At 69.9% G+C, this 227,156-nt stretch carries 198 protein-coding genes, 3 tRNA genes and 3 pseudogenes (2 of these 204 only partly in view); 111 read left to right on the top strand and 93 right to left on the bottom strand.

All coding sequences use genetic code 11. The annotated features are described in order from the left end of the window. Positions 1-361 carry the 5' portion of a hypothetical protein gene (locus QE438_RS09165; RefSeq protein WP_286575090.1) on the bottom strand. It extends 284 nt beyond the left edge of the window, so 361 of the gene's 645 nt are visible here — the first part of the coding sequence; the start codon lies at positions 359-361; the stop codon falls past the left edge of the window. Positions 362-482: 121 nt separating this feature from the next. Continuing rightward, positions 483-2,951, bottom strand: coding sequence for a penicillin-binding protein 1A (locus QE438_RS09160; RefSeq protein ID WP_306990923.1), 2,469 nt, complete (start codon positions 2,949-2,951; stop codon positions 483-485). Positions 2,952-3,176: 225 nt separating this feature from the next. On the opposite strand from QE438_RS09160, the gene QE438_RS09155 reads away from it, so the two are divergent. The 13 genes from QE438_RS09155 (at position 3,177) to tkt (ending at position 18,998) form a co-directional block, all read left to right on the top strand. Further along, positions 3,177-4,235: a pilus assembly protein PilM gene (locus QE438_RS09155; protein ID WP_130524892.1), complete on the top strand. Its 1,059-nt coding sequence runs from the start codon at positions 3,177-3,179 to the stop codon at positions 4,233-4,235. Then, positions 4,235-4,954: a PilN domain-containing protein gene (locus QE438_RS09150; RefSeq protein ID WP_306990925.1), complete on the top strand. Its 720-nt coding sequence runs from the start codon at positions 4,235-4,237 to the stop codon at positions 4,952-4,954. Before QE438_RS09155 ends, QE438_RS09150 begins: the two co-directional genes overlap by 1 nt. After that, on the top strand, positions 4,951-5,622 hold the full coding sequence (pilO, locus tag QE438_RS09145) for a type 4a pilus biogenesis protein PilO (RefSeq protein ID WP_306990927.1): 672 nt from the start codon (positions 4,951-4,953) through the stop codon (positions 5,620-5,622). Before QE438_RS09150 ends, pilO begins: the two co-directional genes overlap by 4 nt. Continuing rightward, positions 5,619-6,158: a pilus assembly protein PilP gene (locus QE438_RS09140; RefSeq protein WP_130528519.1), complete on the top strand. Its 540-nt coding sequence runs from the start codon at positions 5,619-5,621 to the stop codon at positions 6,156-6,158. The genes pilO and QE438_RS09140 overlap by 4 nt, the downstream gene beginning before the upstream one ends. 14 nt (positions 6,159-6,172) lie before the next feature. Further along, positions 6,173-8,074 (top strand): type IV pilus secretin PilQ family protein, encoded by a 1,902-nt coding sequence (locus QE438_RS09135; protein ID WP_306990929.1) that lies wholly within the window; start codon positions 6,173-6,175, stop codon positions 8,072-8,074. A 211-nt stretch (positions 8,075-8,285) separates the two neighbouring features. Then, positions 8,286-9,311, top strand: a complete 1,026-nt coding sequence (locus tag QE438_RS09130) for a MoxR family ATPase (protein ID WP_130528522.1) — start codon at positions 8,286-8,288, stop codon at positions 9,309-9,311. 112 nt (positions 9,312-9,423) lie between these two features. Continuing rightward, positions 9,424-10,368 carry a DUF58 domain-containing protein gene (locus tag QE438_RS09125; RefSeq protein ID WP_306990932.1) on the top strand — a complete coding sequence of 315 codons (945 nt, stop codon included), beginning with the start codon at positions 9,424-9,426 and terminating at the stop codon, positions 10,366-10,368. After that, positions 10,365-10,823, top strand: a complete 459-nt coding sequence (locus QE438_RS09120) for a DUF4381 family protein (RefSeq protein WP_306990935.1) — start codon at positions 10,365-10,367, stop codon at positions 10,821-10,823. The genes QE438_RS09125 and QE438_RS09120 overlap by 4 nt, the downstream gene beginning before the upstream one ends. Next, a complete protein-coding gene (locus tag QE438_RS09115) occupies positions 10,820-11,836 on the top strand; it encodes a VWA domain-containing protein (RefSeq protein WP_306990937.1) in 1,017 nt (338 codons plus the stop codon). The genes QE438_RS09120 and QE438_RS09115 overlap by 4 nt, the downstream gene beginning before the upstream one ends. After that, positions 11,833-13,611 carry a VWA domain-containing protein gene (locus tag QE438_RS09110; protein WP_306990939.1) on the top strand — a complete coding sequence of 593 codons (1,779 nt, stop codon included), beginning with the start codon at positions 11,833-11,835 and terminating at the stop codon, positions 13,609-13,611. Before QE438_RS09115 ends, QE438_RS09110 begins: the two co-directional genes overlap by 4 nt. Beyond that, complete coding sequence (locus QE438_RS09105; RefSeq protein WP_309733626.1) at positions 13,611-15,365, top strand: BatD family protein; 1,755 nt, start codon at positions 13,611-13,613, stop codon at positions 15,363-15,365. The genes QE438_RS09110 and QE438_RS09105 overlap by 1 nt, the downstream gene beginning before the upstream one ends. A gap of 122 nt (positions 15,366-15,487) precedes the next feature. Beyond that, complete coding sequence (locus tag QE438_RS09100; protein WP_130524880.1) at positions 15,488-16,762, top strand: dicarboxylate/amino acid:cation symporter; 1,275 nt, start codon at positions 15,488-15,490, stop codon at positions 16,760-16,762. A gap of 226 nt (positions 16,763-16,988) precedes the next feature. Next, positions 16,989-18,998 (top strand): transketolase, encoded by a 2,010-nt coding sequence (gene tkt, locus QE438_RS09095; protein WP_306990944.1) that lies wholly within the window; start codon positions 16,989-16,991, stop codon positions 18,996-18,998. 618 nt (positions 18,999-19,616) lie between these two features. Here tkt and QE438_RS09090 read toward each other — a convergent pair. Together QE438_RS09090 and QE438_RS09085 are read right to left on the bottom strand one after the other, a co-directional pair. Beyond that, positions 19,617-20,372, bottom strand: coding sequence for a M23 family metallopeptidase (locus QE438_RS09090; protein ID WP_306990946.1), 756 nt, complete (start codon positions 20,370-20,372; stop codon positions 19,617-19,619). Between the two features lie 4 nt (positions 20,373-20,376). Next, positions 20,377-21,390 (bottom strand): L,D-transpeptidase, encoded by a 1,014-nt coding sequence (locus QE438_RS09085; RefSeq protein ID WP_306990948.1) that lies wholly within the window; start codon positions 21,388-21,390, stop codon positions 20,377-20,379. 193 nt (positions 21,391-21,583) lie between these two features. On the opposite strand from QE438_RS09085, the gene mprF reads away from it, so the two are divergent. Beyond that, positions 21,584-24,166: a bifunctional lysylphosphatidylglycerol flippase/synthetase MprF gene (gene mprF, locus QE438_RS09080; protein WP_306990950.1), complete on the top strand. Its 2,583-nt coding sequence runs from the start codon at positions 21,584-21,586 to the stop codon at positions 24,164-24,166. Next, positions 24,163-25,578 (top strand): AcvB/VirJ family lysyl-phosphatidylglycerol hydrolase, encoded by a 1,416-nt coding sequence (locus QE438_RS09075; RefSeq protein WP_307183955.1) that lies wholly within the window; start codon positions 24,163-24,165, stop codon positions 25,576-25,578. The genes mprF and QE438_RS09075 overlap by 4 nt, the downstream gene beginning before the upstream one ends. A gap of 106 nt (positions 25,579-25,684) precedes the next feature. Here the strand turns inward: QE438_RS09075 and QE438_RS09070 are convergent, their stop codons facing one another. Then, on the bottom strand, positions 25,685-27,646 hold the full coding sequence (locus QE438_RS09070; protein WP_307183956.1) for an acetyl-CoA hydrolase/transferase C-terminal domain-containing protein: 1,962 nt from the start codon (positions 27,644-27,646) through the stop codon (positions 25,685-25,687). Between the two features lie 265 nt (positions 27,647-27,911). Here QE438_RS09070 and QE438_RS09065 point away from each other — a divergent pair, with 265 nt between their 5' ends. From QE438_RS09065 to QE438_RS09050, 4 genes are all read left to right on the top strand, one after another. Then, the gene (locus QE438_RS09065; protein WP_306990954.1) at positions 27,912-30,059 is read left to right on the top strand and encodes a TonB-dependent siderophore receptor; all 2,148 of its coding nucleotides are present in this window, start codon (positions 27,912-27,914) and stop codon (positions 30,057-30,059) included. Between the two features lie 172 nt (positions 30,060-30,231). Next, on the top strand, positions 30,232-30,600 hold the full coding sequence (locus tag QE438_RS09060) for a BlaI/MecI/CopY family transcriptional regulator (protein WP_130517408.1): 369 nt from the start codon (positions 30,232-30,234) through the stop codon (positions 30,598-30,600). After that, positions 30,590-32,431, top strand: coding sequence for a TonB family protein (locus tag QE438_RS09055; protein ID WP_306990956.1), 1,842 nt, complete (start codon positions 30,590-30,592; stop codon positions 32,429-32,431). The genes QE438_RS09060 and QE438_RS09055 overlap by 11 nt, the downstream gene beginning before the upstream one ends. A 95-nt stretch (positions 32,432-32,526) precedes the next feature. Beyond that, positions 32,527-33,105, top strand: a complete 579-nt coding sequence (locus QE438_RS09050; RefSeq protein ID WP_306996061.1) for a hypothetical protein — start codon at positions 32,527-32,529, stop codon at positions 33,103-33,105. A gap of 260 nt (positions 33,106-33,365) precedes the next feature. Here QE438_RS09050 and QE438_RS09045 read toward each other — a convergent pair whose 3' ends face one another. The 4 genes from QE438_RS09045 to modA are packed head-to-tail and all read right to left on the bottom strand — an operon-like array spanning position 33,366 to position 36,084. Continuing rightward, positions 33,366-33,923: a flavin reductase family protein gene (locus QE438_RS09045; protein ID WP_131660413.1), complete on the bottom strand. Its 558-nt coding sequence runs from the start codon at positions 33,921-33,923 to the stop codon at positions 33,366-33,368. A 59-nt stretch (positions 33,924-33,982) separates the two neighbouring features. After that, positions 33,983-34,600 carry a molybdenum ABC transporter ATP-binding protein gene (gene modC / locus QE438_RS09040; protein WP_306990958.1) on the bottom strand — a complete coding sequence of 206 codons (618 nt, stop codon included), beginning with the start codon at positions 34,598-34,600 and terminating at the stop codon, positions 33,983-33,985. After that, entirely contained in the window at positions 34,600-35,298 is a 699-nt protein-coding gene (modB, locus tag QE438_RS09035) for a molybdate ABC transporter permease subunit (protein WP_130528537.1), read from the bottom strand. The genes modC and modB overlap by 1 nt, the downstream gene beginning before the upstream one ends. 3 nt (positions 35,299-35,301) lie before the next feature. Further along, positions 35,302-36,084: a molybdate ABC transporter substrate-binding protein gene (gene modA / locus QE438_RS09030; protein WP_306990961.1), complete on the bottom strand. Its 783-nt coding sequence runs from the start codon at positions 36,082-36,084 to the stop codon at positions 35,302-35,304. A gap of 158 nt (positions 36,085-36,242) precedes the next feature. Here modA and QE438_RS09025 point away from each other — a divergent pair, with 158 nt between their 5' ends. Next, a complete protein-coding gene (locus QE438_RS09025; protein WP_306990962.1) occupies positions 36,243-36,722 on the top strand; it encodes an OsmC family protein in 480 nt (159 codons plus the stop codon). Further along, on the top strand, positions 36,719-37,159 hold the full coding sequence (trxC, locus tag QE438_RS09020; RefSeq protein ID WP_306990964.1) for a thioredoxin TrxC: 441 nt from the start codon (positions 36,719-36,721) through the stop codon (positions 37,157-37,159). Before QE438_RS09025 ends, trxC begins: the two co-directional genes overlap by 4 nt. A gap of 692 nt (positions 37,160-37,851) precedes the next feature. On the opposite strand, the gene QE438_RS09015 is transcribed toward trxC, so the two are convergent. Further along, positions 37,852-38,415: an N-acetylmuramoyl-L-alanine amidase gene (locus QE438_RS09015; protein ID WP_306990966.1), complete on the bottom strand. Its 564-nt coding sequence runs from the start codon at positions 38,413-38,415 to the stop codon at positions 37,852-37,854. A gap of 91 nt (positions 38,416-38,506) precedes the next feature. Here QE438_RS09015 and QE438_RS09010 point away from each other — a divergent pair, with 91 nt between their 5' ends. After that, on the top strand, positions 38,507-38,998 hold the full coding sequence (locus QE438_RS09010; protein WP_306990968.1) for an MOSC domain-containing protein: 492 nt from the start codon (positions 38,507-38,509) through the stop codon (positions 38,996-38,998). After that, the gene (locus QE438_RS09005; protein WP_306990970.1) at positions 38,995-39,522 is read left to right on the top strand and encodes a YqiA/YcfP family alpha/beta fold hydrolase; all 528 of its coding nucleotides are present in this window, start codon (positions 38,995-38,997) and stop codon (positions 39,520-39,522) included. Before QE438_RS09010 ends, QE438_RS09005 begins: the two co-directional genes overlap by 4 nt. A 48-nt stretch (positions 39,523-39,570) precedes the next feature. Here QE438_RS09005 and QE438_RS09000 read toward each other — a convergent pair whose 3' ends face one another. After that, positions 39,571-39,864, bottom strand: coding sequence for a hypothetical protein (locus tag QE438_RS09000; protein WP_306990972.1), 294 nt, complete (start codon positions 39,862-39,864; stop codon positions 39,571-39,573). Positions 39,865-39,879: 15 nt separating this feature from the next. Here QE438_RS09000 and rlmKL point away from each other — a divergent pair, with 15 nt between their 5' ends. Then, positions 39,880-42,018 (top strand): bifunctional 23S rRNA (guanine(2069)-N(7))-methyltransferase RlmK/23S rRNA (guanine(2445)-N(2))-methyltransferase RlmL, encoded by a 2,139-nt coding sequence (gene rlmKL / locus QE438_RS08995; protein ID WP_306990974.1) that lies wholly within the window; start codon positions 39,880-39,882, stop codon positions 42,016-42,018. A gap of 15 nt (positions 42,019-42,033) precedes the next feature. On the opposite strand, the gene QE438_RS08990 is transcribed toward rlmKL, so the two are convergent. Beyond that, positions 42,034-42,897 (bottom strand): DMT family transporter, encoded by an 864-nt coding sequence (locus QE438_RS08990; protein ID WP_306990976.1) that lies wholly within the window; start codon positions 42,895-42,897, stop codon positions 42,034-42,036. A gap of 118 nt (positions 42,898-43,015) precedes the next feature. On the opposite strand from QE438_RS08990, the gene QE438_RS08985 reads away from it, so the two are divergent. The 3 genes from QE438_RS08985 to QE438_RS08975 all read left to right on the top strand — a co-directional run bounded on the left by QE438_RS08985 (position 43,016) and on the right by QE438_RS08975 (position 47,119). Beyond that, entirely contained in the window at positions 43,016-44,404 is a 1,389-nt protein-coding gene (locus QE438_RS08985; RefSeq protein WP_306990978.1) for a PLP-dependent aminotransferase family protein, read from the top strand. Between the two features lie 105 nt (positions 44,405-44,509). Next, a complete protein-coding gene (locus QE438_RS08980; RefSeq protein WP_306990980.1) occupies positions 44,510-45,781 on the top strand; it encodes an MFS transporter in 1,272 nt (423 codons plus the stop codon). A gap of 66 nt (positions 45,782-45,847) precedes the next feature. Next, positions 45,848-47,119 carry an MFS transporter gene (locus tag QE438_RS08975; protein WP_306990982.1) on the top strand — a complete coding sequence of 424 codons (1,272 nt, stop codon included), beginning with the start codon at positions 45,848-45,850 and terminating at the stop codon, positions 47,117-47,119. Between the two features lies 1 nt (position 47,120). On the opposite strand, the gene QE438_RS08970 is transcribed toward QE438_RS08975, so the two are convergent. From QE438_RS08970 to QE438_RS08950, 5 genes are all read right to left on the bottom strand, one after another. Further along, entirely contained in the window at positions 47,121-48,572 is a 1,452-nt protein-coding gene (locus tag QE438_RS08970; RefSeq protein WP_306990984.1) for an MFS transporter, read from the bottom strand. A 252-nt stretch (positions 48,573-48,824) separates the two neighbouring features. Then, positions 48,825-49,097, bottom strand: a complete 273-nt coding sequence (locus QE438_RS08965; RefSeq protein WP_130528547.1) for a DUF2845 domain-containing protein — start codon at positions 49,095-49,097, stop codon at positions 48,825-48,827. Between the two features lie 974 nt (positions 49,098-50,071). Next, positions 50,072-52,753, bottom strand: a complete 2,682-nt coding sequence (locus QE438_RS08960) for a M1 family metallopeptidase (protein ID WP_306990987.1) — start codon at positions 52,751-52,753, stop codon at positions 50,072-50,074. A 168-nt stretch (positions 52,754-52,921) separates the two neighbouring features. Next, entirely contained in the window at positions 52,922-54,220 is a 1,299-nt protein-coding gene (locus QE438_RS08955) for a DUF445 family protein (protein WP_306990989.1), read from the bottom strand. 39 nt (positions 54,221-54,259) lie between these two features. After that, complete coding sequence (locus QE438_RS08950; protein ID WP_306990992.1) at positions 54,260-55,630, bottom strand: gluconate:H+ symporter; 1,371 nt, start codon at positions 55,628-55,630, stop codon at positions 54,260-54,262. 173 nt (positions 55,631-55,803) lie between these two features. On the opposite strand from QE438_RS08950, the gene creD reads away from it, so the two are divergent. The 5 genes from creD to QE438_RS08925 all read left to right on the top strand — a co-directional run bounded on the left by creD (position 55,804) and on the right by QE438_RS08925 (position 60,726). Then, positions 55,804-57,129, top strand: coding sequence for a cell envelope integrity protein CreD (gene creD, locus QE438_RS08945; protein ID WP_306990995.1), 1,326 nt, complete (start codon positions 55,804-55,806; stop codon positions 57,127-57,129). Beyond that, entirely contained in the window at positions 57,129-57,518 is a 390-nt protein-coding gene (locus QE438_RS08940) for a hypothetical protein (protein ID WP_306990996.1), read from the top strand. The genes creD and QE438_RS08940 overlap by 1 nt, the downstream gene beginning before the upstream one ends. Beyond that, positions 57,515-58,138 (top strand): GNAT family N-acetyltransferase, encoded by a 624-nt coding sequence (locus tag QE438_RS08935; RefSeq protein WP_306990998.1) that lies wholly within the window; start codon positions 57,515-57,517, stop codon positions 58,136-58,138. The genes QE438_RS08940 and QE438_RS08935 overlap by 4 nt, the downstream gene beginning before the upstream one ends. Beyond that, on the top strand, positions 58,135-59,019 hold the full coding sequence (locus QE438_RS08930) for a carbon-nitrogen hydrolase family protein (RefSeq protein ID WP_306991000.1): 885 nt from the start codon (positions 58,135-58,137) through the stop codon (positions 59,017-59,019). Before QE438_RS08935 ends, QE438_RS08930 begins: the two co-directional genes overlap by 4 nt. A 120-nt stretch (positions 59,020-59,139) precedes the next feature. Further along, a complete protein-coding gene (locus QE438_RS08925; RefSeq protein WP_306996064.1) occupies positions 59,140-60,726 on the top strand; it encodes a M20/M25/M40 family metallo-hydrolase in 1,587 nt (528 codons plus the stop codon). A gap of 92 nt (positions 60,727-60,818) precedes the next feature. On the opposite strand, the gene QE438_RS08920 is transcribed toward QE438_RS08925, so the two are convergent. From QE438_RS08920 to QE438_RS08900, 5 genes are all read right to left on the bottom strand, one after another. After that, complete coding sequence (locus QE438_RS08920) at positions 60,819-61,460, bottom strand: LysE family transporter (protein ID WP_306991002.1); 642 nt, start codon at positions 61,458-61,460, stop codon at positions 60,819-60,821. Positions 61,461-61,536: 76 nt separating this feature from the next. Continuing rightward, a complete protein-coding gene (locus QE438_RS08915) occupies positions 61,537-62,349 on the bottom strand; it encodes an AraC family transcriptional regulator (protein ID WP_306991004.1) in 813 nt (270 codons plus the stop codon). A 487-nt stretch (positions 62,350-62,836) separates the two neighbouring features. Further along, positions 62,837-64,615, bottom strand: coding sequence for a Mur ligase family protein (locus QE438_RS08910; RefSeq protein ID WP_306991006.1), 1,779 nt, complete (start codon positions 64,613-64,615; stop codon positions 62,837-62,839). Positions 64,616-64,623: 8 nt separating this feature from the next. Further along, the gene (gene cphA / locus QE438_RS08905; protein ID WP_307183957.1) at positions 64,624-67,395 is read right to left on the bottom strand and encodes a cyanophycin synthetase; all 2,772 of its coding nucleotides are present in this window, start codon (positions 67,393-67,395) and stop codon (positions 64,624-64,626) included. Next, entirely contained in the window at positions 67,392-68,234 is an 843-nt protein-coding gene (locus QE438_RS08900) for a cyanophycinase (protein ID WP_306991011.1), read from the bottom strand. The genes cphA and QE438_RS08900 overlap by 4 nt, the downstream gene beginning before the upstream one ends. A 246-nt stretch (positions 68,235-68,480) precedes the next feature. On the opposite strand from QE438_RS08900, the gene QE438_RS08895 reads away from it, so the two are divergent. The 10 genes and pseudogenes from QE438_RS08895 to QE438_RS08850 all read left to right on the top strand — a co-directional run bounded on the left by QE438_RS08895 (position 68,481) and on the right by QE438_RS08850 (position 78,004). After that, the gene (locus QE438_RS08895) at positions 68,481-68,753 is read left to right on the top strand and encodes a DUF1778 domain-containing protein (protein ID WP_306991013.1); all 273 of its coding nucleotides are present in this window, start codon (positions 68,481-68,483) and stop codon (positions 68,751-68,753) included. 3 nt (positions 68,754-68,756) lie between these two features. Further along, the gene (locus QE438_RS08890; protein WP_235872885.1) at positions 68,757-69,239 is read left to right on the top strand and encodes a GNAT family N-acetyltransferase; all 483 of its coding nucleotides are present in this window, start codon (positions 68,757-68,759) and stop codon (positions 69,237-69,239) included. A 49-nt stretch (positions 69,240-69,288) separates the two neighbouring features. Continuing rightward, positions 69,289-69,365: transfer RNA gene (locus QE438_RS08885), tRNA-Arg, on the top strand. 132 nt (positions 69,366-69,497) lie between these two features. Then, positions 69,498-69,632, top strand: coding sequence for a hypothetical protein (locus tag QE438_RS08880; RefSeq protein WP_306991016.1), 135 nt, complete (start codon positions 69,498-69,500; stop codon positions 69,630-69,632). A gap of 91 nt (positions 69,633-69,723) precedes the next feature. Beyond that, on the top strand, positions 69,724-72,207 hold the full coding sequence (gene thrA, locus QE438_RS08875; RefSeq protein WP_306991019.1) for a bifunctional aspartate kinase/homoserine dehydrogenase I: 2,484 nt from the start codon (positions 69,724-69,726) through the stop codon (positions 72,205-72,207). Then, positions 72,204-73,124 carry a homoserine kinase gene (locus tag QE438_RS08870; RefSeq protein WP_306991021.1) on the top strand — a complete coding sequence of 307 codons (921 nt, stop codon included), beginning with the start codon at positions 72,204-72,206 and terminating at the stop codon, positions 73,122-73,124. Before thrA ends, QE438_RS08870 begins: the two co-directional genes overlap by 4 nt. A gap of 153 nt (positions 73,125-73,277) precedes the next feature. Next, entirely contained in the window at positions 73,278-74,570 is a 1,293-nt protein-coding gene (gene thrC / locus QE438_RS08865) for a threonine synthase (RefSeq protein WP_306991022.1), read from the top strand. 97 nt (positions 74,571-74,667) lie between these two features. Then, positions 74,668-75,186 (top strand): annotated as a pseudogene (locus tag QE438_RS08860) (DUF3772 domain-containing protein); the annotation flags it as partial. Positions 75,187-76,600: 1,414 nt separating this feature from the next. Then, a complete protein-coding gene (locus QE438_RS08855) occupies positions 76,601-77,110 on the top strand; it encodes a mechanosensitive ion channel domain-containing protein (RefSeq protein ID WP_309736228.1) in 510 nt (169 codons plus the stop codon). A gap of 297 nt (positions 77,111-77,407) precedes the next feature. Further along, positions 77,408-78,004 (top strand): hypothetical protein, encoded by a 597-nt coding sequence (locus tag QE438_RS08850; RefSeq protein WP_306991026.1) that lies wholly within the window; start codon positions 77,408-77,410, stop codon positions 78,002-78,004. 328 nt (positions 78,005-78,332) lie between these two features. Here QE438_RS08850 and QE438_RS08845 read toward each other — a convergent pair whose 3' ends face one another. Next, entirely contained in the window at positions 78,333-79,586 is a 1,254-nt protein-coding gene (locus tag QE438_RS08845; RefSeq protein ID WP_306991029.1) for a TIGR03862 family flavoprotein, read from the bottom strand. Between the two features lie 110 nt (positions 79,587-79,696). Here QE438_RS08845 and QE438_RS08840 point away from each other — a divergent pair, with 110 nt between their 5' ends. Continuing rightward, positions 79,697-81,304 (top strand): serine hydrolase, encoded by a 1,608-nt coding sequence (locus QE438_RS08840; RefSeq protein ID WP_306991031.1) that lies wholly within the window; start codon positions 79,697-79,699, stop codon positions 81,302-81,304. A 276-nt stretch (positions 81,305-81,580) separates the two neighbouring features. Here QE438_RS08840 and QE438_RS08835 read toward each other — a convergent pair whose 3' ends face one another. Beyond that, positions 81,581-82,018, bottom strand: coding sequence for an FKBP-type peptidyl-prolyl cis-trans isomerase (locus tag QE438_RS08835; protein ID WP_306991033.1), 438 nt, complete (start codon positions 82,016-82,018; stop codon positions 81,581-81,583). Between the two features lie 59 nt (positions 82,019-82,077). Here QE438_RS08835 and QE438_RS08830 point away from each other — a divergent pair, with 59 nt between their 5' ends. Both QE438_RS08830 and QE438_RS08825 read left to right on the top strand, forming a co-directional pair. Then, positions 82,078-82,443 (top strand): DUF6164 family protein, encoded by a 366-nt coding sequence (locus QE438_RS08830; protein ID WP_306991035.1) that lies wholly within the window; start codon positions 82,078-82,080, stop codon positions 82,441-82,443. A gap of 20 nt (positions 82,444-82,463) precedes the next feature. Next, complete coding sequence (locus tag QE438_RS08825; RefSeq protein WP_306991037.1) at positions 82,464-83,201, top strand: sulfurtransferase; 738 nt, start codon at positions 82,464-82,466, stop codon at positions 83,199-83,201. Between the two features lie 2 nt (positions 83,202-83,203). On the opposite strand, the gene QE438_RS08820 is transcribed toward QE438_RS08825, so the two are convergent. Further along, positions 83,204-84,286, bottom strand: coding sequence for a GGDEF domain-containing protein (locus QE438_RS08820; protein ID WP_130554018.1), 1,083 nt, complete (start codon positions 84,284-84,286; stop codon positions 83,204-83,206). A 113-nt stretch (positions 84,287-84,399) separates the two neighbouring features. Between QE438_RS08820 and QE438_RS08815 the strand changes: the two genes are divergently transcribed. The 5 genes from QE438_RS08815 (at position 84,400) to QE438_RS08795 (ending at position 88,446) form a co-directional block, all read left to right on the top strand. After that, positions 84,400-85,071: a glutathione S-transferase gene (locus QE438_RS08815; protein ID WP_130524837.1), complete on the top strand. Its 672-nt coding sequence runs from the start codon at positions 84,400-84,402 to the stop codon at positions 85,069-85,071. 76 nt (positions 85,072-85,147) lie between these two features. Then, positions 85,148-86,143, top strand: coding sequence for an LLM class flavin-dependent oxidoreductase (locus QE438_RS08810; protein WP_130528764.1), 996 nt, complete (start codon positions 85,148-85,150; stop codon positions 86,141-86,143). Positions 86,144-86,304: 161 nt separating this feature from the next. After that, positions 86,305-87,258 (top strand): IS5 family transposase, encoded by a 954-nt coding sequence (locus tag QE438_RS08805; protein ID WP_306991040.1) that lies wholly within the window; start codon positions 86,305-86,307, stop codon positions 87,256-87,258. A gap of 253 nt (positions 87,259-87,511) precedes the next feature. Next, a complete protein-coding gene (locus QE438_RS08800) occupies positions 87,512-87,916 on the top strand; it encodes a hypothetical protein (protein WP_130517490.1) in 405 nt (134 codons plus the stop codon). Between the two features lie 5 nt (positions 87,917-87,921). Beyond that, a complete protein-coding gene (locus tag QE438_RS08795) occupies positions 87,922-88,446 on the top strand; it encodes a GNAT family protein (RefSeq protein ID WP_306991042.1) in 525 nt (174 codons plus the stop codon). A gap of 5 nt (positions 88,447-88,451) precedes the next feature. Here QE438_RS08795 and QE438_RS08790 read toward each other — a convergent pair whose 3' ends face one another. The 7 genes from QE438_RS08790 to QE438_RS08760 form a co-directional block, all read right to left on the bottom strand. Next, positions 88,452-90,527 (bottom strand): M2 family metallopeptidase, encoded by a 2,076-nt coding sequence (locus tag QE438_RS08790; RefSeq protein ID WP_306991044.1) that lies wholly within the window; start codon positions 90,525-90,527, stop codon positions 88,452-88,454. Positions 90,528-90,597: 70 nt separating this feature from the next. Next, positions 90,598-91,290, bottom strand: coding sequence for a YrbL family protein (locus QE438_RS08785; RefSeq protein WP_306991046.1), 693 nt, complete (start codon positions 91,288-91,290; stop codon positions 90,598-90,600). A gap of 46 nt (positions 91,291-91,336) precedes the next feature. After that, positions 91,337-91,795: a hypothetical protein gene (locus tag QE438_RS08780; RefSeq protein ID WP_205953537.1), complete on the bottom strand. Its 459-nt coding sequence runs from the start codon at positions 91,793-91,795 to the stop codon at positions 91,337-91,339. A gap of 119 nt (positions 91,796-91,914) precedes the next feature. Further along, positions 91,915-92,169 (bottom strand): cell division topological specificity factor MinE, encoded by a 255-nt coding sequence (minE, locus tag QE438_RS08775; RefSeq protein ID WP_130517500.1) that lies wholly within the window; start codon positions 92,167-92,169, stop codon positions 91,915-91,917. A gap of 2 nt (positions 92,170-92,171) precedes the next feature. Further along, entirely contained in the window at positions 92,172-92,981 is an 810-nt protein-coding gene (minD, locus tag QE438_RS08770) for a septum site-determining protein MinD (RefSeq protein WP_130517502.1), read from the bottom strand. Between the two features lie 83 nt (positions 92,982-93,064). Then, entirely contained in the window at positions 93,065-93,826 is a 762-nt protein-coding gene (minC, locus tag QE438_RS08765) for a septum site-determining protein MinC (protein WP_306991047.1), read from the bottom strand. Beyond that, on the bottom strand, positions 93,823-94,419 hold the full coding sequence (locus QE438_RS08760; protein ID WP_131660753.1) for a GNAT family N-acetyltransferase: 597 nt from the start codon (positions 94,417-94,419) through the stop codon (positions 93,823-93,825). Before QE438_RS08760 ends, minC begins: the two co-directional genes overlap by 4 nt. A gap of 149 nt (positions 94,420-94,568) precedes the next feature. Between QE438_RS08760 and QE438_RS08755 the strand changes: the two genes are divergently transcribed. From QE438_RS08755 to QE438_RS08740, 4 genes are all read left to right on the top strand, one after another. Further along, entirely contained in the window at positions 94,569-95,804 is a 1,236-nt protein-coding gene (locus QE438_RS08755) for a sensor histidine kinase (protein WP_130524832.1), read from the top strand. After that, positions 95,801-96,442 carry a response regulator transcription factor gene (locus QE438_RS08750; protein ID WP_306991049.1) on the top strand — a complete coding sequence of 214 codons (642 nt, stop codon included), beginning with the start codon at positions 95,801-95,803 and terminating at the stop codon, positions 96,440-96,442. Before QE438_RS08755 ends, QE438_RS08750 begins: the two co-directional genes overlap by 4 nt. A gap of 660 nt (positions 96,443-97,102) precedes the next feature. Next, the gene (locus QE438_RS08745; RefSeq protein ID WP_306991051.1) at positions 97,103-98,251 is read left to right on the top strand and encodes a polyketide cyclase; all 1,149 of its coding nucleotides are present in this window, start codon (positions 97,103-97,105) and stop codon (positions 98,249-98,251) included. A gap of 115 nt (positions 98,252-98,366) precedes the next feature. Next, positions 98,367-98,732 carry a DUF423 domain-containing protein gene (locus tag QE438_RS08740; RefSeq protein ID WP_130517514.1) on the top strand — a complete coding sequence of 122 codons (366 nt, stop codon included), beginning with the start codon at positions 98,367-98,369 and terminating at the stop codon, positions 98,730-98,732. Positions 98,733-98,756: 24 nt separating this feature from the next. Here the strand turns inward: QE438_RS08740 and QE438_RS08735 are convergent, their stop codons facing one another. The 6 genes from QE438_RS08735 to QE438_RS08710 form a co-directional block, all read right to left on the bottom strand. Continuing rightward, complete coding sequence (locus tag QE438_RS08735; RefSeq protein WP_306991054.1) at positions 98,757-99,569, bottom strand: M15 family metallopeptidase; 813 nt, start codon at positions 99,567-99,569, stop codon at positions 98,757-98,759. Positions 99,570-99,579: 10 nt separating this feature from the next. Next, positions 99,580-100,182: a hypothetical protein gene (locus tag QE438_RS08730; protein ID WP_130528576.1), complete on the bottom strand. Its 603-nt coding sequence runs from the start codon at positions 100,180-100,182 to the stop codon at positions 99,580-99,582. Then, the gene (locus tag QE438_RS08725) at positions 100,179-100,985 is read right to left on the bottom strand and encodes a CPBP family intramembrane glutamic endopeptidase (RefSeq protein WP_306991059.1); all 807 of its coding nucleotides are present in this window, start codon (positions 100,983-100,985) and stop codon (positions 100,179-100,181) included. The genes QE438_RS08730 and QE438_RS08725 overlap by 4 nt, the downstream gene beginning before the upstream one ends. After that, a complete protein-coding gene (locus QE438_RS08720; RefSeq protein WP_130517522.1) occupies positions 100,982-101,167 on the bottom strand; it encodes a DUF4177 domain-containing protein in 186 nt (61 codons plus the stop codon). Before QE438_RS08720 ends, QE438_RS08725 begins: the two co-directional genes overlap by 4 nt. Next, positions 101,164-101,349, bottom strand: coding sequence for an Arc family DNA binding domain-containing protein (locus QE438_RS08715; RefSeq protein ID WP_130517524.1), 186 nt, complete (start codon positions 101,347-101,349; stop codon positions 101,164-101,166). The genes QE438_RS08720 and QE438_RS08715 overlap by 4 nt, the downstream gene beginning before the upstream one ends. Before the next feature lie 102 nt (positions 101,350-101,451). Further along, positions 101,452-102,336, bottom strand: coding sequence for an SPFH domain-containing protein (locus tag QE438_RS08710; RefSeq protein WP_306991061.1), 885 nt, complete (start codon positions 102,334-102,336; stop codon positions 101,452-101,454). A 147-nt stretch (positions 102,337-102,483) separates the two neighbouring features. On the opposite strand from QE438_RS08710, the gene purT reads away from it, so the two are divergent. Together purT and QE438_RS08700 are read left to right on the top strand one after the other, a co-directional pair. Next, the gene (purT, locus tag QE438_RS08705) at positions 102,484-103,680 is read left to right on the top strand and encodes a formate-dependent phosphoribosylglycinamide formyltransferase (protein WP_306991063.1); all 1,197 of its coding nucleotides are present in this window, start codon (positions 102,484-102,486) and stop codon (positions 103,678-103,680) included. Between the two features lie 10 nt (positions 103,681-103,690). After that, the gene (locus QE438_RS08700) at positions 103,691-104,470 is read left to right on the top strand and encodes a nucleotidyltransferase domain-containing protein (RefSeq protein WP_306991065.1); all 780 of its coding nucleotides are present in this window, start codon (positions 103,691-103,693) and stop codon (positions 104,468-104,470) included. Positions 104,471-104,527: 57 nt separating this feature from the next. Here QE438_RS08700 and QE438_RS08695 read toward each other — a convergent pair whose 3' ends face one another. Together QE438_RS08695 and QE438_RS08690 are read right to left on the bottom strand one after the other, a co-directional pair. Further along, on the bottom strand, positions 104,528-105,043 hold the full coding sequence (locus tag QE438_RS08695; protein WP_309733524.1) for a hypothetical protein: 516 nt from the start codon (positions 105,041-105,043) through the stop codon (positions 104,528-104,530). Continuing rightward, positions 104,953-106,056: an MFS transporter gene (locus QE438_RS08690; RefSeq protein WP_309733522.1), complete on the bottom strand. Its 1,104-nt coding sequence runs from the start codon at positions 106,054-106,056 to the stop codon at positions 104,953-104,955. The genes QE438_RS08695 and QE438_RS08690 overlap by 91 nt, the downstream gene beginning before the upstream one ends. Before the next feature lie 107 nt (positions 106,057-106,163). Here QE438_RS08690 and QE438_RS08685 point away from each other — a divergent pair, with 107 nt between their 5' ends. Next, positions 106,164-107,057, top strand: a complete 894-nt coding sequence (locus QE438_RS08685) for a LysR family transcriptional regulator (protein WP_306991068.1) — start codon at positions 106,164-106,166, stop codon at positions 107,055-107,057. Between the two features lie 30 nt (positions 107,058-107,087). On the opposite strand, the gene QE438_RS08680 is transcribed toward QE438_RS08685, so the two are convergent. Together QE438_RS08680 and QE438_RS08675 are read right to left on the bottom strand one after the other, a co-directional pair. Further along, positions 107,088-108,263, bottom strand: coding sequence for an endonuclease/exonuclease/phosphatase family protein (locus tag QE438_RS08680; protein ID WP_307184144.1), 1,176 nt, complete (start codon positions 108,261-108,263; stop codon positions 107,088-107,090). Positions 108,264-108,446: 183 nt separating this feature from the next. After that, positions 108,447-109,181 (bottom strand): arginyltransferase, encoded by a 735-nt coding sequence (locus QE438_RS08675; protein ID WP_130528766.1) that lies wholly within the window; start codon positions 109,179-109,181, stop codon positions 108,447-108,449. A gap of 312 nt (positions 109,182-109,493) precedes the next feature. Here QE438_RS08675 and QE438_RS08670 point away from each other — a divergent pair, with 312 nt between their 5' ends. Next, positions 109,494-110,123, top strand: a complete 630-nt coding sequence (locus QE438_RS08670; RefSeq protein ID WP_131660743.1) for an EF-hand domain-containing protein — start codon at positions 109,494-109,496, stop codon at positions 110,121-110,123. Positions 110,124-110,232: 109 nt separating this feature from the next. Here the strand turns inward: QE438_RS08670 and QE438_RS08665 are convergent, their stop codons facing one another. The 3 genes from QE438_RS08665 to QE438_RS08655 all read right to left on the bottom strand — a co-directional run bounded on the left by QE438_RS08665 (position 110,233) and on the right by QE438_RS08655 (position 112,897). Next, positions 110,233-111,381 carry a sigma-70 family RNA polymerase sigma factor gene (locus QE438_RS08665; protein WP_306991071.1) on the bottom strand — a complete coding sequence of 383 codons (1,149 nt, stop codon included), beginning with the start codon at positions 111,379-111,381 and terminating at the stop codon, positions 110,233-110,235. A gap of 61 nt (positions 111,382-111,442) precedes the next feature. Then, the gene (locus tag QE438_RS08660) at positions 111,443-111,979 is read right to left on the bottom strand and encodes a hypothetical protein (protein ID WP_286574988.1); all 537 of its coding nucleotides are present in this window, start codon (positions 111,977-111,979) and stop codon (positions 111,443-111,445) included. Positions 111,980-111,988: 9 nt separating this feature from the next. Beyond that, a complete protein-coding gene (locus QE438_RS08655) occupies positions 111,989-112,897 on the bottom strand; it encodes an acyl-CoA thioesterase II (RefSeq protein WP_306991074.1) in 909 nt (302 codons plus the stop codon). A 301-nt stretch (positions 112,898-113,198) separates the two neighbouring features. Here QE438_RS08655 and thrS point away from each other — a divergent pair, with 301 nt between their 5' ends. The 20 genes from thrS (at position 113,199) to QE438_RS08555 (ending at position 134,553) form a co-directional block, all read left to right on the top strand. Continuing rightward, positions 113,199-115,103, top strand: a complete 1,905-nt coding sequence (thrS, locus tag QE438_RS08650) for a threonine--tRNA ligase (protein WP_130517546.1) — start codon at positions 113,199-113,201, stop codon at positions 115,101-115,103. Between the two features lie 58 nt (positions 115,104-115,161). After that, positions 115,162-115,689 carry a translation initiation factor IF-3 gene (gene infC, locus QE438_RS08645; protein ID WP_224096549.1) on the top strand — a complete coding sequence of 176 codons (528 nt, stop codon included), beginning with the start codon at positions 115,162-115,164 and terminating at the stop codon, positions 115,687-115,689. Positions 115,690-115,972: 283 nt separating this feature from the next. Then, the gene (gene rpmI / locus QE438_RS08640) at positions 115,973-116,170 is read left to right on the top strand and encodes a 50S ribosomal protein L35 (protein WP_014160066.1); all 198 of its coding nucleotides are present in this window, start codon (positions 115,973-115,975) and stop codon (positions 116,168-116,170) included. Positions 116,171-116,181: 11 nt separating this feature from the next. Further along, positions 116,182-116,541, top strand: a complete 360-nt coding sequence (rplT, locus tag QE438_RS08635; RefSeq protein ID WP_130517550.1) for a 50S ribosomal protein L20 — start codon at positions 116,182-116,184, stop codon at positions 116,539-116,541. Between the two features lie 159 nt (positions 116,542-116,700). Continuing rightward, a complete protein-coding gene (gene pheS, locus QE438_RS08630) occupies positions 116,701-117,696 on the top strand; it encodes a phenylalanine--tRNA ligase subunit alpha (RefSeq protein ID WP_306991086.1) in 996 nt (331 codons plus the stop codon). A gap of 124 nt (positions 117,697-117,820) precedes the next feature. Next, on the top strand, positions 117,821-120,196 hold the full coding sequence (gene pheT / locus QE438_RS08625) for a phenylalanine--tRNA ligase subunit beta (RefSeq protein WP_306991088.1): 2,376 nt from the start codon (positions 117,821-117,823) through the stop codon (positions 120,194-120,196). A 19-nt stretch (positions 120,197-120,215) separates the two neighbouring features. Then, on the top strand, positions 120,216-120,521 hold the full coding sequence (locus QE438_RS08620; RefSeq protein ID WP_093136318.1) for an integration host factor subunit alpha: 306 nt from the start codon (positions 120,216-120,218) through the stop codon (positions 120,519-120,521). After that, on the top strand, positions 120,514-120,870 hold the full coding sequence (locus tag QE438_RS08615; protein ID WP_093136322.1) for a MerR family transcriptional regulator: 357 nt from the start codon (positions 120,514-120,516) through the stop codon (positions 120,868-120,870). The genes QE438_RS08620 and QE438_RS08615 overlap by 8 nt, the downstream gene beginning before the upstream one ends. A gap of 112 nt (positions 120,871-120,982) precedes the next feature. Beyond that, a tRNA-Pro gene (locus QE438_RS08610) sits at positions 120,983-121,059 on the top strand. A 502-nt stretch (positions 121,060-121,561) separates the two neighbouring features. Then, complete coding sequence (locus tag QE438_RS08605; protein ID WP_130517554.1) at positions 121,562-122,266, top strand: polysaccharide biosynthesis/export family protein; 705 nt, start codon at positions 121,562-121,564, stop codon at positions 122,264-122,266. Then, positions 122,263-123,687 (top strand): GumC family protein, encoded by a 1,425-nt coding sequence (locus QE438_RS08600; RefSeq protein ID WP_130524815.1) that lies wholly within the window; start codon positions 122,263-122,265, stop codon positions 123,685-123,687. The genes QE438_RS08605 and QE438_RS08600 overlap by 4 nt, the downstream gene beginning before the upstream one ends. 285 nt (positions 123,688-123,972) lie before the next feature. After that, positions 123,973-125,439, top strand: a complete 1,467-nt coding sequence (locus tag QE438_RS08595) for an undecaprenyl-phosphate glucose phosphotransferase (RefSeq protein WP_130517556.1) — start codon at positions 123,973-123,975, stop codon at positions 125,437-125,439. Between the two features lie 3 nt (positions 125,440-125,442). After that, positions 125,443-126,765: a polysaccharide biosynthesis protein GumE gene (locus QE438_RS08590; protein WP_306991095.1), complete on the top strand. Its 1,323-nt coding sequence runs from the start codon at positions 125,443-125,445 to the stop codon at positions 126,763-126,765. Beyond that, positions 126,762-127,892, top strand: coding sequence for a glycosyltransferase family 4 protein (locus QE438_RS08585; protein WP_306991097.1), 1,131 nt, complete (start codon positions 126,762-126,764; stop codon positions 127,890-127,892). Before QE438_RS08590 ends, QE438_RS08585 begins: the two co-directional genes overlap by 4 nt. Then, entirely contained in the window at positions 127,892-128,995 is a 1,104-nt protein-coding gene (locus tag QE438_RS08580) for a glycosyltransferase (RefSeq protein ID WP_306991099.1), read from the top strand. Before QE438_RS08585 ends, QE438_RS08580 begins: the two co-directional genes overlap by 1 nt. A gap of 10 nt (positions 128,996-129,005) precedes the next feature. Further along, on the top strand, positions 129,006-130,496 hold the full coding sequence (locus QE438_RS08575) for a lipopolysaccharide biosynthesis protein (protein WP_306996070.1): 1,491 nt from the start codon (positions 129,006-129,008) through the stop codon (positions 130,494-130,496). A gap of 263 nt (positions 130,497-130,759) precedes the next feature. Next, positions 130,760-131,959 carry a glycosyltransferase gene (locus QE438_RS08570; RefSeq protein ID WP_306991102.1) on the top strand — a complete coding sequence of 400 codons (1,200 nt, stop codon included), beginning with the start codon at positions 130,760-130,762 and terminating at the stop codon, positions 131,957-131,959. A 166-nt stretch (positions 131,960-132,125) separates the two neighbouring features. Next, a complete protein-coding gene (locus QE438_RS08565) occupies positions 132,126-132,905 on the top strand; it encodes a WecB/TagA/CpsF family glycosyltransferase (RefSeq protein WP_306991105.1) in 780 nt (259 codons plus the stop codon). Between the two features lie 97 nt (positions 132,906-133,002). After that, positions 133,003-133,467 carry a cupin domain-containing protein gene (locus tag QE438_RS08560; protein WP_306991107.1) on the top strand — a complete coding sequence of 155 codons (465 nt, stop codon included), beginning with the start codon at positions 133,003-133,005 and terminating at the stop codon, positions 133,465-133,467. Positions 133,468-133,533: 66 nt separating this feature from the next. Continuing rightward, positions 133,534-134,553 (top strand): TraB/GumN family protein, encoded by a 1,020-nt coding sequence (locus tag QE438_RS08555; protein WP_306991109.1) that lies wholly within the window; start codon positions 133,534-133,536, stop codon positions 134,551-134,553. Positions 134,554-134,595: 42 nt separating this feature from the next. On the opposite strand, the gene dxs is transcribed toward QE438_RS08555, so the two are convergent. The 8 genes from dxs to QE438_RS08515 all read right to left on the bottom strand — a co-directional run bounded on the left by dxs (position 134,596) and on the right by QE438_RS08515 (position 145,998). Beyond that, the gene (gene dxs / locus QE438_RS08550; protein ID WP_306991111.1) at positions 134,596-136,503 is read right to left on the bottom strand and encodes a 1-deoxy-D-xylulose-5-phosphate synthase; all 1,908 of its coding nucleotides are present in this window, start codon (positions 136,501-136,503) and stop codon (positions 134,596-134,598) included. 128 nt (positions 136,504-136,631) lie between these two features. Continuing rightward, positions 136,632-137,324: an HNH endonuclease gene (locus QE438_RS08545; RefSeq protein WP_306991113.1), complete on the bottom strand. Its 693-nt coding sequence runs from the start codon at positions 137,322-137,324 to the stop codon at positions 136,632-136,634. 96 nt (positions 137,325-137,420) lie between these two features. Further along, positions 137,421-139,211: an acyl-CoA dehydrogenase C-terminal domain-containing protein gene (locus QE438_RS08540; protein WP_306991115.1), complete on the bottom strand. Its 1,791-nt coding sequence runs from the start codon at positions 139,209-139,211 to the stop codon at positions 137,421-137,423. A gap of 121 nt (positions 139,212-139,332) precedes the next feature. Continuing rightward, positions 139,333-139,983: a response regulator transcription factor gene (locus QE438_RS08535; protein WP_130517566.1), complete on the bottom strand. Its 651-nt coding sequence runs from the start codon at positions 139,981-139,983 to the stop codon at positions 139,333-139,335. A 102-nt stretch (positions 139,984-140,085) separates the two neighbouring features. After that, the gene (locus QE438_RS08530) at positions 140,086-140,799 is read right to left on the bottom strand and encodes a sensor histidine kinase (protein ID WP_130517568.1); all 714 of its coding nucleotides are present in this window, start codon (positions 140,797-140,799) and stop codon (positions 140,086-140,088) included. Beyond that, positions 140,796-144,023 (bottom strand): serine/threonine-protein kinase, encoded by a 3,228-nt coding sequence (locus QE438_RS08525; protein ID WP_306991119.1) that lies wholly within the window; start codon positions 144,021-144,023, stop codon positions 140,796-140,798. The genes QE438_RS08530 and QE438_RS08525 overlap by 4 nt, the downstream gene beginning before the upstream one ends. Continuing rightward, positions 144,023-144,850, bottom strand: coding sequence for a GAF domain-containing protein (locus QE438_RS08520; RefSeq protein WP_306991122.1), 828 nt, complete (start codon positions 144,848-144,850; stop codon positions 144,023-144,025). The genes QE438_RS08525 and QE438_RS08520 overlap by 1 nt, the downstream gene beginning before the upstream one ends. Before the next feature lie 308 nt (positions 144,851-145,158). Beyond that, complete coding sequence (locus tag QE438_RS08515) at positions 145,159-145,998, bottom strand: DUF6689 family protein (RefSeq protein WP_306991124.1); 840 nt, start codon at positions 145,996-145,998, stop codon at positions 145,159-145,161. Positions 145,999-146,220: 222 nt separating this feature from the next. Here QE438_RS08515 and QE438_RS08510 point away from each other — a divergent pair, with 222 nt between their 5' ends. After that, positions 146,221-148,707: a S8 family serine peptidase gene (locus QE438_RS08510; protein WP_306991126.1), complete on the top strand. Its 2,487-nt coding sequence runs from the start codon at positions 146,221-146,223 to the stop codon at positions 148,705-148,707. Positions 148,708-149,499: 792 nt separating this feature from the next. On the opposite strand, the gene QE438_RS08505 is transcribed toward QE438_RS08510, so the two are convergent. From QE438_RS08505 to QE438_RS08480, 6 genes are all read right to left on the bottom strand, one after another. Beyond that, positions 149,500-149,976 carry an LEA type 2 family protein gene (locus tag QE438_RS08505; RefSeq protein ID WP_131660885.1) on the bottom strand — a complete coding sequence of 159 codons (477 nt, stop codon included), beginning with the start codon at positions 149,974-149,976 and terminating at the stop codon, positions 149,500-149,502. Positions 149,977-150,034: 58 nt separating this feature from the next. Beyond that, a complete protein-coding gene (locus QE438_RS08500) occupies positions 150,035-150,586 on the bottom strand; it encodes a lipocalin family protein (RefSeq protein ID WP_306991129.1) in 552 nt (183 codons plus the stop codon). Positions 150,587-150,771: 185 nt separating this feature from the next. Then, positions 150,772-150,969, bottom strand: coding sequence for a hypothetical protein (locus tag QE438_RS08495; RefSeq protein WP_306991131.1), 198 nt, complete (start codon positions 150,967-150,969; stop codon positions 150,772-150,774). Positions 150,970-151,157: 188 nt separating this feature from the next. Further along, positions 151,158-154,247 carry an efflux RND transporter permease subunit gene (locus tag QE438_RS08490; RefSeq protein WP_306991133.1) on the bottom strand — a complete coding sequence of 1,030 codons (3,090 nt, stop codon included), beginning with the start codon at positions 154,245-154,247 and terminating at the stop codon, positions 151,158-151,160. Then, entirely contained in the window at positions 154,244-155,338 is a 1,095-nt protein-coding gene (locus tag QE438_RS08485; RefSeq protein ID WP_306991135.1) for an efflux RND transporter periplasmic adaptor subunit, read from the bottom strand. The genes QE438_RS08490 and QE438_RS08485 overlap by 4 nt, the downstream gene beginning before the upstream one ends. Positions 155,339-155,444: 106 nt before the next feature. Further along, positions 155,445-156,092, bottom strand: coding sequence for a TetR/AcrR family transcriptional regulator C-terminal domain-containing protein (locus QE438_RS08480; protein WP_306991137.1), 648 nt, complete (start codon positions 156,090-156,092; stop codon positions 155,445-155,447). A 401-nt stretch (positions 156,093-156,493) separates the two neighbouring features. Between QE438_RS08480 and QE438_RS08475 the strand changes: the two genes are divergently transcribed. Then, on the top strand, positions 156,494-156,886 hold the full coding sequence (locus tag QE438_RS08475) for a hypothetical protein (protein ID WP_130535584.1): 393 nt from the start codon (positions 156,494-156,496) through the stop codon (positions 156,884-156,886). Positions 156,887-157,127: 241 nt separating this feature from the next. Here the strand turns inward: QE438_RS08475 and QE438_RS08470 are convergent. Further along, a tRNA-Phe gene (locus tag QE438_RS08470) sits at positions 157,128-157,203 on the bottom strand. A gap of 167 nt (positions 157,204-157,370) precedes the next feature. Between QE438_RS08470 and QE438_RS08465 the strand changes: the two genes are divergently transcribed. Together QE438_RS08465 and QE438_RS08460 are read left to right on the top strand one after the other, a co-directional pair. Next, positions 157,371-157,850 carry a DUF6491 family protein gene (locus QE438_RS08465; protein ID WP_306991142.1) on the top strand — a complete coding sequence of 160 codons (480 nt, stop codon included), beginning with the start codon at positions 157,371-157,373 and terminating at the stop codon, positions 157,848-157,850. Positions 157,851-157,928: 78 nt separating this feature from the next. Continuing rightward, positions 157,929-158,393: a DUF6491 family protein gene (locus tag QE438_RS08460; protein WP_306991144.1), complete on the top strand. Its 465-nt coding sequence runs from the start codon at positions 157,929-157,931 to the stop codon at positions 158,391-158,393. A 3-nt stretch (positions 158,394-158,396) separates the two neighbouring features. Here QE438_RS08460 and QE438_RS08455 read toward each other — a convergent pair whose 3' ends face one another. The 4 genes from QE438_RS08455 to htpG all read right to left on the bottom strand — a co-directional run bounded on the left by QE438_RS08455 (position 158,397) and on the right by htpG (position 163,329). Next, the gene (locus tag QE438_RS08455) at positions 158,397-158,675 is read right to left on the bottom strand and encodes an oxidative damage protection protein (protein WP_306991145.1); all 279 of its coding nucleotides are present in this window, start codon (positions 158,673-158,675) and stop codon (positions 158,397-158,399) included. Between the two features lies 1 nt (position 158,676). Continuing rightward, on the bottom strand, positions 158,677-159,732 hold the full coding sequence (gene mutY / locus QE438_RS08450; protein ID WP_306991147.1) for an A/G-specific adenine glycosylase: 1,056 nt from the start codon (positions 159,730-159,732) through the stop codon (positions 158,677-158,679). Positions 159,733-159,831: 99 nt separating this feature from the next. Next, the gene (gene ftsY / locus QE438_RS08445; RefSeq protein WP_306991149.1) at positions 159,832-161,241 is read right to left on the bottom strand and encodes a signal recognition particle-docking protein FtsY; all 1,410 of its coding nucleotides are present in this window, start codon (positions 161,239-161,241) and stop codon (positions 159,832-159,834) included. 165 nt (positions 161,242-161,406) lie between these two features. Beyond that, the gene (htpG, locus tag QE438_RS08440; protein WP_306991150.1) at positions 161,407-163,329 is read right to left on the bottom strand and encodes a molecular chaperone HtpG; all 1,923 of its coding nucleotides are present in this window, start codon (positions 163,327-163,329) and stop codon (positions 161,407-161,409) included. Between the two features lie 218 nt (positions 163,330-163,547). Between htpG and rsmD the strand changes: the two genes are divergently transcribed. From rsmD to QE438_RS08410, 6 genes and pseudogenes are all read left to right on the top strand, one after another. Beyond that, positions 163,548-164,135 carry a 16S rRNA (guanine(966)-N(2))-methyltransferase RsmD gene (gene rsmD / locus QE438_RS08435; protein ID WP_306991152.1) on the top strand — a complete coding sequence of 196 codons (588 nt, stop codon included), beginning with the start codon at positions 163,548-163,550 and terminating at the stop codon, positions 164,133-164,135. 48 nt (positions 164,136-164,183) lie between these two features. Continuing rightward, complete coding sequence (gene coaD / locus QE438_RS08430) at positions 164,184-164,696, top strand: pantetheine-phosphate adenylyltransferase (RefSeq protein WP_130535592.1); 513 nt, start codon at positions 164,184-164,186, stop codon at positions 164,694-164,696. Between the two features lie 28 nt (positions 164,697-164,724). Then, positions 164,725-165,222 carry a hypothetical protein gene (locus QE438_RS08425; RefSeq protein ID WP_130521157.1) on the top strand — a complete coding sequence of 166 codons (498 nt, stop codon included), beginning with the start codon at positions 164,725-164,727 and terminating at the stop codon, positions 165,220-165,222. A gap of 338 nt (positions 165,223-165,560) precedes the next feature. After that, the gene (locus QE438_RS08420; protein WP_130521133.1) at positions 165,561-165,809 is read left to right on the top strand and encodes a YfhL family 4Fe-4S dicluster ferredoxin; all 249 of its coding nucleotides are present in this window, start codon (positions 165,561-165,563) and stop codon (positions 165,807-165,809) included. A gap of 103 nt (positions 165,810-165,912) precedes the next feature. Then, positions 165,913-167,562, top strand: a pseudogene (gene ggt, locus QE438_RS08415) (gamma-glutamyltransferase); the annotation flags it as partial. A gap of 104 nt (positions 167,563-167,666) precedes the next feature. Further along, complete coding sequence (locus QE438_RS08410; RefSeq protein ID WP_306991158.1) at positions 167,667-168,560, top strand: MBL fold metallo-hydrolase; 894 nt, start codon at positions 167,667-167,669, stop codon at positions 168,558-168,560. Positions 168,561-168,915: 355 nt separating this feature from the next. Here the strand turns inward: QE438_RS08410 and QE438_RS08405 are convergent, their stop codons facing one another. Further along, the gene (locus QE438_RS08405; RefSeq protein ID WP_130524785.1) at positions 168,916-169,206 is read right to left on the bottom strand and encodes a PsiF family protein; all 291 of its coding nucleotides are present in this window, start codon (positions 169,204-169,206) and stop codon (positions 168,916-168,918) included. 437 nt (positions 169,207-169,643) lie between these two features. After that, entirely contained in the window at positions 169,644-170,276 is a 633-nt protein-coding gene (upp, locus tag QE438_RS08400) for a uracil phosphoribosyltransferase (protein ID WP_130521125.1), read from the bottom strand. Between the two features lie 266 nt (positions 170,277-170,542). Here upp and QE438_RS08395 point away from each other — a divergent pair, with 266 nt between their 5' ends. Both QE438_RS08395 and QE438_RS08390 read left to right on the top strand, forming a co-directional pair. Further along, positions 170,543-173,026, top strand: coding sequence for a TonB-dependent receptor (locus tag QE438_RS08395; protein ID WP_306996072.1), 2,484 nt, complete (start codon positions 170,543-170,545; stop codon positions 173,024-173,026). Next, positions 173,023-174,198, top strand: coding sequence for a phytase (locus QE438_RS08390; protein WP_307183959.1), 1,176 nt, complete (start codon positions 173,023-173,025; stop codon positions 174,196-174,198). Before QE438_RS08395 ends, QE438_RS08390 begins: the two co-directional genes overlap by 4 nt. A 147-nt stretch (positions 174,199-174,345) precedes the next feature. On the opposite strand, the gene QE438_RS08385 is transcribed toward QE438_RS08390, so the two are convergent. After that, positions 174,346-175,845 carry an aminotransferase class III-fold pyridoxal phosphate-dependent enzyme gene (locus QE438_RS08385; RefSeq protein ID WP_307183960.1) on the bottom strand — a complete coding sequence of 500 codons (1,500 nt, stop codon included), beginning with the start codon at positions 175,843-175,845 and terminating at the stop codon, positions 174,346-174,348. A 170-nt stretch (positions 175,846-176,015) separates the two neighbouring features. Between QE438_RS08385 and QE438_RS08380 the strand changes: the two genes are divergently transcribed. The 9 genes from QE438_RS08380 (at position 176,016) to QE438_RS08340 (ending at position 186,214) form a co-directional block, all read left to right on the top strand. Further along, positions 176,016-176,447 carry an Lrp/AsnC family transcriptional regulator gene (locus tag QE438_RS08380; protein ID WP_306991162.1) on the top strand — a complete coding sequence of 144 codons (432 nt, stop codon included), beginning with the start codon at positions 176,016-176,018 and terminating at the stop codon, positions 176,445-176,447. Between the two features lie 183 nt (positions 176,448-176,630). Continuing rightward, complete coding sequence (locus QE438_RS08375; RefSeq protein ID WP_306991164.1) at positions 176,631-177,311, top strand: hypothetical protein; 681 nt, start codon at positions 176,631-176,633, stop codon at positions 177,309-177,311. Beyond that, the gene (locus tag QE438_RS08370; RefSeq protein WP_306991166.1) at positions 177,308-178,726 is read left to right on the top strand and encodes an XVIPCD domain-containing protein; all 1,419 of its coding nucleotides are present in this window, start codon (positions 177,308-177,310) and stop codon (positions 178,724-178,726) included. Before QE438_RS08375 ends, QE438_RS08370 begins: the two co-directional genes overlap by 4 nt. A 107-nt stretch (positions 178,727-178,833) precedes the next feature. Further along, positions 178,834-179,877 (top strand): tRNA preQ1(34) S-adenosylmethionine ribosyltransferase-isomerase QueA, encoded by a 1,044-nt coding sequence (queA, locus tag QE438_RS08365; RefSeq protein ID WP_306991168.1) that lies wholly within the window; start codon positions 178,834-178,836, stop codon positions 179,875-179,877. Further along, a complete protein-coding gene (gene tgt, locus QE438_RS08360; protein WP_306991170.1) occupies positions 179,874-181,016 on the top strand; it encodes a tRNA guanosine(34) transglycosylase Tgt in 1,143 nt (380 codons plus the stop codon). Before queA ends, tgt begins: the two co-directional genes overlap by 4 nt. Before the next feature lie 172 nt (positions 181,017-181,188). Continuing rightward, complete coding sequence (gene yajC / locus QE438_RS08355) at positions 181,189-181,536, top strand: preprotein translocase subunit YajC (RefSeq protein WP_130521110.1); 348 nt, start codon at positions 181,189-181,191, stop codon at positions 181,534-181,536. 139 nt (positions 181,537-181,675) lie between these two features. Then, a complete protein-coding gene (gene secD, locus QE438_RS08350) occupies positions 181,676-183,562 on the top strand; it encodes a protein translocase subunit SecD (RefSeq protein WP_306991173.1) in 1,887 nt (628 codons plus the stop codon). A 91-nt stretch (positions 183,563-183,653) separates the two neighbouring features. Next, positions 183,654-184,622, top strand: coding sequence for a protein translocase subunit SecF (secF, locus tag QE438_RS08345; RefSeq protein ID WP_130531797.1), 969 nt, complete (start codon positions 183,654-183,656; stop codon positions 184,620-184,622). Between the two features lie 806 nt (positions 184,623-185,428). Then, positions 185,429-186,214: a dienelactone hydrolase family protein gene (locus tag QE438_RS08340; RefSeq protein ID WP_306996074.1), complete on the top strand. Its 786-nt coding sequence runs from the start codon at positions 185,429-185,431 to the stop codon at positions 186,212-186,214. Between the two features lie 70 nt (positions 186,215-186,284). On the opposite strand, the gene QE438_RS08335 is transcribed toward QE438_RS08340, so the two are convergent. Beyond that, positions 186,285-187,286, bottom strand: a complete 1,002-nt coding sequence (locus QE438_RS08335; RefSeq protein ID WP_306991175.1) for a polyprenyl synthetase family protein — start codon at positions 187,284-187,286, stop codon at positions 186,285-186,287. A 170-nt stretch (positions 187,287-187,456) separates the two neighbouring features. On the opposite strand from QE438_RS08335, the gene QE438_RS08330 reads away from it, so the two are divergent. Beyond that, a complete protein-coding gene (locus QE438_RS08330; protein WP_307183962.1) occupies positions 187,457-188,014 on the top strand; it encodes a single-stranded DNA-binding protein in 558 nt (185 codons plus the stop codon). Between the two features lie 266 nt (positions 188,015-188,280). Here the strand turns inward: QE438_RS08330 and QE438_RS08325 are convergent, their stop codons facing one another. Beyond that, entirely contained in the window at positions 188,281-190,044 is a 1,764-nt protein-coding gene (locus QE438_RS08325; protein ID WP_306991177.1) for an oligopeptide:H+ symporter, read from the bottom strand. A 152-nt stretch (positions 190,045-190,196) separates the two neighbouring features. Here QE438_RS08325 and QE438_RS08320 point away from each other — a divergent pair. The 4 genes and pseudogenes from QE438_RS08320 to QE438_RS08305 all read left to right on the top strand — a co-directional run bounded on the left by QE438_RS08320 (position 190,197) and on the right by QE438_RS08305 (position 196,940). Further along, positions 190,197-192,168 (top strand): annotated as a pseudogene (locus QE438_RS08320) (oligopeptide transporter, OPT family). A gap of 272 nt (positions 192,169-192,440) precedes the next feature. Further along, positions 192,441-194,507 (top strand): S9 family peptidase, encoded by a 2,067-nt coding sequence (locus QE438_RS08315; RefSeq protein WP_306991181.1) that lies wholly within the window; start codon positions 192,441-192,443, stop codon positions 194,505-194,507. Positions 194,508-194,621: 114 nt separating this feature from the next. Next, on the top strand, positions 194,622-195,596 hold the full coding sequence (locus tag QE438_RS08310; RefSeq protein ID WP_306991183.1) for a hypothetical protein: 975 nt from the start codon (positions 194,622-194,624) through the stop codon (positions 195,594-195,596). Between the two features lie 195 nt (positions 195,597-195,791). Then, positions 195,792-196,940, top strand: coding sequence for a serine hydrolase domain-containing protein (locus QE438_RS08305; RefSeq protein ID WP_306991185.1), 1,149 nt, complete (start codon positions 195,792-195,794; stop codon positions 196,938-196,940). A 45-nt stretch (positions 196,941-196,985) separates the two neighbouring features. Here QE438_RS08305 and QE438_RS08300 read toward each other — a convergent pair whose 3' ends face one another. Next, positions 196,986-197,900 (bottom strand): LysR family transcriptional regulator, encoded by a 915-nt coding sequence (locus QE438_RS08300; protein ID WP_306991187.1) that lies wholly within the window; start codon positions 197,898-197,900, stop codon positions 196,986-196,988. A 112-nt stretch (positions 197,901-198,012) separates the two neighbouring features. On the opposite strand from QE438_RS08300, the gene QE438_RS08295 reads away from it, so the two are divergent. Further along, positions 198,013-198,774 carry an SDR family oxidoreductase gene (locus QE438_RS08295; RefSeq protein ID WP_306991189.1) on the top strand — a complete coding sequence of 254 codons (762 nt, stop codon included), beginning with the start codon at positions 198,013-198,015 and terminating at the stop codon, positions 198,772-198,774. Positions 198,775-199,151: 377 nt separating this feature from the next. Here the strand turns inward: QE438_RS08295 and QE438_RS08290 are convergent, their stop codons facing one another. The 3 genes from QE438_RS08290 to QE438_RS08280 form a co-directional block, all read right to left on the bottom strand. Further along, a complete protein-coding gene (locus QE438_RS08290; RefSeq protein WP_130521058.1) occupies positions 199,152-199,376 on the bottom strand; it encodes a CstA-like transporter-associated (seleno)protein in 225 nt (74 codons plus the stop codon). Beyond that, positions 199,376-201,448 (bottom strand): carbon starvation CstA family protein, encoded by a 2,073-nt coding sequence (locus QE438_RS08285; protein WP_130521056.1) that lies wholly within the window; start codon positions 201,446-201,448, stop codon positions 199,376-199,378. Before QE438_RS08285 ends, QE438_RS08290 begins: the two co-directional genes overlap by 1 nt. Positions 201,449-201,569: 121 nt before the next feature. Beyond that, positions 201,570-202,610, bottom strand: a complete 1,041-nt coding sequence (locus QE438_RS08280; RefSeq protein WP_130531783.1) for a magnesium and cobalt transport protein CorA — start codon at positions 202,608-202,610, stop codon at positions 201,570-201,572. Positions 202,611-202,737: 127 nt separating this feature from the next. Between QE438_RS08280 and QE438_RS08275 the strand changes: the two genes are divergently transcribed. The 3 genes from QE438_RS08275 to QE438_RS08265 all read left to right on the top strand — a co-directional run bounded on the left by QE438_RS08275 (position 202,738) and on the right by QE438_RS08265 (position 204,792). Continuing rightward, a complete protein-coding gene (locus tag QE438_RS08275) occupies positions 202,738-203,103 on the top strand; it encodes a PadR family transcriptional regulator (RefSeq protein ID WP_130521052.1) in 366 nt (121 codons plus the stop codon). Further along, the gene (locus QE438_RS08270; RefSeq protein WP_130531781.1) at positions 203,100-204,005 is read left to right on the top strand and encodes a sensor domain-containing protein; all 906 of its coding nucleotides are present in this window, start codon (positions 203,100-203,102) and stop codon (positions 204,003-204,005) included. Before QE438_RS08275 ends, QE438_RS08270 begins: the two co-directional genes overlap by 4 nt. Before the next feature lie 151 nt (positions 204,006-204,156). Then, positions 204,157-204,792, top strand: coding sequence for a DUF2306 domain-containing protein (locus QE438_RS08265; protein WP_306991193.1), 636 nt, complete (start codon positions 204,157-204,159; stop codon positions 204,790-204,792). A 48-nt stretch (positions 204,793-204,840) separates the two neighbouring features. Here the strand turns inward: QE438_RS08265 and phaZ are convergent, their stop codons facing one another. After that, a complete protein-coding gene (gene phaZ, locus QE438_RS08260; RefSeq protein ID WP_130535915.1) occupies positions 204,841-206,082 on the bottom strand; it encodes a polyhydroxyalkanoate depolymerase in 1,242 nt (413 codons plus the stop codon). 91 nt (positions 206,083-206,173) lie between these two features. After that, positions 206,174-206,767, bottom strand: a complete 594-nt coding sequence (locus QE438_RS08255; protein WP_306991195.1) for a class I SAM-dependent methyltransferase — start codon at positions 206,765-206,767, stop codon at positions 206,174-206,176. Between the two features lie 72 nt (positions 206,768-206,839). On the opposite strand from QE438_RS08255, the gene QE438_RS08250 reads away from it, so the two are divergent. Together QE438_RS08250 and QE438_RS08245 are read left to right on the top strand one after the other, a co-directional pair. Then, the gene (locus QE438_RS08250) at positions 206,840-207,292 is read left to right on the top strand and encodes a CopD family protein (RefSeq protein ID WP_130521047.1); all 453 of its coding nucleotides are present in this window, start codon (positions 206,840-206,842) and stop codon (positions 207,290-207,292) included. A gap of 101 nt (positions 207,293-207,393) precedes the next feature. Next, entirely contained in the window at positions 207,394-209,388 is a 1,995-nt protein-coding gene (locus QE438_RS08245; protein WP_306991197.1) for a M1 family metallopeptidase, read from the top strand. A gap of 60 nt (positions 209,389-209,448) precedes the next feature. On the opposite strand, the gene QE438_RS08240 is transcribed toward QE438_RS08245, so the two are convergent. The 4 genes from QE438_RS08240 to QE438_RS08225 form a co-directional block, all read right to left on the bottom strand. Beyond that, the gene (locus tag QE438_RS08240) at positions 209,449-209,859 is read right to left on the bottom strand and encodes a DUF6326 family protein (protein WP_306991200.1); all 411 of its coding nucleotides are present in this window, start codon (positions 209,857-209,859) and stop codon (positions 209,449-209,451) included. Next, positions 209,856-210,563, bottom strand: a complete 708-nt coding sequence (locus QE438_RS08235) for a DUF4386 domain-containing protein (RefSeq protein ID WP_306991202.1) — start codon at positions 210,561-210,563, stop codon at positions 209,856-209,858. The genes QE438_RS08240 and QE438_RS08235 overlap by 4 nt, the downstream gene beginning before the upstream one ends. 126 nt (positions 210,564-210,689) lie before the next feature. After that, positions 210,690-211,325 carry a hypothetical protein gene (locus QE438_RS08230; protein WP_307183963.1) on the bottom strand — a complete coding sequence of 212 codons (636 nt, stop codon included), beginning with the start codon at positions 211,323-211,325 and terminating at the stop codon, positions 210,690-210,692. 464 nt (positions 211,326-211,789) lie between these two features. Then, positions 211,790-211,960 (bottom strand): hypothetical protein, encoded by a 171-nt coding sequence (locus QE438_RS08225; protein ID WP_165394473.1) that lies wholly within the window; start codon positions 211,958-211,960, stop codon positions 211,790-211,792. A gap of 288 nt (positions 211,961-212,248) precedes the next feature. Between QE438_RS08225 and mqo the strand changes: the two genes are divergently transcribed. Continuing rightward, positions 212,249-213,958, top strand: a complete 1,710-nt coding sequence (mqo, locus tag QE438_RS08220; RefSeq protein ID WP_306991209.1) for a malate dehydrogenase (quinone) — start codon at positions 212,249-212,251, stop codon at positions 213,956-213,958. Positions 213,959-214,059: 101 nt separating this feature from the next. Here the strand turns inward: mqo and QE438_RS08215 are convergent, their stop codons facing one another. The 14 genes from QE438_RS08215 to QE438_RS08150 form a co-directional block, all read right to left on the bottom strand. After that, complete coding sequence (locus QE438_RS08215) at positions 214,060-214,539, bottom strand: low molecular weight protein-tyrosine-phosphatase (protein ID WP_306991211.1); 480 nt, start codon at positions 214,537-214,539, stop codon at positions 214,060-214,062. Between the two features lie 105 nt (positions 214,540-214,644). Further along, positions 214,645-215,106, bottom strand: a complete 462-nt coding sequence (locus QE438_RS08210; protein ID WP_306991213.1) for an RES family NAD+ phosphorylase — start codon at positions 215,104-215,106, stop codon at positions 214,645-214,647. Continuing rightward, entirely contained in the window at positions 215,106-215,540 is a 435-nt protein-coding gene (locus QE438_RS08205; RefSeq protein WP_306991215.1) for an antitoxin Xre/MbcA/ParS toxin-binding domain-containing protein, read from the bottom strand. Before QE438_RS08205 ends, QE438_RS08210 begins: the two co-directional genes overlap by 1 nt. A gap of 162 nt (positions 215,541-215,702) precedes the next feature. After that, the gene (locus QE438_RS08200) at positions 215,703-218,723 is read right to left on the bottom strand and encodes a diguanylate cyclase (RefSeq protein ID WP_306991217.1); all 3,021 of its coding nucleotides are present in this window, start codon (positions 218,721-218,723) and stop codon (positions 215,703-215,705) included. A 99-nt stretch (positions 218,724-218,822) separates the two neighbouring features. Next, the gene (locus QE438_RS08195) at positions 218,823-219,371 is read right to left on the bottom strand and encodes a redoxin domain-containing protein (protein WP_306991219.1); all 549 of its coding nucleotides are present in this window, start codon (positions 219,369-219,371) and stop codon (positions 218,823-218,825) included. 71 nt (positions 219,372-219,442) lie between these two features. After that, positions 219,443-220,228 (bottom strand): PHB depolymerase family esterase, encoded by a 786-nt coding sequence (locus QE438_RS08190; protein ID WP_306991221.1) that lies wholly within the window; start codon positions 220,226-220,228, stop codon positions 219,443-219,445. 59 nt (positions 220,229-220,287) lie between these two features. Further along, positions 220,288-221,646, bottom strand: coding sequence for a magnesium transporter (mgtE, locus tag QE438_RS08185; RefSeq protein WP_130521010.1), 1,359 nt, complete (start codon positions 221,644-221,646; stop codon positions 220,288-220,290). A 144-nt stretch (positions 221,647-221,790) separates the two neighbouring features. Further along, on the bottom strand, positions 221,791-223,521 hold the full coding sequence (ptsP, locus tag QE438_RS08180; RefSeq protein WP_306991223.1) for a phosphoenolpyruvate--protein phosphotransferase: 1,731 nt from the start codon (positions 223,519-223,521) through the stop codon (positions 221,791-221,793). Beyond that, a complete protein-coding gene (locus QE438_RS08175; protein WP_130521006.1) occupies positions 223,521-223,790 on the bottom strand; it encodes an HPr family phosphocarrier protein in 270 nt (89 codons plus the stop codon). Before QE438_RS08175 ends, ptsP begins: the two co-directional genes overlap by 1 nt. Then, positions 223,783-224,175 carry a PTS fructose IIA subunit family protein gene (locus QE438_RS08170; RefSeq protein ID WP_130521004.1) on the bottom strand — a complete coding sequence of 131 codons (393 nt, stop codon included), beginning with the start codon at positions 224,173-224,175 and terminating at the stop codon, positions 223,783-223,785. The genes QE438_RS08175 and QE438_RS08170 overlap by 8 nt, the downstream gene beginning before the upstream one ends. Before the next feature lie 102 nt (positions 224,176-224,277). After that, on the bottom strand, positions 224,278-225,189 hold the full coding sequence (gene rapZ / locus QE438_RS08165; protein WP_306991228.1) for an RNase adapter RapZ: 912 nt from the start codon (positions 225,187-225,189) through the stop codon (positions 224,278-224,280). Next, entirely contained in the window at positions 225,186-226,136 is a 951-nt protein-coding gene (gene hprK / locus QE438_RS08160) for an HPr(Ser) kinase/phosphatase (RefSeq protein ID WP_130521000.1), read from the bottom strand. Before hprK ends, rapZ begins: the two co-directional genes overlap by 4 nt. 145 nt (positions 226,137-226,281) lie before the next feature. Then, entirely contained in the window at positions 226,282-226,596 is a 315-nt protein-coding gene (raiA, locus tag QE438_RS08155; RefSeq protein ID WP_130520998.1) for a ribosome-associated translation inhibitor RaiA, read from the bottom strand. Between the two features lie 166 nt (positions 226,597-226,762). Next, on the bottom strand, positions 226,763-227,156 hold the final stretch of the coding sequence (locus tag QE438_RS08150) for an RNA polymerase factor sigma-54 (RefSeq protein WP_286574917.1). It continues 1,049 nt past the right edge of the window; 394 of the gene's 1,443 nt are visible here — the last part of the coding sequence; its start codon lies off the right edge, out of view; it ends in the stop codon at positions 226,763-226,765.

Raw genomic sequence — 227,156 nt, 5'->3', positions numbered from 1 at the left:
GCAGATGCAGCTGCACCGGCGACTGGGCATCGGCCGTGCCGTCCAGGACCGGACCCACCAGGCGCGGGGCGAAGCCTGCGAAGAATTCCATCGCCTGCAGCGCCGCCTCGCGTCGCGCCCGCAGCATGCCGGCGTGATCGGGGCCGGCGAACAGGCGCTGGTACTCGCGCAGCGCCTCTTCGATCTCGCGGTTGCGCGGCAGCGAGGCATCGTCGGAGATGCCCAGCCGGCTGGCCGCCTTGAGCTTGGCCTGGCGGTAATCGCGGATGCCGCTCTCGGCAATCAGCCGCGCGGCCTCGTGGGCCAGGCGACGGCGCCGTTCCGCGGTCTGGGTCTGCGCGTGCTGGCGAGCGTGATGCATGGCGGACCCCTCAGGTTTTGTGGCCTGAGTGTGGAGCAGCGAGGAGTGAGTGGGAAGTGACTGGCCGTGCGCCTTCACCTTCGCTCGCTGCTCGCTTCCTCCGCGCTCGACCAACCCTGCCTCAGAAGATATCGAACGCCGCCTCGTCGGTCGCGTTCTGATCCTGCAGGCTGTCCTCGCCCTGCATCCGCTCCAGGTCCTCGACCTTGATCCACTCGGTCGCGCCGTTGCGGCTGACCTGGACCATGCCCTCGGGCGGGTCGTTGGGCGTGATCGGCTTGTCCTTCAGGGCCACGCGCATGTAATCGATCCAGATCGGCAGCGCGGCCTTGCCGCCGTACTCGCGGTAGCCCAGCGAGCGGAAGTTGTCCTTGCCGACCCAGACCGTGGTCACGTAAGGCCCGGCGAAGCCGGAGAACCATGCATCGCGGTGGTCGTTGGTCGAGCCGGTCTTGCCGGCGGTGTCCGCGCGGCCGAGCACTTTCGCGGCCGTGCCGGTGCCGCGCTGGACCACGTCGCGCATCATCGAGACCAGCTGGTAGGCGGTGCGTTCGTCGATGGCGCGCGGCGCCACGTTGGTGCCAGGAGGCGGCGCCTGCTCATCGGCCGGCTCGGCCTTGGAGGTCGCCAGCGGTTCGGCCTTGGCCTGCGTGTCCTGGGCCGGGCCGAAGTTGAAGCCGTCCACCACCTGGCTGGGCGCCGGCGCGTTGGCGCCGTGACGGCCGCAGCTGCGGCAGGCTACGGCCGGGTTTTCCTTGAACACGACCTTGCCGTCGCGGTCCTTGACCTCATCGATCAGCCAGGGTGTGACCAGCGAGCCGCCGTTGGCCAGCACCGCATAGCCGCGCGCCACCGACATCGGCGTCAGCGAGGCCGAGCCCAGCGCCATGGACAGATTGGGCGGCAGCTCGGCCTCGTCGAAGCCGAACTGGGCAATGAACTTGCGCGCGAAATCCACGCCGATCGCATCCAGCAGCCGCACCGAGACTAGGTTCTTGGACTTCACCAGCGCCTCGCGCAGGCGCATGGGGCCGTCGAACTTGCCGTCGTCGTTGCCCGGACGCCAGACATGGCCGCGCCGGTCGCGGAACACCACCGGTGCGTCCAGCACGATCGACAGCGGGTTGAAGCCCTTCTCGAACGCGGCCGAATACAGGAACGGCTTGAAGCTCGAGCCCGGCTGGCGCCGCGCCTGGGTGGCGCGGTTGAACTTGTTGGCCGCGAAGCTGAAGCCGCCGACCAGCGCGCGGATCGCGCCACTGTTGGCGTCCAGCGACACCAGCGCCGACTGCGCCTGCGGCAGCTGGTCCAGCGTGTAGACGTACTCGGGCTTGGCCTCGGTCGCGGGCTTGGTCTTGTCCTCGGCGTCCTTGTCCTTGCGCTCGGCGCCGACACGGACCAGATCGCCCCGCTGCAGCAGGCGGCCGGGCGTCTTGCCGGTCCAGCGGCTGGCGCTGGGGCCAAGCACGATCTGCTGCGCGTCGCGGGTCACCACCGTGGCGGTGTCGCCGCTGGTGGAGGCGACGATCACCGGATCCAGCCCGCCCTCGGACACGATTCCGACCAGGTGCGCGGCCAGCGACTCGGCGTCGGCATCGCTGGTCACCTCGAAATGCTTCTCCGCGCCGCGCCAGCCGTGACGATGATCGTAGGTCGCCAGGCCCGTCCGCACCGCCTGGTCGGCGGCCGGCTGCAGTACGGGATCGACCGTGGTGGTGACGTGGTAGCCCTTGTCCAGCACCTCGCCGCCGAACTTGGCCACCATTTCCTGGCGGACCATCTCGGCCACGTAGGGCGCATAGACGTCGATCGGACGCTCGTGCGGCGCGGCGTGCGGCTGCTCGGCCTTGGCCGCGGCCGCCTCGCTCGCGCTGATGTAGTGGTCTTCCAGCATCCGGTCGATCACGTAGACGCTGCGCTGGTGGTTGCGCTCGGGGTTGCTGATCGGATTGCCGCTGGAGGGGAACTTCAGCGAACTCACCAGCGTGGCCGCCTCGCCCAGGGTCAGCTGGTCCAGCGTCTTGCCGTAGTAGAACTCCGCCGCCGCGGCCACACCGTAGGAGCGGTTGCCGAAGAAACTCTTGTTGAGGTACAGCTCCAGGATCTGGTCCTTGGTGAGCATCCGCTCGATGCGCATGGCCAGCATCATTTCGGCCAGCTTGCGGGTGTAGCTGTACTCGTTGCTCAGGAAGAACTGGCGCGCCACCTGCTGGGTGATGGTGCTGCCGCCGGCCACGCGACCGTCCTTGGTCAGCGTCTGCCAGACCGCACGCGAGATGCCGGTCGGGTCGATGCCGCCATGTTCGTAGAAGTTCGAGTCCTCCGCAGCCACAAATGCACGCTGGACGTTGACCGGCACCTTGCTGATGTCGACCGGGTAGCGGCGGGTCTCGCCAAAGATTCCGATCAGGCTGCCGTCATTGGCATAGACGTACATCGGCTCCTGCAGCTGCACGTCGCGCAGCGACTGGATCGAAGGCAGCTTGGAGGAGATGGAGTAGTAGAAGAAGCCCAGGACGACGGCTCCCACCAGGGCGCCAGCCAGGCACAACAGCAGCGCCCAGCGGAGCAGGCGGCGGAAACGGGACATCGGGAGACTTCCGATTGCACAATTCGTGGCGCCGGAGTATAGATGAGTCGGAAGCGGGGACCGGCTTCCTGGGGGGAAACAAGTACTTGGGGGAAATCCTTAGCAAAAAGCGGCAACCCGTCACGGGAGGCCTTGTGGTCCTTGCAAGTTGTAAAAAATTCATTACTAATGTGAGGGCTGGCTGAACTAGCCCGTTGTGGTTTTCCGGTCGGAAGGGGATACACCGTGGGGCTCATCCCAAAAAGCCAATCTGCGCTGCTCGGCGTGGATATCAGCTCGACTGCGGTCAAGCTGCTGCAGCTCACGCGCGTGGGAAACCGCTTCCGCGTCGAGCATTACGCCGTCGAGCCGCTGCCTCCCAACGCGGTGGTCGAGAAGAACATCGTCGAGGTCGAGGCGGTGGGCGAGGCGATCCGCCGCGCCGTGACCCGCGCCGGCACCAAGGTCAAGAACGCCGCCGCGGCCGTGGCCGGTTCGGCGGTGATCACCAAGATCATCCCCATGCCCGCCGATCTGGACGAGGACGACCTGGAGGCCCAGATCGAGCTCGAGGCGGTCAACTACATCCCGTATCCGATCGAGGAAGTGAATCTGGACTTCGAGGTCCTGGGCCCCATGCCCGGCAACCCGGAGATGGTCCAGGTCCTGCTGGCCGCCTCGCGTTCGGAGAACGTCGAGCTGCGCCAGTCCGCGCTTGAGCTGGGCGGGCTGACCGCCAAGGTGATGGACGTGGAGGCCTTCGCGGTCGAAAACGCCTTCGCCCTGCTGGCGGGCGAGCTGCCGGTCCCGCATGACGGCGTGGTCGCGCTGGTGGACATCGGCGCCACCATGACCACGCTCAACGTCATCCGCAGCGGCCGCAGCCTCTACAGCCGCGAGCAGGTCTTCGGCGGCAAGCAGCTGACCGACGAGGTGATGCGCCGCTACGGGCTCACCTACGAGGAGGCCGGCATGGCCAAGCGCCAGGGCGGCCTGCCGGAAAGCTACGAGATCGAAGTGCTCGAGCCGTTCAAGGAAGCCACGGTCCAGCAGGTCAGCCGCCTGCTGCAGTTCTTCTATGCCGGCAGCGAGTTCAACCGCGTCGACCAGATCGTGCTGGCCGGCGGCTGCGCCGCCCTGGCCGGCCTGCCGGAAATGGTCGAGGAGCAGCTCGGCGTGCCGACCATCGTGGCCAATCCGCTGGCACAGATGACGCTGGGTCCGAAGGTGCAGGCGCATGCGCTGGCCCAGGACGCGCCGGCGTTGATGATCGCCACCGGCCTGGCGCTGCGGAGCTTCGACTGATGGCAAAGATCAACTTGCTCCCGTGGCGCGCCGAGCGCCGCGCGCAACGCCAGAAAGAGTTCTACGGCATGCTGGGCGTGGCCGCGGCCATCTCGGTGCTGCTGGCGCTCTTCATCTGGTTCTACTACAACGGCCAGATCGACGGCCAGAACGAACGCAACGCCTTCCTGCAGGGCGAGATCGCCAAGGTCGACGCGCAGATCACAGAGATCAACGCGCTGGACAAGCAGAAAGACCGCCTGCTGGCCCGCAAGAAGGTCATCGAGGAGCTGCAGGCCAACCGCTCGCAGATGGTGCACCTGTTCGATTCGCTAGTGCGCACCATTCCCGACGGCGTGGTGCTGACCAGCATCAAGCAGGAGGGCAATGTCCTCACGCTGCAGGGGCGCTCGCAGTCCAATGCGCGGGTCAGTACCTACATGCGCAACCTCGAAGGCTCGGGCTGGATGACCAAGCCGGACCTGTCGGTGATCGAGGCCAAGGCCGCCGAAGGCCAGGGCCAGGGCCAGAGCGCGCCCATCTCGGTGGTCGGACGGGCGCTGCCTTACATGTTCAGCCTCAAGGTCGAACTGGCGAATCCGGCCGATCCCGGCGCCGCGCCCGCGGCTGATCCGGCGACCGCGCCCGCCGCCGCTCCGGCCGGTGCCGCGACGCCGGCGACCAGTCAGCCGCCGCAGGCCACCACGCCGCCGCAGACCCAGGGGAGCCCTGCGTCATGAGCCAGAAGAAGATCAAGATCAGCGAGCTGGACTTCAACAACATCGGCGGCTGGCCGCGGAACTACAAGATCGGGTTCTGCGTGCTGCTGGGTGCCCTGGTGCTGATCCTGGCCTATCTGCTCGTGTTCCGCGGGCAGGCCGAGGAGCTGGAAGGGCTGGAGAGTCAGGAGGCCACCCTGCGCTTGGAGTTCGAGCAGAAGGCCGGTCGCGCCGCCAATCTGCAGCCGCTCAAGCAGCAGCTGGCGCAGATGGAGCAGGTGCTGCAGCAGATGCTGCGCCAGCTACCCAGCAAGACCGAGATGCCCGACCTGATCGTCGACATTTCGCAGACCGCGCTGTCCAGCGGACTGACCAATGAGCTGTTCCAGCCCGGCGAGGAGTCGCAGAAGGAGTTCTACGCCGAGAAGCCGATCGCCTTGCGCATGGTGGGTAGCTATCACCAGTTCGGCGCCTTCGTCAGCGGCGTGGCGTCGCTGCCGCGCGTGGTCATCCTGACCATGCACGACATCTCCCTGCAGCCGGTGGATCCCAAGCAGGGCATCGCCAACGGCAATCTCGAGCTGTCGGGTACGGTCAAGACCTATCGCTACCTCGACGAGGAAGAGACCGCCGCGCAGGAGAAGGCTGCTGCGGCGGCTGGCACGCAACCTGCTGGGGCCACGCCATGACCCGGATCCCTTCCGCTCGTTCCCGTCTCCTGCTCGCAGGCCTGGCCCTGTTGGCCCTGGCCGGCTGCTCGCGCAGCATCACCAGTACACCCGGCGATGCGCCGAATCTGCAGAACTGGGTCAACGACGTGCGTGCCCGTCCGGCGCCGCCGCTGGAGCCGCTGCCGGTGATGCAGCAGTTCGAGACCTTCGAGTACGCGGCCCAGAACCTGCGCGATCCGTTCAGCACCGCCTGGACGACGTCCGATTCCGGCAGCGGCCTGCGACCGGATCCGAACCGGCGCAAGGAAACGCTGGAGCAGTACCCGCTGGACAGCCTGAAGATGGTCGGCACCATCGGCAGCGGTTCGAACATCGTCGGGCTGGTGATGGCGCCGGACAAGGTGACCTATCGCGTCTCGCCCGGTGCCTACCTGGGGCAGAACGATGGGCGCATCACCGATGTCCAGCCCGACCGCATCAACCTCGTAGAACTGGTGTCTGACGGCGCCGGTGGCTGGCTGGAGCGTCCGGCGGCCGTGACGCTAGACCAATGATTAGGGGATACACGATGACCGCTTCCAACGCTCATGGCCTGCGTCCCCTGCGGCGACTGGCCGCCCACCGGTGGGGTGCACTGGTGCTGGCGATCGCGCTCGCCTCGGGCAGCGCGCCCGTGCTGGCCGCCGCCGCGGCGCCGGCCGGCGCCGCCCAGGCCGCGCCGGTCCAGGTGTCCGACGTCGACTTCCGTCGCAGCGAGGACGGCGCCGGGCGCCTGATCCTCAAGTTCGACCGCAAGGGCGCGATGCCGGATCTGCGCACCGACAACGGCAAGGTCATCATCGACATGGCCAACGTCACTCTGCCGGCCTCCCTGCAGAGGCCGATGAATGTCACCGATTTCGCCACGCCGGTGCAGCGCATCGACGCGCATGCCTCGGGCAAGGGCGCGCAGCTGGTGCTCGACACCCGCGGGACCGTGGAGTCGCTGGCCTACCAGACCGAAGACCAGTACGTGGTCGAGATCAGCCAGAAGTCCGGCAAGCCCGCGATGGGCGCCGCGGCCCAAGGCACCGGCGCCTCGCAGCTGGCCGCTGGCGGGGTCAAGCCGTATGTGGGCAAGCCGGTGACCTTCAACTTCCAGGACGTGCCGGTGCGCACCGTCCTGCAGCTGATCGCCGAGGAGTCCAACCTCAACATCGTCGCCTCCGATACCGTCCAGGGCAGCGTGACCCTGCGCCTGGTCAATGTGCCGTGGGATCAAGCGCTGGATATCGTCCTGCGCGCCAAGGGGCTGGACAAACGCCGCGACGGCAACGTGGTCTGGGTGGCGCCGCAGCCCGAACTGGCCAAGTTCGAGCAGGACAAGGAAGACGCGCGCATCGCGATCGAGAATCGCGAGGATCTGATCACTGATTATGTGCAGATCAATTATCACAACGCGACCGAGATCTATAAGGCGCTGACCGAGGCCAAGGGCATTGGGGGTCAAGGTGGCGGTCAGGCCGACCAGGAGAATGGCTTCCTGTCCCCGCGCGGACGCCTGGTCGCCGATGAACGCACCAACACTCTGATGATCAGCGATATCCCTAAGAAGGTTGCTTCGATGCGCGAGCTGATCGCCGTCATCGACCGTCCAGTGGATCAGGTGCTGATCGAGGCGCGCATCGTGGTGGCCAGCGATACTTTTGCACGCGATCTCGGTGCGCGCTTTGGCGTGCTGGGGTCCACGGACAGGGGGATTCTCAGCGGCTCACTGGACAGCAACGTCAATTATCAGAACACCTCGGCGCAGCGTAAGAACGAGATCGCCAACTCTGGTACCAGCAGTACCTTGGCGTCGCATCTGTTCCCGACCGGTTTGAACGTCAATATGCCGGCGGGTACGTTCACCAACGGTACGGCGAGCGGCATCGCGTATACCCTGCTGGGGACGAACTTCAACCTGGACCTGGAGCTGTCTGCCCTGCAAGAAGAAGGCCGCGGCGAAGTGGTCTCCAATCCGCGCATCATCACGGCCAACCAGCGCGAAGGCGACATCAAGCAGGGTACGGAAATCGGCTATGTCACGATCACCGGTGGCACCGCCGGCACGGCGGCCACGCCCAATGTGCAGTTCAAGGAAGCGCTGCTCGAGTTGAAGGTCACGCCGACCATCACGCACGATGGACGCATCTTCCTGAACATGTTCGTCAAGAAGGACGACGTGGCCGAGTACATCACGCTGGCCGGCTACGGCACCGTGCCGACCCTCAACCGGCGCGAGATCAACACCGCCGTGCTGGTCGAAGATGGCCAGACTGTGGTGATCGGCGGTGTGTACGAATTCACCGACCAGACCTCGGTCTCGAAGGTGCCTTTCCTGGCCGACATCCCGTTCCTCGGGAACCTGTTCAAGAAGCAGGGCAAGCAGAAGAACAAGGCCGAGCTGCTGATCTTCGTGACGCCGAAGGTGATCGCGGTCCGCCAGTAAGCAGGTTCGTAGTGAAGAGGAAAACGGGGCCGATCGGCCCCGTTTTCGCGTTGGTGTCTTGTGCGCACTCACAAGTGGGGACGGCAGCTGCGCCGCCCGGCCGATGATGGCGCTTCGCTGAACACGAGGCCCAAGGTAAGGTGGGACGCGGAACCCTTTCGATGAGGCCCGGTCGAAACGACGCGCCTGATCTCCACCATGAGAGCCTGTAATGGAACAGTCCCAGAACCTCCAGCCACCCGCGCCTCCCGTCGCGCCCGCGCCCGATGGCCGCCTGCGCGAGGCCTTCATGGCGCTGCGCAGCTCGCTGTCGGCGACCATCGTGGGACAGCAGTTGCTGGTGGACCGGTTGTTGATCGCGCTGTTGGCCGACGGCCATCTGCTGGTCGAAGGCGCGCCCGGCCTGGCCAAGACCATGGCGGTGCGTGCGCTGGCCGCGCGCATGGAAGCCGGCTTCGCGCGCGTGCAGTTCACGCCCGACCTGCTGCCGGCCGATCTGACCGGGACCGAGGTATGGAGGCCGCAGGACGGGCGCTTCGAGTTCCAAGCCGGGCCGATCTTCCATCCGATCCTGCTGGCAGACGAGATCAACCGCGCGCCGGCTAAGGTGCAGTCGGCGCTGCTGGAGGCCATGGGCGAACGCCAAGTCACGGTGGGCCGACACACCTATCCGCTGCCCTCGCTGTTCCTGGTCATGGCTACGCAGAACCCGATCGAGCAGGAGGGCACCTTCCCGCTGCCCGAGGCGCAGCTGGACCGTTTTCTGATGCACGTGAAGATCGGCTATCCCGAAGCCGCGGCCGAGTCGGAGATCCTGCGCCTGGCGCGCGAGCGCGCCCGCGATGCGTTGGCGCCGGTGGCCGAGCCGCTGCAGCAGATGCCGCTGGAGGATGTGTTCGCGGCGCGGCGCGAAGTGCTGGACCTGCATATGGCGCCGGCGCTGGAGCGCTATCTGATCGAGCTGGTGCTGGCCTCGCGCGATGCCGCGCGCTACGACGCCGCCTTGGGCCGACGCATCGCCTGGGGCGCCAGCCCGCGTGGTTCGATCGCGCTGGAGCGCTGCGCACGCGCGCATGCCTGGCTGGCCGGGCGCGACTTCGTCACACCCGAGGACGTGCGGGCCGTGGCCGGCGACGTGCTGCGCCATCGTGTGCTGCCCAGCTATGAGGCCACGGCCGAGGGCTGGGACGGCGGTCGGCTGGTCGAGGCCCTGATCGAACGGGTGCCCCTGCCTTGAGTCGTAGGTCGGAACAGGCGAGCTGCGCGATGATCCCTCACCGTCGAACCAAGCTTGCAGGCGCGCTGCGTCGCATGCCTTCGGTGCGCCCGCATTGGCAGGTGCCGCCGTCATGAGCGCGGTTCCCACCTCGCACGCCGATCCGGATCCCGCTGCGGTCAACGACGGCCTGCGCCCCACACTGACCGAACTGGTGCAGCTGCGTGCGCTGGCGCAGCGGCGCCCGGCCGCGCGTCGCGGCAGCCACCATCTCAGCGGCCCGGCCGCTTCGCCGCTGCGCGGGCGCGGCATGGAATATGCCGAGTCGCGCGAATACGTCGCCGGCGACGACGCGCGTCATATCGACTGGCGCCTGACCGCGCGCAGCGGCAAGCCGCACACCAAGCTGTTCCAGGCCGAACGCGAGCGGCTGACGTTGATCGTGGCCGATACCGCGCCGACGCTGTACTTCGGCACGCGCGTGCGCTTCAAGTCGGTGCAGGCCGCGCGCGCCGGCGCGTTGGCGGCCTGGGCCGCGGTGGCCGACGGCGATCGCGTGGCGGTCCTGCGCGGGGCGGGGCGCGAGCCGTCCCTGCCGCCGGCCTCGGGCACGCGCGGCGCGCTGCGCACGCTCGACGCGCTGACCCGCTGGTACGCGCAGCCGCCGGAGGACGACCAAGGCCTGGCCGTGGCGCTCGAGCACGCCCAGCGCGTGCTGCGCCCCGGCTCGCGGCTGGTGGTGCTGGCCGATCCGCGCAGCGTGGCGCAGATCCCCGAGCTGCGCTGGCCGTCGCTGGCGGCGCGCTGCGAGGTCATCGTGCTGCTGATGACCGATGCGCTGGAGCAGGCGCCGCCGCGGGCGTCGCTGCCGTTCCAGAGCGGCGAGCATCGGGTCGAACTGGACTTGGCCAATACCGCGCAGCGACAGCGCTGGGGCCGGGAATTCGTCCAGCCCCTGCATGCGGCGCTGGCGCAGCTGCCTACCCGTGGCGTACGCGTGATGGCGCTGCGCGCCGATGCGCCCAGCGATGCGTGGCTGTCGCTGCTGGCGCGCGCCACCGCTCCGGCGACCGCATGAGCGCGCCCGCGCCCCTGGTGCTGCGTGACGTGCACGTGCCCCCTGCGCCGGCCTGGTGGCCTCCGGCGCCCGGCTGGTGGCTGGTGCTGCTGGCCGTCGCGGTGCTGGTGGCGGTGCCGCTGCTGTGGCGCGCGCGGCGTCGCCGGCGGCGTGCGCGTTGGCTGCGGCTGTTCGAAGCCGAGTGCTCCGGCGCGCTGCCGCCGCCGGAGCAGGTCGCGGCCGCCTCGCAGCTGCTGCGCCGGGCCGCGCGCCGGGTCGATCCGCGCGCCGATCGTTTGCAGGGTGCGGCCTGGCTGCAGTTCCTGGATGGTCCGAAGGGACATGCCTTCAGCAAAGATGTGGGTGCGTTGCTGCTCGACGGTGGCTATCGCCCACGCGTGGATCCGCGGCAGATGCAGGCGCTGCGCTCACTGGCGGCTGCACGCTTCGTGCAGCTGATGGAGGGCCGGCGATGAGCCTCCTGGCGCAGTGGATGCACGATGTCAGGCTGCTCTTCGGCGGCTTCGCCTGGCCGTGGATGTGGCTGGCGCTGCCGCTGCCGTGGCTGGTGACCTGGCTGCTCCCGGCGGTGCGCAGCCAGTCGCCTGCGCTGCGCGTGCCTTATGGGGACGCGCTGGACGGCATCGCCGTCAGCGCGGCCACCGCGCGGCGGTTCGGCATCAACTGGCTGGCCGCGCTTGCCTGGCTGCTGCTGTGCGCGGCGGCCGCGCGGCCGCAGCAGTTGGGCGAGGCGGTCACGCCGCCGCAGACCGGGCGCGATCTGATGCTGGCCGTCGACCTGTCCGGCAGCATGCGCGAGACCGACATGGAGCTGGGCGGCACCCCGGTCGACCGGCTCACCGCGGCCAAGGCGGTGCTGGCCGACTTCCTCGACCGCCGCGTGGGCGACCGCGTCGGCCTGCTGGTGTTCGGCAACCGCGCCTATGCGGTGGCGCCGCTGACGCTGGATCGCGATTCGGTGCGCGATCAGCTGCGCGACACGGTCAGCGGGCTGGCCGGGCGCGAAACGGCCATCGGCGACGCCATCGGCCTGGCGGTCAAGCGCCTGGCCGCCCAGCCCAAGGGCCAGCGCGTGCTGATCCTGCTCACCGACGGCGTCAGCAATGCCGGCGCGCTGGATCCGGACAAGGCGGCCGAACTGGCCGCGCGCGAAGGCGTGCGCATCCACACCATCGCCTTCGGCGGCGGCGGGGGACTGTCGGTATTCGGCATGCGCCTGGGCATGCAGGGCCAGGACGATATCGACGAAGACGGCCTGCGCCGCATCTCCCAGGCCACCGGTGGGCGTTTCTTCCGCGCCCGCGACACGCAGGAGCTGGCCGGCATCTATTCGGAGCTGGACAAGATCGAGCCGATCTCGCGCCCGGGGCGCGCGGTGCAGCCGCGCATCGAGCGCTATCCGGTGCCGCTGGCGCTCGCGCTGGGCCTGGGCGTGCTGGCGCTGGCCTGGCGAGGGCTGCGGGCATGAGTGCGTTGGTGCAGGCCATGGCGGATTTTCATTTCCTGCGGCCGTGGTGGCTGCTGGCCCTGATCGCGCTGCCTGGCCTGTGGTGGCTGTGGCGGCGACGCCAGCAGCGCGCCAACGCGTGGCGCGGCCTGGTCGATCAGCATCTGCTGGCGCATCTGCAGGTCGGCGGCGGCCGCGCCCAGGTGCTCGGGCTGGTCGGCATCGTGCTGGCCTGGGTGCTGGCGACGCTGGCCCTGGCCGGCCCGAGCTGGCAGCGCAGCGAACAGCCGTTGTGGCAGACCCGCGCGCCGCTGGTGGTGGCGCTGGACCTGTCGGGCTCGATCGCCGCCAACGACCTGCCGCCCTCGCGCCTGCTGCAGGCGCGCGCCAAGCTGGCCACGCTGCTGCGCGAACGCGTCGGCGGTCAGGTCGCGCTGGTGGCCTACGCGGGCGAGCCGTTCACCGTGGCGCCGCTGACCGACGATGCGGCCAACGTGGCGCTGTTCCTGGACGCGCTGGACCCGGCGATCATGCCGGTGGACGGCAGCGATGCGCGTCGGGCGATCCTCTGGTCCGAAGAGCTGCTGCAGCGCGCCGGGTTCGACCGCGGCCAGATCCTGCTGCTGACCGATCACGCCGATCCGGCCGCCGACAGCGCCGCCAAGCGCGCCCGCGACGCCGGCTTCAGCGTCTCGGTGCTGGGCCTGGGAACGCCCGCGGGGGCGGCCTATCGTCAGGCCGATGGCCAGTTCGGCCGCGCCCAGCTGGATGCGGCCTCGCTGCAGCGGCTGGCGACGGCCGGCGGCGGGCGCTTTGAGGTGCTGCGCACCGACGATGCCGACCTGCGCGCGCTGGGCGTGCTCGACCCGCAAGCCGAAGACGCCAGCGCCGCCCGCGGCGAAAAGGGCAGCGCCTGGCTGGATCAGGGCTACTGGCTGCTGCCGGCGCTGATGCTGCTGGTGCTGCTGGCGTTCCGTCGCGGCGGCGTGCTGGCCGCGCTGGCGCTGTGCGTGGTGCTGCCGATGGCCCAGCCCGCGCAGGCGATGGACTGGTGGAAGCGCGCCGATCAGCAGGCCCAGGACCGCATCGAGCAGGGCGCCAAGGCCTACCGCGGCGGCGACTACGCCGCGGCCACCAAGGACTTCGCCGGCCTGGACTCGGCCGATGGCCTGTACAACCTCGGCAACGCGCTGGCCAAGCAGGGCAAGTACGACGAGGCGATCGCCGCCTACGACAAGGCGCTCCAGCGCCAGCCGGGGATGGAAGACGCCATCGCCAACCGCGCCGCGGTCGAGGCCGCGCGCAAGCGGCAGCCGCCGGCCGGTGGCCAGGGCGGGCAGGGCGGCGACCAGGGCAAGCAGCCCCCTGAGCAGAAGTCTGGCCAGCAACAGTCGTCTGGTGGCAAGCAGGACGACAAGCCGGGCCAGGATCAGCAGGACCCGCAGCAGCAAGACAAGCAGCAGGGCAAGCAGCAGGACAAGCAGGACGCGGACAAGGGCGCAAAGGACTCCTCCGGCGACGCCAAGTCCGAGCCACCCAAGTCGGCCGCCGAACAGCAGCGCGAGCAGCAGGCCGCCGACGCGGCCCAGCGCGAACGCATGCAGCAGGCCATGCAGCAGCAGGCCGGCCAGGGCGCGCAGCCGGAGCCGACCCAGGCCAAGCCGGAAACCGCGGCCGAGCGCGAGCAGCGCCAGGCCACCGAAGCCTGGCTGCGGCGCGTGCCGGACGATCCGGGTGGCCTGCTGCGCGCCAAGTTCCAGCTCGAGTACCAGCGTCGCCAGAGGGAAGGACAATGATGCAACCGGCCGCCTCCACATCGCCGCAGCGCAGGCGCGCGCCGTCGCGGTTCGTCGCGACCGCGTGGCTGGCGCTGGTCCTGCTGGCCTGGACGCTGCCCGCGCTGGCGCAGACGCGCGCCTGGCTGGACCGCTCGCGCACGGCGATGGGCCAGCCGGTGGTGCTGAGCATCGAAAGCGACCAGGACATCGGCCAGCCCGACCTGAGCCCCCTGCAGCGCGACTTCTCGGTGGTCGACACCTCCTCCAGCCGCCAGATGCAGATGGTCAACGGCCGCATCTCGCGCTCGGTCGTGCTGGCCATCACCCTGCAGCCGCGTCGCACCGGTGAGCTGACCGTGCCGGCGCTGGAGGTCAACGGCCAGCGCACGCCCGCGCTGGGTCTGCGCGTCACCGATGCGCCCGTCGCCCAGCCCGGCAGCAGCAACGCCTATGTCGAGACCCAGGTCGACGACCCGACGCCTTACGTGCAGCAGACCGTCGGCGTGACCCTGCGCCTGTTCTACGCGGTGCCGCTGGTCTCCGGGCAACTGGACCTCGATGCGCCGCAGGGCACCTCGCTGCAGCGCGTGGGCGAGGACGTGCAGTCCACGCGCGAGGTCAATGGGCGTCGCTACAACGTGGTCGAACGCCACTTCCTGCTGGTGCCCGACCGCAGCGGCGACCTGCAGCTGCCGGCCGCGCGCTTCATCGGCCGCGCCGCCGGCGGTGGCGGCTTCTTCGACAGCATGCTCGGCATGGGCCAGCGCAGCGAGCTGAGCGCGTTCGGTCAGGCCCTGACCCTGCACGTGCAGCCGCAGCCGGCCAACGCCCCGCAGCCGTGGCTGCCGCTGGCCGACCTGCGCCTGCGCTATGCCAGCGCGCCGCGCGAGCTCAAGGCCGGCCAGGCCAGCAGCTTCGTGGTCGAGGCGGTGGCGCGCGGCGCCACCCGTGCGCAGCTGCCGGATCTGCCCACGCCGAACGTGGACGGCGCGCAGGTGTTCGCCGAGCCGGCCCAGTACGAGGACAGCTTCGACGGCGCCACGCCGGTGGTGAAGATCACCCGGCGCTATTCGATCGTGCCCAACGGCGCCGGCCGGCTGACGCTGCCCGGCATCAAGCTGGACTGGTGGGACGTCAAGGCCGATGCGGCCAGGACCGCGGCGCTGCCGGACATGCAGCTGGAGGTCGCCGCCGGGTCTGGCAGCTTCGCCAACGCGACCTTGCCCGCGCCCGCGCCGGCCGCGGAGGTCCCCGCGCCGCAGGCGCCGAGCGACGGCGCGCTGCCGGCCACGGCCGTCGGCGCCGGGTCGGTGGCTGGCCGCCTGTGGCCCTGGATCGCGCTGGCCGCGGCGTTCGGCCTGCTCTGGCTGGGCACGCTGGTGTGGTTCCTGCGCCGGCCGCGGCGTGCGCCTGCGTCGGCTACGGCCCGCGCGGCGGGCGCCGCCACGGCGGCCCCGGCACCGCGGGCGCGGCACGGCCTGCCGGACCTGCGCCGTGCGCTGGACACCGGCACGCTGGACGAGGTCGGTGAGATCCTGATCGGCATGGCCGCGCCGCCGGCGCGGGATCTGGACGCGGTCTCCGCGCAGCTGGCCGATCCGTCGCAGCGGCAGGCGATCGATGCGCTGCGCCGCGCACGCTGGGCCGACGGCGATGGCGCCCAGGCGCGTGCGCTGCTGCGCCAGGCCTTCGCCAGCGGGCCGACCTGGCGCGTGCCGGCGGGCCCGTCCGCGCAGGGCGAGGCGCTGGCGCCGCTGTATCCGCGGCGCTGAGCGGGTCGTACGGCCGGGCATCGCCCGGCTGTCAGTTCGGTCATTCTCTTTCCCTGCCGTCGCAGGCGGGCGCGGGGCCTTGCTAGAGTGACCGTTTGCCCTCGAACCCCAGGATTCCACGCATGACCGACGCTGCTTCCGGCAAGTCCAAGCTGCCCTTGCATTGGAAGATGATGATCGGCTTCGTGCTCGGCCTGACGCTGGGCCTGATCGTGCACGCCACCGTCGGCGCGGACGCCGGCTGGGTGAAGCAGGTCACCGCGGTGACCGACCCGGCGGGCAAGCTGTTCCTCAACCTGATCTTCATGCTGGTGCTGCCGCTGCTGTTCTCGGCGCTGGTGGTGGGCATCTCGGAAATGGGCGACGTGCGCGCGCTGGGGCGCATCGGCTGGCGCACGCTGGGCTTCACGGTGCTGGCGTCGGGGATCGCGGTGGTGCTGGGCCTGGTGCTGGTCAACCTGCTCAAGCCCGGTGCCGGCACCGACCCGGCCACCGCCCAGCAGATGCTGGCCGCCGGCGCCGAGCGCGCCGACTCGATCATCAGCAAGGGCAAGGAGGCGCCGGGCGGGGCCGGCATGCTGCTCTCGCTGGTGCCGGCCAACGTGGTCACCGCGGCGGCGGGCGGCAACTTCATGGGCGTGATGTTCTTCGCGCTGATGGTCGGAGTGGGCGTGGTGCTGACCCGCAGCGACAAGACCGATGCGTTCCGCAACGCGGTCGAGGGCCTGTTCGAGATCTCCATGACCCTGATCACCCTGGTGATCCGGCTGGCGCCTTATGCGGTGTTCTGTTTCATGTTCAACCTGGCTGCGCTGTTCGGCTGGGAGCTGCTGATCCGGCTGGGGGCGTATGTCGGCGTGGTGGTGCTGGCGCTGGCGATCCACATGTTCGTGGTGTATTCGGCGCTGCTGAAGTGGGCCGGCTGGTCGCCGGTCAAGTGGTTCGGCGCGGTGCGCGAGGTCATGGTGCTGTCCTTCTCCACCGCCTCGTCCAACGCGACCCTGCCGACCTCGCTGCGCGTGGCCGAGGACAACCTGCGACTGCCGCGCAAGGTCTCGCGCTTCGTGCTGACCGTGGGCGCCACCGCCAACCAGAACGGCACGGCGCTGTTCGAGGGCGTCACGGTGCTGTTCCTGGCGCAGTTCTTCGGCGTCGAGCTGACCCTGCTGCAGCAGCTGACGGTGATGTTCGTCTGCATCCTGGGCGGGGTCGGCACCGCCGGCGTGCCGGCCGGCTCGCTGCCGGTGGTGGCGCTGATCTGCGGCATGGTCGGCGTGCCGCCGGAAGGCATCGGCATCATCCTGGGCGTGGACCGCTTCCTGGACATGTGCCGGACCACGCTCAATACGACCGGCGACCTGGTGCTGGCCACGCTGGTGGCCAAGGGCGAGGAGTGAGCGCAGAGGCGTGAGCGAAGCGGGCCGGCTGGCGCCGAGGCGCCGCCGCCTGGAAAGGCGAGGATTGAGGCCGAACGCATGCGTTAAGGCTGGGAGGCCGCCCGGACCGGGCTTTCACTCGCTTCTCACTCCGCTGCGCTCCCCGCCTCACTCGTTCCGAACCGTGCCTCATGGGACAATGGGCGTCCCTGGTGCCTCACGCGCCGCTTTCGCCCCAGTCCCTGACATGTCCGCTCCGACCCGCCGTCAGCTCGCCAACGCCATCCGTTTCCTCGCCGCCGATGCGGTGCAGGCCGCCAATTCCGGCCATCCCGGCATGCCCATGGGCATGGCCGACATCGCCGAGGTGTTGTGGAACGACTACCTGCGCCACAACCCCAACAACCCCAAGTGGTTCAACCGCGACCGCTTCGTGCTGTCCAACGGCCACGGCTCGATGCTGCAGTATGCGCTGCTGCACCTGACCGGCTACGACCTGCCGATCGAGGAGCTGAAGAACTTCCGCCAGCTGCACTCCAAGACCCCGGGCCATCCGGAAAGCCACATCACCCCCGGCATCGAGACCACTACCGGTCCGCTGGGGCAGGGCTTCGCCAATGCGGTCGGCTTCGCCCTGGCCGAGAAGCTGCTGGCCCAGCACTACAACCGCCCCGAGTACCAGGTCGTGGACCACCGCACCTGGGTGTTCATGGGCGATGGCTGCATGATGGAAGGCATCTCGCACGAGGCCGCCTCGCTGGCCGGCACGCTGGGCCTGGGCAAGCTGGTCGCCTTCTGGGATGACAACCACATCTCCATCGACGGCGAGACCGACGGCTGGTTCACCGACGACACCCCGGCGCGCTTCCGCGCCTACGGCTGGCACACCATCGGCCCGATCGACGGCCAGGATGCCGACGCCATCAAGGCCGCCATCGACGAGGCGCTGGAGGTCACCGACAAGCCGACCCTGATCGCGTGCAAGACCACGATCGGCTTCGGCTCGCCGAACAAGGCCGGCAAGGAGTCCAGCCACGGTTCGGCGCTGGGCAAGGACGAGGTGGAGGCCACGCGCAAGGCGCTGGACTGGCCGTACCCGGCCTTCGAGATCCCCAAGGAGATCTACGACGGCTGGCGTGCCACCGGTACGGGCAGCCTGCGCCAGGCCGAGTGGGAGCAGTTGTTCGACAAGTACGCCAAGCAGTACCCCGACCAGGCCGCCGAGCTGGCGCGCCGCTCGCACGCCAAGCTGCCGGACGACTTCCTGGCCAAGGCCGATGCCTACATCGCCAAGGTCCAGGCCGACATGCCCGAGATCGCCTCGCGCAAGGCCTCGCAGCAGGCGATCGAGTTCTACACCGGCCTGCTGCCGGAGATCGTCGGCGGTTCGGCCGACCTGGCGCCGTCCAACCTGACCCTGTGGAAGAAAGCCAAGACCGCCGTCGGCGACGACCCGGACGCCAACTATGTGCACTACGGTGTGCGTGAGTTCGGCATGTCGGCCATCGCCAACGGCATCGCCCAGCACGGCGGGTTCATTCCATTCGACGCAACCTTCCTGACCTTCAGCGACTACGCGCGCAATGCGCTGCGCATGAGCGCGCTGATGCGCAGCCATGTGCTGCACGTCTACACGCACGATTCGATCGGCCTGGGCGAGGACGGTCCGACGCACCAGCCGGTCGAGCATCTGGCCAGCCTGCGTCTGATTCCGCACAACGATGTGTGGCGTCCGTGCGATGCGGCCGAGACGGCGGCCTGCTGGAAGGCGGCGCTCGCCCGCCAGGACGGCCCGAGCTGCCTGATCTTCAGCCGCCAGAATCTGACGCCCCAGCCGCGTGGCAAGGCGGAGGTCGAGGGCATCTACCGCGGCGGCTATGTGCTGGCCGAGGCCGAGGGCGGCACCGCCAAGGTGATCCTGATCGCCACGGGGTCTGAGGTCGGCATTGCCTCGGAAGCCCGCGAGAAGCTGCAGGCCGCGGGCATCCCGACGCGTCTGGTGTCGATGCCGTGCACCAACGTGTTCGATCGCCAGGACGAGGCCTACCGGGAGTCGGTGCTGCCGCGCTCGATCCGCGCCCGCGTGGCGGTGGAAGCGGCCTCGACCGACTTCTGGTTCAAGTACGTGGGCCTGGACGGCACCATCGTGGGCATGACGAGCTTCGGCGAGTCGGCGCCGGCGGAGAAGCTGTTCCCGTACTTCGGCTTCACCGCCGATCACGTGGTCGAAGCGGCGCAGAGCGTGGTCGAGGGCTGAAGCCCTTCGCCATTGCTGTGTCCATGAAGAAGCCGGGCACTGCCCGGCTTTTTCGTGGTCCTTCGTCGGTGTGCGTGGTCGGTAAGGGGACTTCGCCAACCGGCCTTTACCCGGGCGTGCGCGGCTCCTCGGCTCGGTCCGCCATCTAAGGCGGACTCGCCGCCGCGGGCCATCCTAAGGCCCGCTCTCTGCGTCGCACGCCCGGGTCGAGGCTCTGCGGCGAATGGATCAGGACTTCTTCCGAATTGAAGGCACTAGGCAAGCGCTTCGCCCCCTCCCTTTCGCCGCAGGCGAAGGGGAGGGCCGGGGTGGGGTGCTCTTGACCTTCGCTTTGATGGCTTGACCGAGAAAGCCCCGACCCCTCCCCATCCCTCCCCTGCGCTGCGCGCAAGGGAGGGGGCGCAAACCGAAGCCCTGTGACCTGACGCTCGAGGCAGCGGGCCGGCGGGCGGGGGCCGCGACGAGCGAGGCAGGACGCCGAGCGCCCGAGTCAGGGCAGGATGCCCTGATCGAGGGATAAGCGGCCCCCGCCCGCCGGACCGCTGCCCTTCCGAAGTCAGAGCGCTCACACGCCGCGCGCTTCTGATCGAGAAAAATGCTTCCCCGGGGACGCGGTGCTCAGGGCACAGGCGCGCCGTCGTGCAGCACCGGATAGGGATTGACCGCAGTGCCCTTCCACCACTGCTTTTCAGGGCCGAGCTGGAAGATGGCGAAGTGCAGGTGCGGCGCGTCGGGGCTGGCGTTGCCGGTGCTGCCGACGTAGCCGATCACCTGGCCGCGCTTGATGGGCTGCTTCTCCTGCAGGCCGTCGGCGTAGCGCTGGAGGTGCGCGTAGTAGTACGCCAGCCGGCCGCTCGGTTCGAACTGGTAGATGGTCAGCCCGCCGCGCTTGCTGTCGAACAGCTTCTCCACCGTGCCGTCGGCCACGGCCAGCACCGGCGTGCCGGCCGGGGCCATGATGTCGATCGCATCGTGCACGCGTCCGGCGCTGCGCGCGTCGGTGAAGGTGTCGCGCAGCGCGCCGCGTTCCACGCCCTGCACCGGCACCAGCAGACCCTGGCCGTCGTCCGGCGCGCGCAGCTGCGGCGCCACCGCCGGCATGGCGGGTGAGTCGGTGTCATCACCCACCGGCGCCTGCGGCGAGACCGGCTCGACCGCCACGCGCGTGGGCTGCACGTCGCCGACCATCTGCAGGGCCGGCGTGGTCGGCGCGGTCCGGGCGACCGCGGCGTCGACCGCCGCGGCGGCGGTGCCCGGGGTGGAGGTGGGCTGCACGTCCAGCCCGACCGCGCGCAGGGCGTGCGTGCGTTCGACCAGGCGCAGACCGACCGCGCCGATGACGACACCCAGCAACAGCGTCAGCAGGAATCTCATGGCCTCACTCCTGGAAGGTCACCGGCACGCTGGCATCCACTGCGTCGGCGACTTGCAGCACGTCCCAGTTGGTCAGGCGCACGCAGCCGTGGGACTGGGTCTTGCCCACGTTGCGCGGCTCGGGCGTGCCGTGCAGCCCATAGTGGTCCTTGGACAGGTCGATCCAGACCAGGCCCACCGGGTTGTTGGGGCCGGCGGCGATGGTGGCCTTCTTGTCTCCCTTCTTCGCGTCCCAGAACAGCTTGGGGTTGTAGTGATAGGTCGGATTGCGCGAGATGCCCAGGATCTTCCACTGGCCGATCGGCAGCGGGTCGTGCGCGCTGCCGGAGGTCACCGGGAACTGCGCGTACACCTTGCCCTGATCGTCCAGCAGCCGCAGTGTGGAGTCGGACTTGTCCACGACCACGCGCGCGGCCTTGGCCAGCGGCGCGGCGCCGAGCACATTGGTCACCTTGACCACCGTGCCGGCCTTGGCCGTGGCGAAGTCCAGGCCGGGGTTGAGCTGCTGCAGCGTCTGCGGCCCGACGTGGAAGCGCTCGCCCAGCGCCTCGACCAGCGAGGTATAGCCCAGCGCGTCCAGGCCGGCCTGCTTGGCGATCTGCTTGGGGATCTGCACGAACGGGCCGGCCACGTCCTCGGCGGTCAGCGTGTAGCTGGCGACGACCGGCTTGGTGTCGGCGTTCAAGGCCTGCCAGGTCGCCGCGTCGGGCTGGCCAGTGACTGGCAGCCCGTGTGCGGCCTGATAGCCGCGCAGGGCGCGCTGCTGGTTCGAACCGGCCTGGCCGTCGATCTCGCCCGGGGAGAAGTGCGCGCGGTCCAGCAGCACCTGCAGGCGCAGCAGGCCCGAGGCGCCGTCGACCGTGGCCGCATCGTTGGCGCGCGCCGCATCCGGCGTGTCGGGCGTCGTGGCGGCGGGCGTGCTGGCGGCCGGCGCGCTGGCCTGGAAGGCGTGCGCTTGCAGCGGGGCGATCAGGGCCAGCGCGAGCAGGCTGGGAAGTAGCGATACGGCACGGGTCATGCAACCCTCCAGTCATGGGAATGGCCGCACCATGCGCACGCGGTGTGGGGCATCCGTGTGAAAATCCCGACTGGACGCTGACTGGCGCGACGATGGATCGAGGTATGACACCGGCATTTCCCGACGGCTTGCGGCGCTCGCGCCCGCACGCGCATCATGCGCGGCTTTCCCGCCGCCCCGTTCTGGACGTCGCATGACCCTGTCGCAGCTGCGCGCCCGTGGTGCCTTCGTGGACACCTGGCTGCCGCGCTTGCAGCGTGCCCGCCCCTGGCTGCTGGGGCTGGCCGCGCTGATCGTGGCCGCGCTGGTGGTCGATGCCTTCGTCGACCTGTCGCGGCAGATCACCTACGACGGCGTGGTCGCCTCGGTGCGCGGCGTGCCGGGCTGGAAGCTGGGCCTGGCGCTGGCGGCCACGGCGCTGAGCTTCTTCTCGCTGACCGGCTACGACGCCTCGGCGCTGCGCTATGCCGGCGCGCGCGTGCCGTACCGTGTGGTGGCCAAGACTGCGTTCATCGCCTATGCCTTGAGCAACATGATCGGGCTGGGCGTGTTCACCGGTGGCGCGGTGCGCCTGCGCCTGTACGGCGCGGCGGGCGTGGAGGCCGGCCTGATCACGCGGGCGATCGCCTTCAACGCGCTGGCCTTCGGTCTGGGCATCAGCGTAGTCGGCGCGGGCGGCGTGCTGCTGGACGCGCGCGAGCTGGCGCCGCTGGCGCATATGCCGGTGTGGGTGCTGCAGGCGCTGGCCATCGGAGCATTGGCCCTGGCCGGCGCGCTGATGTGGGCCTGCCGGCGCGGTGAGTTCAAGCTCGGCCCGATCCGCATCCGCCTGCCGGCGCCGAGCATGGCCTGGCAGCAGCTGGGCGTGTCGGTGGTGGACATCGTCGCCTCGGCCGCGGTGATGTGGTTCCTGCTGCCGGATGGGGCGATCGGCTTCCCGGCCTTCGTCGGTTTCTATGCCGCGGCCATGGTGCTGGGCGTGATCAGCCACGTGCCCGGCGGCCTGGGTGTGTTCGAGGCGGTGATGCTGCTGGCGCTGAAGGGCACGGTGCCCTCGGACCAGCTGGCCGGCGCGCTGGTGTTGTACCGGCTGATCTACTACGTGCTGCCGCTGCTGCTGGCCATGGTGGTGCTGGCCGTGCACGAGCTGCGCCTCAGCCCGGCCGCGCCGGTCGGCCGTGCGGTGGTCGGGCTGGCGCCGCATCTGCTGGCCGCCTTCACCGCGGTGGTGGCGATCATGCTGCTGGTCTCGGGCGTGACCCCGGCCACCGACCAGGCCACTGCCCTGCTGGCCATGCACGTGCCGCTGATGCTGGTGGAGGCCTCGCACTTCCTCAGCTCGATCGCCGGCGTGGCGATGCTGTTCGTCGCCCGCGCGCTGCTGCGCCGGCTGGACGCGGCCTGGTGGGCGGCGGTGGGCCTGACCCTGGCCGCGCTGGTGCTGGCCCTGCCCAAGGGCCTGGCGGTGGACGAATCGCTGATCCTGGGCAGCCTGATGGCGGTCCTGCTGCTCTCGCGCAAGCAGTTCACGCGCAAGGCCTCGCTGCTGGCCGTGCCCTTCAGCGGCGGCTGGTTGCTGGCGATGGTGGTGGTGTGCGTGGCGGTGACCGCGCTGCTGTTCTTCGTCTATCGCGATGTGGCCTACGCCAACCGCCTGTGGTGGCAGTTCGAGTTCGACGGCAACGCGCCGCGCTCGCTGCGCGCAATGGTCGGCGTGTCGATCCTGGCCCTGGTGCTGGCGCTGCGCCAGCTGCTGCGCCCGCCGGCGCCGCCGCTGCCGCTGCCCAGCGCCGAGGAACTGGCGCGCGCCCAGGAGATCCTGCGTCGCCAGCCTTCGGCCGACGCGGCGCTGGCGCTGACCGGCGACAAGCCCCTGCTGTTTTCCGAGAAGGGCGATGCGTTCGTGATGTTCGGACGCAAGGGCAAGTCGTGGGTGGCCCTGTTCGATCCGGTCGGCCCGCGCGAGGCCTGGCCCGAGCTGGTCTGGCGCTTCTTGGAGCGCGCCCGCGAATCGGGCGCGCGCGGCTGCTTCTACCAGGTGCGCCCGGACGCGCTGCCGCTGTACCTGGACGCGGGCCTGCGCCTGTTCAAGCTGGGCGAATACGCCTGGGTGCCGCTGGCCGGCTTCAGCCTGCAGGGCAAGCGTCGCGGCAACCTGCGCAACGGCGTCAACCGCAGCGAGCGCGAGGGCCTGAGCTTCAGCCTGGTCGAGCGCGACGAGGTGGCCGCGATCCTGCCCGAGCTGCGCGCGGTCTCCGATGCGTGGCTGGCCAAGCACAACACCGCCGAGAAGCGCTTCTCGGTCGGCGCCTTCGACGATGCCTACATGGTGCGCAACCCGGTGGCGGTGGTGCGACGCGAGGGCAAGGTGATCGCCTTCGCCTCGCTGCTGGTGACCGATGTGCAGCAGGAGGCCAGCATCGACCTGATGCGCCAGTTGGAAGAGGCGCCCAACGGCACGATGGATTTCCTGTTCTCCAAGCTGATGCTGCATTTCGCCCAGGCCGGGTACGTGCGCTTCGGCCTGGGCATGGCGCCGCTGTCGGGCATGGCCGGACACGCGCTGGCGCCGCGCTGGCATCGCATCGGGCGCCTGCTGTTCGCCCACGGCGAGCACTTCTACAACTTCCGGGGGCTGCGCGCCTTCAAGGAAAAATTCGATCCGCAGTGGGAAGCCCGCTACCTGGCCGCGCCAGGCGGCATGGCCCCGCTGCTGGTGATGGGCGATGTCGCCGCGCTGATCAGCGGTGGCTACAAGGGAGTCATCCGCAAATGATCCGTCTGGCAAGCTGTCTGCTGCTGTTGGCCTGTGCGTTGCCGCTGGCCGCGCAGCAGCCCCGTCCCACGCCCGAGCGCATCTCGCACGGCAACTTCCGCGACGTGGCGCTGTACCGGCCGGTGGGCCCGCTCAAGCAGGTGGTGCTGATGCTCTCCGGCGACGGCGGCTGGAACGCGACCATGGACGCCGATGCGCAGGCGCTGGCCGCCAACGGCACCTTCGTGGCCGGCATCGATACGCCGCAGATGCGCAGGCAGTTCACCGGCGACGGCAAGGGCTGCGTATTCCCCGATGGCGACCTAGAGAACCTCTCGCACTACCTGCAGGGCTATGCCCAGCTGCCGGGCTACCGTGCGCCGCTGCTGATCGGCGAGGGCAGTGGCGCGGCCATCGCCTATGCCATGGTCGCGGCGGGCGATCCGGGGATCTTCGCCGGCGCGCTGACCCTGGACTTCACCCCTGCGCTGGACCTGGGCCGGGTGCCCTGCGAGGGCAAGGGCAACATCTTCGACACGCTGCCCACGCGCGGGGCGACCACCACCCTGGTGCCGGCGCGCAACAAGCTTGCCGTGCCGTGGCTGACCCTGGACACCGACGGGCCGAAGAAGGGCTTCGATGCCAAGCCCTTCGCCGCGCAGGTCAAGGGGTCCTCCTTCGTGCAGCTGGCCACCGGCGGCGATCAGGCCGCGGTGCGCCGCGCCGCGCTGACTACCGCCGCGCACATGCTGGCGCGCGAGCAGGTGGCGACCTTGCCGCCGCCGCCGCCGCAGGACCTGTCCGGCCTGCCCTTGAACGAAGTGCCGGCCACCGGCGGCGCCCGCAGCGACACCTACGCCATCCTGCTCAGCGGCGACGGCGGCTGGGCCGGTCTCGATCAGGAAGTGGCCAAGGCACTGGCGGCCAAGGGCATCCCGGTGGTGGGCTTCGACTCGCTGCGCTACTTCTGGAAGAAGCGCACGCCGCAGGGCCTGGCCAGCGACCTGGATCGCATCATCCGCTACTACAGCGCGCACTGGGGCAAGGCCAAGGTGATGCTGATCGGCTATTCGCAGGGCGCCGACGTGCTGCCCTTCGCGGTCAACCGGCTGGCGCCGGACACGCGCGCCCAGCTCCTGCAGGCCGTGTACCTGGCGCTGAGCAACAACGCCGCGTTCGAGTTCCACGTCACCAACTGGATGAGCGACGATGTGGCCGACGCCATACCGACCATGCCGGAGATTCTCAAGCTCAAGGCCGCGCAGAACTTCTGCGTCTATGGCGAGGGCGACGACGAGCAGGTGTGCAGCAAGGTCCCGCCGGGCCACCTGCGCGTGCAGGCGTTGACCGGTGGCCATCACTTCGACGGCGACTACGCGCATCTGGCCGACATCATCCTCACCGCGGCCGACGCGGCCGAAGGCAAGCGCTGAGGTCTCCCGCGGGCGGCGCAGGGTAGGCGCGCCTGGTCTCCATGCGAACGCGCATTCGGCGCGTTCGCGTGGCGCTGGCCTCGGCTGCGTGTAAGGTCGTCCGCCGTCAGGCGGTCTGCGCCAGTGCCAGGCGCAGCAGGCGCGACATCAGGTGTTCGCCGATGCCGCGCGGTGCCTCGAGGTCCATGCGCCGCAGCGCGATCGCATCGACCGGCGTGCGCGAGAACACCGCGCGGGCCACCGTGCGCAGCTTGCCGCCGCGCGTGCCGGTGCCGGCCTTCAGCCAGGTCAGGGCGCGCACCAGGCGCTGCTCGGTGTCGGTGAAGTCGCTGCCCAGCGGATAGTCGGGCAGGGTGCCATCGCGGCGGAACGGCGCCAGGGCCTGCGCCAGGTGCTGCGGCGTGTTGCGCTGCCAGTGCGCCGGCGCGCCGAAGTCGCGCCGCAGCTTGCCGGCGGCCTTGGCCTGTTCCAGCAGCGGCGCGGCGAAGCGCGCATCGGCGATGCCGGCCATGGCGATGATGCAGTCCTCGTCGCTTTGCGCGCGCAGGTCGGCGATGCCGTACTCGTCGACGAACACATCGCGCAGGTGGCGGGCGATGGTGGTGTGGCCGTAGTTCCAGCGCAGGTTGGATTCGAGGCGCTCGCCTTCGCCGCGCACGGCGCGCAGCATCAGCACGCTGCGCGCATCGTGCAGGGCGTGGGCCATGCTGACGAAGTCGTGCTGCCCGCCCACGCCCGACACCACCCGGCCGTCGTCCAGCCCGTCGGACACCGCCGCGCCCAGCGCGGTGGCCATCATGCAGCTGTTGAAGAAGCGCGCCTGCACCCGCTGCAGGCGCTCCAGCGCCTCGTGGCCGCCATAGAGCTGGTTGATCTGGCTGATGCGCAGCATGCCGATGGCGCGGCGCTGGTCGTGATCCAGGTTGCGCAACCAGTCGTAGAACTCCGGTGAGCCGAGGTAGAAGGCGCCGTGCAGGTACTCGCCCTCGGCCTGCAGGCGGGCGTGGTCCTGCGCGTCGGCACTGCCGTCGGCCAGGCGTTGCATCAGCGCCGCATCGTCCAGCACGCGGCGCTTGATCACCCCGCGCTGCACCAGCAGGCGGAAGCCTTCGTTGAGCATCTCGCTGCAGCCGTACAGGCCGACCTGGAACGGCGCCATGCCGCCGCTTTCAATCACCGCCGGGTGATGCACCAGTTCCGGGTCCAGGGCGTGCAGCACGCGGCGATAGGCGGCGTTGTCGGTGTGACGCAGCACCAGCGCGTGGCTGAGCGCATCGGCCAGCGTGCCGATGCCGATCTGCAGCGTGCCGCCGTCGCGCACCAGGGTGCTGGCGTACAGGCCGATGGCGTAATCGGTGTCGCTGACCGGCTGGCGCGGCAGGGCGAACAAGGCCGGATACGGCCCGGGCGGGTCGATCACCACGTCGAAGAAGGTCTCGGCGACGCTGGCCGTGCCGCCGATCCACGGCAGCTGCGGGTCGACCTCGGCCACCAGCAGCGGGCGCGGCAGGCCGCGGCGCGCAATCGCCTCCAGCGTGTCCTGGGTGGTGTCGTTGTTGCACGACAGCGACAGGCGGACCGGGTCGCCAGGCCGGGCCTGCGGATCGCGCGCGACCTTCTGCACGATCACGTTCGGCGCGCGCTGGGCCACGCCGTCGGCGGCGTGGGTGTAGTTGAGGCTGACGTAGCGGCGCTGCATCTGCCGCGAGTGCAGCAGCGCGCCGGACTGCATGTAGAACTCCTCGACCTGGATATGCGCCGGCAGCGCATCGGCCTTGAGTGCCTGCACATAGCGCAGCCGCGGGAAGTCCTCGCCGAAGTGGCGCGCGCCGAACGGCTTGAAGAAGCGCGCCTCCAGTCCATCGCCCTTCGGCGCGGGCGGGTCCAGCGACAATGCGGTCAACAGCAGCAGCGGACGAGACGGGTCGCGTTCGATGCGGTCGTAGAGCGCGTTGAGCAGGCGATGCGGCTTGCCGATGCCCAGCGGCGCGGCGACGCGCAGCGGGCCGGGCACGCGCTGCAGGATCAGATCGACGGCGTCGGACAGTTCGGCGAGGTGTTGGGGCATGCAGGGACATCGGATCGCGGTGGGAGGAGGGTAGCCGAGCGGCCGTGCAGGACCGCGTGCCGGGCTGTCCAGGCAGTGCCTGCCACGGCGCGCTGTAAAATGCGAATGGTTTTCATTAAGATACTGTCATCCCGGGCGCCGCCATGGACGCGGCCCCGGCCCGCGCCGGCCAGCCGCTCGCCCGCCTGCGCGCCCAACCCCTTCTCGCCCCGGCTGGCACGACGCCCGGCCCGGTGCGTCCTGCCTCAGCCATCGGATCGTCCCCATGCCTTTCGCCCGCGCCTCTCTTCGCCTTCCCCGCCGGCCGCTGCCGCGCTGTTCCGTCCTGGCCGCGGGCCTGACCCTGGCGCTGTCCGCGCAGGCGCAGGCTCAGACGCAGGGCGGTCCGGCCGACGCCGACCAGGCCCAGGACCTGGACAAGATCCTGGTGGTCTCCCAGCGTGCGCAGCGCGTCAGCAACGGCGCCACCAACCTGGACCTGGCGATCAAGGACACGCCGCAGTCGATCAGCGTCATCAGCCGCGAGCAGATGGACGCCTTCGGCGCCAACACGCTCAACGATGCGCTGCGCCTGGCGACCGGCATCCAGGTGGAGGAGTGGGAGACCAACCGCACCAACTATCTCTCGCGCGGCTTCGAGATCGAGAACACGCAGATCGACGGCATCGGCCTGCCCAACGGCTGGGGCATCGTCACCGGTGCGATGGATTCGTACGGCTACGACAAGATCGAGGTGATCCGCGGCGCCAACGGCCTGCTGACCGGCGTGGGCAATGCGGCCGGCACGATCAACTACGTGCGCAAGCGGCCGACCAACGACGAGCAGGGCTCGGTCGGGATCAGCTACGGCGCGTGGAACACCAGGCGCGAGCAGGTGGACTACTCCTCGCCGATCACCACCGACGGCAGCTGGGCGGTGCGCGTGGTCGCCGCGCACGAGGACGGCGGCTCTTACCTGCGCGACTACGACAAGGAGCGCACCTTCCTCTACGGCGTGGTCGACGGCCAGATCGGCGAGAACGGTACGCTGACCGCGGGCTACTCGTGGCAGCAGGCCAACAGCACCGGCAACATGTGGGGCGCGCTGACCTTCAACACCGTCGGCGGCGGCCAGATCGGCTGGCCGCGCAGCGCCTCCACCACCCAGGACTGGACCTACTGGAACACCAACAACCAGACCGGCTTCGTCGAGTACGCCCAGCAGCTCAGCCCGGACTGGAAGCTGAAGGTGGCCTACAACTACCGGCGCAGCACCGAGGACGATCAGCTGTTCTTCGCCTACACCACGACCGGCCTGGATCCGGTCACCGGCGAAGGATTGAACGGCTATCCGTACAAGGGTCGCGACAAGGTCACCGCCAACCTGGGTACGGTCGAGCTCAACGGGACCTACGCGCTGTTCGGTCGTCCGCAGGAGGCGATGCTGGGCTTCAGCCTGGCCCAGAGCGAAAGCGGTGGGCATTACTGGTCGGCGCTGTCCGGCTTCGAGCCGCTGCCCGGGTTCCCCTATGCCGGCGATGTCGTGCCCGAGCCGCTCTGGGCCGCGCCGCAGCCGCAGGATTCGCTCAACCAGCACATCAAGCGCGCCTACGGCGCCACGCACGTCTCGCTGACCGAACGCCTGAAGACGGTGCTGGGCTTCAACTACACCTCGTTCTCGCGCAACGGCCTGGCCGGCGGTGCGTACTTCGAGCAGAGCGACAGCCATACCAGCCCCTATGCCGGCCTGACCTGGGACTTCACCCCGGACGTGCTGGGCTATGTCAGCTATTCGGACATCTACCAGCCGCAGGACCAGCAGGACATCCTCCAGAACTACCTGCCGCCGACCAAGGGCAAGAACTACGAGGTCGGCGTCAAGGCCAACTGGCTGGACCAGCGCCTGCTGACCACGCTGGCGGTGTTCGATGCCAAGCAGGATGGCCTGGCGGTCTCGCGCGGGCTGAACCCGGCCAACGGCCAGTACTACTACGAGCCGGCCGACGTGGAATCCAAGGGCGTCGAGCTGGAGGTCACCGGCAAGGTCAACGACTACCTCGACCTGGTGTTCGGCTATACGCACCTGAAGATGGATGGCGAGCAGGGCGATGACACCTATCCCTGGGTGCCGCGCAATACGGCCAACCTGGCCATCAGCGCGCGCCTGCCCAGCTACAGCGCGCTGTCCTTCGGCCTCAGCGGCCGCTGGCAGGACAAGACCGTCTCCGGCCCGGACAGCTATACCGGCTATACGGTCAGCCAGGACGCGCACACCGTACTCGATGCCTTCGTCGGCTGGGACATCAGCCGCGACCTGACCCTGCGCGTCAACGCGCGCAACATCACCGACCGCAAGTACATCGGCAGCCTGTACCAGATCGGCTACTACGGCGCGCCGCGCAACACCACGGCCAGCCTGGAATGGCGCTTCTGAGCTGATTCGGCCGACGCGGTCGGTCCGCCTCCTGTCCGCGAGAGCACCGGCTGGTCCGGCGCTTTCGCGTTTCAGGTCCATGCACATCGCCGTTCGTCGGGTGTCGCCCGAGACGCTTGACAGCGGTTCGATTACGCGCGTAATTTCAATAAAAATTACAGGCGTAAACGACATGGCGATCAGCGAGGCCGAGGCAGTGGTGATGGAAGTGCTGTGGGAGCGCAGCCCGCTGGGCGCCGACGAGGTGGTGGCCGCGCTGGCCAGCCGCAACGACTGGGCCGAGCCGACCATCAAGACCCTGCTCAACCGCCTGCTCAACAAGGGCGCGATCCAGGCGGCCAAGGAAGGGCGGCGCTATCTCTACTCGCCGGTGCTCACGCGCCAGGCCTGGGTGCAGCAGCAGAGCGAGGGCCTGCTGGAGCGGGTGTTCGGCGGGCGCGTGGCGCCGCTGGTGGCGCATTTCTCGCAGCGCGGCAAGCTCTCGGCGCAGGACATCGCCGAACTCAAGCGCCTGGTCCAGGAGCTGGACGATGAGCAGTGAGCTGATGGCGTGGCTGGGCGAGACGACGCTGGCCACCAGCGCCGCGCTGGTGGTGGTGCTGTTGCTGCGCCGACCGATGCGCGCCGCCTTCGGCGCCGGGGCCGCGTATGCGCTGTGGGCGCTGGTGCCCGTGGCCTTGATCGCCGTGCTGCTGCCGGCGCCGGTGCGTTCGATGGCGCTGATGCCGATGGCCGTGCGGGTCGGCGGCGTGCAGAGCGTCGCCGTCGCGCCGGCGGATGCGGCTGTGCCGTGGATACCCGTGCTGTTCGTGCTCTGGCTGACCGGCGCTTTGGCGATGGCCGGCCTGCAGCTGTGGCAGCAGCGCAGGTTCCTGCGCCGGCTCGGCCGGCTGCGCGTGCATGCCCACGGCGTGCGCGTGGCCGCGATCAGCGCGGGGCTGCCGGCGGTGACCGGCGTGCTGCGCCCGCGCATCGTGCTGCCGGCGGATTTCCTGCATCGCTACGACGCGGACGAACGCGCCCTGGTGGTGGCGCACGAGCGCCAGCACATCGCCCGCGGCGATCTGCCCTGCAATGCGCTGGTGGCGCTGCTGCGCTGCGTCTACTGGTTCAACCCGCTGCTGCACTGGGCGGTGGCGCGCTATCGCCAGGACCAGGAGCTGGCCTGCGATGCGCGCGTGCTGCGGCGGCATCCGAGGGCGCGGCGAGCGTATGCGCAGGCCATGTTGAAGACGCACCTGGATGTCTTCGCCCTGCCGGTGGGCTGCCACTGGCATACACACCCGATCAAGGAGCGGATCGCCATGTTGAAACGTCCCAGTCCCCGTCGTTGGCAGACGCGTCTGTCCGCTGTCCTGCTGCTGGCGCTGTTCGCCGGCGGTGGCTATGTGGCCTGGGCGCAGCAGCCGGCCGCCGCGCAGTACGGCGCGAACCTGCAGATCGAGGTGGACGGCGAGCGCCACGCGCTGGAGATGCACAGCGCGGCCGGTGTGCCGTTCGCGTTCTCCATCGATACCAAGGCCGGACACCGCTGGAGCGGCGAGCTGAGCGTCGAGCCCGATGCCCCTGGCCAAGCTAAGGTGCATGCCCGGCTATTGCGGGACGGTGCCGACATGGCCGGGCCGGTGCTGCTAATCGCGCGCCTTGGCGAGGCGGCCTCGCTCAAGCTGAAGACCGGCCCGGTGCAGGGCGCCGCGCACGATGTGGCGTTGTCGGTGCGGGTGCGCGCGCTGGATGTCCCCGCCCGTCGCGCTGCGGCGGCAACGCCGGTGGCGCGCAAGCAGGTGGCGCCTGCGCCTGAGCAGGCGCAAGCGGAAGAGACATCGCCCTTCGACTATTCCCAGCATGCGCCGCCGCGCTATCCCAAGGAGGCCGCGAACAACGGCATTACCGGGCGTGTGGTGATGCTGGTCGATGTGGCGGCCGACGGTTCGGTGCAGGACGTGCAGGTGGAAGAATCCAGGCCTGCGGGCGTGTTCGATGCCGTCTCGGTGGAAGCGGTCCGCAAGTGGAAGTTCAAGCCGGTTCTGGAACACGGCCGGCCGGTCGCCCATCGCATGCGCGTGCCGATCGACTTCGATCTGGATGAGCCATCCGCACCCTCTGCGTCGCACCAAGGCGTCACGTCAGCGCCTGCCGGCTCGCGTGAGTCCGTGGATCGTGGGCGCGTGCTGGCCGATGTCGCAGCCGATGGTGGTGTTTCCCGCGTGCGCCTGGATACGGCTCGCAAGCCGACCGTGCTGGAGCGGGAAGTGATGAAGACCGTCGCGAAGTCCAATCTGAAGTGGGTGTTGCAGCGCCAGGGTGTGGATGCCGCTACCGTCGCATTCGAGACCCGCCCGGCACCCGCGGGCTTCATGGCGGGCCGCTGATGACCACGCCCCGCAACAGCCTCCGACCCGCCCGCTCTCGTGGGAGCCGCCATGGCGGCGATCGGGGCCTTGCCAGCGGAGCCCCATCGTGGCCTCTGCACTTCGCCACGATCTCCGCGCTGACGCTGCTGCTCTCCGCCTGCGCCACGCATCCGCTCGACCAGACGCAGGACACCCTGGTCCGCAATGCCAATGTCGATCAGCGCATGCTGACACCAGAAGGCGGCGATGGCGCCGGCAAGATCGAGCGCTATGCGCTGGCGCCGACCGAGGTGTTCCGCATGCCGCAGCCGGTGCAGGCCGACAACCCCGCGCTGTCCGCCGACTCGCCGCGGCAGACGCTGGCACCGACCACGGTCTGCGCGCGCGTGATCCTCGATGCGCGCGGCGAGGTGCGGCGTGCCGAGCCGCTCGCCGACCGCGCCGAATGCGCCGCCGGCGCGCAGCCGGACAATGCCGATCTGGTGCAGGCGATGCTCGCCCAGGTGCGGCAATGGCGCTTCGAGCCGGCTGCGGTGTGTCACTTCAGCGACGAGCATCCGCCGGCCGATCCGGAGCGCTGCGACGGCGCACAGTCGGTCGAGCCGGTGCCGGTGACGCTGCTGTATGCCTTCACCTTCGAGGTGGAGCAGGGGCGTGTGCGTGTGGAGCGGGGCGGTGTGGGTGGGGGGTGACCGTCTTTGTGCGGCTGGGTGGGAGCAACTGGTCTCCTTAACTCCAGCAGCCGACCGTCTGTGGCGCGGAGCTTGTGGCAATCCCCTCTTGGGGACTGCGCTGCGCTTCGTTCGGTTCGTCCGGAAGGCCCCAGCGGAGCGAGCTCCGCTCTACAGGTGGGAGCCGCCCTTGTGGCCTTTTGGGCCAACGGCGGCGAGGGGCTTTGCCGGGAAAGCCTCATCGCCGCCATGGCGGCTCCCACACAGGGCTCTGCGAGGCGTTACAGCATCTCCGGCTTGAACAGGCCGCGGCGCGAGCGTTCGGGGCCGGACACCATGAACTTGCCGTCGCCGCGGTAGTGCACGGTGCGCGGGATCTTCGGTGTCGGCGCCACGTGCGCCTTGACGACTTCCCAGACGAACAGGTTGTGCCGTTCCACCAGGCGGTCATCGTGCAGGCGGCACTCGAAGCTGGCGTGGCACTCGGCGATCAGCGGCGCCTGGACCTGGCTGGCCGGCTGCGCGGTCAGGCCGAAGGCCTCGAACTTGTCGACCTCGTTGCCGCTGCAGTTGCCGATGCGCACCACCGTGTCCAGCAGCGCCTCGGTCGGCAGATTGATCACGCACTGGCGGCTGGCGCGGACCAGCTCGAAGCTGCGGTTGCCGTTGGCGATCACGCAGGCCAGTAGCGAGGGCGAGAACTCCACCATCATGTGCCAGCCCATGGTCATGATGTCGCGCGCGCCGGCGTGCGCGCTGCTGACCAGCACCACCGGCCCGGGCTCGAGGAAGCGCCGCACCTGGTGTACGGGAAAATCCTCTTTGGTGGGCGTTTTCATGCGGGCCTTGCACAGCGACAGCGGACCGCCATTGCACCGCGCCGGCCGTTCACGGCGTGTCAGTCCAGCACGTGCACCGCATCGGCCAGCTGCTGCACCTCGTCGGGCTGGTGGCTGACGTAGAGCATGGGCAGCTGCAGTTCGGTGCGCACGCCGCGCAGATAGGGGATCAGTTCGCCGCGCCGCGCCGGGTCCAGGGCGGACAGTGGCTCGTCCAGCAGCAGCAGGGCCGGCTGCGACAGCAGGGCGCGGCCGATCGCCACGCGCTGGGCCTCGCCGCCGGAGAGATTGCGCGGCCGCCGCTGCAACAGCGCGCCGATGCCGAGCAGCTCGACCACCGCCTCGAAACCGAAGCGCGCACCGGCGCTGCGCCCGTGCGTGCCGTAGCGCAGGTTGCCGCGCACATCCAGATGCGGGAACAGGCGCGCATCCTGGAACACATAGCCGATGCGGCGCCGGTGCACCGGCACGTCGATGCCGCGCGCGCTGTCGAACAGCACCGTCCCATCGACCACGATGCGCCCTCCCACGGGTCGCAGCAGCCCGGCGATGGCGTTGAGCACGCTGGTCTTGCCCGCGCCGGAAGGGCCGGCCAGCGCCAGCAGGCGCGCATCGCTGTGGATGCGCACGTGGCGGGTGAACTGGCCGCGTCGCAGCTGCAGGTCGGCATCCAGCATCACAGCACCTCGGTCTCGCGCCCGCGCTGGCGGCGCACCAGCCATTCGGACAGCACCAGCGCGGCCAGCGAGATGCACACCGACACCGCCGCCAGGCGCCAGATGCCGGCCTCGGCGCCGGGCACCTGCAGCAGGCCGTAGATGGCGGCGGACATGGTCTGCGTCTGGCCGGGGATGTTGGAGACGAAGGTGATGGTGGCGCCGAACTCCCCCAGGGCCTTGGCGAAGGCCAGCACCGCGCCGGCGACCAGCCCGGGCCAGGCCAGGGGCAGGGTGATGGTGGCGAACACCTTCCACGGCGGCGCGCCCAGGGTCGCGGCGGCGTGCTCCAGGCGGCGGTCGACCTGTTCGATCGACAGGCGGATGGCGCGCACCATCAGCGGGAAGCCCATGACCGCGCAGGCCACCGCCGCGCCGGTCCAGCGGAAGGCGAAGCGCAGGCCGAAGTGTTCCAGCAGCCAGGCCCCGATCGCCCCGCGCGTGCCCAGCGTCACCAGCAGCGCATAGCCCACCACCACCGGCGGCAGCACCAGCGGCAGATGCACCAGCGCATCGAGCAGCGCCCGCCCGGGAAAGCGCCGGCGCGCCAGCAGCCAGGCCACGGCGATGGCGGCCGGCAGGCTGCAGACGGCGGCCACGGCCGCCACCTTCAGGCTCAGGGCGATGGCGGTGAGTTCTTCGGGCGAGAAACCGAACACGCGTTACGGCAGGACCGTGAAGCCATGCTGGCGGAAGATCGCCTGCGCCGGCGCGGTGCCCAGCCACTGCGCGAAGGCTGCACGCGCCGGCGCGGTGCCGGCCTTGAGCGTGGCCACCGGATAGACGATGGCCGGATGGCTGGAGGCGGGGAAGGTGTCGACCACGCGCACGTTGGCATCGGCCGCCGCGTCGGAGCCGTAGACGATGCCCAGCGGCGACTCGCCGCGCGAGACCAGCAGCAGGGCCGAGCGCACGCTGTCCGATTCGGCCAGCCGGCCCTGCACGCCGTCCCACAGCTGCAGCGAGGTCAGTGCCGCCTTGGCGTATTTGCCGGCGGGCACGGCGTTGACCTGGCCGACCGCCAGGCGGCCATCGCCCAGCGCCTTGTCCAGCGCGCCGGGCTGGCTGAGCCTGACCCGCACGGTGCTGGCCTTGGGCGCGACCAGCACCAGGGTGTTGCCGAGCAGGTTGCGGCGGCTGGCCGGGTCGATCAGCGCGCGCTGCTGCAGATAGTCCATCCATTCCAGGTCGGCCGAGACGAACACGTCGGCCGGTGCGCCCTGTTCGATCTGGCGCGCCAGCGTCGAGCTGGCCGCGTAGGACACGGTGACCGGCGTGCCGGTGGTCTTCTGGTAGAGCGCGGCGGCCTGGTCCATCGATTCCTTCAGGCTGGCGGCGGCGAACACGGTGACCGGCGCGGAGTCGGCCGCCTGCGCGGCCAGCGCGGCGGTGGCGGCGAACAGGACCAGGCCTGCGCGCAGCAGGCGGGGGAGCAAGCGTGTCATCGCGAGGATGTCTCTCGATCGGGCATGTGCGCCGAGTATCGCGCGCCACGGTCGCGCCGGAGGTGAGAGCGCATGCGACGGAGCGTTCGCCCGGCTGCGCGTTGGTCACACGGCGCGCGGAGTAGGCTGGCCTCCCGCACCGCCAGGCCAGGCCCGCCATGAGCACCGCCACCCCGATCACCGTCGTGCTGGAGCAGGAGCAGGACTTCGTGTTCCGGCTCCACTTCGAAGGCCTCGATGCGCCTGACGTGCTGTCCGACGAAGGCCCGCCGCTGGGCCATGACCAGGGGCCGCGGCCCTCGCATCTGCTGCTGGCCGCGATCGTCAACTGCCTCTCGGCCAGCCTGCTGTTCGCGCTGCGCAAGTACAAGAACGCGCCGGGCCGGCTGCGCGCCTCGATCAGCGCGGTCACCGAGCGCAATGCCGACGGCCGGCTGCGCCTGCCGCGCGCCCTGGCCACGCTGCAGCTGCCCGAAGGCAGCGCGGACTATGCGCATCTGGAGCGCGTGCTGGCGACCTTCGAGGACTTCTGCACCGTGACCCAGAGCGTGCGCCAGGGCATCGATGTGCAGGTCGAGGTGCGCGACGCGCAGGGCCAGCTGCTGCTGGGTCAGGCGCCGGCCGAGGCGGTGTTGTGAGCGCGCCGCTGCTGATCGCCTGCCCGCACTGCCAGGCGCGCAACCGCGTGCCGGCCGAACGCCTGGCCGAGGCGCCGACCTGCGGGCGCTGCCACCAGGCCTTGTTCACCGGGCATCCGCTGGCGCTGGACGCCGGCACGTTCGACCTGCATGCGCGCGACAGCGATTTGCCGCTGCTGGTGGATTTCTGGGCACCGTGGTGCGGGCCGTGCCGGGTGATGGCGCCGCAGTTCGAGGCCGCCGCCAAGCAACTGGAGCCGCGCATGCGCCTGGCCAAGGTCGATACCGAGGCGCAGCCGGCGCTGGGCGCGCGCTTTTCCATCCGCAGCATTCCGACGATGGCGGTGTTCCTGCACGGGCGCGAGCTCGGCCGGCAGTCCGGCGCGCTGCAGGCGGCGCAGATCGTGCAATGGGCGCGGCGCGTGGCGCAGGGCTGAGTCGGATCGGGCAGCGAAGCGGCATTGGCGCCGCAACAATCTCCCTACCGTCGTTCGCGCGGAAGCGGGAACCCGTGGACGGTGCGGGGCCTGCGCGGAAGTCCCTGGATCCCCGCGTTCGCGGGGATGACGGCTGTTGGGTTCGCGGCGCCAAGCCGCGAGCGAATCTTCCTATCGTCGTTCCCCCGAAAGCGGGAACCCATGGACGTTGCGCGACCTGCACGGAAGTCCCTGGATCCCCGCGTTCATGGGGATGACGGCTGTTGGGTTTGCAGCGCGAAGCCTCGAGTGAACCCTTCTATCGTCGTTCCCGCGGAAGCGGGAACCCATGGACGTTGCGGGGCCTGCGCGGAAGTCCCTGGATCCCCACGTTCGCGGGGATGACGGCTGTTGGGTTCGCGGCGCCAAGCCGCGAGCGAATCTTCCTACCGTCGTTCCCGCGAAGGCGGGAACCCAGGGACGTTGCGGCGGCCTGCACGGAAGTCCCTGGATCCCCGCCTTCGCGGGGATGACGAGCGTTGGGTTCGCAGCGCGAAGCCTCGAGTGAACCCTTCTACCGTCGTTCCCGCGAACGCGGGAACCCAGGGACTTTGCGGTGGCCTGCGCGAAAGTCCCTGGATCCCCGCGTTCGCGGGGATGACGAGCGTCGGGTTCGCCGCGCGAAGCGCAACCGCAACACCACCGCCCGCCGCTCAGGGCACCAACCGCTCCAGCCCCGCGCGTGCCAGGACGCGTTCCCACGGGAACAGCGGTCCCGGGTCGCGCTTGCGTGCGACCAGCCGCGTGGGGGCGTCCTCGGCGGGCACCTGGGCGGTGTCCAGGTCCTCGTGTCCGGCGATCCAGCGCAGGGCCGGCAGCGTCTGCCGCAGCCGGTCGAGCAGGGCGAGCAGGGCCTCGATCTGGGCGTCGGGATAGGGCTCGTCCATCGCCTGGTGGCCGGCGTGCAGCCAATGCGGGTAGCGGCCGCGGTTGACCAGTTCGATGCCGACGCTGCGTGCGTTGAGGCCACGCACATGGTGGGCGACGCGTTCGGGCGCGATCCACTGCTGCACGCCGCCGTCGCGGTCGATGTACCAGTGCCCGCTGTTGCCGGTGCCGGAGGCATAGCGCGGCTGTTCGCCGTAGTGGCGCGCGGTGGCCAGGTCCGGCAGCTCGGTGCAGTGGATGACCACCAGGTCGATCCGGTCCAGGGGCCGCGCCTCCAGCAGGTCCTGGTAGGGCAGGGGATCGGCGGTGATCGGCAAGGCATCGGGCATGGGCGCCGATGCTACACGGGCGGGCCGCGGGCGAGGGCGGGGTAAACTGCGCGTCCCCGGCGCCAGGCGCCGCCTGTCGCGTCCGATCCGCATGCCGCTCAATCCCGACTCCCCCCTGGCCAGGCTGATGGCCACCCTGCCGCGCCCGGGCACGGTGGAATGGATCGGGCTGCGCCCGGCGCGCGATGTGCCGATGCAGGCCGTCACGCGCGTCCAGGCCAGCGCCGGCGGCGGGCTGGAAGGCGATCGCTACAAGGGCGGCAGCGGCAAGCGCGGGCTGACTCTGATCCAGGCCGAGCATCTGCCGGTGATCGCCACGCTGGCCGGGCTGGACGCGGTGCAGGCGGCCACCCTGCGGCGCAATGTGGTGGTGCGCGGCCTGCCGCTGATCGCGCTGAAGGAGCGCCGCTTCCGCATCGGCAGCGTGGTGCTGGAAGGCACCGAGCCGTGCGATCCCTGCTCGCGCATGGAGGACGCGCTGGGCGCCGGCGGCTACAACGCCATGCGCGGCCATGGCGGCCTGTGCGCCCGCATCATCGAAGGCGGCAGCTTCGCGGTGGGCGATGCGGTGGTGCCGCTGTGATCCGCGGCCACGTCATCCTCTCGCACGGCTTCGAGAGCGGGCCGGACGCGACCAAGGTCACCGCGCTGGCGCAGGTCGCCCAGGCCGCCGGCTGGACCAGCGAGCGGCCGGACTTCACCGACCTGGACGCGCGCAGCGACCTGAGCCAGCTTGGCGATGTCGGCGCGCGCCTGGCGCGCCTGCGCACGCTGGCCGAGGCCGCCGCACGCAAGGGGCCGCTGGTGCTGGTCGGCTCCAGCCTCGGCGCCTACACCTCGGCCCAGGTGTCGCTGCAGGTGCCGGTGCACGGGCTGTTCCTGATGGCGCCGCCGACCGCGCTGGGGCCGATGCCCGCGCTGGACGCGGCGCAGGTGCCGCTGTCGGTCATCCACGGCTGGGACGACGAGCTGATCCCCGCCCGCAACGTCATCGACTGGGCCCAGGCCCGCCGCGCCCGCCTGCTGCTGGTCAACGACGACCACCGCCTGGCCAACCATGTCGAGGCCGCTGCTACGGCGTTCGGCGAACTGCTGGCCGGGCTGTAGCTGCCGGTGATCCACTTTGTGTTGACGCGCCGCGGTTACGACGCGCTGCTATCCAGTCAAGGTTGCGCGCCGTCGCCGCTCTGGCTCAACAGCGATGTCCTGACGGACGAGGCGTTGGATCAGCTGCGCCGTCAGGGAATTGAAGTAAGTCGTTTTTCTTCCTGGGTCGATCCCGAGAATAGGAACGCGATTCGGGAGGCCTTGGAGACCATCGAGCAGCATCACGAAGGGCAGCAGATCCGGATAGTGGATGCTGGACTTCAAGGCCAGAGCATTTTTTAGTTCAAGTGCGGTGATCCTGTCCCCGCGCTGCATGACCGCCACGAGCACGCGGCGATACATCTTTCGAGGTTTCAAGTGAAGTTCTACGTTTCCTGCGCCAAGGGCCTGGAGTACCTGCTGGTCGACGAGCTGACCGCGCTGGGTGCGGCCAAGGCCACGGCCACCGTCTCGGGCGTCAACGTCGAGGGCACGCTGCACGATGCGCAGCGCGCGGTGCTGTGGTCGCGCCTGGCCAGCCGCGTGCTGTGGCCGATCGGCGAGTTCGACTGCCCCGACCAGGACGCGCTGTACGATGGCATCTTCGCGCTGCCATGGACGCGGCACCTGACCTCCGCGCTGACCCTGGCCGTGGACGCGCACGTGTCCGGCGAGGCGATCACGCATGCGCGCTTCGCCGCGCAGCGGATCAAGGACGCCATCGTCGATCACCTGCGCGCCGAAGGCTTCGAACGGCCGTCGGTGGACGTGGACGAGCCGGACGTGCGCATCAACTTCTCGCTGCGCAAGGGCCGGGCGACGGTGTCGATCGACCTGGGTGGCGGGCCGCTGCACCGGCGCGGATGGCGCCAGGTGCGCAACGAGGCGCCGCTGAAGGAGAACCTGGCCGCCGCCGTGCTGCTGCGCGGCGGCTGGCTGCAGTCCTACGCCGGCGGGGGCGGCCTGCTCGACCCGATGTGCGGCAGCGGCACGCTGCTGATCGAAGGCGTGCTGATGGCCGCCGACGTGGCGCCGGGCCTGCAGCGCCATGGCAGCCTGCCGCCGTCGCGCTGGCTGGGCTTCGACGCCAAGCAGTGGCGCGTGCTGCTGGACGAGGCGCGCACGCGTGAAGCGGCTGGCCGCGCCAAACTGGGCCAGGTCGCCTTCGGCAGCGACATCGACCCGCGCGCCATCGAGGCCGCCCGCGCCAGCGCGCGCGAGGCCGGCGTCGAGGACGCCATCGCCTTCGGCGTGGGCGACGTGGCGCAGCTGTCGGCGCCGCCGATCCGCCGCGGCGTGGTGGTGTGCAACCCGCCCTACGACGAACGCCTGGCGGCCGACGCCGCGCTCTACCGCGCGCTGGGCGATGGCCTGCGCCAGGCCGTGCCCGACTGGCGCGCCAGCCTGCTGTGCGGCAGCGCCGATCTGGCCATGGCCACCGGCCTGCGCGCGCAGAAGAAGTATCAGCTGTTCAACGGCGCCATCGAGTGCGCGCTGATCTTCGTCGACCCGATCGCGCTGCCGCAGCGTGTGGTCCCCGACGCGCCACCGGAGTTGAACGACGGCGCGCAGATGGTCGCCAACCGGCTGCGCAAGAACCTCAAGAAGCTCAAGGCCTGGCGCCAGCGCGAGGACGTGAGCTGCTACCGCGCCTACGACGCCGACCTGCCCGAATACGCCGCGGCGGTGGACGTCTACACCGAGGCCGAGGGCGCGCAGCGCACCTTCCTGCACGTGCAGGAATACGCCGCGCCGGCCAGCATCCCCGAGGCCGACGTGCAGCGTCGCTTCAACGAACTGCTCTCGGCGGTGCGCGCGGTGTTCGAGTTGCCGCGCGAGCAGGTGGCGATCAAGTCGCGCGCGCGCGGCAAGGGCGGCAGCAAGTACGGACGCATGGGCCAGCAGGGCGAGTTCATCGTCGTGCGCGAGCACGGCGCGCGGCTGCGCGTGAACCTGTTCGACTACCTGGATACCGGGCTGTTCCTGGACCACCGTCCGCTGCGCGGACAGATGGCCGCCCAGGCGCGCGGCCGGCGCTTCCTCAATCTCTTCAGCTATACCGGCGTGGCCAGCGTGGAGGCGGCGGTGGCCGGCGCCAGCAGCACCACCAGCGTCGACCTGTCGGCGACCTACCTGGAGTGGTGCGCCGAGAACCTGCGCGAGAACGGCCTGGGCGGCGCCCGGCACCAGCTGGTGCAGGCCGACGTGCTGGCCTGGCTGGAGGCCGACCGCGGCCAGTACGACCTGATCTTCTGCGACCCGCCGACCTTCTCCAACTCCGCGCGCGCCGAGGACTTCGACGTGCAGCGCGACCACGTGCGCCTGCTGCGCGCGGCGGTGGCGCGGCTGGCGCAGGGCGGGGTGCTCTACTTCTCCAACAACTTCCGCCGCTTCAGGCTGGACGAGGCGGCGGTGGTGGAGTTCGCGGTGTGCGAGGAGATCAGCGCCAGCACCATCGGTCCGGACTTCGAGCGCAACGCCCGCATCCACCGCGCCTGGCGCCTCACGCGGGCCTGATCGCCCGCCGGCCGGTCAGTGCGCGAACCTGCGCGCGCCGGCCACGCAGACCGCCGCGCCGGCCATGATCCACAGCATGCTCGCGCGCACCGGCTCGTGCAGCAGGCCGGCGGCCAGCGCCAGGCCCAGGAACGGTTGCAGCAGCTGGATCTGCCCGACCGCGGCCACGCCGCCCTGGGCCAGTCCGCGATACCAGAAGATGAAGCCGATCAGCATGCTGAAGAGCGACACGTAGCCCAGCCCCAGCCAGGCCGGCGGGGTGACCGACGCCAGGCTGTCCGGACGCGACAGCCAGGCCAGCGGCAGCATCAGCGGCAGCGCGAGCACCAGGGCCCAGCTGATCACCTGCCAGCCGCCGAGCCGGCGCGACAGCCGCGCGCCTTCGGCATAGCCCAGGCCGCAGACCAGCACCGCCGCCAGCATCAGCAGATCGCCGCGCAGCGAGGCCTGCAGCCCGCCCATGGCGGCGTAGCCGACCACCAGCGCGCTGCCCAGCAGCGAGAACGCCCAGAACGCCGGCCGCGGCCGGTCGCCCCCGCGCAGCACGCCGAAGATCGCCGTGCACAGCGGCAGCAGGCCCACGAACACGAGGGAATGGGCCGAGGCCACCTGCTGCAGCGCCAGCGCGGTCAGCAGCGGGAAGCCGACCACCACGCCCAGCGCCACCACCGCCAGGCTGGCCAGCTGCTGGCGCTGCGGCCGCGACTGTCGCAGCAGCATCAGCAGCGCCACGGCGAGCGCGGCGGCGATGCTGGCGCGCGCGCAGGTCAGGAATACCGGGGTGAAGCCGGACACCGCGATCCGCGTCGCCGGCAGCGACCCGGCAAAGATCGCCACGCCGAGACCGCCGTTGATCCAGCCGCGTGTGGTGTCGTCCATCGTCTCGTCTTGTCTTGGGGAGGGCGGGCCAGTAGGCCAGCGCCGCGCCGGGCGACCCAGACACAATCCAGTACGATCTGCTGGAACTGTTTTCCTTTTTGACCAGAACGGTTGGGACATGGCGCGGCAGGCATTCCGGATCGACCAGGTGATCGAGGCCGTCAGGCAGGGCATCGCCGCGCGCACCTATCCGCCCGGCGCGCGGCTGCCCTCGGTGCGCGAGCAGGCGCGCCGGCTCGGCGTGTCGGTGTCCACCGTGGTCGAGGCCTACGAACGTCTGGCGGCCGAAGGCCTGGTGCAGCCGCGCGCCGGCTCGGGCTTCTATGTGCAGGGGCCGGTCGCGCCGCTGGCGCTGTCGGGCCTGGGGCCGCGGCTGGATCGCCAGGTCGATCCGCTGTGGCTGTCGCGGCAATCGCTGGAGGCCGACCCGAGCGTGCTCAAGCCCGGCTGCGGCTGGCTGCCGCCGTCGTGGATGCCCGAGGCCAGCATGCGCCGCGCGCTGCGCCAGGTCGCGCGCGGCGACGCCGCCACCCTGTGCGACTACGGCAGCCCGCTCGGTCTTGCGGCGCTGCGCGTGCTGCTGGCGCGGCGCATGGTCGGCGCCGGCATCGCCGCGCGCCCCGAGCAGGTGCTGCTGGTCGAGTCGGGCACCCAGGCGCTGGATCTGGTGTGCCGCTTCCTGCTGGAGCCGGGCGACACGGTGCTGGTCGACGACCCCTGCTACTTCAACTTCCACGCGCTGCTGCGCGCGCATCGCGTGCAGGTGGTGAGCGTGCCCTACACGCCGGAGGGGCCGGCGCTGGAGGCCTTCGCCGAGGTGCTGCGGACCCACGCGCCGCGGCTGTACATCACCAATTCCGGCCTGCACAACCCGACCGGCGCCACGCTGGCCCCGCGCATCGCGCACCAGGTGCTCAAGCTGGCCGAGCAGGCCGGGACGTGGATCGTGGAGGACGACATCTTCGCCGACTTCGAAACCACGCCGGCCCCGCGGCTGGCGGCGTTCGATGGCCTCGCGCGCGTGATCCACGTCGGCAGCTTCTCCAAGACGCTGTCGGCGTCGATGCGCTGCGGCTACATCGCCGCGCGTGCGGACTGGATCGACGACTTGGCCGACCTGCGGGTGGCGACCAGTTTCGGCGGCGGGCGGCTGGCCTCGGAGGTGCTGCTGGCCGCGCTCACCGATGGCGGCTACCGGCGTCATATCGAGCGTCTGCGGCTGCGCCTGGCGGTCGAGCGGCGCCGGGTGATCGAACGGCTGGCGCCGCTAGGCATCGTGCCGTGGCATGTGCCGGACGCCGGGATGTTCCTCTGGTGCCGTTTGCCGCAGGGGCGGCTGGCCGCGCCGCTGGCCCAGCACGGCCTGGCCCATGGCGTGGTGCTGGCGCCGGGCAACGCCTTCAGCCCGGCCCAGCGCGCCGAGAACTGCATGCGCTTCAACGTGGCCCAGTGCGGCGCGCCGCGGATCTTCGAGGTGCTGGCCGACGGCCTGGCCCGGCAGGGCTGAGGCGGCGCCATGCGGAAAGCTGCATCCGGCTGACGCATCACTGCACGCGCGCAGGCGCGGCGCTGGGCCGCTATGGTGTGCGGCCCCCTCCGCTACGCCCGCCCCATGTCCGCTCCCGCCGCGCCGCTGCGCAACGATGCCAAGGTCCTGTCGCTGTCCGCGTTGGGCGGGGCGCTGGAGTTCTACGACTTCGTGGTGTTCGTGTTCTTCGCCAAGACCCTGGGCGCGCTGTTCTTCCCGGCCGAGATGCCGGCCTGGCTGCAGCAGGTGCAGACCTTCGGCATCTTCGCCGCCGGCTATCTGGTGCGGCCGATCGGCGGGGTGATGATGGCGCACTTCGGCGATCGCATCGGGCGCAAGCGCTTGTTCGCCTTCAGCGTGTTCCTGATGGCGCTGCCGACGCTGTGCATCGGTCTGCTGCCCACCTACGCGCAGGTCGGCATCGTCGCGCCGCTGCTGCTGCTGTTGCTGCGCCTGCTGCAGGGCCTGGCCATCGGCGGCGAGATGCCGGGGGCGTGGGTGTTCGTGGCCGAGCATGCGCCGGTGCGCAAGGTCGGCTTCGCCGTGGCCAGCCTCTCGGCCGGCATCAATGTCGGCACCCTGATGGGCTCGCTGATGGCCTCGGCGATGGCGCACTGGTTCACCCCGGCGCAGCTGCTGGATCACGCCTGGCGCATCCCGTTCCTGATCGGCGGCGTGTTCGGCTTCGTGTCGGTGTGGCTGCGCCGCTGGCTGGACGAGACACCGGTGTTCGCGCAGATGCGCGAGCGCAAGGCGCTGGCCAGGCTGCCGATCCGCGACGTACTGCGCGACCACCGCGGCGGCGTGCTGGTGTCGATGGGCGTGACCTGGGCCCTGACCGCCGGCATCGTGGTGGTGATCCTGATGACGCCGACGCTGGTGCAGTCCTCGTTCGGCATCTCGGCGGCGCTGGCCAGCGAGGGCAATGTGCTGGCCGCGATCTGCCTGGTGATCGGCTGCGTGTGGAACGGGGTGCTGAGCGACCGCATCGGCCGCGCCCCGGCGCTGCTGGTGGCCTCGCTGGCGCTGCTGGTCGGCGTGTATCTGCTGTACTTCGACCTGGCCCGCGGCGGCGCGCACTTCCTGCCGCTGTACGCCTTCGCCGGCTTCACCGCCGGCGTGGCGGGCGTGACTCCGGCGATCATGGTGGCGTCGTTCCCGGCCTCGGTGCGCTACACCGGCCTGGCGCTGTCCTACAACCTGGCCTATGCCATCGCCGGCGCGGCGACGCCGCCGTTGATCGCCTACCTGGCCGCGCGCGTGGGCGCGCTGGCGCCGGCGCATTACGTGGCGCTGGTGGCGCTGGTCAACGTCGGCCTGGCGCTCTATCTGTGGAAGCGTCCGGCGGTCGAGTAAGCCGCTTCGCGCATCCGGGCGGCGGGCCCGTTATCGTGTGCCGCCTTTCGCCCGAGCGTCCCTGCCATGTCCACCGCCGCCGCGCCGCTGCGCAACGATGCCAAGGTCCTGTCGCTGTCCGCGCTCGGCGGGGCGCTGGAGTTCTACGACTTCGTGGTCTTCGTGTTCTTCGCCAAGACCCTGGGTGCGCTGTTCTTTCCGCCGGAGATGCCGGCGTGGCTGCAGCAGCTGCAGACCTTCGCGATCTTCGCCGCCGGCTACCTGGTGCGGCCGATCGGCGGGGTGCTGATGGCCCACTTCGGCGACCGCATCGGGCGCAAGCGGCTGTTCGCCTTCAGCGTGTTCCTGATGGCGCTGCCGACGCTGTGCATCGGCCTGCTGCCGACCTATGCGCAGATCGGCATCGCCGCGCCGCTGCTGTTGCTGGTGATGCGCCTGACCCAGGGCCTGGCCATCGGCGGCGAGATGCCGGGGGCGTGGGTGTTCGTGGCCGAGCACGCGCCCGCCGGCAAGGTGGGCTTCGCCATCGGCACGCTGTCGGCGGGGCTGAGCCTGGGCCTGCTGCTCGGCGCGCTGGCGGCCTCGGCGATGGCGCACTGGTTCACGCCGGCGCAGCTGCTGGATTACGCCTGGCGCATCCCGTTCCTGATCGGCGGCGTGTTCGGCTTCGTCTCGGTATGGCTGCGCCGCTGGCTGGACGAGACACCGGTGTTCGCGCAGATGCGCGCGCGCAAGGCGCTGGCCAAGCTGCCGATCCGCGACGTGCTGCGCGACCATCGCGGCGGCGTGCTGGTGTCGATGGGGGCGACCTGGGCGCTGACCGCGGCCATCGTGGTGGTGATCCTGATGACGCCGACGCTGGTGCAGTCCTCGTTCGGCATCTCGGCGGCGCTGGCCAGCGAAGGCAGCGTGCTGGCCTCGGTCTGCCTGATCGTCGGCTGCCTGTGGACCGGGTTGCTGTCGGACCGGATCGGCCGCGCGCCGGCGCTGGCGGTGTCCTCGCTGGCGCTGATGGTGGGCGTCTATCTGCTGTATCTCGACCTGGCCCACGGCGGGCGTTACTTCCTGCCGCTGTACGCGCTGGCCGGCTTCACCGCCGGCGTGTCCGGCGTCGCGCCGGGGGTGATGACCGCGGCCTTCCCCGCGCCGGTGCGCTTCACCGGCCTGGCGCTGTCCTACAACCTGGCCTATGCCATCGCCGGGGCGGTGACGCCGCCGCTGATCGCCTACCTGGCCGCGCGTGTGGGCGTGCTGGCGCCGGCGCACTACGTGGCGCTGGTGGCCCTGGTCAACGTCGGCCTGGCGCTGTATCTGGGGAAGCGCCAGGTCGCGGCGTGAGTCAGGCCGTTGCGCGGGTGCGATGCCCGGACAGCTCGGCGCCGACGTCGTGGCTGAACTTCAGATGCCACCAGGTCGAGGACAGCGAGATCAGCGTCACCAGCACGAAGGCCGCCGAGAAGTCCCCCAGCTGCGCGCTGCCATGGCCGCCGACGGCGATGGCGGTCTTCAGCGCCAGCGCACCCACGCACACGCCAACCGACAGCATCAGCTGCTGCAGCGTGCTGTAGAGGCTGGAGGCGTGGCTCATGCGACGCGTGGGCACCGCCTCGTAGGCCACCGTGTTGTAGGCGGCGAACTGGAAGGACATGAACGCCCCGCAGCCCACCAGCAGCACGAACATTAGCCAGTCCGGCCAGCCCGGACGGAACAGCGCGCACACCGCATAGCCCAGGCTGGACAGCACGCCATTGGCGAGCAGGCCGTTGCGATAGCCGACCCGGCGCAGCAGCATCGGGGTGCACAGGCGCATCAGCAGCGCACCCAGCGCGGTGGCCAGCACCAGCCGGCCGGCGTGCGCGGCGCTGTAGCCGAAGCCCAGCTGGAACAGCAGCGGCAGCAGGAACGGCTGCGCGCCCTGGGTGATGCGCATCAGCGAGCCGCCGATCACCGAGAGCCGGAACGAGTCGATCTTCAGCACGTCCAGGTCCAGCAGCGGCGCGGCCGCGCGTCGCGCATGCCACAGGTAGCCGGCCGCCGCCGAGGCGCTGACCGCCATCAGCGCCAGCCCGGTGACCAGGTTCCCCGGCTGACCCACGCTTTCCAGGCCGAACAGGCCGCAGCCCAGGCATAGCCCGCACAGCACGAAGCCCGGCAGATCGAACGGCCGGGGTTCGTCGGCCGCCTCGATGTAGGGGATCACCGCGCGCACCAGCACGAAGCCCAGGATCCCGATCGGCACGTTGATGTAGAAGATCCAGTGCCAGCTGGCGTGGGTCACCAGCAGGCCGCCCAGCGGCGGCCCCAGCAAGGGCCCCAGGAAGGCCGGCACCAGCGTCCAGGACATCGCCGAGACCAGGTGCCTGCGCTCGACCGTGCGCAGCAGGATCAACCGGCCGAGCGGGGCCATCATCGACCCGCCCGCGCCCTGCAGCAGGCGCGCGGCGACCATGGTCGGCACGCTGGTGGCCAGCGAGCACAGCACCGAGCCGGCGACGAACACCACGATCGAGGCGCTGAACACCCGCCGCGCGCCGAAGCGGTCGGCCATCGCGCCCGAGGCGGGGATGCCGATCGCCAGCGCCAGCAGGTAGCTGGTCATGGCGATGCTCATCGCCGGGGCGCTGGCGCCGAAGTCGCGCGCCATCGCCGGCAGCGCGGTGGCCAGCACCGTGGCGTCCAGCTGCTCCATGAAGATGGCGCAGGCCAGGATCAGCGAGATGACCCGGTAGTCGGGGGTCTTGCGGGGCGGGCGCGCCGGCGCGGGCGGCCGGGCCTGGGAAGCAGCAGTCACAGCGATCGGGTCCTGACCGACGCGGCCTCACGGTCCCGGCAGGCGAGCCTGGCGGCGGTGAACACGCGTCGAAGGGCCGGTGCGCGCGGGAGTTGCGCACCGCAATACGTGGATTATTCGCCTGTGGTGGAGGCCGGACAACCGGCGCGGGGCGCAGCCTCCCGCGAGGTGGGACACAAGCGGCGGGCCTCGACCGGGGCCGGGGCGAGATTCACGGGCGATCGCAGCGTCGGCCGCTGCGATGCGGGGTGATTAGTTGTAGATCTCCTGGATATCGGTCACCCGGCCATCCTTGAAGATGATCTGGATGGTCTTCTGCGACTGGTCGTACTCCCAGCGCTCGCCGATATTGGCGCTGTACTCGTTCTGCAGCGGAATCACGCGGTCGGGCTTGCCGGCCACCTGGGTCACCTTGCCGGCGCTGTCGCCGGTGCTGACCAGCTTGTTGCCGAAACGCACGCTGCCGGCCGCCAGCGCCGTGCCGGCCAGCAGGCAGAGGGCCAGGCTCAACAGGATCCTTTTCATCGGGCTTTCCTTCGTATCAGGGGTGATTGCGAGCCCGCGGACTGTGCCACAAGCCGCCGAGCGGGGCACGGGCGGATGTTGGGTCTGAGGTGTCCACTGTCATTGCTCAGCTTTCTGAATCCGACTTCTCGGTTTGAATCGATTACCCCCGGACTGCGAAGCATCCCGCAGCGTTCGATTGCCTGCGAAAAGGTTTCTTCTGCGGCTTGAGTGGGCGCAAGGCAGAAGCGTGTCGGCCTCGAAAGGGGCAGCGGTCCGGCGGGCGGCGGCCGCTTTTCCCTCAATCAGGGCATCCTGCCCTGATTCGGGCGCTCGGCATCCTGCCTCGCTGGGCGCGGCCCCCGCCCGCCGGCCCGCTGCCTCGCGCGTCACGTCGCAGGACTTCGGTTTGCGGGATCCTGCTTGCCTCTCTTTTGCGCACAACGCGATCAGTGACTACATGCATCGACGTGAGGCCCCCTCCCTTGCGCGCAGCGCAGGGGAGGGATGGGGAGGGGTCGGGGCTTTACCGGGCAAGCCACCGAAGCAAGAGCAAAAGCACCCCTCCCCGGCCCTCCCCTTCGCCTTCGGCGAAAGGGAGGGGGCAAAGCGCTTACCCAACGCCTTCGGATCGAAAGAAATCCTGTGCTTCTCGATCGCACGGCCTCGCCCCGGCAGGGCGTGACACAGCGCGGGCCAGGCTGGTGCACGGGTGCGCATAGTCCTCGCAGAATCCCGTGGGAGCCGCCATGGCCGAAAAGGCCACAAGGGCGGCTCCCACCAGAAGCATTAGGCGCGGTCGATCTTTCCCATCCAAGCGCCGGCTATCAGGGGAAACCGAGCCGAGAAGCTGCACCTGGCCGGGTCGAGGCTGGTGGGCGAAGTCCGCTCACCAAAGCCGCACTCATCGATATCCGCAGTTCGGCAAAGCGCCCAAAAAGAAACCGCCGCAGTTTCCTGCGGCGGCGTTCAGGTGCTGCAGCCAGCGCTGGCGCTTATTTCACCAGCGTCGCCGGGTCCTGCTTGGCGGTGAGGGCGGCGCACAGGGCGATGCTCTCGCGCGCCTGCTGCAGGCCGCGGATGGCGCCGGGCAGGTCCTTCAGGCGCGGCTCGAAGAACGCCTGCAGGCGGTCCGACTCGGCCGGGGTGCAGGCGCCGGCCGAGGCCATGCGCGGCAGCGAGCCGCCGGCGAAGGCGCCGATGCGCGCATGGATGGCGTCGTAGTTCTGGGTGAACCAGGTCCACTGCGTGTCGCGATCGGCCACGGTGGCGTGCTTGCCGGCGGTCAGCAGGTAGCGCATCTCGCCGACCTTGACGTCCTTGCCCAGGCCGAAGCTGCGCACCTTGGCGGCCAGCGCCGGGTCCTCGGTGCGGCTGAGCGCCGAGAGCATGGCGTTGCGGTGGGCCGGATCGATCACGCCGGGCAGCGCGGCCATCAGCTGGTCCACGGCCGGAGCGCCGTGCTCCTGCACGGTCACCGACAGCGCGGCGGCGAGCAGGTCGGGGTTGGCCTGGTCGAAGGCCAGCGTCTTGCCGCCGGCCAGCACCGCATCGCCCTGCTTGAGCAGCTCGGCGCGCGCGGCCGGCACCTTCATGCTCAGGGCCAGGAAGCCGGCCAGTTCGGCGCGCTCGAGCGCATCGCTGCCTTCCTCGCCGTCCTTGCGCACATAGCCCAGCTGCTGCATGCGCGGCAGATAGGCCTCCTCGGCCCACTGGGTCAGCGCCGCGCGCTGGGCGTCGGTCCTGGCCAGGCGGCCGTACAGCCAGCCCACGTGTTCGGTGGGTACGGTCGCGACCTCGGAGACCTTGGAGGCGGTCAGCGGCTTGAGCGCGGCCAGCAGCTGGGCCGGGTTCAACGCGCCCAGGTCGAAGGCGGCGCTGACGCCGTCGCCGTAGGCCAGCTGCTCGGCATCGGTGAGCTGGGCCACATCGGCGGTGAGCGTCTTGAGCGCCTTGGCGTCCAGGCCGATGCGGTAGTAGCCGGCGGCGCCGGCGTTGGGCATCACCCAGCCGCCCTGCTTCGCGCCCGGCAGGGCCAGGGTGCCGCTGGCGGCCGACAGCAGGGTGCAGGCCTTGTCGCTGCCGGCGCTGGTCTGGTAGCGCACGCACACCGGCACGCCCCAGGTCTTGGCCGAATCGCCGGTGCTGCCCAGCGGCAGGTAGCGACGCTGGGTCAGCTTGAGCACCACCTGGCCCTTGGCGTCGGTGACCTCGGTGTGCACATAGGGCACGCCAGGCTGGTCGAGGAAGCTGTTGAACGCGGCGGTGAACTCCGGCCCCTTGCCGGCGGCGGTGGCGATGGCGCTGACCAGGTCGTCGGCGGTGGCGTTGCCGAACTTGTGCCGCTGGATGTACTGGCGCATGCCGGTGCGGAAGGTGTCCTCACCCACATAGGCCTCGAACATGCCCAGCACCGCGGCGCCCTTCTGGTAGGTGATGCCGTCGAAGGCGTTCTCGATGTCGCCGTTGCCGGTGATCTCCTGGCGCATCTTGCGCGTGGCCACCAGCGCATCGCCGGACATCGCGCCCTGCGCGCCCTGCACGCGGTCCAGGTCGGCGCGGTATTCCGGATGCACCTTCATGGTGACCTTCTGCTGCATCCAGGTGGCGAAGGACTCGTTGAGCCACAGGTCGTTCCACCAGGACATGGTCACCGTATCGCCGGTCCACTGGTGGGCCAGCTCATGGGCGATCACGTTGAAGGACGAGCGCTTGTAGCTGGTGGCCGAATCCTTGTCGAGCAGCAGCAGATAGTCGCGGTAGGTCACCAGGCCGGCGTTCTCCATCGCACCGGCGGAGAAGTCCGGCGCGGCCAGCTGGTCGAGCTTGTCGAAGGGATAGCCGAAGTCGTAGTAGTCCTCCAGCGTGTGGATGATCACCGGCGTGGAGTCCAGCGCGATCTTCATGCGCGGGCCCTTGCCGTTGGGCGCCACGCCGCGCAGCGGCAGGGTGCCGGCGCGCTGCGGCGTGGCGGTGATGCCCGGGCCATCGACGATGTCCCACGGGCCCACGGCGAAGGCGACTAGATAGGTCGGCAGCGGCAGCGTGCGGGCGAAGGTCAGCGTCTTCCAGCGCTTGCTGGTGGTCGTGGGCGCCTCCTGCACCTGGGCGGTATTGGCCACGGCCTGCAGGTCGGCCGGGATGGTCAGCTTGATGTCGTAGGGCGTCTTGAACGCCGGCTCGTCGAAGCTGGGGAAGGCGAAGCGCGCGCTGATCGGCTCCATCTGCGTCATCGCATACGGCTTGCCTTCGTAGGTGACCTTGTACAGGCCTTCCAGCGCCTGGTTGAACGGCGCGGTGTAGGCGATGGACAGGGTCAGTTCCTGCGGCTGCAGGGTCTTGCCGAAGTCGATGCGGGCCACGCCGGCCTGCGTGTCGGCCACGGTGTACTTGGCCGCGGCGGCCTTGCCGTCGGCGCCGGTCACGGTGACCTTGCCGACCTTGAGCTCCTTGCCGTCGATCCACAGATGATCGCTGGCCTGGGTCAGCTTGACCTTGATCGTGGTGGTGCCGCTGAAGCTGTCCTGGGCGGGGTCGATCTTCAGGTCCAGCGCGTATTCCTGCGGCTGGGCCCAGGTGGGCAGGCGCCCGGTGGGCACGGCCTCGTCGGCGGCGGACGCGCCGCAGCAGGCGCTGGCCAGCGCGAGGGCCAGCACGGAACGGGTCAGACGACGCATGGGCAAGGCTCCGGTCAAAAAAGGACTGCGCAGGCTGAAGCGCCGGCGGCGGGGCGCACAGTGCCACAAGGCAGGGGGGGCAGGTGTGGAGGGGCGCGCGGGTGGAGCGGAACGCCTTGACGTGCGAGCGCCGCGCGTGGCCAGAAGCCCGTTCCGCGCCCGCTCGGGCTAGTCCCAGAACACCACCACCGCATGCAGCACCAGCCCGATCAGCCCGCCCACGATCGTGCCGTTGAAACGGATGTACTGCAGGTCGCGGCCGACGGCCAGTTCCAGCACGTCCACCAGCTGGCGTTCGTCCCAGCCCTTCATGGTCTGGGCGATGTGGTGGGTGACGCCGCTGCGCAGGCGGGCGGTGAGGCTCTCGGCGGCAGTGGTGAGGTGGGCGTTGAGCGCCTCGCGCAGCGAGGCGTCGCGGCCCAGCGCCTCGCCCAGGGTCTGCAGCAGGCGCTCCAGGTGCGCGGCCAGGCGCGAGTCGGGGTTCTCCAGGTCCGCGCGCAAGGCGGCATGGACCTGGTCCCACAGCCCGCGCACGTAGTCCTGCACGGCCGGGTGGTCGATCAGGTTCTGCTTGATCTGCTCCACGCGCTCCACCAGCGCCGGGTCTTCGCGCAGGCGCTGCACATAGCGCGACAGCCAGGCCTCGTAGTCCTGACGCAGTGGATGGCCGGGCGTGGACAGCACGGTCTGCAGCTCCTCCAGCGCCGCGGCGGCGATGCGCTGGGCCAGGGCGTCGCCGATCTCGTCCACCGGCTTGATCAGGTCCACCGTGCCCATCAGCTTGGGCCATTCGCGCCGCGCGTAGCGCACGATCAGCGCCGAGGCGCGGGCCTTGAGCGCCGGGTCGTCCAGCCAGCGGGCGATGCGCTTGAGCGCGGCGTCCAGCAGCGCCTGGTGGCGGCCGTCGGCGGTGAGCAGGCCCAGCACCTGGCCGGCGGTGCCGGCGGCGTTCCAGCCGCGTAGGCGGGCGATCACGAAGCGCTGGATCGCCGCGCGCACGGCGCTCTCGTCCAGCAGGTCCAGCGCCTGCAGCGCCCAGCCGCGCGCCATGCCGGCCAGCAGCTTCGCCTGTGCCGGTTCGGCCAGCCACTGGCCCAGGCGCGCGGCCGGGTCGAACGCGCGCAGCTTCTCCAGCAGCGCCTCGGGCGCCAGGAAGTGGTCGCGCACGAACACCGCCAGGCTGTCGGCCAGCCGCGCCTTGCCGCGCGGCACGATCGCCGTGTGCGGGATCGGCAGGCCCAGCGGCCGGCGGAACAGCGCCACCACCGCGAACCAGTCCGCCATCGCGCCCACCGCCGCCGCCTCGCAGAACGCGGCCAGCCACGCCCAGCCGCCGCGCAGCCCCATCGCGTGGCTCAAGCCGAAGCCGGCCAGCATCAGCACCAGCAGGCTGAAGGCGGCCAGCTTCATGCGGCGCAGGTGGATACGGCGGGGATCGTCGGCCGGGCCGGTCAGCGGTTCAGTCATGCGGCCAAGCCTAGCGCGTGTCCTGCAAAGCTCTTGCGATCACGCCAGCAGCCGCCACAGCAGCGCGGTGCCGGCCAGCCCGACCAGCGAGACGATGGTCTGTAGCACCGACCACACCATCACCGTCTGCTTGAGCTTGAGATCGAAGTACTCGCGCACCATCCAGAAGCCGGCGTCGTTGACGTGGCAGAAGAACACCGAGCCGGCGCCGATGGCCAGCGCGATCAGCGCGCCCTGGGTGGGCGGCAGGTGCGCCACCAGCGGCGCCAGGATGCCGGCGGTGGTGGTCGTGGCCACCGTGGCCGAGCCGGTCGCCTGGCGCAGCGCCACCGCGATCAGCCAGGCCAGCAGCAGATAGGGCAGGTGCGCGCCCTGGGCGACCTTGGCGATGGTGTCGCTGATGCCGGCATCCAGCAGGACCTGCTTCAGGCCGCCGCCGGCGCCGATGGTCAGCAGCAGCGCGGCGATCGGCGGCAGGCTCTTGAGCAGCACCTGGTTGACCCGCGCGCGTCCCAGCCCGCCGCCCCAGCCCAGTAGCGCCACCGCGGCCAGCACCGCCAGGGCCAGGGCCACCATCGGTTCGCCCAGGAAGCGCAGCGCCGTGGCAGCCGGCGCGTCCGGCGGCAGGGCGATCTTGGCCAGGGTGGCGCCGAGCATCAGCACCACCGGCAGCAGGATGATCGACAGGCTCGCGGCGAAGCCGGGCGGATGCGCCGGCGCCTCGCGCGCGGAGAACAGGGCCTCCATCTTGGCCGGCACGGCGATATCCATGCGCCGCGACAGCCAGATCCCGTACAGCGGCCCGGCCAGGATCACCGCGGGCACCGCGATGATGAAGCCGAACAGCATCGTCAGCCCCAGGTCCGCATGCAGCGTGCTGACCGCGATCAGCGGACCCGGGTGCGGCGGCATCAGCGCGTGCAGGGTGGTCATGCCGGCCAGCGCCGGGATGGCGATGCGCAGCAGCGGCTGCTGCGCGCGGCGCGCCATGACGAAGATGATCGGCACCATCATCACCAGGCCGACCTCGAAGAACAGCGGCAGGCCGATCACCATCGCCACTAGCGCCATCACCCAGGGCAGCGCCTTGCCCTTGCCGATGCCGAGCAGGGTCGAGGCGATGCGGTCGGCCGCGCCGGTATCGGCCAGCATCGCCCCCAGCATGGCGCCCAGGGCGATGATCAGGCCGGCGTCGCCCAGCAGGTGGCCGGCGCCGGTGCCGAAGGACTTGGCCAGCTGCTCTGGCGGCAGCCCGATGCTAAGCCCGGCCACGAAGCTGCCCACTAGGATCGACAGGAACGGCGGCAGCCGGAGCAGGCTGATCAGCCCAACGATGCAGACAATGCCGGCAAGGGCGCACAGCAGCAGGCGCGAGTCGTGCGCGGCCCAGTGCACGGTGGTGAAGTCCAAGGCGACGCTCCGGTGGAAACTGACGGGGCCGTCAGTCTAGTCGGCGCGACCTGTCACCCCGATCAAGGCGAGCGGCCCGCCGGCGGACTTCACATTGGCTTCAAGCAGCGCTCAACCGCGCCCCACACGGCCCGCGCAGCCTGTCCGGTATCGACCACCGGCCGGAGCCGTGCATGAAATCCCTGAAGTTGCTGTTGCGTTTCGCCATCGCCGGCGCGCTGGTGCTGGCGCTGCTGATTCCCCTGAGCATGATTCGCAGCCTGATCGCCGAACGCACCGCCTACCGCGAACAGGCCGTCGAGCGCGTGGCGCGCAGCAGCGCCGGCGCGCAGCGGCTGGTCGGGCCGCTGCGCGCGCTGCCGTATGTCGATGTGCGCGAGCAGGCGTGGACCGACGACACCGGGCATGCCCGCACGCGGCAGGTGCGCAGCGAAGGCACGCTGCTGCAGGCGCCGCTGTCGCTGCAGGTCGGCGGCCAGCTGCGGCCGCAGACGCGCAGGGTCGGGCTGTTCGACGTGCCGACCTATGTCTGGAACGGGCAGCTTTCGGCGCAGTTCTCCACCGCGCTGCCGCCGGCGCCGGCCGGGGCGGTGCGTCGCTACGGAACGCCGTATCTGGTGCTGGGCCTGCGCGATGTGCGCGGTCTGCAGGGTGCGCCCAGCCTGCGCGTCGACGGCGCGGCCCTGCGCCTGCAGCCCGGCACGCGCGCCTTCAACGCGCACCTGGCCGGCGTGAGCGCGCTCCTGCCCGAGGTGGTGGATGGACGCGTGCCGGGGCGCGGCGTGACGCTGTCCTTCGCGCTGGCCGGGACGCAGGCGCTGGAGGTGGTGCCGGTGGCCGACGACAGCCGCGTGCGGCTGGCCTCGTCGTGGCCGCATCCGGCCTTCGGCGGCGACTTCCTGCCCGTGCAGCGTACGGTCGGCGGCCGCGGCTTCGATGCGCAGTGGGCGGTGTCCTCGCTGGCCAGCCAGGCGCAGGCCCAGCTGCAGCGGCTGCAGTCCGACGGCGGGACGCAGCTGGACGCGCTGCGAGTGGAGCTGGTCGACCCGGTCGATGCCTATACGCTGGCCGATCGCGCCTGCAAGTACGGGCTGCTGTTCGTGCTGCTGACCTTCGTCGGCTTCGGCCTGCTGGAACTGGTGCGGCGCTTGCGGATCCATCCGCTGCAATACCTGCTGGTGGGCCTGGCGCTGGCGATGTTCTTCCTGCTGCTGTTCAGCCTGTCCGAGCACATCGCGTTCTGGCTGGCGTATCTGATCGCGGCCGGGGCCTGCATCGGCGTGCAGTTCGTCTACCTCGCAGGCGTGTTGCGTAGCACCCGGCTGGCCGGCGCGTTCGCCCTGGCGCTCACCGCGCTGTACGGCGCGCTGTACGGCCTGCTCATGTCCGAGGACAACGCGTTGCTGATGGGCTCGCTGCTGCTGTTCGCCATCCTGGCGGCGATCATGTGGATCACGCGCAGGATCGACTGGTATGCGCTGTCCACGGAGCTGCGCTGATGCTCCTGCACGGACGCGCGGTGCGCCACGCGGCGCGCCGTCTGCCCGCGGCGCTGTCGGTATGCGGGCTGCGGGTCGAGCCGGACGGGCCGCCGCTGCCACCGCTGCGGCGCGGCGTGGGCGGCGCGGTGGTGTTCGAGCTGGCGCAGGCCACCGCGCAGGCGCTGCGCGAGCGGCCGGTCGAGCTGCTGTGCGCGGCCCTGCGACCGCGTTGCCCGCAGCTGCCGGCCTGGCGCCCGTGGCGCTGCCTGCGCGGCGTGCAGGGCGGGCTGGTGTGGCTGAGTGCGCGGTGCGATCGCGCCGCGTGGCTGGCGCTGGTGCCCGAGCAGGGCATCGCGGTCCTGCTGTGGCGGAAGCGCGGGGCGGGGTGCGGTAAATTAGGCCCATGACCTCGCTTGCTTCCGCCTTGCCCGCGCACCGTATCGCGGTGGTGCGTGGCGCCGAGATCGCGCCCTACCTGGACGATGTGGCGCGCCTGCGCATCGCCGTGTTCGCGCACTGGCCCTACCTCTACCAGGGCAGCCACGCCTACGAGTGCGACTACCTGGCCGCCTACGCGCGCTCGCCGCGCAGCGTGTTCGTGCTGGCGCTGGCGGGCGAGGAGGTGATCGGCGCCTCCACCGGCCTGCCGCTGCTGGACGATACCGAGGCCTTCTCCGCGCCGTTCATTGCCCAGGGTCTGGATGCCAGCCGCGTCTTCTACTTCGGCGAGTCCGTGCTGCTGCCGCAGTGGCGCGGGCGCGGCATCGGCCATGCCTTCTTCGATGCGCGCGAGGCCCATGCACGCGCGCTGGGCGGGTTCGACACGACCGCCTTCTGCGCGGTGGATCGCGACCCGGCCGATCCGCGCCGCCCGGCCGGGCATCGCGACAACGACGCGTTCTGGCGCAAGCGCGGCTACACGCGCCGCGACGGGCTGCAGCTGCGTCTACCCTGGCGCGAGGCCGGGCACGGCGAGGTCGCGCACACGCTGACCTTCTGGACCCGTGCGCTGGAGGGGCAGGCATGAGGGTCGCCGTCGCCAAGTACCCGATCGGCCAGCCGCGCGACTTCGATGCCTTCGCCGAGAAGCAGGTGCATCTGCTGCAGCAGGCCGCCGACGCCGGCGCGCGCATCGCGGTGCTGCCCGAATACCTGTCGCTGGAGCTGGCCGCGACCTTCCCGGTGGCCATCAGCGCCGACCTGATGGCCTCGCTGGAAGCGACCCAGCAGTACGCCGAGGCTTTCCTGCATCTCTACGCCACGCTGGCCCAGCGCATGGGCCTGCACGTGATCGCCGGCAGCTTCCTCACCGCGGTGGGCAACGGGCGCTATCGCAACCGCGCGCACTGGTTCACCCCGGACGGGCGCCGCGGCTGGCAGGACAAGCTGCAGCTCACCGGCTTCGAAAAGAACGCCCAGGTGATCGAAGGCGGCGACGACCTGCGCGTGTTCGCCGCCGACGAGATCCGCGCCGGCATCGCGATCTGCTACGACGCCGAGTTCCCGCTGCCGGTGCGTGCCCAGCAGCAGGCCGGCGCGCGTCTGCTGGTGGTGCCCAGCTGCACCGACACGGCCGCCGGCGCCACCCGCGTGCGCGTGGGCTGCCTGGCGCGCGCGCTGGAGAACCGCCTGTTCGTCGCCCAGTCGGTGACCGCCGGCAGCGCGCCGTGGAGCCCGGCGCTGGACGAGAACACCGGCGAGGCCGCGCTGTTCGCGCCGATGGATGTGGATCTGCCCGCCGACGGCGTGATCGCGCAGACGGAAGGTGAGCAGATCTGGGCGATCGGCGAGCTGGATTTCGCGGCGCTGCAGGCCAGCGCGGCCCGCGCGCAGGTGGCGGTGGACCGCGACTGGCCCGGTCAGGACGCCCCGGCGCTGCGCCGCGCCCGGCTGACGCCGCTGGCCTGACAGGTTTGTCATCGGCGGCCATGACCTGTGGCCTGCTGCAGGCGCACAACGCGCTGGCAGACTCGGTGGGTTGCACGACACGACCTTCAACAACCGAGATGGGGATTAGGCATGAGGCGGATGAAATGGGCGGCGCTGGTCGCGGGGCTGGGGATGGCCTTCGCGACCCAGGCCGAGGAAACGGTGGACCTGGCGATGGTCGGCAAGATCCGGCAGGAAGCCTTCCACCGCTCGCAGGTGGCCGACACGCTGCAGTACCTGACCGAGCAGATCGGTCCACGCCTGACCAATTCGCCGGCCATGGGCCGCGCCAATGCTTGGACCCGGGAGAAGTTCACCGAGTGGGGCCTGAGCAACGTCCACGACGAGGCCTTCGATGATTTCGGCCGCGGCTGGGAGTTCAGCAGCGCCAGCCTGGAGCTGCTCAGCCCGCGCGCCGCGCCGCTGCACGCCGTGCCCAAGGCCTGGACGCCGGGGACCAACGGCACGGTCGAGGGCGAGGCCATCGCGCTCAACCTCAAGACCAAGGCCGACCTGGACAAGTACAAGGGCAAGCTGCGCGGCAAGATCGTGCTGCTCAGCGAGGCGCGCCCGTACAAGCCCAACACCGAGGCCGCCTCCAAGCGCTACGACGAGGCCGGCCTGCACGAGCTGCTGGACTTCGCCATCCCCGCGCCCACCGACAAGGCCGCGCGCGACAAGCGCCTGAAGGAATACCGCGAGCGCACCGAGCTGGCCAAGGCCACCAACCAGTTCCTGATCGACGAAGGCGCGCTGGCCGCGCTGAGCATCTCCGGCTGGGACGACGGCATCCTGCGCGTGGGCGGCGGCGGTTCGCGCAAGGCCGGCGAGCCGGTCGGCGTGCCCGAGCTGGTGGTCGCCGCCGAGCACTACAACCCGTTGATGCGCGCGCTGGAGCGCAAGGACACCGTGCGTCTGCGCGTGCGCTCCGATGCGCGCTTCACCAGCCAGAGCAACGACCCGGGCTACAACACCATCGCCGAGCTCAAGGGCAGCGGCAAGGCCGACGAGGTGGTGATGCTGGGCGCGCACATGGACTCCTGGCACGCCGGCACCGGCGCCTCGGACAACGGCGCCGGCGTGGCGGTGATGATGGAGGCCATGCGCATCCTCAAGGCGGTCGGCGCCAAACCCAAGCGCACCATCCGCGTGGCGCTGTGGAGCGGCGAGGAGCAGGGCCTGATCGGCTCGACCGACTACGTCTCGCGCCATTTCGCCCGCTATCCCGAGCCGACCGACCTGGCGCAGAAGGAGCTGCCGTCCTCGCTGCGCACGCCGACCGGACCGCTGCAGAAGACCAAGGAGTGGGGCAAGCTGTCGGCCTACTTCAACCTGGACAACGGCTCGGGCCGCATCCGCGGCATCTACGCGCAGGAAAACCAGGCGGTGATGCCGATCTTCAAGGCCTGGCTGGCGCCGTTCGAGGACATCGGCGCGAGCATCGTCACCAGCCGCAACACCGGCAGCACCGACCACATCCCGTTCGACCGCGTGGGCCTGCCGGGCTTCCAGTTCGTACAGGACCGGCTGGACTACGGCACCCAGGTCCACCACAGCGATCTGGACACCTACGACCACGCCGTCCCGGCCGACCTGCAGCAGGCCGCGGCGATCATCGCCAGCTTCGCCTACCAGGCCGCGATGCGCGACGCGCCGCTGCCGCGCAAGGACGTGATCGAGGAGTAAGACGGCCGCGCGTCGCGTCCTGGCGACGCGGCGCGCTGTCCGCTGGACCGGGCCGGCGCGCCATGCTTGGGCATGGACGCGCCGGTCGGGATTCAGCGCACGACGAGCAGGACGATGACCCCGAGCGCGAACAGGATCAGCACCGCGCCGGAGACCCGCTCCAGCCACGGCAGCGCCCGCGCGAAGCGGCGCAGCACCGCCGCATTGCCGATGCACATGGCCACCAGCAGGTCCCACAGCAGGACCACGCTGAACATCCACACGCCGTAGAACAGCTTCCAGACCGCGCTGGTCTGCGCCCCGGTCAGCATCGCTGCCAGGCTGGCGTAGAACAGGGCGTTCTTCGGATTGAGGATGCCGGACAGAAAGCCCATGCCCATCGCGCGCAGCCAGGACGCCGCGCCGGCTATCGCGCCGCGCGTCGCCTGGACGCCGTCCATCACCTGCAGGTCGCTTTTGCCGGCGTGGACAAGGAACAGCCAGCCCAGATACAGCAGATACAGACAGCCGATGAGCTGAAGGGCGACGAACAGCGCGCTGCCCGGGCGCAAGGCCGACAGGCCGGCGAAGGCGATGAGGATGAAGACGCCGTTGGCCACGGCGATTCCTACGCAGGCGCCGCTGGCCAGCCGCCAGCCGGCGCGCAGCGAGGTGCGCGCGACCAGGAAGAAGTCGGGGCCGGGCGAGAGCAGCGCCAGGAAGTGGGCCGCGGCGATGATCAGGAACTGCTGCATGCGGACATCGGTGTTCGAAGGACGCCCGAGTCTGTGCATGCCGACGGCGCGCGTCTTGAACGAAATTGCGCCGGGCTCAGTCCCGGTAGCGCCCCGGCGTGGTGCCGGTATGGGCCTTGAAGATCCGTTGGAAATGGCTCTGATCGGCAAAGCCGAGATCGGCGGCGACGTCGGCCAACGCGTCGCCGGCCTGCAGACGCGTGCGCGCCTGGTTGATCGCCTGGTTCAACTGCCAGGCATGCGGGGTGAGGCCGGTCGCGGCGCGGAACATGCGGATCATCTGGTAGCGGCTCAGGCCGGCCATGTCCGCCAGCTCCTGCAGCGAGCGCATCTCGGCGCCGGACTGGCGCAACGTGTCCAGCACCGGCCGCAGTCGCTGGCGGCTCGCGCCGGTTTCCCGCGGCGGGAAGACGCGCTGTGCCGGCAGGCGGCAGAAGCGTGCGACGAAGGCGAGGAGGGCGGCCTCCTTCTCCTGGATCGAGGCTGTGGAAAACAGCAGCGCGTTGAGCCGGCAGAAGGCCTGGTAGTACGCAGGCTCAGCGCTCACCCGGATCGGCGCGCGCTCCAGTGCCTGCGCCTGCGGCCGCTGCGCCTGCAGCACGCGCTGCAGCCAGCGCGCATCCAGATGCAGCATCTGGTAGCTCCAGGCGCTGCCCGGCGCAGGATTGCAGGCATGCACGCGCGCAGGCGGGACCAGCACCAGCGAGCCCGGCCGCAGCACGACCGGCCCCTCGGCCGCGCCGGTGAAGACGCTGGTGCCCTCATCGACCGCGCCGATGGAAAAGGTCGGATGGCTATGCGGCCGGTAACAGGCGCGGCTCTGCCACGCACGCCTGCTCTCGACATGCGGCATGGCCGGATCGCGCCAGAACTGCGGGGCAGGTTTCATGAGGGCATCAGGATGGCATGCCGGGAGTCGCGCGCGCGATGGCGGGTTAGTCGAAGAGGATGTTTGGTCAGCTGCTTTGCTGCGCTGGCTCGCTCTTTCGTGCAGGAGCGCGACAGCGGGAGCAACTGCAACTGCAACTGCAACTGCAACTGCAACGGCAACGGCAACTGCAACGGCAACGGCAACGGCGCAACCCCTCCCCAGCCCTCCCCTTGGCCTGCGGCCAAAGGGAGGGGGCAAAGGCACAGCCCCACCATCCTTACGCCGCGCATGAACCTGCCCCCTCCCTTTCGCGAAGCGAAGGGGAGGGCTGGGGAGGGGTGCTCTTCGCGCCATGCTCGGCTGGCGCAACCCACTCCCTGCCTCAACTTGCTATGCACGGGAATGGGCAAAGCCGCAGCTTCACACTCTGCTGCTCGATCAATCGATCAATCGATCAATCAGCGAGACCGGCGAGTCCGAGATGCGCAGTTGCTGGAACGTCCTTCTACCCGACTCGATCCAGCGCCTGCTCTGGCACCGGCGCCCCCGCCCGCCACCCCGAAGCGGCCATCTCATCCAGCAGCGCCACCACCTGCGCGCGGTTGGCCAGCTCGTGCACAGGCAGTACCAGCAAGTCGCCTTCACTGGCCCACGCGAGCAGGCTGCGCGCGGCCTGCACCTCGTCGGGCTGCAGCTGCACACGCTGCGGATCCAGGCCGTCGGCCAGCAGCTGCGCATGCATCAGCGCCGGTACCGAATCGGCTTCTCGGCCGCGGGCATAACCCGGCAGCTCCTTGAGAATCACCCGCTCCGGCGCGTACGCCGCCGCGACATGCGCGACCGCGCGCAGATCCTCGTCCTGGCGATTGCCGGCGTGGCCGAGCAGCAGCCCCAGCCGGCCGCCGCGTCGCGAAGCGTCGAGCGCATCGAGCAGGCTGCGCAAGCCCTCAGGGTTGTGCGCATAGTCCACGACCACGCGCGTGCTGCCGAACATCCACTGCTGCAGCCTCCCGGGATTGTCGTCCGGATCTTGCCCGAAGTGCGAAAGCACCCGCGCAATGGTCGCCGGCGAGATGCCCAGCAGAGCACCAGCCAGGGCACCGGCCGCGAGATTGCCCAGGTTGTAGCGCGCGCGATCGCCCAGACTCAGCGGCATCGCGACGGTAGGGCCGAGGTCGTGTTCGATGCCCGCCAGCGCCAGCCACAGATGCGCATCGCGCACGCCGCACGCCGGCTTGCCGAGCGAGCGATGCAGCCGCAGCAGCGGCTGGTCGAAATCCAGCGCGAACCACGCCAGCGGACACGACAGCGCGGTGGACTGCGTGCGCAGGAACGCATCGTCCGCATTGAGTACCAGGTGCGCGCCCACGCCCACCGCGCGGGCCACGCTGAGCTTGACCTGCGCCAGCATGTGCAGGTCATGCACGCCGAACTCGCCGAAGTGGTCGTGCGCCACGTTGGTCACCACCGCCACATCGGCCTGTTCGACGGCCAGGCCGTGACGCAGCAGCCCACCGCGCGCGGTCTCCAGCACCGCCGCCCGCGCCTGGCCCTGGCGCAACGCTTCGCGCGCGCCGGCCGGCCCGGAGAAGTCGCCGCTGTCGAGTGCTAAACCCTGGAAGAAGACGCCATCGGTGCAGCAGTACGCGGTGTCGCCGACATGCGCCTGGCACAGTGCGGCCAGCAGGCGCGTGGTGGTGGTCTTGCCGTTGGAGCCGGTGACCAGCGCGGTCGGGATGCGCTGCAGGCGCGGCCAGGGCACGTGCGCCGGGTCGGGCAGCTCGTCGACGAACCAGCTGCGTGCGCCGGTGCCGCTGCCCAGCGTCAGTTCGTCCTCGTCCAGCAGGAAGGGCAGGGCGCGGGCGCGCGCCTTGCGCTGTAGCGCGAGCAGCGTCGGCTGCGTCTCGGCCGCGGCGCTGGCCTGCAGCGTGCGCAAGGCCAGCGCGATGTCCCAGATGGCCGCATCGCCGGGCGCGTGCAGCGGCTCGGCCGGGCTGTTGCTGGCGATCCACCACGCCCAGACGTTGAGCGCGGTGGCGGTGTGCAGCTGATCCAGCGGCGCGGAGAGGGCGAGCGTGGCGCCGCTGGCATGGCGATGCCGATAGCGCGCGCCGGCCGGCCAGCCCAGCCGCGCCACGGCCTCGCGCACCAGCGCGTCCCAGCGCCGCAGCGCGTCCAGGTCGAACGCCTGCCCGGCCGCGCTTTCCAGCGCGGTGCCGGTGTCGGCGAAGTAGACATTGGGGCCGGTCAACCGACGCGCGTGTCGATAGGGCAGGGCCTGCATGGCGCGGCTCAGTCGGTCTCGCGGCGGAACACCAGTCCCCGCGCGTCCTGCACCACGCCTTCGGGCAGCGCGTCGGGCGTCTCCTCGTCGTCCTGCGCGTGCGTGGTCCACTGCACGGGCGAAGGCGCGGCGCTGCCCTCGGCGCGGAACTTGGTGATCTGCTTCCAGGTGCGGCTGAGCTGGTCGGCGAAGATCAGCACCAGGTCGCCCGGCCGGCCCATGCGCAGCGCGGCGTCCACCGCCTGCTGTTCGTCGGGGATCAGTTCGATGGCCTCGGCGTCCACGCCCGCCGCGCGCAGCGCGCGGGCCAGGCGCTGCGGCACCTCGTCCTCGCCGCGTCCGCGCAACGCGTCGTCGCGGCGCAGGATGTAGTGGTCGAACTGGCCGGCCACCGCGCGGGCGACCGCGTCGATGTCGGTGTCGCGGCGATCGCCCGGCGCGCTCAGCACCACGATGCGCCGGCCGTCCACGTCCATGCGCCGCGCCAGGTCGGTCATGGTCGCCGCAGCGTGCGCGTTGTGCGCGTAGTCCATCAGCACCTTGAAGGGATGTTCCTCGAACAGGTTGAGCCTTCCTGGCGACTGGAAGAAGGTGGTGTCGAAGGTGCGCAGGCCCTGGCGGATCGCCTCGAGCCTGAGCCCCAGCGCGAAGGCCATCGCCGCGGCGAACATCGCGTTGGACACGTTGTGCGTGGCGCGGCCCTCCAGCGTGGCCGGGATCAGATGCGTCCACAGCAGCGGCAGATGCGCGCCCTTGTCGTAGAGCGTGATCATCTGGCCGTTGACGCCGTCCTCCAGTGCGCAGGCGCGGCCGCCGGCGCGGATATGCGCACGCACCAGCGCATGGGAAGGGTTGGTGGTGACGTAGCAGACGTTGCGCGCCTGCGTGTAGGCGGACATGCGCAGCACCAGCGGGTCGTCGGCGTTGAGCACCGCGCAGTCGCGCGCCACCTCCACCACGATGCGCTTGACCCGCGCCAGCTGCGCCAGTGTGTCCACGCCGCGCGCGCCCAGGTGATCGGCGGCGACGTTGAGCACCGCGCCCACGTCCACCTCCGGTACGCCCAGCCCGGCGCGCAGCAGGCCGCCGCGTGCGGTCTCGAGCAGGGCGATGTCGATCTGCGGATCGCCCAGCACCATGCGTGCGGCGAGCGGGCCGGTCATGTCGCCCTCGACGGTGCGCTGGCCGTCGATGTACACCCCGTCGGTGCTGGTCATGCCCGGCACGTGGCCGGCCATCTTGGCGATGTGCGCCAGCATGCGCACGGTGGTGGTCTTGCCGTTGGTGCCGGTCAGCGCGGCGATGGGCACGCGCGACGGCGTGCCGGGCGGGAACAGCATGTCCAGCACCGGCCCGGCCGCATCGCGCGGGCGGCCCTCACTCGGCGCCACGTGCATGCGCAGCCCGGGCGCGGCGTTGACCTCGCAGATCGCCCCGCCCACCTCGCGATGGCTGCGCGCGATGTCCGGGCTGATGAAGTCCACGCCGGCCACATCCAGGCCGATCGCGCGCACCGCGCGCACGGCCATGTCGCGGTTGTCGGGGTGGATCAGGTCGGTGACGTCGGTGGCGGTGCCCCCGGTGGACAGGTTGGCGGTGGCGCGCAGGTACACCACCTCGCCGGCCGCCGGCACGCTGAAGTGGCCGTAGCCGACGCGTTCGAGCATGGCGTCGGCCTGTTCGTCCAGCTCCAGCTGGGTCAGCACCTTCTCGTGGCCGATGCCGCGGCGCGGATCGGCGTTGACCCGGTCGACCAGCTCGGCGATGTCGGCCATGCCATCGCCGACCACATGCCCGGGCGTGCGCCGGGTGGCGGCGACCAGCGCGCCATCCACCACCAGCAGGCGATGGTCGTCGCCGGCGATGTGGGTCTCCACGATCACCGAGCGTGCGTGTTCGCGCGCGGCCTCGAAGCCGGCGGCGATCTCCTCCGGCGTGGACAGGTCGATGCTGATGCCGCGCCCGTGGTTGCCGTTGTAGGGCTTGGTGACGACCGGGCCGCCCAGCGCGCGCGCGGCGCGCACCGCGCCTTCCAGCGTGGTGACCAGGCGCTGCTGCGGCACCGGCAGCCCCAGTCCGGCCAGCAGATGATTGGTGGCCTCCTTGTCGCTGGCCAGCTCGACCGCCAGATGCGGCGTGCGCCCGGTCAGCGTGGCCTGGATGCGCTGCTGATAGTGGCCGTGGCCGAACTGGATCAGCGAATGGGTGTCCAGCCGCAGCCACGGAATGCCGCGCGCCTGCGCCGCCGCGACCAGCGCGGCGGTGGACGGGCCCAGTGCGCGCCGCTGGGCATAGAGGATGTAGTCGACCTTGGCCGTGTCCCAGGCCCAGCCATCGTCCAGCGCCACGTCGCCGCGCAGGGGCGCGGGCAGCAGCGAGGTGAGCAGGCGCAGGGCCAGCTCGCCGGCGGCCAGGCCCTCTTCGCGCTGGGTGTAGGCGTAGACCACCCGCTCCAGGCCCGGCGGCGCGTCCTCGCCGAGCAGAGTGGCGCCGAAGCGTACGTCCTCGCCGGCCATGGCCTGCACCGCCAGCGCCATGTGCTGCAGGACCTCGCTCAGCGGCAGGCCATCGCCCGCGCGCAGGCGATGGGCGAAGTCGCCGTGCGCGGCCAGGCCGGGCAGGGCGGCCAGCAGCGCCTCGGCGAAGGCCGCTCCCAGCCGGCCGCTGGGCCATTCGCGCAGATCGCCCGGGTCCAGGTCAAGCCGTATCACCGGCTCGTGCGCGTAGACCGAGGGGCCCAGATAGACCGCGCGTTCGACGATGCGCAGGGGCCGGCTCATGTCGGCTCCCGCGCCAGCGTGCCGGGCGAGGCCGTGCGCGTGGCCAGGTTGTAGGTGGCCCCGGCCAGCAGCAGATGCATCTTCAGGCCGAGCATGCACACCGGGTCGCGCTCGCTGGCCTCGGCCATGGACGAGAACTCCAGCTCGCCCGCATCGACCACCGTGACCGCGCCGGAGCCTTCCACTTCCAGCGTGTTGTCCGGGCCGATGAAGGCGGCGGTGTCCTCGTCCAGGCCGATGCCGATGGCGAAGGGGTTGTAGGCCAGCGCCGCCAGCAGCCGGCCCAATCGGTCGCGCTGGCGGAAGTGCTGGTCGATCACGAAGCGGTTGGTCAGCCCCAGGCCGGGCGCCAGGCGCACCGAATCGGCCTGCGGCGCCGAGCCCTCGCGGCCGAAGGCGATCATGTGCTCGGACAGGATCGCGGCCCCGGCGCTGGTGCCGCCGACCGGGATCCCGGTCGCGTTGCGCGCGCGGATCAGCTGCGCGGCCGGCGTGCCGCCCAGCAGCGTGGACAGCCGCAGCTGGTTGCCGCCGGTGAAGAAGATCGCGCTGGCCTGTTCGATCCGCGCCAGCCGCGCACGGTCCTGGCCGTCGCGGCGCGTGCCGAAGTCCAGCACCTCCACCTGGCGCGCGCCGAGTTCGTCGAACAGCTGTTCGTAGCGCGGCCCGGCCTCGCGCGACTGGCTGGCCGTGGGGATCACCGCGATCCGTGCCGCCTTGCCTCCGGCTAGCGCCACGAAGCGGCGCAGGATGCGCGCGTCGCGCCCCTTGTCCTCGGCCCCGCCGATCGGCACCAGCCAGCCCCGCGCCGCGCCTTCGGCCACCTTGCTCGGACACATGACGCTGCCGCTCCTCGCCCGTTCAAACAGGCCGGGCAACGTAGCACGCGCGGTGTGGGCGGGCTGTCCGCGGGGTGACCGGCGGCCGCGGCGTCGAGCGCGTGTCTGTGTGCCTGGGTGGGCAATCGGGCCGGGACGTTCGATACAGGACAAAGGCCCGGTTATGGCCACGGATGCGCCCTGAACTGCGATCCACGCGCAGACCGGTCGTACGGTATACTTCCGTACAAGTACAGGAGCCCTGTCATGAGCGTCTCACCCGCCCGTCTGGATCTGCGTCTCGCAACGCACGACAAGGAACGCATCGCCCGCGCCGCCGCGCTGCGCGGCATGCCGGTGTCGTCCTTCGTGCGCGACGCCGTGCTGCGCGAGGCCGATGCCGCCATCGCGGCCGACGTGGTCGTGACCCTGTCCAGGACCGAATCGCGCCACTTCCTGGAGGCGCTCGACGCACCGCTGCGCCCCAACGCACGCTTGAAGAAGGCGATGGACGCCGCGGCGCGCGTGGCCAAGCGCTGATCCGTGGCGCTGGCCTTCGCCGTCCTGGACGGCAGGCGGCACGACCGCGACGGCTTCCGCTGCGGCGTGGCGGCGCTGGACGACTATCTGCGCCAGCGCGCGGGACAGCACCAGCGCGACGGCATCGCCACCACCCATGTCCTGATCGACGATGCCGCCCCCGCGCGCTTGCTCGGCTACTGCGCGCTGTCGGCCGCGCAGCTGCATCTGACTGAGCTGAAGCCGGCCGATCGCAAGCGTCTGCCCGCCTATCCGGTGCCGGCGATCCGCCTGGGCCGGCTGGCGGTGGCGCAGGCCGAGCAGGGGCGTGGCCACGGCCAGCTGCTGCTCGGCCATGCGGTCAATCTCGCCCTGTCGGTGCGCTCCACGCTGGGCGTGCGCGTGATGGTCGTCGACGCCAAGGACGCGCGCGCCGCGGCGTTCTACGAGGGCTTCGGCTTTCGCCGCACCGCCTCGGCGGCCATGACGCTCTACCTGCCGCTGTGACCGGCGGCCCGCAGCCCGCGTCCAGCCGGTACAATCGCTCCCCGCGCATGGCCCCGTAGCTCAGCTGGATAGAGCGTCCCCCTCCTAAGGGGAAGGTCGCCCGTTCGAATCGGGCCGGGGTCACCATCGCGCAGCCATCAGGTGTGGCGAAAATTTCGCCAGCGCCGGGTGGGTCTTCGAAGTTGCGCGTGAAACCATGAGAGGCCTTGTTTCACAGTGCTTGACAGGCTTGCGGTGCATGCGGTTCATTAGTTGCCCATGACGAACCTGCCCACCCCTGCCGTGACCGCCAGCGCAACTTGCGCGGGCTTCGTCGCGGGCGCGGCGGGCATCGGCACGATTACCACCACCACGATCACCCGGACCCGGGTGCTGGTGGCCGTGCAAGCGTAGGTTCTTCGCAAACACCGCCCCGCACCCGGATCAGGATGCGGGAGCCCCACATCCTGATGCGCGCGAGGCCTTCTCCCCACCCGAGGTCTCCATGTCGTCGCCCGCTGCATCCGCCCAACCGCTGAAAACCGTCGCCCACAAGTTCGGCGGCACCTCCGTGGCCGATGCCACGCGTTACCGCCACGTGGCCGACCTGCTGCTGGCGCGCGATGAGGACGAGCAGGTCACCGTGGTCTCGGCAATGAAGGGCGTCACCGATGCGCTGATCGACCTGGCCGGGCGTGCGGCCGGCAACCTGGCCGACTGGCGCGAGCGCTGGCACGAGCTGCGCGCGCGCCATCGCGGCGCGGCGGTGGCGCTGCTGGGTGAGGATTCCGGGGCGACGGTGGAATGGCTGGACGGGCAGTTCGACACGCTGGCCGAGGTGCTGCAGGCGCTGTCGGTGATCGGCGAGCTGCCGCGCGAGGTGCTCGAGCGCGTGCAGGGCCTGGGCGAGGTGTATTCGGCGCGGCTGCTGGGCGACCACCTGCGCAGCCGCGGCCAGGACTGCGCGGTGCTCGATGCGCGCGAGGTGCTGGTGGTCGATCGCGGCGAGCTGGGCGTGGACGTGGACTGGGAGACCAGCGCCCAGCGCCTGGCGCTGTGGCGCGCCAGCCACCCGGCCCGGCGCGTGGTGGTGACCGGCTTCGTCGCGCGCGATCGCGCCAACCGCATCACCACCCTGGGCCGCAACGGCAGCGACTACTCAGGGGCGATCTTCGCCGCGCTGTTCAACGCCGCCGAGCTGCATATCTGGACCGACGTGGACGGCGTGCTCTCGGCCGATCCGCGCGTGGTGCCCGAGGCGGTGCAGCTGGAATCGCTCAGCTACGACGAGGCCTGCGAACTGGCTTATTTCGGCGCCAAGGTCGTGCATCCGCAGACCATGTCGCCGGCGATCGAGCGCGGCCTGCCGATCATCATCCGCAACACCTTCCAGCCCGAGCATCCGGGCACGCGCATCACCGCGCGCAAGGACGCGGCCGGCCCGGTCAAGGGCCTGACGCTCTCGCCCGACCTGGCGGTGGTCAACCTGGAAGGCACCGGCCTGATCGGCGTGCCGGGCACGGCCGAGCGCGTGTTCTCGGCGCTGCGTGCCGAACGCGTGTCGGTGGTGATGATCTCGCAGGGCTCCTCGGAGCATTCGATCTGCTGCGTGGTCAAGGCGGTCGATGCCGCGCGTGCGCGCACCGCGCTGCTGACCGCCTTCGCCCACGAGCTGGCGATCGGCCAGATCCAGCGCGTGCAGCTCACCGACGGGGTCAGCGTGCTGGCCGCGGTGGGCGACGGCATGGCCGGCCTGCCGGGCGTGGCGGCGCGGTTGTTCGAATCGCTGGGCCGCGCGCGGGTCAACATCCTGGCCATCGCCCAGGGCTCGTCGGAGCGCAACATCTCGGTGGCCATCGCCAGCAGCGATGCGACCAAGGCGCTGCGCGCCGCGCATGCCGGCTTCTGGCTCTCGCCGCAGACCTTCGCGGTCGGCGTGATCGGGCCGGGCCATGTCGGCGGCGCGCTGCTGGATCAGCTGCGCGCGGCGCAGCCGCAGCTGCTGGGCAAGGCCAATGTCGACCTGCGCCTGCGCGCGATCGCCTCCTCGCACCGCATGCTGCTGGCCGAACGCAGCATCGAGGACGACTGGCGCGGCGTCTTCGCCCAGGCGCGCGAGCCGCTGGACCTGGACCGCTTCACCGAACACCTGCTGGCCTCGCACCTGCCGCACACGGTGATCGTGGACTGTTCGGCCAGCCCGGCCGTGGCCGATCGCTACGCCGGCTGGCTGGCCGCGGGCATCCACGTGGTCACGCCGAACAAGCAGGCCGGCTCGGGCTCGCTGCAGCGCTTCGAGGCCATCGCCGAGGCCGCGGCCGCCAGCGGGGCGCGCTTCCGCTACGAGGCCACCGTCGGCGCCGGCCTGCCGGTGATCACCACGCTGCGCGACCTGGTGGACACCGGCGATGCGGTGACCAGCATCGAAGGCATCTTCTCCGGCACGCTGGCCTGGCTGTTCAACCGCTTCGACGGCAGCGTGCCGTTCTCCGAACTGGTGCGGCAGGCGCGGGCGATGGGCTATACCGAGCCGGATCCGCGCGACGACCTGTCCGGCACCGATGTCGGCCGCAAGCTGGTGATCCTGGCGCGCGAGGCCGGCCGTGCGCTGTCGCTGGAAGACGTGCGCATCGAGAGCCTGGTGCCGCAGGCGCTGCGCCAGGCCAGCGTGGAGGACTTCATGGCGCGCCTGGACGAAGTGGACGCCGACTTCGCCCAGCGCCTGGCCGCGGCGAAGGCGGCCGGCAAGGTGCTGCGCTACGTCGCGCGCCTCGATCAGGACGGCGCCAGCGTCGGCCTGGTCGAGCTGCCCGCCGACCATGCCTTCGCCAACCTGCGCCAGACCGACAACGTCGTGCAGTTCACCACGCGCCGCTACTGCGACAACCCGCTGATCGTGCAGGGCCCCGGCGCCGGCCCGGAAGTGACCGCGGCCGGCGTGTTCGCCGATGTGCTGCGCGTGGCGGCCGGGCAGGGGGCGCGCCTGTGAGGCGGGAGGCACGCGCGTTCTCGCCGGCCTCGGTCGGCAATGTCGGGGTCGGCTTCGACATCCTGGGGCATGTGATCGAAGGCCCGGGCGATACGGTCACCGTGCGCCGCATCGAGGAGCCTGTGGTGCGCATCGCCGCCATCCGCGGCACCACGCTCGACCTGCCGTTGGAAGCGCCGGCCAACACGGCGGGCGCGGCCCTGATCGCGATGCGCGAGGCGCTGGAGCTGCCCTTCGGCTTCGAGGTGGAGATCGACAAGGGCATCGCGCTGGGTTCGGGCATGGGCGGTTCGGCCGCCTCCTGTGTGGCCGCGGTGGTCGCGGCCAATGCCTTGCTCGACGAACCGCTGAGCCTGCAGGCACTGTACCCGTTCACCCTTGTCGGCGAGGCGGTGGCCAGCGGCGGCCGGCATGGCGACAACCTGGGGCCGATGCTGCTGGGCGGGCTGGTGCTGGCCACGGCCGAGCACCTGGCCAGCGTGCCGGTGCCGCAGGGCTGGCACAGCCTGCTGGTGCATCCCGACGCGGTGCTGGAGACACGCCGCGCGCGCGCCGCGCTGGCCGGCGCCTACGAGCTGAAGGACTTCGTCCACCAGAGCGCCAATCTGGCCCTGGTCCTGGCCGGCTGCTATCAGGGCGATGCCACCCTGGTGCGCGCGGGCCTGGCCGACGTGCTGGTCGAACCGCGGCGCGCGCCGCTGATCGGCGGCTTCGACGCGGCCAAGGCGGCGATGCTGGCCGGCGGGGCGATGGGGGCGAGCATCTCCGGTGCCGGGCCGAGCATCTTCGGCTGGTTCGAGACGCGCGCCGAGGCGCAGGCCGCGGCGCCGGCGGTGCAGGCAGCGTTCGAGCAGGCCGGCTTCACCTCGCAGGCCTGGGTCTCGCGCATCGCCGCGCCAGGGGCGCACGTGCTCTGACCTTCTTGGCACCCAGAGACTCATCCTCCTGAGTGTGGGAGCCGCCATGGCGGCGATGAGGCTTTACCGGTAAGGCCCATCGCCGCCATGGCGGCTCCAACGCAGAACAACCGCATCCATCGCCAATCCTCAGCTTTTCGGAAAACCTCTCCCATGCACTTCGTCTCCACCCGCAACGCCTCGCCCGCCGCTTCGCTGAGCGCGGCCATCGCCGCCGGCCTGGCGCCCGATGGCGGCCTGTACGTGCCCCAGGCCCTGCCGCCGGTGCGCACGCTGGCCGCCGGCGAGTCGCTGGCCGGCACCGCCGCCACGCTGCTGCAGCCGTTCTTCGAGGGCGACGGCCTGGAAGGCGCCTTGCCGGACATCTGCGAGGCGGCCTTCGACTTCCCCGCGCCGCTGCTGCCGCTGGCCACGCCGAACGACCATGTGCTGGAGCTGTTCCATGGCCCGACCGCGGCGTTCAAGGACTTCGGCGCGCGCTTCCTGGCGCAGTGCCTGACCCGCCTGCGCGGCGCGCAGGAGCCGCCGTTGACCATCCTGGTGGCGACCTCCGGCGACACCGGCGCGGCGGTGGCCGCCGCCTTCCATCGCCAGCCCAATCTGCGCGTGATCGTGCTGTATCCGGACGGGCGCGTCTCGCCGCGCCAGGCGCATCAGCTGGGCTGCTTCGGCGACAACATCACCGCCCTGCGCGTGGCCGGCTCGTTCGACGACTGCCAGGCGCTGGTCAAGCGCGCCTTGAACGACGCGCAGCTGCAGGCGCGCGCGCCGCTGAGTTCGGCCAATTCGATCAGCCTGGGGCGCCTGCTGCCGCAGATGAGCTATTACGCGCACGCCGCGCTCGGCCACCACGCCCGCAGCGGCAACACGCTCAACTTCGTCATCCCCACCGGCAACCTCGGCAATGCGATGGCCGCGATCCTGGCGCGGGCGATGGGCGTGCCGATCGGACGCATCGTGCTGGCGACCAACGCCAACCATGTGCTGCCGGACTACTTCGACGGCGGCGAGTACGCGCCCCAGCCCAGCGTGGCGACCATCGCCAACGCCATGGACGTGGGCGCGCCGAGCAACTTCGAGCGCCTGCGCTGGCTGTATCGCGGCGACGATGCGGCGCTGCGCGCGGCCTTCGCCTCCGCCAGCGTGGACGACGACGCGATCCGGCTGGTGATCGCGCGCCGCTATCGGCACTTCGGCGAGGTGTTCTGCCCGCATACGGCCACGGCGGTGAAGGTGCTCGAGGACCTGCGCAACCAGGGCGAGGGCGGCGACTGGGCGGTGGCCGCCACGGCGCATCCGGCCAAGTTCGAGAGCGTGGTCGAGCCGCTGGTGGGCCCGGTCGGGGTGCCGCCGGCCCTGGCCGACCTGCTGCTGCGCCCGGCCCACGCCGAGCCGATCGGGCCCGATTACCAGGCCCTGGTCGGCCACGTCCTGGCCGGCGCCTGAGCCGGTGGTGAAAGCCGGCGGCACGCGCCGCCGGGCCGGCGACGGGCACTGACTTATCATCGGCGCCGGTGCGTGGCGTCCACGCGTTGTCCGTGTCGTGATCGTGTCCTTCCATTCCGTTTCGCGTGCCGCCCGGCGGCTGTGGCTGCTGAGTGCGCTGCTGGTCCTGGCCGCCGGCCAGGCGCTGGCGCAGGGGCCGGCCGCGCCGGCGCCCAGCGTCGATGAGGCCCTGCAGCAGATCGACGATGCGCTGAGCACGCTGCAGGACCAGTCCAAGGACGAGCAGGTCCCCGAGAACCTGCACGCGCTGGGCCTGCAGGTGGCCGACGCCCAGCGTCAGGCCGATGCCCAGGCCCTGGCCCTGCAGCCGCAGCTGGACGAGATCGACGAGCGCCTCAAGCAGCTGGGCGACCTGGCGCCGGGCACGCGCGAGGCCAGCGACATCGCTGCCGAGCGCAAGCAGCTGCAGGCCAGCCACGACCGCCTGGACGGGGCGATCAAGCGCGCCAAGCTGCTCTCGGTCGAGGCCCAGCAGCTGGGCGATGCCATCGAGAAGGCGCGGGCGCGCCAGCTCGGCGAGCAGCTGTTCGCCCGCGTCGCCTCGCCGCTCTCGCCGACCCTGTGGCGGCAGATGGCCCAGGCCTGGCCCGACGACCTGCAGCGTCTGCGCGCGGTCGGTCAGGACCTCGCGCAGGCGCTCCAACAGGGCGTGGCCACCCATGGCACCGCACCGCTGGCCACCGGCATCGCGATCGCGTTGCTGATCCTGCTGCCCGGCGCACTGGCGCTGCGCTGGGTCGGCCAGCGCTATGTGATCCAACGCACGCCGGGCGGGCGCCTGCGGCGCTCGGCGCTGGCGGTCTGGACGCTGGTGCTGGGCACGGCGCTGCCGACGGTGGCGGCCTGGGTGCTGATCGATACCCTGCGCGCGATCCAGGCCATCCCCGAGGACCTGGACGGCCTGGCCGACGCGGTGGTCCGGGTGACCTTCTTCTCCGCCTTCGTCGGTGCCACCAGCGCGGCGCTGCTGCTGCCGCGCCAGCCGTCGTGGCGCCTGCTGCCGTTCGACGACGACACGGCGGTCAAGCTGGGCCGCTATGCCTGGCTGACCTCGGTGGCGGTGTGGCTGAGCGGCATGCTGACCGCGCTCAATCGTGTGGCGCGCACCAACCCGGTGACCGGGGTGGGCGTGGACGGGGTGATCGCGCTGGTGTTCGTGGCGCTGGTGATCGCCATGCTGGTGAGCCTGCTACGCATCCACCGCGGGCCGGTCGAGGCCGCGGCCGAAGGCGGCGAGGCCGCCGCGCCGGCCGTGCCCCAGCGCCGCTCCGGCGTGGTGGTGCTGATCTCGCTGCTGGCGCAGCTGGTGGTCGCCGCGGCCCTGGTCGGCGCGGTGCTGGGCTACGTCAACTTCGCCCGCGCCGCGACCCAGCAGATCATCTGGGCGGTGGTGGTCTGCGGCGCCGGCGGGCTGCTGATGATGTTCGCCGACGACCTGTCGCAGTGGCTGTTCAAGCCCGACAGCCGCTTCGGCAAGGCCGCCAGCGTGGGCCTGGGGTTGCGCTCCAGCCACATGGAGCAGGCCGCCGTGCTGACCGCGGCGGTGGCGCGGCTGTGGCTGGTGCTGATGGTGATCGGCGCGCTGCTGGTGCCATATGGCGCCAATTTCACCAGCATCACCGACTGGATCGCGCAGGCGCGCAAGGCCTGGTCCGCCAGCGGCCTGCCGCTGCAGCCCTGGGACGTGCTGCGCGCGGTGCTGGTGGCGCTGATCGGCCTGGCGCTGGTCAAGGCCGCGCACCGCTGGCTGGTGCGCACCTATCTGCCGAGCACCGAGCTGGAGCTGAGCACGCGCGCCTCGGTGGCCGCGGTGATGCGCTACCTGGGCATCACCGTGGTCGCGCTGTGCGTGCTGGTGACCCTGGGCCTGGACATGACCAAACTGGCGATCGTGGCCAGCGCGCTGTCGGTGGGGCATCGGCTTCGGCCTGCAGGCGATTACCCAGAACTTCATCTCCGGGCTGATCCTGATGGCCGAGCGCCCGGTGAAGATCGGCGACTGGGTGCGCATCGGCGATGCCGAGGGCGACGTGCGCCGCATCAACGTGCGCTCCACCGAGATCCAGGTGTCCGACCGCTCCACCCTGATCGTGCCCAACTCGGACCTGATCACCAAGACCATCCGCAACATGACCATGGCCGGCCCGCTGGGCCGCGTGCAGCTGCAGTTCTCGGTGCCGCTGGGCACCGATGTGGCCGCGGTGCGCACGCTGCTGATGGACCTGTACGCCGCGCACGAGAACGTGCTGGCCGAGCCGGCGCCGTCGGTGTTCATCGATTCGATCGCCGGCGGCATGATCGCCATCAACAGCTTCGCCTACGTGCCCAGCCCGCGCGCGACCTATGGCACGCGCAGCGACCTGTTCTTTCAGCTGCTGCAGGCCCTGGCCGATGCGCAGATCGCGCTGGTCACGCCGCAGGATGTGCGCATCGTCGATGCGGCGCCGCCGGCGACCGGTCAGGAGCACGCGCCGGGCTGAGCCGCGGAGTGGACGCCCTGGGGTCGATCAGGTAACGGGCAGCGGGGAGCAAGAGCCGGGCGGTAAGAAGCGTGCGGTAAGAAGACGGCAGTGGACAGCGCGTCAGGCTGCGCGAAAAAACTTCTACCGTCGTTCCCGCGAAAGCGGGAACCCGGTGCGTTGGTTTCTCCGCGCGAAAGTCGCTGGGCTCCCGCTTTCGCGGGAGCGACGGGACTGTTATCCGTCCTGGGTCAACCCACTCGTGCGCGCAACCACCGCACACCGGCGGTGTAGGCTGCCGCCACACAGGAGTCCGTCATGCACCCGATCCTCGCGCAGCTGCCGCCCGCGCAGCGCCAGGCGCTCGAACAGGCCTATGCCACGCCGCCGCGCGCCTATCACGCCATCGACCACGTGCAGGAGGTGCTGCGCCAGTTCGACGCAGTCGCGCAGGGGCCGGGCTGGCGCCAGCCGCGCGAGGTGCAGTGGGCCGCGCTGTACCATGACGCGATCTACGTGGCCGGGCGCGGCGACAACGAGGCGCGTTCGGCCCAACTGGCGCAGGCCCATCTCGAACAGTGGCCGCAGCCGGGCGTGGACGTGGCCCGCGTGGTCGAGCTGATCGAACTCACCGCGCGCCATGGCGGCCTCTCGCCCGGCGATGTGGATGCCGAGGCGGCGCTGTTCCTGGACTGCGACATGGCGATTTTGGGCGCGGCGCCGGAGGTCTTCGACGTCTACGACCGCGGCATCGCCAGCGAATACGCGGGCGTGGTGCCGGGCTTCATCTTCCGTCGCAAGCGCAAGCAGTTCCTCAAGGACCTGCTGCAGCGCGAGCGCATTTATCTCAGCGATTTCTTCCACGCGCGCCTGGACGCGGCCGCGCGCGCGAACCTGCGGCGCGCGACGCGCTAACTAAGTCAGGCCTCGCCACGACACTTGGCGCCCGCGCTCAGCCCCTCCCCTTGCGCAGCAGGGGGAGGCCGGGAGGGGGTTGGATCAGTCCGCGGCGCGCTTTGGTTGGCCGCGCCTAACCACATCAACATCGTCATCCGCGAACGTTCATCGGCGCAGCCCGCACCACTGCAGGCTTTGCTGCACCGCACACGCGATCTGTCATGTTCACGACCGGTCCGCGTCACCGGACTTGAACACTTGGCTGCGCATCATGCGCCCACGTTCCGCGACCGCCGGGGTTGAAGCAAGACTTCCTTCCGGCCCTCGCGGACGACCAATACGGTCGTCAGTCCCCGACGCGACGACCTTTCGCCCAGGCTGCCGCGCCCATGCCGGCGCGGTGGCCCGAGGCGAAACATGCGGTGAGCAGATAGCCACCGGTCGGGGCTTCCCAGTCCAGCATCTCGCCGGCGCAGAACGTGCCCGGCACCGCCTGCAGCATCGCCTGCGCGTCCAGCGCCTCCAGACGCACGCCACCGGCGCTGCTGATGACCTCGGCCACCGGGCGCGGGCGCAGCAGCATCAGCGGCAGGCGGTGGATCGCCTGGGCCAGCGCGATGGCGTCCTGCCGGGCGGCAGCGGCGACGGTCTCGAACACCAGCGCGGCCTTGGCGCGCTCGATGCCCACGGTGCGGCGCAGGTGTTCGCCCACCGAGCGGCCCTTGCGCGGCCGCGACAGCTCGGCGGTCAGGCGCGTCAGGTCGCGGCCCGGCGCCAGGTCGAGTTCGAGCGTGGCCTGGCCCTCGCGCGCGATCGCCTCGCGCAGGGCCGGGGCGATGGCGTAGATCAGGCTGCCTTCGATGCCGGTCTCGGTGAGCACGCATTCGCCCTGTAGCGCGTGCGCCGCGCCGTCCGCGTCGCGCCAGTGCGCCACCACCGGCTTGAGCGGCGCGCCGGCGTGCTGGCGCATGTGCGCGCTGAAGGCGATGTCGAAGCCGCAGTTGGCGGGTTTGAGCGGCACCACGTCCACGCCGCGCGCGGCCAGCCACGGCTGCCAGGCGCCGTCCGAGCCCAGCTGCGGCCAGCTCGCCCCGCCCAGGGCCAGCACCGTCGCATCGGCCGCCACCCGCAGCGGACCCTGCGGCGTGTCGAAGCGCAGCGCGCCGTCCGCCTCCCAGCCGGTCCAGCGATGCTGGACGTGGAAGCGCACGCCCTGGTCCTTGAGCCGGCGCACCCAGGCGCGCAGCAGCGGCGCGGCCTTCATGTCGCTGGGGAACACCCGCCCGGAACTGCCGACGAAGGTCTCCACGCCCAGTCCGCGCGCCCAGGCGCGCAGCGCATCGGCATCGAAGTCGTCCAGCCAGGCACCGACCTGCGCGGCGCGTTCGAAGTAGCGGGCATCGAACTGCGGGCGCGGCTCGGAGTGGGTGAGGTTCATGCCGCCCTTGCCGGCGATCAGGAACTTGCGCCCGACCGAGCCCTTGGCCTCGTAGACCTCCACCTCCAGCCCGGCCGCACGCGCGGTCTGGGCCGCCATCAGGCCGGCCGGGCCGCCGCCGATCACGGCCAGGGTGGGAGCAGGGGAGCGAGCTTGGGACATCGCGCCATTATGAAGGGCCGCGCGCATGACCGATGGCAGGCCACGTCGTCGCGCGCGGCGGCTATCGTGCGAGGCTGTCTCTTTCCAACCGGGGAACTTCGATGCGCGTGATGCCGACCCTTGCGGGGGCGCTGTTGACTGCTGGCCTGCTGGGCGCCGCCTCTTCCGGGCAGGCGCTGTCCGTCGAGCCGCCGCCGGCGCAGCTGGTGGACTTCGACGCCTATGTCGACAAGACGCGCGAGACCTTCGATGTGCCCGGCATCGCGGTGGCCATCGTCAAGGACGGGCAGGTGGTGCTCGAGCGCGGTTACGGCCTGCGCGAGCTGGGCAAGCCGGAGAAGGTGGACGCCAGGACGCTGTTCGCGATCGCCTCCAACACCAAGGCCTTCACCTCCGCCTCCATCGCCATGCTCGCCGACGAAGGCAAGCTGAGCCTGGACGATCGCGTCATCGACCACCTGCCGTGGTTCCGCATGTCCGATCCCATGGTCACCCACGAGCTGCGCATCCGCGACCTGCTGGCCCATCGCAGCGGCTTGTCGCTGGGTGCCGGCGACCTGCTGTACTGGCCGACGACCACCTACACCAACCAGGAGGTCGCGCAGCGGCTCAAGGACGTGCCGATCAAGGGCGGGTTCCGCTACCAGTACGCCTACGACAACATCCTGTTCGGCGTGGCCCAGCTGGTGATCGAGCAGGCCTCGGGCATGCCGTACAAGCAGTTCCTGCAGCAGCGCTTCTTCAAGCCGCTGGGCATGAACGACACGGTCTACAACAGCGACGACCTCAAGCCCGGCGACGATGTGGCCACCGGGCATTCCAAGGAGGATTTCACCCGGCTGGTGCCCGCGCCGCGCATGACCTGGTCCAACGTCGGCGGCGCCGGCGGGATCTATTCCAGCGTGCATGACCTGTCCAAGTGGGTGATCGCCCAGCTCAACGGCGGGGTGATCTCCGGGGAGGGCGAAAGCGCCAAGCGCCTGTTCAGCGCCAAGCGCCAGGCCGACATGTGGACCATGCTCACGCCCATCCCGGTGTCCGAGCCCTCGGTGCCGGAGCTGGCCGCGGTCAAGCCCAACTACTTCGGCTATGGCGAGGGCTGGATGCTCTCGGACTATCGCGGCCGCAAGCTGGTCTGGCACACCGGCGGCTGGCCGGGCATGGTCTCGCGCATCACCCTGGTCCCGCAGGAGAAGCTGGGCGTGATCGTGCTGACCAACCAGGAGGTCGGCGCCGCCTTCAACGCGGTCACCCTGCGCGCGCTGGACGCCTACCTGGACGCGCCGAAGACCGACTGGAACGCCGCCTACGCCAAGGCCGTGGCCAAGTCGCACGGCGATGCCGACGAGAGCTGGGCCAAGCACCAGGCCGCACGCGACGCCAGCTCCAAGCCCTCCCTGCCGCTGGCCCGCTACGCGCAGACCTATCGCGATGCCTGGTATGGCGACATCGTGATCGCGCAGGAGAACGGCAAGCTGGTGATCCGCTTCACCAAGACGCCGCAGCTGGTCGGCGAGCTCAGCCACTGGCAGCACGACACCTTCGTGGTGCGCTGGCGCGAGCGCTGGCTCAACGCCGATGCCTTCCTCACCTTCCAGCTGGACGCCGACGGCCAGATCACCAGCGCCGGCATGGAGCCGATCTCGCCGCTGACCGACTTCAGCTTCGACTTCCAGGATCTTGAGCTGAAGCCGGTGAAGGCGACGAAGGCGCAATAGGCCTTACGTGGGAGCAACAGGCCTCAGATCGGTTCGCAGCCTCTGTGTAGAGCGGAGCTTGCTCCGCTGCCTTTCGGACGGATCGTCGGGAAGCCACAGCGGAGCAAGCTCCGCTCTACAGGTGGGATCCGCATAGGCCGATAAGGCCGCAGGGGCGGGCGCCACGAAAAGCAGCTGCTTACGAGGCTTTTCATGTGGGAGCCGCCATGGCGGCGATGAGGCTTTACCGGGAAAGCTCCATCGCCGCCATGGCGGCTCCCACCGAGCGCTAGATGCTTACGGCGCCTTGACGTCCAGCAACTCCACATCGAACACCAGCGAGGCGCCCGGCGGGATGACGCCGCCGGCGCCCTCGTCGCCATAGCCCAGCGCGGCAGGGATCATCAGCGTGCGCTTGCCGCCGACCTTCATCCCCGCCACGCCCTGGTCCCAGCCCTTGATGACTTGGCCACCACCGAGCGGGAAGGTGAAGGGCGTGCCGCGATCGATGGAACTGTCGAACTTCGGCCCGTGCTTGTCCGGCTTGGTGTCGTCGTAGATCCAGCCGGTGTAGTGCACGCTGACGTTGTCGCCCGGCTTGGCCAGTGCGCCCTGGCCGACGCTGATCTCATGCATCTGCAGCGTGTCCACGCCGCCGTGCAGTTCGATCGGCTGGCGCGGCGGCGTGCAGGCGGCCAGCGCCAGGGTCAGGGCCAGAGGAATCCATCGGCGCATCGTGCGCTCCTGTAGAGGTGGCAAGGCGCGCCAAGGTAGCAGCCCGCTATCCTGTGCGCATGGCCAAGCTCCTGCTCAACCTGCGCAACGTGCCCGACGACGAAGCCGGCGAGGTGCGCGCATGGCTCACGCGCGCGGGCATCGCCTTTTACGAGACCGAGCCCAGCAGCTGGGGCATCAGCCATGGCGGCATCTGGCTGAAGGACGAGGCGGACCTGCCGCGCGCCAAGGCCTTGATGGCTGAGTACCAGGCCGAGCGTGGCGAACGGGCCCGGGCGGCGCGCCAGCAGGCGCAGCAGGACGGCACCGCCGACACCTTCGCCCGCCAGCTGCGCGCGCGGCCGCTGTACGTGGCCGGGATGCTGCTGGCGATCGTCGCGATCCTGGCGCTGACCCTGGCGCTGCCGTGGTGGCTGCTGCGCTGAGCCCCCGTAAAATGGCCGGCATGATCCTCAACATCGCCGCCTACCACTTCGTCGCCATCGACGACCCGCAGGCCCTGGCCGACGCGCTGCTGGCGCGCGCGCAGGCCGCCGACCTGCGCGGCACGCTGCTGGTCGCGCCTGAAGGGCTGAATGTGTTCCTGGCCGGGCAGGCGCCGGCGGTGCGCGACTTCGTCCAGGCGCTGCGCGCCGAGCCGGGCCTGGCGCACATCGTCATCAAGGAGAGCTGGAGTCAGGCGGTGCCCTTCGCCCGGCTCAAGGCCAAGGTCAAGCCGGAGATCATCACCTTCCGTCATCCCGGCAGCGAGCCGCTGGGCCGCGACCGCGCCCCGGCGGTGACGCCGCAGACGCTGGCGCGCTGGCTGGACCAGGGCCACGACGACGCGGGCAAGCCGGTGCGGCTGCTCGATACCCGCAACGAGGAAGAGGTCGGCCACGGCACCTTCGCCGGCGCGCTGACCCTGCCGATCACCGACTTCACCCAGCTGCCCGAGGCGCTGGCGCCGCACCGCGCAGCGCTGGCCGACGCGACCGTGGTGAGCTTCTGCACGGGCGGGGTGCGCTGCGAGAAGGCCGCGCTGTGGATGCACGACACCGGCATGACCAACGTGCTGCAGCTGGAGGGCGGCATCCTGGGTTACTTCGAGCAGGTCGGTGGGCGGCATTACGACGGCGCCTGCTTCGTGTTCGACGACCGCCTGGCGCTGACGCCGGACCTGCGCCCGGTCGCGGCCGGCTAGGCCTAGTTGGCTGGCGCGCGCAGCACCCGGTCGCGGCCGTCGCGCTTGGCCTGCAGCAGGGCGTGGTCGGCGCGGCGCATGGTGTCCTCCAGCCGGTCGGTGGTGCGCACCTGGCTGAGGCCGGCGCTGAAGGTGATGCTGCGGCCGAACTCGATCCGCCGCACCGCCTCGCACAGGTCCTGGATCTGGCGCACGGCCTGCATCTCGGGCAGGCCCGGCATCAGCAGGACGAACTCCTCGCCGCCCAGGCGCCCGACGATGTCCTGGCGGCGCGCGTAGCGGCGCATCGCGTCGGCCACCAGCGCCAGCGCGCGGTCGCCGGCGTCGTGGCCCAGCTCGTCGTTGATGCGCTTGAAGTGATCCAGATCCAGATAGGCCAGGGTCATCGGCCGGCGCGCATCGCGGGTCAGGGTGAACACCACCCGCGCGGCGCGGAACCAGCCCTCGCGATTGAGCAGGCCGGTCAGCATGTCCATGTCCACGCGCAGCTCCAGCTTGCTGCGCAGTTCGAACAGCTCCAGGGCGATGTCCAGGCGCCGCCGGCGCAGCATCAGGCCCGCGCCGATGCCCAGCACGAGCAGGGCCAGGTCGGGGAGCCAGCTCGCCAGCGAGGCGTGCACCAGCACCAGCATCGCCAGCGACGGCAGCAGCAGCGCCGCGCCCATGCCGATCGCATCGCGCAGGCGCAGGCTCAGCGGCAGGGCGTGCATGGCCATCAGCAGCAGGACCACATGGGCCAGGCCCAGGCCGTGCGGGTCGAGGGTGACGCTGTAGGCCAGCGCGCCGCTGGCGATCAGCACGCCCAGCACCGCCAGGCTGCCGGCCGTGTCCGAGCGCAGCCCGCGCATCCGTACGACCCAGCCGATGATCAGGACCGCCACCGCGGTGGCGCCGCGCACGGCCATCAGCCGCCAGGCGTCGGGTTGTCCGGTCAGCAGGTCGCGCATGCCGCTGATGACGAACACCAGCGGCGTCGCCACGAACAGCACTTCGACATAGCGCCCGGATTCGCGCTGCTGCTGCTCGATGAGCGCGCTGCGCTGCTCCGGAGCCAGGTCATCGACCCGACCGTTGAACCAACCCATCCGTGACCAGCCCCCTGATTCCAGGGTGACACGATACTCAAATTGACGACGACGCGATGCAGCGGGGTCCGCGGCTATCCTGACCGATCGCCCGCCCTGGAAGCCTCCCGTTCATGATCACCGTCCATCACCTCAACAATTCCCGCTCCCAGCGCGTGCTGTGGCTGCTGGAGGAACTGGGCCTGGACTACACCGTGGTCCGCTATCAGCGCGATCCGCGCACGATGCTGGCGCCGCCGGAACTGCGCAGGATCCACCCGCTGGGCAAGTCGCCGCTGATCGAGGACGAGGGCCGGCTGCTGGCCGAATCCGGGGCGATCATCGAATACCTGGTCGAGCGCTACGACGTGGCCCGTGCCTTCGCGCCGACCCCGGGCACCGATGCCCACCTGCGCTACCGCTACTGGCTGCACTATGCGGAAGGCTCGTTGATGCCGCCGCTGCTGATCACCCTGGTGCTGAGCCGGATCCGCAGCGCGCCGATGCCGTTCTTCGCCAAGCCCATCGCCCGCGGCATCGCCGACAAGGCGATGGCCGGCTTCGCCCGCCCGCAGATCAAGCTGCACCTGGACTATCTGGAGCAGGAGCTGGGCCGCCACGCCTGGTTCGCCGGCGAGGATTTCAGCGCCGCCGACGTGCAGATGAGCTTCCCGCTGGAGGCCGCGCAGGCGCGCTACGGTTTCGAGGGCCATCCGCTGCTGGCGGGCTTCATCCAGCGCATCCACGCCAGGCCCGCCTACCAGCGCGCGCTGGCCCAGGGCGGGCCGTACGACCTGCTGAGCTGAATACAGCATCGCACCGGCAGGGCTGGAAGCCGGGCGCCCTGGCCCCATCTCAAGGGGCATGAGTACCTCTTCCCCGATCATTCCCTATTCGGTCCTGGACCTGGCCCCGGTGTGCGAAGGCAGCACGCCGAGCCAGGCCTTCGCCAACGTGCTGGATCTGGCCCGCCACGCCGAAGGCCTGGGCTATACCCGCTACTGGCTGGCCGAGCACCACAACATGCCCGGCATCGCCAGCGCCGCCACCGCGGTGCTGATCGGCTATGTCGCCGGCGGCACCTCGACCATCCGGGTCGGCTCGGGCGGGGTGATGCTGCCCAACCACGCGCCGCTGCAGGTGGCCGAACAGTTCGGCACGCTGGCCTCGCTGTATCCCGGGCGCATCGACCTGGGGCTGGGCCGCGCGCCGGGCACCGACCAGCCCACCGCCCGCGCGCTGCGCCGCTACTTCGACAGCGCCGACCAGTTCCCGGCCGATGTGACCGAGCTGCTGCGCTACTTCGCCCCGGCCGAGCCCGGACAGCTGGTGCAGGCCGTGCCCGGCGCCGGCCTGGACGTGCCGGTCTGGCTGCTGGGCTCGAGCCTGTTCAGTGCCACCCTGGCCGCGCAGCTGGGGCTGCCGTTCGCCTTCGCCTCGCACTTCGCGCCCGATGCGATGGACCAGGCGCTGGCGGTGTATCACCGCGACTTCCGGCCCTCGCGCCATCTGCAGCAGCCTTATGCCGCCCTCGGCCTCAACGTGATCGCCGCCGACACCGACGAGGAGGCACGCCGGCTGTTCACCACCGCCCAGCAGGCCTTCGTCAACCTGCGCCGCGGCCGTCCGGGCAAGATCCCGCCGCCGATCGACGATATCGAGGCCTATTGGCAGCCGCACGAGAAGGCCGGGGTCGAGCGCGCGCTGGCCTGCAGCGTGGTCGGCGCGCCGGCGACCGTGCGCAAGGGGTTGGAGGCCTTCATCGATCGCCACCGCCCGGACGAGCTGATCATCGTGGCCAACATCTACGACCACGGGGCGCGCAAGCATTCGTATCGCCTGGCCGCCGAGGCGCTGGCGCCGGCCAAGGCGGCTTAGGGCGGGGAGCGGAACGGGCTCGTTCTTACGAGCGGGCCCTGCCGTTTCTTGGGGCGAACCCTGTCCTCATCGAGACACGACGCCTAACCCTCGAAGTCCCTGGGTTCCCGCCTTCGCGGGACCTTTGCAAAACTACCCTTGATCTTCCCGAGGCTCTTCCCATGCAGCGCGACCCTGCCCAGTCCAGCTTTGCCGATGCCCTGGTCTTGGGCAGCACCAACAGTCGCCTGCAGCGGATCGATGCCTTGTTGGATTGGCCGCAGTTGGTCGGCGCGCTTGGGCTGGAGCGCAAGGCCCAGACCGGCAGGCCGGCTTACCCGCCCACCACGATGCTCAAGGTGTTGCTGCTGCAGGCCTGGTATGGCTTGAGCGATCCGGCGATGGAGGATGCCTTGGGCGATCGGCTCTCCTTCCGGCGCTTTGTCGGGCTGTCCCTGGATCAGGCCGTGCCGGACCACTCCACGATCAGCCGCTTTCGCCAGCGCCTGCTCGAAGGCGATCGCTGGCAGCGCCTGCTGGCGCAGGTCAATGCCCAGTTGGATGCGCACCAGGTGATCCTGCGCCAGGGCACCCTGATCGACGCCACCCTGATTCCGGCGGCGGCCGCCGAACCGCCCAAGCAGGTGGGCGGTGGCCAGTCCCCGGTCGATCCGGATGCCAGGTGGACCAAGCGCCCCAACGGCATGGCGCGTTTTGGCTACAAGCTGCATCTGGCGGTGGATCGGGGTTCGCAGATCGCGCGTGCGATGGTGCTGACCTCGGCCAACATCAACGAGATCACCCAGGCCGCCAAGCTGGTCCAAGGCGATGAGGGCGCGGTTTGGGCGGACAAGGGTTACGTGGGTCCGAGCTTGCGGGAGAAGCTCGCCGAGCACGGGATCGGCAACCGGGTCCAGCGCAAGGCCAGTCGCACGCGCAAGTTGACCGTGTGGGAGAAGCGGCGCAACACGCTGATCGGCCGGGTACGGGGCAGGATCGAGGGCGTCTTTGGGGCTCTCAAGCGCTCCTATGGTTTGGCCCGGATGCGCTTCATGGGCCTTGAACGCAATGCCGTGGCCACCTGCGTGACGTTGGTGGCCTGGAACCTGGCCCGCGCGGCGGACCGCACGGTCTAACGCCACGAACCGAGCCCTGGCGGGCTAAACCACCTTCTGGCCCAAGCGCTTCTTCCCTCACTCTGCCGCTGCAAGCCAGGTCAGCCGCGCCATTTCACCTGTTGAATGCGGCGATGGAGGGTTTTTCAAACGTCCCGCCTTCGCGGGAACGACGGTTCGGGCACTTCCCATGGCGTCCCGGGGCCTGTCGGCAGACCCGGGCCAGACCCCGCCGCGGTACCCTATCGGCCCCTTATCGTCCCGGGCCGATGCCATGTCGATCACCTCCAAGCAGCGGCGCGATGCGCGCAAGCGCCGCGAGCAGCGGGCCCGCAACCAGGCCGCCGCCGGCCTTGGCGCGGCCTCGCCGATCGAACCGCATGCCGAGCTGCGCGACGACGACAAGCAGCTGCTGGCCGGGATCGTGCGCCGCGACGGGCAGTGGGTGCTGGGCATGGACGGGCGCATCGCCGGCGAATCGGACAGCGCCGCGCACGTGCTGGCGCTGATCCTGCGCGCGGCCGAACTGCACGACCGCGCCGGCACCAATGTGCGCCTGGTCTATTCGGACGATCTCAAGCATGCCGCCCATGCCGAGGCCGCCGGCCAGGGCCTGAGCTTCGACCAGTTCCGCCAGCAGCTGGTGGCCGGCCTGCAGGGCGAGCCAGAGACCCACTGAGCCGCATGGCCGTTTCCGCCTCGCGCGTCGGCGTGCGGCCGCTGCTGCGTACCGATGCGACCGCGCTGATCGCCGCGCACCGCGCCAGCGTGGCCCTGCATCGTCCCTGGGTGTCGCCCTGCCTGGACCAGGCCGGGTTCGAGGCCTGGTTCGCCCGCACCCTGGCCGATGACTACGTGAGCCTGATCGCGCGCGAACGCAACAGCGGCGCCATCGTCGGGGTGTTCAACGCCAGCCAGATCAGCCGCGGCAACCTGCTCAGCGCCTACCTGGGCTACTACGCCTGCGTGCCCTGCGCAGGGCGCGGCCTGATGCGCGAGGCGCTGCCGCAGGTGACCGCGTATCTGTTCGGCGAGGTCGGCCTGCATCGCCTCGAGGCCAATATCCAGCCCGGCAACGCCGCCTCGATCGCGCTGGCCCGCGGCGCCGGCTTCCGCCTGGAAGGCTTCTCGCCGCGCTATCTGCGCATCGACGGCATCTGGCAGGACCACGAGCGCTGGGCGCTGCTGGCCGACGAGGCCGGCTTCTAGCGGCTTCAGCCCGCGGTGTCGGCCGCAGCGGCCGCCGGCACCTGCCAGCCGCAGCTGCGCCCCTCGTTCTGCTGCTTGAGCCAGGCCTGCAGGGGCTGGAAATATTCCAGCATCGGGCCGGCGTCCATCGTCTCGCTGCCGGTCAGCGCCTTGAGCGTCTGCGGCCAGGGCTGGCTGGCGCCCTGGCTCAGCATCGCCCAGAACTTCTGCCCGGCGACCTTGTTGCCGTAGAAGCTGCACTGGTTGAGCGGGCCGGTGTGGCCGGCGGCATCGCACAGCGCCTTGTAGAACTGGAACTGCAGGATCGCCGCCATGAAGTAGCGCGTGTACGGCGTGTTGGCCGGCACGTGGTACTTGGCGCCGGCGTCGAAGTACTCCTCGCCGCGCGGCGTGGCCGGGGCCACGCCCTGGTACTGCGCCTTGAGCTGCCACCAGGCGCGGTTGTAGTGGTCCGGCTTGATCGAGCCGTCGAACACGCCCCAGCGCCAGCGGTCGATCATCAGCCCGAACGGCAGGAAGGCCACCTTGCTCAGCGCCATGCGCATCTGCGCGTTGACCAGCGCCGGTTCGTCCTGCGTCGCCTCGCGCACCAGGCCGATCGAGGCCAGGTAGCGGGGCGTCATCGCCAGCACGATGGTGTCGCCGATGGCCTCGTGGAAGCCATCGTTGGCGCCGGCCTGGAACACCGGCGGCTGCCGGTGGTAGGCCAGGTCGTAATACAGGTGCCCCAGCTCGTGGTAGAGCGTGGTGAAGCTGTCCTCGTCGGGCCGGATGCACATCTTGGTGCGCACGTCGCCGGCCATGTCCATGTCCCAGGCGCTGGCGTGGCAGACCACCTCGCGGTCGCGCGGCTTGATGAACTGCGCGCGGGTCCAGTAGCTCTCAGGCAGCGGCGGCATGCCCAGCGAGGTGTAGAAGTCCTGCGCGCGCCGGGCCATGTCCTTGGCGCTGGCCAGGTCCGCGTCGCGGCGCAGGTCGCCCAGGCGCGCGATGGCCGCATCGTAGGCGCTGCGGCTCAGGCGCTCGCGTTCGTTAGCGTCGGGCGCGTGGCCCAGGGCGCGCAGTTGCGCGCCATAGGCCGCATCGCGCGCGGATTCGAACGGGTCTGTGGTGTCCAGGCCGGCGTCGGTCAGGGTGCGCTCGTACTGGGCGTCGTTGCGCGCCTGCAGCGCGCCGGTGATGTCCAGCGCGTCGGCCTCGGGATAGGGCTGCAGCAGGTCCCACAGGTTGCTCCAGTCCTGCTGCCACATATTGCCCATCAGATGCGCCGGCAGCAGGCCGCCGTCGACCTGGCCGCGCATGCCGTAGCGCGCCTCCAGCCGGGTGCGCGCGTAGCAGTGCAGCTGCTGGTACAGCGGCTTGACCTGGTTCCACAGGCGATCGGTCTGCGCGGCGATCTCGCCCGGGGCCATGTCGTAGCCGCTGCGCCACTGCTCGCCGGCATCGGCGAAGCCGATATCGCGCGCGCCCTCGTTGATCAGGTCGACGAACTGCCCATAGCGCGCCCGCATCGGCGTGGCCGCATCGTGCCAGCCGCTCCAGGCCTGCAGCTGGGCGTCGTAGTCGCGGCTGTGGGCCAGCACCTGTTCCAGCTCGCCCAGGCTGCGGCAGCTGCGCGTCGGGCCGTCGCCGGTGCAGGCCTTGCCGGCGCCGTACATGCCTTCCAGCTCGGTCGACAGCTGGGTCAGGCGCGCCAGCTTGGCCGGGTCCTGCGGCGCGGGCATGGCGCTCATCAGCTTGAGCAGGTGGATGGCGCGCGCATCGGAGGGCGCCATCTGCTGGCCCTCGAAACGCCGCGACTGCGCGATCCAGGCATTGAGCTGAGTCAGCGCGCGCTCGTTGGCCTTGGCGGCCAGGCGCTGGCTGTCCGGATTGATGTAGGTCGAGGACAGCCACTGCGCCGTGCTCACCTCCGGCGCGCTCTCGCGCAGGCCGGCGTTGACGCGCGCGACGAAGGCCTGCGCGGTCTCGCCCTCGGGCGCGGCGTGGATCCCATCGGCCGGCGGCTGGTCCGAACCGCAGCCGGCCAGGGCCAGCAGCGACACGGCGCCCAGGGCGAACACGAGGTGGCGTGGCGGCACGGCGCGCTTCCTTTGCTTCAGGCGGTGAGCCCGCAGGCTAGAGAAGCCGACCAGGCGCCGCAAGCACGGCTCATGGCGCGCTTGCGGGCGCGCCGGGGTCGGGCAGGGCGGCGCGGATGCGCGCGCGCAGGCGCTCGGCGCGGCGGCGGATCTTGCGCCGGCCCAGCGCGCCGACCCAGCGCGAGAACGGCACGATCTCCTTGCCGGCCACCACCGACTTGGCGTCCACGCAGACCAGGCGCACGCCGTCCCCGTCGGGCAGCACCAGCAGGTTGCCGGCGTTGAGGTCGAACAGCGGGATGCGATGGCGCAGCAGCCATTGCTCGAACACGCTCACCGCCGCGCACAGGGTCGCGGCCGGATAGCGCGGCGCCTCGAACAGCAGCGCGTACAGGCTGGGCGCGTCGCCGCCCTCGGGCAGGGTCACCCGCTGGCAGCACAGGGCCTGGCCGTAGACGGTGCGGAACATGCCCAGCACGGTGGCCAGGTGCGGCGCCAGCTCCTCGGCCGGGATGCGCGCGGACAGCTGCAGCCAGGCGCGCAGCTCGGCGTGGTTCTCATCGCGCGCGGGCTTGCGCTGCGCGCGCCAGCGCGCCAGCCGCTGGCGCAGGCCCACGCGCGTGCGCTGCGCCGGCGGCAGCATGAATTTCAGGCATTGGCGCGTGTCGCGCCGGTCGATCACGCACACGCGGTTGGCGCCGCGGCCGATCACGATCATGTGGTTCCAGGCCTGTCCGGGCCTGGGAGCGGCAGTGGTGTCCATGCGCGTCCCCGAACGCGAAGAAGTGGGTCGTCGAAGCCGTGCGCCGTCAGTGCGGCAGGCCGCGCTGGGCCAGCCAGCGGCGCGCGTCCTCGGCGTCGTGCTGCATCCAGCCGGCGGTGGAGCCCATGCGGAACGAATAGCCCCAGGCGTCCATGTCGGCCATCAGCCGCGCGCGGCCCACGCCGGGCAGCTCGTCGGCCAGCACCACCTGCAGGTAGCAGGTGGCGTCTTCCTCGATGTCCGAATCGGTGGCATCGGTGTGCACCAGCGCGCGCGCCTCGGGCGTGAGCACGATCAGGTGGCAGGCCTCGTGCAGCAGCGAGTGCACCGGCGTGTCGCCGCGCACGTAGACGTTGTGCGCGATCACCCCGGCCTCCGGATCGCCCCAGAAGCTGCCCGGGATCGGCACGCCGTCGGGCACCCGGTGCAGCACCAGGTCGAAGCGCGCCAGCAGCGCGGCCAGCGTGTCGAACGGCAGTTCGTCCACGCGCAGCACCGTGGCCATGGCCGCCTCGCTGCCGGGCGGCGGGGCGGAATCGGAAGCGGGCAGGGCGTTGTGCGGGGACGACATGGGGGCGGTGCTTGTGCGCAAGGCGCGGGCATGGCGGCCCGCGCCGGGTTGGATCAGGCCTTGCCTTCGGGCAGGGCCACCGAGATGTCCAGCACGTCGTGATCGCCTTCCTTGAGCAGGTCGACCTTGACCGCGTCGGCGTCGATGTTGACGTACTTCTTGATCACTTCCAGCAGCTCGCGCTGCAGCAGCGGCAGATAGTCCGGCCCGCCGCGCTGGGTGCGCTCCTGGGCGATGATGATCTGCAGACGGTTCTTGGCCGTCTCGGCGGTGTTCTTCTTGGCCTTGAGGAAATCGAACATGCCCATGTTCAACCTCCGAACAGCTTGCTGAAGAAGCCCTTCTTCTCCGTTGTGGTGAAGCGCATCGGGCGGTCTTCGCCCAGCAGGCGCGCCACCGCATCGTCGTAGGCCTGGCCGGCCGGGGATTCCAGATCCAGGATCACCGGCTCGCCCTTGTTGGAGGCGTTGAGCACATCGCCCGACTCGGGGATCACGCCGATGGTCTTCAGGCCCAGGACCTCTTCCACGTCCTTGATCGAGAGCATTTCGCCGGTCTCCACGCGCGCCGGGTTGTAGCGCGTCAGCAGCAGGTTGGGCTTGAGCGTGCCGCCCTGTTCGGCCTTGCGGGTCTTGGAATCCAGCAGGCCCAGGATGCGGTCGGAGTCGCGCACCGAGGACACTTCCGGATTGACCACCACGATCGCCTTGTCGGCGAAGTACATCGCCAGGAAGGCGCCCTTCTCGATGCCGGCCGGCGAGTCGCAGACCACGAAGTCGAAGCCGTCGGCGTCCAGGTCCTTGAGCACCTTCTCCACGCCTTCGGTGGTCAGGGCGTCCTTGTCGCGGGTCTGCGAGGCGGCCAGCACATACAGCGTGTCGAAACGCTTGTCCTTGATCAGCGCCTGCTTGAGCGAGGCCTCGCCCTGGGTGACGTTGATGAAGTCGTACACCACGCGGCGCTCGCAGCCCATGATCAGGTCCAGGTTGCGCAGACCCACGTCGAAGTCGATGACGGCGACCTTCTTGCCGCGCCGGGCCAGGCCGACGGCCAGGCTGGCGCTGGTGGTGGTCTTGCCTACGCCGCCCTTGCCGGACGTGACGACGATGATCTCAGCCAATGGTGTTCTCCTGGGAAATGTGAAATGCGGTGGAGCGTTGCCATGTTGCGGGAACGGCCCGGCGAGGGGCCATCTTTGCCGCGCTAGGTCTGCGCGGCGATGTTCAGCTGTCCGTCCTCCAGCCACACCTGCACGGGCTTGCCGTGCAGCGCGCGCGGGACGTCGTCCAGCACCTTGTAGTGGCCGGCCACGGCGACCAGTTCGGCGTGGAAGGCGCTGCAGAAGATGCGCGCGTCCTCGTTGCCTTGGGCACCGGCCAGCGCGCGCCCGCGCAGCGGGCCGTAGATATGGATCGAGCCGTCGGCGATGACCTCGGCGCCGGCGCCGACCGAAGTCAGCACGGTCAGGTCGCGCTGCTCGGCATAGATCTGCTGGCCCGAGCGCACCGCGGTCTTGAGCACCATGCCGGGCTGCGCGACGGCCTTGGGCTTGGGCGGCTCCGGGGCGGGCGGGGGAGGCGGAGGCGGCGGCGCGGCCTGGACCGGCTCGCTGCGCTCGTACTGGGCGCGGAACTTGGCCAGCAGCGGCAGGCCGAGCTGTTCGGACAGCGCCTCGATCTCGGCCGTGCCGTAGGCCAGGGCCACCGGCAGCACGCCGGCGCCGGTCAGGCCGTCGACCAGCGCCCGGGCGGTGGTCAGGTCCGGGGCCTGGATCAGGCCGCCGAAGTCCACGATCACCGCGGCGCGGCCGAACAGCTTGGGCGCGCGATCCACGCGCTCGCGCATCTCGCGCACCAGCGCGGCCACGTCCAGCGTGCGCACGCGCAGGTTGGCGATGCCGACCTGGCCGATCTTCAGTTCGCCGGCCTGCTCGTAGTTGGGGGTGGTGGGGGACGGGCTGCTCATGCGTTGTTCGCCCCCTGCGCGCCGGCGGGGGTGAAGGCGCGGGTACGCGTCCACGGGGTCTGCGGCAGCTTGCCGCCGTAGGTCTCCAGCACCCAGGGATAGCTGCACAGCTCCTTCATCAGCATGCTGGCGCGGACCTTGACGCCGGCCATGACGTGCTGGCCGACCTCGCGGAAGCCGAAGCTGCCATGGAACAGCAGCGCCGAGTCGGCGCCGTGGTCCAGGAACACCTCGCAGGCCAGCTGCGGGTAGCGCAGCTCGGCATAGCTCTGCACATCGGCATAGAAAGCCCGGCCCACGCCGCCGCCGCGGCGGCGGCTGGCCACCACGATGCGGTCGATATAGAAGAAGGCCGGATAGCGCTCCTGGAACCAGCGGTAGTTGCTGCTGTCGTGCTCCTGGCCGGCGCCGAAGCCGACCAGGAAGCCGGCCAGGTTGCCATCGCGCTCGGCGACGCGGAAATACTCGGCGCGCTCGTAGAACTCGTGCACACGGGCGCTGTCCAGCGGCAGGATCGCCAGACCAGCGTTGTTGTTCAGGGCCAGGACGGAATCCAGCTCGCGCTCGCGCACGTCGCGGATGACGATGGACATCGGGCTTCAACTCCGGGGGAAAACTGCGCCCGACACCGCCGGGGCGGGCCGATTATCGCATGGGTGGCTGGCCGCTGCGGCAGGTCGGATGCGCGCAGGCATGACTTCAGGCCGGGTCGCGGGTCGCGGCGCGCCCGTAAGATGCCGCCATGCTCGGACGAATCGCCCACACCCGCCTGTTGCGTGCCGCCGGGCTCTACACCTGGGCGCTGGTCGGCATTCCCATCGTGCTCAACGCCTGGTTCCTGCCGCCCTCGCGCGGGGCCGAGGGCGCCAGCCTGAACGTGCCGATGTCACTGCTGGCCTATCTGGCCTTCGGCCTGTGCTACTGGCTGGCCACCCGCACCCTGCACGAGCGCCCGCCGCAGCATCACAGCCTGTCCAGCGTGCTGTTGCTGCTGGTGATGATCTCCTCGGCCGTGGCGGTGGGCTTCTATACCCGCACCGGCCTGGGCGCGCTGCTGCTGGCGGTGGTGGCCGGCGTGCTGCCGTGGATGCTGGAGCTGCGCTGGGCGGTGCTGTGGCTGATGTTCGCCCACGTGCCGCTGGTGCCCTCGTTCATGGCGCTGGACGACTTCAACTTCTGGGAGTCGGTGTTCCAGTCCTCCTTCTATGTGGGCTTCGCCGCCTTCGTGCTGGTCACCGCCTATGTGGCGCGGCAGCAGGCCCAGGCGCGCGAGGAGCAGCGCCGGCTCAACGCCGAGCTGCGCGCCACCCGCGTGCTGCTGACCGAGAGCGCGCGCGTCAACGAGCGCACCCGCATCTCGCGCGAGCTGCACGACCTGCTCGGCCACCACCTCACCGCGCTCAGCCTCAACCTGGAAGTGGCCAGCCACATCACCGAGGGCCGCGCCCAGGAGCATGTGCGCCAGGCGCACACCCTGGCGCGGCTGCTGCTCAACGACGTGCGCGAGGCGGTCAGCCAGCTGCGCGAATCCGGCTCGATCGACCTGGCCGCCACCCTGCGCCCGCTGGCCGAGCACGTACCCTCGCTGCACATCCATCTGGACCTGCACGAGCCGTTGACCCTGGAGGATCCCGAGCGCGCCCACGTGCTGCTGCGCTGCGCCCAGGAGATCATCACCAACGCCGTGCGCCATGCCGCGGCGCGCAATCTGTGGATCCGCTGCCGGCGCGAGGGCGCCGAGCTGGTGATGGACGCGCGCGACGACGGCCGCGGCGCGGCCGAGCTGATCGGCGGCAACGGCCTGCGCGGCATGCGCGAGCGCCTGCGTCAGTATGGCGGCCAGCTGCAGCTGGACACCGCGCCGGGGGCGGGCTTCCGCCTGGCCCTGCGCCTGCCGGCGGCCAGCGACGATCCGCTGCTGTCCGGCCCGCTGACGCCGGCCCCGGCGCCCCTGATTTCTTCCGGAGAACTTCCATGATCCGCGTCTGCCTGGTCGACGACCAGAACCTGGTCCGCCAGGGCATCCGTTCGCTGCTGGCCCTGGACGACGGCATCGAGGTCGTCGGCGAGGCCGCCGACGGCCGCCAGGCGATCGAGCTGATCCCGCAGGTCCGCCCCGACGTGGTCCTGATGGACATGCGCATGCCGGTGATGTCCGGGCTGGAGGCGCTGCAGGCGCTGGCCCGCGCCGGCCAGCTGCCCCCCTCGATCATCCTGACCACCTTCGACGACGACCAGCTGGTGCTGGCCGGGCTCAAGGCCGGCGCCAAGGGCTATCTGCTCAAGGACGTCTCGCTGGAACAGCTGGTCGGCGCCATCCGCACCGTGGCCGAGGGCGGCTCGCTGGTGCAGCCGGCCGTGACCCAGCGCCTGCTCTCGGGCCTGGAGCACATGCGCAACGAGTTCGTCAGCCTGGACCGCCCGGACCCGCTGACCGACCGCGAGACCGAGATCCTGCGCCTGATGGCCTCGGGCTTCTCCAACAAGGAGATCGCCAATTCGCTGGGCGTGGCCGAGGGCACGATCAAGAACCACGTCTCCAACATCCTGTCCAAGCTGGGCGTGCGCGACCGCACCCGGGCGGTGCTGAAGGCCTTCGAGCTGCAGCTGGTCTGAGGCAGAGGGGCCAACGGGCCTTTCCCCACACGCCGCCGACATCCCCCGCCACCGTCATTCCCGCGAAAGCGGGAATCCAGGGACTTCGGGGCTCTACCGCGTGAGGGTCCATAGATTCCCGCTTTTGCGGGAATGACGGCTTTCTTGTTAGCCGTTCTGTCCAGCTTCGGGGCACGCAGGCGCGCCCATTCAGCTCCGGCCTTCGCCTTGAGTTGGCAGGTCCGCAAAAGAGCATGCGCCCCGCACCAATCCTCCTCGGGAGCCGCCAAGGCGGCGAAGAAGCTTTCCCGACAAAGCCCTTCGCCGCCATGGCGCCCACCTGTAGAGCGGAGCTTGCTCCGCTTGGGGCCGTCCCCACGAACCGAACGAAGAGCAGCGGAGCGAGCTCCGCTCTACAGGCAGGCCGCTGCGAGATTTGAGGAGACAGTTGCTCCCACAGGGCCAGTCTCCGACCGCGCTACCACACCGCACAGGCGCCCTTCGACAGCGCTCACACTCCAGCTGGTATGCCCTTGGTCTGTTAAGACTTCGTTCTCGCAGCAGAAGGCAATGATTCCGGTGCATTTTTCGGCTGACCGTCTCGATCCAAGCCTGCTACGATTCAGGACTGACTTGTTCCTTAACCCCCCATGGCCTCTCACCGGCCCCGGAGACCGCTGAATGACCCGTTTGCTCGAGTTCTTGATCGCCCTGGCGCTGGTATTGGCGCTGTTCCTGGTCATCGGCGTGGTCCTGCCGTCCCATCGGCACCTCGAAGGAAGCGTGGAAAGCAACCGCAAGATGACCATCGTGTACGACACGGTGAACAACGTGCGGCGCCTCAAGGATTGGAGCCTGATGCTGCCGGGTGACCCGGCCCACCTGAAGTATTCCGGCGGTGCCGATGGCAACGTCGGCAAGGGCGCCAAGGTCGAGTTCACCTCGGACGTGGCCAGCGCCTGGAAGAGCGGCAGCTGGGAAATCACCGACAGCCAGGCCCCGCCCGCTGGCGGCGGCCCGGCCAAGGTGGTCTACGCGATCGTCGACCAGACCCCGGGCAGCAACAAGTCCTCGGAGATCAACCTGACCCCGACCGGCCGCAACAACCGCAACGTGCGCATCAGCCAGTCCTATGACGTGGACTACGGCTGGAACCTCTATGGCCGCTTCCTGGGCATGTACATCAAGAGCCAGATCGGCGACTCGCTCGATGCCGGCCTGGCCAAGCTCTCGTCCAACCTGGCGACCATCCCCAACTTCGACTATCGCGTCGAAGGGACCAAGCTGACCGACCTGAAGATCACCGAGGTCCCCGCCGAGAACCTGCTGGTGGTCAACGCTGGCAGCATCGAGCGCAGCAACGACGCGATCAAGAAGTCGATCCTGGCCAACCAGGAGTGGATCAAGCGCGTGATGGAGGCCAACGACCTGGAGCCCGCCGGTCCGTTCCGCATCGTCACCACGGAACTGGCCACGCAGACCTACACCTTCGACGTGGTCCAGCCGGTCCGCAAGAAGGGCGGCGCGGCCAAGGCCGACGATGCCGCCGCGGCGACGCCGGCGCCGGCGGGCGATGCGGCGCAGCTGCAGGTCAAGACCGCCGGGACCCCGGTGACCTACGTGCACACCGATGCGCACCAGGCCGCCACCGCCAAGTACACCGGCTACATGTCCGAGCTGGACGCCGCCCGCAACGGCCTGCGTGCCTGGGCGCTGACCAACGGCCATGCCATGACCGACCGTCCGTACGAGACCTGGAACAGCGGCGTGGACAAGTCGTTCACCGACGAGAGCTCCACCTACGACATCTACTGGGCGATCAAGTACTGATCGCCGGCGCCTGACGGGCGCCCGCTTCGATGTCCACGCGCCGCGCCTTCGCATCCCGAAGGCGCGGCGTTTTCATTTGCGGCCGGCGTGGCCGCGTCTTGCACAGGGGTGTCGCATGATCCTGCTTCGTTCGCCCGTTCCCTCACCGCTGGCGGCCATCGGCGCGGTGCTGTGCGCGCTGTCCATCGGCCTGGCCGCCTACGCCGCCCACGGCGTGGCCGACGCCAAGGCGCAGGCCGCGCTGCAGAGCGCCTGCCTGTACGGTTTCGGCCATGGCATCGCGCTGGCGGCCCTTGCACCGCGCGCCCGGCGCGCGCTGGGCCAGTGGGCGCTGCGCCTGCTGCTGGTCGGCACGCTGCTGTTTTCCGGCAGCATCGCCGCGCACCATCTGGCCGGGGTCAGCAGTGGGCTGGCACCGGCGGGCGGGGTGGCGATGATGCTGGCCTGGCTGCTCTGGGCGGTGGACGTGCTGCGCCGCTGAAGGCGCCGCGCCGGGTGCCGGGCCTCAGCCCTGGTGCCGCCAGTGCCAGGGCTCGTAGACGATGCCGTGCGGGTTGTCGCGCGGATAGCTCATGGCGAAGCCGAAGCGGCCGGCATGCGCGCCCAGCCAGGCGAAGGCGGGCGTGCGTTCGAAGGACTCCTCGGCCGGCGCCTCGCCGGGCGTGCCGATGTCCAGCGCGGTGCCGGCATGGTGTTCGCTGTAGCCGGGGGCGGCGTTGACGGTGAGGATCTGCTCGACCGTCTGGCCGCGCGCGCGCTTGCGCTCGAAGATGCCCAGTTGGTAAGCGTGGCTGCGATAGCCGGAGATCGCGTCCAGCCGCACCTGGTCCTCCCATGCCGCGGCCTGCATGGCACGCCAGGCGCGGCCGGCCGCGCGGGTCAGCCAGAGCGGACGGTCGTAGCGATCGCGCCCGGCCAGCCAGAGCGTGGCCGGCTCGGCGATCAGCGCCAGGCCGGTGCGCGTGGCGTAGTCGTCGGCGTCCAGGCCCAGGCGGTCCAGGCGTCTGCGCAGGCCGGTGAGGGGCAGGTCCGCCTCGCCGGCGCCGGGCAGGGGGCGCGCCTGTTCGATGGCCTCCAGGCGGTCCAGCGCCTCGTCGATGCCCGGCGTGCGGCTCCAGCCGGGCAGCAGGCCGACCAGGCCCTCGGGCACCACGGCGGCCAGGTAGCGGCCGTCGTCCTTGCGCCGCAGGACGCGCGAGGCGCGGGCCAGCACGCGCGCATCGGCGTTGGCGCGCGCGCGCAGCAGCGGCGCCGGCCATAGCTCCACCTCGGCGGTGTTGAGCAGCAGGCCGGTTTGGGGCAGGGGGTGAGCAGACATGCGCGCCACTCTAGCGTGCGTGCCCGCGGCGCTCGTGCAGCAGCGCCAGCAGCCCGTGCGGATCGCGCACGTCCAGCAGCAGCGCGTGGCCGGCCGCGGTGGGCAGCCACAGCACGTGGCGGCTGTCGGCGGTGGCGACGAAGGCCTTGCGCTTGTTGCGCAGCCGGTACCAGCCGCTGCGCAGTCCGGGCAGGGAATAGCCGCGGGTCTTGAGCTGCGGGCGCAGTTCGAGGTGCTCGTCCAGGTCGATCACGCGCGCCTGCGCCAGCTGCAGCTGCGCCAGGGCCACGCGGCTGCGGAAGAAGGTGCTGCGCACGTCCAGTTCGCCGTGGTCGATGCGCAGCGCCTGCCGGCGCAGCGCCCAGTCCAGTGCGGCCCACAGCGGCACGGTCAACATCGCCACCGACGCCAGTTGGAGGGCGATGGCGCCGAGGACGCCACCGGCCGGCTGCGGGGTCGCCCGACCCGTCAGAGGCGCGATCGCCAGCGCTGCGGCGCTGAGCAGCAGCGGCAGGCCGACCACCAGCACGAACAGCCACAGCCGCGCGCTGCCGGGCGGCGGCGTGAGGGCCGGCGCCGCGCCCGCCGCATGCGATCGTGCGTGCGATGTCATGGCCGCACCAGGCCGATGAGCGGCATGGCCACGTGCAGGACCAGGTCGGCGCAGAAGTGGCCGAGCATCGCCATCTCCAGTCCGCGCCGCCAGTACAGCCAGCCGAACACGACCCCGCCCACGCCGTTGAGCAGCAGGGTGCGCGCCACCACGCCGGGCGTGAGACCCCAGACCTGGGCGGCCGTCGGCAGGTGGCCGGCGCCGAACAGCAGCGCCGCGACGAGGATCGCCGCCCAGTACACGCCGGCACCGGGCACGGCGCGACGCAGGCGCGCCACGCCCCAGACCAGCAGGGTCATCAGGAACAGGCGCAGCTGCAGTTCCTCGGCGATCCCGCCATAGAACGACGCCAGCGCGCCGTTGATGGCCGAGGCCTGCGCGTCGACGTGCGCCGGGGGATGCGCCATTGGCGGCAGCCAGCGATCGGCCAGCGGCGAGAGCGCCACGATCGCCAGGCCCGCGCCCACGCCCAGCAGGGCGCTGGTGGCCGGGCGCAGCCGCGTCCAGTCCGGCGGGGTGCGATCGACCAGCCAGGCGCGCAGCACCGGGCTGCCCAGGCCGACGCGGTGACCCATGCGCAGGCCCAGCCAGGCCATCGCGCCGATGAGCACCACGGTCTGCAGCGCCTGCAGCACCATGACCAGCCCCAGCGGCACCGGCAGCCTGGCGAAGCGCTCGGGCATGGTCTGCGCCAGATAAGGCATCAGCGCCACCACCGCCAGCGCGGCGAGCACGCCCCAGACCGCGGCGAGCTTGAGATCGTCCACGCCGCGCGGCGCGGCCGGTGCGGGGGCGGCGTTCATTGCGGACGCTTGAAGACCAGCACCACCGGCTGCGCCGGCGCCGGCACGATCAGGTTGACCAGCTCCCAGCCCTGGTTGCCCTGCCTGGTGAGTTCCTCCTGGACCAGCTCGGTCTTCAGGGCGCCCAGCAGGCTGGGCTTCACTTCCACGGTGAGATAGCTCCAGCGGCGGTCGGTGCTCATGCGTCGTCTTCCTGTGGATCGGGGATCGGGGGTCTGGGCAGGCGGCCGGCCTTGCGCAGCGCGTCGCGCAGCAGGTACTCGATCTGCGCGTTGAGCGAACGCAGGTCGTCGTCGGCCCACTTCTGGGCCGCGGCGAGCACCTCGGCGCTGATGCGCAGCGGGTAGGCCTTCTTCTCTGCCATATGGGCTCAGTCGTCCCTATGCCGGCGTCCACGCCGGACGACGAACACGACGATCGAGGCGACGAGGACGGCAGCTGAGACGTGGGCAGGCACTGGCGTTGCTCAGTACAAGCTGCCGGCGTTGACGATCGGCTGGGTCGCCCGATCGCCGCACAGCACCACCAGCAGGTTGCTGACCATCGCGGCGCGACGCTCCTCGTCCAGCTGCACGGTGCCGCTTTTTTCCAGCTCGGCCAGGGCCATTTCGACCATGCCCACCGCGCCGGCGACGATGCGCGTGCGCGCGGCGATGACCGCGTTGGCCTGCTGGCGCTGCAGCATGGCCTGGGCGATCTCCGGCGCGTAGGCCAGGTGGCTGATGCGCGCCTCGATCACGTCCACGCCGGCCTGGGTCAGGCGCTCGTCCAGGTGGTGCTTGAGCTGCTCGCTGATCTCGGCCGGATGGCTGCGCAGCGAGACCTGGCCGTCCTCGTGCTGGTCGTAGGGATGGCTGGTGGCCATTGCGCGCAGCGCCGCCTCGGACTGGATGTGCACGAAGCTCTCGTAGTCGTCCACGTTGTAGACCGCCTCGGAGGCCACGCTGACCTGCCAGACGATGACCGCGGCGATCTCGATGGGCGAGCCGTCCAGCTCGTTGACCTTCAGCCGGCCGCTCTCGAAGTTGCGCACGCGCAGGGAGACCTTCTTCTTGGCGTAGAAGGGGTTGTTCCAGCGCAGGCCGGACTGCTTGTCGGTGCCCACGTACTTGCCGAACAGGCTGATCACCGCGGCCTGGTTGGGCTGCAGCGTGTACAGGCCGATCAGGCAGAACAGCAGCGCCGCGGCCAGCACGATGGACACCACCACCCGCGCCGCCGAGGCCACGCCGGCGCCGTCCGGGTCGGGGCCCAGGCCGGTGGCGAACAGCCACACCGCGCCGGCCAGCAGCACCAGCAGGACCAACAGGAAGGGAAGGCCGGGCAGGGAACGGACGGGTTGTTCTTTCATGGTGGTGTCCTCGGATGTCGAGAGAAAGATATCAAATTGATATCGTCCTGCAAGCGCCGTCCGTCGGCGCAGGCGGACCGGGTCGGTCCGGGGACGGAGAGGCGGGCTGGCTAGAATGGCCGCCCCTTCTGCCTGGATCCGTCGCCCATGACCACGCTCGGCACGCCGCGCTCGCCTTCCGCCACCCGCGTCCTGCTGCTCGGCTCGGGCGAACTGGGCAAGGAGGTGGCCATCGAGCTGCAGCGCTTAGGCGTGGAGGTCATCGCCGCCGACCGCTATGCCGACGCGCCGGCCATGCAGGTCGCCCACCGCAGCCATGTGCTGGACATGCTCGACCCGGCCGCGCTGCGCGCGCTGATCGCGCAGGAGCGGCCGCACCTGGTGGTGCCGGAGATCGAGGCCATCCACACCCCGACCCTGGTCGAGCTGGAAGCCGATGGTCTGCACGTGATCCCGACCGCGCGCGCCGCGCGCCTGACCATGGACCGCGAAGGCATCCGCCGCCTGGCCGCCGAGACGCTGGGCCTGCCGACCTCGCCGTACCGCTTCGTCGACACGCGCGAGGACTATCTCGCCGCGGTCGCGGCCATCGGCCTGCCGTGCGTGGTCAAGCCGCTGATGTCCTCCTCGGGCAAGGGCCAGAGCACGCTGCGCAGCGAGGCCGACATCGCCCCGGCCTGGGACTACGCGCAGACCGGCGGCCGCGCCGGTGCCGGGCGCTGCATCGTCGAGGGCTTCATCGACTTCGATTACGAGATCACCCTGCTGACCGTGCGCCACGCTGGCGGCACCAGCTTCTGCGCGCCCATCGGCCACTGGCAGAAGGACGGCGACTACCGCGAGAGCTGGCAGCCGCAGCCGATGAGCGCGGCCGCGCTGGCGCGCGCCCAGCAGATCGCCCGTGCGGTGACCGACGACCTCGGCGGGCGCGGGCTGTTCGGCGTGGAGCTGTTCGTCAAGGGCGATGCGGTGTGGTTCTCCGAGGTGTCCCCGCGCCCGCACGACACCGGCCTGGTGACGCTGGTGTCGCAGGACCTGAGCGAGTTCGCCCTGCATGCGCGCGCCATCCTCGGCCTGCCGGTTGGCGCGGGCGATGGCGAGACGATCAAGACCGTCGCGCCTTCGGCTTCGTGCGCGATGCTGGCTCAAGGCCACGGCGTGCCCGTGTTCGCCCACGTCGAGGCCGCCCTGGCCGCGCCCGACACCGCGCTGCGCCTGTTCGGCAAGCCGCGCGTGGAAGGCCAGCGCCGCGTCGGCGTCACCCTGGCCCGCGGCGCCGATATCGACGCCGCCCGCGCCAAGGCGCGCGAGGCCGCGGCGGAGATCGAGATCACGCTGGCCTGAGGGAGCCGCGATGCAGGAGCAGACGCAGAGGTCGTGGGCCGCGCTGGGTGAAACATTGCAGCCCCGGCATCGGCAGGCGCTCGTCGAACTCCTGGCCTGGGTGCCGCAGATCGTCGCGCCGGCGGGCGTGGTCGTGTCGGGCAGCATCGTGCGCGGCAATCCAGGGCCGTCCAGCGATCTGGATGTGGTCATCCTCCATGACGGCGCGTGGCGCCGTCGCGTGCAGCGCCGCTTCAACGGCGTGCCGGCCGAACTGTTCTTCAATTCCCGCGCCTGGCTGCTGCACGCCATCCACAGTGAGGCCGATGCGGGCCGGCCGGTGATGGCGCACATGCTGGCCACCGGCGTCCTGGTGGCCGATACCCGCGGCGCGATGGCGGACTTGCAGCGCCTGGCCTCGGAACGGCTGCAGCGTGGCCCCGGTCTGGACGAACAGGCGCTGACGCGCGAGCGCTACGCGGCGGCCACGCTGGTGGAGGATGCACTGGACTTCATCGCCGAGCCCGACGTGGCCGATGCGGTGCAGGCCCGCGCGCTGGCCGTCGAGTCGCTGGTGGCCTACCGGAGCCTGCAGCAGGGCCAGTTCCTGCCCCGGCCCAAGGAGCGCCTGGCGCTGCTCTCGCAAGCCGACCCGGCGTTGGCGGTGCTGTTGCGCCAGGCGCTCACCGGCTCGGGCGAGCAGGCCAGCGACGCGCTGCACGCTGCCTCCGATCGGATCCTGGGCGTCGCCGGCTTCTTCGAGTGGGATTCGGGCATCGATCCATCGCCGCCGCCAGTCGCGGGAGGTTGATCGCAGGCGCGTGTCTGCTTCCGGACGACGCTTGCGCTGTCCGGACGGCAGGGACGCTCAGGCCGATGCGGTCGCGTGTGCGTCGCTGGGCGCGGCCGGTCGGCGCAGCATGACAAGCACCACCAGCGCGGCGACGCCGGTGATGGCGCAGAGCACCCAGAGCAGCAGTTGCAGCGCATCGGTCTGCAGCGCGACCAGCCGTGCCGCGGGCAGCGCGGGAATCAGGCGCGCGGCCTGCGCCAGATCGCCGGCGGCCAGCGCGGCCGCCGCCGCCGGAGCGTGGTCGCCGGCTGCGCCCATGTGCACGAGGTGCGATCGACTCAAGGCGGCGAGCAGGGCGCCCACCAGCGCCAGCGCGATGCCTTCGCCGGCCACGCGCATCGTGCCGAAGATGCCTGCGGCCATGCCGGCGCGTGAGGTCGGCACGACGCTGACCGACAGCGCATCCATCAGCCCCCAGGGCAGGCCCGTGCCGGCGCCGATCACCAGCAGCGGCGCCACCAGACCGGCCGGCGGGCCGCCGATCCGGCTCGCCAGCCAGGCCAGCCCCAGCGCCGCCACGAGCAGGCCCACCCCCCGCACAGAGCGCCCGCGGACACCTCGCGCGCGAGCCGTGCGGCCAGCATCGGCACGCCCAGCATCGGCGCCGACAGCGCCAGCATGACCAGTCCCGCACGCGCCGGGTCGAGACCTTCGATGCCGATCAGGTGCAGAGGCAGCAGCACCAGCAGGACGACGTAGCCATAGCAGGTCGCCACCGGCAGCACCTGCACCCCGACGAAGCGCGCATAGCGGAACAGTGAGAGGTCGAGCATCGCCTGCGGACGACGGCCCTCGATCGCGATGAAGAGCGCCAGCAGCGCCAGGCTCGCGCCTGCGCAGCCCAGCGTGCCGGCGCCGAGCCAGCCATGCAGCGGGACCTGCATCAGGGCCAGGGTCAGCAGCGAAACGGTCGCGGTGAAGGCCACCGCGCCTGGCCAGTCCAATGGCCCGCTCGAAGGCGCCCGGCTTTCCCGCATGGCGCGGCGCGCCAGCCACCAGGCCGGACCCGCCAGCAGCGCGCCGGCGGCGAACACCGCCCGCCAGCCAAGCCAGACCACCAGGCTGCCCGCCAGCAGCGGCCCGATCGCCAGGCCGGTGCCGAAGGTGGTGCCCAGCAGGCTGAAGGCGCGCAGGCGCGCCGGGCCCTCGAAGCGTTGCGCCAGCGCCGCGCTGCCGCTGGCCAGGGACGCGGCGGCGGCGACGCCTTGGCAGGCGCGCAGCAGATCCAGCCACAGCAGGCTGGGCGCCAGGCACAGCAGCACCGAGCTGGCCGCGAACCCGGCCGTGCCGGCGAGGAACAGGCGCCGCCGGCCGAAGCGGTCGGCCAACGCGCCGGCCACCATCAGCAGGCTGCCGAAGGCCAGCATGAAGGCATTGGTGACCCAGTTCAGGGCCGCGGCGCTGCCGCGCAGATCGTGGGCGATGGCCGGCACGGCCAGCGCGCCAGCGGAAAAGCTCAGCGGCATGGCCAGGGCGACGGCGCAGACGGCCAGCAGCAACAGGCCGCCATGCGCGACAGGGGATGGGGATGAGACGTGGGACATGGCATCAGGGCGCGGAAAACGTCCTGACACGCTATGGCGTCTGCAACGCTCGAAAAACCACCAGGATTTCCGTAAATTGAGGAAAAAATCTCCGCAATGACCGCGGCATGGATCAGTTGTCCGCCATCAACGTCTTCGTCAAGGCCGCCGAGCTGCGCAGCTTCGTCGCCGCCGGTGCTTCGCTCGGCCTGTCGGCGTCGGCGGTGGGCAAGCGGATCGCCGCGCTGGAGCAATCGCTGGGCGCGCGCCTGTTCCAGCGGACCACGCGCCGCATCGTGCTGACCGAGTCCGGCCACCTGTTCCTGGAGCGCTGCCGCCGCATCCTGGATGAGCTGCAGGATGCCCAGGCCATGCTGTCGCAGGCCCAGCGCACGCCGCGCGGCACCCTGCGCATCGGCCTGCCGGTGATCGGCTACCGGTTCCTGCTGCCGCTGCTGCCCGAGTTCCGCCGCCTGTATCCGCAGGTCGAGCTCGACCTGGACTTCAACGACCGCATCGTGGATGTCGTCGAATCGGGCATGGACGCGGTGATCCGCAGCGGCGTGCTGCCCGACTCCAGCCTGATGTCGCGGCGGCTCGGACCGTTCCACTTCGTCCTGTGCGCATCGCCGGACTACCTGGCCCTGCGCGGCACGCCCCGCACCCCGGCGCAACTGCAGGCGCATGACGCGCTGCGCTTCCGCTTCCCGACCACCGGCAAGCTGCAGCCCTGGTCGCTTTCGGGGGTCGAAGGCGATGCGGGTCAGTCGGTGAACGCCGTGCTGACCTGCAACAACATGGAGGCCTTGCGCGCGGCGGCCATCGGCGGCATGGGCATCGCCTACATGCCCGAGTTCCTCGCCCGCGATGCGATCGAGGACGGGCGCCTGGTGTCCCTGCTGCCGGCCTTCATGGAGACACCGGGGCAGTTCTCCATCCTGTGGCCGTCCAGCCGCCAGCTCTCGCCGAAGCTGCGCGTCTGGGTGGACTTCCTCAGCGAGCGGCTGTTCGTCTCGCCCTGAAGCCCGGGGACGCGCGAGCGACGGCGATCGTCAGCGCTGCAGGTCCGCCCACACTAGATGATGGTCGCTGCCATCGGCGATGGCCGCGTGCGGATCGTCGCTGGCGGGCCAGAACACGCCGCCGCCCAGGTACGAGAAGCCTACCGACGGCAGCACGTAGTCCAGCCGCATCGCGCCGGCCTTGGGACCGAAGTCGCCGGTGACCTGGGCCGGGGCGCCGCGATGGGCGATGCCCTTGGCGGCGTAGGCGCGCGCGGTCGCCTCGCCGCCGGCGCTGGTCGGCGTGGGATGGCGCAGCACGCGCGGATGTTCGAGCAGTTCGACGACGGCCTCATGGCGACCGTCGCCGTCGACCGGGTCGTTGTTGAGATCGCCGGCGATGACGAACCGCGCGTCCGCCTCCAGCCCGCCGCAGCGGCCGGCGTCGTCGCACAGCCAGGCCGCGCCAGGCGCGTTGTCCAGGTAATAGCGCCACAGCGCGATTTCCTGCGCATTGCGCGCGCCGTTGCGGTCCTCCGGCCCGTCGAACACCGGCGGAGTCGGATGCGAGACCAGGAAGTGCACCACGCCGCCCGGCGTGCGCACCGGCACGTCCCAATGCGACTTGGACGACAGCCGCAGCTGCGGCCAGGCCACGGCCGAATACCAGGGCTTGCCATTGCGCGGATCGACCGGATTGGCGGCGCCGGGCACCTGCGACCACTTCAGCAGGCGGAAGCTGCGCACCGCGTCCGCATCGATCGGATACTTGGACAGCACCAGCATTCCGTACTGCCCCGGATGCAGGCCATAGCCCCAGGCATCGTTGCCGCCCGCGCGTCCCGGTCCGCCGACCTGGCCATCGTTGTCCAGGTCCAGGCCACTGGGTACGCCGGTGTTGACCTCGGCCAGATAGCGGTAGGGATAGCGCAGCGGCGCGCCGCCGCCCGGCTGGGCGACTTCGAGGAAACGATGCTGGAACAGATCGGCCGCGCGCTGCGCCGGGTCGTAGTCGAACTCGTTGAGCAGCACCAGATCGGGCCGCACGACCTGCAGCACCGCGGCGATCTTGCGCGCGTGCGCGCTGTCGCCTTCCAGTTCGGCGATCAGCCCGCCGGCCTGGTCCGAATACAGCGAGGTGTTGTAGGTCGCCACCCGCAGCGGGGCAGAGGGGGCGGGCGGCACGGCGGCATCGTGCGCGCAGCCGGCAAGCGTGGACAGGGCCATCAGGCAGAGCAGGGAAGTCAGTCGCATCGCAGGATTCTATGCGCCGCAGATGACACCCCGTGCCCTGGGCTGCCTTCAACGTCCGTCATTCCCGCGAATGCGGGATACCGCGGCTTTCGCACGTAAGCGCCAACGTCCTTGGGTTCCCGCTTTCGCGGGAACGACGACTGGGCGGGTCAGCGGCTAACCCGCCACATCCTCGATACGGTCCCAAGTGCGTCCGTCGAAGGCTTCCAGCGGCGCGAACCGGCGCTTGTAGGCCATCTTGCGATGACCATCGATCCAGTAGCCCAGGTACAGATGCGTGCGCAGGTCGCGTCGGGCCCAGTCGATCTGGCGCAGGATCGCCAGCGTGCCCAGGCTGCGTGCGGCCAGGTCCGGGTCGAAGAAGGTGTACACCGCCGACAGCGCGCCGGGCACCAGGTCGGTGACGGCCACCGCGATCAGCCGGCCGTCCTCGCGCAGTTCCAGGAAGCGCGTCTGCGACCAGCGCCCGACCAGGAACTGTTCGAACTCGTTCGCGCCGTGATCGTCCATGCCCCCACCGACATGGCGGCTGGTGAGGTAGCGCTGGTACAGGGCCAGATGCTCCTCGCTGCGCTGGGCGGGCACCACCCGCGCCTCGACGCCCGCATTGCGCGCCGCGCAGCGACGCTGGCTGCGATCGGGCGTGAAATGCGCCACCGGGATACGCACCGGCACGCATGCGCGACAGCCATGGCAATGCGGGCGATAGACCAGATCGCCGGAGCGACGGAAGCCCCACGACAGCGCGGTCGGATAGAACATCGGCAGGCGCGGATCGCGCGGGTCGAGCACCAGGTCGCGCGCCGTGCGCTCGGGCCAGTAGCCGCAGGCATGTTCGCCGGTATGGAACAGCCGCACGTCGTCGCGCGGCGGCAGGGCGCCGCTGCCCATCATGCCGCGCCTCCTTCTCCCCGCGCGCCGCACGCGCGCCGCGGCGGCGCGGCGGTGCAGAGCGGATGGGGCAGGGGCATCGGCATGGCCGCAGCATACTGTGCCCTCGCCGTCCCGCCATGTGAGATCGGGCCTGCGTCGTGGCGCGGGCAGACGACCTGCCGCCCGCCGCCGCCATCGCCGCCGGTCGGCGCCTCGTCTTGACGCGGCTGTCCGCCGTCTTAATGCGCCCGTGCCTGGGGTCAACGCGGGCCGCGATGCGGCGTTCTCCTTGCCAGTGGCACGTTGCCACGACACTGGAAGGAAGCACGCATGCGCAAGACCCTGATCGCGTTTTCCATCGTCGCTGCGCTGGGCGCCGGCACGGCCTGGGCCGCTGGCCAGGACGCCGGCACACCGCCCCCGCCGCCGCCGCCGTCGCCCAAGGCCCTGGACACCAACCAGGACGGCAAGATCAGCCGTGCCGAAGCCGCCGCCAACCCCTGGCTGGCCAAGCAGTTCGACGCTCTGGACAAGAACAAGGACGGCTTCCTGAGCCGCGACGAGTTGCCGCGCCCGCCGCGCGGTGAACGCGGCCACGGCCCGGGTCCCGATGGCTGGCTGTCCAGGCTGGATACCAACCACGACGGCCGCATCAGCGCCGCCGAAGCCAAGGCCGATCCCAAGTTCGCCGCCCGCTTCGCGGAGATGGACGTCAACAAGGATGGGTTCGTCGACAAGGCCGACTTCGAACAGAAGATCAAGCAGCGTCGTGACGAATGGTTCGCCAAGGCCGACACCAACAAGGACGGCCTGTTGAGCAAGGCCGAGTTCGACGCGGCCAAGCCGGACCGCCCGATGCATGGTCCGGGCGACGAGCGCGGTCCGCGTGGGCATCGCGGTGGCCCGGACGGCGTGCCGCCGCCCCCGCCGCCGCCGGCCGACGCACCGGCCAAGTCGTAACGGGTCGATTGCGGTTCAAGCAGCCCCGCGCCGGTAACGGCGCGGGGTTTTGCTTTTCAGGACGACCACGCCTTGACGCATGGCGCGGTCCTTTCCCGACGCTCCTGCCTCAGAACGGCAGGCGACCGCTGGCCATCATCCCCCAGACCAGGCCGCCGCCGCCCAGCGCCATGCCCAGCACGAAGCCGGCCCAGGCCATCCAGCGCTCGCGGCGGCGATCGCGCGCGGCCTTGATCGGATCGCGCTGCGCTTCCACGGCATGGCGCCGCGCCTTGATGCGCGGCTCGACCACCAGCCCCAGGTAGCTGACGCCGCCGAACAGTCCCAGCGTCAGCAGCAGCGGCACCAGCCAGCCATGGCCCCAGGACGCATAGGCGAGCATGCCCAGGACGAAGGCCAGCGAAAGCAGCGCGCTCAGCGCCGCGCTGCGCTTGAGCTGCGTGCGCTCGCGCTCATCCAGGGCGCCGCGCAGGTTGCGCTTGAGGCCCAGCCAGACGCCCAGGCCCGCGCCGGCCGCGCCGATCCCTATGCTGCCCAGGCCGCCCAGCAGCAGCTTGCCCACGGACTTGGCGCCGACCGACCCGGCCAGCCCCAGCGCGGTGGCCGCCGCGGCCGGCGGCGTGCCGACCGTCAGCGCGCTGGTCACGACCAGGGCGAAGGCCGCCGCCGGCGCCGAGCCGCGCGCGAATTCGCCGAAGCGCGCCAGCAGCTCGCTGCGCACCTGCTCGCGCGCCCGCGACAGGCGCTTGCGCACGGCCGCGTCCGACAGGCCCAGCAGCGCGGCCACCTGCTGCGAGCTCTGGCCCTCGCGGTAGTACAGCAGCAGTGTCTCGCGGCTCTCGGCGGGCAGGGCGTCGATGAGTGCCAGCGCGGCGGTCTCCTGTTCGGTGACCAGCAGCCGCTCGCCGGGTTCCGGCGCGGGATCGGCGGCGATGGCGATGGCCAGCTCGGCGTCCTGCCCGGTCATGGCGGCGTGCTTGCGCGCCCGCAGGTGGTCGCGCGCCAGGTTGCGGGTGATCTGCCGCAGCCAGGGCAGGAAGCTGTCGTGGTTCTTCAGCCGGTCCAGCCGCTGCCACGCGCGCAGGAAGGCCTCCTGGGCGATGTCCTCGCTGGCCGCCACATCGCGCGTGATCGACAGGGCGATGGCGGTGATCGTGTTCTGGCAGGCCGACACGATCCGGCCGTAGGCGGCCGTGTCGCCGCGCCGGGCGGCGGGCAGTTCGTGGTGCAGCGTGGCATCCAGGGTCAGGGCGTGCATGGCAAGGCGTCCGGTCGAAATCCTCGTTCCATGACGCGCCGGCCCGGCGGATGTGACCGGATCAGCGCGGCGGCGAAGCCGGCGGCAGCATCGGGATGCGCACGCGCTGCTCGTCGTCCTTCAGCCCATCGTCCTGCGGCGTGCGCGCCTGGCGGGCGGCCGCCTGCGCGGCGGCGGCCGCTTGCGCTTCTGCCTGTGCCTGCTGGCGCAGGGCGCGGTGGTGCAGGAAGGTGAAGGCCGCCGCGGCCACGATCAGCGCCAGCAGTACCAGGCGGATCCGCAGCGCCCAGCGGCGCTTGTTGTGGACGTCCTGGTCCGGCTCGGCGAAGGCCAGCGGCTGCGCCACGCCGGGCCGGGTGGTCTCCAGCAGGCCCTGGGCGCGCAGCAGTTCGCGCGCGCGCAGCTGGTCGTCGGCATGGCGCACCCATACGGTGGGCTGCTTGGCCTTGGGCGTGGGGTCGGAATACTTGAACTGGCTGCCGCGCCGGCCGTGATAGGAGCGGCCGTTGCTGATGTAGGTGGCGATGCCGGCCTGCTCGAGCAGCTGGGCCACGCCCTCGACGGTTTCCACGCGCTGGCTGGTGAAGATCTGGCGCACGGGGCTGCCTTACTCCTTGGCCGGCACGTGGGCCGCATCGCCGGCGCTGGGAACCACGCGGATCAGGCCCTCCTGCGCGGTGCTGGCCACCAGCCGACCGGCACGGTCGAAGATCAGCCCGCGCGCCATGCCGCGCGCGTTCTGCATGGTCGGGCTGTCGATGGCGTACAGCAGCCAGTCGTCGGCGCGGAATGGTCGATGGAACCAGATCGCATGGTCCAGCGAGGCCATCTGCACATTCGGCTGGTAGTAGCTGATGCCGTGCGGGAAGTTGGCCGTGCCCAGCAGCTGATAGTCCGAGGCATAGGCCAGCAGCGTGCGGTGCAGCTCGGGCGAGTCGCCGACCTGCTCGGACAGCCGGAACCAGAACTGCTGCCGCGGCGGCAGGCGCTGCGGGTCCAGCTCGTTGCGCGGCTGCACGTGGCGGAACTCGAACGGCCCCAGCCGGTTGAGCCAGCGCTGCACCTTGGGCGGCAGAGTGGCCATCACCTGCGGCGGCACCGAGGGCTGCTCGTCGATGTCCTCCGGCGCCGGCACCTGCGGCATCTCCGGCTGGTGCTCGACCCCGGGCTCGTCGCCCTGGAAGGACGCCGCGCAGAAGAAGATCACCTTGCCGTGCTGGATCGCCGTGACCCGGCGCACCGAGAAGCTGCCGCCGTCGCGGGTGCGGTCCACGTCGTAGACGATCGGCGCCTCCACATCGCCGGCGCGCAGGAAGTAGGCGTGCAGCGAGTGCGCACGGCGCTGGGCGGCCGGGTCGACCGTGGCCTGCGCCGCCGACAGGGCCTGGCCCAGCACCTGGCCGCCGAACACGTACTTGGTGCCGATGTCCCGGCTTTGGCCGCGGAAGAGGTTCTCCTCCAGGCGTTCCAGGCTGAGCAGTTCGATCAGTTCGGCGACGACGGGTTCGGGGGACACGGGCGGGCGCGGGCGGGCGGGTGGGCCGGCAGTATAGCGGCGGCGTCCGCGGGCCTCGTTGCCCGTCGCGGCGGGCTTTGCGCTACCATGCAGGTCCGTTTCGACGATGAGTCAGGTGGCCCGCGCCCCGCGCCGGCCGAGCGTGCGACATGAGCACTACCACCGCCCACCGCTGATCCACGCGCATGGTCACCTGCAAGGGCGCCCGTGTGGCGCCCTTTGTGTTTACGCAGACCCGTCCCCAGATGTCCTCGCCCCCGACGCCCGGTCGTCGGCGCGGCCTCAAGCCCCTGAAAAGCCCATGATCACCATCACGCTCCCCGATGGCAGCCGCCGTCAGTTCGATGCCCCCGTTTCCGTCATGCAGGTCGCCCAGTCGATCGGCGCGGGCCTGGCCAAGGCCACCGTCGCCGGCGCCGTGGACGGCGTGCTGGTCGATGCCAGCGACGTCATCGACCACGACGCGACCCTGCGCATCATCACGCCCAAGGACGAGGAGGGCGTGGAGATCATCCGCCACTCCGCCGCGCACCTGGTCGGGCATGCGGTCAAGCAGCTCTACCCGGACGTGAAGATGGTCATCGGCCCGGTGATCGCCGAGGGCTTCTACTACGACATCTATTCCGAGCGCCCCTTCACGCCCGAGGACATGGCCGCCATCGAGGCGCGCATGGCCGAGCTGATCGCGCAGGACTACGACGTGATCAAGCGCATGACCCCGCGCGCCGAGGTGATCGAGATCTTCAAGGCCCGCGGCGAGGACTACAAGCTGCGCCTGATCGAGGACATGCCCGAGGACATCCAGGCCATGGGCATGTACTACCACCAGGAATACGTGGACATGTGCCGCGGCCCGCACGTGCCCAACACGCGCTTCCTCAAGGCCTTCAAGCTGACCCGGATCTCCGGCGCCTACTGGCGCGGCGATGCCAAGAACGAACAGCTGCAGCGCATCTACGGCACGGCCTGGGCCGACAAGAAGCAGTTGGACGCCTACATCCAGCGCATCGAGGAGGCCGAGAAGCGCGACCACCGCCGCATCGGCAAGCAGCAGGACCTGTTCCACCTGCAGGAAGAGGGCCCGGGCCTGGTGTTCTGGCATCCCAAGGGCTGGGCGCTGTGGCAGGTGGTCGAGCAGTACATGCGCCGGGTCTACCGCGAGAGCGGCTACGGCGAGGTGCGCTGCCCGCAGATCCTGGACGTGTCGCTGTGGCAGAAGTCGGGCCACTGGGACAACTACAAGGAGAACATGTTCTTCACCGAGTCGGAGAAGCGCACCTACGCGGTCAAGCCGATGAACTGCCCGGGCCACGTCCAGGTGTTCAACCAGGGCCTGCACAGCTACCGCGACCTGCCGATCCGCTACGGCGAGTTCGGCGCCTGCCACCGCAACGAGCCCTCCGGCGCGCTGCACGGCATCCTGCGCGTGCGCGGCTTCACCCAGGACGACGGCCACATCTTCTGCACCGAGGCGCAGATCGAGGCCGAGGTCACCGCCTTCCACCAGCAGGCGCTGAAGGTGTACGCCGACTTCGGTTTCGAGGACATCCAGATCAAGATCGCCCTGCGCCCCGAATCGCGCCTGGGCGACGACGCCACCTGGGACAAGGCCGAGGACGCGCTGCGTTCGGCCCTGCGCAGCTGCGGGGTGGAATGGCAGGAGCTGCCGGGCGAGGGCGCCTTCTACGGCCCCAAGATCGAGTACCACCTGCGCGACGCCATCGGCCGCACCTGGCAGCTGGGCACGATGCAGGTCGATTTCATGATGCCCGGCCGCCTGGGCGCCGAATACGTGGACGAAAACAGCCAGAAACGGCACCCGGTCATGCTGCACCGGGCCATCGTCGGCTCGATGGAGCGCTTCATCGGCATCCTGATCGAGCACCACGCCGGGGCCTTCCCGGCCTGGCTGGCCCCGGTCCAGGCGGTGGTCGCCAACATCACCGACGCCCAGGCGCCGTACGTCGAGCAGGTGGCGAAAACCCTTTCAAATCAAGGTTTCCGCGTGGTTTCGGATTTGCGGAACGAAAAGATCGGCTATAAGATCCGCGAACACACGCTGCAGCGGGTGCCGTATCTGCTGGTGGTCGGAGACCGCGAGAGGGACAATGGCGCCGTGGCCGTGCGCACGCGCGCAGGCGAGGATTTGGGCACAATGTCGGTCCAGGCCTTCGCCGAACGCCTCGCGGCCGAGCAAGCGGCCTGACCTTTAAGGAACCGGCACGTCAGGGGTGCCGGCCCCATTCCATCACGGAGACTGCAACATCAGTACCCCCGATAACAAGCAAAACCGCAAGAACCAGGAGATCCGCGTCCCGCGCGTGCGCGTGATCGGCAGCGACGGCGAAATGATCGGCGTGCTCTCGCGCGACGAGGCGCTGTCCATGGCCGAGGACGAGGGTCTGGACCTGGTCGAGATCCAGCCGCAGGCCGATCCGCCGGTGTGCAAGATCATGGACTTCGGCAAGTTCAAGTTCGAAGCCCAGAAGAAGGCCAACGAGGCCAAGAAGAAGACCAAGCAGGTCGAGATCAAGGAACTCAAGTTCCGCCCCGTCACCGACGAGGGCGACTACCAGATCAAGCTGCGCAACATGCGCCGTTTCCTGGAAGAGGGCGACAAGGTCAAGGTCAACATCCGCTTCCGTGGCCGCGAAATGAGCCACCAGGAGCTGGGTCGCGAGATGGCCTCGCGCATCGAGCGCGACCTGGGCGAGGACATCATCATCGAGTCCCGTCCGCGCCTTGAAGGCCGGCAGATGGTCATGATGATCGCGCCGAAGAAGAAGCAGTAAGCCTGCCCTGGCGCCCCCTCGCGGGCGCCGTGTGGCGCAAGCCGCCTGACCGGGCCCGCGCCCGGTTCATCAAACTGGCCCTTTGCGAACCTGCTGATTTGCAAGGAAATCGCCGGCCATGTATGATGCGCGGCCCGGTTTATCGCCGGGCGGCATAAAAAGCCATAGGAACCTGTCGCCGATCCGTTCCGGATCAGCGACTTACCAGCCGGTTGGGGCAGGACGGAAAGCGTGGCGCAGGCCACCGCCCAGACCAGTTATCGAAACCCACAAGGATCTAGCAATGCCCAAGATCAAGACCCACCGGGCGGCGGCGAAGCGTTTCCGCAAGACCGCCTCCGGCAAGTTCAAGGCTGGCCACGCCAACCGTAGCCACATCCTCACCAAGAAGGCGACCAAGCGGAAGCGTGGTCTTCGTGCGACGAACATCATTCGCGCCGAAGATTCCGGCCGTCTGAACCGCATGCTGCCCTACCTCTGAGGAACTAGACCATGGCACGAGTCAAGCGTGGTGTGACCGCACGTCGCCGTCACAAGAAGATCATCAGCCAGGCCAAGGGCTACTACAACGCGCGCCGCAAGGTGTTCCGCGTCGCCAAGCAGGCCGTCATCAAGGCCCAGCAGTACGCCTACATCGGCCGCAAGCAGAAGAAGCGCAACTTCCGTTCGCTGTGGATCACCCGCATCAACGCGGCGGCCCGCATCAACGGTCTGAGCTACAGCCGTTTCATGAACGGCCTGCTGAAGGCTGGCATCACCCTGGACCGCAAGGTCCTGGCCGACATCGCCGTCCACGACGCCGCCGGTTTTGCGGCGCTGGCTGAAAAGGCCAAGGGCGCGCTCGCGGCATAAGTGTCGATCCATCGAAGCGCACCGCCTCCGCGCGGCGCTTCGGCGGAAACAGCATTGCATGCATGGGGAAGGGCGCGAGTCCTTCCCCATTTTGTTTTGGGCGACCCGAAGGCGTGAGCCGGGTCGCCGCCGGACTCCTACCAGGACCTCCAAGGACCGATGAGCCAAATCGAATCCCTCACCGCGCAGGCGCTGGCCGACATCGCCGCCGCCACCGCGCCCGATGCGGTCGAATCCCTGCGCGTGGCGCTGTTGGGCAAGAGCGGTCAGGTCACCGCCCAGCTCAAGGCGCTCGGCACGCTGCCGGCCGACCAGCGCAAGGCCGCCGGCGAAGCCATCAACCGCGCGCGCGACGCCATCGCCCAGGCGCTGTCCGAACGCAAGACCGTGCTGGAGGACGCCGCGCTCGACGCGCGCCTGGCCGGCGAGGCGATCGATGTGACCCTGCCGGGCCGCGACGGCACGCGCGGCGGCCTGCATCCGATCAGCCGCACCATCGAGCGCATCACCGAGATCTTCGGCCGGCTGGGGTACGAGCTGGCCGACGGCCCGGAGATCGAGGACGACTGGCACAACTTCGAGGCGCTGAACTTCCCGCCGCACCATCCGGCGCGCGCCATGCACGACACCTTCTACTTCGGCGATGGCCGCCTGCTGCGCACTCACACCTCCGGCGTGCAGGTGCGCTACATGGGCGAACACGCCCCGCCGCTGCGCATGATCGCGCTGGGCAAGGTGTATCGCAGCGACAGCGACCAGACCCATTCGCCCATGTTCCACCAGTGCGAGGGCCTGCTGGTGGACGAGCATTCGACCTTCGCCGACCTCAAGGGCACCTTGAGCGAGTTCGTGCGGGCCTTCTTCGAGCGCGATTTCGAGATGCGCTTCCGCCCCAGTTACTTCCCCTTCGTCGAACCCGGCGCGGAAGTGGACATCGCCTGGCAGCAGCCCGACGGCAGCACGCGCTGGCTGGAGGTGCTGGGCTGCGGCATGGTCCACCCGAACGTGCTGCGCAGCGTGGGCATCGACCCGGAGCGCTACACCGGCTTCGCCTTCGGCATGGGCGTGGAGCGCTTCGCGATGCTGCGCTACGGCGTGAGCGATCTGCGCGCGTTCTTCGAGAACGATGTGCGGTTTTTGCGGCAGTTTGCTTGAGCGATGGGAGTGGGGATTCGGGATTCGGGATTCGTAAAAGCGGATTTCGGGCCCGGCCCCGACCTCGCATGAGTCCGCTTCTCACCCATCCCGAATCCCCAATCCCTAATCCCGGAATTTCAAAATGAAATTCAGCGAAAACTGGCTGCGCAGCCACGTCCCCACCGGCGCCACGCGCGAGGAACTGTCGGCGACGCTGACCGCCATCGGCCTGGAGGTCGAGGACGTCACCGCGCTGGGCGAAGGCCTGGACAAGGTGGTGGTGGCGCGCATCGTCGATTGCGCCCGGCATCCGGAAGCCGACCGCCTGCAGGTCTGTCAGGTCGATGCCGGCACCGGCGAGCGCCTGCAGATCGTGTGCGGCGCGCCCAATGCGCGCCCCGGGCTGGTCGCGCCGCTGGCGATGGTCGGCGCCAGGCTCGGTGAGATCTCCATCAAGGCCGCCAAGCTGCGCGGCGTGGACTCCAACGGCATGCTCTGCTCGGCCAAGGAGCTGGGCGTGGATGCCGACGCCTCCGGCCTGCTTGAGCTGCCGGACGATGCGCCGCTGGGGACGCCGATCGCCGACTACCTGGGCCTGCCCGATGCCAGCATCGAGATCAAGCTGACGCCCAACCGCGCCGACTGCTTCAGCGTGCGCGGCATCGCCTTCGACGTGGCCGCCGCCAGCGGCAGCGACGTGGTGCCCTTCGACGCCACGCCGGTGCCCGCCGTGCACGAGCATTCGCTGCAGGTGACGCTGGACGCCGGCGCCGATGCTCCGCGCTACTGCGGTCGTGTCATCGAGGGCGTCGATCCGACCCGCGCCACGCCGATCTGGATGGCCGAGCGCTTGCGCCGCGGCGGCGTGCGCCCGGTATCGCTGCTGGTGGACATCACCCAGTACGTGATGCTGGAGCTGGGCCAGCCGATGCATGCCTTCGACCGCGATCTGCTGACCGGTCCGGTCGGCGTGCGCCACGGCCGCAGCGGCGAGTCGCTGCAGCTGCTCGATGGCCGCACCGCCGCGCTGGACGATGGCTTCCTGGTGATCACCGATGCCGATCGTCCGGTCGCGCTGGCCGGCATCATGGGCGGGCAGGACACCAAGGTCTCCGGCGCCACGCGCAACGTGTTCCTGGAGTCGGCCTATTTCGCGCCGGCCGCCATCATCGGCCGGGGCCGTCGCCTGGGCCTGCATACCGATGCCTCGCATCGCTACGAGCGCGGCGTCGATCCGGCGCTGGCGCCGCAGGCCATCGAGGTGGCCACGCGCCTGATCGTCGAGCTGGCCGGTGGCCAGCCCGGCCCGGTCGTGCAGGCGGCGCTGGATCAGCATCTGCCCACGCCGGCGCCGATCGCCCTGCGCCGCGCCCGCGTGGCGCGCGTGCTCGGTCTGGAGATCCCGGACGCCGAAATCGAGCGCATCCTGCGCGCGCTGGGTATGCAGGTCGACGCCACCGACGCGGGCTGGTCGGTGGTTGCGCCCAGCCGGCGCTTCGACATCGCCATCGAAGAAGACCTGATCGAGGAACTGGCCCGCATCCACGGCTACGACCGCATCCCGGCCACGCTGCCCGGCGGCGCCACCCGCATCGCCGCCGACAGCGAGACCCGGCTGGACCAGGCCACCGTGCGCCGCCAGCTGGCCGCGCGCGACCTGCTGGAGACGGTCAACTTCGCCTTCGTCGACGCCCAGCTGCTGGCGCGCTGGGGGCTGACCGAAGGCGCGGTGCCGCTGGCCAATCCGCTCAGCAGCGAGCTGGGCGTGATGCGCACCTCCCTGTTGCCCGGTCTGGTCGCCGCCCTGCAGCGCAATGCGGCGCGCCAGACCAGCCGGATCCGCCTGTTCGAGCTGGGCAACGTGTTCGCCGCGGCCGGGCAGGGCGAGGCGCCGCGCGAGACGCTGCGCATCGCCGCCGCGGTCTGCGGCGACGCGCATGCCGAGCAGTGGGGCGTGCCGGCGCGCGCGGTGGATTTCCACGACCTCAAGGGCGACCTGGAGAGCCTGGCGGCGGCGTCGGGCGCGGCGCTGACGTTCGAGCCGGCGAGCGAGGGATTCGGCCATCCGGGTCGCTCGGCGCGGGTGCTGCGCGAGGGGCGGGTGATCGGCTGGATCGGGCAGCTGCATCCGCGCCTGCTCAAGGCGCTGGACCTGGATCTGCCGGTGCTGGCGTTCGAACTGGACCTGGCGCCGCTGGTCCAGCGCCAGATCCCGCGTGCGGGCGAGCTCTCGCGCTTCCCGTCGGTGCGCCGCGACCTGGCCTTCACCGTGGCCGAGGCGGTGCCCTTCGCCGCCATCGAACGGACGGTGTGGAAGGCGGCCGGCCCGCTGCTCAGGCAGGTGCTGCTGTTCGACCGCTACGTCGGCGCCGGGGTCGAAACCGGTCAAAAGAGCCTCGCTATGGGCTTGATTTTGCAGGACAACACGCGCACATTGAATGATCGCGATGTGGACGAGGTGGTCGCCGCAACGGTGGCCGCCCTGGCGCAGGAACACGGCGCCGGCATGCGCGGATGAGGCTCTCGGGGAAATACCAATGGCATTGACCAAAGCGGAGATGGCCGAACGCCTGTTCGACGAAGTCGGTCTGAACAAGCGCGAGGCCAAGGAATTCGTCGACGCGTACTTCGACGTGCTGCGTGACGCCCTGGAACAGGGGCGCCAGGTCAAGCTGTCCGGCTTCGGCAATTTCGACCTGCGGCGCAAGAACCAGCGCCCGGGCCGCAACCCCAAGACCGGCGAGGAGATCCCGATCTCCGCCCGCACCGTGGTCACCTTCCGCCCGGGCCAGAAACTCAAGGAACGCGTCGAGGCGTACGCAGGAGGCAACCCGAATGCTTGATCCCGGCAGCAACAAGGAATTGCCGCCGATCCCGGCCAAGCGCTACTTCACCATCGGTGAGGTGTCCGAGCTGTGCGACGTCAAGCCGCACGTGCTGCGCTACTGGGAGACCGAGTTCCCCAGCCTGGAGCCGGTCAAGCGCCGCGGCAACCGGCGCTACTACCAGCGCCACGACGTGCTGATGGTCCGCCAGATCCGTGGCCTGCTCTACGAACAGGGCTATACGATCGGCGGCGCGCGCCTGCGCCTGGAAGGCGAGGGCGCCAAGCAGGAATCGGCCCTGAGCAACCAGATCGTGCGCCAGGTGCGCCTGGAGCTGGAAGAAGTCCTGCAGCTGCTGCGCCGCTGAAGGCGCGGCCGCGGCTTACGCCATCGAAGGAGCGCGGTGGGGTGCCCGCCCGCGGATGAATCCGGTATGATGCGCGGCCCACCGCGACGGTGGGTGAAGTTCTTTGCGACGTCGGGGCGTAGCGCAGCCTGGTAGCGCATCTGCCTGGGGGGCAGAGGGTCGTCGGTTCAAATCCGGCCGTCCCGACCAATTCGCAGTGGAGTTCCAGACAAACGCCCGGCCTTCCGGGCGTTTTGCGTTTCTGCGCCGGGACCATGCCCGCTCGATTTACTTGCCTCCCAGCCCATGGCGTTAAACCGTCTTGAGCTAGCTGAGCATGGAGTAACTGCGACCTGAAGCCGCAGACGCGCGCTCTGTCACAAAAGTCTGTCCGGTGTCGCACACGACCCGCGTTATCCAATTTGTGCAAAGCAGCAGCAGCAAAGGGTTTTGCCGGGAAACGACAGGAAATGCGCCGGGGAGGCCGGCACGCGGTTCGTGACTGGGGGCATCGTTCGTTGGGATGTCAGTCTGGAGGCCGACGCATCGCTATGCGATAGTCGATCGCAGGCCGTATTCACATTCGGCTGGTGACCTTGAGTTCGACAGGTCACATCGTCGGACCACGTCACGAAACTCTCGCCACACCGGAACACCCGTCCGGTTGGGCACCCGCGGGCCTCCCCCCAACCCAAAGGTAGACGACCGTTTTATGGCCTCATCGCCCTCTGTTCGAAGTTTGTTGGCATGGCTCGCGCTGGCGTGCGTGCTGTTTCTGACCAGCTGCAATTCCGTGCCCAAGGAGGTCGCGACCTCGCTGCCGGCCCCCGATCCGCTGGGCGAGCTGAAGGAAACGCCGGAGTACCGCATCGGTGCCGGCGATCTGATCGAGATCAAGGTCTTCCAGATCGAGGATCTCGAGCGCCAGGTGCGCGTGGACAACGAGGGCATGATCTCGCTGCCGCTGATCGGCAACCTCAAGGCGGCCGGGCTGACGCGCAGCGAGCTGGAGGGCGAGATCACCCAGCGCTACGGCGCCCGCTTCCTGCAGGACCCGCAGGTCTCGGTGCTGATCCAGGAGTTCACCAGCCAACGCATCACCGTGTCCGGCGCGGTGTCCAAGCCGGGCAACTATCCGCTCAACGGCGCCACGCAGCTGACCCTGCAGCAGGCCCTGGCCGAGGCGCAGGGTGTGAGCGATCTGGCCAGCCGCAAGAACGTGGTGGTGTTCCGCGAGATCGGCGGGCAGAAGATGATCGCGCGCTTCGATCTGACCGAGATCGAGAAGGGCGCCAACCCCGATCCGGAAATCTACGGAGGCGACATCGTCGTGGTCTATCGCTCCGACGCACGCCTGCTCCTGCGCACCGTGCTTGAGCTGACCCCCTTCGTCATGGTTTTCAGGGCTTATCGATGAGTACGGTCGACCACCACTCCGGTCATCTCAACGCAAGACACGCCGACGTCACCCTGCTGGAGTACTGGCATGCCATCACCACCCGCCGCTGGCTGATCGCGGGCGTGACGCTGGCCGTGGCCGCCCTGGTGCTGGTGGTCACGCTGCTGATGACGCCCAAGTACCAGGCCACCACCACGTTGCAGATCAATCGCGACGCGATGAACGTGGTCAACATCGAGAACCTGATGCCGGCCGAGTCGCCGATGGACCGCGACTTCTACGACACGCAGTACGAGCTGCTGCGCAGCCGTTCGCTGGCCCAGCAGGTCATCCGCACGACCCATCTGGCCGAGCATCCCGCCTACAAGGAACTGGCCGAGAAGGTCGCCGCGCAGGCCGCCGACGGCGCCGAGGGCGACAAGGCCACGGTGCGCAAGCGGCAGCAGGAGGCGGTCGAGCGTGCGCTGACCGACAACGTGCTGGCCGGGCTGGACGTGGAGCCGGTGCGCAACTCGCGTCTGGCCAAGGTCCACTTCAGCTCGCCCGACCCGGCGCTCTCGGCCCAGGTCGCCAACGCCTACGCCTCGACCTTCATCGCCGACAACCTGCAGCGCCAGCTCGATGCCTCGACCTTCGCGGTCAAGTATCTGTCCGACCGGCTGGAGCAGTTGCGCGGCAAGGTGGAGGAATCCGAGCGGGCGCTGGTGGACTACTCGGGCGATCAGCAGATCGTCTCGATCGGCGACAACCAGCCCTCGCTGCCCGCGCAGAACCTGAGCGAGCTCAACGGCATGCTGGCCACCGCGCAGGCGGCCAAGCTGCAGGCCGAGGCCGCCTGGAACGAGGCGCGCGCCGGCGACGGGATGAACCTGCCGCAGGTGGTCTCCAGCCCGCTGATCCAGAACCTGCGCGAAGCGCAGTCGGAGATGGAGACCGAGTACAACCAGAAGCTGGCCACCTACAAGCCCGACTATCCGGAGATGCAGCGTCTGAAGAGCCGCATCGACGCGGGCAACCAGCAGATCCGCCGCGAGGTGGCGGTCATCCGGGCCTCGTTGAAGTCGCAATACGATGCGGCGGCCCAGCAGGAGCAGCTCACCGAGCAGCGCATCAGTGCGCTCAAGCACGACCAGCTGGATCTGGAAGAGCGCAGCATCCGCTACAACATGCTCAAGCGCGATGTGGACACCAACCGTCAGCTGTACGACGCGCTGCTGCAGCGCTTCAAGGAGATCGGCGTCGCAGGTAACGTCGGGGCCAACAATATCTCGGTCATCGACAAGGCGGAAATTCCGAGCACGCCCAGCTCGCCGCGGCTGGTGGTGAACCTGGCGCTGGGCCTGGTGTTCGGTTTCTTCCTCGGCCTGGTGCTCGCGCTGCTGCTGCATCTGGCCGGTTCGCTGCGACGCTCGCAGCCCCACACGACGCATCAAAACTGAATAGACGAGGAGCCTGCATTCGAGCCCCGACCCGTGAGCTGGTGCACAGAACCTTCGCAGTCTTTCTGCGAGTGTTGCACCGCAGCAACTGGTTTGTTCGCCGCGACGTTTTCGGTGAACAGGGGGACATGCAGTGCTCCAGTGCGAGGTGGTGGCCGTTGGCCTGACGTCCGGGACGCTCTCAAGCGTTTCGCGCGTTAACCAAACGAGTCACCACATCGAGCATCGTTTCCCGGCATGCGCGCCTAGGCGCCATGCCAGTGAAGCACCAGATTGGAGAGCGCCATGCTTCTTGCTGACCTCAGTAGCGGTACCGATACAAGCACCTCGCCGCGTCTGCTTTCCAAGTATTCGGCGGCGGCGGATGTTTTGCTGCGGGTCTCGGACATCGTGGTGGTGGTCGCGGCGGCCCTGATCGCCTATCGGCTGCGGTTCGACACCTGGTTGCCGGCGGTGGGCTACCGCGGCGTGATCGGCACCACGCTGCTCTATGCGGTGATCTGCTTCACCGCCTTCCCGCTGTATCGCAGCTGGCGCGGGCGCGGCCTGGGCCGCGAGGTAATGGTGCTGGGCGTGGCCTGGAGCGGCGTGTTCGCGCTGTTCGCGGTGCACGCGCTGGTGGTGCAGATGGGGCAGTTCGTCTCGCGCAGCTGGCTCGGCGCCTGGTATCTGCTGGGGTTCGTCGGCCTGGTGGCCTCCCGTACCGTCCTGCGCAACGTGCTGAGCGCGCTGCGCAGCAGCGGCCTGGATACCCAGCGCGTGGTGGTGATCGGCCTGCGCACGCCGGTGTTCAAGCTGCAGCACTATCTGTCGCGCAACAGCTGGGTGGGTCTGCAACTGGTCGGCTATTTCCAGAGCCGCTACGACATGGTGCCCAGCGCCGCGTCCAGCCGTCTTCCGTGCCTGGGCATCTCCGCGCCGGAGGAACTCGAGCGCTACCTGCAGGAGAACACCATCGAGCAGGTGTGGATCTCCATGCCGCTGGGCGACCGCGACCGCATCAAGGCGCTGCTGCAGGTGCTGGACCGTTATCCGATCACGGTCAAGCTGGTGCCCGACCTGTTCGACTTCGGCATGCTCAACCAGCAGGGCGAGCAGATCGGCAACGTGCCGGTGATCAACCTGCGCCAGGGCGGCGTGGACCGCAACAACTACTTCGTGGTGGCCAAGTCGCTGCAGGACAAGATCGTGGCCATCGGCGCGCTGCTGGTGCTGTGGCCGCTGCTGCTGGCCGTGGCGATCGGCGTCAAGCTCAGCTCGCCCGGCCCGGTGTTCTTCCGCCAGAAGCGCAACGGCCTGGGCGGCCGCGAGTTCTACATGCTCAAGTTCCGCTCGATGTATGTCGACCAGCCCGGCGCGGGCAAGGGCGAGGTGAAGCAGGCGACCAAGGGCGACGCGCGCATCACGCGCTTCGGCGGCTTCCTGCGCCGCACGAGCATCGACGAGCTGCCGCAGATCTTCAACGTGCTCGGCGGCAGCATGTCCATCGTCGGGCCGCGCCCGCATGCGGCCCAGCACAACAGCCATTACGAGAAGCTGATCAACCGCTACATGCAGCGCCATTACGTCAAGCCGGGGATCACCGGTTGGGCGCAGGTCAACGGCTTCCGCGGCGAGACGCCGGAGCTGCGTACCATGAAGAAGCGCGTGCAGTACGACCTGGACTACATCCGCCGCTGGTCGCTGTGGCTGGACTGCAAGATCATCGTGCTCACGGCCGTGCGTGTGCTTGGCCAGAAGACCGCGTACTGATCCATGGCCGCAGTTCCCCATGAGGCCGTGCCGGTGCGCGCTGCCACGCACGCGCGGGCCACGCACCGGCAACGCGATCTGCTGATCGAGCTGCTGCTGCTGTTCGCGGTCGGTTACAACTTCCTGCTCGCCTTCGTCAACGCGAAGGTCACGCCGGTCTCGCCGGCGCTGACCTATGTCGCCGAGCTGCTGATCTACGCCGGCTGCTTCGGCATCGGGATCTGGACCCTGGAGCGCTCCAAGGTCGTCGCGCTGATCGCCGGGATCACGGTGATCGTCGCGGTGCTGCTGTTCCGCTATCTGATCGAGTGGCGGGTGGACGCGAAGTTCATTCGCGACGCGCTCATTCCGTTCGCCTTCCTGGTGCTCGGATCGGCGTACGGCGGTTCGCTGCCGAAGTTGTTCGTGCGCATGGCCGTCATCATCAGCCTGGTGGCCGGTTTCGAGCTGGCCGCGCCGGATCTGTATGGCGACTGGGTCAACCCGAAGAGCTATTACGTCAACACGCGCGGCCTGGACGAAGGCGGCTTCTGGAACGAGGACAGCAACCTGTTCGTGAGCGCGACGCGTCCTGGCGAGCGCAACTTCCTGCCGGGCAGCAACCTGCCGCGCGCGTCCTCGATCTTCGTCGAGCCGGTGACCGCCGGCAACTTCATCGTGTTCTTCGTGGCGATCCTGCTGACGTTCTGGCGCTCGATGCGCTTGGGGCAGGTGGCGCTGTCGGTGGGCCTGCTGCTGTTCCTGATCGTGGCCACCGACGGACGGCTTGCGGTGGGCACCAGTCTCCTGCTGATCCTGGGTGCTCCGTTCCTCAGACGCCTGGATCAACGGCTCTCGTTCCTGATCATGCCGCTGGTGCTGCTGGGGGCGGCGGCGGTCGTCTGGATCTCGGGCGTGAGCGCCTACCAGGACAACACGCTGGGGCGCGTCTACCTGACCGTGAACGCGATGCTGCAGATGCCGGCCGAGGCCTGGATGGGGCTGGATTTCGACGCGCCCTACAAGTACTTCGACAGCGGCATCGCCTACTTCATCGCCTCGCAGTCGATCATGGTGGTGGGCTTCTTCCTGCTGGCCTACGCCTTCGGCCTGGACATGCCGACCGAGGATGGTCAGGCGTTCAAGAACTTCTTCATGCTGGCGTTCTCCGTCGGCCTGCTGGTGTCCAACAGCCTGTTTTCGGTCAAGTCCGCGGCGCTGTGGTGGTTCGTCTGCGGTGCGCTGTGGCAGCTCAAGGGCGTGCCCTGGCGCACGCCGACCGGTCTTGCGCAGGAGGCGCATGCGATGGGGCCCCCCGTGGCGCCATCGCCGGAGGTCGCGCGATGAAGGTCGTCCATGTGGTGCGTCAGTTCCACCCCTCCGTCGGCGGGCTGGAAGACGTCGTGCTGAACGTCGCCCTGCATCATCGCGACAACAGCCAGGACCAGGTGGAAGTGGTGACGCTGGATCGCATCTTCAGCGAGCCCGAGGTGCGCCTGCCTGCCCAGGCCGCGCATCGCGAGATCCCGGTCAAGCGCCTGCCGTGGTCCGGGTCCAGCCGCTATCCGCTCACGCCGAGCGTGCTGGGCGCGATCAGGTCGGCGGACGTGGTCCATGTGCACGGCATCGATTTCTTCTTCGACTATCTGGCCGCGACCCGGCTGCTGCATCGCAAGCCGATGATCGTGTCCACGCACGGCGGCTTCTTCCACACCGGCTACGCCTCGCGGCTCAAGCAGCTGTGGTTTTCCAGCATCACGCGCGCTTCGGCCCACGCCTACCAGCGCGTGGTGGCGACCAGTGAGAACGACGGCAGCCTGTTCTCCCGTGTGGTGGCGCCCAAGCGCCTGCGCGTGATCGAGAACGGCGTGGACGTGCAGAAGTTCGCCGGTCGCGGCAGCCAGACGCCGGGTCGGACGCTGATCTATTTCGGGCGCTGGTCGGTCAACAAGGGGCTGCTGGAGACGCTGGCGCTGTTCGAAGCGCTGCGCGCGCTGGATCCGGACTGGAAGCTGATCGTCGCCGGCCGCGAATACGACCTCACCGCCGACGGCCTGGCGCGCGACATCGCCGCGCGCGGGCTGACCGATCACGTGCAGGTGGTGGCCTCGCCCTCCGAGGCCGAGCTGGCCGCCTTGCTGGAACGTGCGCAGTACTTCGTCTGCCTGTCGCGGCACGAGGGCTTCGGCATCGCGCCGGTGGAGGCGATGAGCGCCGGACTGATCCCGGTGCTCAGCGATATCCCGCCGTTCCGGCGGCTGGTGGAGGAATCCGGCCTGGGCGTGCTGGTCGACCCGACGGACCCCAAGGCCGGTGCGCAGGCGGCGCAGGCGCTGACGGCCGTGCCGGAAGAAACCTTCGCCACGCGCCGTCAGGCGGCCATGGACTTCGTCCAGCGCTACCACTGGCGCCACGTGGTGGGACGCTACATGGACGAATATCACGCCGCGCTGGGCACGGCGGGGCGCGCGTGATGGCGACGCACGACCAGGACGCGCAGGCGCCCGCCACCGGCAAGCCGCTGCTGACCGTGCTGCAGCAGTTCAACGCGCCCACGCCCAAGACCAATCCCTACCTGGTGCAGCTGCTGGCGGCCCTGTCGCCGCTGGTGCGCGTGCGCTTCTGGTCGCTGCGCACGGCGCTGCTCTCGCGCTACGACGTGGTGCATCTGCACTGGCCCGAATACACGATGCGGCATGCCACCGCGCTGGGGCGCGCCCTGCGCCAGTGCGCCGTCGCGCTGCTGCTGCTGCGCTGGACCGTGCTGCGCACGCCGATCGTGCGCACGCTGCACAACCTGGCCCCGCACGAGCAGGGCGGCGCGGTCGAGCGTTGGCTGCTGCGGCGCATGGATCGCATGACCTCGCGCTGGATCCGCATCAACGAGACCACCGAGCCGCGCGCGCCGGGCACCGATACCGCGCTGCATGGCCATTACGTCGACTGGTTCGCGCCGCATCCGCAGGGCAGGCCGGTGGCCGGGCGCCTGCTGCACTTCGGCCTGATCCGGCCCTATAAGGGCGTGGAAGGGCTGTTGACGTCCATGGCCGGCCTCACCGAGCCCGGCTGCAGCCTGCGCGTGGTGGGCAACCCGGCCAGTCCGCAGATGCGCACGCTGGTGGAGGCGGCCTGCGCACGCGATCCGCGGGTCAGCGCCCTGCTGCAGTACGTCGACGATCCGACGCTGGCCCTGGAAGTGTCCGAATCCGAGCTGGTCGTGCTGCCCTACAAGGAGATGCACAACTCCGGCACCCTGCTGCTGGCCCTGTCGCTGGGCCGGCCGGTGCTGGTGCCGCGCACGGCCAACAACGCGGCCGTCGCCGCCGAAGTCGGGCCTGGCTGGGTCTTCATGTACGAGGGCGAGCTGGATGCGCAGGTGATCCAGTGGGGCCTGGCGCAGGCGCGTAACACGCCCCGCGCGCCGACGCCCGATCTGTCGCGGCGCGACTGGTCGCAGGCCGGGCAGCTGCATTACCGCAGCTATCTCGCCGCGCTCCGCCAGCGCCGTGGCCAGACGCAGGCTGCCGACACCGACCCCGCGCGCGATCGGCGCGCCGCGGACAACCGCAGCCGGTGAGGGCGTGTCGGTGGCCGTGAAGTCGGACGCGGGCGCGTCGCATCCGGGCCTGGGCAGCCGGGCCGCGGCCGGCGCGGCCAAGACCATGGCCGGGCAGGGCGCGCGCATGGTCGTGCAGTTCGGCGGGATCATCCTGCTGGCGCGCCTGCTGAGCCCGGAAGACTACGGCGTCATGGCGATGGTGACCGCGCTGGTCGGCATCTGCGAGATCCTGCGCGACTTCGGCCTGTCCTCGGCCGCGATCCAGGCCAAGAGCCTGTCCAAGGCGCAGCGCGACAACCTGTTCTGGATGAACAGCGCCATCGGCCTGGTGCTGGGCCTGGTGGTGTTCGCGGGCGCCGGCTGGATCGCGCGCTTCTATCACGAGCCGCGCCTGGCCGCGGTCAGCCAGGTCATGTCGGTGACCTTCCTGCTCAGCGGCATGAACACCCAGTACCGCGCGCATCTGAGTCGTGAGCTGATGTTCGGTCGCCTGGCGCTGAGCGATGTCGGCGGACAGTCGCTGGGACTGATCGCGGCGGTGATCGCCGCGCTGGCCGGCCTGGGCTATTGGGCGCTGGTGATCCAGCAGGTGGTCGGCGGCGCGGTCGGCCTGCTGGTCGCGATGGTCGCCGCGCGCTGGCTGCCCGGGCGCCCGCAGCGCGGCGTGGAGATGCGCCACTTCCTCAGCTTCGGCTGGAACCTGATGGCCGCCCAGGCGCTGGGCTACGCCAGCCAGAACATCGGTCAGGTGCTGATCGGCTATCGGCTGGGCGCCGAGGCGCTGGGCCTGTACAACCGCGCCTTCCAGCTGCTGATGATGCCGCTGAACCAGATCAACGCGCCGGCCACCACCGTGGCCCTGCCGGTGCTGTCCAAGCTGCAGGACGAGCGCGAACGCTATTCGACCTTCCTGCTGCGCGGGCAGACGGTGATGGTCCATCTGATCGTGGCCATCTTCGCCTTCGCCTGCGCGCAGGGCGAGCCGCTGATCCGGCTGTTCCTGGGCGAGCAGTGGCGCGGGGCGGTGCCGATCTTCCAGGTGTTGACGCTGGGCGGGGTGTTCCAGGTCGTAGCCTATGCGACGTACTGGGTATTCCTGTCGCTGGGCCTGATGCGCGCGCAGCTGATCTACTCGGTGATCGCACGCGCGCTGCTGATCGTGTGCATCCTGGTGGGCTCGCACTGGGGCGCGCTGGGCGTGGCGGTCGGCTATGCGCTGGGCCTGGCGCTGATGTGGCCGATGTCGGTGATCTGGGTCACCCGGGTCGGCCAGGCGCCGGGCAGGGCGATGTTCAACAACGGGCTGCGGGCGCTGGTCGGCTACGGCCTGTGCGGCGCGGCCTCGTGGGCGGCGGCGCGGCACTGGGCGCAGACGCCGGTGCTGGAGCTGGCGATCGGCTTCGTGGCGATCGTGCTCGCGTTCGGCTTGGTGTGCCTGCTGTGGCCGTCGTTCCGGCGCGACGTGGCCACGATCCTGAGCAGCCGCGAGCTGCTGCGTCGGCGCGGCTCGGCCGCGTGATGGAGTTCCCACTTCGCATCTCGCGCGTGATTTAAGGCCGCGCGGGTTCAGTTTCAGCGTCGATAACGCCTCCTGGCTCATGTTCGGTGAACGCGCCGCGGGCCACCCTCGCTGGTGTGGCCGGCCGACTCCAGGCCCCGGGCCGTGATTTTTGCGACGCAGCACCCGGACTTGGATGTGGCGGCCGACACATGCTTGCCGTCGCTGCAGGCCACGACGCTGTAGCGACCGTATCCGCTCTCCATCCCCCCACTGGAGTTGCCATGCCGGCCCTCGACGCTTCGCCTTCCGCCATCGCGCGCACGATCCCCGCCTCCGCCACCGCCAAGCCGCGGTCGGGCCAGGAGCGGACGCGCTATCTGGTGCTGTCCGCCCACGACTACCGCACCCCGCGACGCGCCAATATCCACTTCATCGCCGACGAGCTGGCCAAGCGCGGTCCCACGCGCTTCTTCTCCCTGCGCTACAGCCGCCTGTCCAAGTACAAGCAGGACCTGCGCCTGCCGCTGGACGCGACTGCCAATCAGGTCGTCCTCCACAAGGGCGTGGAGTGCTATCTGTGGCGCACGCTGGTGCATCCGTTCAATACCCGGCGCGCGTGGCTGCGTCCGATCGAGAACCTGATGTTCCGCGCCTACGCGGCGCGCCCGCCGGCGCAGCTGGTGCAGTGGATCCGCGAGTCGGATGTCATCGTGCTGGAGAGCGGCACGGCCGTGGCCTTCATCCGCCTGTGCAAGCAGCTCAATCCGAATGCGCGCCTGGTGTATCGCGCCTCCGACGGGTTGAGCACGATCGAGGTGGCGCAGTACATCACGCGCGAGTTCGACAACGTCTGCGGCATGCTCGACGCGATCGCGCTGGTATCGCCGGTGATGGCCGAGGAGATCAACAGCCAGCACAACGTCTATCACGTCGGTCATGGCGTCGATCCCGGGCTGGACCAACTGGGCGATCCCAATCCTTATCCGGACACCGGCATCCATGCGGTCTCGGTGGGCTCGATGCTGTTCGACCCGACCTTCATCGCCCAGGCCAGCCATGCCTTCCCGCAGGTGACCTTCCATGTGATCGGCTCGGGCCAGGGGCGCGATCCGGACTATGGCGACAACGTCATCGTCTATGGCGAGATGAAGCACACCGACGTGGTGCGCTACATGAAGCACGCGCGCTTCGGCATCGCGCCCTATGCCTCCGAACAGGTGCCGGCGTATCTGGCGGACAGTTCGATGAAGCTGCTGCAGTACGATTTCTTCGGCCTGCCGGCGGTCTGCCCGCATGCGGTGGTGGGCGGCTACGCCTCGCGCTTCGGCTACACGCCCGGCGATGCGGGCTCGATCCGCGCTGCCATCGAACAGGCCCTGGCCGCCCCACACGTGCGCCACCGCCAGTGCCTGGACTGGCCGCAGACCACCGATCGCCTGCTCGACCCCGAGCGCTATCCGGAAATCCGCGTCACGGCCTGAACAGGGTGACCGGCGCCGTGAGGGGTTTGCGTTCATTGGGATGACCCCGGCGCCGGATCGGCCGTCCGGGGCCCTGCGCGCACACGGACGTCCTGCCCGGATCCCTGTTTCGATGCGGCCGCATCCGAGGTGCGCCACGCATCGCCCATTTCCCCCCGGTGATTGAATGCTCGTTTTTCCCAGCCATCCCAACGACCTCGATGCACAGGCCGAGCGCCTGCCTCTGGGCGGCTATCCGGTCATCAGCACGCGCCTGCCGGTGTTCACCGCCGCCTTGCTGCGCGCGCTGGAACTGGGCGATCGCCAGCGGGTGTTCTTCGCCAACACCAACTTCGTCGTCGAGTGCCAGGCGCTGCGCCCGCAGATGCATGCGGCCGGGGTGACCATCGTCAACGACGGCATCGGCATGGATCTGGCCGCGATGCTGGTACACCGCCGTCGCTTCGCCGAGAACCTCAACGGCACCGACCTGATCCCGCGCCTGTGCCAGTCCAGCAGCCGGCCGTTGCGCTTCTTCCTGCTCGGCGGCAAGCCGGGCGTCGGCGAGGCCGCCGCAAGCGCGCTGGAGAGCGTCTACGGTCAGCAGATCGTCGGCGTCTGCGATGGCTATGCGCAGATGCGCGCCCACGGCGAGGGCCTGGTGGACACCATCAACGCCGCGGCGCCGGACGTGCTGCTGGTCGCGCTGGGCAATCCGATCCAGGAGCGCTGGATCCTCGAGCACAGCGCCGCGCTGCAGGTGCCGCTCGCCTTCGGCGTGGGGGCGTTGCTGGATTTCCTTTCCGGCAACGCCAAGCGCGCGCCGCAGTGGGTGCAGAAGCTGCACATGGAGTGGGCCTACCGCCTGCTGCACGAGCCGCGGCGCCTGATCAAGCGGTATTCGGTGGATCTGTTCACCTTCTTCGGCGTCTGCCTGCGCGCGGCGCGGGCCGATCGCGCGGACTGAAGGCAACCCTGTCCGCGCAGTGAAGCGCAGCCGCAAGGTGTCGCGGCGCGCGCCGGGCGCAGGGGAGGCATATGCGCGCCGCTGCTAGCATGCCGCCATGACGCAGGACATCGATCAGCTCATCGCCGCGCTGCAGCTCGCGCCGCATCCCGAAGGCGGCTACTACCGGCGCATCCACGCCTCGCAGTTGGAAGTGCTGCACGCCGGGCGCCTGCGCCCGGCCATGACGGCCATCCACTTCCTGCTGCGCCAGGGCCAGCGCAGCCGCTGGCACCGGGTCGATGCGGACGAGGGCTGGCACTGGCGGCAGGGTGGGCCGCTGCAGCTGCAGATCTTCGATCCGGAGAACGATACGCTGCAGACGCTCGCATTGAGCGCTCAAGCTTCCGCAATGGCCGTCGTCCCGGCAGGGCACTGGCAGCGCGCGTGGACCGAGGCGCCTTACGCGCTGGTGGACTGCACCGTCGCGCCCGGCTTCGTCTGGGAAGGCTTCGCGCTGCTCGACGCCGCGCCGCAGATCGCTGAACGCTTGCACGCCCTGGGCGCGCCGGACCTGGATTGAAACGCGGGCGCGCCCCGTAAGATCCGGCCATCGGCGCCGGCCGGCGTCCCTGCAGGAGGTCCTTGTATGCGCAAGCTGCGCCTGACTCTGGTCGCGCCGCTGTTGCTGTTCGTGCTGTCCGCCTCCGCGCAGCAGGCGCCGCCGCCGCCGGCCAGCGAGCCTGCGATCACCGACCTGGCGCCGATGACGGTCTCGGGCGTGCAGCCGGGTCCGGGCCTGTGGAAAATCAGCCGCGATGGCCATGTGCTGTGGGTGCTGGGCACGCTGACGCCGTTGCCCAAGCGCATGGACTGGCGTTCGACGGAGGTGGAATCGGCCATCGCCGGCTCGCAGGAGCTGCTGCTGCCGCCGAGCATGTCGCTGGACACCGGGCGCGGCATGTTCGGCAACCTGTTTCTGCTGCCGTCGCTGTTCAAGGCGGCCAAGAACCCCGACGGCCAGACCCTGCAGGAAGTTGTTCCGGCGTCCGAGTACGCGCGCTGGAGCGCGCTCAAGGCGCGCTACCTGGGGCGCGACCGCAGCGTCGAGCAGCGCCGTCCGATCTTCGCCGCGCTGGAGCTGTACAAGGCGGCGATGAAGGACGCCGCGCTGAGCACCGACAACATCGTGGCCGAGCGGGTGCAGACCCTGGCCAAGCGCGCCGGCCTGAAGGTCACCTCGGTGGTGGCGACCGCCAGGCTGGAGGATCCCAAGGCGGCGATCCGCGAATTCCAGCGCACCGGGCTCGACGACCGCAGCTGCTTCAGCCGTACGCTGGACGTGCTCGAGCACGAGATCGATGCGATGCGCGCCCAGGCCAACGCCTGGGCGGTCGGCGACATCGACACCTTGCGCATCGCGCCGCAGGCGACCCAGTACGGCGTGTGCCAGGCGGCGATCAGCGAGAGCGGCCTGGCGCGCAAGCTGGGCCTCAGCACGCTGCGCCAGCAGTCGCTGGACCTGTGGCTGGAGAAGGCCCAGGCCGCGCTGGCCCAGCACCAGGGCACCGTGGCGCTGCTGCCGATGGGCCTGATCCTGGGTCGCAACAATCTGATCGATGCGCTCAAGGCGCGCGGCTACACGGTCGAGGCGCCCGACGCGCAGTGAGGTCGCCGGGCGCGCGCCTAGCGCACGCCCGGCAGGGCGGTGTCAGCGCGCCGCGGTCAGCGGCGTCGCGCCGGCCTGCAGTTGCGGCCAGCGCGCCAGCACCGCGCGGCGGATGCCGGCTGCGTCCAGCCCGGCTTCGGCCAGCAGCTGTTCGCGGCTGGCGTGGTGCTGGAAGGCGTCGGGCAGGCCCAGGTGCAGCATCGGCACTGTCAGGCCCTCGGCGTTGAGCAGTTCGGCCACGCCCGAGCCCGCGCCGCCGGCCACCACGTTGTCCTCCAGGGTCACCAGGCCGTCGTGGCTGCGCGCCAGTTCCAGCACCAGCTCGCGGTCCAGCGGCTTGATGAAGCGCATGTTGACCACGGTCAGGCCCAGCTCGCGCGCGACCTGCTCGGCGGCCGGCACGATGGCGCCGAAGGCCAGCAGCGCGACCTGGCGGCCGCGCTGGCGCAGCTGCGCCTTGCCGATCGGCAGCGTGTCCAGGGTCGGCTCGACCGCCACGCCGGGGCCGGTGCCGCGCGGGTAGCGCACCGCGGCCGGGCCGGGATGGCGGAAGCCGGTGGACAGCATCTGCCGGCACTCGTTCTCGTCGGCCGGCGCCATGATCAGCATGTGCGGCACGCAGCGCAGGAAGCTCAGGTCCAGGTTGCCCGCATGCGTGGCGCCGTCCGGGCCGACCACGCCGCCGCGGTCGATGGCGAACAGCACGTCCAGCTGCTGGATCGCCACATCGTGCACCAGCTGGTCGTAGGCGCGCTGCAGGAAGGTCGAATAGATCGCCACCACCGGCTTGGCGCCGTCGCAGGCCATGCCCGCGGCCAGCGTCACCGCGTGCTGTTCGGCGATGGCTACGTCGAAATAGCGATCGGGGAATTCCTTGGAGAAGCGCACCAGCCCCGAGCCCTCGCGCATGGCCGGGGTGATGCCCAGCAGCAGCGGATCGGCGGCGGCCATGTCGCACAGCCAGTCGCTGAAGACGTCGGTGTAGGTGGACTTCTTGGCGGGCGCCACGGTGGGCAGGCCCTTGGTCGGGTCGAAGGGGCCGACCGCGTGATAGCCGATCTGGTCGCCCTCGGCGCGCTCGTAGCCCTTGCCCTTGGTGGTGATCACGTGCAGCAGCTGCGGCCCCTTGAGGCCCTTGAGCGTCTTCAGCGCGCCGACCAGCGCCGGCACGTCATGGCCGTCGATCGGACCGGTGTAGTGGAAGCCCATCTGCTCGAACAGCGTGGACGGCACGAACATGCCCTTCCAGTGCTCCTCCCAGCGCCGCATGAAGCGCGCCGGCGGCTTGCGCTTGTCGCCGAGCAGCTTCTTGCCGCCCTCGCGCAGCGCGTTGAGCGTGCGCGAGGAACTCATCCGCCCCAGCAGCTGGGTCAAGGCGCCGACGTTTTCGGAGATCGACATCTGGTTGTCGTTGAGGATCACCAGCAGATCGGGCTCCTCCTCCATGCCGCCGGCATGGTTGAGCGCCTCGAAGGCCATGCCCGCGGTCATCGCGCCGTCGCCGATCACCGCCACCGTGCGGCGGCCGTTGCCGGCACGCGCGTTGGCGATGGCCATGCCTAGCGCGGCCGAGATCGAGGTCGACGAATGGCCGACGCCGAAGGTGTCGTACTCGGATTCCTCGCGCTTGGGGAACGGCGCCACGCCATCGGCCTGCTTGACCGTGTGGATCGCATCGCGGCGGCCGGTGAGGATCTTGTGCGGATAGGTCTGATGGCCGACGTCCCAGACCAGGCGGTCGTTGGGCGTCTCGTACAGGTAGTGCAGGGCGACGGTCAGCTCGATCACGCCCAGGCCGGCGGCGAAATGGCCACCGCTGCGGCCGACCGACTCGATCAGGTAGGCGCGCAGCTCGTCGGCGATGGCGGTCAGCTCGGCCTCGTCGAAGCGGCGCAGGTCGGCGGGCGTCTCGATCCTTGACAGGCGGGGATAGCGGGTAGCGTCGATCATCGTGGCCGTCGGCAATGCAGTTGCGCATTTTCCTCCCCCGGGAAGGGAGGGGCAAGCAAGGCGGTCAGTCTGGGATCACCCAACGGCGCGGAATGTGAAGTATCGGCCGCAAGGCCTGGCTTGGGCCTTCAGGCCGACAGGCGCGAGCGCTTGGGCAGGTGCGTCTTCAGGAAGGCCATCTGGTCGGCCAGGATGTTGCGGTTGGACAGGATCAGGTGCTCGATCCAGCTCGGCCGGTAGGGCACGGCCAGCAGCGGCATGTGCGCCTGCTGCGGGGTGCGGTTGGCCTTGCGCGAGTTGCAGTGGAAGCAGGCGCTGACCACGTTTTCCCAGACATCGCGCCCGCCCTTGGACACGGGCAGCACGTGGTCGCGGGTCAGCAGCTGGCGCGAGAAGGTCTGGCCGCAGTACAGGCACAGGTGGTCGTCGCGTGCGAACAGCGCCTGGTTGGTCAGCGCGGGCGTGGGCGAGAGCCCGGCCGCGCGCGCATGGCCGCGCGAGGCGACGATGGGATGCAGCTCGATGTAGCTCTGCTGGCCGGTCAGGCGGTTGAGCCCGCCGCGCACGGTCAGGCAGGGATCGCCCAGGGTCCAGGCCACCGCATCGCGCGCGTACAGGCAGGTCGCGTCCTGCCAGTTGATCCAGTCCAGCACGCGACCATGCGCATCCAGCGACAGGAAACGCACGCTGGAAGGACGCGCCAGTGCGGAGAGAGAGGCGGAGAGGCCATCGGCCGGGGACGATGCATCCGGCAGGCCGCCGTCGATCAGGACCGGGTTGCCGGAGTCGTCCGAATGAAGCTGAGCGGTGTCTGCTTCCATCGGGGAAACAGCTTATACCCGATGGATGGCGAATTGTGTACTGGGCCCAACCCAGCGCGCTCCGAAGTTTCCCCTGAGCGCGCTGGCGCGGTGACATCAGGCGTCGAAGCGTGACGCGTCCATGGCCATCAGCGAGTCGGCCCCGGCGCGGATGGCGGCGGCGTGGGACAGCGTGCGTGGCAGGATGCGCGCGTAGTAGAAGCGCGCGGTCTCCAGCTTGGCCTGCTTGAAGGCCGCGTCGTGCTGCGACGCCTGCGCGGCCACCACGCTGCGCGCCCACCAGTAGGCCAGCACGACATAGCCCGAATAGAACAGGTAGTCGGTGCTGGCCGCGCCCAGCTCCTCCGGATTGGCCGCCGCGCGCTTGAGCACGTCCTGGGTCAGCGCGCCCCACTCGGCGGCCTTCTCGCGCAACGGGCCGAGGAACTCGGCCACCGCCGCATCGTCCTGGTGGGCGCTGGCGAACTGCTCGATCAGGCCCAGGAACAGCTTCAGCCCGGCCGCGCCGCTGGCGGCGGTCTTGCGTCCGATCAGGTCCAGCGACTGGATGCCGGTGGTGCCTTCGTAGAGGGTGGTGATGCGCGCATCGCGAGCCAGCTGCTCCATGCCGTGCTCGTGGATATAGCCGTGGCCACCGAAGCACTGCAGCGCGTTGTAGGTGTTCTCGATGCTCCACTCGGTCTGGCAGGCCTTGGAGATCGGGGTGAGGAAGCCGGCCAGGATGTCGGCCTGCTCGCGTTCGGCCGGGTCGGTGGCGTGATGGGCGATGTCGACCTGGGTGCCGGCGTGCAGGGCGAGCAGGCGCGCGCCTTCGGTCAGGGCCTTGATCGACAGCAGCATCCGGCGCACGTCGGGGTGGACGATGATCGGGTCGGCCGGCTTGTCGGGGAACTTGGGACCGGACAGCGAGCGGGTCTGCAGACGCTCGCGCGCATAGGTCAGCGCGTTCTGGTAGGCGCGCTCGGACAGGCCGATGCCCTGCAGGCCCACGCCCAGGCGCGCGGTGTTCATCATTGTGAACATGGCCTGCAGGCCCTTGTGCGGCTGGCCGACCAGATAGCCCTCGGCGCCATCGAAGTTCATCACGCAGGTCACCGAGCCCTTGATGCCCATCTTGTGCTCGATCGAGCCGCAGCGCAGCGCGTTGCGCGCCCCGACCGTGCCGTCGCGGGCGACCTGGAACTTGGGCACCACGAACAGCGAGATGCCCTTGGCCCCGGCCGGTGCGTCGGGCAGCTTGGCCAGCACCAGGTGGACGATGTTGTCGACCAGGTCGTGCTCGCCGGCGGTGATGAAGATCTTGGTGCCGGTGATGGCGTAGCGCTCATCGCCCAGCGGCTCGGCGCGGGTGCGCAGCAGGCCCAGATCGGTGCCGCAGTGCGGTTCGGTCAGGCACATGGTGCCGGTCCAGCGGCCCTCGACCAGCGGCTTGAGGAACACTTCCTGCTGCCAGGGCTGGCCGTGGAACTTCAGCGCCTCGATCGCCCCGTGCGAGAGCAGCGGGAAGTTGCCCCAGGCCAGGTTGGCGGCGTTGATCATCTCGCCCAGCGGCACGCCCACGGTGTGCGGCAGGCCCTGGCCGCCGAACTCGGTGGCCGCGGTCAGGCCGGTCCAGCCTCCTTGCGCGAACTGGGCATAAGCCTCCTTGAAGCCGGTCGGCGTGGTGACCTCGCCGGTGGCCGCGTCCAGGGTGCAGCCTTCCTCGTCGCCGACGCGGTTGAGCGGGGCCAGCACGGTGGTGGTGAAGCGGCCGGCCTCCTCCATCACCGCGTCGATCAGCTCGGCATTGGCGTCCGCGAAGCCCAGCCGGGCGAACAGGGGCTCGACGTCCAGCACGTCGTAGAGGGCGAAACGGACGTCTTTCAACGGGGCGCGGTAGCTGCTCATGCGGATGCTCTTGGTGGCGGCGCGGGCCGCCTCCCGGCCCGCTTCGGCCGCCAAGCATACTACTGCGTATGGAGAGGCGCCGACCCCGCGGCGCCGGCGCGGTGGCAGGGACGCGGCGCCGTCAGTCCAGCAGGCCGTGGCGGACCGCGTAGCGCACGAGTTCGGCCGTGTTGCGCACCGACAGCTTGTTCAGCACGCGGAAGCGGTGGTTCTCGGCCGTCTTGGTGCTGATGTCCAGGCGCCGGGCGATTTCCTTGGTGGTCTGGCCCTCGACGATGAGGTGGAACACCTCGCGCTCGCGCGAGGTCAGCGCCTGGTAGGGGTCGTCCAGCTCGCGCCCGGGCTGCTGGATCTGCGCGGCCAGGGCGAGCGCGGCCTGCGGGCTGAAGTGACCCTGGCCGGCGTGCAGGTTGCGCACGGCGGCGATCAGTTCGGCCGTGGCGGCCTCCTTGAGCAGATAGCCGGCGGCGCCGGCGCGCACGGCGTGCAGCACGTACTCGTGCTCCTCGTGCATGGTCAGCACCAGCACGCGCGCCTCGGGGACGTCGCTGCGCAGCCTGCGGATCACGTCGATCCCGTTGAGCCGGGGCATCGAGATGTCCACCACCACCACGTCGGGCTGGCAGGTCTGCGCGGCCGCGACCGCGGCGACGCCGTCGGCGGCCTGGGCCACGACCTGGATGCCGCCGGCTGCCTGCAACAGGCTGGCCAGACTCTCCCGGACCAGGGTGTGGTCGTCGGCCAGCAGGACGCGGATCGGAGCTGTTGGCATGCGGGACCGGTAGGGAGCGATGCCAAATCGTTCGGCGCACGTGACATCCGATGTCCTGTGTTTGTCGTATGCGGACGCGGATTTGTCAATTGGGCGATGGAGTCACTCGCCGGAGAGCGGCACGCGCACCTGCACGCAGGTGCCGGCGCCGGGCGAGGACACCAGCCGGAAACTGCCGCCGCCCAGGCGCAGGCGCTCGCGCAGGCCGCCCAGTCCACTGCCGCCGCTGGTCAGCGCCAGCGCCGGGTCGCAACCCACGCCGTCGTCGACGATCTGCATGTGCGCCCAGTCGTCGTGCGCGACCAGGCGCAGCAGGATCGAGCGCGAGCGCGCATGCTTGAGCGCGTTGTTGAGCGACTCCTGCGCGGCGCGGAACAGCAGGGTCTGGCGCGCGTCGTCCATGGCCGGCAGCGGGCCGATCTCCAGGCTGACCTGCGGCCCGCCGGCCTCGGACTGGCTGCGCGCCAGCCAGCGCAGCGCGGCCTCCAGGCCCAGGTCGTCCAGGATCGGCGGGCGCAGCAGGCGCGACAGATGCCGGGTGTCCTCCAGGGTCTGGGTGCACAGCGCGATGGCGCTTTCCACCTGCGCGCGCAGCGGCGCCTGCGCCGGCCCCAGCGCGGTGCCGAGCAGGGCCAGGCGATGCTTGAGCACGGTGAGGTTCTGGCCGACGCCGTCGTGCAGCTCGCGCGCCAGGCGCCGGCGTTCGTCCTCCTGCACCTTGACCACCGCACGGCCCAGCCGGCGGAACTCGCGCTCGTTGGCTTCCAGCCGGTCGAGCAGGGCCTGGTAGCGCGCGGCGTCGTCGGTGCCGCTCATCGCGCACCCGCCTGCGCCGGCAGGCCGGCCAGCAGCGTGCGCCGCGCCGCGTCGGCGGCGGCCTCGGCGCGCGCGGCGGCATCGGTCTGGCCGAGCCGCGCCAGGCGCTGCGCGGCCTGGGCATGCAGATCGGCGGCGAACAGCACATCTCCCCGGCGCAGCAGCTGCTGCGCCTCGCGATAGCGCGCCTGCACCTGCGCATCGGCGCCCTCGCGCAGCGCGCTCAGCAGGAACTGCAGGCGCAGGCCAACGTGGCCGAGCCGGGCGATGTCGTCGTCGAGCGCGGCCAGGGCCGCCTCGTCGTGCGCGCCCTGCAGGCGCGCCTGCAGCTGCAGCAGGCGCACGCCGGAGGCATCGGCCAGGCGGGTGGCCTCGGCCAGCGCCTGGTGCGCGCCGCGGGCATCGCCGCGCAGGCTGGCCAGCTGCGCCTGCAGCAGGGCGCGGGCGGCCTGCTGCTCTTCGGAGACCTCGTCGAACAGCTTGGCGTCCTGTTCCAGCTCGGCCGTGGCCCGTGCCGGCTGCCCGGCCGCCAGCCACAGCTGCGCGCGCAGCACCGCCACATCGGCGCGGCCGCGCTGGTCGTCGCGCTGTTCGAACAGCGTCGCCGCCTGGTCGGCCTGGGCCAGGCCTTCGGCCAGATGCCCCTGCCAGTAGGCCAGCTCGGCCAGGTTGCGGCGGGTGACGGCGACCTCTTCGAACATCTGGTGCGCCTCGGCCGTGCGCAGTGCGGACTGCAGCCGGGTGGCCGCGTCCTGCCACTGGCCGCGCGCGGTGGCCAGCAGGCCGAGGTTCTGTTCGATGCGCACCTGGCCGGTGACATCGTCCAGCGCGCGGTAGGCCGAGGCGGCCTGCTGCCAGAAGGCGGCGGCGCTGTCGTAGTCGCCGAGCTGGAAATTGGCGAAGCCGATGTTGTTGTAGGTCTGCGCCGTGCCGCGCGCATTGCCGACCTGCTGCCAGGCCTGCAGGGCGTCGCGGAAGGCCTGCAGCGCCTGCGCGTAGTCGCCGCGCTCCTCGGCCAGCAGGCCGGCTTCGTTGTGGGTGGCGGCCAGGCCGCCGCGGTCGCCCAGCGCCTGGTAGAGGGCGCGCGCCTGTTCGAGACGGGCCGCAGCGCCGGCGAAGTCGCCACGCACGCTGGCGATGCCGGACAGGTTGCGCAGGCTGGTGGCCACGCCGCGGCGGTTGCCGACCTGGGTGCGCAGATCGACCGCGCGGGTGTACTGCTCCTCGGCAGCCTTGCTCTGGCCGAGGCGGCCGTAGCCGACCCCCAGCGCGTTGACGGTCTCGGCCTCGCCGGCCAGGTCGCGGCCGCGGCGGAACAGCAGCTGGGCGCGCAGCAGATAGTCGTCCACGGCCTTGGCGGCGTCGCCGGCGAGGATGGACTGCTTGCCCAGCTCGAACCACACCCGCGGGTCGTTCGGGTCGCGCTTGCTCAGGGCCAGCAGCCGGGCGCGCGCCGCATCGCCCTGGCCTGCGGCGGCCTGGGCGCGGGCCAGGTCGAGCTGGGCCTGAGCATCGTCGGGCCTGGCGTCGGCGATGGCCTGCCATGCCGTCAGCGCGGCCTCCGCATCGCCCTCGGCGCTGGCGCGCATGGCGCTGAGCATCTGCGCGCTGCGCGGCCAGGTCTTGGAGTCGAACGGCCGTGCCAGCAGGGCATCGGCCTGATCGTCCTCGCCGATCGCCTCGGCGGCGCGCACCTGTTCCAGGCGCAGCGGCAGCACGTCTGGCGCGGCGTCGGTCGCCTGGGTCAGGGCCGCAAGGCGCGGCGCGCCCTGGCTCTGCGCACGCGCGATGCCGGCCCGGCCCAGGGCCTGCAGCGCGGCGTCCGGCGGCGGGGCGGGCCAGGGCGAAGGAGCGAGGCCGAGCGCCGCGCCCACCGTCGTCAGCCAGCCGGCCGCCGCGGCGCTGGCCGTGCCGGCGATCGGACCTTCCAGCGTACGCGTGCCGCCGTCCGCACCGTCCAGCGTGGCGCTGAGACGCCAGCCCTGCGCGTCGTGTCGCATGCGCGGGGCGAGCACCTGGCGCGCGGCGGCCGCGCGGCGCAGCGCGGGCAGATCCGGTCTGGCCTGGCCGGTCGGGTCGACCGAGCGCAGCGCCTGCAGCGTACGGCCCGCATCGACCACGGCCGTGCGCGCTTCCAGCGCATCGCGCAGCCAGGCGCCGAGACCTTCGCGCAGGACTGGATCGAGGTCGCCGGCGAGCGGCAGCACCAGTGTGCGCGCCAGCGGCGCGACGACCGGGGCCTCGGCCACGGCCGGCGCACGCGCCTGCTTCCACGACCAGCCGGCCCAGCCGATCAGCACCACGACGACCACCGCGGCCGCCACCAGCGCGATGCGTCGCCAGCCCGGGGCCTCCCGTTCCACATGGCGCCGGTCGATGGCGGCCACCACCTGCGCCGCGTCCTGCAGGCGCGCACGCGGCTGCGAACGCAGCAGCCGGTCGACCAGCCGCACGACCCACGGCGGAGTCTCCGGGCGGGCGCGGCTGACCGGTTCGGGCGTGCGCAGCATGCGCTGGGCCAGCACTTCGGCCATGGTGCCGTTGGCGAAGGGCAGCTGCCCGGTCAGCATCTCGTGCAGGATCAACCCCAGCGCGTACAGGTCGCTGCGCGGGTCGACCGTCTCGCCGCGCGCCTGCTCCGGCGAGAGGTAGTCCGGCGTGCCCACGATCGCGCCCGAGTGCCGGGTCAACCCGCTGCTGGCCATCGAGCGGGCGACGCCGAAATCGTTGATCGAGGCATTGCCCTCCGCATCGAGCAGCACGTTGGCCGGCTTGAGATCGCGGTGGACCACGGCGCGCGCATGCGCGGCCTGCAGGCCCAGCGCGATCTGCCGCGCGATGGACAGGGCGCGCTCGATGGGCAGCGGGCCTTCGCGCGCGAGCAGGGACTCGAGCGACTCGCCCGCCACGTAGTCCATGCTGATCAGCCAGCGGCCCTGGTGTTCGGCCAGGTCGTGGATGCGCACCACATGCGGGCTGGAGACCTGGCGCGCCAGCAGCAGCTCCTGGCGGAAGCGCTCGAACACCTGCGGCCGCTCGGCCAGCTCCGGGCGCAGCACCTTGATGGCGACCGGGACTTCCAGGGTCAGGTCGTTGGCCAGGTAAACCATGCCCATGCCGCCCATGCCGAGCAGGCGCTCGACGCGGAAGCGGCCGGCCAGCACCTGCCCGCTCGCCAGGACATCGTGCAGGTGCAGGCCGGTGGCGGTGGGCGCGTCGGACATCAGGCCGAGGCGTGGTCGGTGCGGTCGCGCGCGCCGCGCGCGACCAGCCACAGCGCGCAGCGCTCGCAGAAGGCCTGCAGCAGTTCCATGTCCAGGGCGGTGATGGCCGCGCCGGGGCGCGTGCTGTCCGCGTACAGCGCGCCGATCACCCGCTCGCCGTCGCACAGCGGCAGGCAGGCCAGCGCGCTGATGCCGGAGGCCATCACCGATTCACGCGTGGACAGCCAGGGCAGGTGGCCGATGTCGTGGGCCACGGTGCCCAGGCCCTGCTCGAGCGCGCGCTGCAGCGCGCCGGTGCTGCCGCCGAAGTCGCGCGGACTGCGCGTGCCGCAGGCGGCGGCCACGCGCGGCGCCTCCGGCCCGGCCAGCACCAGATAGCCGCGATCGCACTGGGCCAGCTCGGTCACCGCGTGGACGCTGGCGCTGAGCATGTCGTCCAGATCCAGCGCCTGGCCGACGCCATGGGTGAGGGCGGTGGCGCGCGTGCGGCGGGCCTGGGCGCGGCCGGCCTCGCGCGCGGCGTCCTCGTCCCCCAGCGGGGTGAACTCGACGTAGATGTCGCCGAAGCGCAGCCAGGCCGCGCCGGCCAGCCGCGCCGGCGCTTCCACGCGCAGGCTGTCGCGGAAGCTGCCGTTCTTGCTGCCCAGATCGTTCAACTCCCAGCCCAGCCCGTCGCTGCAGAGCCGGGCGTGGCTGCGCGAGACCGAAGGATGGGAGAGCTGCAAGCCGTTGCCCTCGGCGCGGCCGATGGTCAAGGCCGCGCCTTCGCGCAGCAGCAGCGAAGGCGCGGGCGCATCGGGCAGGTAGGCGATCAGGCGTGCGGGCATTGCGCGAGCGTAAAGCAATGCGGCGCTGCTAAAGCGCCCGAAGAGCGTGTCATGGGCTTTGACGTGAGTGCGAAGCCGCCTGGGGCGCGTCGAGTCAAGGCGTGCGCCGCCGCCCAGGCTGGCCGCCTGGGCAAGGTGCGCAACACAGGATCGGCGCGCCCCAGGCGACTTCCCGGAGGGTTGGCCATCAGCGGCACGGAGCCGGCGCCGCGCGGCTTACCTTGGCGCTCAGCCAAGGCTGCGCCACGCGACACCGGCTCCGCACCGCTGATGGCCAACGCATCTCACGTCAAAGCCCATGACACGCTCTAAGGATCGTAAAGACGCTGATAGTCGATCGAGAAGCGCAGGGTGGCCGCGCCCGCCAGCAGCGCGCCGGCCGGATTGCCGGCATGGTCGCCGGCGCTCCACACCTGCGGGATGCCGGTGCCGGCCTGCGCGGAGACGCGTTCGCGGAAGCTGTCCACCGCCACGGTCGCGGCGGTGAAGTCGGCGGCGGCCAGCGCCGCGGTGATCGTGTCCAGATAGCCGTCCAGCGGGCCGGCCTGCGGCGGCGGCAGGGCATCGACCTGCTCGCGCAGCTTGCTCAGCTTGTCGGCCACGACGGCGTGGGTGGGGCGCAGGTCGCTGACCAGCAGGAACTGCGAGAACCCGTCGGTGGTGCCGCGCGAGCGCACGCTGCCGGGGGAGATTTCGTCGGTGATGTCGCGGAAGGCGCCGCCCAGCGGGGCCTTGAACAGGCGCAGCGTCGAACCGGCGGTGTAGGGCAGCACGTGGGTATGCAGCTCCACGCGCACCAGCTTCTTGAAGCTTAGGCCCCCGGCTACCGGCGGTTCGACCGTGATCAGCAGCGGCAGCGGCTGGATCGGCTGGACCACGGTGCCGGGCAGGCGTGCTGTCAGCGCGCCGAGTTCCGGCCCGCTCAGCAGCCGGGCGCTGATGCCCAGGTTCTCGGCGCTGAGGTTGCTGGCCTGGTCGAAGTTGATGGTCAGGTCGGCCAGCGGTGCGTTCGGCGCTCCGATGGCGACGGTGGCGGTATCGCCGGCGATGGCCACGTTGACCGGCACGGTCTGGGCGGCGGCGGCCCCCGAGAGCAGCAACCCGGCGACCAGCAGCAGGCGAGATGCGAACAGCGGGAATCGAGTCATGGCGCGAACCTTGTCGATGGCGTGCAGCCGGCCCTGGACCGGCTACGGGCGGAAGGCCCCGCGGGGCCAGTGGTCAGGATCATAACCAGCCAAGAACAGGGATGCGCGTCACTGAGGGTTTTTACCCAGGGCCGCTGGGGGCAATACCGGATTGGCGGGCCCGGAGCCCGGGGGCAACGTGTGCTCACCCCGTTACGGGTCCCACTTTTCGGAGCCACGCACATGTCCCTGTCCCGCCCCGTTCTCTCCCTGAGCGTCTGTGCAGTCCTCGGCGCCATGGGCGCCTTCTCCACCGCCCACGCCGCCGCGCGCCTGGACGCGCAGCTGCAGTCCAAGATCACCAGCGCCGCGGCCGACGCGCCGCTGCAGGTGGTCATCACCTACAAGCAGAGCACCGCGCCGACCGCCTCGCAGCTGGCCGACCTCAAGGCGCTGGGCATCACCGAGGGCGTGGCGATGCGCGCGCTGCCCATCGCCGGCGCCGTGGCCACGCCGGCCGAGATCAAGGCGCTGGCCGCGCGCGACGACGTGGCCTCGATCTACTACAACGCGCCGCTGAAGTACTACGACGTGGAGGCCAACAAGATCACCGGTGTCACGCGCGCCTACGACAATCCGGGCGACTTCGGCCGTGCGGTGCCCTATAGCGGCCGTGGCGTGGGCGTGGTGATCAACGACTCGGGCATCGACGGCACCAACAGCGACGTGGCCTACGGCTCGCACGTGGTGCAGAACGTGCTGGCCAACACCAACCTGGCCACGTTCGATTCGATGCTGCCGATCACCTACGTGGAGAACGTGCCCAATACCGACTTGGGCTCGGGCCACGGCACGCACTGCGCCGGCATCGTCGGCGGTACCGGCGGGCACTCCAATGGCGTCTACCGGGGCGTGGCCCCCGGTGCCAGCCTGGTCGGCTACGGCTCGGGCGCGGTGCTGCTGATCCTCGATGCGGTTGGTGGCCTGGACTATGCGCTGGTGCACCAGTTCAGCTTCAAGGACCCGATCCGGGTGGTCAGCAACTCCTGGGGCACCTCGGGCAAGTTCGATCCCACCGATCCGGTGTCGGTCTCCACCTACGAGCTGTACAAGCACGGCATCGTCAGCGTGTTCGCCGCCGGCAACGACGGCCCCAGCGAGGACACCCACAATCCCTATGCGCAGGCGCCGTGGGTGATCTCGGTGGCCGCCGGCGAGAAGGACGGCACGCTGGCCGGCTTCTCCTCGCGCGGCAAGCGCGGTGAGAGCGGCACCTTTACCATGGCCGACGGCAAGCAGTGGACCTATTTCAACGAGCCGACCATCACCGCGCCGGGCGTGGACATCATCTCCACCCGCGCGCTGACCGGCCTGCTGCCGCCGCTGGCCGCGCAGGACGACGTGGCCGCCCTGGCGCCGGCGCAGCTGCCGTTCTACACGGTGATGAGCGGCACCTCGATGGCGACCCCGCACGTGGCCGGCATCATCGCGCTGATGCTGGAGGCCAACCCGGACCTGACCCCGGCCCAGGTCAAGGACATCCTGGAGCGCACGGCGACCAACATGCCTGGCCGCGCCTATTGGGAGGCCGGCGCCGGTTACGTCAACGCCTACGACGCGCTGATGGAGGCCGCCAAGCTGCGCTCGGGCTACGGCAGCACGGTCAATTCGCTGAAGACCTTCAACAGCAACGCGCTGCTGTCGCCGGGCAGCTCGCAGCCGTTCGAGGTGCTGTTCACGCCGGTGGGCGAGCCGCAGTACCAGACCTTCGAGGTCGGCGACAACGTGGCCTGGGTCACCGCCAGCGCGACCATGACCGGCACGACCGCCGCCCTGGTGCTGACCGATCCGGACGGCGAGCGCTACGGTTCGTCCATCGCCCTGCCGGTGCTGGGCAGCACTGTCAAGGCGAGCGCACCGGGCAAGAAGGGCACCTGGAAGATCAGCGTCAGCGGCATCGGCTCGATCGGCGGCGTGGCGGTCGATCCGCTGCGCGTCACCAACGGTGTGTCGGCGCCGGGCGTGGTCTCGGGCACGATCGAGTTCACCAACAGCGCCGGCTTCAGCGGTCTGAAGGATGTGCCGACCTCGAGCGCCTATCGTGGTGCGGTGGAGTACGCGGTCTCCAACCGCATGATGGATGGTTCGTCCAACGGCAACTTCCGTCCCAACGATGCGTTGACCCGTGCCGAGCTGGCGCAGTACCTGGTCATGGGGGCCGGTATTCGCCAGTCGCTGCCGGCGCCGGGCAAGGTCAGTTTCACCGGACTGTCGACCAAGGACCCGAGCTATGCGGCGGCCGAGGCGGTGGTGGCCAAGGGGGCGGTGCTGCGTGACCTGTCGCAGAGTCAGGCCGGGGTGATGGGCCTGGTCAGCGGCAACTTCAAGCCGGCCGACAAGGTCACCAAGCTGCAGCTGGCCTATTCGCTGGTGCAGTCGCTGGGCCTGCAGGACACGGCGGTGAACTTCAACGGGACGCTGTCGGTCACCTACAACGGCAAGCAGCTGCCGATCGAGGACGTGGGCAGCATCCCGGCCAGCCTGCGTGGCTATGTCCAGTCGGCGCTGGACAACGGCATCCTCAACGCGCGCTATACCGTGACGCAGGGGGCGACGGATCTGCAGCCGACGCTGCACGCCTACTTCGACCCGACCAGCCTGGTCACGCGCGGTGCCTACGCGATCACGGCCGGGCGTTTCCTGGACGTCAGCCGCCCGACCGAGGATTGATCGGGCCTGCGATTTCGTACTTCGGCGCCATGGATGGCGCGAGAAACGCCCCGCCTAGTGCGGGGCGTTTTTTTGGAGTGCTTCTTACGAGAGGCGACTGTGGCGAGTGGCCCTCGTTGGCTTCGGAAGGGCAGCGGTCCGGCGGGCAGTGGCCGCTTATCCCTCAAACAGGGCATCCTGCCCTGATTCGGGCGCTCGGCTTCCTGCCTCGCTCGTCGCGGCCACTGCCCGCCGGACCGCTGCCGCGCGCGTCAGCTCACAGGACTTCAGTTTGAGCCCCCTCCCTTGCGCGCAGCGCAGGGGAGGGATGGGGAGGGGTCGGGGGCTTTACCGGTCTAGCCACCGAAGCAAGGGCAAAAGCACCCCACCCCCTCAGTCGCTAGTTCGCGACTTCGAGCTCCCCTTCGCCTTCGGCGAAAGGGAGGGGGCAGAGCGCTTGCTCAATGCGTTTGGATCGTAAGAAGCCCTGACTCTTCCGACCGCAGAGCCTCGGCCCGGCTGGGCACGCGGAGAGCGGCGAGGATGGCCGGCGGCAGCGATTGCGTGCGAGACATCCTCGCGGATTGCCGACCCGATCCCCGTGGGAGCCGCCGTGGCGGCGATGGGGCTTTCCCTGTAGAGCCTCATCGCCGCCATGGCGGCTCCCACCGAAGCGGGAGGCGCAGTCGGGCCGTTCCCGAGCGTCAGCCATGAAGGAATGACCGAGCCGCGGAGCCGCGCCTGGCCGGGTCGAGGCTGGTGGGCGAAGTCCGCTTTACCGACCCCGCGCTCCAGCAAATCGAAGCACCGCTTCTAGCGCAGCACGCCAGCCAGACCCGGCGCGGCGCTCAGGCTGCTGTGCATGTCCAGCTCGAAGCTGCGCACGCTCTGGTCCTCGGGCGTCGCGCGCACCGTGCCCTTGAGGGTGTAGGGCAGCGGCTGGCCGCTGGCCAGGGCGCCGGCCACGGCCATGCGCGCGTTGGCCGAGGGGGTGAAGTTCACGCCGACCACGTCGGCCGCCTCGGGACCGATGGTGTAGCCGGGGGTGGCGCGCAGCGGGCCGGCGTCCTGGCCGGCGACGGTCACCGCCAGGTCGATGTCCTCGAAGCGCATCGGGATGCTGCTGTAGTTCTGCAGGCGCAGTTCGACCTGCCAGCGCCCGTCGGTGCCGACGGTCACCTGCTGCAGGCTGACGGCCGGTTCGGACACGCGTTTGACCAGGCCGCGGTGGCAGGCGGTCAGGACGATGGCGCAGAGCAGGAGCAGCAGGACGCGATGGGCACGGGGCATGGGCAGGAACCGGCGTGATCAGGACGCGGGCGAGGATACACGCGGCCGTGGCCCGCCTTCAGCGCAGGGGCGCGCTGACCACCAGATCGGACAGGTCGTAGCCGAGCTGGCCGGCGCGCAGCCTGATCGCCTCGAACAGCGTGCGGTCCATGGTCGGCTCGCGCGAAAGGATCCAGAAGTAGTCTCGGCCCGGCTCGCCGACCACGGCCCAGGTGTAGTCCGGGTCCAGGTCGATCACCCAGTAGTCCGCCCACACCCACGGCAGCCAGGACAGCCAGCCGGGCGCGAAGCGCACCTGCAGCTGGCCCGGCTGGCCGGCGACCGGGCGCGCCTCGCCGTCGGCCACGATCCGGTGGCCGTCCTTGCCCAGGCAGGCGTTGCGCACTCCCAGGTGCCCGGCGGCGCGCAGGGTGTAGGTGGCGGTGATCTCGCCGGCGCAATCTTCCTGGAAGCGGTTGGGCAGGTGGGCGATCTCGTGCCACTGCCCGGCGTAACGGGAGATGTCGAGCGCGGGCACCGAGGAGAGCGCCGGCTCGGCGGCGGGCGCCGAGCCGGGCAGCCACAGCGCCAGCAATGCCAGCCAGGACAGCGGGGTGGGAATGCGGAACATGCGGGCCTCCGTCGGGGACGCCCAGTGTGGCCCAGCGCGGCCTCGCCCGCGAGGCGCACCCGCACGACTTCAAGGCAATTGCGGTCGGCACGGGCGTTGCCCCAACAGCGAGACGCAGATGGGTGCCCACGTCTCTGCATCAGGCGGGTAGCGGAAGGGGCCGGATGGCGTCAAGCCGCCGGTGATCAGCGGTAGCGCGGCGTGCCGTCCGCGGCAATGTCTTCGATGGTCTCCAGCAGGCGGCGCATGCGCTCTTCCATGTCCGCGCGCGACACGGACGGGGCGGTGGCGGGAATCGTGCGCAGCAGCGCGCCGTTTGGCCCATAGACCATCAGCACGCCGCGCAGGCAGCGATTCGACGTGTCCACCAGAAACGAGGTCACCACCTCGTAGTCCCCGACCCTGCGTTCCAATCGTTTCCCCGTCGCAGTTGAACCCAGGCTCCAGCGTAAGCCGGCTCATGCGAAAAGCCCGTCACAGTTTGGTGGTGAGCGGGTGACGACGGACAGTGCGATCGCGGGAAGCGAAGTCCGGGCGACGGGGCACTCCGGCGCCCCGCCGCCCGCCGCCATCAGGCGCCCGGATGCGAGGCCGCGCTGGCGTCCGGATGCGACGAGCGCCGCCGCAGCTTGCGCGACAGCCATTCGCCGATGTCGTCGATCAGGGTGAAGGCCGCCGGGATCACGATCAGGCTCAGCAGGGTGGAGGTCACCAGGCCGCCGATCACAGCGATGGCCATCGGCGCGCGGAAGCTGGAATCGCCGGCGAAGCCCAGCGCGATCGGCATCATGCCCGCGCCCATGGCCAGAGTGGTCATGATGATCGGCTGGGCGCGCTTGCGGCAGGCATCGATCAGGGCGTCGCGCTGGCTGAGGCCGTGTTCGTCCTCGGCGATCACCGCGTAATCCACCAGCAGGATCGAGTTCTTGGTGGCGATGCCGATCAGCATCAGCAGGCCGATCAGTGCCGGCAGCGAGAGCATGTTCTGGGTGAGCAGCAGCGCGCCGAACGCACCGCCCGCGCACAGCGGCACGGCGATCAGGATGGTCAGCGGCATCAGCGCGTGGTTGAACAGCAGCAACAGCACCATGTAGATGCACGCGATGCCGGCGGCCATGGCCAGCAGGAAGCCGACGAACAGTTCCACGAACACCTCCGCATCGCCGGTGTTGAGAAAGCTCACGCCCGGCGGCAGGTGCTGCACGCTGGGCAGCTTCTGCACCGTCTCCATCACATCGCCCAGCGGCCGGCCGTTGAGCTCGGCGGTGAGGGTGACGTTGCGCTGGCGCTGGTAGCGCGAGATCTGCGAGGGGCCGCTGCCCAGCTCGATGTCGGCGACCGCCGCCAGCGGCACCGACCCATAGCGGCCGGGTACGCGCAGCTGGCCGATCAGCGCGGGGTTGGACAGCGTGGCCTGGGAAAAGCCGACGCGGATCGGCACCTGGCGATCGGGCAGGTTGAGCTTGGCCAGGCGCTGCTCGTAGTCGCCGGCGGTGGCGATGCGGGCGGCCTCGGCGATGTCGGCGGTGGACACGCCCAGGTCCGCCGCGCGCGCCGGATTGGGCACGATCTGGATCTCCGGGCGCAGCAGCGAGGCGGTCGAGGTCACGCTGCCCAGCCCCGGGATGTCGCGCAGGTCGCGTTCCAGCGCCAGCGAGGCGTCCTGCAGGTGCTGCGGATCGTCGCCGGACAGCACCAGCTGCAGCAGGTTGCCCGGTTCGGAGCTGACATAGCTCACGCGCACGCCGGGCAGATCGGCCAGCCGCGCCCGCGCATCGCGCTCCAGCGCGCGCTGGTCGCGCTTGCGCGTATCGGCCGCGCCCCAGTCCAGCACCAGGGTCGCCTTGCGCGGATCGGCCACGCCGGTGGTGGAGGGATCGCCCAGGTCCAGCACGCTGCCCACGGCGGTGTAGACCTGCTTGAGTTCGGGCATGTCCCTGAGCAGGGCGCGCGCGCGTTCGGCCACGGCCACGGTGTCCTCCAGCCGGGTGCCCGGCGGCAGTTCCAGGCTGAGGTTGCTGCGGCCCAGGTCGGACTGCGGGATGAAGGTCGCCGGGATCAGCGGCACCAGCGCCAGCGAGGCGACGAACAGCCCGGCCGCGATCCACAGCGTGCGCCCGCGATGGCGCAGCGCCGCGTCCACCCAGCCCAGGTACCAGGTCATCAGCCGCGACTCGCCCTTCTCCTCGCCATGGGGCTTGAGCAGGTAGGCGGCCATCATCGGCGTGAGCAGGCGCGCGACCAGCAGCGAGAACAGCACCGCGGTGGCCGCGGTCCAGCCGAACTCGCGGAAGAACTTGCCGGCGATGCCCGGCATGAACGCCACCGGCACGAACACCGCCGCCAGCGTCAGCGAGGTGGCGATGACGGCGTTGCCGATCTCGCCGGCGGCTTCGCGTGCGGCCTCCAGCGGCGGCTTGCCCATGCGCAGGTGGCGCACGATGTTCTCGATCTCCACGATCGCATCGTCGACCAGGATGCCGACCACCACCGACAGCGCCAGCAGGGTGATGATGTTGAGCGTGAAGCCGAACCAGTGCATCACCGCGAAGGTCGGGATGATCGACAGCGGCAGGGCCAGCGCCGAGACCCAGGTCGCGCGCCAGTCGCGCAGGAACGCCCACACCACCAGCAGCGCCAGCAGCGCGCCTTCGTAGAGCATGGTCATCGACGAATCGTAGGAGCGATGGGTCTCGTCGATGGCCGTGGTGACCAGGCGGAAGTCCACGCCGGGGTGGGACGCCTTGAGCGTGTCCAGCGCCTTGTGCACGCCGGCCTCGACCTTGACCTCGCTGGAGCCGCGAGTGCGCGACATCGAGAAGGCCACCACCTCCTTGCCATCCAGCAGCGCGGCCTGGGTGGGGTCGGCCGCCGCGTCGGTGACCGTGGCCAGCGCCGACAGGCGCACCGAGCGCCCGTCCGGCAGGCTGATCGAGTAGTCGCGCAGCGCCTGCGCGTCGGCGACCGTGCCCAGCGTGCGGATGGTCTGCTGCGCGCCGTCCAGCTCAGCCTTGCCGCCGGCGCGTTCGACCTGGATCTTGGCCAGCTGCTGGGAGACAGCGCCGGCGGTGATGCCGAAGGCGAGCAGCGCGTTGGGATCCAGGTCCACGCGCACCTGGCGCTCGACGCCGCCCACGCGCGTGACCCGCGCCACACCGGGCACGCCATACATCGCGCGCGAGATCTCGCGGTCGACGAACCAGCTGGCTTCGTCCGGGCTCATCTGCGGGGCGACCAGCGCGTAGGTCATCAGCGAGCCGCCGATGTCGACCTTGGAGATCACCGGCTCCTGGATGTCCTGCGGCAGGTCGGTGCGGATGCGGGTGACCGCATCGCGCGTGTCGTCCAGCGCGGTGCCGAGATCGGCCTCCAGCTGAAACTCGATGCTGGTGGTGCTGACGCCCTCGCTGACCGTGGACATCACGCGCTTGACGTTGTTGATCGTGGCCACCGAGTCCTCGACCTTGCGCGTGACCTCGGCCTCCAGCTGGCTGGGCGAGGCGCCCGGCTGGGTCACCGTGACGGTGGTCATCGGGAAGGCGATGTCGGGGAAGCGCGCGACCGGCAGCGCGTGGAAGCCCCACAGGCCGGCCACGCACAGCACGAAGAACAGCATCAGCGCCGGCAGCGGCCGGCGGATGGCCCAGGCGGAGAAGTTCATGGCGCGCGCGCTCCCTTGCCGGCCTCGACCACGCGCACCCGGTCGCCGTCGCCGAGGAAGCCCGCGCCCTCGGACACGACCTGCTCGCCGTCCTTCAGGCCTTCGACGATCTCGGTGCGGGCCTGCACGGTCTGGCCGGTGCGCACGCGCCGGCGGGCCACGCTGCCCTTGTCCTTGAGCGTGAACACATAGCTGTGGCCGTCGCGTTGGACGATGGCCGCGCTGGGCACCATCAGCGCCTGGCCGTCGCCGGTGAGGATGCGGCCTTCGACGAAGGTGCCCGGCTTGAGCAGGCCGGGTGCGGGCAGGTCGGCATACACGGTGCCGGTGCGCGTCTGCGCATCCACGCCAGGGGTCACCGCGCGCACGCGGCCGGCGATCGGCTGGCCGGCATAGGTCAACGCGACCGGGTTGCCGACGGCCACGTCGGCCAGCTGCGCTTCGGGCAGTTCGGCGCGCCATTCCAGGCGGCCGTCGCGGATCAGGCGCAGCAGCTCGCTGCCGGCCGCGACGACCTGGCCGGGCTGGATCAGCCGCTTGGAGATCACGCCATCGGCGGGCGCACGCAGCTCGGCGAAATCGCGCTGCAGCCGGGCCGCGTCCAGCGCGGCGCGCGCGGTCGCCAGCTGCGCCCGGGCCTGAGTCGCGGTGGCGCGCAGTTCGTCCAGGTCGCTGGCGCTGATCAGCTGCGAGGCCGCGAGCCTCTCGCCACGCGTCTGCTTGGCCTGCGCCAGTTCCAGCGCGGCCTTGGCCTGCTGGGCGGCGGCATCGGCCTGGGCCACCTCGCTGTCGAGCGTGCGGTGGTCCAGCTCCAGCAGGACCTGGCCCTGCTTCACCGTCTGGCCGACATCGACGTTGAGACGGGTGATGCGCTGGCCGCTCAGTTCGACGCCGAGCTGCATCTCCTCATAGGCCGACACCGGGCCGGACACGATCACGCTGCGCGCCAGCGGATCGATGCGCGCCGGCGTCAGGGCGACGGCCAGTGCCGAGGAGCCCTCCACGGGCTTGTCCTTGGCACCGCCACCACAGGCGGCGAGCAGGGGCAGGGCGGCGAACAGCAGGGACCAACGCAGGAGTGGCGCACGCATAGAGGAACCAGAGGCAAGAGGTGGAGTGCTGGCTGGTGCTAGGCGCCGGTCGGCCCGCACATGGCTGATGGAAACAGCGCTGGTCCGGGACGCGTCCCGGGCGAAGTCAGGTGGAGACGGCGGATTGCCGGCGGATCTGTTGCTCGACCCCGTCCAGGAGCAGGTCGATGCCGTTGCGGAAGCGCGCGTCGAAGTTCGGCTCGGCCAGCACCTCGCGCGCCTCCCAGCAGTGCGGGAAGCGCGCCCTGGCCAGTTTGAAGAACGCCTGCTGCACGCCTTCCAGCGCGTCCGGGTCGGTCGGCAGCGACTGCTCCTCGATCACGAAGCCCATGACGTAGTAGACCGAATCCAGCGCCGTGCTCGCGGCGAACGCCACCGGCGCGCCGGCCTGCATCAGCGCCGCGATGGTCGCATCGCCCACGCGCAGCATGTTCTCGGTGGCCAGGAAGGTGCCCGCGAACACGCGCGCGCCATCGCGGTGCGCCTTGAACGCGGTGCGGAATTCGCTTGCGATCTGATGCATCGTGGTCCGCCAGTCCTGTCCTTGTGGAATGTCGCGCGCCACCTCGGCGATCAGCGCATCGGCCAGCGCATCGATCAGCGCCTGCTTGCTCTTGAAGTGCCAATACAGCGACGGCGCACGGATCCCCAGATTGCACGCCAGCTTGCGCAGGCTGATGCCCTCCATGCCCGCCTCGTCGAGCTGACGAAACGCCGCCTGGAGAATGTGGTCCTGCGTGAGCGGGCTGCGCATAGGCGTGGCGTGGCGCCTAACGGCGTTAGGTTGCGGACTCTAACGGTGTTAGGGCGAGATGGCAAATCCCTTGGCTACTCGGCTGGCGCAATCGAGAACCGTGTTTCTCGACCTGCCCGGGAGGGTTTCCGCGGATGCGCACGCGTTCGGCGCAATGGATAAGCGAATTGCTCAGCGGCATGGCCTGACCGCTGGCGCGGTTGAAAGCTTCAGAACGACCTGCCGACGCTCTCACTCCAGCAGACCCGTGATCTGATACGCGCTTCGGGGGACTCTTCTTTCGTGCTCGTCGCGATCATCTGTGACAGAAGTTGTCCGACGCCGGGGACAGGGCGCCTACGATCCGAGGGGTAGAGCATGCGGCTCTACTAAACCCGATGCACAAGGACAAGGAGAAGCACGTGCGTACATTGATCGTCGCTGCGGCCGTTACGGCTGCGGCTTTGTTTTCGTCGCAGGCAGAGGCAGCGCGCTCGTTCTCGAGCAACACCGTGTATTTCGACGCATCCGGCAAAGTCATTGGCCAGAACGTCTACTACTGCAACAACGTCCATCAGTCCGGTGGCAACCTGACCTCGCCTTATTACCTGTATATCAAGGCAGGCTGTGGCGACCAGATTGTCGAATGCAACGGCAAGGGCAGCTGCGAGGACAAGCCGATCGACAACGCGATCGAGTATCACCTTTACGGAACGCCGCCATTCACGGAAGAGGAGGCATGCCAGCTCACCAATGCAGCCTGCACGAGCCAAGAGCCGTGGATTGTTGATGGCACCGACTTCGTGATGAGCTGACTGATGCAGGTCAACGAGCCCCGCTCCGGCGGGGCTTTGTCAGCCGCGGCCTCGTGGCCACCGGCATCAAGGCGCGTTGATCGACCTGCCGCCGGTGCGCCACGCCTTGGCTAGCGTCTCAACCGTCTGGTGGGCGTCACCGGATGACAGGTGCACGTTCCGGCCCCAGGCCGGCCAACCGATACGAAAAAGGCGCCCGAAGGCGCCTTGATCAACTTCACTTGCGAATCAACCACCTAGATGGTGGCCGGGGAGGGAATCGAACCCCCGACACAGGGATTTTCAATCCCTTGCTCTACCAACTGAGCTACCCGGCCAGTGCTGCACTTGCGGCCGAGCCGAAGCGAGGCGCGCATGATACGGATGGATTCCCGATCCGGCAAGACGCCTGATCACTGAACGTGTCGCCGGGCGGCCGTGCCGGCCCGGCGGGGCCGGGTGCATCATCGCTGTCCCCGACACGGTTCGCCACCGGAGACGCCGCATGCAACGTCCGCGATTCGCCCGCCTGCTCGCCGCCGGCCTGCTGGCCGCCCTCGGCGCGGGCTGCGCCACCACCGGGCTGACCGATGCGCAGGAACTGGCGCTGTACCAGGCCCACGCCGGCGAGCCGGTCAAGAGCTTCACCGTCTTCGGCCAGCTCAACGGCTGGTCGCCCCTGGGCGACGCCGCGCTGGCGGTGTGGGCCAGGCCCAGCGAGGCTTACCTGCTGGAGCTGACCGGGCGTTGCATCGATCTGGATTCGGCGCCGGCCATCACCGTGACCAACCAGGGCGGCCGGGTCTACGCGAAGTTCGACGACGTGCTGGTGCTGGGCGGGCTGCAGAACAGCTTCCGCATGCCGTGCCGGATCGCCGAGATCCGGCCGCTGGACGTCAAGGCGCTGCGGCAGGCGCAGAAGCAGCTGCGCCAGGCCAACGCGGCCGAACGCCAGGCCGGCACGCCGCCGGCGGGTAACCAATGAACGGCGGCCGTCACGGCGCCCTTGCGCGTGCGGCGCTCTGATCGACCCTGGCCCCGCCACGCAAGAAGGAGATCCGCCATGAGCCGATGGACATCCCTGCCGACGCTGGCGCTGGCGGCCACGCTGCTGTTGGCCGGCTGCGCCACCACCGGGCTGAGCGACAGCCAGCGCCTGGCGCTGTACCGCGCCCACGCCGGCGCGCCGCAGAAGGACCTGAGCAATGCGGACCGCCTGATCGGCTGGACCGCGCTGGGGGATGAGGCCGTGGCGGTCTGGACCCGCCCCAACGAGGCCTATCTGCTGGATCTGGGCAACAGCTGCAACGGGCTGAACAACGCGACCACGATCCTGATCACCAACCTGCTCGGGCAGGTGTCGGCGGGCATGGATCGGGTGACGGTCATCGACCGTCCGGCCGGCTTCCACGTCAGCTGCCGGATCCAGAGCATCCGCAGGCTCGACACCCAGGCCATCCGCGCCTCGGAACAGGCGCTGCGCGAGGCGAGGCTGGCCGAACGCGAGGCCGCCGACGCCGGCAGCTGAGGCTCAGGCCTGCGGGTCGGGCGCGACGTAGCCGGCGGGCTTTTCCGCGTCGCCGCCGAACAGGAACTTGCGCAGCTCGGCTTCGAGGAAGGCGCGGTCCTTGGGCGTGCGCGGCGAGAGGCGGTTCTCGTTGATCAGCATGGTCTGGTGCGCCAGCCACGCCGCCCAGCCGGCCTTGCCGATATGGGCGAACACCTGCTGTCCCAGCTCGCCCGGATAGGGGATGAAGTCCAGGCCTTCGGCGTCTTTCTTCTCGTACTGGCAGAACACGGTGCGGGGCATGTCAGGCATCCAGGAGTTTGCGGATGGGCGCAGGCAGGCCCAGCGTGGTCAGTTCGGCCGGGGCGACCCAGCGCAGGTCCGCATTGTCGCCCACCGCATCGCGCGGCGACAGGCGCGTCCAGCGCAGTGGCTGCATGTGCAGGCGATAATGGGTGAAGGTGTGCGGGGTGTCGGGCAGTTCGTCGGCGGCGTCGAAGTCGCCGGCCAGGTGCGCGTCGAACCAGGCGCGCGCGGCGTTGGTGTTGTCGGCCTGCGGCAGCGACCACAGGCCGGACCAGATGCCCACCGGTGGCCTGCGCTGCAGCAGCACACGGCCCTGCGCGTCGAAGGCCATCAGCATCACCGCGCTGCGCTCGGGCAGCGGCTTGCCGGGCTTGGGCGTGGGCAGGGCCTCGGTGAGGCCGTCGCGGAAGGCGACGCACTGCGGCGAGACCGGGCACAGCAGGCAGGCCGGATTGGCGCGCGTGCACAGCGTGGCGCCGAAGTCCATCTGCGCCTGGGTGTAATCGGCCAGCCGACCCTGCGGCACGTGCTGGACGTGTTCGACCGCCAGCGCCCACAACTGCTTCTCGATGGCCGGCAGGCCCGGCCAGCCGGCGATGCCGTGCACGCGCGACAGCACGCGCTTGACGTTGCCGTCCATGATGGCGAAGCGGTCGTTCCAGGCCTGGCTGAGGATGGCGCCGGCGGTGCTGCGGCCGATGCCGGGCAGGGCGTGCAAGGCCTCGAAGTCGCGCGGCAGCTCGCCACCGTGCAGTTCGACACAGCGCTTGGCGGCGGCATGCAGGTTGCGGGCGCGGGCGTAGTAGCCAAGTCCCGCCCACTGCGCCATCACCTCGTCCGAGCTTGCGGCGGCCAGGTCCGGCAGCGTGGGAAACGCCTGCAGGAAGCGCTCGAAGTACGGAATGACCACGCGCACCTGGGTCTGCTGCAGCATGATTTCCGACAGCCATACGCGGTACGGCGTGCGCGGATGCTGCCAGGGCAGATCGTGGCGGCCGTGCTGGTCGAACCAGGTCAGGAGCGGGGTGGCGAAGGTGTCGATGGGCTGGCTCATGCTGGCGCTCAGCGGCGGTTTGTAGAGCCGAGCTTGCTCGGCTGGGGTTCTACCCGACGGCCCCAGCCGAGCGAGCTCGGCTCTACGAGTGCACTGCGATTAGGCGGCGCTGCCTAGAGCTTCAGGCAGCAGGGCGTCGACGAAGGCTTCGGCGTCGAACACGCGCAGGTCCTCTGGGCGTTCGCCGATGCCGGCGTAGCGGATCGGAATGTTGAACTCGCGGGCGAGGGCGAACACCACGCCGCCCTTGGCGGTGCCGTCGAGCTTGGTCACCACCAGGCCGGTCACGCCCACGGCCGCATGGAACTGGCGCAGCTGCGAGAGCGCGTTCTGGCCGGTGGTGCCGTCGATCACCATCAGTACCTCGTGCGGCGCACTGGCATCGACCTTGCCGAGCACGCGGCGGATCTTGCCCAGCTCGTTCATCAGGCCGGTCTGGGTGTGCAGGCGGCCGGCGGTGTCGGCGATCAGTACCTGGGTGCCGCGCGCCTTGCCGGCCTGCAGCGCGTCGAAGGCGACCGAGGCCGCATCCGCGTTCTGGCCCTGGGCCACGACGGTCACGCCGTTGCGCTCGCCCCAGGCCTGCAGCTGGGCCACGGCGGCGGCGCGGAAGGTGTCGCCGGCGGCCAGCATCAGGCTGAAGCCGTCGTCCTTGAAGCGCTTGGCCAGCTTGCCGATGGTGGTGGTCTTGCCGACGCCGTTGACGCCCACGGTCAGCACCACGAAGGGCTTGGCGTCGCGGTCGATCGCCAGCGGCACGGCGACCGGCCGGAGGATGGCGATCAGCTCGGCGCGCAGGGCGGCCAGCAGCGCGTTGGCATCGGCGAACTCGCGCGCCTTCATGCGCTTGCGCAGGGACTCGACAAGAGCGGTGGTGGCGGTCACACCGACGTCGGCGGTGATCAGCGCGGTCTCGATTTCGTCGAGCAGATCGTCGTCGAGCTTGGGGTTGCGCGAGAACAGGCCGCCGAAGCTGCGCGCGAAGGCGCTGCCGCGCAGGCGTTCGCGCCAGCCGGTCTTGCCGGGGGCGGCGGCGGGCTTGTCGATGGAGGTGGGGCGGGGTGCGGTGGCGGGCGCGGGAACCGGCGCTTCGACGGGCGGCGGCGCGATCGGTGCCGCAGGTGTGGGAGCCGGTGCGGGCGCGGGCGCGACCGCAGGCGGGGCGGCGACCACGACGGGCGCGTCGGCCACCGGTGCGGCGGGAACCGGCGTATCGATCAGCTGCCGTGGCGATGGGCCGGGCGCGACGACGTCGGGCTGGGCCGGCGCGGCGGGCGCGAAGCGCTGGGGCTCGGGCGTGACCGGTGCGGGCGTGGGCTCGGCGGCCTGCAGGGTGTCGGCGACTTCGCGCGCCTGTTCGAGCGCGGCGGCCGCGTCGGCGGCATCGGAGGTGACCGGACGCGCCTCGGGGAAGGCGGCGGCCAGCTCTTCCACGCTATAGCGGCGGGTGCTGCCGTCCTGGGCGGACGCTGCGTCCTGCGGCTTCTTGCGGCGGAAGAAACTGACCATGTGCAGCCTTGGTAATGCGAAAAATGAGGGCGCAGATGCTAACACCGGGGTCTGGAAGGCCTGGTGTGCGGGGGTGTGGCGGGGTGCGGTGAAGGTGGGGGCTGCCGCGCGCTGGCCGTACCCTCACCCCAACCCCTCTCCCGGAGGGAGAGGGGCTCAAGTGGGTCAGCGGGACAGGTCGAGCAGAAGCTTGTTGAGGCGGCGCACGTAGCCGGCCGGGTCCTTGAGGCTGTCGCCCGCGGCCAGCGCGGCCTGATCGAACAGCACGCGGGTCAGGTCGCCGAAGCGTTCCTCGTCGCTTTCGGCATCCAGGCGCTCGATCAGGGGATGGGCCGGGTTGAACTCGAACACCGGCTTGCCCTCGGGCACCTTCTGCCCGCTGGCTTCCAGGATCTGGCGCATCTGCAGGCCCAGGTCGCCCTCGCCGATGGCCAGGATCGCCGGCGAATCGGTCAGGCGATGCGACACGCGCACCTCGGACACGTCCTCGCCCAGCGCCTGCTTCAGGCGTGCGACCAGCTGCTCCTTGTCCTTGGCGATCTGCTCCTGGGCCTTCTTGTCCTCCTCGGACTCCAGTGCGCCCAGGTCCAGGTCGCCGCGGGCGACGTCGACGAAGGACTTGCCGTCGAACTCGGTCAGGTAGCTCATCAGCCACTCGTCGATGCGGTCGGTCAGCAGCAGCACCTCGATGCCCTTCTTGCGGAACACCTCCAGGTGCGGGCTGTCCTTGACCGCGGCGAAGCTCTCGCCGGTCAGGTAGTACAGCTTGTCCTGGCCTTCGACCATGCGCGCCACGTAGTCGGCCAGCGCCACGTCCTGGGCGTCGGTGCCGGACTTGGTCGAGGCGAAGCGCAGCAGGCCGGCGATCTTCTCGCGGTTGGCGTAGTCCTCCGAGGGGCCCTCCTTGAGGACCTGGCCGAACTCCTTCCAGAACCTGGCGTAGTCCTCGGGCTTGTCCTTGGCCAGCTTCTCCAGCATGTCCAGCGCGCGCTTGGTCAGGGCCGACTTCATCGAGTCGATCACCGGGCCCTTCTGCAGGATCTCGCGCGAGACGTTGAGCGGCAGGTCGGAGGAATCCACCACGCCCTTGATGAAGCGCAGATACAGCGGCAGGAACTGGTCGGCCTGGTCCATGATGTAGACGCGCTGCACGTACAGCTTCAGGCCCTTGGCCGCGTCGCGGTGGTACAGGTCGTACGGCGCGCGCGAGGGCGTGTACAGCAGCGAGGTGTACTCGAGCTTGCCCTCGACCTTGTTGTGGCTCCAGGCCAGCGCGTCGGCGTGGTCGTGGGCGATGTGCTTGTAGAACTCCTGGTACTCGGCGTCGGTCACCTCCGACTTGGGCCGGGTCCACAGCGCGCTGGCGCGGTTGACCGCCTCCCACTCGGGCGCGGCCGGGGCCTCGTCTTCGGCCGGGGCAGGCTGCTCCTTGCGCAGTTCGACCGGCAGGGCGATGTGGTCGGAGTACTTCTTGACGATGCCGCGCAGGCGCCAGCCGTCGGCGAAGCCTTCCTCGCCCTCCTTCAGGTGCAGCACGATGGTGGTGCCGCGCTGCGGCTTGTCGATGGTGGCGACCTCGAAGTCGCCCTCGCCCCTGGACGACCAGTGCACGCCCTCGCTGGCCGGCAGGCCGGCGCGGCGGCTGTAGACGTCGACCTGGTCGGCCACGATGAAGGCCGAATAGAAGCCCACGCCGAACTGGCCGATCAGGTTGGCGTCCTTCTTCTGGTCGCCGGAGAGGTTCTTGAGGAAGTCGGCCGTGCCGGACTTGGCGATGGTGCCCAGGTGCGCGATGGCCTCCTCGCGGCTCATGCCGATGCCGTTGTCCTCGATGGTGACCGTGCGCGCGTCCTTGTCGAAGGAGATGCGGATGCGCAGGTCGCTGCCGTCGCCTTCCAGCAGGGAGGCATCGGTCAGCGCCTCGAAGCGCAGCTTGTCGGCCGCGTCGGCGGCGTTGGAGACCAGCTCGCGCAGGAAGATCTCCTTGTTGGAGTACAGCGAGTGGATCATCAGCTGCAGCAGCTGCTTGACCTCGGTCTGGAAGCCGCGGGTTTCCTTGTGGGTCTCCGGATGGGTGTCGGTGGTCATGGGTCGTCTTGCTCCGTGGTGGGACCGGCCTGATCGGCCGCCGATGGCTTCTTCGGGTGTGGGCGCAGGGGCGGATTTCAAGGTGGGCAGGCGATTGACGGCCCGGCTTTTGTGGGAGTCGCCATGGCGGCTCCCACCAGGGGCACGGCCAATGGGCGAAATTGCACTCCGACCCCGGTTTTCCCCATCATCGCCAGCCCCGTCGTCCGCGCCGCGCCATGTCCCGACCGCCCCCTCCCTCGTCCCGCAACGCCGGCGCCGGCCAGGTGCGCATCGTCGGTGGGCGCTGGCGCAACACGCGCCTGGCCGTGCCGGACGTGGCCGGCCTGCGGCCCAGCAGCGACCGGGTGCGCGAGACCCTGTTCAACTGGCTGACCGGCCAGCTGGCCGGGGCGCGGGTGCTGGACCTGTTCGCCGGCACCGGCGCGCTGGGGCTGGAGGCGCTCTCGCGCGGGGCGGCCGGCGCGGTGCTGGTCGAACGCGACCTGGCCGCGGCGCGCCAGCTGGCGCAGACGGTGACAAGACTGCAAGCCGACGATATCGCCCAGGTGGTGCAGGGCGACGCGCTGGCCTGGCTGGAGGGGCAGCCGGATGGGGGCTTCCAGATCGCCTTCCTCGACCCGCCGTTCGCCGACGGGCTGCATGCGCGCGTGCTGGAACGCCTGCCGCGGCTGCTCGCGCCCGGCGCCTGGCTGTACCTGGAGGCGCCGCTCGAGCAGGCGCCGGCGCTGCCGCCCGGCTTCGTCCTGCATCGCGAGGGCCAGACCCGCCAGGTGCGCTATGCGCTGGCGCGTGCGCCGGGCTGAAAGGAGCGCTGCTACACTCGGCCCGCGAATTTCCACGGGTTTTGCAGCATGAGCGTGTCGCCCATCCGGACGGCGGTCTATCCGGGCACCTTCGATCCGATCACCAACGGTCACCTGGACCTGATCGACCGCGCCGCGCCGCTGTTCGAGCGCCTGGTCATCGGCGTGGCCGCCAGCCAGAAGAAAGGGCCGGCGCTGCCGCTGGAGCAGCGCGTGGACCTGGCGCGCGCCGCCACGGCCCATCACCGGCACGTGGAGGTGATCGGCTTCGACAGCCTGCTGGCCGATTTCGTCGCCCAGGTCGGCGGCCGGGTGCTGCTGCGCGGGCTGCGCGCGGTGTCCGACTTCGAGTACGAATTCCAGATGGCCAGCATGAACCGGCATCTGATTCCCGACGTGGAAACGCTGTTCATGACCCCGGCCGAGCAATACGGCTTCATTTCCTCGACCCTGGTGCGCGAAGTGGCGCGCCTGGGCGGCGACGTGTCCGGCTTCGTGCCGGCCTCGGTCGCCAAGGCGCTGCAGGACGTGCGCCGCGCTTCGCTTTCCCCCGCCCCTTGAACCGAACGATCCAACCGGAGGCTGCACCATGAAGTCCACCAACCGCCTGCTCCTGGCCGCCTGCCTGGGCATGAGCCTGACCCTGGCCGCGTGCAAGAAGGAAGACGCGCCCGCGCAGCCGGCCGAGGCCGCCGCGATGACCGCGCCGACCACCAGCGACGATGCCGCGTGGAAGAAGTACCTGCAGGACGTCGTGCCGCGCAACATGGGCAACATCTCCAACCCGCCGATCATGTACTACCTGCCGGCCGAGACCGACCCGGACTTTCAGGGCAAGTACGACCGCCTGGCCGAGCAGGTCAGCAATGCCGCGCAGCGCGGCGTGACCTCCGGCAACATGGTGGCCTTCGGTTCGCCGGTCAGCGCCAAGATGGCCGACCTGATCGTGGCCTCCTTCGGCAAGGCCGCGGCCGGCTCGTTCAAGGGCGCGCGCGTGCTGTTCGTCGGCGCCGCGGCCGACAACGACCGCGTCAAGGCGGCGGTGGCGCCGTCCGGCGCGGACTACGTGTTCGTCGAAGCCAAGTGATCCGACGACGCGGCCGTGCCTGGCACGGCCGCGTTTTTCGGTAGCGGAGGAGGCAATGCCTCCTCTTTTGCTTTTTGGTGGGGCAGGGGTGCCGTCGTCGGCGCCGAAGCGCGGCTCCGGCGTTGCCTTTGCGGTTGTTCTGCGTGCTTGCGTTGGAGCGGGCCGCGACCTGAGCCAACCCCCTCCAAGCCTCCCCCTGCTGCGCAAGGGGAGGGGCGGAGCACCAGCGTGTCGTCTGCGGGACGGTGCACTGCGGTCCGCGGCGCGGCCTGGGGGCGGACCTGGGCGATAATGCGGGTTCCCCTTCGCTGCGTGCCCGCCGCGCCCCATCGCCTTCCATGTCGCTGAAGATCAACTCCCTGTGCGTCAACTGCGACGTCTGCGAGCCGGCCTGTCCCAATCAGGCCATCGCGATGGGCGAGGAGATCTATGTCATCGACCCGGCGCGCTGCACCGAATGCGTGGGCCATTTCGACGAGCCGCAGTGCGTGGTCGTGTGCCCGGTGGAGTGCATCGATCCCGACCCGGCGTATCCTGAAAGCCGGGAGGACCTGCTGGCCAAGCTCCAGCGCCTGCAGGGTGAATGATCCGATTCCTCAACCCTTTGGAGAGCGCGTGAAACGTTCGAGCCTGTTCGCCGTCGCCCTGACGGTCCTCTTGCCGGTCGCTGCCAGCGCGCAGCAGGCCACCCATCCTCCCGGCGCGGCGATCGCCTCGGGCCACAAGCTGGCCACCGAGGCCGGTCTCGAGATTATCCGCGAGGGCGGCAATGCCTTCGACGCGGCGGTGGCGGTGTCCTCCACGCTGGGCGTGGTCGAGCCGATCAGCTCAGGGCTGGGCGGCGGCGGCTTCTTCCTGCTGCACGATGCAGCCACCGGCCAGGACACGATGATCGATGCGCGCGAGACCGCGCCCGAGTCGGCCTCGCCGGACAAGTACCTGGACAAGGACGGCAAGCTCGACCAGTCCAAGTCGATCAACGGCCCCTGGTCGGCCGGCATCCCCGGCCTGCCGGCGGCGCTGGTGGAACTGGCCGAGAAGCACGGCAAGCTGCCGCTCAAGCAGTCGCTGGCGCCGGCCATCCGCATCGCCACCGAGGGCTTCCCGGTCTATGACCGCATGGCCCGCGGCTATGCCCAGCGCGCCAAGGAGATGGAGAAGTACCCCGGCACGCGTGAGGTCTATCTGCGCGGCGGCAAGCCGATCCAGACCGGTGAGATCTTCAAGCAGCCCGAACTGGCCCACACCCTGACCCTGCTGGCCGAGAAGGGCCGCGACGGCTTCTACAAGGGCGAGACGGCCAAGAAGCTGCTGGCCGGGGTCAAGGCCGCCGGCGGCCAGTGGACGGCGCAGGAACTGGCCGGCTACCAGGTCAAGACGCGCGCGCCGATCCAGTTCGACTACAAGGGCTGGAAGATCACCACCGTGCCGCCGCCGTCCTCCGGCGGCATCGCGCTGGCCGAGATGCTGCAGATCGTCGAGGGCTACGACCTCAAGGCGATGGACCCGGCCCACCGCGCCCACCTGGTAGTCGAGGCCATGCGCCGCGCCTACCGCGACCGCACCTTCTTCCTGGGCGATCCGGACTTCACCACCATTCCGCAGAAGGTCCTCCTGAGCAAGGACTACGCGCTGGGGCTGCGTTCGACCATCAACCCGGACAAGGCCACGCCGAGCGATCTGCTCTCGGGCAACCCGACGCCGCTGGAAGACGACGAGACCACGCACTTCTCGATCATCGACGCCCAGGGCAACCGTGTTGGCGCGACCCAGACGGTCAACCTGCTGTACGGCTCGGGCCTGATCCCCAAGGGCACCGGCGTGCTGCTCAACGACGAGATGGACGACTTCGCGCTCAAGCCCGGCACGCCCAACGCCTTCGGCGTGATGGGCTACGAGGCCAACGCGCCCAAGCCGGGCAAGCGCCCCTTAAGCTCGATGACGCCCACCTTCATGGAGAACGCCGACAAGACCATCGTGCTCGGCACGCCGGGCGGCAGCCGCATCATCACCATGGTGCTGCTGGGCATCCTGGGCTACGACGATGGGCTGAGCGCGCAGCAGGTCGCCGCGCTGCCGCGCTACCACCACCAGTGGTTGCCGGACGTCATCGACGCCGAGACCGGCACCTTCTCGCCGGAGACGATCAAGGCGCTGGAGGCGATGGGCCACAAGGTCGAACAGCCCGGCGACGAGGCTGCCGGCGGTCGCGGCTCCAGCCACGTCTGGGGCAACCTGCAGACGGTGGAATGGGATCGCAAGACCAACACCCTCAGCGGCGGCAGCGACCCGCGCAATCCGGTCGGCGCCGCGGAGATCCTGACCACGACGACGCCCTGAAGATCGCCAACGTCGTGCGATGAGGAAGGCGACGCTGGTGCGTCGCCTTCTTCGCTTCCGGCGCGCGAGGCGCCGTGCAACACAGTCTTCGGGAGGAGGCAGGCATGAAACTCTGGTCGATCCTGGGCAATTCGCAGAAGCTCGATGGCGGGGCGATGTTCGGCAACGCGCCGCGCGCGCTGTGGGCGCGCTGGGTGGAGCCCGATGCGGGCAATCGCATCGCCCTGGCCTGCCGCGCGCTGCTGGTCGAGGACCTCGACGGCAGGACGGTGCTGTTCGAGACCGGCATCGGCGCGTTCTTCGAACCGAAACTGCGCGAGCGCTACGGCGTGGTCGAGCCGGAGCATGTGCTGCTCGACTCCCTGGCGCGCGCCGGCTTCTCGCACGAGGACATCGACGTGGTGGTGCTGAGCCACCTGCACTTCGACCATGCCGGCGGCCTGCTGGCGCCGTGGCAGGAAGGCCAGGCGCCGGCGCTGCTGTTTCCCAAAGCGACCTTCGTGGTCGGCGCGGCGCACTGGCAGCGGGCGCGGGCGCCGCATCCGCGCGACCGGGCCAGCTTCATCCCCGAGCTGCCCGGGCTGCTGGAGGCCAGCGGCCGGCTGGAGCTGGTGGAGGGCCCGCATGCGCGGGCGCTTGGCGAGGCGGTGCGCTTCACCTTCAGCGACGGCCACACGCCGGGGCTGATGCTGTCGGAGATCGTCGGCCCGCAGCGCGACGCGCAAGGGCAGGCGCACGGCGGGGTGGCGTTCTGCGCCGACCTGATCCCGGGGCGCTTCTGGGTGCACGTGCCGATCACCATGGGCTACGACCGCAATGCCGAGCTGCTGATCGACGAGAAGCGCGCCTTCCTGGACGATGCGCTGGCGCGCGGGGTGCGGCTGTTCTTCACCCACGACACCGACTGCGCCCTGGCCCAGGTCACCCGCGACCCGCAGGGCCGCTTCGGCACGACGCACGAGGTGGCCGAGCTCCACGCCAGGCCGCTGGCGGCCTGAGCCGCCAGCGGGCGCTCCCGGTGGGAGCCCCAGCTACATGGATGGGAGTTGTTTGGCCCCCACCTGTAGAGCGGAGCTCGCTCCGCTGGGGCCTTCCCCACGAACCGAACGCAGAGCAGCGGAGTCCCGAAGAGGGGATTGCCACAAGCTCCGCTCTACAGGCGGGGCTGGGGCCTTCCCCACGAACCGAACGCAGAGCAGCGGAGTCCCCAAGAGGGGATTGCCACAAGCTCCGCTCTACAGGCAGGCCGCTGCGAGATTTGAGGAGACAGTTGCTCCCACACTGAGTTCGCATCGTCCCTGCGATTGCCGGGACGATGCGCCTGCGGTGTCCGCGCCGCTTGGGCGCGAGCGCTCAGCTCTTCTTGAGACAGCTGGACATGAACGTCTTGCGCGCGTCGCCGGCGAGCTTCTTGGCCGAGGCGTCGGCGTTGCAGGACTTCATGCGCTCCTGCGGCGTGGTGGCAGCGGCCGGCTTGGCGCTCAGGCAGGCCTTCTGCGCCGCCTTGTACTCCTCGCCCTTCTTGCCCTTGTTCTGGGCCGAGCACTCGGCCATGCGGGTCTGGGAACTGGACTGCGCGGCAAGGGCGTTGGCGCTCACGGCGCCGGCCAGCAGCGCGCAGGCCAGCAGGATCGAACGGGTCATGGCGTAGCTCTCCGAAAGGAAGATGGGTGACGCGGGCGGATCCTACGCCCGGCCCCGGTGCCGATGTGTGGCAGCGCTGCGACATGGCGCCGCCTGGCTGAGCGGCATTCAGCCCCCACCTGTAGAGCGGAGCTTGCTCCGCCGGGGCTTTCCCCACGAACCGAACGAAGAGCAGCGGACTGTAGAGCGGAGCTTGCTCCGCTGGGGCTTTCCCCAGGAACCGAACGAAGAGCAGCGGACTGTAGAGCGGAGCTTGCTCCGCTGTGGCTTTCCCCAGGAACCGAACGAAGAGCAGCGGACTGTAGAGCGGAGCTTGCTCCGCTGGGGCTTTCCCCACGAACCGAACGAAGAGCAGCGGAGCAAGCTCCGCTCTACAACGCGGCCGCGGCCTGATCGAGAGGGACAGTGACTCCCACAGACCGTTCCAGCCTTCCTGGTCAGCCTACCCGCGTGCCGAAGATGCGGTCGCCGGCGTCGCCCAGGCCGGGCAGGATGTAGCCCTTCTCGTTGAGATGGTCGTCGATGGCGGCGGTGTAGACCTCCACGTCCGGGTGCGCGGCCTCCAGGGCCTTGAGGCCCTCGGGCGCGGCCACCAGGAAGATGCCCTTGATGCGGCGCGCGCCGGCGCGCTTGAGCATGTCGATGGTGGCGATCAGCGTGCCGCCGGTGGCCAGCATCGGGTCCAGGATCAGCGCATCGCGCTCCTCCAGGCGGCCGGTGAGGCGTTCGAAGTAGGGCACCGGCTGCAGGGTCTCCTCGTCGCGCTGCAGGCCGACCACGCTCACGCGCGCGGCCGGGATCAGCGCCAGCACGCCGGGCAGCATGCCCAGCCCCGCGCGCAGGATCGGCACCAGGGTGATCTTGGCGCCGGCGATCTTCTGCACCTCCACCGGGCCGGCCCAGCCCTGCATGGTCTCGGTCTCGGTGTGCAGGTCGGCGGTGGCCTCGTAGGCCAGCAGCGTGCCCAGTTCGGTGACCAGCTCGCGGAACCCCTTGGTGCTCAAGGACGCATCGCGCAGCAGGCCGATCTTGTGGCGGACCAGGGGGTGACGGACTTCGACGGTTTTCATGTCTGGCAGTGAGCGAAGGCGGGCGGACCAGTGTGCCGCATCGCCCGCGTGCCGGCCCAGTCGCGGGCGCGTCGGGGCCCCCAGGCGCTGGGTGCTGGAAGGTGACCGCTCCGTCACTTTGCCGCGTGTGTCACGGTGCGGAAATCTCGTCGCAATACCGTGCCGCCCCATCTTTGTTCGTTGGGGAACGACACACCGTGCTGACGCGCCATCGCCTTGCCTGCGCCATTTCGCTCACGCTGACCGCGCTGGCGGCCCCGCCCGTGCTGGCCGGTCCCGCCGCCGACGCACCGGCCGCGGCCGCGCCTGCGGCCGATGCCACCACCCTGGACCGGCTGGTGGTGCGCCCGCAGCTGGAGGCGCAGGTCCGCGCGATCGACCTCAAGCGCGACAGCAACGCCATCCTCGACGCGGTCGCCGCGGACGACGTGGGCGACTATCCCGACCAGAACGTGGCCGAGTCGGTCTCGCGCCTGCCCGGCGTCAGCGTGACGCGCGACCAGGGCGAGGGTCGCTACGTGGTCGTGCGCGGCCTGGACGCGGCGCTCAACAGCGTCACCATCGACGGCATCGCCATCGGCACGACCGAAAGCGACAACCGCGCCACGCCGCTGGACCTGATCCCGTCCGACTCGACCGAACGCCTGAAGGTGGTCAAGTCGCCGACGCCGGACATGCCGGGCGATTCGATCGGCGGGGCGATCGAGGTCGAATCGGCCTCGGCCTTCGACCGCGACGGCCGCAGCCTGCGCGGCAGGATCGAGGCCGACCACCAGCAGCTCAGCGGGCACACCAGCCCGCGGGCCGCCTTCAACTACAGCGAGCGCTTCGCCGATGACACCTTCGGCGTGGCGCTGGGCCTGAACTACCAGGACCGCAAGTTCGAGTCGGACAACACCGAGGGCGAGTACGACGCGCTGGACAGCGGAGAACTGTTCATGGTCCAGCAGCAGCGGCGCAAGTACTTCATCGAGCGCAAGCGCTGGGGCGCCAACCTCAACCTGGACTGGCGCCCGGACGCGGACAACCGCTACTACCTGCGCACGCTCTACAGCGACTACCAGGACGCCGAGACCCGGCAGAACACCGTCATCGACTTCGACCCGGACACCGTGGTGGCCCGGGGCGATGGCACCTACCTGGCCCCGGTGGACGACCTGAGCAAGCGCGTGCGCTTCCGCACCAAGAAGGAGAACACCGCCGCCGCCAGCTTCGGCGGCGAGAACCGGCTGAGCGGCGCGGTGCTGGACTACCAGGTGGGCTACACCAGGACCGAGGAGCGCGTGCCCGACGAGCAGGAAGCCCGCTTCAAGATCACCAAGGCCGCCAAGAAGGGGCTGACGGCCAGCATCGACCAGACCGACCGCCTGCCGGACATCGACTTCTCCAGCGAGCGCTGGGCCGACAACGCCAACTACGCCTTCAACAAGTGGGTGCTCTCGCCGGGCAGCACGGACGACAAGGAAGTCAGCGCCAAGATCAACGCGCGCTTCGACGGCGACCACGCCAGCTACAAGCTGGGCCTGCTCGGCCGCTTCCGCGACCGCGACGTGGACAAGAACGAGCCCGAGCTGTCCAAGGGCCCGGCCATCGACCCGACCACCTGGACGGTCGCCGCGCCGGAGCATCGCCACAACAGCCTGGGCCAGGCGCTGAGCTCCTCGGCCATGCGCGCCTACTGGGCGCAGAACGGCGCGCGCTACAGCGCCGCCGCCGGCGACGTGGCCAGCAACGCGGTCGCCGCGCTGGCCGAGGACTACACCTCCAAGGAAGACATCCTGGCCGCCTACGCCATGGGCACCTGGGACATCGGCGCGCTGCGCGCGATCGCCGGCGTGCGCGTGGAGAACACCAGCTTCACCGCCACCGGCAACAGCATCGAGATCCAGGACGATGGGACCTTCAGCGCCACGCCGCTGAAGGCCCACCGCAGCTACACCAACGTGCTGCCGGGGCTGCACCTACGCTGGGACGGCGGGGATGGCTGGACGCTGCGCGCGGCGTTGAACAAGACCGTCTCGCGGCCCGGGTTCGGCCAGATCGCGCCGCACGCGACCATCGACCGCGACGACGGGCGGGTCGAGCTGGGCAATCCCGACCTCGACCCTTACGAATCGACCAATCTGGACCTGTCCTTCGAGAAGTATCTGGGGCAGAGCGGCATCGTCTCGATGGGCCTGTTCCGCAAGTGGATCGACGGCTACATCGTCGACACGGTCAGCAACAACGACCCGGCCTATGCCGGCTTCGACGTCACCCGCGCCATCAATGGCGATGACGCCAAGGTGCTGGGCGCCGAGTTCAACTACCAGCAGCAGCTCGACTTCCTGCCCGAGGGCTGGAACGGCCTGCTGGTCGGCGCCAGCGGCACCTGGCTGGACACCGACTTCGATCCCGGCGTGGCCACGCGCCAGGGCGAGGACTTCATGCTGCCGCGCGCATCCCGGCACGTGTACAGCGGCTACCTGGGCTATGAGAAGTACGGCGTGTCCGCGCGCGTGTCGGCGGTGTACCGCAGCGCGTACCTGGACGAGCTCGGTGCCTCGGCGCCGTACGACATCTACGTGGCGCCCAATACGCAGCTGGACTTCGGCCTGGACGTGCAGCTGAGCGACAGCGTGCAGCTGTTCTTCGATGCCTCCAATCTGCTGGACAAGCCGCTGGAGCGCTACCAGGGCGATCGCGCCCATACCCAGCAGTTCGAGGAATACGGCCGCAGCTTCGCGGTCGGCCTGAAGGTGAAGCTGTGATGGCCGCCGTGCATCTCCCGCGAGGCGCGGCCGCGCTGGCGCTGGCGTGCGCGCTGCTGTCGGCCTGCGATCGAGCGCCGGTCGCAGCGCCCGCGGCGTCCGCACCGCCAGCCACATCCGCGACCAGCGACCGCGAACCCGACGAGGCCGGCACCGGCGATCCGCTGCTGGCCACGGCCAAGGTGCCGCACCAGGTGGTGGCCGAGGCCTTCGTCACCGCCGCCACGCCGCAGGACAATCTGGATTCGCCGGCGGTGTGGGCCGCCCCGGATGGGGCGCGCTGGGTCATCACCACCGCCAAGAAGACCGGCGAGCTGGTGGTGTTCGACGGCGACACTGGCAAGCGTCTGCGCACCGTCGCCGGCAAGGGCGCCGCGCCGGGCCAGCTGGACCGGCCCAACGGGGTGTCGGTGGTGGGCGATCTGGCGCTGGTGGTCGAGCGCGACAACCACCGTGTGCAGGCGTTCTCGCTGCCGGACTTCAAGTCCGTGGCGGTGTTCGGCAGCGAGGAGCTCAAGAAACCCTACGGCCTGTGGGCGCACCCCAAGGACGAAGGCATCGAGGTCATCGTCAGCGACAACTACATGCTGGGCGCCGACGAGGACACCGTGCCGCCGCTGGCGCAGCTGGGCCAGCGCTTCCGTCGCTATCAGCTCAGCCGCGAAGGCGGGCAGTGGAAGGCGACCCTGCGCCAGACCTTCGGCGACACCGCGCAGGAAGGCGCGATCCGCATCGCCGAGTCGGTCTATGGCGACGCGGACAACGACCGCCTGCTGCTGGCCGAGGAGGACGTGCCCACCGGCACGCGCCTGCGCGAATACCGGCTCTCCGATGGCACCTACACCGGCCGCGATATCGGCGCGGGTCTGTACAAGGCGCAGGCCGAAGGCATCGCGCTGCTGGCCTGCGCGGACGGCAGCGGCTACTGGATCGGCACCGACCAGTTCAAGGACCGCAGCCTGTTCCATGTGTTCGATCGCAGGACGCTGCGGCATCTGGGCGCTTTCGCCGGGCAGGTCACGGCCAATACCGACGGAGTGTGGATGGACGCGCGCGGCGATGCGCGCTTCCCGCAGGGCGCGTTCTATGCGCTGCACGACGACCAGGCGGTGGCCGCGTTCGACTGGCGCGACATCGCCAAGGCGCTGGCGCTGCCGGGCTGCAAGTCCTAGCTTCCTGTCGTATCGGCTTTCTTTGGAGGGGCAGCGTCAGGTCTGGGGCTTCGGGTCAAAGTCGAAAGAAGTCCCGATCCATCCGGCGAAGTGCCAAACAAGAAGGCCCGCTCGCGCGGGCCTTCATGCTGCCTGGAGCCTGGCGGATCAGGCCGCCTGCGCCTGCTGCTGACGCGATCCTTCGCGCAGGGCCTGGCCAACCATCGACACCAGCAGGTCCAACTCGTCGGCGTCGATGAGGAAGTGCGGGGTGAAGCGCAGCGAGTTGGCGCCGCCGTGGATCACGTTGAGCCCGCGCATGCGCAGCGACTCCTCGATCGACCCGGCGCCATAGCACTTGAACTGCGGCGCCAGCTCGCACGAGAACAGCAGGCCGGTGCCCTGCACATTGGTGATCAACCCGCCCAGCTCGGCCTTGAGCTGTTCCAGCTTGGCCACGGCCTGCGCGCCGCGGGTGCGGATGTTCTCGCGCACCTGCGGGGTGAGCAGGGCCAGCGTGGCGCAGGCGGTCTCCAGGGCGCGCGGATTGCTGGTCATGGTGTTGCCGTACACGCCCTTGCGATACAGCCGGGCGGCGTGCTCGGTCACCGCCAGCACCGACAGCGGGTACTGGGCGGCGTTGAGCGCCTTGGAATAGGTCTCCATGTCCGGCGCCTCCAGGCCCTCGAAGCCCGGGTAGTCCACCACCGACAGCACGCCATGCGCGCGCAGGCCGGCCTGGATCGAGTCGACCAGCAGCAGGCTGCCGTGGGCCCGGGTCAGCTCGCGCGCGGCGGCGTAGAAGGCCGGCGGCAGCGCGCGGCCCGGGTCGCCTTCGCCCATCACCGGCTCCAGGAACACCGCCTCGATGAACCAGCCGTTGGCCTGCGCGTCGGCGAACACCTTGCGCAGCGCCGCCTCGTCGTAGGGCGGCACGGCGATCACCGAGTCCTCGCCGCGGTAGCTGGCCAGGTGCTGGGTATAGGTCTTGCGGCTGGAATCCGAATACAGCCCGGGCCGGTCGGTGCGGCCATGGAAGCTGCCCTTGACCACCACCCGCTTGAGCGTGGCGCCGGCATGGCGCGCGCCCGGGTCGGTCAGCAGCTTGGCGTTGATGTCGGCGATGCGCGCGGCCAGGCCGACCGATTCGGAGCCCGAGTTCAGGCACAGGAACTTCGCATACGGGCAGCCGTCGGCGCGGGTGTGGCCGATCTCGGCACGAAGGGCCGCATCGAAGCGCAGCTGCGACAGGCTGGGCGTCATGATGTTGGCCATCGCCTGCGGCTGGGCCATGGCCGCCAGCACCGCATCGGGCGTGTGGCCGAAGCCGATCATGCCGTAGCCGCCGGCGTCGTAGAGCACCGCGCCCTTCAGCGTGACCACCCACGGCCCGCAGGCGGCCAGGGCGACATAGGGGTTGACCGCATCGTCGGCGTAGAAGTTGACGTAACCCTCCTGCACCCGCGCGACCTGTTCGGCCTCGTCCAGGTCCAGCAGCGCATCGAAGCTGTCCTCCAGCGCGGCGAACTGCGCGGCGGCCGCGGCGATGGCGCGGCCCAGGTCCGGATGGCCGGAGGCCAGTCGCGCCAGGGTGGCCTCGTCCAGGCCTTCGGTCAGGCGGGTGCCGGCACGGGCGCGCAGCGGGGCGAGGGGAGCGGTCACGGACATCGGCAGGTCTCCTGGGGCGAACGGGCGGGCGTGGCGCAGCGCAGCAGGGCGAGGCGCCAGGGAAACACGGGGATGTCTGCATTATTGAAGCAACGACCGTCGATTCGACAGGTATGATCCTGGCGAATCCACCGGTTTTTTCGTCGTATCGACGAAGGGAGCTGTGCACAATGACGGTATCCGTCCCTGATCAGGCCCTGCTGGCCCTGTTGCGCGAGGACGCGCGCGCGCCGGTGGCCGAGCTGGCGCGCCGCCTGGGCGTGTCGCGCACCACCGCGCAGAGCCGGCTGGAACGGCTCGAGCGCCAGGGCGTGATCGCCGGCTATACCGTGCGCCTGCGCGACGATGTGGAACATGGCCATATCCGCGCCCACATCCTGATCACCGTGCGGCCCAAGCAGATGGTCGCCGTGACCAATGCCCTGCGCGCGATGGCCCAGGTGCGGGCGCTGCATTCGGTCAGCGGCCCACACGATCTGATCGCCATCGGCATGGCGCCCACGGTGGGCGAGATGGACGAGCTCACCGACCGTATCGGCGCGATCGAGGGCGTCGAGCGCACCACCTCCTCGATCGTGCTGTCGACCAAGTTCGAGCGCTGAGGGGCCGGATTGCGGGCGCTTGCGGCGCGATTTTCGTTTCGTTGCGCCACCCGCAGCGAGGCGACTCGACCGGATTGCGTTCGATCGCCCCGCCGTTTCTTGCACTGCATCCCGATTTGACAGGCTCGCCTGCGCTGGGGACCATTCCGGCAAGGCTTGCCGACTCCCCCGTGGAAGGACCCCATGACGCGCACCCAGCCCCGCTTGTTTGCCGCGCCCGCGCTGCTGTTCGCCCTGGCGGCCTGTTCTCCTTCAGATTCAAGGACCGATATGACCGCTGTGAATTCCCCGGCTGCCGAAGCTGGCACGCCTACCGGTGCGCGCAATCCCTCGCCCAAGGACGCCTATCGCATCACCATGACGCTCAAGGACGCGCCTGGCCCGTTCGGCTGGATGAAGGCCTTGGCGCAGTACGACGTGGTCAACAAGGAGTGCCTGAGTCCGCCGAAGGACAATCCCGGCGGTCGCAGCGCACCGGTGCCTACCGACGATGTGGAGATCCCGCTGCAGAAGGTCTCCGACACCGAGTACGTCGCCACCGTTTACGCCGACCAGATGCTCGACGAGGACTACACCGGGCGCGGGGTGTGCCACTGGAAGCTGATCCAGTTCCGGGTGCATATGAAGGCGACCGGCGCGCAGGGCGAGACGCTTTTCATCCCCAGCATCCAGGATCAGAAGCTGATCCCCGCCGAACAGGAAACGGTCTACTTCAACAAGATCTCTTATCCGAGACTGGCGTCGTCGGCGTTGGATGAGCCGCTGGATACGGGCGAGTCGGATCGGGCGAGGTTCGGTGCTTCGATCCGCGACGATGATCTTTTCACCGTGACATTTGTTCCGCACAAGGATGGTGTGCCATGACGATAGGAACCCAGCAATACGCTTATCTGGCCGACCACAGCTATGGTCGCGACAAGCACGGCGCGGCTGTTGATCTGCAATCCCTGGTGGGTAAGGTCACCGAGATCGGGGGCCTTGAGTACAAGGTCCTGGCCTACTCGGACAAGCCTTCCGGCTATCAAGGCGCCGTCTATCAGCGCATGGATACCGGTGAGATCGTGGTCGCCCATCGCGGCACCGAGTTCGAGCGAGAGAGACTCAAGGACCTGGTCAAGACCGATGGCGGCATGGTGGTTGGGCGCGACAACCGGCAGGCCGATGATGCGATTGCCCTAACGCGTCAGGCGATCGAGCTGGCGAAGGACTATGGCGCGACCAAAGGCGTCGCGCCGCCCGAGGTGACGGTCACTGGCCACTCGCTGGGCGGCACGCTGGCCGAGGTCACCGGGCATTACTTCGGCTTGAAGGGCGAAACCTTCAATGCCTTCGGCGCCGCGAGCCTGAATATGCGCAACCCCGCCACCGGCGAGCACTATCGCATTCCGGAAGGCGGCAACGCGATGGTCAATCACGTGATGGCGGCCGACCTGGTCAGCTCCGCCTCGCCGCACTACGGCCAGGTCAAGGTGTACACCAATCAGCGCGAGATCGACACGCTGCAGAAGTACGGCTACGAGAACAACAGAAGCGTGTTCGACCTGCGCAACGATATCTTCAGTGCGGTCGCCGCCATGAGCGGTGGTTCGCACGACATGGACAATTTCCTGCCGTGGAACGGCCAACATCGTCCCGACACGTCGATCCTCGCCGATCCCAAGGCGCGGCAGCTCGCGCAGCAGTACGACCCGATGATCGACAAGTTCCGGGCGGATATCAGCGGCGAGCGTCTTGCCGCGACGCTGTTGACGCGCAGCGGCAAGGGTCTGGTCGAGGATGCGTGGCACCTGACGCGCGATCCGTTGCCTGCGGGTGAGCCCGCCAAGCGGGCCGAGCAGCACGATCGTCGCGGCGCCTCGCTCGACCTCGGCAGGCCCGATCCGGCGCCCGACATGCGCGACCCGGGCCACCCGGCCAACGGCCGCTACCAGCAGGCCTACGCCGGGGTCGCGCGGATCGATCAGGGCATGGGTCGCGCGCCCGATGGCAGCAGCGAGCGCCTGGCCGCGGCGCTGACCGCCGCCAGCCCGCATCTGTCCTCGATCGATCGGGTGGGCCTGAGCCCGGACGGCAGCCGTGCCTTCGCCGTGGAGGCCTCCAACGGCCCGGCCGAGGCGCGGCAGCGGGCGCAGGTGGAGGTGGCCAGCGCCGTGCAGCGCCCGGTCGAGGCCAGCACCGCGCAATGGCAGCTCGCCACCGACCAGCTCGCCCAGTCGCACGCGCGCCAGCAGGCGCAGGAGCGCGCCAATCCGGTGGTCCAGGGCCCGGTGATGGGTTGAGCGCGCCGGCGCGGGCGCCCCCTTCGCAGGGGCGGCCCTGCGCCACGGCGGGGTCGGCCGCGCCGGCCCGCTAGAATACGCGGCTGACCCGACACCGACTGCCCGCGTTGAAGAAGTCCGATTTCCACTATGACCTGCCGCCCGAGCTGATCGCCCAGGCGCCGCTGCCCGAGCGTTCCGCCAGCCGTCTGCTGATCGTCCCGCCAGGCGATGCGCCGCTGGCCGACCTGCACGTGCGCGACCTGCCGGAGCAGCTGCGCGCCGGCGACCTGCTGGTGTTCAACGACACCCGCGTCATCCCGGCGCGGCTGTTCGGCCAGAAGGACACCGGCGGACGGGTCGAGATCCTGATCGAGCGTCTGCTGCCCGACAACCGCGCCCATGCGCAGATCGGCGCCAGCAAATCGCCCAAGCCGGGCGGCCGCATCGCGCTGGACGCCGGCGGCCACTGCGAGGTGCTGGGCCGCGAGGGCGAGTTCTATGAACTGCGCTTCGAGGTCGGCGATGCGCTGGACAGCTGGTTGCTCAAGGCCGGGCGTATGCCGCTGCCGCCGTACATCACCCGCGAGCCGGGCCAGGACGACGACGAGCGCTACCAGACCGTGTTCGCGCGCGAGCTGGGCGCGGTCGCCGCGCCGACCGCGGGCCTGCATTTCGACGAAGCGCTGCTGGAACGGCTGAAGGCCCAGGGCGTGCAGTTCGGCCACATCACCCTGCATGTGGGCGCCGGTACCTTCCAGGCCATGCGCGTGGACGACGTGCGCGAGCACCGCATGCACAGCGAATGGCTCAACGTCGGCGCCGAGCTGGTGCAGCAGATCCGCCGCACCCGCGCCGCCGGCGGCCGGGTGATCGCGGTCGGCACCACGGTCGTGCGCGCGCTGGAAAGCGCCACCCGCGAGGGCCAGCTGCAGCCCTTCGCCGGCGAGACGCGCATCTTCATCTTCCCCGGCTATCGCATCACCAGCGTCGATGCGCTGATCACCAACTTCCATCTGCCCGAGAGCACGCTGCTGATGCTGGTCTCGGCCTTCGCCGGCAAGGCGCGCATCATGCACGCCTACCGGCATGCGGTGGCGCAGGGCTACCGGTTCTTCTCCTACGGCGATGCGATGCTGCTGTTCCCGCAGGCGCAGGAGGCGTCGGCATGAGCCGCATGGACTTCAGGCTCAAGGCCACCGACGGCAATGCCCGGCGCGGCCAGCTGAGCTTCCCGCGCGGCACGGTGCAGACCCCGGCGTTCATGCCGGTGGGCACCTATGGCTCGGTCAAGGGCGTGTTCCCCGAGCACATCAAGGACCTGGGCGCCGAGATCATCCTGGGCAACACCTTCCACCTGTACCTGCGCCCGGGCCTGGAGGTCATCGGCCAGCACGGCGGGCTGCATGGCTTCGCGCGCTGGGACAGGCCGATCTTGACCGACTCGGGCGGCTTCCAGGTGTTCTCGCTGGCGCACCGGCGCAAGATCACCGAGGCGGGGGTGACCTTCGCCTCGCCGACCGACGGCGCCAAGGTGTTCCTGGGCCCGGAGGAGAGCATGAAGATCCAGCGCGTGCTCGACTCGGACATCGTGATGATCTTCGACGAGTGCCCGCCGGTGAACGTGGACGGCAAGCCGGTCGACAAGCGGGTGGTGCACAAGTCGATGGAGCTGTCCCTGCGCTGGGCGCGGCGCTCGCGCGAGGCGCACGATGGGCTGGGCAACGACGCGGCGCTGTTCGGCATCGTCCAGGGCGGCGTGCACGGCGATCTGCGCTCGCAGTCGGCCCAGGGGCTGCAGGACATCGGTTTCGACGGCTATGCCATCGGTGGCCTGGCGGTGGGCGAGACCGAAGACGAGCGCAACGCCATGCTCGACCATCTGCACCCGCAGCTGCCGGGCGACAAGCCACGCTATCTGATGGGCGTGGGCCGGCCCGAGGACCTGGTCGAGGGCGTGGCGCGCGGCGTGGACATGTTCGACTGCGTCATGCCGACCCGCAACGCGCGCAACGGGCACTACTTCACCCGCTTCGGCACCGTGCGCATCCGCAACAGCAAGTACGAGCACGACCTGGACGTGATCGAGCCGGGCTGCGGCTGCTACGCCTGCCGCAACGGCTTCACCCGCAGCTACCTGCGCCACCTGGACCGCTGCAACGAGATGCTCGGGCCAATGCTCGGTACCTTGCACAACCTGTGGTACTACCAGTGGCTCATGGCGCAGATGCGCCAGGCCATCGAGCAGGGGCGGTTCCAGGCCTTCCGCGCCGCGTTCTATGCGGAACGCGGGATGGCCGTGCCGGGGTGACCGGATTGTCACCGCGCACGCCGGGGAAACTTTTGCCCGCCGGCGCTGTCCGATCAGGGCACGATGCGGGGAATTGGGGTGAATCGCACGCACGCGGGCCTTGCGGCCACGCGCTGGCGGCCACATGGCATAATTCCCGGCTGCTTTCGGCCCAACCATGGACCTTGTTGACATGAATCTGCTCGATTTCCTGATCCCCGCCGCCCACGCCCAGGCCGCCGGCGCGCCCGCCCCGCAGGGCGGTGGCCTGTCGATGCTGGTGTTCCCGATCGTCCTGATCGCGGTGATGTACTTCGTGATGATCCGCCCGCAGATGAAGCGCCAGAAGGAGCACAAGGCCCTGCTGGACAAGCTCTCGCGCGGCGATGAGGTGATCACCTCCGGCGGCATCGCAGGCACCGTGGCCGAGATCGGCGACAACTTCGTCACCGTCGAAGTCGCCGACGGGGTCAAGGTGCGGGTGCAGAAGGGCGCGGTCGGCAACGTGCTGCCCAAGGGCACCCTGAAGTCCGCCGTCTGAACCACCCGCTTTACCCGACGGACCGCCTGGCGCGGTCCGTCTTGCTGTTCAACGCCGTGCCGGCGGCCCCGAGATCCGGGGCCGGTGGCCACAGGTTCGATCAACCAAATGCGCGCCTGCTCGGCGCGGGTGCCAAGCAATGCTCGAGTTTCCCCGCTGGAAATACGTCCTGATCCTGGTAGTGCTGGTGGTGAGCGCGATCTATGCGCTGCCCAACATCTATCCCCAGGACCCTTCGGTGCAGATCACCGCCAGTCGCGGCGCGGCCATCGACGATGCGCTGCGCGCCAAGGTCGATGAGACGCTCAAGGCTGCGGGCATCACGCCCAAGCAGATCGAGAAGCGCGACGGCGACCTGCTGGTGCGCCTGTCCACGCCCGACGCGCAGGCCAAGGCCAACGACGCGCTGCGCGAATCGCTGGGCGAGAACTACACCCCGGCGCTGAACCTGGCCTCGACCGTGCCGGCCTGGCTGTCCAGGCTGGGCGCCAAGCCGATGGTGCGCGGCCTGGACCTGCAGGGCGGTGTGCACTTCACCCTGCAGGTGGACCAGAAGGCCGCGCTGGACAAGCGCGTGGAGGCCTACGCCGAAGACGCCCGCGTCGCGTTGCGCGACGCCAAGATCCGCGTCGACTCGGTGCTGCGCGGCGCCAACAACACCATCGTGGTCAACGTGGCCGAGGGGCAGAGCGCCACCGCCGCGCGCGATGCGCTGATGAAGGTGCTGGCCCCGGCCAACGCCAGCGCCTCCGGCGCGTTGGTCGGCGCCTCGGCGCTGACCTACGACGTACAGGGCCAGCGCATCGTCATCGGCCTGCCCGAGAGCGAGCTGACCCGCATCTCCGGCGATGCGATCCAGCAGAACATCGCCACCCTGCGCAACCGCGTCAACCAGCTTGGCGTGGCCGAGCCGGTGATCCAGCAGCAGGGCAGCGACCGCATCGTGGTCGAACTGCCGGGCGTGCAGGACACCGCCGCGGCCAAGCGCATGATCGGCGCCACGGCCACCATCGAGTTCCGCGCCGTGGTCGAAGGCGATGCGCTGGAGGCCATGCGCACCGGCAACGTGCCGCCGGAAGCCAAGCTCTACCAGCTACGCGACAACCGCGGCCCGGTGCTGCTCAACAAGCGCGTGCTGGCCTCGGGCGACCAGATGGTCAACGCCGTCTCCAACGTCGACCAGAACGGCCAGCCGGCCGTGGACATCACGCTCAACAGCGTCGCCGGCCAGCGCATGTTCGACTTCACCAGCGTCAACGTCGGCAAGCGCATGGCGGTGGTCTACATCGAGCGCATCCCGGAAGTGAAGATGGTCGATAGCAAGGAGGTGCGCAGCGTGCGCGTGAGCGAGGAGGCGCTGCAGCCCTCGACCATCAATGGCGTCTTCAGCAACAAGTTTCAGACCACCGGCCTGACCAAGGACGAGGCCGACAACCTGGCCAAGCTGCTGCGCGCAGGTTCCCTGGCCGCGCCGATGAGCTTCGTCGAGGAATACGTGATCGGCCCCAGCCTGGGCGCGGAGAACGTCGAGCGCGGCATCAAGGCGGTGGTGTACTCGTTCCTGTTCACCCTGGTGTTCTTCACCATCTACTACCGCGTGTTCGGCGCGATCACCTCGGTGGCGCTGCTGTTCAACCTGCTGATCGTGGTGGCGGTGATGTCCATCTTCGGCGCGACCATGACCCTGCCGGGCTTCGCCGGTCTGGCGCTGTCGGTCGGCCTGTCGGTGGACGCCAACGTGCTGATCAACGAGCGCATCCGCGAGGAGCTGCGCCTGGGCGTGCCGGCCAAGAAGGCCATCGCCGAGGGCTACGAGCGCGCCAGCGGCACCATCCTGGACGCCAACCTGACCGGCCTGATCGTGGGCATCGCGCTGTTCGCCTTCGGCACCGGTCCGCTCAAGGGCTTCGCGCTGACGATGATCATCGGCATCTTCGCCTCGATGTTCACCGCGATCACCGTCTCGCGCGCGCTGGCTACGCTGATCTACGGTCGCCGCAAGAAGCTCAACTCGGTCGCGATCTGACGCCAGGCCCTCGCAAGCGCCTGCGCCAGTACGCGCGTCCCGCGCAAAAGCCCGCACCTGCGTGTGCGGACTTCTCAAGGAAAAACGTGGCATGAAACTTTTCCCGCTGCACATCGTTCCCAACGACACCAAGATCGACTTCATGCGCCCGCGCAAGCCGGTGCTGGTGCTGATGGTGGTGCTCCTGATCGCCTCGCTGGCCATCATCGGCCTGAAGGGCTTCAACTACGCGCTGGAGTTCACCGGCGGCACCGTGGTACGCGCGCACTTCGAGAAGCCGGTCGACGTCGACCATCTGCGCACGCTGCTGGACCAGAACGGCTTCGAGAACGCCCAGGTGCAGAACGTGGGCAGCGCCAACGATGTGATGGTGCGCCTGCAGCCGCATGGCGAGCACAACAACGACGAGAACGCCGGTCGGGTGGTGGCCGAGTCGGTGCGCAAGGTCGTCACCAGCGACGCCAATCCGGCCACGGTGCAGCCGGGCGAGTTCGTCGGTCCGCAGGTCGGCAAGGACCTGGCCAAGAACGGTCTGTACGCGACCATCTTCATGCTGGCCGGCTTCCTGATCTACATCGCGTTCCGCTTCGAGTGGAAGTTCGCGGTGGTCGCCTCGCTGACGGCGTTCTTCGACCTGATCCTGACGGTGGCCTACATGTCGCTGCTGGGCCGCGAGTTCGATCTGACGGTGCTGGCCGGTCTGCTGTCGGTGATGGGCTTTGCGATCAACGACATCATCGTGGTCTTCGACCGTGTGCGCGAGAACTTCCGCAGTCTGCGCGTGGAGCCGCTGGAAGTGCTCAACCGTTCGATCAACCAGACGCTCTCGCGCACGGTGATCACGGCGGTGATGTTCTTCCTGTCGGCGCTGGCGCTGTATCTGTACGGCGGCCGTTCGATGGAAGGGCTGGCCGAGACGCACATGGTCGGTGCGGTGATCGTGGTGGTGTCCTCGGTGATCGTGGCGGTGCCGCTGCTGAGCATCGGTCCGTTCAAGGTCACCAAGCAGGATCTGCTGCCCAAGGCCAAGGATGTGGAGGCGCTGGCGCGCCGTCCCTGAGTGCTGTCGCCGCTTTCGACTCTGGCAAAGGCCGCGCTTTCAGTGCGGCCTTTGTTTTTGCTGGGTCGTAGATCGGGATTGCGGCGGGTGGGCGTGTTGGCTTCGGAGGAGCAGCGGTCCGGCGGGCGGCGTCCGCTGAGCCCTCAATCAGGGCATCCTGCCCTGATTCGGGCGCTCGGCTTCCTGCCTCGCTGGGCGCGGCCACCGCCCGCCGGCCCGCTGCCGCGCGCGTCAGGTCACGAGGCTTCGATTTGCAGGGTCGTGCGAACCCTCCTCGCGCACAACGCGGTCAGTGCCGGGAGAGCATCGACTTGAGGCCCCCTCCCTTTCGCCATAGGCGAAGGGGAGGGATGGGGAGGGGTCGGGGCTTTCTCGGGCGAGCCACAGAAGCGAAGAGCAAAAGCACCCCACCCCGGCCCTCCCCTTCGCCTATGGCGAAAGGGAGGGGGCAGGGCGCTTGCCTAACGCCTTCGGACCGAAAGGAGCCCTGATCTTTTGATCGCTGCGCCTTGATCCGGTCTGGCCCGCTAGCGCCGGCTAGGCATGGGCTGCGGCGGCGAGTCGGCCAGGGATGGCGGACCGAGCCGAGGAGCCGCCTGGCTGGGTCAAGGCTGGCGGGGAAGGGTAATCTCCGCCCGAGCTCATGCGGTCTGCAGGTTCATCTATCCGCGTTCCGGCGAGGAGCCCGGTTGGTGGGCCCGCTTGTGCATGCGGGGGCGCCTTTGCATCGCCGATGCGGTCGCGGGCCTACACTCGCCGGCATCCGAAACGAACGGGAGGGGCAGGACATGGGCAGATTCTCGGCAATGCTGCTGGTCGCCACGACGCTGCTGGCGGCCGCGCTGCCGGCGGCGGCCAAGGAGGTGGCCAAGCCGGTGCAGTGGAAGGTCGGCGATCAGGCGTTCTCCGGCGTGCTGGTCTACGACGACGCTGGCAAGGCCAAGCGTCCGGGCCTGGTGATGGTGCCGGACTGGATGGGCGTGACCGATGCGGCGGTCGATCGGGCCCGTGAAGTGGCCGGCGACGACTATGTGGTGCTGGTGGCCGATGTCTACGGCACCGGCGTGCGGCCGAAGAACGCCGAGGAGGCGGGCAAGCTGGCGGGTGGCCTCAAGGGCGATCGGCCGGCGCTGCGCGCCCGTGTGCGCAAGGCGGTGGAGGTGCTCAAGGCGCAGGCCGGCGCCGCGCCGCTGGATGTGGCGCGGATCGGCGCCTTCGGTTTCTGCTTCGGCGGCACCACGGTGCTGGAACTGGTGCGCGGCGGCGATGCGCTGGCCGGCGTGGTCACCTTCCATGGCGGACTGGAGCCGGGCAGCACGCCGGCCAAGCCGGGTTCGGCGAAGACGCCGGTGCTGGTGCTCAACGGGGCGGATGACCGCGGCGTGTCGGCGCAGAGCATCGCCGACTTCCGCAAGGAGATGGACGCGGCCGGCGCGGACTGGCAGTTCGTCGATTTCAGCGGCGCGGTGCACTGCTTCGCCATCCCCGGCGCGAACAGCCCGCCCGGCTGCGTCTACAACGCGCGTGCGGCCAAGCGCGCCTACCGGATGGCGCAGGACTTCTTCGAGGAAGTGTTTTCGAAGCGGAACTGAGCGAAGAAGCGTGAGGCGTGATCGAGCGCGGGCACGCGGCCGCTCTTGCTCACGCCTCGCTTCTTTAGCCTCAGTTGCGGCGCTCGACCGCGTAACGCGCCAAGCCACGCAGCGCGGCGACGGCGTCGTTCTCCGGCAGGCCTTCCAGCGCGGCTTCGGCGGCGCTGGCGTACTCGGTGGCGCGGCGCTGGCTGTAGGCGATGCCGCCGGTGGCGTGGATCGCGGCCAGCACTTCGGGCATGGCGTCGGTCTGGCCGTCGGCCACGATCTGGCGCAGGCGCGACTGGGTGTTGGCGTCGGAATGGGCGATGGCGTGGATCAGCGGCAGCGTGGCCTTGCCCTCGGCCAGGTCGTCGCCCAGGTTCTTGCCCAGATCGCTTGCGTCGGCGGTGTAGTCCAGCACGTCGTCGGCGATCTGGAAGGCGTAGCCCAGCTGCATGCCGTAGTCGTACAGGCGCTGCTGCAGGGCGGCGTCGGCGCCGGAGGCCAGCGCGCCCAGCTGGGTGCCGGCGGCGAACAGCACCGCGGTCTTGCGCTCGATCACGCGCAGATAGGCGGCCTCATCGGTGTCCGGGTTGTGCACGTGCAGCAGTTGCAGCACTTCGCCCTCGGCGATGCGGTTGGTGGTGTCGGCCAGGATGCGCATGACGGCCATGCGGTCCAGTTCGACCATCAGCTGGAAGCTGCGCGAATACAGAAAGTCCCCGACCAGCACGCTGGGCGCGTTGCCCCACAGCGCATTGGCGGTGCTGCGGCCGCGGCGCAGGTCCGATTCGTCCACCACGTCGTCGTGCAGCAGGGTCGAGGTGTGGATGAACTCGATGATCGCCGCCAGCTGGTGGTGTTCCGGGCCGGCGTCCACGCCGCAGGCGCGGCCGGCGAGGGTGACCAGCATCGGCCGCAGGCGCTTGCCGCCGGCGGAGATGATGTGGTCGGCGATCTGGTTGATCAGCACCACGTCCGAGGCCAGGCGACGGCGGATGAGGGCGTCGATGGCGGCCATGTCCGCCGCGGCGAGGGACTGGATCTGCGGCAGCGCCAGGGCGGCGGAGGGGAGCTGAACGGCGGACATGCGGCCTGGGAGTTCCAAGGAGAACGGCGATTATAGGTGGGCCGGGGTGAGTTCCGGTCGGCGATGTCCTACACGTCGGCGCGGGGTTTTCCGGTAGACCGGACGGGCCGGCTATAATCCACTGTCCGCAGCCCGCATTCGGCGGGCGCTTCGCAACCGGACGAATCCTCATGGCACGCGGCATCAACAAGGTCATCCTGGTGGGCAACCTGGGCAACGACCCGGACACCAAGTACACGCAGGGCGGCATGGCCGTCACCCGGATCAGCCTGGCGACCACCAGCGTGCGCAATGACCGTGAAGGCAACAAGCAGGAACGCACCGAGTGGCACCGCGTGGTGTTCTTCGGCAAGCTCGGCGAGATCGCCGGCGAGTACCTGCGCAAGGGCTCGCAGGTCTACGTCGAAGGCGAGATCCGCTACGACAAGTACACCGGCCAGGACGGCGTGGAGAAGTACACCACCGACATCGTCGCCAACGAGATGCAGATGCTCGGCGGCCGCGGCGAGGGCGGCGGTGGCATGGGTGGCGGCGACCGTCCGCAGCGTGCCCCGCGCCAGGAGTACGGCGGCGGTGGCGGCGGTGGTCAGCGCGGCGGCGGCGACAACTACGCTGGTGGTGGCGGTGGTGGTGGATACGGCGGCGGCCAGCAGCAGCCGCGTCGCCAGGCCCCTTCCCAGCAGCCTGCGCCGATGGACGACTTCGCCGACGACGACATTCCGTTCTGAGCCGACGGCATTGGTGTCGACTGGAAAGCCCCGCATCGCGGGGCTTTTTCTTTGCTGTTCTGGCGATCGATGCGGTACGGCACGCGGATTGCTCCTGCTGGAGAAGCCGCGGCGCTCGGTCGGGTCAAGGCCGGGCGGCGAAGTGCTGTTCTGGCATCCCGCGCGGCTTGGCAGGTTCATGCGCCCACGTTTCGGCGAAGAAATCGAAGGAGCCCCGCTTGCTGCGGGGTTCCTTCCCTTCATGGAGCGCCTGCCGCCGGCCGGCTTCAGCGATGCGGCCGCATCATCCACTTGAGCAGCGGGGCGGCGACCAGCGCGATCACACCGCAGCCCAGGCCGATCCACATCATCAGCCAGAACAGGTGTGCGTAGCGGGCCGAGGCCTCGACCAGGTCCATCGTCTGGCCCTGGGGCACGTCGATGGAGGCGAGCTTGCCGAACATGGCCGCCAGCATTTCCGAGAACGCGGTGGCCAGGAACCAGGTGCCCATCATCAGGCTGACCACGCGCGGCACGGCCAGCTGGGTGACCGCCGACAGGCCGACGGGGGAGAGGCACATCTCGCCCAGCTCCAGCACGAAGTACGCGGCCACGATCCACCACACGCTGGCCATCTGCCCGGTGCTGCCCACGTGCTGCGCGGCCAGCGCCAGGGGGATGAAGGAAGCGCCGGCCAGCAGCAGGCCCCAGGCCGACTTCACCGGCTTGGACGGGTCCAGGCCGCGCCGGTCCAGCCAGGCCCACAGCGCGGCGAAGATCGGCGCCAGCAGGACCAGGAACAGGGCGCCGAGGTAGGTCAGCGAGCCGGCGGTCTGCGGCAGCACCAGGCAGTCGCGCACCAGCAGCACCACGATGATCGCCGCGGCGATGGCGAACACCGTGCGCGGCGCCTTGGACTGCGGACGCCGGTCCGACAGCGAGGCCGCGGCCACGAACGCGATCGGCGCCAGCAGCAGCGAGACGATCGACCACGGCAGCGGCGTGCCTTCGCGGATCACCAGCGCCGGCACGATGTCCTTGGTCAGCAGGCGGTCGTTGAAGGTCACCCACGAGCCGTAGGTCTGCTCGTACAGGGTGAAGAACACCAGGGCCATGAAGATCAGCGCCATCAGTGCCAGCATCTGGCGGCGCTGCTCGGGCGTGCACTGGGTGGCCAGGAACCAGGCGAACCACAGCAGCACCCCGCCCAGCACCACCAGCATCAGCAGCTGGGCCAGGGTGACCTCGCCGCCGAGCGCGAACGCGCCGTTGGCCGTGGCCCACATCAGCCAGGCGATCGGCAGCACGCCGACGACGGCCAGCAGATAGATCAGCCATTCGCGCGGCAGGCCGGCCACGCGTTCGCGCAGCGAGGCGGGGTTGGCCGGTTCGGCATGGCCGTGCAGATACTTCTGGCCCCACAGGAACATCGCCAGCCCGGCCAGCATGCCGATGCCGGCCGCGCCGAAGCCGTAGCGCCAGCCGTAGGCCTCGCCCAGATAGCCGCACACCAGCGAGGCGAACAGCGAGCCCAGGTTGATGCCGGCATAGAACAGCGAGAAACCCGAATCCCGGCGCGGGTCGTCGTCCGCATAGAGCCTGCCGACGATGGTGGAGATGTTGGGCTTGAGGAAGCCCACGCCCATGATGATCAGCGCCAGCGACAGGTAGGTGATGCGCAGGCTGCCCTCATCGCGCAGCACCTGGCCGCCGCTGACGGTGGCGGTGTGGCCCTCGAAGGCCATGCCCACGTGGCCGGCCACCAGCAGCAGGCCGCCGAAGATCACCGCCTTGCGCATGCCCAGCCAGCGGTCGGCGAGCAGGCCGCCGATCACCGGGATGCAGTACACCAGCCCGCCGTAGGCGCCCAGCAGGTCGTAGCCGGCGTCGTCGCCGAACAGGTGATGCTTGGTCAGGTACAGCAGCAGCAGCGCCTTCATGCCGTAGAAGGAGAAGCGCTCCCACATCTCGGTGAAGAAGCACACGTACACGCCCTTGGGATGGCCCAGGAAGTCCTCGCGGGCGGGCAGGGCGGCGGAGGTGGCGGACACGGGCGACCTTGCGGCGATGACAGGCGCGCGAGTATGCCAGTGCGCCGCCTGGGCGGGGCCGGCGGCGCCCGACCGTGGCAATCGTCACTTGGCCCGGCTCGCCGGCTTGGAGTAGCGTTGCCGTTTTACGTCTCCCGCAGGGCCCCAAGACCATGCAGCAGCCCGTCGCCGCGCCGCGGCAGCTCACCCTCCGTGCCGTCGTGCTGGCCGTCGTGCTGGCCGTGGTGCTCTCCGCCGCCAACGCCTATCTGGGCCTGTTCGCCGGCCTGACCATCGCCACGGCCATCCCCGCCGCCGTGGTCTCGATGGGCGTGCTGCGCCTGCTCGGCGGCGGCACGATCCTGGAGAACAACATCGTCCAGACCGGCGCCTCGGCCGGCTCGTCGATCGCCGCCGGCGTGATCTTCACCATCCCGGCGCTGGTGATCATGGGCTACTGGCCGGACTTCAAGTACTGGTGGGTGCTGGGCATCGCCGGCCTGGGCGGTCTGCTGGGCGTGCTGTTCTCGGTGCCGCTGCGTCGCTCGATGATCGTCGAGGAGCCGCTGCCCTTCCCCGAGGGCAAGGCCGCGGCCGAGGTGCTCAAGGCCGGCGAGAATCCGGGCCCGGGCCTGAAGATCCTGGCCGTGTCCGCGGCCATCGGCGCGTTCGTAAAGCTGGCCGCCGCCAGCGGCCTGCGGCTGATTCCCGACACCTGGACCCAGTCGACCTACCTGGGCAGCGCCCGGGTCACCGCCTTCATCGGCACCAACCTGTCGCCGGCGCTGCTGGGCGTGGGCTACATCGTCGGCCTGAACGTGGGCATCGTGGTGGTGTCCGGCTCGATCCTGTCCTGGCACATCGCCATCCCGCTGTATCAGGCCTTCTTCGCCGGCTCCGATCCGGCGCTGGCGGCCAAGATCGCCGCGGCCTCCTCGGCCGATGCCGCCTATGCCATCTGGAGCGCCAAGATCCGCTACCTGGGTGTGGGCGCGATGTTGATCGGCGGCATCTGGACGCTGTTCTCGCTGCGCAAGTCGCTGCTGGGCGGGATCAAGTCCGGCTTCGCCGCCGCGCGCAAGGGCAGCGGCGGCGTGGCGCTGGCCGAGACCGAGCGCGACCTGCCGATGAAGTGGATGCTGGTGGCGCTGGTGGTGTTCACCCTGCCGCTGCTGGGGCTGTACCAGGCCATCGTCGGCGCGTGGCACGTGTCGATCCCGATGGCGATCATCATGGTCGTGGCCGGCTTCCTGTTCGTTTCGGTATCCGGCTATCTGGCCGGGCTGATCGGGTCGTCCAACAATCCGGTCTCGGGCATCACCATTTCCACCATCCTGTTCGCCTCGGCGGTGCTGGCCCTGCTGATGGGCTCCAGCGGCCTGACCCCGGTCGGCACGGGCGGCGCGCCGCTGGGCGCGGTGGCCGCGATCATGATCGGCGCGGTGGTGTGCTGCGCTGCGGCGGTCGGCGGCGACAATCTGCAGGACCTCAAGGCCGGCTATCTGGTCGGCGCCACGCCGTGGGAAGCAGCAGCTGATGCTGGGTATCGGCGCGTTCTCCTGCGCGCTGATCATGGCGCCGGTGCTGAGCCTGCTGTCGCAGGCTTACGGCATCGGCGCGCCCACGCCCGAGCATCCCAACGCACTGGCCGCGCCGCAGGCCAACCTGATGGCCTCGGTCGCGCGCGGGCTGTTCGGCGGCCAGCTGCCGTGGACCTTCATCGCGCTCGGCGCGGTGGTCGGCGCGCTGGTCATCGCCATCGACGAATGGCTCAAGAAGACCGGCAAGCGCTTCCGCGTGCCGGTGCTGGCCGCGGCCATCGGCATCTACCTGCCGCTGGAGCTGATGGTGCCGATCTTCCTCGGTGGCCTGATCGCGCACCTGGTCGAGCGCTTCCACAAGGTGCGCGCCGACGACGAGGACGGGCGCGACCGCGTGCATCGCCCCGGCGTGCTGTTCGCCGCCGGCCTGATCACCGGCGAGGCGCTGATGGGCATCGCGATCGCGGTGCCGATCGTGCTCAGCAGCCGCGCCGACGTGCTGTCGGTCGGCCTGGACCTGGGCCAGTGGATCGGCCTGGCGGTGCTGGCGCTGGTCGGCTGGCTGCTGTATCGCACCGGCAAGAAGGGCGAGCAGGCGGCCTGAGCCGTCCCGCTTCCGTGGGAGCAACAGTCTCCTCAAATCGCAGCGGCCTGCCTGTAGAGCGGAGCTTGTGGCAATCCCCTTTTGGGGACTCCGCTGCTTTTCGGCCGGATCATGGGGAAGCCCCAGCGGAGCAAGCTCCGCTCTACAGGTGGGAGCCGCCATGGCGGCTCCCACACCACACCACACCACACCACCATCGCGCTTTCGCTTTGCGCCGCCGCGCCGTGGCGGCCTACCATCGGCCACTTTTTGAAGTTTTTGGAGTTCGCGCAATGACGCTTCGTCCCGCCTTGCTGTCCCTGGCCCTGATCGCCGCGCTGCCGGCCGCCGCCGCCGAGCGCGGCTTCGACGTGCACGACCTGGTCAAGCTGGATCGCGTGTCCTCGCCCACGCTCTCGCCCGATGGCGGGCGGGTGGTGTTCGCCAAGCGCGTGATGAATGCCGAGGCGACCAAGGCCAGCACCGCGCTGTACCAGCGCGATCTGCGCACGCGCGACCTGCGTCCGCCGACGCAGATCACGCCCGAAGGCTGGAACGTCAATTCGCCGGCGTTCTCGCCCGATGGCCAGACGCTGTACTTCCTGAGCGCCAAGTCCGGCAGCCAGCAGCTGTACGCCATCCCGGCCACCGGCGGTGAGCCGCGCCAGCTGACCGACTTCGCCGTGGATGTGGACGGCTACAAGCTCTCGCCCACCGGCGATCGCATCGTCTTCAGCGCCGGGGTCTTCCAGGACTGCGGCTCGGACCTGGCCTGCACCAAGGGCAAGCTCGAGGCGGCGGCCAAGTCCAAGGCGACCGGCAAGGTGTTCGACCAGCTGTTCGTGCGCCACTGGGACACCTGGAACGACGGTCGCCGCAACACCTTGTTCGTCGCGCCGCTGCCGGCGGCCGGCGCCAAGCCGGTGGTCGGGGCCTCGGCGATCAGCGCGACCATCGCCGGCGATGCGCCGTCCAAGCCGTTCGGCGGCATGGACGATATCGCCTGGTCGCCGGACGGCCGCTCGGTGGTGGCCAGCATCCGCGTGGCCGGGCGCGAGGAGCCGTGGTCGACCAACTTCGATCTCTACCAGCTCGACGCCGCCGGCCGCGCCGCGCCGAAGAACCTGACGGTGGCCAACAAGGCCTGGGACGCCGGCCCGGTGTTCAGCGCCGACGGCAAGACCCTGTATTACCGCGCGATGAAGCGCCCGGGCTTCGAGGCCGACCGCTTCGGCCTGATGGCGATGGACGTGAAGTCCGGCAAGACCCGTGAGATCGCCGCGGACTGGGACCGCTCGGCCGGCGAGATCGTGCTGACCGCCGATGGCAAGTCGATCTACACCAGCGCCGACGACCTGGGCCAGCACCCGCTGTTCAAGGTCGACATCGCCAGCGGGCGCGTGAGCCAGCTGGTGGGCGAGGGCAGCGTCGGCTCGGCCAGCGTGGCCGGCCCCACGCTGGCCTTCACCCGCAACTCGCTCAAGAGCGGCGACCAGATCTTCGTGGCCGATCTGGAAGGCCAGAACCCGCGCGCGATCACCCCCAGCGCCAGCGAGGTGCTGCCGGAGGTGCGGTTCGGCGACTACGAGCAGTTCACCTTCAAGGGCTGGAACAACGACACCGTGCACGGCTACGTGGTCAAGCCGTGGAACTACCAGGAGGGCAAGCAGTATCCGGTGGCCTTCCTGATCCATGGCGGCCCGCAGGGCAGCTTCGGCAACGGCTGGAGCTATCGCTGGAATCCGCAGACCTACGCCGGCCAGGGCTATGCGGTGGTCATGATCGACTTCCACGGCTCCACCGGCTACGGCCAGGCCTTCACCGACGCGATCAGTCAGCATTGGGGCGATCGCCCGCTGGAGGACCTGCAGAAGGGCTGGGCCGCCGCGCAGCAGCAGTACGCCTTCCTCAACGGCGACAAGGCCTGCGCGCTGGGCGCCAGCTACGGCGGCTACATGACCTACTGGATCGCCGGCACCTGGAACCAGCCCTGGAAGTGCCTGGTCGACCACGACGGCGTGTTCGACAACCGCATGATGGGCTACAGCACCGAGGAGCTGTGGTTCTCCGAATGGGAGAACGGCGGCACGCCGTGGGACAACCCGGAGAAGTACGAGAAGTTCAACCCGATCAACCACGTCGCCAACTGGCGCGTGCCGATCCTGGTGATCCACGGCCAGCAGGACTTCCGCATTCCGGTGGAGCAGGGCCTGGCGGCGTTCACCGCGGCCCAGCGTCGCGGCATCGAGTCCAAGTTCCTGTATTTCCCCGACGAGAACCATTGGGTGCTCAAGCCGCAGAACTCGATCCTGTGGCACGACACCGTCAACGCCTGGCTCAAGCAGCACATCGGCGAGTAAAGTCCCCGCATGCGCAGTCGGAAAGGCCGCACGCCGTCTGCGCATGCGGCCTTTGCTTTGCAGGCATTATCAGCAGCGGCATCCCTCACGAACCTGCCCCCGCAGGAGTTGTCCATGCCCACCGCAACGCATCGGTTCACCGTGGCCTTCGCCGGCCTCGAGCCGCTGCCCGCCACGCGCCTGAAGGTCGCCAGCGCCCTGCTGCTGGCCGACCTGCTCGACATCAGGCTGGTGCCCTGGACCGGCGCGCAGGTCGATCTGCTGGTGGCCGACGGCGGCGCGCCCGAGGGCGTCCAGGCGATCCGTGCGGCGTGGGCCGCGCGCCTGCCGGTGCTGACCTTCTCGCGCGAGGCCAGCGGACGCCAGGGCGAGAGCGAGCTGCGCCCGGACGCCTCGGTGCGGCGCATCGCCGAGGCGCTCAAGGCCGGCCTGGCGGCCGGGCATGCGGGCCAGCCGGGCGTCAACCTGCGCTCGCTGCGCCTGATCGACTGCCTGCGCCTGGACCGGCGCGACCCGGGCGTGCGGCGGCTGCTGATGGAGCTGGGCCTATTCCGTGTGGTGGTCGATCCGGCGCGCGGCCAGCTGCACATGCTGCGGCGCATGCCGCTGGACGAACTGCTCGACCACGTCGAAGACCCGCGCTGGCAGTCCACGGTGCTGGACGAGGCCGACTGGCAGCGCCTCTACCGCGACGATGTCACCACCAGTCACGCCATCGCCCCGCTGTGGTGGCGCCTGGCGGTGCGTCCGACGCTGGCCCTGCCGGTGCTGCCGCCGGCGCGCCTGCAGCTGGCCGCCTGGCCCACGCTGGATCTGGCCAACACGCCGCCGGACTGGCTCGCGGTGCTGGCCCGGCTGCGCGACGAGGACTACACCCCGGCCGAGCTGGTGATCCAGACCGGCGTGGCGCCGCACACCGTGCGGCGGGTGATGTCGGTCGTGCAGTTGAGCGGCCTGGCCCTGATCGATGCACAGCAGGGGCCGGCCACCCGCGCCCGCCGCGGCAATGTCGAGGCGCGCCAGCCGCGTGCGCTGCTGCGCCTGGTCCGCCGGCTGGGCAGGCGCCTGCTGGGACGCGGGCAGGCCTGAGCGGGCGAGGCGGGTTCGCTTCTCCTGGGAGACTTGTGTTCTGAGGCAGCCGCTGGTGGGACCATGCCTGATGTCGGCCCACGCCAGGTCCGCCGCGCCGCGTGACTTGCGGCATGGGCGCGCGGGCCGCGGTGCGCGCTAGCGTGGGGGTGCACGCGGTGATTCCCGTTCGCCGCCGTCCGCGGAGGATGCGACATGAAGTCCGTCATCGGCTGTCTGCTGTGCACCACCCTGTGCCTCGCCGTCGCGCCCGCGCTCGGCCGCGCCCTGCCCAAGCCCGCGCAGATCGACGCGCAGGTCGCCACGCTGATGCAGCGCACCGGCGCCCAGGGCCTGGCCATCGCCATCATCGACCGCGGCCAGCCGGTCTATATGCAGGCCTACGGCAAGCGCAACGCGCAGGGCGACCCGCTCACCGTCGACACGGTGATGTACGGCGCCTCGCTCACCAAGACGGTGTTCGCCTATACCGTGATGCGATGGGTGGGGCAGGAGCGCATCGCGCTGGATACCTCCATCGCCGACGACCTCCCGCAGCCGCTGCCGCAGTACACCGGCGAGGACCTGGTGACCCGCTATACCGACTGGAGCGCGCTGGACGAGCGCTGGCGCAAGCTCACGCCGCGCATCCTGCTGCAGCATGCCAGCGGATTCGCCAACTTCGGCTTCCTGGAGCCGGACGAGAAGCTGCATTTCCACTTCGATCCCGGCACGCGCTACGCCTATTCCGGCGACGGCCTGGCGACGCTGCAGTTCGTGCTCGAACAGGGCCGCGGCCTGGACGTGGGGCAGGGCACCGATGCGGTGTTCGCCGAGCTCGGCATGACGCGCACCGCGTTGAAATGGCGGCCGGACTTCGCCGGCAACCTGGCCGACGGCTGGGACGCGAACGGCAAGCCCGCGCCGCACGACGAGCGCTCGCGGGTGCGCGCGGCCGGCTCGATGGACACCACCATCCGCGATCTGGCCCGGTTCGCCGCCGCACTGGTGGCCGGCCGCGGCATCGGCGCGCGCGAGCAGGCCGAGATGCTGCGCCCGCAGCGGCCGATCACCACCCGCAGCCAGTTCCCCACGCTGCAGGCGGAGCTGCCGCCGGCACAGCGACGCAAGGATCTTTCCGCCGGGCTGGGCGTGGTGACGTTCGAAGGGCCGCAGGGTCCGGGCTTCTTCAAGGGCGGGCACAACGACACCACCGGCAACACGCTGGTCTGCCTGCGCCGGCAGCAGCGTTGCCTGCTGGTGCTGGGCAACGACGTGCGCGCGGAGAAGGGCTTCGCCGAGCTGGTGGAGTTCGTGCTCGGCAAGACCGGTGTGCCCTACGACTGGGAGTACGGCGCGCCCTGATCGCCGCTGCCGGAAGGCGGCGCCAGGACGCGGCCGTGCATCGCGTCAGCCGCGGGGCAGCGGCGCCAGATGCGGCGTCAGCAGGCCGGCCAGCCAGTCCATGAAGACCCGCACGCGTCGGGGCAGATGCCTGCGCTGGGCGTAGAGCAGGGTCAGCGGCATCGGTTCGGCCACCAGCTGCGGCACCACTTCGACCAGCTCGCCGCGTGCCAGTGCGTCGCGAACGCTCAGCAGCGGCACCTGGATGATGCCCAGGCCGGCCAATGCGGCGACGTGGTAGGCCTCGACGTTGTTGACCGTGACCGCGCCGCCCATCGGCAGCAGGCGGTAGGCCTCGCCGTCGAAGTACTCGAAGCCCGACGGGCGCTGGCCGAGCACGCTGGCGTAGTGCACCAGTTCGTGCGTGGCCAGGTCCTCCAGCCCGTGCGGCGTGCCGCGACGGGCGAGGTAGGCGGGGCTGGCGCAGTTGACGATGTGCATCACGCCTAAGGGCCGGGCCACCAGGGCGCTGTCCTGCGGGGTGCCGCCGCGCAGCACGCAGTCGAAGCCCTCGCGGACCACGTCCACCAGCCGGTCGGTGGCGCTGAGCTCGATCTCCAGCTGCGGATGCTCGGCCAGGAAGGCCGGAAGCTGCGGCAGTACCAGCAGGCGCGCCATGCCGCTGCTCATGTCCACGCGCAGCCGGCCGCGCAGCTGCCGGCCCTCGGTGAGGAACATGCCCTGCAGTTCCTCCAGGTCGGCGAGCACATCGCGGCTGCGCTGGTAGAACGCGCGGCCATCGGCGGTGGGCTGCACGCGCCGCGTGGTGCGGTGGAGCAGTTGCGCGCCCAGGCGCGCCTCCAGCTGCTGTACGGCGGTGGACACGCTGGCCTTGGGCAGGCCGAGCGATTCAGCGGCGCGGGTGAACCCGCCCAGCTCGACCACGCGCTGGAAGGTCCGCAGGGATTGGGCGAACTCCATGATTGTTCACCGATGTTGAACAGTAATGCCAGATTCGAGTGATTTATCGACCGCGTCAATCCCAATAAGGTGCGCGGCATCGGCGCACTCCGCGCCTGCCAGGAGCCTTCCCATGAGCACGTCCCCCCGCATCACCCTGATCACCGGCGCCAACCGTGGCCTGGGCCGCAACGGCGCGCTGGCGGTGGCCAAGGCCGGCAGCGATGTGATCGTGACCTACCGCAGCCATGCCGACGAGGCCCAGGCGGTGGTCGCGCAGATCCAGGCGCTGGGCCGCCGCGCCGCCGCGCTGCAGTTCGACGTGGCCGACGCCGCGGCGCTGCCCGGCTTCGTCGAGGCGCTGCGCGCGCAGCTTGGCCAGTGGCAGGCCACGCAGTTGCATGCGCTGGTGAACAACGCGGGCACCGCGCTGTACGCGCCGATCGCCGAGACCACGCCGGCGCAGTTCGAGGAGATGGTCGCCGTGCATCTGCGCGGGCCGTACTTCCTGACCCAGGCGCTGCTGCCGCTGATCGCCGATGGGGGGCGCATCCTCAACGTCTCCAGCGGCCTGGCGCGCTTCGCGCTGCCGGGCAGTTCGGCCTACGCGATGATGAAGGGCGGCATCGAGGTGTTCACCCGGTATCTGGCCAAGGAGCTGGGCGCGCGCGGCATCAGCGTCAACACGCTGGCGCCTGGCGCCATCGAGACCGACTTCGGCGGCGGCCGCGTGCGCGACGACGCGCAGGTCAACGCGATGGTCTCCTCGGTCACCGCGCTCGGCCGCCCGGGCAAGCCCGACGACATCGGCCCGGTCATCGCCATGCTGCTCGACCCGGCCACGCAGTGGGTCAACGCCCAGCGCGTGGAGGCCTCGGGCGGCATGCTGGTGTGAGCTTGCGGCATTACCCAGAGGGACGGGCAAAGGAAGGGTTCTCGCTGAAGTGCGGAGCCGGGAGCGCCACTTCGCCGACCAGCCTCGACCCGGCCGGATCGAGGCTCCGCGGCGGATCGATCCGGACTTCTTTTGACTTTCGACCCCGAAGTCTCCGGACGTGACGCGCGCTGCAGTGGTCCGGCGGGCGGTGAACGCGACGAGCGAGGCAGGACGCCGAGCGCCCGAATCAGGGCAGGGTGCCCTGATTGAGGGATAAGCGGTCACCGCCCGCCGGACCGCTGCCCTTCCGAAGTCACAACCCTCACTACGCCAAGATCCTTGCATCGAGAGAAGAGCCAAAAAGAAAGCGCGGCCTAGAGGCCGCCCTTTCAAGTTCAGCAGCAGCGGAAGCCGCGCCCCCCGCCGAAGCGCGCTTCCTGGCGCTCGCGGAAGAAGGTCTTGTAGTCCATCGGCGTGCGGTCCGGGTGCTTCTCCAGCACGTGGCGCACGTAGTTGTCGTAGTCGGGGATGCCGCAGCACAGCCGCGCGGTCTGCACCAGGCGCCGCCACACGCGGCGGTGCACCTGGTACTGACCGACGGGAACCAGCGCGGTGCCCATTACAGGTCCGCCATCTGGGCCGGCGTCAGCGCCACGTACTCGGTCTCACGATCGCTGCGCTGCGGGTTGCGGCGCGCAACCAGGATCGCCTTGATCGAATACACCAGCACCATCGCCACCACCAGCAGGAACAGCGTGGTCAGCGCCGTGTTGACGTAGGCATTGACCACCACCTTGTGCATCTCGGCCATCGACTTCGCCGGCGCCAGCACCTCACCGCGGCCGATCGCGTCCTGGAACTTGTGCGCCTGCGCCAGGAAGCCCTGACCCGGGTTGCTGTCGAACAGCTTGATCAGCCCGGCCGTGGTGGTGCACGCCAGCAGCCACAGCGCCGGGATGCCGCAGACCCAGGCATAGCGGTCGCGCTTTAGCTTGAACAGCACCACCGTGCCGAGCAGCAGCGCGATGCCGGCCAGCATCTGGTTGGAGATGCCGAACAGCGGCCACAGCGTCTTGATGCCGCCGAACGGATCGGTCACGCCCGAATGCAGCAGATAGCCCCACAGCGCCACGCAGCCGGCGGTGGCGATGATGTTGGCCGTCCACGACTCGGTGCGCTTCATCGCCGGGACGAAGTTGCCGATCAGGTCCTGCAGCATGAAGCGGCCCGAGCGCGTGCCCGCATCGACCGCGGTCAGGATGAACAACGCCTCGAACAGGATCGCGAAGTGGTACCAGAAGCCCATCGAGTCGCCGGTGGGCAGCACCGCGTGCAGGATCTGGGCGATGCCCACCGCCAGCGTCGGCGCGCCGCCGGCGCGGTTGAGGATGGTGCTCTCGCCGATGTCCTTGGCCGTGGCGGTGAGCACGTCGGGGGTGATGACGAAGCCCATCTCGCTGACCTTGGCGGCCACGGCCACCACGTCGGTGCCGACCACGGCCGGCGGCGCGTTCATGGCGAAGTACACGCCCGGGTCGATGATGCAGGCCGCCACCAGCGCCATGATCGCCACGAAGGACTCCATCAGCATGCCGCCGTAGCCGATGTAGGGCATGTGCGCCTCATTGGCCAGCAGCTTGGGCGTGGTGCCCGAGGAGATCAACGCATGGAAGCCGGACACCGCGCCGCAGGCGATGGTGATGAACAGGAACGGGAACAGCCCGCCGGTCCAGACCGGGCCCTTGCCGGTGTGCGCGTACTCGGTCAGCGCCGGCATCTTCAGGTCGGGCATCACGATCAGGATGCCGATCGCCAGGGCGATGATGGTGCCGATCTTGAGGAAGGTGGACAGGTAGTCGCGCGGCGCCAGCAGCAGCCACACCGGCAGCACCGAGGCGACGAAGCCGTAGCCGATCATCATCCAGGTGATCTGCACCTTGGTGAAGGTCAGCGCCGGGCCCCAGCTCGGGTCCGCGGCGACCTTGCCGCCCAGCCAGATCGCCGCCAGCAGCAGCACCAGGCCGACCACCGAGATCTCGCCGATCTTGCCCGGGCGGATGTAGCGCATGTACAGGCCCATCAGGATCGCGATGGGCATGGTGGCGAACACGGTGAAGGTGCCCCACGGGCTCTCGGCCAGGGCGTTGACCACCACCATGGCCAGCACGCCCAGGATGATGATCATGATCAGGAAGGCGCCGAACAGGGCGATGGTGCCGGGAATCTGGCCCATCTCCTCGCGCACCAGATCACCCAGCGAACGCGCGTCGCGCCGGCTGGAAATGAACAGCACCATGAAGTCCTGCACCGCGCCGGCGAAGACCACGCCCAGCACCAGCCAGAGCAGGCCGGGCAGGTAGCCCATCTGCGCGGCCAGCACCGGGCCGACCAGCGGGCCGGCGCCGGCGATGGCGGCGAAGTGGTGGCCGAACAGCACATGCTTGTTGGTCGGCACGTAGTCCAGACCGTCGTTGCGCAGCACCGCCGGCGTGGCCCGCGTGGGATCCAGCCGCATCACCTTGTTGGCGATGAACAAGGCGTAGTAGCGGTAGGCGACCAGATACAGCGAGACGGCCGCCACCACGATCCACAACGCGTTGACGGTTTCCCCGCGCCGCAGCGCCACCGTCCCCAGACAGAACGCGCCCAGGAGCGCGAGCAGCGCCCAGGCGACCTTGGATAGCCCCTTCATGAAATGTCCCCGGCTGTAATGTGGCAGACAGGGTTCAACAAGCCCCGGCGGGGGTCAATCATCCATTGTGCTGGTGACGGCTCCTACTTTGGTCTAGTAGCCGCCCGCGCGGCGGCGCCGCTTACAGCCAGCGCGCCCGCTTGAACAGCACGTACAGCACGCCGCAGGTCACCGCGACCGCGCCGATCAGCACCCAGTAGCCGAAGCGCGCATGCAGCTCGGGCATGCCTTCGAAGTTCATGCCGTACCAGCTGGTCATCAGGGTCGGGGCCGCCAGCAGCGCGGCCCAGGCGCCCAGGCGCTTGACCGTCTCGCCCTGGCCCAGGGTCACCAGGGAGAGGTTGACGCTGAGCGCGGTGCCGAGCATCTCGCGCAGGGTGTCGATGCCGTCGTTGACGCGCAGCGCGTGGTCGTGGACATCGCGCATGTACAGGCGGATCTCCTCGGGCACCAGCGGGTTCTGGGTGCGCACCAACTGGGCCAGGACGTCCTGCAGCGGCCCGACCGCCACGCGCATCAGGGTCAGCTCGCGCTTGAGGTCGTACAGCCGGCGCACCACTGCGCCGCGGTAGGTCTCGGAGAAGATGTCGCGTTCCAGGGTGAACAGCGTGTCGCGCGACTCCTCGATGATCGGCAGGTAGTTGTCGACGATGAAGTCCAGCACGGTGTACAGGCAGTAGGCCGGGCCGAGCTTGAGCAGCTCCGGCTCGCGCTCGATGCGCTGGCGCGCCGGGGTGTAGGACAGCGACGCGCCGTGGCGCACGGTGATCAGATAGCGCTGGCCGAGGAAGGCCTGGGTCTCGCCGTAACGGATGTGCCCGTCGATGACCTGCACGGTGTGCATGGCCATGAACAGCGAGTGGCCGTAGGTCTCCAGCTTGGGCCGCTGGTGCGCCTTGCCGGCGTCCTCGACGGCCAGCGGGTGCAGGCAGAACTCCTCCTGCAGCTTCAGCAGGACGTGTTCCTCGGGCTCGTACAGGCCGACCCAGACGAACGAGCCGTCGTCGCGGGCCAGCACGTCGCTGATCTCGTCCAGGGTCAGGTTGGTGCGCGTGCCTTGCCGGTCGTAGGCGGCGCAGGTGATCACACAGGCCGGGTTGCCGGGGGCCGAAGGCGGTTGCGGGACGGGGGGCAGGGCGTCGGTATGCGGGAGCAGGGTCATGCGCGGCATCCTGCGCCCGGGCGGCTGAAGGCGGCAACACGATCCGCCGCGGGCATGACCACCGGCACATCCACTAGTCCCAAGTTCACACTAGTGTTGTGTTCAACCTAGTGCCCTCAACGCGTCCATGGTCGATGTCGACAGCCAATTGAAGAAGTTCCAGAAGGAGCTCAGCGCCGGCACCGTCTCGCTCGCGCTGCTGGCGGTGCTGGCCCAGGCCGAGGAGCCGCTGTACGGCTATCTGATCGCCAAGCGCATGGAGCAGCTGGGCCAGGGCGTGCTGGCCGGCAAGCAGAGCGCGCTGTATCCGGTGCTGCGCAATCTGGAGGCCGCCGGCCTGCTGGAGAGCGAGGTCGAGCCGTCGGCGTCCGGCCCGCCGCGCCGCTACTACCGCATCACCGCCGCGGGCCGACAGGTCCTGGCGCAATGGGCCGCCGCCTGGCGCGCCACCCGAGATTCCGTCGATCTTGTCCTCAAGGGGACCACCGCATGAACGCACAAGGTTTGCCCACCACCATTCCCGAGTACCTGGACCAGCTGCGTGCGGCGCTGAAGGGCGCCGACCCGGCCATGATCCAGGACGCGCTCTACGACGCCGAGGAGTATCTGCGCGCCGAGCTGGCCGAGCAGCCCGGCAAGAGCGAGGCCGAGGTGATCGCCTCGGTCGCCGGCAGCTACGGCGCGCCGGAGGAGGTGGCCGACATCTATCGCCAGACCGAGGTCACGGTGAGCCGCGCGCTGCGCCCGCCGCCGCCGCCGCCGCGTCGCTCCTGGCTGGGGCGCTTCTTCGGCGTGGCCGCAGATCCGCGCACCTACGGCGCGCTGTTCTACATGCTGCTGTCCATGGCCACCGGCGTCTTCTACTTCAGCTGGGTGGTGACCGGCGCCAGCCTGTCGGTCGGTCTGCTGATCCTGATCATCGGCATCCCGATCCTGCTGCTGTTCCTGATGTCGGTGCGTCTGCTGTCGCTGGTCGAGGGACGCATCGTCGAAGTCCTGCTCGGCGTGCGCATGCCGCGGCGCCCGCTCTATACCCAGCGCGACAAGTCCTGGTTCAAGCGTCTGGGTGAGCTGTTCACCGATGCCGGCACCTGGACGGCGATGCTCTATCTGCTGTTGATGCTGCCGCTGGGCATCGCCTATTTCACGCTGATCGTCACGCTGGGATCCACCGCGATCGCCTGCCTGCTCTCGCCGCTGAGCCTGCTGGGCGGCAACCACTACGTGTTCTGGGCGAACGGCGAGAACCTGCTGGACACCAGCCCGTGGATCGCGATCGTGACGCCGGTGGCCGGGTTCCTGCTGCTGTTCCTGACCCTGCATCTGGCGCGCTGGATCGGACGCTTCCACGGCTGGCTCGCCAAGCACCTGCTGGTGCGCACGCCGGTGGTGTGAGAGGGGAGGAGTGAGCGAAGAGGAGTGAGGAGTGAGCAAAAGCAGCGCCGCTCCACTTACTCCTCTCTCGTGCCTTCAACGCTCGGCAAGCGAGTCATCGGCACGCATCGGCGCTGCCGACGCGGAAATCCATCCAGGGAAACAGACCACCGTGGTCAAGACGATCGGCAACATCGCGCTCTATTTCCTCGCCCTGGCCGTCGCCGCTTACGCCATCCTGGCCTACGCGCTGCTGCCCTTGGGAATCGGCGTCCATCCCGCCATGCGGCTGACGTTTCATGCGCACCAGGTGGGTATCTACACCCATGTGTTCGCTTCATCGCTCGCGCTGCTGATGGGCCCGTTCCAGTTCTCCTCCAGGCTCCGGCGGCGGTATCGGCAGGTGCATCGCTGGATGGGGCGCATTTACCTCGGAATCGGCGTCGCGTTAGGCGGGCTGTCGGGCCTGTACATGGCCACGCTCGCCTTCGGCGGGCTCACAGCCAAGCTCGGCTTCGCGTGCCTGGCGTTGGCCTGGCTCTACACCGGCCTGCGGGCATTCGGCGCCATCCGCGCCGGCGATGTGGCCGCGCATCGCAGGTGGATGGTGCGCAACTTCGCGCTGACCTTCGCGGCCGTGACCCTGCGGATCTATCTGCCCATCTCGGTCGCCAGCGGCATCCCGTTCGAGACCTGCTATCCGGTGATCGCCTGGCTGTGCTGGATCCCGAACCTGCTCGTGGCCGAGGCGCTGTTCAACCGCGCAAGTGGACCGTCACCGATGCGAGAAGTGCGCGCGCAGGAGTGAGGAGTGAGCGGAGCCATAGCGCCTTCGCTCGCTCCACTCGCTTCTGCCTCAGTTGTACTTGGCGATGAAGGCCTTGACGTCGGGATAGACCGATTCGCGCCAGCGGCGGCCGCTGAAGATGCCGTAATGGCCGGCGCCTTCGACGGTGATGTGCTTGCGCCGCGCCTTGGGAATGCCGGTGCACAGCCCGTGCGCGGCCTTGGTCTGGCCGAGGCCGGCGATGTCGTCCAGTTCGCCCTCGATGCTCAGCAGCGCGGTGCCGGTGATCGCCGAGGGATCGACCTTGACGCCATCGATCGTCCACAGCCCTCGCGGCAGCAGGAATTCCTGGAAGACCACGCGGATGGTGTCCAGGTAGAACTCGGCCGGCATGTCCAGCACCGCGTTGTATTCGTCGTAGAAGCGGCGGTGGGCATCGGCGTCTTCCAGGTCGCCCTTGACCAGGTCGGCGTAGAAGTCCCAGTGCGACTGGAAGTGGCGGCTGGGATTCATGGCGATGAAGCCGGCGTGCTGCAGGAAGCCCGGATAGACCGCGCGGCCGTGGCCGGGGTAGTTCACCGGCACGGTATGGATGACGTTGTGCTCGAACCAGGACAGCGGGTTGCGCGTGGCCAGGTCGTTGACCTGGGTCGGGCTGACGCGCGCATCGATCGGCCCGCCCATCATCACCAGCGAACGCGGCGTGGTCTCGCCCGCGCTGGCCATCAGCGACACCGCGGCCAGCACCGGCACCGTGGGCTGGCACACGCTCATCACGTGCAGCTTGTCGGCGCCGATATGGCGGATGAATTCCTGGATGTAGGCGACATAGTCCTCCAGGCCGAAACCGCCTTGCTCGGCCGGCACCAGGCGCGCGTCGATCCATTCGGTCACATAGACCTTGTGGTCGCGCAGCAGGGTGCGCACGGTGTCGCGCAGCAGCGTGGCGTGGTGGCCGGACAGGGGCGCAACCACCAGCACGGCGGGCTGGGCCTTGAGCCCGGCGATCACCGCCTGATCGTCGGTGAAGCGCTTGAAGCGCAGCAGCCGGCAGAACGGCTTGGCGATGATCTCCTGCTCGATCACCGGCAGGGTGTGGCCATCGACCTCGACCTCTCCGATGTCCCAGTCGGGCTTCTCGTAATCCTTGCCCAGCCGGTGCATCAGCTCGTTGTAGGCCGAGATGCGCTCGGCGCCCGGCAGGGCCGAGAGCCAGCTGTTGGGATCGGAAAAAATGCGCGAGCTGGCGTCGGCCAGGTGGACCCATGGGGCCATCCACTGACGGCCCATTTCATGCCACTGGTAAAGCATCATAGGAACAAAACCGTGCTGGATCAGGCGGTTGCCGCGGCGCAGGATAGCCCAACGGCGGGCGCGCCACATGAAAGCGCCGCGGACCGGCTCAGGGGCTGGCTTCCAGCGCCGCCGCCTCGGCGGCCAGAGCCGGGCCGAGCCAGCAGTGCGAGCCGGCCGCGCGCAGCCCGGCGCGCCTGAACTGGCGCCGGTACCACGCCGCCGGCCGCGCCTGGAAGCCGACGTGGTCGCCCTCGAACGCGTCCTCCGCGGCGAAGGTCTCCAGGAACGCCAACCCGCCGCACAGCTCGGCCAGGCCGGGCAGGCCGCGGCGCAGTTCGGCGTCGGGCAGGTAGTGCAGCACGTCCGAACACACCAGCAGGTCCACCGGCGCGCACGGGCGCAGCCACTGGAAATCGCCGAAGGCGGCCAGGTGCAGGTTGCGGCGCGCGCCGAAGCGGCGCACGGCGTAGTCGCTGCTGTCGAAGCCCAGGTACTGCGCCTTGGGCCGCAGCTTGCGCAGCGGCGCGCGCCAGGCGCCTTCGCCGCAGCCGATGTCCAGCACCGTGCGGATGGGGCGTTCGAGCCAGTACTCGGCGCAGCTGACCGCCAGGGCGACCTTGCGCGCCAGCCGCGCGCTGCCGCCGATGTCGCCGCCGCGATACCAGTGCTGGAAATAGGCGGCGTCGTAGCGCTTGTCCAAGATGCGGGCCTGGGAAGGGATGAGCGACAATGATCGCCTCTTCGCAGCTGCGCGCGCCACGGAGCCGATTCGATGCAGGCTTATTTCTGGGTCAAGACCCTCCATGTGGTGTTCGTGGTGGCGTGGATGGCGGCGGTGTTCTACCTGCCGCGCATCCTGGTCAACCTGGCCGAAAGCGCCGGCCAGCCCGAGGTGCAGGCGCGCTTGGTGCTGATGGGACGGCGGCTGTATCGCTTCGGGCACATGATGTTCGGCATCGCGCTGGTGCTGGGTCTGGTGCTGTGGCTGGGCTACCGCTTCATCCCGGACTTCCCGACCATGGTCGGTCCCGGCAGCGGCTGGCTGCACGCCAAGCTGGCGCTGGTGGTGCTGGTGCTGGCGCACTACGTGGTATCCGGGCGCTGGCTCAAGCGCGTGGCGCGCGGCGGCGCGCTGCCCTCGGGGCGGGCGCTGCGTTGGTTCAACGAGCTGCCCGTGTTGGGGCTGGTGGTGATCGTCTATCTGGTGCTGGCCAAACCGTTCTAGGCCATCCGCGGCGGGCCGCGCCCAGGACCAATGGCCCATGACCTGACCGGACTGCAAGGTAGGATTCGAAGTCCCCCTCTCCGTCCGGATCCCGCCACGCCATGACCGCGTCCCGTCGCCGTGGGCTGCACGCCCTGGTCCTGCTGTCCTCCCTGCTGGCCTGCGTGGCCGCGCAGGCCGCCGAGCCCGCCGCCCAGGACACCGGCTTCAAGCCGCTGGAGGCCTTCGCCCCGCTGCAGCTGCCCACGCCGGCCACGGCCGTGCGCGGCGGCGCCGGCAAGCCCGGCCCGCTGTTCTGGCAGAACCGCGCCGATTACGCGCTCAAGGCCAGCATCGACCCGGCCAGCCACACGCTGAGCGGCGAGGCGACCATCACCTACAGCAACCACAGCCCCGACGCGCTGGACGTGCTGTGGCTGCAGCTGGACCAGAACATCTACCGCGCCGACTCGCGCGCGGCCAGCACCCGCACCGCGCGCCCGGGGCGCACCTCGCCCGGCAGCGACGGCATGACCATCGCCAGCGTCGAGGTCGAGCAGGGCGGCAAGCGCGTGCCGGTGCGGTATCTGGTCGACGACACGCGCATGCGCGTGGACCTGCCGACCGACCTGGCCGCCAGGACCGGCGTGCTCAAGCTGCATATCGCCTACCGCTACGTGGTGCCGGGCGAGTGGGGCGGACGCACCGCGGTCACCCCGACCAAGAACGGCGACATCTTCGAGATCGCCCAGTGGTATCCGCGCATGGCCGTCTACGACGACCTGCGCGGCTGGGACACGCAGCCTTATTTGGGCTCGGAGTTCTACCTGGAGTACGGCGATTTCGACTACGCGGTGACCGTGCCGTGGAACTACATCGTCGCCGGCTCCGGTGCGCTGACCAATGCCGATGAGGTCCTCACCGCCACCCAGCGCGCGCGGCTCAAGCAGGCGCAGGCCAGCGATAAAACGGTGATGATCCGCACCCCGGAGGAGGTCACCGACCCGGCCAGCCGGCCCGTGCGCAGCGGCACCCAGACCTGGCGCTTCCACATGGACCACACCCGCGACGTGGCCTTCGCCGCCTCGCCGGCGTTCGTCTGGGACGCGGCGCGGATCAACCTGCCGGCCGGCAAGCAGGCGCTGGCCATGTCGGTCTACCCGGTGGAAGGCGCGGCCAACTGGGTGCGTTCGACCGAATACGTCAAGGGCGCCATCGAGCACTTCTCGGACAAGTGGTACGCCTATCCGTGGCCGGTCGCGGTCAACCTGGGCGGCCACGGCGCCGGCATGGAATATCCCGGCATCGTGTTCGACGGCTACGAGGACAAGGACGACAAGCTGTTCTGGATCACCGCGCACGAGCTGGGCCACGGCTGGTTCCCGATGATCGTCGGCTCCAACGAGCGCCGCCATGCCTTCATGGACGAAGGCTTCAACACCTTCATCGACGTCTACGCCTCCGACGCCTTCAACCACGGCGAGTACGCGCCCAAGCGCGACGGCGAATACGCGCCCAAGGGCGGCAACCCGGTCGATGAGATCCTGCCGGTGCTGGCCGACAAGGACGCGCCCACGCTGATGGACCTGGCCGATGCGACCAGCGAGAAGTACCGCCATCCGGTGACCTACTTCAAGGGCGCGCTGGGCCTGGTGCTGCTGCGCGAGCAGATCCTGGGGCCGGCGCGCTTCGATCCGGCGTTCCGCAAGTACATCGCCACCTGGGCCTACAAGCACCCCACGCCGTCGGACTTCTTCCGTTTCATGGAAAGCGAGGCCGGCGAGGACCTGTCGTGGTGGTGGCGCGGCTGGTACTTCAACAACTGGCAGCTGGACCTGGGCATCAGCGCGGCCAGGTACGTCGATGGCGATGCGGCCAAGGGCCTGGCGGTGACGCTGGAGAACCGGCAGAAGCTGGTGATGCCGGCGACGCTGCGCATCGACTACACCGATGGCACGCATGAGGATCGGCGCGTGCCGGTGGAGACCTGGATCCAGCGCGCCGCGCCGCAACTGCTGCTGGCCACGCGCAAGCCGGTGTCCAAGGTGACGATCGACCCCGACCACGTGCTGCCCGACGCCGACCGCGCCAACAACAGCGCCGTCCCCGGCGCCTGAGGCCGCCTGCATCACGGACCGGCCCGGGCGACGCCCGCGCCGGTCCGTGCGGCCGGTTGGTCAGGCCCTCGCGCGCGGCCAGCGCAGGGCGATGACGGCGATGCTCAGCGACAGGACGATCTCGATCCCGCCCAGCACCAGGTAATACGGCCGCGCGCCGGGCAGGGTGAGCAGCATGATCGCGGTGTAGGCCATGCCCAGCAGCACGTTGAGCCAGCGGCACAGGCGCGCCGGCAGCAGCAGCGCGCCGAGCACCATCAGCGCCGGCACCGCCATCATCAGGCAGACCCCGACCAGCGAGCCCTCGCTGTAGGCGCCGACCGGGCCTTCGCCGGCGAGCATGCCCTTGAGCTTGTCCGGCGTGTACAGGCCGAAGTAGTCGCCATACAGATAGCAGAGCATCAGCGCGCCCCAGGCCGCCGACAGGCGCTGGCGCACAGGGACGGGCGCGTCTTGCAGAAGGGAGCTCATTCCAGCGTGTCCGTCAGGGTGGAGGCGACCGGTCGCATGCCGAACAGCAGCAGCCACAGGCACAGGCCGATCTCGCCGAACGCCGCCGGCAGGGTCGCGTAGTTCGACAAGGCGCCCTGGTCGTAGCCCGGTACCAGCAGCGCGCCGAACACGTTGCACACATAGCCAAGACCACCCAGGATCAGCGCGGCGCCCAGCACGCGCGGCAATTGCCGCGAGCGATAGACCAGCAGCCCCAGCGGCAGCAGCCACAGGCCCCAGAACAGGGTCGCCATGAAGATCGCGTTCCGGTAGGCCGTCATCGAATGCAGGGCCAGGGCCTCGCGCAGGTTGCTCGAGACCGCGTCCAGGCCCGGATCGGTCAGCGCGGTCAGCGCATCCAGTCGATGGGCGGCGGCGATCAGGGCGATCGGCACCGCGATCACCGCCAGCACCACCATCGCGGCGGCCAGGGTGCGCTGCACGTGGCGCAGCAGGCGGTGGAGCAGGAACGGCAGCGCCAGGAAGGCCAACTGCTCCAGTACGAAGGATGCGATGCCGGCCTGGAACAGCCGCTGCCGCGCCACGATATGTTCGAGCATGCCGCTGGGGTCGCCCACGGCGCGCAGCTGGCCCGGCACATAGGCCAGGCTGAATATGCCGGTGAGTACCACGACCAGGTACACCGCCCCGGTCCAGCGCGCGATCGATCCTTGGGTTGCCACCGGCGGTCCCGCGCCTGCGCGCACATTGAGAGTGAGTGCAAGCTACCGCCCGTGCCCTGTCGGCAGTGACTGCCGGAAGTCATGCGTGGGCAGGCGGAGGCCTTCGGCGGCGTGCGGCGGTGCGCTTCAGCGGTGCGCGCAGGTGCGCTGGGCGAACATGCCGCTGGCGAAGTAGGCCAGCAGTTCGGCGTCCTGGCTGCCCGGCGCGGCGCTGTCGAGCATGGCGCGCGCGGCGTCGGCCAGCTGCGCCGCTTCGTCGGCGCCGACCTTCTCGATGGCGTCCCACAACACGGCCTGCTGCTCGTCCAAGGCCGCCGCGGCGCTGAGCAACTGCGGCGAGGTGTCATCGGGCAGCGGCTGGCGGGTCGGGTCGGGCAGCAGCGCGGTCAGTTCCAGCGCGTAGCGCAGGCTGCGCAGTGCGATGGCGGCCAGCGAGGCGTCGATCCACGGCGTCAGCCCGGCAGGCAGCGCGTGCAGCGGCGTCGGAGCGCGGCCCGCCATCAGCGCCAGGCGTACCGGATCGGGTGCGTCTTCGACGGTACCGGCCACGTGCAGCGGCCAGCCGCGCAGCGCGGCGCGCGCCAGGTCCACACGCTGCGCCTCGGTCAATGCGGCGACCGAGCCGGCCAGGCTGGCCAGATGCAGGTTGGCGCGCGCGTGCGCTGCGGCATGCGTGTCGGCGGCGTCGCCCGGTGGCAGCAACTGCTGGGTCTCCCACAGGCTGCGCGCGTAGTGGAGGACGCAATGGGCGAGCTGATTCATCGAGGACTTCGAGCGGACGGCGAGCGCCGAGGAACGGCGCAAACGCCGGCAGGGGCGCGCATTCTAGGCGATGGCGGCATGCCGCTGGCTGAGTGGGCGAGCTTGGGGATCAGTTGTTGCTGGGGCAGCGCTGTAAGCAGGTAATTGATCGCAGTCGATTGCCCGCACAAGCAGTGACATCCGTGGAAGCCGCCATGGCGGCGATGAGGCTTTCCCGGCAGGGCCTCATCGCCGCCATGGCGCCCCCTGTAGAGCGGAGCTTGCTCCGCTGGAGCCTTCCCCACGCATCGACCGAAGAGCAGCGGAGTCCCCAAAAGGGGATTGCCACAAGCTCCGCTCTACATGCAGGCCTCTGAGATTTGAGGAGACAGTTGCTCCCACTAAGAGGGATGAGCACAGCTGGCTTATCGAAAGAGATCAGCTCAGCTGGGAAGAAGCGCTCGATGGTGGTGCAGCTTCGGCAATCAGCCGCGTTTGCGCAGCGGCGTGTTGCCGAGTTTTTCGACCCGGCCGCCGGCGCGTTCGAAGGCATCCAGGCGGTCCTGCAGTTGGCGTTGCGCGGCGCGCTTGTCCTCGCGCGGGCGGGAGAATTCGATATCCGGCGGCATGGCCTTGGAGCTACGCAGTGTCGTCATAAGTATCTCGTGGAACGTGCTGCATCAATGACAGCGGTCTTGTCAGCCGTCTGTGAAGGCCACGCATCGAGGCCGGTTGCCTTACATGGACGACCCGGCGGCACCCAAATCGAGGTTCAAGACGGGATCGCATCCCACCCAACGGGACAGGAAGACCCTTTGACGCAGTATCGTCCGGAGCGCTGTGGTTTGATGTCCGCGCGATACAGGATGTGGCGTGCAGTGACGTTTTTGCGTCACGCCCTCCCGCTCAGTCGTACTCGTCTCCCCCCGCGATCCCCATACGTGATGAAAAAATTCCTCAAATTCCTTCTCGGCGCCGTCCTGCTGTTGCTGGTGGTCGGCGTCGTCTTCCTGTTCTGGCCCATCAAGAACGTGGCCGGCCCCAAGCCCGACAGCGACCAGTCGGTCGATGTGGTCCTGGTCGGCGGCGGCATCATGAGCGTCACCCTGGCCACCTATCTGCAGGAACTGGAGCCGGACTGGAACGTGCAGCTGTTCGAACGTCTGGACGGCGTGGCGCTGGAGAGCTCCAACGGCTGGAACAACGCCGGCACCGGACACTCGGCCTTCGCCGAGCTCAACTACACCCCGGAGCTGCCCGACGGCTCCATCGAGACCAAGCGCGCGGTCGGCATCGCCGAGCAGTTCGAGGTCTCGCGCGAGTTCTGGTCGCACCAGGTGCGCGAGGGCCGGCTGGGAACCCCGTCGGACTTCATCAATCCCACCCCGCACATGAGCTTCGTCTGGGGCGATGACCGCATCGAGTACCTGCGCAAGCGCCACGACGCGCTGGTCAAGAATCCGCTGTTCTACGGCATGCAGTACTCCACCGATCCGGCGCAGATCAAGGCCTGGGCACCGCTGGTGATGGAAGGCCGCGATCCGGCGCAGAAGGTGGCCGCCACCTACATGCCGCTGGGCACCGACGTGAACTTCGGCGTGATCACCAACCAGCTCACCGCGGCCCTGCAGAAGAACCCGCACTTCCACCTCAACCTGCAAAACGAGGTGCAGGGCCTGCACCAGAACCAGGACAAGACCTGGAACGTCACCGTGCGCGACCTCAAGTCCGACCAGCTGCGCACGGTACGCTCGCGCTTCGTGTTCATCGGTGCCGGCGGTGCGGCGCTGAAGCTGCTGCAGATGTCGGGCATCCCCGAGGCGAAGAACTATGCCGGCTTCCCGGTGGGCGGTCAGTTCCTGGCCTTCCAGGCGCCGGCCATCGCCGGCCGCCACGACGTCAAGGTCTATGGCATGGCCGACACCGGTTCGCCGCCGATGTCGGTGCCGCATATCGACGCGCGCAAGCTGGACGGCAAGCCGGTCGTGCTGTTCGGGCCCTTCGCGCTGTACAGCACCAAGTTCCTCAAGGCCGGTTCGCAGTGGGACCTGTATTCCTCGGTCAACCAGCACAACGTGGGCGGCATGCTCAAGGTCGGCGAGGAGAACCTGGACCTGGTCAAGTACCTGCTGCAGCAGGCCGAGCTGACCGACGCCGATCGCCAGGCCGAACTGGTCAAGTACTACCCCAACGCCAAGCGCGAGGACTGGAAGCTGATCACCGCCGGCCAGCGCGTGCAGGTGATCAAGCGCGACCCGGCGACCGGCAAGACCAGCCTGCAGTTCGGCACCGAGATCGTCACCGACCAGGACGACACCATCGCCGCGCTGCTGGGCGCCTCGCCGGGCGCGTCCACCTCGCCGCCGATCATGCTCAAGCTGATGGCTCAGGCCTTCCCCAAGCAGATGGAAGCCGGCTGGAAGCAGAAGCTGGAGCAGATCGTGCCCAGCTACGGCCAGGAGCTCAACAAGAGCGCGGCGCTGACCAACCGGATCCGGCGCATGACCAGTCAGACGCTGCACCTGCCCTACATCGAGGTGCCGGACAACGCCGGCCTGCAGCCCGCCCCGGCCGCCGAGCCCGCGGTGCAGCCGCAGCCCGAAGTGCCGGTCAAGACCGAGGACAAGACCAACAAGGCGATGCAGGCGCTGTAAGCCTGCGATCCGGATCGCCCCGCCAAGCGGCCGGTGCGTGACGACGCAATGCCAAGCCCGCGGCCCCGTGCCGCGGGTTTTTTTGTTGAGATCGATCCGCCTCAGTCGCGCGCCAGCGTCCAGCTGCGCAGCAGACCGTCCACGCCGGCCTCGATCATGTCGAAGGCCTTCATGAAGTCCTGCGGGCCGCCGTACCAGGGATCGGGGACGTCGACCGCGCGCTGACCTGGCGCGTACTCCATCAGCAGGCCGATCCGGGCGCGCGCATCGGGCGGGGCCAGGCGCTCGATGGCGCGGACATGCTGGGCGGTCATGCCCAGGATCAGGTCGAAATGGCGGTAGTCGCGCGGCTCGATCAGCCGGGCCCGATGCGGGGGCATGGGCACGCCGCGCCGCTGCAGCTCCTGCAGGGCACGACGGTCGGGCGGATTGCCGACTTCCTCGTCGGTGACTGCCGCGCTGTCGGTGTCCACCTCGATGCCCTGCGCGGCCGCCTTGCGCAGCAGCAGCGCCTGCGCGGTGGGTGAGCGGCAGATGTTGCCGGTGCAGACGAACAGCACCGAAGGGGTGGTCTGTGACATGGCGACGGATTGCCGGAAAGGGGACGACATCCTAGAGCGTGCGATGGGCTTTGCGATGCGACGCGTCGGCCGGCGAAGGCAAAGTCGCCCTACGACCGCTCCGGCTCAGAACAGCCGGATATCCAGGTCGAACGGCTCGATGGACAGGAGCCTGATCCCCGCCGTCTGCGGATGGCGATGGTTGATCAGCACGTTCCGGTCCGGCGCACCGTCCAGGGGCACGGTCGCCGATGGGACGCGCAGCAGCGGTGCCGTCTTGGCCTCATGCCAGCGATCGCCATGCTGCTGGGTCAGCGTTTCGTCCAGGCGCCATCCAGGCGGCAGGGAGGTCACCTCGATCGTTTCCATCGCGAGGTCATCGGGAACCTCGTAGCGCACCATGACCTGCGGCGGCATCAGCTCGGGGTCCTGGATGTGGACCAGCTTCTCCAGCACGCACAGGGACGGAGAAGTGGCGCAGTAGGTGAGCGCATGCCCGACGGTGTTCCAGCGGCCGTCGTACAGCAGCCCGTAACCCCCATCGAAGACCTGGGCGAAGTCCTCGCCGGACAAACGCCACAGCAGCATCAGGCGGCGGCGCCCCAGGCGATCCTGGCCAGCACGGCTTCCACGAGCCGGGCGCCGGCCTCGGTCTGGGCGACATCGAGCGGGATCTCATGGCTCAGTATCCCCAAGGGCTTACGCAGCCAGAGATGCGCCTTGTGCGTGTCCTTGAAGGTGTCTTCGGCCAGGGTCTGGATGCGGAGCAGCCGCACCGCGCGGTCCGATTCTTCCACGGTCAGCGGCTGCGCCTTCTCTGCCCGGTGGCGTCGCGTGCGCTGCGGGATGACGAAGCGTTCGATTTCCTGCTCGCTGATCCCGGCCTGCGTCAGCCCGCGCAGCGCGAGCAAGGGCAAGCGATGGCGCACCAGCAGCGCCAGGTCGGCCTGCGAGCGAATATCGCGCCCCAGCACCGACGGTCCGCCGAGCTTTCGTGCGACTTCTTCGACGATGGTGGACAAGATGCACCTCCTGCGGCCTTACGGCAACTTGCCGTCAATGTAGGGGGCAGATTGCCGGGGGTCAAGGTGCCGCCTTTGCGGGCCTGGGCGTTTCGAACCCGGCGGCATGTCGACGACCACGTCGCGCCCCAGCGCATCGGAGACGGGCCCCGAGACGCGTGCCTACAGCGGACGATGCAGCTGCACCCGGTCGCGGCCCTCGTGCTTTGCCTGGTACAGCGCCAGGTCGGCGTCGTTGAACAGCCGCAGCGTGTCCTCGCGGGTGCGGACCATGGCGATGGCCACGCCGGCGCTGATGGTGATGTGCCAGGGCGCGTCCTGGCCGGGCACGCGCAGTTCGCAGGCGGCCACGGCCTTGCGGATGCATTCGGCCACGTCCAGCGCGTGCTGGGCGTCGGTGGTCGGCAGCACGCAGGCGAACTCCTCGCCGCCGTGGCGGGCGACGGTGGCCTGCGCGCCGGCGCAGTCGCGCATGGCCGCGGCGACCTGGCGCAACGCCTCGTCGCCGGCGGGGTGGCCGAAGCGGTCGTTGAAGCGCTTGAAGTGGTCCACGTCCAGCAGGATCAGGGCGCGTGGCAGGGGCCCGTCCGGCGAGGGCGAGACCACTTCCAGCAGCCGGCGGCGGTTGTCCAGGCCGGTGAGCTCATCGCGGTAGGACAGAGTGCGCAGGCGTTCGTTGGCCTCGTGCAGTTCGGCGGTGCGCTCGCGCACGCGCTGTTCCAGCACGCGACGCTGTTCGCGCAGGCGGCGCGTGCGCCAGGCCGCCAGCCCGTAGCCGACCAGCAGCACGGCGAACCCCGCGGCCACCCGCGCGCCGGGCGTCTGCCACCACGCGGCCTGGATGGTGATCGGCACCTCCACCGGCGTGCTGAGGTTGCCGGCGTGGTCGCGCGCCTCCACGCGCAGGCGGTAGTGGCCCGGCGGCAGCGCGTTGAAGCTGCGGAAATTCTGTTCGGTCCAGTCGCCCGGCGCGGCGTCGTAGCCGAGCAGCTGGGTACGGAAGCGCGAGTCGGCCTCGCGGAACCAGGACAGCAGCGCGTAGTCGATGCGCAGCTCGCGCTTGCCCGGCGGCACCTCCAGCGCGGGCCCGGCCACCGGGCGGCCGTCGATCCGCAGGCCGGTCACGCGCAGCGGCTTGGGCTGGGTGTCGTGCAGCTCACGCCGTGGGTCATAGACGGCCAGCCCGCCCAGCGTGCCGGTCCAGAAGCGGTCGTGCCGGTCCAGAAACTGCACGTAGTTGCATTCCTGGTGCAGCAGGCCGTCGTGGCGCCCGAAGATGCGGCTCTCATAACCGCGCGCGGTCGGGGTGAGCAGCTGCACGCCGTTGTTGGTGCACAGGTAGACCCGGCCCTTGCTGTCGACCTGGGCGTTGTAGACGCTGGGGTCGGGCGGTGGCGGCAGCGGCTCGGGCAGCAGCCGGGGCTGGCGTGGGTCGCTGATGTCCACGCGCGCCACGCCGGCGCTGCTGGTGCCCAGCCACAGGATCTGGCGGTGCCCGGCGTCGGGGATCAGGCTCAGGCCGATGACGTTGGTGTCGGTCAGGCCCAGGTCCGTGCCCAGCGTGTCCCAGCGTGTGCCGTCGAAGCGCGCCAGGCCGTGGTTGGTGGCCGCCCACAGCCACGAACGACCCTGCGCATCGACCACGTCCAGCACCCGCAGCGCGCGCCAGGGGGCGCTGCTCACCGGCGGCGGGAAGCGCGTCCAGGCGCCGTCGCGCAGCCGGTACAGGCCGGTCTCGCGGGTGGCGAACCACTGCTCGCGCCGGCCCTCGTAGGTGCGCACCAGCGTGTCGTAGAGCAGTTCGCCCTCGGTGTGTTTCCAGGGGGTGGCGATCGGCGCGAAGCGCGACTGGCCCGGCGGCCTGCGCAGCACCACGCCGCCGCGCAGACTGACCCAGTAGGTGCTGCGTCCGGCCTCGTCGTGGGTGGCGATCACCGAGCCGATGTTGGCGTCCGGCGGCACCCCCTCGTCCTGGCCGAAGTGGTGCCACTGGCGGCCCTGGTAGAGCGACAGGCCTTCGCCCGAGGAACTGACCCACAGCCGCTCGCCGCCCTGGCCGTCGGGTTCGACCAGGAAGCCGAACACGCCCAGCCCGTCCGAGCCCATCAGCGAGGCGATCACCCAGGGGCTGGCGCCCAGCACGGTGCGGGTCACGCCCCAGTCGCTGGCCATCCACAGCACGTCCAGCCCGTCGGGGCTGCGCCAGGCGATCACGTCGCGGATCACGTCCGACCGCAGGCCGTGGCGGCGGTTGAACACCTGCAGCGTGTCCTCGTGCAGGCGCAGCAGGCCGGCGCGGCTGGCCACCCAGATCGCGCGGTTGCCGTCCGGCAGCGCGGTATTGGCCACGTTGTAGATCACGTTGCTGGGCAGGCCGTCGTGGTCGTGGCTCCAGTGGCGCAGGCCGTCGGTGCGCATGCGCCACAGGCCGCCGGTGTAGGTGGAGATCCACAGTTCCTCGCGGCCCTGCTGCATGACCGGCATCAGGTCCTCGACCTGGGCCACGTCGAACTGATGACCTTCCCAGCGCCGCCAGGCGACCTGGCCCGGATCGCGGTACCACAGGCCGCGCGCGTTGGTGCCCAGCCACTGCCGGCCGGGCACGCCCAGCTGCCGGGTCTGGGCCATCGACCGCAGCGGGTCGGCCGGCAGCGAGGCATTCCCAGGATCCAGCTCCCAGCGCCCGTCGCGCAGGCGCATCAGGCCGTGATCCCAGGTCAGCGCCCACAGCACCACCTCGCCGCTGGGGTCGGTGGTCTCGGCGAAATGCTTGATCTGGTTCGAGGGCAGGCCGGTGTCGGTGTTGGCCGCCTGCCAGCGCTTGCCGTCATAGACCGCCAGGCCGGTATTGCGGAAGGCCGCCCACACCCGCCCACCGTGGTCGACGAACACATGCGTGGCCGAGTGCCGTAGCGCTGGCTCGTCCACCGCCATCCAGCGGCGCCCGTCGTAGCGGTACACGCCGGCCGGCGTGGCGCCCCAGACGAAGCCATTCCTGTCCACGCAGGTCGAGGACACGCCGGCGTCCGGCAGCCCCTCGTCCTGGCCGAAGTTGGTGAAGGCCGGCGCCTCCAGATCGGTGAGATCGAGCGGACGCACGCTCGCCGCGGCGCCGGCCGCAGCCTGCGTGGCAGGTATGGCGCAGCACAGCAGCATCCACAGGATGGCCCTGGCCTTGGACATGCGACGGTTCTCCCCTTGGCCCGATTATGCAGACTCCCATGCAAGAAAAAGGCCCCGCGCGCGGGCGGGGCCTTCCGGGAACGTGATGCGTTGCAGCATTCAGTGCGCGCTGTGCTCCAGGGCCTTCACCGCATCCAGCGTTTCCTGCACATGCAGCTTGGGGCTGCGGTCGGAGTAGACGTGGGCGACCTTGCCCTGCGGCGTGATCACGTACGAGGTACGGTCCGACCAGCCGGGCTTCTCGGCCAGGGTGGCGTCGTATTGCGCGGCGATCTTGGCGCCCGCGTCGGCCGCCACCGGGAACTTGCCGCCGCAGGTCTCGGTGTTCTTGGAGAAGTCAGCCAGCTGGTCGGTGTTGCCGGCGGTCACGCCGATCACCGTGGCGCCATGCGCCTTGAACTGATCCACCGCCTCGGAGAACAGGTGCGCCTCCAGGTTGCAGCCGGCGGTGTTGGCGGCGGGGAAGAAGTACACCACCACCGGGCCCTTCTTCAGCGCATCGGCCAGGGTGAAGGTGAAAGGCTTGCCGGCCAGATAGGCCGGCGCGCTGAAGGCGGGGGCCACAGCGCCGGTCTTCAGCGCGGCCGAGGCGGTCGAGGCCAAGGTGAGCGCGAGGGCCAGGGCGGCGGACTTGAGCAGGGGCTTCATGGGGTGGCTCCGGGGAAAGTGGCGTGGGTCGTTATACGCCACCGGTCCGGCGGCGGGTGTGGCGGGCGGCGCTACGGGCGGCGCTGGGCGAACAGCCAGGCCCACAGCGCCGGGTCGGCGTAGGTGACATCCCAGACGTTGTGATTGCCGTGCGGATACTCGGTGTAGCGCACCGGATGGCCGGCGGCCTCGAAGGCGGCCACCAGCCGGTGGTCGTCTTCTGGCAGGACGATATCGTCCTGCGCGCCATGGAACATCCAGATCGGCGTGCCGCCCAGCCGCGTGGCGATGGCGGCATAGGGATCGGCCAGGCCGTCGACCGGGGTGACGCGCAGGCTCGGCCGCTGCGGGCGCGGCGGATGCACCGCGCCGCACACCGGCGCCAGCGCGGCGAACCGCTCCGGCGCCAGCAGCGCGACTTCCCAGGTGCCGTAGCCGCCCATCGAGATGCCGGTGGCGTAGACGCGCGCGGGATCGGCCTGGAACTCGGCCAGCGTCGCCGCCTGCGCGGCCAGCGCGACGCGTGCGTTGGTGTCGGTCCATTCCTCCTCGTCGGGCACCTGCGGCAGGACCACCAGCGCGGGGAAGTCGCGCCGGTGCCGCTGCAGATACGGGCCGAGGCCGGCGTCGAGCTGCTTGCGATTGTCGCGGCCGCGCTCGCCCGAGCCATGCAGGAACAACACCAGCGCCGGCGCACCCTGATAGGCGGCGGGCGAGGGGACGAACACCTGGTAGCGATGCGTCGCACCATCGACCTGCACGCTGCGTTCGACGAAGCGTCCGGACACGGTCTCAGGCCTGGAAGCGCAGGCGGCGAGGGCAAGGCACAGCAGGAGCAGGGCGGCGAGACGGTTCATGGCGATCCATGGTGACAGCGTGGGCCGGCCGATGCATGGAGCTGCGCAGCATGAGGTCTTTACAGCAGCACCAGGGTGGCCAGGCCGAGGAAGCTCATGAAGCCCATCACGTCGGTGAGGGTGGTCAGGATCACGCTGCCGGCCAGCGCCGGGTCGAAGCCCATGCGCTTGAGCGCCAGCGGCACGGCCACGCCGCCGGCCGCGGCGGTCAGCAGGTTCAGGGTCAGCGCGGTGCCGATCACCAGCGACAGGCCAGGCTGGCGGAACCACACCAACACGATCAGGCCCAGCAGCGTGCCCAGCCCCAGCCCGTTGATCAGCGCCACGCCCAGCTCCTTGCGCAGCAGCACGTAGACGTTGGAGGCGCCGATCTGTCCCAGCGCCAGGCCGCGCACCATCAGCGCCAGCACCTGGGTGCCGGCGTTGCCGCCCATGCCGGCCACGATCGGCATCAGCGCGGCCAGCGCGACGATCTTGGCGATGGTGCCTTCGAACTGGCTGACCACCGAGGAGGCGATGAAGGCGGTGCCCAGGTTGATACCCAGCCACAGCATGCGCCGGCGGAAGGCGCGCCGGATCGGCGAGAACAAGTCCTCGTCCTCGTCCAGGCCGGCCGCGCTCATGGCCTGGTGCTCGGCCTGGTCGCGGATGATGTCGACCACGTCGTCGATGGTGATGCGGCCCATCAGGATGTTGTTGTCGTCCACCACCGGCGCCGAGACCCAGTCGTGGTCGGAGAACTTGCGCGCGACTTCCTCCGAGCGCTCCTCCACGTCGATGGCCGGCTGCTCGTCGTCGATCAGGCGGTTGATCGGCGTGGACGGCTCGTGGGTCACCAGCGCGGCCAGCGGCACGCGGCCCAGATACTGATGCTTCTTGCTGACCACGAACAGGTAGTCGGTGTGGTCGGGCAGTTCGCCGCGCAGGCGCAGGTAGCGCAGCACCACCTCGATGTTGACGTCGGCCCGCACCGTGACCACGTCGGGATTCATCAGGCGGCCGGCGCTGTCCTCAGGGTAGGACAGCACCTGCTCCAGGCGCTCGCGGTTCTCGCGGTCCATCGACTTGAGGACCTCGTCGATGACCGTGTCGGGCAGGTCCTCGACCAGATCGGCCAGGTCGTCGATGTCTAGGTCCTCGACCGCCGCGACGATTTCGTCGGGGTCCATCTCGGCCAGCAGGCTTTCGCGCACTTCCTCGCCGACGTGGACCAGCACCTCGCCATCGTCCTCCGGATCGACCAGGCCCCAGACCACCTCGCGCTTGCCGGGCGGCAGCGACTCGAGCAGGTTGCCGATCTCGGCCGGCGAGAGCGTGTTGACCAGGCGCCGCACCGGCCCCAGACGACCGCTGTCCAGCGCATCGGAAAGCAGGCGCAGCTGGCGTGCGGTCTTGTCGTGGCGGACGGCTTCTGCCATGCGCATGGCCCCTGTGCGGTCGGTGGAAGCACCGCCTCGCCGATGGACGATGCGCTGCAGGTCAGGTGTTCATCGCGGCATTATCGCTTTTAAGCCATGAGTGCGTGAAGAGCATGGAGGCATAGGCGAAGCACCGGCCTGCACTCACGTCTCGTTGTTCGCTCCTGCCTTCGTCAGCCAGCGCTCGATGCCGCTGCGGTCGCGCGCCTTGAGCAGGGCGGGGGCGGCCTTGAGCAGGGCGCCGCGGTCGTGGCCGCGGATGGTGCGGCGCAGTTCGAGCATGTGCGAGGGATGCAGGCTGAAGTGTTCCAGCCCCAGGGCCAGCAGGATCGGCGCCATCGCCGGGTCGCCGGCGATCTCGCCGCACACCGCGACCTGCTTGCCGTGGCGGCGGCCGGCGCGCAGCACGCCGTCGAGCAGATGCAGCAGCGCCGGGCGCAGCGGCGAGTACAGCTCGCCCAAGGCATCGTTGTTGCGGTCGGCCGCCAGCAGGTACTGCACCAGGTCGTTGGTGCCGATGGAGAGGAAATCGACCAGGTCGATGAAGTGCTCCACGCAGATCGCCGCCGACGGCACCTCGATCATCGCGCCGATCTGCACCTGCGCCGCGATCTCGTGGCCTTCCCTGACCAGCTGCCGGGCCAGGCGCTTGAGGCGCTTGCGCACGTCGAGCAGTTCCTCGCGGATGGCCACCATCGGCACCAGCACGCGCACCGGGCCGTAGCCGGAGGCGCGCAGGATGGCGCGCAGCTGGGTGTCGAACACCTCGCCATGCGCGCGCGAGAGGCGCACGCCGCGCAGGCCCAGCGCCGGGTTGGCCTCGCCGCGCAGGGCCAGGCCGGTGCGGTCGGCCTTGTCCGCGCCCAGGTCCAGGGTGCGGATGGTCACCGGCCGCCCGCTCATACCCAGCACCACGTCGCGATAGGTGTGGAACTGTTCTTCCTCGCTGGGCAGCTCGGCACGCTGCAGGAACAGGAATTCGGTGCGGTATAGCCCGATCCCGGCCGCGCCCAGCGCATGGGCCTGGGCCACGTCCTCGCGCGATTCGGCGTTGGCGTGCAGCGCGATGTCCACGCCGTCGCGCGTGCGGGTGGGCTTGCTGCGCAGGCGGCCGAGCTCGCGTTGCTCGCGCTTGAGGTCTTTCAGGCGCTGGCGGAACTCGCGCAGGTCCGCGGCGGAGGGTTCTACCACCACCTCGCCGGTCTCGCCATCGACGATCAGCGCATCGCCGTCGTTGATCTTGGCCAGCGCCGCGCTGCAGCCCACCACCAGCGGCATGTGCAGGCTGCGCGCCAGGATGGCGCTGTGCGAGAGCGGGCTGCCGGTGGAGGTGACCACCGCCACCACGCCCTGGGCCTGCAGCTGCGCCAGTTCGGAAGGGGCCACCGTATCGCTGACCAGGATCTCGCCGGCCAGGCCTTCCGGATCGATGGCGCGGCTGTGCAGATGGGCATGGATGCGCCCGATCACATGGTCCAGATCGTCCATGCGGCTTTTCAGGTAGGCGTCGTCCATGTCGCGGAACACGGCCGCCAGCCGGTCGCGCTGCAGGCGCAGGGCGTAGTCGGCGCCGTAGCGACCCTTGCGGATCAGGTCGTCCAGGCCCTGCAGCAGCTCCGGATCGTCCAGCAGCAGGGCGTGCAGGTCGAGGAATTCGCCGACCTCGCGCGCCAGCGCGCCGTGCAGGCGCGTGCGCAGCTCGCGCATTTCCGCCCGCGCCGCGTCGATGGCGCCGTGCAGGCGGGCCAGCTCCTCATCGACCTCGCGCGCGCGGATGCGCTGCTCGGCCACGTCCAGCGCGTGCGGCAGGCGCACACGCGCGCGACCCAGGGCACTGCCGCGCGAAGCCCCGTGGCCCGGCAGCAGTTTCCTCATCAGGCGTCCTCGTCGAAGCGCCGCTCGAACAGGTCGACGATGGCCTGCATGCACGCGGCCTCGTCCTCGCCGTCGGTGCGCACGGTGACCTGGGTGCCCTTGCCGGCGGCCAGCAGCATCACGCCCATGATGCTCTTGGCGTTGACCTGGCGCCCCTTGGCGGCCAGGGTCACGTGGCTGCGGAAGGGCGAGACCACCTGGACCAGCTTGGCGGTGGCGCGCGCATGCAGCCCTAAGGCGTTGGAGACGGTGAGTTCGCGCTCAAGCATCGTCGAGGATGGCTCCATTTCGTGAGCCGGCCGCCGCGGTGGCCGGGAGTTCGTCCAGTCCCTGTTCGGGGTAGTTCATTACCCGCAGCAGCATCGGCAGGCTCAGCGCCGAGACGCGCCGTACCGGCGTGCCCAGGCGCGCCACGCGGGCGGCCAGGTTGCTCGGCGAGCCGCCGTAGACATCGGTCAACACCAGCACGCCTTCGCCGCCGTCCACGCGCCGCAGCGCGGCCGAGGCCTGCGGCAGCAGCGCGTCCAGGTCCGCGTCGAAGGGCACCTCGAAGGCCTCGGCCTTCAACGGCAGGTTGCGCAGCATGCCGCCGGCCACCGCCAGAAGCGAGGGGCCGATGCCGGGATGGGTGATGAGCAGGACGCCACAGGTCATGGTGACAACATTAACAGGCTGATGCCGCGTGCATCGACCTGGGATCACGGTTTTCTCCGTCCCGCGATGCGCCGCAGCACGCGTTGGCGCACGCTTAGCGCGTCAGTCCAGTTCGCGGTGGAAGGTGGCGACCTGGTCCCAGCCCTGGGTGCGGGCGTGTTCGGCCAGTCGCTCGGTGAGGAAGACCGAGCGGTGCTTGCCGCCGGTGCAGCCGAAGGCCACGGTCACGTAGCTGCGCGTCTCCCCGCGCAGGCGCGGCAGCCAGGTGTCCAGGAATTCGCTGACCTGCTGCACATAGCGCTGCACGTCGTCCTGCGCCTCGAGGTATTCGCGCACCGGGGCGTCGCGGCCGGTCAGCGGGCGCAGCTCGGGCTGCCAGTGCGGGTTGGGCAGCACGCGCGCGTCGAACACGAAGTCCGCATCGGCCGGCACGCCACGGCGGTAGGCGAAGGATTCGAACAGCAGCGAGGGCGCGTCGCGGCTGTCGAAGGCGAACTCGCCGACCACGCGGCGGCGCAGCTGGTGCACGTTGAGCTGGCTGGTGTCGATCACCAGGTCCGCCTCCAGCCGCAGCGGCTGGGTGACCTGGCGCTCGCGCGCGATCGCCTCGGGCAGCGACAGGCCGGTATGGCTCAGCGGATGGCGCCGGCGCGTGTCCGAGTAGCGGCGCAGCAGCACCGCGTCCTCCGAATCGAAGAACACCAGCTTGGCGTCCAGCCCCAGCCGCCCCACCGCCGCGCGCCACAGCGAGAGCCTGGACAGATCGCTGTGGCGGTTGCGCACGTCGATGCCCACGGCGACCTTCTGCGGCAGCACGTCCTCGCGCATCAGGCTGCGGATGAAGTCCGGCAGCAGCTCGATGGGCAGGTTGTCCACGCAGTAGTAGTCCAGGTCCTCCAGCGTCTTGAGCGCCACCGACTTGCCCGAGCCTGACAGGCCGCTGACGATCAGCACGAACGGTGCCTGCGTCGCCTCGGCGGGCTTGCTGCCTTCGTCGGTCGGGGCCTGACTCATGGCGTGCTGCGCTCCAGCAGGTTGCTGTGGCGGGCGATGAACATCGCCGCCGGGTCGATGCCCTTGGTGCGCAGGATGTGCAGACGCGTGGCCGCCTCGGTCAGCACCGCCAGGTTGCGGCCGGGCATCACCGGCAGGGTGATCAGCGGCACGTCCAGGTCCAGCACGTGGCGCGCGCCCGAGTCGCCGGTGAGGCGGTCGTAGCCGTGCACGCCGGGCTCGGTCATCGGCCGGGTCAGGTGCACAATCAGACGCAGGTACTTGTTCTTCTTCACCGAGGTGTCGCCGAACATGTCGCGCACGTTGAGTACGCCCAGCCCGCGCACTTCCAGAAGATCCTGCAGCAGCTCCGGGCAGGTGCCATCGAGCACGTCCGGGGCGATCTGGGTGAACTCGGGCGCATCGTCAGCCACCAGGCGATGGCCGCGGGTCAGCAGTTCCAGCGCCAGCTCGCTCTTGCCCGAGCCGGCCTCGCCGGTGATCAGCACGCCGATGGAATAGATCTCCATGAACACGCCGTGCAGCGTCACCCGCGGCGCCAGCGTGCGCGCCATGTGGTAGGACAGGAAGTTGAGCAACTCGTGGCCGCGGCGCGGCGAGACCCACAGCGGGGTCTCGGTCTCCTCGGCGGTGGCGCGCAGGTCCTCGGGGCAGGACTGGTTCTTGCTGATCACCAGCGCCAGCGGCCGGTCGGCCATCATCTTCTCGATGGTCTCCCAGCGCTGGCGCGAATCCAGCCCGTCCAGCCAGGCCAGCTCCTCGGTGCCCAGGATCTGCACCTTGTTGGGATAGATCGCATTGAGATAGCCGGCCAGCGAGGGCCGGCGCTTGACCTTGCCGGCGGTGTCGATCTGACGCTTACCGCCGGCCCGCCCGGCGATCCAGCGCAGGCCCAGCTTGTCCTTCATCTGCTCGAACAGCTCGCTGGCGGTGATGCTGGAATTCATGGCGTCGGGGAAAGCGGCATCGAAGCGCGATGATACGACGTGCCGGTGACACATCCACGCGCGCGGCCGCACGGCGCGGCGCCATAACGCAGACGGCGGCCGAAGGGCCGCCGTCTGGTGAGGATGCATCGTGGCCGGGACAGGCTCAGTCGGCGTTCTCGCCGCGGCCGCGCTGGCGGTCGATCTGCTTGCGCTTGTGCTTGAGCACCAGCCGGTCCAGCTTGTCGGCCAGGATGTCGATGGCCGCGTACATGGTCTCGGCGCCGGCGTCGGCGTGCAGCGTGCGGCCGGAGAAGTTGATCGTGGCTTCGGCCACGTAGTCGGGCTTGGAGAACCCCAGTTGCGTGCGGCATTCGAGCGGCTGGTCGAAATGTCGTTCAAGGCGCTTGAGTTTCGTCTCGACGTAGTCACGCAGTGCGGGGGTGACTTCCATCGACTGGCCGTATGTCTCGATTCGCATCGCATTGTCTCCTGCAGTGGTTGTTGCGTCGGTTGTTGGGACAAACCGGGCGGGCGTGGGGTTCCTTGCTGCTCCTGTGGTTGGCGGGGTTGGGTTCAAGTTCGCACCGGTCGGCCCGGTGTTCAAGCTGGCAGGTGGCAGGTGAACCTGCCGCCAATCGCAAGGATCAGCCCATCCGCACGCGCTCGTGCGAGGACAGGATGTCCATGGCCTCACGATACTTGGCCACCGTGCGCCTGGCCACCGGCACGCCTGACGATTTCAACAGGTCGGCCAGCTTGGCGTCGGACAGCGGCTTGCGCGGGTTTTCGGACTCGATCAGCTTGCGGATCATCGACTGGATGGCGGTGCTGGAGGCTTCCCCGCCGCCCTCGGTGCTCACCCCCGAGGCGAAGAATGCGCGCAGGGGCAAGGTGCCGCGCGGGGTGCGCACGTACTTGCGGGCGATGGCGCGCGAGACGGTGGACTCGTGCAGGCCGACCTCGCCGGCGACCTCGCGCAGGGTCAGCGGGCGCAGGGCGGCCTCGCCGAATTCCAGGAAGCCGGCCTGCTGATGGATC

Source organism: Pseudoxanthomonas sp. SORGH_AS_0997, from assembly GCF_031453535.1.
Classification (GTDB): Bacteria; Pseudomonadota; Gammaproteobacteria; order Xanthomonadales; family Xanthomonadaceae; genus Pseudoxanthomonas_A; species Pseudoxanthomonas_A winnipegensis.
Note: the sequence above shows the minus strand (reverse complement) of the source record. Positions and strands in the feature narration are given on the sequence as shown.

Bases quoted from the DNA above. Each gene is read 5' to 3' on its own strand.
- QE438_RS09160 (WP_306990923.1), bottom strand. From the start codon at position 2,951: ATGTCCCGTTTCCGCCGCCTGCTCCGCTGGGCGCTGCTGTTGTGCCTG.
- QE438_RS09150 (WP_306990925.1), top strand. From the start codon at position 4,235: ATGGCAAAGATCAACTTGCTCCCGTGGCGCGCCGAGCGCCGCGCGCAA.
- pilO (WP_306990927.1), top strand. From the start codon at position 4,951: ATGAGCCAGAAGAAGATCAAGATCAGCGAGCTGGACTTCAACAACATC.
- QE438_RS09140 (WP_130528519.1), top strand. From the start codon at position 5,619: ATGACCCGGATCCCTTCCGCTCGTTCCCGTCTCCTGCTCGCAGGCCTG.
- QE438_RS09135 (WP_306990929.1), top strand. From the start codon at position 6,173: ATGACCGCTTCCAACGCTCATGGCCTGCGTCCCCTGCGGCGACTGGCC.
- QE438_RS09130 (WP_130528522.1), top strand. From the start codon at position 8,286: ATGGAACAGTCCCAGAACCTCCAGCCACCCGCGCCTCCCGTCGCGCCC.
- QE438_RS09125 (WP_306990932.1), top strand. From the start codon at position 9,424: ATGAGCGCGGTTCCCACCTCGCACGCCGATCCGGATCCCGCTGCGGTC.
- QE438_RS09120 (WP_306990935.1), top strand. From the start codon at position 10,365: ATGAGCGCGCCCGCGCCCCTGGTGCTGCGTGACGTGCACGTGCCCCCT.
- QE438_RS09115 (WP_306990937.1), top strand. From the start codon at position 10,820: ATGAGCCTCCTGGCGCAGTGGATGCACGATGTCAGGCTGCTCTTCGGC.
- QE438_RS09110 (WP_306990939.1), top strand. From the start codon at position 11,833: ATGAGTGCGTTGGTGCAGGCCATGGCGGATTTTCATTTCCTGCGGCCG.
- QE438_RS09105 (WP_309733626.1), top strand. From the start codon at position 13,611: ATGCAACCGGCCGCCTCCACATCGCCGCAGCGCAGGCGCGCGCCGTCG.
- QE438_RS09100 (WP_130524880.1), top strand. From the start codon at position 15,488: ATGACCGACGCTGCTTCCGGCAAGTCCAAGCTGCCCTTGCATTGGAAG.
- tkt (WP_306990944.1), top strand. From the start codon at position 16,989: ATGTCCGCTCCGACCCGCCGTCAGCTCGCCAACGCCATCCGTTTCCTC.
- QE438_RS09090 (WP_306990946.1), bottom strand. From the start codon at position 20,372: ATGAGATTCCTGCTGACGCTGTTGCTGGGTGTCGTCATCGGCGCGGTC.
- QE438_RS09085 (WP_306990948.1), bottom strand. From the start codon at position 21,390: ATGACCCGTGCCGTATCGCTACTTCCCAGCCTGCTCGCGCTGGCCCTG.
- mprF (WP_306990950.1), top strand. From the start codon at position 21,584: ATGACCCTGTCGCAGCTGCGCGCCCGTGGTGCCTTCGTGGACACCTGG.
- QE438_RS09075 (WP_307183955.1), top strand. From the start codon at position 24,163: ATGATCCGTCTGGCAAGCTGTCTGCTGCTGTTGGCCTGTGCGTTGCCG.
- QE438_RS09070 (WP_307183956.1), bottom strand. From the start codon at position 27,646: ATGCCCCAACACCTCGCCGAACTGTCCGACGCCGTCGATCTGATCCTG.
- QE438_RS09065 (WP_306990954.1), top strand. From the start codon at position 27,912: ATGCCTTTCGCCCGCGCCTCTCTTCGCCTTCCCCGCCGGCCGCTGCCG.
- QE438_RS09060 (WP_130517408.1), top strand. From the start codon at position 30,232: ATGGCGATCAGCGAGGCCGAGGCAGTGGTGATGGAAGTGCTGTGGGAG.
- QE438_RS09055 (WP_306990956.1), top strand. From the start codon at position 30,590: ATGAGCAGTGAGCTGATGGCGTGGCTGGGCGAGACGACGCTGGCCACC.
- QE438_RS09045 (WP_131660413.1), bottom strand. From the start codon at position 33,923: ATGAAAACGCCCACCAAAGAGGATTTTCCCGTACACCAGGTGCGGCGC.
- modC (WP_306990958.1), bottom strand. From the start codon at position 34,600: ATGCTGGATGCCGACCTGCAGCTGCGACGCGGCCAGTTCACCCGCCAC.
- modA (WP_306990961.1), bottom strand. From the start codon at position 36,084: ATGACACGCTTGCTCCCCCGCCTGCTGCGCGCAGGCCTGGTCCTGTTC.
- QE438_RS09025 (WP_306990962.1), top strand. From the start codon at position 36,243: ATGAGCACCGCCACCCCGATCACCGTCGTGCTGGAGCAGGAGCAGGAC.
- QE438_RS09015 (WP_306990966.1), bottom strand. From the start codon at position 38,415: ATGCCCGATGCCTTGCCGATCACCGCCGATCCCCTGCCCTACCAGGAC.
- QE438_RS09010 (WP_306990968.1), top strand. From the start codon at position 38,507: ATGCCGCTCAATCCCGACTCCCCCCTGGCCAGGCTGATGGCCACCCTG.
- QE438_RS09000 (WP_306990972.1), bottom strand. From the start codon at position 39,864: ATGTATCGCCGCGTGCTCGTGGCGGTCATGCAGCGCGGGGACAGGATC.
- QE438_RS08990 (WP_306990976.1), bottom strand. From the start codon at position 42,897: ATGGACGACACCACACGCGGCTGGATCAACGGCGGTCTCGGCGTGGCG.
- QE438_RS08985 (WP_306990978.1), top strand. From the start codon at position 43,016: ATGGCGCGGCAGGCATTCCGGATCGACCAGGTGATCGAGGCCGTCAGG.
- QE438_RS08980 (WP_306990980.1), top strand. From the start codon at position 44,510: ATGTCCGCTCCCGCCGCGCCGCTGCGCAACGATGCCAAGGTCCTGTCG.
- QE438_RS08975 (WP_306990982.1), top strand. From the start codon at position 45,848: ATGTCCACCGCCGCCGCGCCGCTGCGCAACGATGCCAAGGTCCTGTCG.
- QE438_RS08965 (WP_130528547.1), bottom strand. From the start codon at position 49,097: ATGAAAAGGATCCTGTTGAGCCTGGCCCTCTGCCTGCTGGCCGGCACG.
- QE438_RS08960 (WP_306990987.1), bottom strand. From the start codon at position 52,753: ATGCGTCGTCTGACCCGTTCCGTGCTGGCCCTCGCGCTGGCCAGCGCC.
- QE438_RS08955 (WP_306990989.1), bottom strand. From the start codon at position 54,220: ATGACTGAACCGCTGACCGGCCCGGCCGACGATCCCCGCCGTATCCAC.
- creD (WP_306990995.1), top strand. From the start codon at position 55,804: ATGAAATCCCTGAAGTTGCTGTTGCGTTTCGCCATCGCCGGCGCGCTG.
- QE438_RS08940 (WP_306990996.1), top strand. From the start codon at position 57,129: ATGCTCCTGCACGGACGCGCGGTGCGCCACGCGGCGCGCCGTCTGCCC.
- QE438_RS08935 (WP_306990998.1), top strand. From the start codon at position 57,515: ATGACCTCGCTTGCTTCCGCCTTGCCCGCGCACCGTATCGCGGTGGTG.
- QE438_RS08930 (WP_306991000.1), top strand. From the start codon at position 58,135: ATGAGGGTCGCCGTCGCCAAGTACCCGATCGGCCAGCCGCGCGACTTC.
- QE438_RS08925 (WP_306996064.1), top strand. From the start codon at position 59,140: ATGAAATGGGCGGCGCTGGTCGCGGGGCTGGGGATGGCCTTCGCGACC.
- QE438_RS08920 (WP_306991002.1), bottom strand. From the start codon at position 61,460: ATGCAGCAGTTCCTGATCATCGCCGCGGCCCACTTCCTGGCGCTGCTC.
- QE438_RS08915 (WP_306991004.1), bottom strand. From the start codon at position 62,349: ATGAAACCTGCCCCGCAGTTCTGGCGCGATCCGGCCATGCCGCATGTC.
- QE438_RS08910 (WP_306991006.1), bottom strand. From the start codon at position 64,615: ATGCAGGCCCTGCCCTATCGACACGCGCGTCGGTTGACCGGCCCCAAT.
- cphA (WP_307183957.1), bottom strand. From the start codon at position 67,395: ATGAGCCGGCCCCTGCGCATCGTCGAACGCGCGGTCTATCTGGGCCCC.
- QE438_RS08900 (WP_306991011.1), bottom strand. From the start codon at position 68,234: ATGTGTCCGAGCAAGGTGGCCGAAGGCGCGGCGCGGGGCTGGCTGGTG.
- QE438_RS08895 (WP_306991013.1), top strand. From the start codon at position 68,481: ATGAGCGTCTCACCCGCCCGTCTGGATCTGCGTCTCGCAACGCACGAC.
- QE438_RS08880 (WP_306991016.1), top strand. From the start codon at position 69,498: ATGACGAACCTGCCCACCCCTGCCGTGACCGCCAGCGCAACTTGCGCG.
- thrA (WP_306991019.1), top strand. From the start codon at position 69,724: ATGTCGTCGCCCGCTGCATCCGCCCAACCGCTGAAAACCGTCGCCCAC.
- thrC (WP_306991022.1), top strand. From the start codon at position 73,278: ATGCACTTCGTCTCCACCCGCAACGCCTCGCCCGCCGCTTCGCTGAGC.
- QE438_RS08855 (WP_309736228.1), top strand. From the start codon at position 76,601: ATGGCCGAGCGCCCGGTGAAGATCGGCGACTGGGTGCGCATCGGCGAT.
- QE438_RS08850 (WP_306991026.1), top strand. From the start codon at position 77,408: ATGCACCCGATCCTCGCGCAGCTGCCGCCCGCGCAGCGCCAGGCGCTC.
- QE438_RS08845 (WP_306991029.1), bottom strand. From the start codon at position 79,586: ATGTCCCAAGCTCGCTCCCCTGCTCCCACCCTGGCCGTGATCGGCGGC.
- QE438_RS08840 (WP_306991031.1), top strand. From the start codon at position 79,697: ATGCCGACCCTTGCGGGGGCGCTGTTGACTGCTGGCCTGCTGGGCGCC.
- QE438_RS08835 (WP_306991033.1), bottom strand. From the start codon at position 82,018: ATGCGCCGATGGATTCCTCTGGCCCTGACCCTGGCGCTGGCCGCCTGC.
- QE438_RS08830 (WP_306991035.1), top strand. From the start codon at position 82,078: ATGGCCAAGCTCCTGCTCAACCTGCGCAACGTGCCCGACGACGAAGCC.
- QE438_RS08825 (WP_306991037.1), top strand. From the start codon at position 82,464: ATGATCCTCAACATCGCCGCCTACCACTTCGTCGCCATCGACGACCCG.
- QE438_RS08820 (WP_130554018.1), bottom strand. From the start codon at position 84,286: ATGGGTTGGTTCAACGGTCGGGTCGATGACCTGGCTCCGGAGCAGCGC.
- QE438_RS08815 (WP_130524837.1), top strand. From the start codon at position 84,400: ATGATCACCGTCCATCACCTCAACAATTCCCGCTCCCAGCGCGTGCTG.
- QE438_RS08805 (WP_306991040.1), top strand. From the start codon at position 86,305: ATGCAGCGCGACCCTGCCCAGTCCAGCTTTGCCGATGCCCTGGTCTTG.
- QE438_RS08800 (WP_130517490.1), top strand. From the start codon at position 87,512: ATGTCGATCACCTCCAAGCAGCGGCGCGATGCGCGCAAGCGCCGCGAG.
- QE438_RS08795 (WP_306991042.1), top strand. From the start codon at position 87,922: ATGGCCGTTTCCGCCTCGCGCGTCGGCGTGCGGCCGCTGCTGCGTACC.
- QE438_RS08785 (WP_306991046.1), bottom strand. From the start codon at position 91,290: ATGGACACCACTGCCGCTCCCAGGCCCGGACAGGCCTGGAACCACATG.
- QE438_RS08780 (WP_205953537.1), bottom strand. From the start codon at position 91,795: ATGGCCACGGTGCTGCGCGTGGACGAACTGCCGTTCGACACGCTGGCC.
- minE (WP_130517500.1), bottom strand. From the start codon at position 92,169: ATGGGCATGTTCGATTTCCTCAAGGCCAAGAAGAACACCGCCGAGACG.
- minC (WP_306991047.1), bottom strand. From the start codon at position 93,826: ATGAGCAGCCCGTCCCCCACCACCCCCAACTACGAGCAGGCCGGCGAA.
- QE438_RS08760 (WP_131660753.1), bottom strand. From the start codon at position 94,419: ATGTCCATCGTCATCCGCGACGTGCGCGAGCGCGAGCTGGATTCCGTC.
- QE438_RS08755 (WP_130524832.1), top strand. From the start codon at position 94,569: ATGCTCGGACGAATCGCCCACACCCGCCTGTTGCGTGCCGCCGGGCTC.
- QE438_RS08750 (WP_306991049.1), top strand. From the start codon at position 95,801: ATGATCCGCGTCTGCCTGGTCGACGACCAGAACCTGGTCCGCCAGGGC.
- QE438_RS08745 (WP_306991051.1), top strand. From the start codon at position 97,103: ATGACCCGTTTGCTCGAGTTCTTGATCGCCCTGGCGCTGGTATTGGCG.
- QE438_RS08740 (WP_130517514.1), top strand. From the start codon at position 98,367: ATGATCCTGCTTCGTTCGCCCGTTCCCTCACCGCTGGCGGCCATCGGC.
- QE438_RS08735 (WP_306991054.1), bottom strand. From the start codon at position 99,569: ATGTCTGCTCACCCCCTGCCCCAAACCGGCCTGCTGCTCAACACCGCC.
- QE438_RS08730 (WP_130528576.1), bottom strand. From the start codon at position 100,182: ATGACATCGCACGCACGATCGCATGCGGCGGGCGCGGCGCCGGCCCTC.
- QE438_RS08725 (WP_306991059.1), bottom strand. From the start codon at position 100,985: ATGAACGCCGCCCCCGCACCGGCCGCGCCGCGCGGCGTGGACGATCTC.
- QE438_RS08720 (WP_130517522.1), bottom strand. From the start codon at position 101,167: ATGAGCACCGACCGCCGCTGGAGCTATCTCACCGTGGAAGTGAAGCCC.
- QE438_RS08715 (WP_130517524.1), bottom strand. From the start codon at position 101,349: ATGGCAGAGAAGAAGGCCTACCCGCTGCGCATCAGCGCCGAGGTGCTC.
- QE438_RS08710 (WP_306991061.1), bottom strand. From the start codon at position 102,336: ATGAAAGAACAACCCGTCCGTTCCCTGCCCGGCCTTCCCTTCCTGTTG.
- purT (WP_306991063.1), top strand. From the start codon at position 102,484: ATGACCACGCTCGGCACGCCGCGCTCGCCTTCCGCCACCCGCGTCCTG.
- QE438_RS08700 (WP_306991065.1), top strand. From the start codon at position 103,691: ATGCAGGAGCAGACGCAGAGGTCGTGGGCCGCGCTGGGTGAAACATTG.
- QE438_RS08690 (WP_309733522.1), bottom strand. From the start codon at position 106,056: ATGTCCCACGTCTCATCCCCATCCCCTGTCGCGCATGGCGGCCTGTTG.
- QE438_RS08685 (WP_306991068.1), top strand. From the start codon at position 106,164: ATGGATCAGTTGTCCGCCATCAACGTCTTCGTCAAGGCCGCCGAGCTG.
- QE438_RS08680 (WP_307184144.1), bottom strand. From the start codon at position 108,263: ATGGCCCTGTCCACGCTTGCCGGCTGCGCGCACGATGCCGCCGTGCCG.
- QE438_RS08675 (WP_130528766.1), bottom strand. From the start codon at position 109,181: ATGGGCAGCGGCGCCCTGCCGCCGCGCGACGACGTGCGGCTGTTCCAT.
- QE438_RS08670 (WP_131660743.1), top strand. From the start codon at position 109,494: ATGCGCAAGACCCTGATCGCGTTTTCCATCGTCGCTGCGCTGGGCGCC.
- QE438_RS08665 (WP_306991071.1), bottom strand. From the start codon at position 111,381: ATGCACGCCCTGACCCTGGATGCCACGCTGCACCACGAACTGCCCGCC.
- thrS (WP_130517546.1), top strand. From the start codon at position 113,199: ATGATCACCATCACGCTCCCCGATGGCAGCCGCCGTCAGTTCGATGCC.
- rpmI (WP_014160066.1), top strand. From the start codon at position 115,973: ATGCCCAAGATCAAGACCCACCGGGCGGCGGCGAAGCGTTTCCGCAAG.
- rplT (WP_130517550.1), top strand. From the start codon at position 116,182: ATGGCACGAGTCAAGCGTGGTGTGACCGCACGTCGCCGTCACAAGAAG.
- pheS (WP_306991086.1), top strand. From the start codon at position 116,701: ATGAGCCAAATCGAATCCCTCACCGCGCAGGCGCTGGCCGACATCGCC.
- pheT (WP_306991088.1), top strand. From the start codon at position 117,821: ATGAAATTCAGCGAAAACTGGCTGCGCAGCCACGTCCCCACCGGCGCC.
- QE438_RS08620 (WP_093136318.1), top strand. From the start codon at position 120,216: ATGGCATTGACCAAAGCGGAGATGGCCGAACGCCTGTTCGACGAAGTC.
- QE438_RS08615 (WP_093136322.1), top strand. From the start codon at position 120,514: ATGCTTGATCCCGGCAGCAACAAGGAATTGCCGCCGATCCCGGCCAAG.
- QE438_RS08605 (WP_130517554.1), top strand. From the start codon at position 121,562: ATGGCCTCATCGCCCTCTGTTCGAAGTTTGTTGGCATGGCTCGCGCTG.
- QE438_RS08600 (WP_130524815.1), top strand. From the start codon at position 122,263: ATGAGTACGGTCGACCACCACTCCGGTCATCTCAACGCAAGACACGCC.
- QE438_RS08595 (WP_130517556.1), top strand. From the start codon at position 123,973: ATGCTTCTTGCTGACCTCAGTAGCGGTACCGATACAAGCACCTCGCCG.
- QE438_RS08590 (WP_306991095.1), top strand. From the start codon at position 125,443: ATGGCCGCAGTTCCCCATGAGGCCGTGCCGGTGCGCGCTGCCACGCAC.
- QE438_RS08585 (WP_306991097.1), top strand. From the start codon at position 126,762: ATGAAGGTCGTCCATGTGGTGCGTCAGTTCCACCCCTCCGTCGGCGGG.
- QE438_RS08580 (WP_306991099.1), top strand. From the start codon at position 127,892: ATGGCGACGCACGACCAGGACGCGCAGGCGCCCGCCACCGGCAAGCCG.
- QE438_RS08570 (WP_306991102.1), top strand. From the start codon at position 130,760: ATGCCGGCCCTCGACGCTTCGCCTTCCGCCATCGCGCGCACGATCCCC.
- QE438_RS08565 (WP_306991105.1), top strand. From the start codon at position 132,126: ATGCTCGTTTTTCCCAGCCATCCCAACGACCTCGATGCACAGGCCGAG.
- QE438_RS08560 (WP_306991107.1), top strand. From the start codon at position 133,003: ATGACGCAGGACATCGATCAGCTCATCGCCGCGCTGCAGCTCGCGCCG.
- QE438_RS08555 (WP_306991109.1), top strand. From the start codon at position 133,534: ATGCGCAAGCTGCGCCTGACTCTGGTCGCGCCGCTGTTGCTGTTCGTG.
- dxs (WP_306991111.1), bottom strand. From the start codon at position 136,503: ATGATCGACGCTACCCGCTATCCCCGCCTGTCAAGGATCGAGACGCCC.
- QE438_RS08545 (WP_306991113.1), bottom strand. From the start codon at position 137,324: ATGGAAGCAGACACCGCTCAGCTTCATTCGGACGACTCCGGCAACCCG.
- QE438_RS08540 (WP_306991115.1), bottom strand. From the start codon at position 139,211: ATGAGCAGCTACCGCGCCCCGTTGAAAGACGTCCGTTTCGCCCTCTAC.
- QE438_RS08535 (WP_130517566.1), bottom strand. From the start codon at position 139,983: ATGCCAACAGCTCCGATCCGCGTCCTGCTGGCCGACGACCACACCCTG.
- QE438_RS08530 (WP_130517568.1), bottom strand. From the start codon at position 140,799: ATGAGCGGCACCGACGACGCCGCGCGCTACCAGGCCCTGCTCGACCGG.
- QE438_RS08525 (WP_306991119.1), bottom strand. From the start codon at position 144,023: ATGTCCGACGCGCCCACCGCCACCGGCCTGCACCTGCACGATGTCCTG.
- QE438_RS08520 (WP_306991122.1), bottom strand. From the start codon at position 144,850: ATGCCCGCACGCCTGATCGCCTACCTGCCCGATGCGCCCGCGCCTTCG.
- QE438_RS08515 (WP_306991124.1), bottom strand. From the start codon at position 145,998: ATGACTCGATTCCCGCTGTTCGCATCTCGCCTGCTGCTGGTCGCCGGG.
- QE438_RS08510 (WP_306991126.1), top strand. From the start codon at position 146,221: ATGTCCCTGTCCCGCCCCGTTCTCTCCCTGAGCGTCTGTGCAGTCCTC.
- QE438_RS08505 (WP_131660885.1), bottom strand. From the start codon at position 149,976: ATGCCCCGTGCCCATCGCGTCCTGCTGCTCCTGCTCTGCGCCATCGTC.
- QE438_RS08500 (WP_306991129.1), bottom strand. From the start codon at position 150,586: ATGTTCCGCATTCCCACCCCGCTGTCCTGGCTGGCATTGCTGGCGCTG.
- QE438_RS08490 (WP_306991133.1), bottom strand. From the start codon at position 154,247: ATGAACTTCTCCGCCTGGGCCATCCGCCGGCCGCTGCCGGCGCTGATG.
- QE438_RS08485 (WP_306991135.1), bottom strand. From the start codon at position 155,338: ATGCGTGCGCCACTCCTGCGTTGGTCCCTGCTGTTCGCCGCCCTGCCC.
- QE438_RS08480 (WP_306991137.1), bottom strand. From the start codon at position 156,092: ATGCGCAGCCCGCTCACGCAGGACCACATTCTCCAGGCGGCGTTTCGT.
- QE438_RS08465 (WP_306991142.1), top strand. From the start codon at position 157,371: ATGCAACGTCCGCGATTCGCCCGCCTGCTCGCCGCCGGCCTGCTGGCC.
- QE438_RS08460 (WP_306991144.1), top strand. From the start codon at position 157,929: ATGAGCCGATGGACATCCCTGCCGACGCTGGCGCTGGCGGCCACGCTG.
- QE438_RS08455 (WP_306991145.1), bottom strand. From the start codon at position 158,675: ATGCCCCGCACCGTGTTCTGCCAGTACGAGAAGAAAGACGCCGAAGGC.
- mutY (WP_306991147.1), bottom strand. From the start codon at position 159,732: ATGAGCCAGCCCATCGACACCTTCGCCACCCCGCTCCTGACCTGGTTC.
- ftsY (WP_306991149.1), bottom strand. From the start codon at position 161,241: ATGGTCAGTTTCTTCCGCCGCAAGAAGCCGCAGGACGCAGCGTCCGCC.
- htpG (WP_306991150.1), bottom strand. From the start codon at position 163,329: ATGACCACCGACACCCATCCGGAGACCCACAAGGAAACCCGCGGCTTC.
- rsmD (WP_306991152.1), top strand. From the start codon at position 163,548: ATGTCCCGACCGCCCCCTCCCTCGTCCCGCAACGCCGGCGCCGGCCAG.
- coaD (WP_130535592.1), top strand. From the start codon at position 164,184: ATGAGCGTGTCGCCCATCCGGACGGCGGTCTATCCGGGCACCTTCGAT.
- QE438_RS08425 (WP_130521157.1), top strand. From the start codon at position 164,725: ATGAAGTCCACCAACCGCCTGCTCCTGGCCGCCTGCCTGGGCATGAGC.
- QE438_RS08420 (WP_130521133.1), top strand. From the start codon at position 165,561: ATGTCGCTGAAGATCAACTCCCTGTGCGTCAACTGCGACGTCTGCGAG.
- QE438_RS08410 (WP_306991158.1), top strand. From the start codon at position 167,667: ATGAAACTCTGGTCGATCCTGGGCAATTCGCAGAAGCTCGATGGCGGG.
- QE438_RS08405 (WP_130524785.1), bottom strand. From the start codon at position 169,206: ATGACCCGTTCGATCCTGCTGGCCTGCGCGCTGCTGGCCGGCGCCGTG.
- upp (WP_130521125.1), bottom strand. From the start codon at position 170,276: ATGAAAACCGTCGAAGTCCGTCACCCCCTGGTCCGCCACAAGATCGGC.
- QE438_RS08385 (WP_307183960.1), bottom strand. From the start codon at position 175,845: ATGTCCGTGACCGCTCCCCTCGCCCCGCTGCGCGCCCGTGCCGGCACC.
- QE438_RS08380 (WP_306991162.1), top strand. From the start codon at position 176,016: ATGACGGTATCCGTCCCTGATCAGGCCCTGCTGGCCCTGTTGCGCGAG.
- QE438_RS08375 (WP_306991164.1), top strand. From the start codon at position 176,631: ATGACGCGCACCCAGCCCCGCTTGTTTGCCGCGCCCGCGCTGCTGTTC.
- QE438_RS08370 (WP_306991166.1), top strand. From the start codon at position 177,308: ATGACGATAGGAACCCAGCAATACGCTTATCTGGCCGACCACAGCTAT.
- tgt (WP_306991170.1), top strand. From the start codon at position 179,874: ATGAGCCGCATGGACTTCAGGCTCAAGGCCACCGACGGCAATGCCCGG.
- yajC (WP_130521110.1), top strand. From the start codon at position 181,189: ATGAATCTGCTCGATTTCCTGATCCCCGCCGCCCACGCCCAGGCCGCC.
- secD (WP_306991173.1), top strand. From the start codon at position 181,676: ATGCTCGAGTTTCCCCGCTGGAAATACGTCCTGATCCTGGTAGTGCTG.
- secF (WP_130531797.1), top strand. From the start codon at position 183,654: ATGAAACTTTTCCCGCTGCACATCGTTCCCAACGACACCAAGATCGAC.
- QE438_RS08340 (WP_306996074.1), top strand. From the start codon at position 185,429: ATGCTGCTGGTCGCCACGACGCTGCTGGCGGCCGCGCTGCCGGCGGCG.
- QE438_RS08335 (WP_306991175.1), bottom strand. From the start codon at position 187,286: ATGTCCGCCGTTCAGCTCCCCTCCGCCGCCCTGGCGCTGCCGCAGATC.
- QE438_RS08330 (WP_307183962.1), top strand. From the start codon at position 187,457: ATGGCACGCGGCATCAACAAGGTCATCCTGGTGGGCAACCTGGGCAAC.
- QE438_RS08315 (WP_306991181.1), top strand. From the start codon at position 192,441: ATGACGCTTCGTCCCGCCTTGCTGTCCCTGGCCCTGATCGCCGCGCTG.
- QE438_RS08310 (WP_306991183.1), top strand. From the start codon at position 194,622: ATGCCCACCGCAACGCATCGGTTCACCGTGGCCTTCGCCGGCCTCGAG.
- QE438_RS08305 (WP_306991185.1), top strand. From the start codon at position 195,792: ATGAAGTCCGTCATCGGCTGTCTGCTGTGCACCACCCTGTGCCTCGCC.
- QE438_RS08300 (WP_306991187.1), bottom strand. From the start codon at position 197,900: ATGGAGTTCGCCCAATCCCTGCGGACCTTCCAGCGCGTGGTCGAGCTG.
- QE438_RS08295 (WP_306991189.1), top strand. From the start codon at position 198,013: ATGAGCACGTCCCCCCGCATCACCCTGATCACCGGCGCCAACCGTGGC.
- QE438_RS08290 (WP_130521058.1), bottom strand. From the start codon at position 199,376: ATGGGCACCGCGCTGGTTCCCGTCGGTCAGTACCAGGTGCACCGCCGC.
- QE438_RS08285 (WP_130521056.1), bottom strand. From the start codon at position 201,448: ATGAAGGGGCTATCCAAGGTCGCCTGGGCGCTGCTCGCGCTCCTGGGC.
- QE438_RS08280 (WP_130531783.1), bottom strand. From the start codon at position 202,610: ATGACCCTGCTCCCGCATACCGACGCCCTGCCCCCCGTCCCGCAACCG.
- QE438_RS08275 (WP_130521052.1), top strand. From the start codon at position 202,738: ATGGTCGATGTCGACAGCCAATTGAAGAAGTTCCAGAAGGAGCTCAGC.
- QE438_RS08270 (WP_130531781.1), top strand. From the start codon at position 203,100: ATGAACGCACAAGGTTTGCCCACCACCATTCCCGAGTACCTGGACCAG.
- phaZ (WP_130535915.1), bottom strand. From the start codon at position 206,082: ATGCTTTACCAGTGGCATGAAATGGGCCGTCAGTGGATGGCCCCATGG.
- QE438_RS08250 (WP_130521047.1), top strand. From the start codon at position 206,840: ATGCAGGCTTATTTCTGGGTCAAGACCCTCCATGTGGTGTTCGTGGTG.
- QE438_RS08245 (WP_306991197.1), top strand. From the start codon at position 207,394: ATGACCGCGTCCCGTCGCCGTGGGCTGCACGCCCTGGTCCTGCTGTCC.
- QE438_RS08240 (WP_306991200.1), bottom strand. From the start codon at position 209,859: ATGAGCTCCCTTCTGCAAGACGCGCCCGTCCCTGTGCGCCAGCGCCTG.
- QE438_RS08230 (WP_307183963.1), bottom strand. From the start codon at position 211,325: ATGAATCAGCTCGCCCATTGCGTCCTCCACTACGCGCGCAGCCTGTGG.
- QE438_RS08225 (WP_165394473.1), bottom strand. From the start codon at position 211,960: ATGACGACACTGCGTAGCTCCAAGGCCATGCCGCCGGATATCGAATTC.
- mqo (WP_306991209.1), top strand. From the start codon at position 212,249: ATGAAAAAATTCCTCAAATTCCTTCTCGGCGCCGTCCTGCTGTTGCTG.
- QE438_RS08215 (WP_306991211.1), bottom strand. From the start codon at position 214,539: ATGTCACAGACCACCCCTTCGGTGCTGTTCGTCTGCACCGGCAACATC.
- QE438_RS08210 (WP_306991213.1), bottom strand. From the start codon at position 215,106: ATGCTGCTGTGGCGTTTGTCCGGCGAGGACTTCGCCCAGGTCTTCGAT.
- QE438_RS08200 (WP_306991217.1), bottom strand. From the start codon at position 218,723: ATGTCCAAGGCCAGGGCCATCCTGTGGATGCTGCTGTGCTGCGCCATA.
- QE438_RS08195 (WP_306991219.1), bottom strand. From the start codon at position 219,371: ATGAAGCCCCTGCTCAAGTCCGCCGCCCTGGCCCTCGCGCTCACCTTG.
- QE438_RS08190 (WP_306991221.1), bottom strand. From the start codon at position 220,228: ATGAACCGTCTCGCCGCCCTGCTCCTGCTGTGCCTTGCCCTCGCCGCC.
- mgtE (WP_130521010.1), bottom strand. From the start codon at position 221,646: ATGGCAGAAGCCGTCCGCCACGACAAGACCGCACGCCAGCTGCGCCTG.
- ptsP (WP_306991223.1), bottom strand. From the start codon at position 223,521: ATGAGGAAACTGCTGCCGGGCCACGGGGCTTCGCGCGGCAGTGCCCTG.
- QE438_RS08175 (WP_130521006.1), bottom strand. From the start codon at position 223,790: ATGCTTGAGCGCGAACTCACCGTCTCCAACGCCTTAGGGCTGCATGCG.
- QE438_RS08170 (WP_130521004.1), bottom strand. From the start codon at position 224,175: ATGACCTGTGGCGTCCTGCTCATCACCCATCCCGGCATCGGCCCCTCG.
- rapZ (WP_306991228.1), bottom strand. From the start codon at position 225,189: ATGAGTCAGGCCCCGACCGACGAAGGCAGCAAGCCCGCCGAGGCGACG.
- hprK (WP_130521000.1), bottom strand. From the start codon at position 226,136: ATGAATTCCAGCATCACCGCCAGCGAGCTGTTCGAGCAGATGAAGGAC.
- raiA (WP_130520998.1), bottom strand. From the start codon at position 226,596: ATGCGAATCGAGACATACGGCCAGTCGATGGAAGTCACCCCCGCACTG.